General features: G+C 38.3%; 214 protein-coding genes, 7 tRNA genes, 6 rRNA genes and 1 pseudogene (2 of these 228 running past the window's edge). 121 read left to right on the top strand and 107 right to left on the bottom strand.

All coding sequences use genetic code 11. The annotated features are described in order from the left end of the window. Together dmeF and DJ533_RS18510 are read left to right on the top strand one after the other, a co-directional pair. On the top strand, positions 1-137 hold the 3' portion of the coding sequence (gene dmeF / locus DJ533_RS18515) for a CDF family Co(II)/Ni(II) efflux transporter DmeF (RefSeq protein ID WP_065995224.1). It extends 826 nt beyond the left edge of the window; only the last 137 of its 963 coding nucleotides appear in the window; its start codon lies off the left edge, out of view; the stop codon is at positions 135-137. A 79-nt stretch (positions 138-216) separates the two neighbouring features. Beyond that, entirely contained in the window at positions 217-918 is a 702-nt protein-coding gene (locus DJ533_RS18510; RefSeq protein WP_065995201.1) for a DsbC family protein, read from the top strand. 55 nt (positions 919-973) lie between these two features. Here the strand turns inward: DJ533_RS18510 and DJ533_RS18505 are convergent, their stop codons facing one another. From DJ533_RS18505 to guaD, 4 genes are all read right to left on the bottom strand, one after another. Next, positions 974-1225: a GlsB/YeaQ/YmgE family stress response membrane protein gene (locus tag DJ533_RS18505; RefSeq protein WP_065995200.1), complete on the bottom strand. Its 252-nt coding sequence runs from the start codon at positions 1223-1225 to the stop codon at positions 974-976. A gap of 195 nt (positions 1226-1420) precedes the next feature. After that, positions 1421-1948 carry a hypoxanthine phosphoribosyltransferase gene (gene hpt / locus DJ533_RS18500; RefSeq protein WP_065995199.1) on the bottom strand — a complete coding sequence of 176 codons (528 nt, stop codon included), beginning with the start codon at positions 1946-1948 and terminating at the stop codon, positions 1421-1423. A 138-nt stretch (positions 1949-2086) separates the two neighbouring features. Further along, complete coding sequence (locus DJ533_RS19080; protein ID WP_267285737.1) at positions 2087-2209, bottom strand: hypothetical protein; 123 nt, start codon at positions 2207-2209, stop codon at positions 2087-2089. Beyond that, positions 2193-3512, bottom strand: coding sequence for a guanine deaminase (guaD, locus tag DJ533_RS18495; RefSeq protein WP_065995198.1), 1320 nt, complete (start codon positions 3510-3512; stop codon positions 2193-2195). The genes DJ533_RS19080 and guaD overlap by 17 nt, the downstream gene beginning before the upstream one ends. Before the next feature lie 293 nt (positions 3513-3805). Between guaD and DJ533_RS18490 the strand changes: the two genes are divergently transcribed. Next, complete coding sequence (locus tag DJ533_RS18490; RefSeq protein WP_065995197.1) at positions 3806-4378, top strand: nucleotidyltransferase family protein; 573 nt, start codon at positions 3806-3808, stop codon at positions 4376-4378. Between the two features lie 101 nt (positions 4379-4479). On the opposite strand, the gene DJ533_RS18485 is transcribed toward DJ533_RS18490, so the two are convergent. Together DJ533_RS18485 and DJ533_RS18480 are read right to left on the bottom strand one after the other, a co-directional pair. Beyond that, positions 4480-5442, bottom strand: a complete 963-nt coding sequence (locus DJ533_RS18485) for a TerC family protein (RefSeq protein WP_065995196.1) — start codon at positions 5440-5442, stop codon at positions 4480-4482. 305 nt (positions 5443-5747) lie between these two features. After that, positions 5748-6956 carry a sugar transporter gene (locus tag DJ533_RS18480; protein WP_065995195.1) on the bottom strand — a complete coding sequence of 403 codons (1209 nt, stop codon included), beginning with the start codon at positions 6954-6956 and terminating at the stop codon, positions 5748-5750. A gap of 346 nt (positions 6957-7302) precedes the next feature. Between DJ533_RS18480 and DJ533_RS18475 the strand changes: the two genes are divergently transcribed. Next, a complete protein-coding gene (locus DJ533_RS18475) occupies positions 7303-7590 on the top strand; it encodes a GNAT family N-acetyltransferase (protein ID WP_065995194.1) in 288 nt (95 codons plus the stop codon). 82 nt (positions 7591-7672) lie between these two features. Next, positions 7673-7957 (top strand): GNAT family N-acetyltransferase, encoded by a 285-nt coding sequence (locus tag DJ533_RS18470; RefSeq protein WP_065995193.1) that lies wholly within the window; start codon positions 7673-7675, stop codon positions 7955-7957. A 30-nt stretch (positions 7958-7987) separates the two neighbouring features. Here the strand turns inward: DJ533_RS18470 and DJ533_RS18465 are convergent, their stop codons facing one another. Further along, a complete protein-coding gene (locus DJ533_RS18465) occupies positions 7988-8200 on the bottom strand; it encodes a hypothetical protein (protein WP_171488583.1) in 213 nt (70 codons plus the stop codon). Between the two features lie 315 nt (positions 8201-8515). Between DJ533_RS18465 and DJ533_RS18460 the strand changes: the two genes are divergently transcribed. Together DJ533_RS18460 and DJ533_RS18455 are read left to right on the top strand one after the other, a co-directional pair. Continuing rightward, positions 8516-8989, top strand: coding sequence for a BLUF domain-containing protein (locus DJ533_RS18460; protein ID WP_089024806.1), 474 nt, complete (start codon positions 8516-8518; stop codon positions 8987-8989). Between the two features lie 30 nt (positions 8990-9019). After that, positions 9020-9382 carry a hypothetical protein gene (locus DJ533_RS18455; RefSeq protein WP_065995190.1) on the top strand — a complete coding sequence of 121 codons (363 nt, stop codon included), beginning with the start codon at positions 9020-9022 and terminating at the stop codon, positions 9380-9382. Positions 9383-9427: 45 nt separating this feature from the next. On the opposite strand, the gene mpl is transcribed toward DJ533_RS18455, so the two are convergent. The 3 genes from mpl to DJ533_RS18760 all read right to left on the bottom strand — a co-directional run bounded on the left by mpl (position 9428) and on the right by DJ533_RS18760 (position 11265). After that, positions 9428-10795, bottom strand: a complete 1368-nt coding sequence (gene mpl, locus DJ533_RS18450; protein ID WP_065995189.1) for a UDP-N-acetylmuramate:L-alanyl-gamma-D-glutamyl-meso-diaminopimelate ligase — start codon at positions 10793-10795, stop codon at positions 9428-9430. A 136-nt stretch (positions 10796-10931) separates the two neighbouring features. Beyond that, entirely contained in the window at positions 10932-11135 is a 204-nt protein-coding gene (locus DJ533_RS18445) for a hypothetical protein (protein WP_065995188.1), read from the bottom strand. Continuing rightward, entirely contained in the window at positions 11113-11265 is a 153-nt protein-coding gene (locus DJ533_RS18760; RefSeq protein WP_171488582.1) for a hypothetical protein, read from the bottom strand. Before DJ533_RS18760 ends, DJ533_RS18445 begins: the two co-directional genes overlap by 23 nt. Positions 11266-11354: 89 nt before the next feature. Here DJ533_RS18760 and DJ533_RS18440 point away from each other — a divergent pair, with 89 nt between their 5' ends. From DJ533_RS18440 to DJ533_RS18425, 4 genes are all read left to right on the top strand, one after another. Continuing rightward, positions 11355-11696 (top strand): DMT family protein, encoded by a 342-nt coding sequence (locus DJ533_RS18440; RefSeq protein ID WP_065995187.1) that lies wholly within the window; start codon positions 11355-11357, stop codon positions 11694-11696. 175 nt (positions 11697-11871) lie between these two features. Beyond that, positions 11872-12387 carry a 5-(carboxyamino)imidazole ribonucleotide mutase gene (purE, locus tag DJ533_RS18435; RefSeq protein WP_065995186.1) on the top strand — a complete coding sequence of 172 codons (516 nt, stop codon included), beginning with the start codon at positions 11872-11874 and terminating at the stop codon, positions 12385-12387. A 27-nt stretch (positions 12388-12414) separates the two neighbouring features. Next, positions 12415-13536, top strand: a complete 1122-nt coding sequence (locus DJ533_RS18430; RefSeq protein WP_065995185.1) for a 5-(carboxyamino)imidazole ribonucleotide synthase — start codon at positions 12415-12417, stop codon at positions 13534-13536. Positions 13537-14110: 574 nt separating this feature from the next. Then, entirely contained in the window at positions 14111-15406 is a 1296-nt protein-coding gene (locus tag DJ533_RS18425) for a lytic murein transglycosylase (RefSeq protein ID WP_065995223.1), read from the top strand. Between the two features lie 74 nt (positions 15407-15480). Here the strand turns inward: DJ533_RS18425 and DJ533_RS18420 are convergent, their stop codons facing one another. The 5 genes from DJ533_RS18420 to grpE form a co-directional block, all read right to left on the bottom strand. Continuing rightward, positions 15481-15858 (bottom strand): hypothetical protein, encoded by a 378-nt coding sequence (locus DJ533_RS18420; RefSeq protein WP_065995184.1) that lies wholly within the window; start codon positions 15856-15858, stop codon positions 15481-15483. Between the two features lie 103 nt (positions 15859-15961). Further along, the gene (locus DJ533_RS18415) at positions 15962-16876 is read right to left on the bottom strand and encodes a matrixin family metalloprotease (protein ID WP_065995183.1); all 915 of its coding nucleotides are present in this window, start codon (positions 16874-16876) and stop codon (positions 15962-15964) included. Between the two features lie 96 nt (positions 16877-16972). Continuing rightward, the gene (locus DJ533_RS18410) at positions 16973-17392 is read right to left on the bottom strand and encodes a hypothetical protein (protein ID WP_065995182.1); all 420 of its coding nucleotides are present in this window, start codon (positions 17390-17392) and stop codon (positions 16973-16975) included. Between the two features lie 101 nt (positions 17393-17493). Beyond that, positions 17494-19437, bottom strand: coding sequence for a molecular chaperone DnaK (gene dnaK, locus DJ533_RS18405; protein WP_065995181.1), 1944 nt, complete (start codon positions 19435-19437; stop codon positions 17494-17496). A 123-nt stretch (positions 19438-19560) separates the two neighbouring features. Beyond that, positions 19561-20097: a nucleotide exchange factor GrpE gene (gene grpE / locus DJ533_RS18400; RefSeq protein ID WP_065995180.1), complete on the bottom strand. Its 537-nt coding sequence runs from the start codon at positions 20095-20097 to the stop codon at positions 19561-19563. A gap of 789 nt (positions 20098-20886) precedes the next feature. On the opposite strand from grpE, the gene DJ533_RS18395 reads away from it, so the two are divergent. Next, positions 20887-21150, top strand: a complete 264-nt coding sequence (locus DJ533_RS18395; RefSeq protein WP_065995179.1) for a hypothetical protein — start codon at positions 20887-20889, stop codon at positions 21148-21150. 114 nt (positions 21151-21264) lie between these two features. Here DJ533_RS18395 and DJ533_RS18390 read toward each other — a convergent pair whose 3' ends face one another. After that, a complete protein-coding gene (locus DJ533_RS18390; protein WP_065995178.1) occupies positions 21265-21762 on the bottom strand; it encodes a hypothetical protein in 498 nt (165 codons plus the stop codon). 204 nt (positions 21763-21966) lie between these two features. Between DJ533_RS18390 and DJ533_RS18385 the strand changes: the two genes are divergently transcribed. Continuing rightward, positions 21967-23037, top strand: coding sequence for an alpha/beta hydrolase (locus DJ533_RS18385; RefSeq protein WP_065995177.1), 1071 nt, complete (start codon positions 21967-21969; stop codon positions 23035-23037). 47 nt (positions 23038-23084) lie between these two features. On the opposite strand, the gene DJ533_RS18380 is transcribed toward DJ533_RS18385, so the two are convergent. Next, positions 23085-23744, bottom strand: a complete 660-nt coding sequence (locus tag DJ533_RS18380) for an acetoacetate decarboxylase family protein (RefSeq protein WP_065995176.1) — start codon at positions 23742-23744, stop codon at positions 23085-23087. Positions 23745-23857: 113 nt separating this feature from the next. Between DJ533_RS18380 and DJ533_RS18375 the strand changes: the two genes are divergently transcribed. The 7 genes from DJ533_RS18375 to DJ533_RS18345 all read left to right on the top strand — a co-directional run bounded on the left by DJ533_RS18375 (position 23858) and on the right by DJ533_RS18345 (position 32034). Continuing rightward, on the top strand, positions 23858-24421 hold the full coding sequence (locus tag DJ533_RS18375; RefSeq protein WP_065995175.1) for a peptidylprolyl isomerase: 564 nt from the start codon (positions 23858-23860) through the stop codon (positions 24419-24421). A 435-nt stretch (positions 24422-24856) separates the two neighbouring features. After that, positions 24857-26395, top strand: a 16S ribosomal RNA gene (locus DJ533_RS18370). 59 nt (positions 26396-26454) lie between these two features. Next, positions 26455-26531, top strand: a tRNA-Ile gene (locus DJ533_RS18365). 73 nt (positions 26532-26604) lie between these two features. Further along, a tRNA-Ala gene (locus DJ533_RS18360) sits at positions 26605-26680 on the top strand. 392 nt (positions 26681-27072) lie between these two features. Beyond that, a 23S ribosomal RNA gene (locus DJ533_RS18355) occupies positions 27073-29965 on the top strand. Positions 29966-30145: 180 nt separating this feature from the next. Continuing rightward, positions 30146-30260 (top strand): 5S ribosomal RNA (gene rrf, locus DJ533_RS18350). The 16S, 23S and 5S rRNA genes sit together here with 2 tRNA genes alongside, the layout of an rRNA operon. 424 nt (positions 30261-30684) lie before the next feature. Further along, positions 30685-32034: an MFS transporter gene (locus DJ533_RS18345; protein ID WP_065994566.1), complete on the top strand. Its 1350-nt coding sequence runs from the start codon at positions 30685-30687 to the stop codon at positions 32032-32034. A 51-nt stretch (positions 32035-32085) separates the two neighbouring features. On the opposite strand, the gene DJ533_RS18340 is transcribed toward DJ533_RS18345, so the two are convergent. The 6 genes from DJ533_RS18340 to ribF form a co-directional block, all read right to left on the bottom strand. Continuing rightward, positions 32086-32586, bottom strand: a complete 501-nt coding sequence (locus DJ533_RS18340) for a lytic transglycosylase domain-containing protein (RefSeq protein ID WP_065994570.1) — start codon at positions 32584-32586, stop codon at positions 32086-32088. A 389-nt stretch (positions 32587-32975) separates the two neighbouring features. Beyond that, complete coding sequence (locus DJ533_RS18335) at positions 32976-33518, bottom strand: NADPH-dependent FMN reductase (RefSeq protein ID WP_065994565.1); 543 nt, start codon at positions 33516-33518, stop codon at positions 32976-32978. A 163-nt stretch (positions 33519-33681) separates the two neighbouring features. Further along, the gene (locus tag DJ533_RS18330; protein ID WP_065994564.1) at positions 33682-34167 is read right to left on the bottom strand and encodes an FKBP-type peptidyl-prolyl cis-trans isomerase; all 486 of its coding nucleotides are present in this window, start codon (positions 34165-34167) and stop codon (positions 33682-33684) included. Beyond that, on the bottom strand, positions 34164-34700 hold the full coding sequence (gene lspA / locus DJ533_RS18325) for a signal peptidase II (RefSeq protein ID WP_065994563.1): 537 nt from the start codon (positions 34698-34700) through the stop codon (positions 34164-34166). The genes DJ533_RS18330 and lspA overlap by 4 nt, the downstream gene beginning before the upstream one ends. Then, positions 34693-37536, bottom strand: a complete 2844-nt coding sequence (ileS, locus tag DJ533_RS18320; RefSeq protein ID WP_065994562.1) for an isoleucine--tRNA ligase — start codon at positions 37534-37536, stop codon at positions 34693-34695. The genes lspA and ileS overlap by 8 nt, the downstream gene beginning before the upstream one ends. A 61-nt stretch (positions 37537-37597) precedes the next feature. After that, positions 37598-38599 carry a riboflavin biosynthesis protein RibF gene (gene ribF / locus DJ533_RS18315; RefSeq protein WP_065994561.1) on the bottom strand — a complete coding sequence of 334 codons (1002 nt, stop codon included), beginning with the start codon at positions 38597-38599 and terminating at the stop codon, positions 37598-37600. 207 nt (positions 38600-38806) lie between these two features. Here ribF and DJ533_RS18310 point away from each other — a divergent pair, with 207 nt between their 5' ends. The 3 genes from DJ533_RS18310 to DJ533_RS19120 all read left to right on the top strand — a co-directional run bounded on the left by DJ533_RS18310 (position 38807) and on the right by DJ533_RS19120 (position 40819). Further along, on the top strand, positions 38807-39943 hold the full coding sequence (locus DJ533_RS18310; protein WP_065994560.1) for a TDT family transporter: 1137 nt from the start codon (positions 38807-38809) through the stop codon (positions 39941-39943). Between the two features lie 262 nt (positions 39944-40205). Next, complete coding sequence (locus DJ533_RS19125; RefSeq protein ID WP_323809366.1) at positions 40206-40598, top strand: hypothetical protein; 393 nt, start codon at positions 40206-40208, stop codon at positions 40596-40598. A gap of 8 nt (positions 40599-40606) precedes the next feature. Next, complete coding sequence (locus DJ533_RS19120) at positions 40607-40819, top strand: hypothetical protein (RefSeq protein ID WP_323809365.1); 213 nt, start codon at positions 40607-40609, stop codon at positions 40817-40819. 40 nt (positions 40820-40859) lie between these two features. Here DJ533_RS19120 and DJ533_RS18300 read toward each other — a convergent pair whose 3' ends face one another. From DJ533_RS18300 to DJ533_RS18280, 5 genes are all read right to left on the bottom strand, one after another. Beyond that, positions 40860-42164 (bottom strand): solute carrier family 23 protein, encoded by a 1305-nt coding sequence (locus DJ533_RS18300; protein WP_065994559.1) that lies wholly within the window; start codon positions 42162-42164, stop codon positions 40860-40862. Between the two features lie 242 nt (positions 42165-42406). Then, a complete protein-coding gene (locus DJ533_RS18295; protein ID WP_065994558.1) occupies positions 42407-43246 on the bottom strand; it encodes a GGDEF domain-containing protein in 840 nt (279 codons plus the stop codon). Positions 43247-43266: 20 nt separating this feature from the next. Continuing rightward, positions 43267-43581: a hypothetical protein gene (locus DJ533_RS18290; RefSeq protein ID WP_065994557.1), complete on the bottom strand. Its 315-nt coding sequence runs from the start codon at positions 43579-43581 to the stop codon at positions 43267-43269. A gap of 165 nt (positions 43582-43746) precedes the next feature. Further along, complete coding sequence (gene ppc, locus DJ533_RS18285) at positions 43747-46437, bottom strand: phosphoenolpyruvate carboxylase (protein ID WP_065994556.1); 2691 nt, start codon at positions 46435-46437, stop codon at positions 43747-43749. A gap of 165 nt (positions 46438-46602) precedes the next feature. Further along, on the bottom strand, positions 46603-47223 hold the full coding sequence (locus DJ533_RS18280; RefSeq protein WP_065994555.1) for a TetR/AcrR family transcriptional regulator: 621 nt from the start codon (positions 47221-47223) through the stop codon (positions 46603-46605). A 209-nt stretch (positions 47224-47432) separates the two neighbouring features. On the opposite strand from DJ533_RS18280, the gene DJ533_RS18275 reads away from it, so the two are divergent. The 5 genes from DJ533_RS18275 to DJ533_RS18255 all read left to right on the top strand — a co-directional run bounded on the left by DJ533_RS18275 (position 47433) and on the right by DJ533_RS18255 (position 54063). Further along, on the top strand, positions 47433-48539 hold the full coding sequence (locus DJ533_RS18275) for an efflux RND transporter periplasmic adaptor subunit (protein ID WP_065994554.1): 1107 nt from the start codon (positions 47433-47435) through the stop codon (positions 48537-48539). Between the two features lie 8 nt (positions 48540-48547). Then, a complete protein-coding gene (locus tag DJ533_RS18270; protein WP_065994569.1) occupies positions 48548-51682 on the top strand; it encodes an efflux RND transporter permease subunit in 3135 nt (1044 codons plus the stop codon). A gap of 136 nt (positions 51683-51818) precedes the next feature. After that, positions 51819-52196 carry a hypothetical protein gene (locus tag DJ533_RS18265; protein ID WP_065994553.1) on the top strand — a complete coding sequence of 126 codons (378 nt, stop codon included), beginning with the start codon at positions 51819-51821 and terminating at the stop codon, positions 52194-52196. Positions 52197-52288: 92 nt separating this feature from the next. Beyond that, positions 52289-53401: a molecular chaperone DnaJ gene (gene dnaJ / locus DJ533_RS18260; protein WP_065994552.1), complete on the top strand. Its 1113-nt coding sequence runs from the start codon at positions 52289-52291 to the stop codon at positions 53399-53401. A gap of 98 nt (positions 53402-53499) precedes the next feature. Beyond that, the gene (locus DJ533_RS18255; protein ID WP_065994551.1) at positions 53500-54063 is read left to right on the top strand and encodes a 5'-methylthioadenosine/S-adenosylhomocysteine nucleosidase family protein; all 564 of its coding nucleotides are present in this window, start codon (positions 53500-53502) and stop codon (positions 54061-54063) included. Positions 54064-54135: 72 nt separating this feature from the next. On the opposite strand, the gene DJ533_RS18250 is transcribed toward DJ533_RS18255, so the two are convergent. The 13 genes from DJ533_RS18250 to ubiG all read right to left on the bottom strand — a co-directional run bounded on the left by DJ533_RS18250 (position 54136) and on the right by ubiG (position 65556). Then, positions 54136-54747 (bottom strand): TetR/AcrR family transcriptional regulator, encoded by a 612-nt coding sequence (locus DJ533_RS18250; protein ID WP_065994550.1) that lies wholly within the window; start codon positions 54745-54747, stop codon positions 54136-54138. A 320-nt stretch (positions 54748-55067) separates the two neighbouring features. Continuing rightward, entirely contained in the window at positions 55068-55862 is a 795-nt protein-coding gene (locus DJ533_RS18245) for an ABC transporter ATP-binding protein (protein ID WP_065994549.1), read from the bottom strand. A gap of 11 nt (positions 55863-55873) precedes the next feature. After that, complete coding sequence (ssuC, locus tag DJ533_RS18240; protein WP_065994548.1) at positions 55874-56683, bottom strand: aliphatic sulfonate ABC transporter permease SsuC; 810 nt, start codon at positions 56681-56683, stop codon at positions 55874-55876. Continuing rightward, a complete protein-coding gene (ssuD, locus tag DJ533_RS18235) occupies positions 56680-57855 on the bottom strand; it encodes an FMNH2-dependent alkanesulfonate monooxygenase (protein ID WP_065994547.1) in 1176 nt (391 codons plus the stop codon). Before ssuD ends, ssuC begins: the two co-directional genes overlap by 4 nt. An 18-nt stretch (positions 57856-57873) precedes the next feature. Continuing rightward, positions 57874-58806, bottom strand: a complete 933-nt coding sequence (locus DJ533_RS18230; RefSeq protein ID WP_089024796.1) for a sulfonate ABC transporter substrate-binding protein — start codon at positions 58804-58806, stop codon at positions 57874-57876. A gap of 95 nt (positions 58807-58901) precedes the next feature. Next, positions 58902-59861: a sulfonate ABC transporter substrate-binding protein gene (locus DJ533_RS18225; RefSeq protein ID WP_065994545.1), complete on the bottom strand. Its 960-nt coding sequence runs from the start codon at positions 59859-59861 to the stop codon at positions 58902-58904. 332 nt (positions 59862-60193) lie between these two features. Continuing rightward, positions 60194-61546, bottom strand: a complete 1353-nt coding sequence (gene argA, locus DJ533_RS18220) for an amino-acid N-acetyltransferase (protein ID WP_065994544.1) — start codon at positions 61544-61546, stop codon at positions 60194-60196. Positions 61547-61780: 234 nt separating this feature from the next. Then, positions 61781-62155, bottom strand: coding sequence for an RcnB family protein (locus DJ533_RS18215; protein WP_065994543.1), 375 nt, complete (start codon positions 62153-62155; stop codon positions 61781-61783). Between the two features lie 239 nt (positions 62156-62394). Further along, positions 62395-62781 carry an RcnB family protein gene (locus DJ533_RS18210; protein WP_065994542.1) on the bottom strand — a complete coding sequence of 129 codons (387 nt, stop codon included), beginning with the start codon at positions 62779-62781 and terminating at the stop codon, positions 62395-62397. Positions 62782-63052: 271 nt separating this feature from the next. Continuing rightward, a complete protein-coding gene (locus tag DJ533_RS18755) occupies positions 63053-63208 on the bottom strand; it encodes a hypothetical protein (RefSeq protein WP_171488581.1) in 156 nt (51 codons plus the stop codon). Positions 63209-63376: 168 nt separating this feature from the next. After that, on the bottom strand, positions 63377-64123 hold the full coding sequence (locus DJ533_RS18205) for a YciK family oxidoreductase (protein ID WP_065994541.1): 747 nt from the start codon (positions 64121-64123) through the stop codon (positions 63377-63379). A gap of 30 nt (positions 64124-64153) precedes the next feature. Then, entirely contained in the window at positions 64154-64843 is a 690-nt protein-coding gene (locus DJ533_RS18200) for an HAD family hydrolase (protein WP_065994540.1), read from the bottom strand. Next, positions 64840-65556 (bottom strand): bifunctional 2-polyprenyl-6-hydroxyphenol methylase/3-demethylubiquinol 3-O-methyltransferase UbiG, encoded by a 717-nt coding sequence (ubiG, locus tag DJ533_RS18195; protein ID WP_065994539.1) that lies wholly within the window; start codon positions 65554-65556, stop codon positions 64840-64842. Before ubiG ends, DJ533_RS18200 begins: the two co-directional genes overlap by 4 nt. Positions 65557-65740: 184 nt before the next feature. On the opposite strand from ubiG, the gene DJ533_RS18190 reads away from it, so the two are divergent. Further along, positions 65741-66349 (top strand): thiol:disulfide interchange protein DsbA/DsbL, encoded by a 609-nt coding sequence (locus DJ533_RS18190; protein WP_065994538.1) that lies wholly within the window; start codon positions 65741-65743, stop codon positions 66347-66349. Positions 66350-66405: 56 nt separating this feature from the next. On the opposite strand, the gene DJ533_RS18185 is transcribed toward DJ533_RS18190, so the two are convergent. Continuing rightward, entirely contained in the window at positions 66406-67080 is a 675-nt protein-coding gene (locus tag DJ533_RS18185) for a TetR family transcriptional regulator (protein WP_065994537.1), read from the bottom strand. A 173-nt stretch (positions 67081-67253) separates the two neighbouring features. Here DJ533_RS18185 and DJ533_RS18180 point away from each other — a divergent pair, with 173 nt between their 5' ends. The 6 genes from DJ533_RS18180 to DJ533_RS18160 all read left to right on the top strand — a co-directional run bounded on the left by DJ533_RS18180 (position 67254) and on the right by DJ533_RS18160 (position 73564). Next, on the top strand, positions 67254-68291 hold the full coding sequence (locus DJ533_RS18180) for a flavin reductase family protein (RefSeq protein WP_228716505.1): 1038 nt from the start codon (positions 67254-67256) through the stop codon (positions 68289-68291). Between the two features lie 40 nt (positions 68292-68331). Beyond that, positions 68332-69474, top strand: a complete 1143-nt coding sequence (locus tag DJ533_RS18175; RefSeq protein ID WP_065994536.1) for a fatty acid desaturase family protein — start codon at positions 68332-68334, stop codon at positions 69472-69474. Positions 69475-69671: 197 nt separating this feature from the next. Beyond that, complete coding sequence (locus DJ533_RS18170; protein WP_065994535.1) at positions 69672-70172, top strand: hypothetical protein; 501 nt, start codon at positions 69672-69674, stop codon at positions 70170-70172. A gap of 207 nt (positions 70173-70379) precedes the next feature. After that, positions 70380-71096, top strand: a complete 717-nt coding sequence (rph, locus tag DJ533_RS18165; RefSeq protein ID WP_065994534.1) for a ribonuclease PH — start codon at positions 70380-70382, stop codon at positions 71094-71096. Positions 71097-71242: 146 nt separating this feature from the next. Then, positions 71243-71377 (top strand): hypothetical protein, encoded by a 135-nt coding sequence (locus DJ533_RS19075; RefSeq protein WP_267285736.1) that lies wholly within the window; start codon positions 71243-71245, stop codon positions 71375-71377. A gap of 21 nt (positions 71378-71398) precedes the next feature. Then, the gene (locus DJ533_RS18160; protein WP_065994533.1) at positions 71399-73564 is read left to right on the top strand and encodes a phosphocholine-specific phospholipase C; all 2166 of its coding nucleotides are present in this window, start codon (positions 71399-71401) and stop codon (positions 73562-73564) included. Between the two features lie 358 nt (positions 73565-73922). On the opposite strand, the gene DJ533_RS18155 is transcribed toward DJ533_RS18160, so the two are convergent. Further along, positions 73923-75797, bottom strand: a complete 1875-nt coding sequence (locus DJ533_RS18155; RefSeq protein WP_065994532.1) for an LTA synthase family protein — start codon at positions 75795-75797, stop codon at positions 73923-73925. A gap of 157 nt (positions 75798-75954) precedes the next feature. Next, positions 75955-76800 (bottom strand): carboxylating nicotinate-nucleotide diphosphorylase, encoded by an 846-nt coding sequence (gene nadC / locus DJ533_RS18150; protein ID WP_065994531.1) that lies wholly within the window; start codon positions 76798-76800, stop codon positions 75955-75957. Positions 76801-76947: 147 nt separating this feature from the next. Here nadC and ampD point away from each other — a divergent pair, with 147 nt between their 5' ends. Together ampD and murJ are read left to right on the top strand one after the other, a co-directional pair. Continuing rightward, complete coding sequence (ampD, locus tag DJ533_RS18145; protein WP_065994530.1) at positions 76948-77517, top strand: 1,6-anhydro-N-acetylmuramyl-L-alanine amidase AmpD; 570 nt, start codon at positions 76948-76950, stop codon at positions 77515-77517. 67 nt (positions 77518-77584) lie between these two features. After that, a complete protein-coding gene (gene murJ / locus DJ533_RS18140; RefSeq protein WP_171488580.1) occupies positions 77585-79135 on the top strand; it encodes a murein biosynthesis integral membrane protein MurJ in 1551 nt (516 codons plus the stop codon). A gap of 63 nt (positions 79136-79198) precedes the next feature. On the opposite strand, the gene DJ533_RS18135 is transcribed toward murJ, so the two are convergent. The 6 genes from DJ533_RS18135 to DJ533_RS18110 all read right to left on the bottom strand — a co-directional run bounded on the left by DJ533_RS18135 (position 79199) and on the right by DJ533_RS18110 (position 85269). Further along, positions 79199-79849, bottom strand: a complete 651-nt coding sequence (locus DJ533_RS18135; RefSeq protein ID WP_065994528.1) for an FKBP-type peptidyl-prolyl cis-trans isomerase — start codon at positions 79847-79849, stop codon at positions 79199-79201. A gap of 53 nt (positions 79850-79902) precedes the next feature. After that, positions 79903-80592 carry an FKBP-type peptidyl-prolyl cis-trans isomerase gene (locus DJ533_RS18130; RefSeq protein WP_065994527.1) on the bottom strand — a complete coding sequence of 230 codons (690 nt, stop codon included), beginning with the start codon at positions 80590-80592 and terminating at the stop codon, positions 79903-79905. 42 nt (positions 80593-80634) lie between these two features. Then, positions 80635-81342, bottom strand: coding sequence for an FKBP-type peptidyl-prolyl cis-trans isomerase (locus tag DJ533_RS18125; protein WP_065994526.1), 708 nt, complete (start codon positions 81340-81342; stop codon positions 80635-80637). 181 nt (positions 81343-81523) lie between these two features. Next, positions 81524-83716: a polysaccharide biosynthesis tyrosine autokinase gene (locus tag DJ533_RS18120; protein WP_065994525.1), complete on the bottom strand. Its 2193-nt coding sequence runs from the start codon at positions 83714-83716 to the stop codon at positions 81524-81526. A gap of 21 nt (positions 83717-83737) precedes the next feature. Continuing rightward, positions 83738-84166: a low molecular weight protein-tyrosine-phosphatase gene (locus DJ533_RS18115; RefSeq protein ID WP_065994524.1), complete on the bottom strand. Its 429-nt coding sequence runs from the start codon at positions 84164-84166 to the stop codon at positions 83738-83740. Then, a complete protein-coding gene (locus tag DJ533_RS18110) occupies positions 84166-85269 on the bottom strand; it encodes a polysaccharide biosynthesis/export family protein (protein WP_065994523.1) in 1104 nt (367 codons plus the stop codon). Before DJ533_RS18110 ends, DJ533_RS18115 begins: the two co-directional genes overlap by 1 nt. Before the next feature lie 238 nt (positions 85270-85507). On the opposite strand from DJ533_RS18110, the gene tviB reads away from it, so the two are divergent. The 4 genes from tviB to pseF are packed head-to-tail and all read left to right on the top strand — an operon-like array spanning position 85508 to position 89684. Further along, the gene (gene tviB, locus DJ533_RS18105; protein ID WP_065994522.1) at positions 85508-86785 is read left to right on the top strand and encodes a Vi polysaccharide biosynthesis UDP-N-acetylglucosamine C-6 dehydrogenase TviB; all 1278 of its coding nucleotides are present in this window, start codon (positions 85508-85510) and stop codon (positions 86783-86785) included. A gap of 42 nt (positions 86786-86827) precedes the next feature. Then, complete coding sequence (gene pseB / locus DJ533_RS18100) at positions 86828-87826, top strand: UDP-N-acetylglucosamine 4,6-dehydratase (inverting) (protein ID WP_065994521.1); 999 nt, start codon at positions 86828-86830, stop codon at positions 87824-87826. Between the two features lie 2 nt (positions 87827-87828). Then, complete coding sequence (pseC, locus tag DJ533_RS18095) at positions 87829-88989, top strand: UDP-4-amino-4,6-dideoxy-N-acetyl-beta-L-altrosamine transaminase (protein ID WP_065994520.1); 1161 nt, start codon at positions 87829-87831, stop codon at positions 88987-88989. A gap of 2 nt (positions 88990-88991) precedes the next feature. Beyond that, positions 88992-89684 carry a pseudaminic acid cytidylyltransferase gene (gene pseF / locus DJ533_RS18090; RefSeq protein ID WP_065994519.1) on the top strand — a complete coding sequence of 231 codons (693 nt, stop codon included), beginning with the start codon at positions 88992-88994 and terminating at the stop codon, positions 89682-89684. Between the two features lie 2 nt (positions 89685-89686). On the opposite strand, the gene DJ533_RS18085 is transcribed toward pseF, so the two are convergent. Continuing rightward, complete coding sequence (locus DJ533_RS18085) at positions 89687-90103, bottom strand: MaoC family dehydratase (protein ID WP_065994518.1); 417 nt, start codon at positions 90101-90103, stop codon at positions 89687-89689. Next, entirely contained in the window at positions 90096-90638 is a 543-nt protein-coding gene (gene pseH, locus DJ533_RS18080) for a UDP-4-amino-4,6-dideoxy-N-acetyl-beta-L-altrosamine N-acetyltransferase (RefSeq protein ID WP_065994517.1), read from the bottom strand. Before pseH (DJ533_RS18080) ends, DJ533_RS18085 begins: the two co-directional genes overlap by 8 nt. Positions 90639-90707: 69 nt before the next feature. Here pseH (DJ533_RS18080) and pseG point away from each other — a divergent pair, with 69 nt between their 5' ends. The 13 genes from pseG to galE are packed head-to-tail and all read left to right on the top strand — an operon-like array spanning position 90708 to position 104161. After that, positions 90708-91793: a UDP-2,4-diacetamido-2,4,6-trideoxy-beta-L-altropyranose hydrolase gene (pseG, locus tag DJ533_RS18075; RefSeq protein ID WP_065994516.1), complete on the top strand. Its 1086-nt coding sequence runs from the start codon at positions 90708-90710 to the stop codon at positions 91791-91793. After that, complete coding sequence (gene pseH, locus DJ533_RS18070) at positions 91790-92284, top strand: UDP-4-amino-4,6-dideoxy-N-acetyl-beta-L-altrosamine N-acetyltransferase (RefSeq protein ID WP_065994515.1); 495 nt, start codon at positions 91790-91792, stop codon at positions 92282-92284. The genes pseG and pseH (DJ533_RS18070) overlap by 4 nt, the downstream gene beginning before the upstream one ends. A gap of 2 nt (positions 92285-92286) precedes the next feature. After that, on the top strand, positions 92287-93336 hold the full coding sequence (gene pseI, locus DJ533_RS18065) for a pseudaminic acid synthase (protein WP_065994514.1): 1050 nt from the start codon (positions 92287-92289) through the stop codon (positions 93334-93336). Between the two features lies 1 nt (position 93337). Then, complete coding sequence (locus DJ533_RS18060; protein ID WP_065994513.1) at positions 93338-94543, top strand: oligosaccharide flippase family protein; 1206 nt, start codon at positions 93338-93340, stop codon at positions 94541-94543. After that, positions 94527-95474: a glycosyltransferase family 52 gene (locus tag DJ533_RS18055; protein WP_065994512.1), complete on the top strand. Its 948-nt coding sequence runs from the start codon at positions 94527-94529 to the stop codon at positions 95472-95474. Before DJ533_RS18060 ends, DJ533_RS18055 begins: the two co-directional genes overlap by 17 nt. Next, on the top strand, positions 95475-96788 hold the full coding sequence (locus DJ533_RS18050; RefSeq protein ID WP_081406113.1) for a DUF6418 domain-containing protein: 1314 nt from the start codon (positions 95475-95477) through the stop codon (positions 96786-96788). Beyond that, complete coding sequence (locus tag DJ533_RS18820) at positions 96789-97829, top strand: glycosyltransferase family 4 protein (protein WP_065994511.1); 1041 nt, start codon at positions 96789-96791, stop codon at positions 97827-97829. It abuts the gene before it with no gap. Positions 97830-97832: 3 nt separating this feature from the next. Then, the gene (locus DJ533_RS18815) at positions 97833-98660 is read left to right on the top strand and encodes a glycosyltransferase (RefSeq protein ID WP_065994510.1); all 828 of its coding nucleotides are present in this window, start codon (positions 97833-97835) and stop codon (positions 98658-98660) included. 16 nt (positions 98661-98676) lie between these two features. Continuing rightward, on the top strand, positions 98677-99312 hold the full coding sequence (locus DJ533_RS18040) for a sugar transferase (RefSeq protein WP_065994509.1): 636 nt from the start codon (positions 98677-98679) through the stop codon (positions 99310-99312). A 23-nt stretch (positions 99313-99335) separates the two neighbouring features. After that, positions 99336-100211: a UTP--glucose-1-phosphate uridylyltransferase GalU gene (gene galU, locus DJ533_RS18035; RefSeq protein ID WP_065994508.1), complete on the top strand. Its 876-nt coding sequence runs from the start codon at positions 99336-99338 to the stop codon at positions 100209-100211. A gap of 23 nt (positions 100212-100234) precedes the next feature. Further along, a complete protein-coding gene (locus tag DJ533_RS18030) occupies positions 100235-101482 on the top strand; it encodes a nucleotide sugar dehydrogenase (RefSeq protein ID WP_065994507.1) in 1248 nt (415 codons plus the stop codon). Continuing rightward, on the top strand, positions 101479-103128 hold the full coding sequence (gene pgi / locus DJ533_RS18025) for a glucose-6-phosphate isomerase (RefSeq protein ID WP_065994506.1): 1650 nt from the start codon (positions 101479-101481) through the stop codon (positions 103126-103128). The genes DJ533_RS18030 and pgi overlap by 4 nt, the downstream gene beginning before the upstream one ends. A 13-nt stretch (positions 103129-103141) precedes the next feature. Next, the gene (galE, locus tag DJ533_RS18020; protein ID WP_065994505.1) at positions 103142-104161 is read left to right on the top strand and encodes a UDP-glucose 4-epimerase GalE; all 1020 of its coding nucleotides are present in this window, start codon (positions 103142-103144) and stop codon (positions 104159-104161) included. A 54-nt stretch (positions 104162-104215) separates the two neighbouring features. Here the strand turns inward: galE and DJ533_RS18015 are convergent, their stop codons facing one another. The 9 genes from DJ533_RS18015 to DJ533_RS17975 all read right to left on the bottom strand — a co-directional run bounded on the left by DJ533_RS18015 (position 104216) and on the right by DJ533_RS17975 (position 113980). Beyond that, positions 104216-105586 carry a phosphohexomutase domain-containing protein gene (locus tag DJ533_RS18015; protein ID WP_065994504.1) on the bottom strand — a complete coding sequence of 457 codons (1371 nt, stop codon included), beginning with the start codon at positions 105584-105586 and terminating at the stop codon, positions 104216-104218. A 75-nt stretch (positions 105587-105661) separates the two neighbouring features. Beyond that, positions 105662-107500, bottom strand: a complete 1839-nt coding sequence (glmS, locus tag DJ533_RS18010) for a glutamine--fructose-6-phosphate transaminase (isomerizing) (RefSeq protein WP_065994503.1) — start codon at positions 107498-107500, stop codon at positions 105662-105664. Between the two features lie 12 nt (positions 107501-107512). Next, positions 107513-108877, bottom strand: a complete 1365-nt coding sequence (glmU, locus tag DJ533_RS18005; protein ID WP_065994502.1) for a bifunctional UDP-N-acetylglucosamine diphosphorylase/glucosamine-1-phosphate N-acetyltransferase GlmU — start codon at positions 108875-108877, stop codon at positions 107513-107515. 24 nt (positions 108878-108901) lie between these two features. Continuing rightward, positions 108902-109417 (bottom strand): phosphatidylglycerophosphatase A family protein, encoded by a 516-nt coding sequence (locus DJ533_RS18000; protein WP_065994501.1) that lies wholly within the window; start codon positions 109415-109417, stop codon positions 108902-108904. Then, entirely contained in the window at positions 109395-110309 is a 915-nt protein-coding gene (thiL, locus tag DJ533_RS17995; RefSeq protein ID WP_065994500.1) for a thiamine-phosphate kinase, read from the bottom strand. The genes DJ533_RS18000 and thiL overlap by 23 nt, the downstream gene beginning before the upstream one ends. Positions 110310-110318: 9 nt before the next feature. Beyond that, positions 110319-110768 carry a transcription antitermination factor NusB gene (gene nusB / locus DJ533_RS17990; protein WP_065994499.1) on the bottom strand — a complete coding sequence of 150 codons (450 nt, stop codon included), beginning with the start codon at positions 110766-110768 and terminating at the stop codon, positions 110319-110321. A gap of 3 nt (positions 110769-110771) precedes the next feature. Continuing rightward, on the bottom strand, positions 110772-111242 hold the full coding sequence (gene ribH / locus DJ533_RS17985; RefSeq protein ID WP_004718750.1) for a 6,7-dimethyl-8-ribityllumazine synthase: 471 nt from the start codon (positions 111240-111242) through the stop codon (positions 110772-110774). A gap of 47 nt (positions 111243-111289) precedes the next feature. Beyond that, the gene (gene ribBA / locus DJ533_RS17980; protein ID WP_065994498.1) at positions 111290-112402 is read right to left on the bottom strand and encodes a bifunctional 3,4-dihydroxy-2-butanone-4-phosphate synthase/GTP cyclohydrolase II; all 1113 of its coding nucleotides are present in this window, start codon (positions 112400-112402) and stop codon (positions 111290-111292) included. A 288-nt stretch (positions 112403-112690) separates the two neighbouring features. Then, a complete protein-coding gene (locus DJ533_RS17975; RefSeq protein WP_065994497.1) occupies positions 112691-113980 on the bottom strand; it encodes a hypothetical protein in 1290 nt (429 codons plus the stop codon). A gap of 77 nt (positions 113981-114057) precedes the next feature. On the opposite strand from DJ533_RS17975, the gene serB reads away from it, so the two are divergent. The 3 genes from serB to DJ533_RS17960 all read left to right on the top strand — a co-directional run bounded on the left by serB (position 114058) and on the right by DJ533_RS17960 (position 116689). Next, positions 114058-115278 carry a phosphoserine phosphatase SerB gene (serB, locus tag DJ533_RS17970; RefSeq protein ID WP_065994496.1) on the top strand — a complete coding sequence of 407 codons (1221 nt, stop codon included), beginning with the start codon at positions 114058-114060 and terminating at the stop codon, positions 115276-115278. A 422-nt stretch (positions 115279-115700) separates the two neighbouring features. Continuing rightward, positions 115701-116015 (top strand): AciT family ciprofloxacin tolerance protein, encoded by a 315-nt coding sequence (gene aciT, locus DJ533_RS17965; RefSeq protein ID WP_065994495.1) that lies wholly within the window; start codon positions 115701-115703, stop codon positions 116013-116015. Between the two features lie 188 nt (positions 116016-116203). Next, on the top strand, positions 116204-116689 hold the full coding sequence (locus DJ533_RS17960) for an SCP-2 sterol transfer family protein (RefSeq protein ID WP_065994494.1): 486 nt from the start codon (positions 116204-116206) through the stop codon (positions 116687-116689). A 176-nt stretch (positions 116690-116865) separates the two neighbouring features. On the opposite strand, the gene dtd is transcribed toward DJ533_RS17960, so the two are convergent. Continuing rightward, the gene (gene dtd / locus DJ533_RS17955) at positions 116866-117306 is read right to left on the bottom strand and encodes a D-aminoacyl-tRNA deacylase (protein WP_065994493.1); all 441 of its coding nucleotides are present in this window, start codon (positions 117304-117306) and stop codon (positions 116866-116868) included. 482 nt (positions 117307-117788) lie between these two features. Between dtd and DJ533_RS17950 the strand changes: the two genes are divergently transcribed. Further along, a complete protein-coding gene (locus tag DJ533_RS17950; protein WP_065994492.1) occupies positions 117789-117974 on the top strand; it encodes a ribbon-helix-helix domain-containing protein in 186 nt (61 codons plus the stop codon). 83 nt (positions 117975-118057) lie between these two features. On the opposite strand, the gene DJ533_RS17945 is transcribed toward DJ533_RS17950, so the two are convergent. Beyond that, complete coding sequence (locus DJ533_RS17945; protein ID WP_065994491.1) at positions 118058-118414, bottom strand: roadblock/LC7 domain-containing protein; 357 nt, start codon at positions 118412-118414, stop codon at positions 118058-118060. 308 nt (positions 118415-118722) lie between these two features. Here DJ533_RS17945 and pncB point away from each other — a divergent pair, with 308 nt between their 5' ends. From pncB to asd, 3 genes are all read left to right on the top strand, one after another. Next, positions 118723-119934 carry a nicotinate phosphoribosyltransferase gene (gene pncB, locus DJ533_RS17940; RefSeq protein WP_065994490.1) on the top strand — a complete coding sequence of 404 codons (1212 nt, stop codon included), beginning with the start codon at positions 118723-118725 and terminating at the stop codon, positions 119932-119934. Positions 119935-120041: 107 nt separating this feature from the next. Further along, the gene (locus tag DJ533_RS17935; RefSeq protein ID WP_065994489.1) at positions 120042-120890 is read left to right on the top strand and encodes a sulfurtransferase; all 849 of its coding nucleotides are present in this window, start codon (positions 120042-120044) and stop codon (positions 120888-120890) included. Then, positions 120887-121738 (top strand): archaetidylserine decarboxylase, encoded by an 852-nt coding sequence (gene asd, locus DJ533_RS17930; protein ID WP_065994488.1) that lies wholly within the window; start codon positions 120887-120889, stop codon positions 121736-121738. Before DJ533_RS17935 ends, asd begins: the two co-directional genes overlap by 4 nt. 91 nt (positions 121739-121829) lie before the next feature. Here asd and phoR read toward each other — a convergent pair whose 3' ends face one another. From phoR to DJ533_RS17915, 3 genes are all read right to left on the bottom strand, one after another. After that, on the bottom strand, positions 121830-123188 hold the full coding sequence (gene phoR, locus DJ533_RS17925) for a phosphate regulon sensor histidine kinase PhoR (RefSeq protein WP_065994487.1): 1359 nt from the start codon (positions 123186-123188) through the stop codon (positions 121830-121832). A 20-nt stretch (positions 123189-123208) separates the two neighbouring features. Then, the gene (phoB, locus tag DJ533_RS17920; protein WP_065994486.1) at positions 123209-123919 is read right to left on the bottom strand and encodes a phosphate regulon transcriptional regulator PhoB; all 711 of its coding nucleotides are present in this window, start codon (positions 123917-123919) and stop codon (positions 123209-123211) included. Positions 123920-124142: 223 nt separating this feature from the next. Beyond that, positions 124143-124847: a TetR/AcrR family transcriptional regulator gene (locus DJ533_RS17915; RefSeq protein WP_065994485.1), complete on the bottom strand. Its 705-nt coding sequence runs from the start codon at positions 124845-124847 to the stop codon at positions 124143-124145. A 202-nt stretch (positions 124848-125049) separates the two neighbouring features. On the opposite strand from DJ533_RS17915, the gene DJ533_RS17910 reads away from it, so the two are divergent. Then, on the top strand, positions 125050-125895 hold the full coding sequence (locus tag DJ533_RS17910; RefSeq protein WP_065994484.1) for an SDR family NAD(P)-dependent oxidoreductase: 846 nt from the start codon (positions 125050-125052) through the stop codon (positions 125893-125895). Positions 125896-125963: 68 nt separating this feature from the next. Here the strand turns inward: DJ533_RS17910 and DJ533_RS17905 are convergent, their stop codons facing one another. The 4 genes from DJ533_RS17905 to DJ533_RS17890 form a co-directional block, all read right to left on the bottom strand. Next, the gene (locus DJ533_RS17905; protein WP_065994483.1) at positions 125964-127331 is read right to left on the bottom strand and encodes an MATE family efflux transporter; all 1368 of its coding nucleotides are present in this window, start codon (positions 127329-127331) and stop codon (positions 125964-125966) included. Positions 127332-127448: 117 nt separating this feature from the next. Further along, entirely contained in the window at positions 127449-128603 is a 1155-nt protein-coding gene (locus DJ533_RS17900) for a methionine aminotransferase (RefSeq protein ID WP_065994482.1), read from the bottom strand. A gap of 250 nt (positions 128604-128853) precedes the next feature. Beyond that, complete coding sequence (locus tag DJ533_RS17895) at positions 128854-129390, bottom strand: hypothetical protein (RefSeq protein WP_065994481.1); 537 nt, start codon at positions 129388-129390, stop codon at positions 128854-128856. Between the two features lie 222 nt (positions 129391-129612). Next, complete coding sequence (locus tag DJ533_RS17890) at positions 129613-130365, bottom strand: AraC family transcriptional regulator (protein ID WP_089024794.1); 753 nt, start codon at positions 130363-130365, stop codon at positions 129613-129615. A gap of 402 nt (positions 130366-130767) precedes the next feature. Here DJ533_RS17890 and DJ533_RS17885 point away from each other — a divergent pair, with 402 nt between their 5' ends. Then, a complete protein-coding gene (locus DJ533_RS17885) occupies positions 130768-131682 on the top strand; it encodes a DMT family transporter (RefSeq protein WP_065994479.1) in 915 nt (304 codons plus the stop codon). 774 nt (positions 131683-132456) lie between these two features. On the opposite strand, the gene DJ533_RS17875 is transcribed toward DJ533_RS17885, so the two are convergent. From DJ533_RS17875 to DJ533_RS17865, 3 genes are read right to left on the bottom strand one after another with little or no spacing between them, the layout of a single operon-like run. Beyond that, positions 132457-133026 (bottom strand): L-threonylcarbamoyladenylate synthase, encoded by a 570-nt coding sequence (locus tag DJ533_RS17875; RefSeq protein ID WP_065994478.1) that lies wholly within the window; start codon positions 133024-133026, stop codon positions 132457-132459. A 41-nt stretch (positions 133027-133067) separates the two neighbouring features. Further along, positions 133068-134201 (bottom strand): DNA-processing protein DprA, encoded by a 1134-nt coding sequence (gene dprA, locus DJ533_RS17870; protein WP_065994477.1) that lies wholly within the window; start codon positions 134199-134201, stop codon positions 133068-133070. 33 nt (positions 134202-134234) lie between these two features. Continuing rightward, a complete protein-coding gene (locus DJ533_RS17865) occupies positions 134235-135386 on the bottom strand; it encodes a LysM peptidoglycan-binding domain-containing protein (RefSeq protein ID WP_065994476.1) in 1152 nt (383 codons plus the stop codon). A gap of 122 nt (positions 135387-135508) precedes the next feature. Between DJ533_RS17865 and def the strand changes: the two genes are divergently transcribed. The 3 genes from def to DJ533_RS17850 all read left to right on the top strand — a co-directional run bounded on the left by def (position 135509) and on the right by DJ533_RS17850 (position 138742). Next, positions 135509-136039, top strand: a complete 531-nt coding sequence (gene def, locus DJ533_RS17860; protein WP_065994475.1) for a peptide deformylase — start codon at positions 135509-135511, stop codon at positions 136037-136039. 92 nt (positions 136040-136131) lie between these two features. Continuing rightward, positions 136132-136572 carry a DUF2946 family protein gene (locus tag DJ533_RS17855; RefSeq protein ID WP_065994474.1) on the top strand — a complete coding sequence of 147 codons (441 nt, stop codon included), beginning with the start codon at positions 136132-136134 and terminating at the stop codon, positions 136570-136572. A gap of 70 nt (positions 136573-136642) precedes the next feature. Beyond that, a complete protein-coding gene (locus tag DJ533_RS17850) occupies positions 136643-138742 on the top strand; it encodes a TonB-dependent copper receptor (RefSeq protein ID WP_065994473.1) in 2100 nt (699 codons plus the stop codon). 112 nt (positions 138743-138854) lie between these two features. Here the strand turns inward: DJ533_RS17850 and DJ533_RS17845 are convergent, their stop codons facing one another. Beyond that, positions 138855-140063 carry an oxygenase MpaB family protein gene (locus DJ533_RS17845; RefSeq protein ID WP_065994472.1) on the bottom strand — a complete coding sequence of 403 codons (1209 nt, stop codon included), beginning with the start codon at positions 140061-140063 and terminating at the stop codon, positions 138855-138857. Between the two features lie 107 nt (positions 140064-140170). Between DJ533_RS17845 and DJ533_RS17840 the strand changes: the two genes are divergently transcribed. The 9 genes and pseudogenes from DJ533_RS17840 to DJ533_RS17800 all read left to right on the top strand — a co-directional run bounded on the left by DJ533_RS17840 (position 140171) and on the right by DJ533_RS17800 (position 149455). Next, a complete protein-coding gene (locus DJ533_RS17840; RefSeq protein ID WP_065994471.1) occupies positions 140171-140785 on the top strand; it encodes a TetR/AcrR family transcriptional regulator in 615 nt (204 codons plus the stop codon). Positions 140786-141248: 463 nt separating this feature from the next. Next, positions 141249-142787 (top strand): 16S ribosomal RNA (locus DJ533_RS17835). Positions 142788-142846: 59 nt separating this feature from the next. Continuing rightward, positions 142847-142923 (top strand) — tRNA-Ile (locus DJ533_RS17830). A gap of 73 nt (positions 142924-142996) precedes the next feature. Continuing rightward, a tRNA-Ala gene (locus DJ533_RS17825) sits at positions 142997-143072 on the top strand. Positions 143073-143464: 392 nt separating this feature from the next. Continuing rightward, positions 143465-146357, top strand: a 23S ribosomal RNA gene (locus DJ533_RS17820). A gap of 180 nt (positions 146358-146537) precedes the next feature. Beyond that, positions 146538-146652: ribosomal RNA gene (rrf, locus tag DJ533_RS17815) — 5S ribosomal RNA — on the top strand. Between the two features lie 545 nt (positions 146653-147197). Next, a complete protein-coding gene (locus tag DJ533_RS17810) occupies positions 147198-147797 on the top strand; it encodes an OmpW/AlkL family protein (protein ID WP_065993860.1) in 600 nt (199 codons plus the stop codon). 127 nt (positions 147798-147924) lie between these two features. Beyond that, a pseudogene (locus tag DJ533_RS17805) lies at positions 147925-148665 on the top strand (hypothetical protein). 85 nt (positions 148666-148750) lie between these two features. Next, complete coding sequence (locus tag DJ533_RS17800; protein WP_065993859.1) at positions 148751-149455, top strand: phospholipase D family protein; 705 nt, start codon at positions 148751-148753, stop codon at positions 149453-149455. 28 nt (positions 149456-149483) lie between these two features. Here the strand turns inward: DJ533_RS17800 and parE are convergent, their stop codons facing one another. After that, positions 149484-151364: a DNA topoisomerase IV subunit B gene (gene parE, locus DJ533_RS17795; RefSeq protein ID WP_065993858.1), complete on the bottom strand. Its 1881-nt coding sequence runs from the start codon at positions 151362-151364 to the stop codon at positions 149484-149486. A gap of 153 nt (positions 151365-151517) precedes the next feature. Continuing rightward, a complete protein-coding gene (locus DJ533_RS17790; protein WP_065993857.1) occupies positions 151518-152096 on the bottom strand; it encodes a YqiA/YcfP family alpha/beta fold hydrolase in 579 nt (192 codons plus the stop codon). A gap of 233 nt (positions 152097-152329) precedes the next feature. On the opposite strand from DJ533_RS17790, the gene DJ533_RS17785 reads away from it, so the two are divergent. Further along, a complete protein-coding gene (locus tag DJ533_RS17785; protein WP_065993856.1) occupies positions 152330-153661 on the top strand; it encodes a PGAP1-like alpha/beta domain-containing protein in 1332 nt (443 codons plus the stop codon). Between the two features lie 63 nt (positions 153662-153724). Here the strand turns inward: DJ533_RS17785 and DJ533_RS17780 are convergent, their stop codons facing one another. Further along, positions 153725-154225, bottom strand: a complete 501-nt coding sequence (locus tag DJ533_RS17780; protein WP_065993855.1) for a disulfide bond formation protein B — start codon at positions 154223-154225, stop codon at positions 153725-153727. A gap of 33 nt (positions 154226-154258) precedes the next feature. Further along, a complete protein-coding gene (gene gshA / locus DJ533_RS17775) occupies positions 154259-155836 on the bottom strand; it encodes a glutamate--cysteine ligase (protein WP_065993854.1) in 1578 nt (525 codons plus the stop codon). A 208-nt stretch (positions 155837-156044) separates the two neighbouring features. Between gshA and DJ533_RS17770 the strand changes: the two genes are divergently transcribed. After that, positions 156045-156584, top strand: a complete 540-nt coding sequence (locus DJ533_RS17770) for a DUF924 family protein (protein WP_065993853.1) — start codon at positions 156045-156047, stop codon at positions 156582-156584. A 14-nt stretch (positions 156585-156598) separates the two neighbouring features. On the opposite strand, the gene DJ533_RS17765 is transcribed toward DJ533_RS17770, so the two are convergent. Then, on the bottom strand, positions 156599-157117 hold the full coding sequence (locus DJ533_RS17765) for a hypothetical protein (protein WP_065993852.1): 519 nt from the start codon (positions 157115-157117) through the stop codon (positions 156599-156601). Positions 157118-157262: 145 nt separating this feature from the next. Between DJ533_RS17765 and DJ533_RS17760 the strand changes: the two genes are divergently transcribed. Beyond that, complete coding sequence (locus DJ533_RS17760) at positions 157263-157820, top strand: CC0125/CC1285 family lipoprotein (protein ID WP_065993851.1); 558 nt, start codon at positions 157263-157265, stop codon at positions 157818-157820. Between the two features lie 15 nt (positions 157821-157835). Next, a complete protein-coding gene (locus tag DJ533_RS17755; RefSeq protein ID WP_065993850.1) occupies positions 157836-159143 on the top strand; it encodes a DUF445 domain-containing protein in 1308 nt (435 codons plus the stop codon). 105 nt (positions 159144-159248) lie between these two features. On the opposite strand, the gene DJ533_RS17750 is transcribed toward DJ533_RS17755, so the two are convergent. Then, on the bottom strand, positions 159249-161663 hold the full coding sequence (locus DJ533_RS17750) for a YgiQ family radical SAM protein (RefSeq protein ID WP_065993849.1): 2415 nt from the start codon (positions 161661-161663) through the stop codon (positions 159249-159251). A 336-nt stretch (positions 161664-161999) separates the two neighbouring features. Between DJ533_RS17750 and DJ533_RS17745 the strand changes: the two genes are divergently transcribed. Further along, complete coding sequence (locus DJ533_RS17745) at positions 162000-163019, top strand: alpha/beta hydrolase (RefSeq protein WP_081406097.1); 1020 nt, start codon at positions 162000-162002, stop codon at positions 163017-163019. Between the two features lie 130 nt (positions 163020-163149). On the opposite strand, the gene DJ533_RS17740 is transcribed toward DJ533_RS17745, so the two are convergent. Both DJ533_RS17740 and DJ533_RS17735 read right to left on the bottom strand, forming a co-directional pair. Further along, positions 163150-164397: an esterase-like activity of phytase family protein gene (locus tag DJ533_RS17740; protein WP_065993848.1), complete on the bottom strand. Its 1248-nt coding sequence runs from the start codon at positions 164395-164397 to the stop codon at positions 163150-163152. 467 nt (positions 164398-164864) lie between these two features. Continuing rightward, positions 164865-165599, bottom strand: coding sequence for an outer membrane protein OmpK (locus tag DJ533_RS17735; protein ID WP_065993847.1), 735 nt, complete (start codon positions 165597-165599; stop codon positions 164865-164867). A 535-nt stretch (positions 165600-166134) separates the two neighbouring features. Here DJ533_RS17735 and DJ533_RS17730 point away from each other — a divergent pair. The 3 genes from DJ533_RS17730 to DJ533_RS17720 all read left to right on the top strand — a co-directional run bounded on the left by DJ533_RS17730 (position 166135) and on the right by DJ533_RS17720 (position 167995). Further along, positions 166135-166500, top strand: coding sequence for an HPF/RaiA family ribosome-associated protein (locus DJ533_RS17730; RefSeq protein WP_065993846.1), 366 nt, complete (start codon positions 166135-166137; stop codon positions 166498-166500). A gap of 172 nt (positions 166501-166672) precedes the next feature. Next, positions 166673-167215, top strand: a complete 543-nt coding sequence (locus DJ533_RS17725) for an ankyrin repeat domain-containing protein (protein ID WP_065993845.1) — start codon at positions 166673-166675, stop codon at positions 167213-167215. Positions 167216-167227: 12 nt separating this feature from the next. Next, positions 167228-167995, top strand: coding sequence for a transporter (locus DJ533_RS17720; protein WP_065993844.1), 768 nt, complete (start codon positions 167228-167230; stop codon positions 167993-167995). A gap of 747 nt (positions 167996-168742) precedes the next feature. On the opposite strand, the gene DJ533_RS17715 is transcribed toward DJ533_RS17720, so the two are convergent. The 3 genes from DJ533_RS17715 to hisF form a co-directional block, all read right to left on the bottom strand. After that, complete coding sequence (locus tag DJ533_RS17715) at positions 168743-170710, bottom strand: BCCT family transporter (protein WP_065993843.1); 1968 nt, start codon at positions 170708-170710, stop codon at positions 168743-168745. Positions 170711-170873: 163 nt separating this feature from the next. Beyond that, positions 170874-171551, bottom strand: a complete 678-nt coding sequence (locus DJ533_RS17710; RefSeq protein ID WP_065993842.1) for an ion channel — start codon at positions 171549-171551, stop codon at positions 170874-170876. A gap of 216 nt (positions 171552-171767) precedes the next feature. Further along, positions 171768-172526, bottom strand: a complete 759-nt coding sequence (gene hisF, locus DJ533_RS17705; RefSeq protein WP_065993841.1) for an imidazole glycerol phosphate synthase subunit HisF — start codon at positions 172524-172526, stop codon at positions 171768-171770. A 113-nt stretch (positions 172527-172639) separates the two neighbouring features. Here hisF and DJ533_RS17700 point away from each other — a divergent pair, with 113 nt between their 5' ends. The 4 genes from DJ533_RS17700 to DJ533_RS17685 all read left to right on the top strand — a co-directional run bounded on the left by DJ533_RS17700 (position 172640) and on the right by DJ533_RS17685 (position 175322). Continuing rightward, on the top strand, positions 172640-173590 hold the full coding sequence (locus DJ533_RS17700) for a homoserine kinase (protein ID WP_065993840.1): 951 nt from the start codon (positions 172640-172642) through the stop codon (positions 173588-173590). Between the two features lie 42 nt (positions 173591-173632). Continuing rightward, entirely contained in the window at positions 173633-174259 is a 627-nt protein-coding gene (locus DJ533_RS17695; protein ID WP_065993839.1) for a DUF1294 domain-containing protein, read from the top strand. Between the two features lie 33 nt (positions 174260-174292). Beyond that, on the top strand, positions 174293-174685 hold the full coding sequence (locus DJ533_RS17690) for a DUF4870 family protein (protein WP_065993866.1): 393 nt from the start codon (positions 174293-174295) through the stop codon (positions 174683-174685). 319 nt (positions 174686-175004) lie between these two features. After that, positions 175005-175322 (top strand): antibiotic biosynthesis monooxygenase family protein, encoded by a 318-nt coding sequence (locus DJ533_RS17685; protein WP_065993838.1) that lies wholly within the window; start codon positions 175005-175007, stop codon positions 175320-175322. A gap of 1 nt (position 175323) precedes the next feature. Here the strand turns inward: DJ533_RS17685 and DJ533_RS17680 are convergent, their stop codons facing one another. After that, on the bottom strand, positions 175324-176229 hold the full coding sequence (locus DJ533_RS17680) for a DMT family transporter (RefSeq protein ID WP_065993837.1): 906 nt from the start codon (positions 176227-176229) through the stop codon (positions 175324-175326). Positions 176230-176495: 266 nt separating this feature from the next. Between DJ533_RS17680 and DJ533_RS17675 the strand changes: the two genes are divergently transcribed. Further along, the gene (locus DJ533_RS17675; RefSeq protein WP_228716504.1) at positions 176496-177173 is read left to right on the top strand and encodes a hypothetical protein; all 678 of its coding nucleotides are present in this window, start codon (positions 176496-176498) and stop codon (positions 177171-177173) included. Between the two features lie 47 nt (positions 177174-177220). Here the strand turns inward: DJ533_RS17675 and hisA are convergent, their stop codons facing one another. After that, on the bottom strand, positions 177221-177952 hold the full coding sequence (gene hisA / locus DJ533_RS17670; RefSeq protein WP_065993836.1) for a 1-(5-phosphoribosyl)-5-[(5-phosphoribosylamino)methylideneamino]imidazole-4-carboxamide isomerase: 732 nt from the start codon (positions 177950-177952) through the stop codon (positions 177221-177223). 426 nt (positions 177953-178378) lie between these two features. Between hisA and DJ533_RS17665 the strand changes: the two genes are divergently transcribed. Further along, positions 178379-178801, top strand: coding sequence for a transcriptional regulator (locus DJ533_RS17665; protein ID WP_065993835.1), 423 nt, complete (start codon positions 178379-178381; stop codon positions 178799-178801). 211 nt (positions 178802-179012) lie between these two features. Here the strand turns inward: DJ533_RS17665 and DJ533_RS17660 are convergent, their stop codons facing one another. The 3 genes from DJ533_RS17660 to hisB all read right to left on the bottom strand — a co-directional run bounded on the left by DJ533_RS17660 (position 179013) and on the right by hisB (position 180960). Then, positions 179013-179567, bottom strand: coding sequence for a DUF805 domain-containing protein (locus DJ533_RS17660; protein ID WP_065993834.1), 555 nt, complete (start codon positions 179565-179567; stop codon positions 179013-179015). A 182-nt stretch (positions 179568-179749) separates the two neighbouring features. Continuing rightward, the gene (hisH, locus tag DJ533_RS17655) at positions 179750-180367 is read right to left on the bottom strand and encodes an imidazole glycerol phosphate synthase subunit HisH (protein ID WP_065993833.1); all 618 of its coding nucleotides are present in this window, start codon (positions 180365-180367) and stop codon (positions 179750-179752) included. Further along, the gene (gene hisB, locus DJ533_RS17650) at positions 180367-180960 is read right to left on the bottom strand and encodes an imidazoleglycerol-phosphate dehydratase HisB (RefSeq protein ID WP_065993832.1); all 594 of its coding nucleotides are present in this window, start codon (positions 180958-180960) and stop codon (positions 180367-180369) included. Before hisB ends, hisH begins: the two co-directional genes overlap by 1 nt. Positions 180961-181063: 103 nt before the next feature. Here hisB and DJ533_RS17645 point away from each other — a divergent pair, with 103 nt between their 5' ends. The 4 genes from DJ533_RS17645 (at position 181064) to DJ533_RS17630 (ending at position 182866) form a co-directional block, all read left to right on the top strand. Then, positions 181064-181441, top strand: a complete 378-nt coding sequence (locus DJ533_RS17645; RefSeq protein WP_065993831.1) for a GNAT family N-acetyltransferase — start codon at positions 181064-181066, stop codon at positions 181439-181441. A gap of 153 nt (positions 181442-181594) precedes the next feature. Further along, positions 181595-181670: transfer RNA gene (locus DJ533_RS17640), tRNA-Phe, on the top strand. 140 nt (positions 181671-181810) lie between these two features. Next, a tRNA-Phe gene (locus tag DJ533_RS17635) sits at positions 181811-181886 on the top strand. A gap of 206 nt (positions 181887-182092) precedes the next feature. Then, positions 182093-182866, top strand: a complete 774-nt coding sequence (locus DJ533_RS17630; RefSeq protein ID WP_065993830.1) for a class I SAM-dependent methyltransferase — start codon at positions 182093-182095, stop codon at positions 182864-182866. A gap of 5 nt (positions 182867-182871) precedes the next feature. On the opposite strand, the gene DJ533_RS17625 is transcribed toward DJ533_RS17630, so the two are convergent. From DJ533_RS17625 to ompR, 4 genes are all read right to left on the bottom strand, one after another. Continuing rightward, the gene (locus tag DJ533_RS17625) at positions 182872-183291 is read right to left on the bottom strand and encodes a GNAT family acetyltransferase (RefSeq protein WP_065993829.1); all 420 of its coding nucleotides are present in this window, start codon (positions 183289-183291) and stop codon (positions 182872-182874) included. Positions 183292-183430: 139 nt separating this feature from the next. Beyond that, positions 183431-184951: an acetyl-CoA hydrolase/transferase family protein gene (locus tag DJ533_RS17620; RefSeq protein ID WP_065993828.1), complete on the bottom strand. Its 1521-nt coding sequence runs from the start codon at positions 184949-184951 to the stop codon at positions 183431-183433. A gap of 205 nt (positions 184952-185156) precedes the next feature. Continuing rightward, on the bottom strand, positions 185157-186617 hold the full coding sequence (locus DJ533_RS17615; RefSeq protein WP_065993827.1) for an ATP-binding protein: 1461 nt from the start codon (positions 186615-186617) through the stop codon (positions 185157-185159). Between the two features lie 289 nt (positions 186618-186906). Continuing rightward, a complete protein-coding gene (ompR, locus tag DJ533_RS17610) occupies positions 186907-187671 on the bottom strand; it encodes an osmolarity response regulator transcription factor OmpR (RefSeq protein ID WP_065993826.1) in 765 nt (254 codons plus the stop codon). Between the two features lie 549 nt (positions 187672-188220). Here ompR and DJ533_RS17605 point away from each other — a divergent pair. Continuing rightward, positions 188221-190599 (top strand): Tex family protein, encoded by a 2379-nt coding sequence (locus DJ533_RS17605; protein ID WP_065993825.1) that lies wholly within the window; start codon positions 188221-188223, stop codon positions 190597-190599. Between the two features lie 327 nt (positions 190600-190926). Then, positions 190927-191109 (top strand): hypothetical protein, encoded by a 183-nt coding sequence (locus tag DJ533_RS19035; protein WP_065993824.1) that lies wholly within the window; start codon positions 190927-190929, stop codon positions 191107-191109. 118 nt (positions 191110-191227) lie between these two features. Here DJ533_RS19035 and DJ533_RS17595 read toward each other — a convergent pair whose 3' ends face one another. Together DJ533_RS17595 and DJ533_RS17590 are read right to left on the bottom strand one after the other, a co-directional pair. Then, positions 191228-192115, bottom strand: coding sequence for an SDR family NAD(P)-dependent oxidoreductase (locus tag DJ533_RS17595; protein ID WP_065993823.1), 888 nt, complete (start codon positions 192113-192115; stop codon positions 191228-191230). Between the two features lie 247 nt (positions 192116-192362). Further along, on the bottom strand, positions 192363-193640 hold the full coding sequence (locus DJ533_RS17590; protein WP_065993822.1) for an O-acetylhomoserine aminocarboxypropyltransferase/cysteine synthase family protein: 1278 nt from the start codon (positions 193638-193640) through the stop codon (positions 192363-192365). A 342-nt stretch (positions 193641-193982) separates the two neighbouring features. On the opposite strand from DJ533_RS17590, the gene ettA reads away from it, so the two are divergent. After that, a complete protein-coding gene (gene ettA / locus DJ533_RS17585) occupies positions 193983-195644 on the top strand; it encodes an energy-dependent translational throttle protein EttA (protein ID WP_065993821.1) in 1662 nt (553 codons plus the stop codon). A 71-nt stretch (positions 195645-195715) separates the two neighbouring features. On the opposite strand, the gene DJ533_RS17580 is transcribed toward ettA, so the two are convergent. Both DJ533_RS17580 and DJ533_RS17575 read right to left on the bottom strand, forming a co-directional pair. Then, positions 195716-196114 carry a tetratricopeptide repeat protein gene (locus DJ533_RS17580; RefSeq protein WP_228716503.1) on the bottom strand — a complete coding sequence of 133 codons (399 nt, stop codon included), beginning with the start codon at positions 196112-196114 and terminating at the stop codon, positions 195716-195718. A 183-nt stretch (positions 196115-196297) separates the two neighbouring features. Further along, positions 196298-196636: an SEL1-like repeat protein gene (locus DJ533_RS17575; RefSeq protein WP_065993820.1), complete on the bottom strand. Its 339-nt coding sequence runs from the start codon at positions 196634-196636 to the stop codon at positions 196298-196300. A 492-nt stretch (positions 196637-197128) separates the two neighbouring features. On the opposite strand from DJ533_RS17575, the gene DJ533_RS17570 reads away from it, so the two are divergent. Beyond that, entirely contained in the window at positions 197129-198082 is a 954-nt protein-coding gene (locus tag DJ533_RS17570) for a cation diffusion facilitator family transporter (protein WP_065993819.1), read from the top strand. A gap of 42 nt (positions 198083-198124) precedes the next feature. Here DJ533_RS17570 and DJ533_RS17565 read toward each other — a convergent pair whose 3' ends face one another. The 4 genes from DJ533_RS17565 to DJ533_RS17550 form a co-directional block, all read right to left on the bottom strand. Continuing rightward, complete coding sequence (locus tag DJ533_RS17565) at positions 198125-198469, bottom strand: zinc-ribbon domain-containing protein (RefSeq protein ID WP_065993818.1); 345 nt, start codon at positions 198467-198469, stop codon at positions 198125-198127. A 108-nt stretch (positions 198470-198577) separates the two neighbouring features. Then, a tRNA-Glu gene (locus DJ533_RS17560) sits at positions 198578-198653 on the bottom strand. Positions 198654-198744: 91 nt separating this feature from the next. Then, positions 198745-200253 carry a glutamate--tRNA ligase gene (gltX, locus tag DJ533_RS17555; protein WP_065993817.1) on the bottom strand — a complete coding sequence of 503 codons (1509 nt, stop codon included), beginning with the start codon at positions 200251-200253 and terminating at the stop codon, positions 198745-198747. Positions 200254-200394: 141 nt separating this feature from the next. Next, complete coding sequence (locus tag DJ533_RS17550; RefSeq protein ID WP_065993816.1) at positions 200395-200706, bottom strand: hypothetical protein; 312 nt, start codon at positions 200704-200706, stop codon at positions 200395-200397. A 373-nt stretch (positions 200707-201079) separates the two neighbouring features. Between DJ533_RS17550 and DJ533_RS17545 the strand changes: the two genes are divergently transcribed. The 10 genes from DJ533_RS17545 (at position 201080) to DJ533_RS17500 (ending at position 212076) form a co-directional block, all read left to right on the top strand. Next, entirely contained in the window at positions 201080-202078 is a 999-nt protein-coding gene (locus DJ533_RS17545; RefSeq protein ID WP_065993815.1) for a sulfate ABC transporter substrate-binding protein, read from the top strand. 243 nt (positions 202079-202321) lie between these two features. Then, the gene (locus tag DJ533_RS17540; RefSeq protein WP_065993814.1) at positions 202322-203338 is read left to right on the top strand and encodes a sulfate ABC transporter substrate-binding protein; all 1017 of its coding nucleotides are present in this window, start codon (positions 202322-202324) and stop codon (positions 203336-203338) included. Positions 203339-203430: 92 nt separating this feature from the next. Further along, entirely contained in the window at positions 203431-203874 is a 444-nt protein-coding gene (locus tag DJ533_RS17535) for a GNAT family N-acetyltransferase (protein ID WP_065993813.1), read from the top strand. 173 nt (positions 203875-204047) lie between these two features. Next, positions 204048-204974, top strand: coding sequence for a 16S rRNA (cytosine(1402)-N(4))-methyltransferase RsmH (gene rsmH / locus DJ533_RS17530; RefSeq protein ID WP_065993812.1), 927 nt, complete (start codon positions 204048-204050; stop codon positions 204972-204974). Beyond that, positions 204971-205303: a cell division protein FtsL gene (ftsL, locus tag DJ533_RS17525; protein ID WP_065993811.1), complete on the top strand. Its 333-nt coding sequence runs from the start codon at positions 204971-204973 to the stop codon at positions 205301-205303. The genes rsmH and ftsL overlap by 4 nt, the downstream gene beginning before the upstream one ends. A 9-nt stretch (positions 205304-205312) precedes the next feature. Continuing rightward, on the top strand, positions 205313-207148 hold the full coding sequence (ftsI, locus tag DJ533_RS17520) for a penicillin-binding protein PBP3 (protein WP_065993810.1): 1836 nt from the start codon (positions 205313-205315) through the stop codon (positions 207146-207148). A gap of 7 nt (positions 207149-207155) precedes the next feature. After that, a complete protein-coding gene (locus DJ533_RS17515; protein WP_065993809.1) occupies positions 207156-208652 on the top strand; it encodes a UDP-N-acetylmuramoyl-L-alanyl-D-glutamate--2,6-diaminopimelate ligase in 1497 nt (498 codons plus the stop codon). A 9-nt stretch (positions 208653-208661) separates the two neighbouring features. After that, complete coding sequence (locus tag DJ533_RS17510) at positions 208662-210071, top strand: UDP-N-acetylmuramoyl-tripeptide--D-alanyl-D-alanine ligase (protein ID WP_065993808.1); 1410 nt, start codon at positions 208662-208664, stop codon at positions 210069-210071. Continuing rightward, on the top strand, positions 210071-211189 hold the full coding sequence (mraY, locus tag DJ533_RS17505) for a phospho-N-acetylmuramoyl-pentapeptide-transferase (RefSeq protein ID WP_065993807.1): 1119 nt from the start codon (positions 210071-210073) through the stop codon (positions 211187-211189). Before DJ533_RS17510 ends, mraY begins: the two co-directional genes overlap by 1 nt. 53 nt (positions 211190-211242) lie before the next feature. Further along, complete coding sequence (locus DJ533_RS17500) at positions 211243-212076, top strand: putative RNA methyltransferase (RefSeq protein WP_215900543.1); 834 nt, start codon at positions 211243-211245, stop codon at positions 212074-212076. A 223-nt stretch (positions 212077-212299) separates the two neighbouring features. Here the strand turns inward: DJ533_RS17500 and DJ533_RS17495 are convergent, their stop codons facing one another. Beyond that, a complete protein-coding gene (locus DJ533_RS17495; protein WP_228716502.1) occupies positions 212300-212815 on the bottom strand; it encodes a tetratricopeptide repeat protein in 516 nt (171 codons plus the stop codon). A 211-nt stretch (positions 212816-213026) separates the two neighbouring features. Between DJ533_RS17495 and DJ533_RS17490 the strand changes: the two genes are divergently transcribed. From DJ533_RS17490 to DJ533_RS17470, 5 genes are all read left to right on the top strand, one after another. Continuing rightward, entirely contained in the window at positions 213027-213506 is a 480-nt protein-coding gene (locus DJ533_RS17490; RefSeq protein ID WP_065993804.1) for a YchJ family protein, read from the top strand. A 60-nt stretch (positions 213507-213566) separates the two neighbouring features. Beyond that, entirely contained in the window at positions 213567-214211 is a 645-nt protein-coding gene (locus tag DJ533_RS17485; RefSeq protein ID WP_065993803.1) for a trimeric intracellular cation channel family protein, read from the top strand. Between the two features lie 156 nt (positions 214212-214367). Further along, positions 214368-215687 (top strand): niacin transporter NiaP, encoded by a 1320-nt coding sequence (gene niaP, locus DJ533_RS17480; protein WP_065993802.1) that lies wholly within the window; start codon positions 214368-214370, stop codon positions 215685-215687. A gap of 323 nt (positions 215688-216010) precedes the next feature. Further along, positions 216011-218230, top strand: a complete 2220-nt coding sequence (parC, locus tag DJ533_RS17475; RefSeq protein ID WP_065993801.1) for a DNA topoisomerase IV subunit A — start codon at positions 216011-216013, stop codon at positions 218228-218230. Positions 218231-218380: 150 nt separating this feature from the next. Next, entirely contained in the window at positions 218381-220054 is a 1674-nt protein-coding gene (locus tag DJ533_RS17470) for an AMP-binding protein (protein WP_065993800.1), read from the top strand. 52 nt (positions 220055-220106) lie between these two features. Here DJ533_RS17470 and DJ533_RS17465 read toward each other — a convergent pair whose 3' ends face one another. Next, the gene (locus DJ533_RS17465; protein WP_065993799.1) at positions 220107-220505 is read right to left on the bottom strand and encodes a hypothetical protein; all 399 of its coding nucleotides are present in this window, start codon (positions 220503-220505) and stop codon (positions 220107-220109) included. Positions 220506-220610: 105 nt separating this feature from the next. Between DJ533_RS17465 and DJ533_RS17460 the strand changes: the two genes are divergently transcribed. Beyond that, positions 220611-221009: an MAPEG family protein gene (locus tag DJ533_RS17460; protein ID WP_065993798.1), complete on the top strand. Its 399-nt coding sequence runs from the start codon at positions 220611-220613 to the stop codon at positions 221007-221009. Positions 221010-221136: 127 nt separating this feature from the next. Beyond that, positions 221137-221664: an inorganic diphosphatase gene (gene ppa, locus DJ533_RS17455; protein WP_065993797.1), complete on the top strand. Its 528-nt coding sequence runs from the start codon at positions 221137-221139 to the stop codon at positions 221662-221664. Between the two features lie 92 nt (positions 221665-221756). On the opposite strand, the gene ruvX is transcribed toward ppa, so the two are convergent. Continuing rightward, a complete protein-coding gene (ruvX, locus tag DJ533_RS17450) occupies positions 221757-222200 on the bottom strand; it encodes a Holliday junction resolvase RuvX (protein WP_065993796.1) in 444 nt (147 codons plus the stop codon). After that, positions 222193-222747, bottom strand: a complete 555-nt coding sequence (locus DJ533_RS17445; RefSeq protein ID WP_065993795.1) for a YqgE/AlgH family protein — start codon at positions 222745-222747, stop codon at positions 222193-222195. Before DJ533_RS17445 ends, ruvX begins: the two co-directional genes overlap by 8 nt. 391 nt (positions 222748-223138) lie before the next feature. On the opposite strand from DJ533_RS17445, the gene DJ533_RS17440 reads away from it, so the two are divergent. Genes DJ533_RS17440 through DJ533_RS17425 form a run of 4 tightly spaced genes read left to right on the top strand, consistent with a single transcriptional unit; the run spans position 223139 to position 226564 of the window. Next, positions 223139-224491 (top strand): COG3014 family protein, encoded by a 1353-nt coding sequence (locus tag DJ533_RS17440; protein WP_065993794.1) that lies wholly within the window; start codon positions 223139-223141, stop codon positions 224489-224491. Between the two features lie 19 nt (positions 224492-224510). Further along, a complete protein-coding gene (locus DJ533_RS17435; protein WP_065993793.1) occupies positions 224511-224915 on the top strand; it encodes a YcfL family protein in 405 nt (134 codons plus the stop codon). 14 nt (positions 224916-224929) lie between these two features. Beyond that, positions 224930-225526, top strand: a complete 597-nt coding sequence (lpoB, locus tag DJ533_RS17430; RefSeq protein WP_065993792.1) for a penicillin-binding protein activator LpoB — start codon at positions 224930-224932, stop codon at positions 225524-225526. Between the two features lie 51 nt (positions 225527-225577). After that, entirely contained in the window at positions 225578-226564 is a 987-nt protein-coding gene (locus DJ533_RS17425) for a CsgG/HfaB family protein (RefSeq protein ID WP_065993791.1), read from the top strand. A 70-nt stretch (positions 226565-226634) separates the two neighbouring features. On the opposite strand, the gene recN is transcribed toward DJ533_RS17425, so the two are convergent. Continuing rightward, on the bottom strand, positions 226635-228296 hold the full coding sequence (gene recN / locus DJ533_RS17420; RefSeq protein ID WP_065993790.1) for a DNA repair protein RecN: 1662 nt from the start codon (positions 228294-228296) through the stop codon (positions 226635-226637). A gap of 270 nt (positions 228297-228566) precedes the next feature. Between recN and ppnP the strand changes: the two genes are divergently transcribed. The 3 genes from ppnP to DJ533_RS17405 all read left to right on the top strand — a co-directional run. Beyond that, positions 228567-228890 (top strand): pyrimidine/purine nucleoside phosphorylase, encoded by a 324-nt coding sequence (ppnP, locus tag DJ533_RS17415; RefSeq protein ID WP_065993789.1) that lies wholly within the window; start codon positions 228567-228569, stop codon positions 228888-228890. A 139-nt stretch (positions 228891-229029) separates the two neighbouring features. Next, on the top strand, positions 229030-229782 hold the full coding sequence (rlmB, locus tag DJ533_RS17410) for a 23S rRNA (guanosine(2251)-2'-O)-methyltransferase RlmB (RefSeq protein ID WP_065993788.1): 753 nt from the start codon (positions 229030-229032) through the stop codon (positions 229780-229782). A 40-nt stretch (positions 229783-229822) separates the two neighbouring features. Next, positions 229823-230686, top strand: the 5' portion of a protein-coding gene (locus DJ533_RS17405) for a DMT family transporter (RefSeq protein ID WP_065993787.1). It continues 57 nt past the right edge of the window; 864 of the gene's 921 nt are visible here — the first part of the coding sequence; its start codon is at positions 229823-229825; its stop codon lies beyond the right edge, outside the window.

Here is a 230686-nt window from a genome sequence, read left to right as displayed (position 1 = left end):
GTCGTGATAGGGCTTTAACTGCGGATCAAGTTCGACACGCTTTATCTGTTCATGAGGAATTAGTACATATTACGGTTGAAATTAATCAGACTGCAAGTTTTAGTTTTGTTCCACGTGAAACCAGAAGGATGCTTTAATTTCAACTGAACCTCAACACAAATAAATGAGGGTTATGGTTAAATCTGTACTGTGAGTCTAGGATTTAATCAGGTATTTATGTTTAAAAAAAGTATGATGGTGGGGCTAAGTTTACTCATTAGCCCGTTTAGTTTTGCAGATGTTGATGCAGTCAAAGCTAAACTTGAAAAAAACTATCCCAATGTGAAAATTGAAAATATACAAGCCACTGAAATGCAGGGTTTGTATAGTGGTACGCTAGATCAGAAAATCATCTATATCAATGAAGATGCACAACATTTGTTTGTGGGCAGCATGATCCGCTTAAAGGATCAACATAATCTCACCAAAGATTTGGCTTTAAAAGATCAGCAGGTTGATTTTAAAAAATTACCTTTAAATGATGCCATTAAAACAGTAAGGGGGAATGGTAAGCGTCAGCTTGCGATCTTTTCTGACCCAAATTGCCCATATTGCAAAAGTCTTGAAAAGAATTTAACCCAGCTCAGTGATGTAACGATTTATACTTTTATATATCCCATTAAAAATCAGTCGATTATTCCATCTAAGCAAGTTTGGTGTTCTAGTAATCCCACCTATGCATGGAAAAACTTAATTCAAAATGCTATATCACCGAGCGCTGCTGCAAACTGTGAAACTCCTATTGAGCGTAACTTAGCTCTTGGGAAAAAATTAGGTCTACATGGTACACCTGCAATTATTTTTTCTAATGGAACAAAAGTCATGGGTGCTTATTCTGCCAAAGAAATTGAAAAAATCTGGTCAGAATTGGGTTTATAAGGTATAAAAAAGCATCTCAAATGAGATGCTTTAAATGAATTTGAGCTAATCATTACTAGACTTTTTTACTTACCATATTGTAGATAAACAATACGATAATTGCCCCAATGACGGAGGCAATAAAGCCTGCGGATGACCCCTCAGGATAAAGTCCCAGCATACGTCCGCCATAGGTTGCCACCAATGAGCCCACGATACCGAGTAATGTAGTAACAATAAAACCAGCTTTATCATTGCCAGGATGAATGGCACGTGCAATTAAGCCAGCTAAAAAACCAATAATGATTGCCCCGATCAGTGACATCATAATCTCTCTCCTTGTTTTTGGTTTTATCTAAAGTGAAGGAATCAACTGTATGTAATTTATAATTAAATATCCCCTCATATAATTAAAGTCAGACTTTGCTACAAGTTGTTGCATTTTTGTTCATTTTCCCTCAAATAATGTGCAATAAAAAAAAGCGACCGAAGTCGCTTAAATAGAAGATAATTTTAAGATGGCTTATAAACCGATTTCACCAATAAAGGGAATATGGCGATATTTTTGATCGTAGTCCAAGCCATAACCGACGATAAATTTATCTTCGACTTCAAAACCTAAAAATTTCACATCGAGTTCAATTTCACGGCGTGAAGGCTTGCTGACTAGAGTACAGAGTTCAATTGAGTTTGGTTGACGTGTTTGTAAAATTTCAAGTACTTTACTCAAGGTATTACCTGAGTCGATAATATCCTCAACCACAAGTACATCTTTATTTCGGATTTCACCATCTAAATCTTTTAAGATTTTCACATCCCGGCTCGAGGTTGTGCCGCCTGCATAGCTCGACACGGTCATAAAGTCGAGTTCATGTTCTTTGCTGATTGCACGGCATAAATCCGCCATGAAGATGACTGAACCACGTAATAAGCCGATCAAAACCAATTCTTTATCACTATTGGCATAATGTGCATCAATTTTTTTACCAAGTTCTTGAACTTTCGCTTGAATTTCTTCAGTCGAAATCATCACTTTCATTTCAATGGTCATGGGAAATACCTAAAGCATCAATATCGCAAAATAAAAAAGGCGTTGACGAGCAACACCTAAAAGACGCATTAATTTTAAAACATATCAGACCAAGATGCATCTTTTTTGATGGTTTGATATGTAAAACGGTAAATTTTGTTAGTGTGCATCACGTTTCAGGAGTAATGCACACGCCACAAAAACCACCCCAATCAATATGATTTTCTTTTTAGAACGAGGCACTTTTTGAGTTTGCTGTTGTGCATCAGTTGCTCTGTTCATAGGCTTTATTTCCATAAATATAAGTCGCTTGAATATTGCGGTCATCTCCCATAGTGAATAAGGCAAATAACGCATCTTCAATATTTTTAGCACGTTCTTGGCGAAGTTTTTGTAAAGCTGTAGCGTGTAAATTTAACACCACAAAGTCAGCTTCTTTACCCACATTAAAATTACCCAATTTATCCTCTAGATCAAGTGCCTTAGCACCTCCTAAGGTTGCATGGTAGAGTGACTCAAATGCAGACAATTTATCACCTTGTAGCTGTTGTACCTTGTAAGCCTCATTCAATGTTTGTAATTGGCAGAAAGATGTTCCCGCACCAATGTCCGTACCTAAACCAACTTTGACATTTTTTTCCCATGTTTTTTGCAATGGAAATAAACCACTGCCGAGGAACAGATTTGAGGTTGGGCAAAATGCGATTGCAGACTCAGTGGCGTGCATACAATCCCATTCATGTTCCTCTAAATGCACACAATGCGCAAAAACCGACTTCTGCCCTGTCAAACCATAGTGATGATACACATCCAAATAGCCCTTTTGCTCTGGAAATAAATCTTTGACCCATGCGATTTCATTCTTATTTTCACTTAAATGGGTATGCACATACACATCAGGATATTCAGTTTTGAGCTGCCCTGCACATGCTAACTGTTCAGGCGTTGAGGTTGGCGCAAAGCGTGGTGTGATCGCATATAGATTACGACCTTTGCCATGCCATTTTTCAATCAAAGCTTTTGAGTCATTATAAGCACTTTCTGCTGTATCCATCAGTGCCTCAGGTGCATGACGATCCATCATGACTTTACCTGCGATAAGGCGCATTTGATGACGTTCCGCTGCTTCAAATAATGCGTCAACGGACTGTGGATGAATTGTACAAAAAACCAGAGCAGTTGTTGTGCCATTTTTAAGTAATTCATTGACAAAAAAATGCGCAATCTGATCAGCGTATGATTTGTCTTTAAATTTAATTTCGGTTGGAAAGGTATAAGTATTGAGCCACTCTAATAATTGTTCACCATATGCGCCCACCATTTCTGTTTGCGGGAAATGAATATGTGTGTCAATAAATCCTGGAACAATCAATTGATTTGGATAATGTTCAACCGGTTGGTTTTTAGTCAATTGAGCCTGTCCTTCTACCCAAGAACCAAACCAACGAATTTTACCTTGTTGAATTAAAAGTAAACCATCTTCTACATATCGCACTTGGTCGTGAATGTCACGTGCTTGGGCAACTGTATTCTGAATATCAAGGAAGCGACCACGAATCGCTGTCGTTGTAACTACAGAAGACATTTTGAACCTGCATTTTGAATTTTTTCAATTGATTGTAGCTGATTTAGCTACATGCTTCAGTATTTTGTGTAAACGCTTAAGAAGCTATTTTTAAAAGTCTGATTTTTAGGGTTTTAGATTTTCGAAGAAAATATATAAAGCTATTTGAAGAAATGTTTTAAATCTAGGAAAATAAAGAGATAAAATTAAACCAAATGCAGTGCAATATACGATGTGCATATATTGAAAATTTACAGTGATTATTTTACTGAAACTTTTATCTAATCCTTATTAAAATTATGCAATTATTGGACATGTGCGAAACAAATTTTTATCAAGAGCTAAAGCAAATCGTTTTTGCTAAACAGGCTTTAATACAAAGATTGATCTATTTAAAGCAGATTTATGCTGAAGCATATTTAAGTGCAGGTGTGATTCGGAATTTGGTCTGGTCGAGTTTACATCAACAACAATATCAAATTGAAAATACTGAAATAGATGTAATTTTCTTCGATGAGAATGAACAGAATCAACATATCACACAAGAAATTTATGAAAAATTAACACAAAAATTTCCTGAAAATGATTGGGATGTGGTCAATCAAGCTTTGGTACATACATGGTATACAACTGAAAAAAATCAAGCGATTTCAGCTTATTTGTCCTTATATGAGGCTTTAAGTACTTGGCCAGAAACAGCAACTGCGATTGCAGTACGTTTAATCGAACATGATGAGATGGAGATCATTGCACCCTTTGGACTAAGTGATTTATTTGGGTTAAAACTACGTTGGAATGATCGTTTGGTAAGTCGTGATGTGTTTATACAAAGACTACATTCAAAACGATTTTTACAAAGATGGGAAAAACTCCAAATTGTAGATTAAAAATATAAAAAGGCGTTTTAGAATAATAATCACAATGAATATTTTTAGATCCTGCACAGCTCTCCTTTTTTAAAAAAGGAGAGCGTTTTTATTACAAAAAATCAAGGATTTAATTCTTGTTTCTTATTATGTCGAATCGACAACCATGCTGTGATCGCTAAGACAACCACAATAAATCCAAGTGAAATCCAAATTGGCATATGGAACACATCTAGCATTAACATTTTAAAGCCGATAAACACTAAAATAATGCCTAAACCATACGGGAGATAATGCATCTTAGACGCTGAACCTGCCAATAAGAAGAACATGGCACGTAAACCTAAAATCGCCATGAGGTTTGCTGTAAGTACAATAAAAGGATCATTGGTCACTGCAAAAATGGCAGGAATCGAATCTACAGCAAAGATGACATCTGAAGCTTCAACCAAGATCAAAACTAAAAATAGTGGTGTTGCCCATAACAAGCCATTTTGACGGACAAAGAATTTAGCGCCTTCTAGTTGCGGTGTGATACGCATGTGTTTACGTAACCACTTGAGCATCGCCATATCTTCGATATTACTATCCTCTTCATCTTGCCCTTTGAGAAATTTAAAGCCCGTATAAACAAGGAATGCACCGAAAATATATAAAATCCAAGAAAATTCTTGAACGAACCAAGCCCCAATAAAAATGAAAATAGTTCGTAAAATAATCGCACCGAGTACGCCATAGAGTAAAATTTTACGTTGTAACGCAGGGGGAATCGCAAATGCAGCAAAGATCATCAGCCACACAAAAACATTATCTATCGCCAGTGATTTTTCTAGTAAATAACCTGCAAAATATTCCATAGTTTTGGCATTGGCGATGCTTATACCTACAGTCTGTTGTAGATAAAGCCATAAACCCCCACCAAATAGGGTCGCTACACTGACCCAAGCAATACTCCAGTATGCCGCAGTTTTGAGTTGAACTTCTTGCCCTTCTTTTTGCCTGAAACCAAGAAAATCGATGAGAAGCATGACTGCAACAATCGCAAAAAATGCAAGATACAGCCAAGGATTGCCGATGGATTCCATAAAATTCTCCAAATCTGGCAATCAATCAGGCATAAAAAAAGACCATGACCAGTTGCCAGATGATTAAACATCTGAATCAACATGATCAAGGTCTTGCCTACATCACCGCATTTTATACTGCGCTGTGGTGATGCTCAGTTACCGGCTTTTTTATTTTTAACAATAAAAATGCGTAATGACGATAAACTGATGGGAGGCTACTCCCCTTGTTCAACGAATAGGTTTTAAGAAATAATTTTTTGATCAATTATTTCTTAATATTTGCAAAGAATCTCACATTTATTTTAATTTTGCAAATAATTTGGTTAAATTTTCTTCGCATTAAAATCGTGTCGTTGTACTAAAAATACTGCCAAAAGTGTACCTAATACCGCCAATACCCCCCCGACCATTCCAATTTGATTTAAGCCATAATGTGTTGTGACTAAGCCACCTAGCAACGCCCCACCCCCAATCCCGACATTGTACAGTCCAGAATAAATAGCCATGGCAACATCTGTTGCATCAGAGGCGAGATTTAAGGTTTTCGCTTGTTGCGCTAGACTAAAACAGATGATTGCCATTCCCCAAAATAAACTCAGAATACTAAAACTGATAAAATCTTTGGAAAATGCTATGAGCAATAACATAGACAGTGCTAATACTGCACTACTTAACGGAATCGGTAATTTGGGATAGCGTTGGGCAAATTTTCCAAATAAATAAGAGCCTAAAAAGCCCGCAGCCCCATAAATCAACAATAATGTCGTGGTTTGTGCTGAACTAAAGTGGGCAATATTGAGCGCAAAAGGTTCAATATAGCTATAAGCTGTGAACTGTGCAGTAATCACAATAATGGTTAATGCAAATACCATCATCAAAGCTGGGCGTTTGAGGAACACTTTTAAACTACTCAATGAACCCGAGTTGATACTGGGTAGTTTGGGCAAAGTCTTGGTTAAAATAAGGCAGACAATTGCAGCACCTAGTGCGATTAAGGCAAAGGTGTTGCGCCATCCGTAGGCTTCACCAATCATTCTGCCAAAAGGAATACCTAAAACCATCGCTAAGGCTGTACCTGTGGCAAGAAGCCCTAATGCTTGAAATTCTTTACCTTTAGGGGCAACACGCACCGCTAAAGATGCAGTGATTGACCAAAATAAAGCATGTGCAAAGGCGATTCCAATCCGACTGGCTAACAGAATTTCAAAACTCCAAGCACAATAAGACACAGCATGACTCAGAATAAACACCCAAAATAATGCGATTAATAAAAATCGCCGTTCAAAATTTTTGGTCAAGAGCATAATGGGCAAGGAAATTGGTGCAACTACCCACGCATATATGGTAATCATGATGCCTACATCGGTCGCAGGCATGGCAAAGCTTTTACCAATATCACTGAGCAAAGCCACGGGAATAAATTCTGTGGTATTAAAAATAAAAGCAGCAAAAGCGAGACTAATCACACTAATCCATTGCTGCGTTTCATTGGACGTAGAGGCTGGAACTGGGGTTTGGGGAGAGCTTGACATGGTCAATGAGTAAAAAGAAGCATGTTAAATTTTAGGCTGATTTAGCAAACTTGTTAAGTAAATAAAATGTATAGATTTCAGATCGAGCAAATTTACAATGTACTATTTACTTTAGTATCAATCATAATTTTTTATGAATTTTTACAATAGATTTTTTATAGGTCTAATAGAAAACGAAAAGATTGAGATAAAATATCATTTTATACCGTACCTTAGAATTAATAATTGTGTTGGTATTCACTTTGTATTTTTGACTGATGATTTAAAATTAATAAAAAAATAACAGAAATTGGGTAAAATCTGTGGCATGTTGCAAAATAATTATTTTTTATAAAGAGTAATAAAAATGTTAGAAATCAAACATAAAGATGATGGTAAAAAAGGCGAATTTTATATTGGCGAAGAAGGTCATCACTTGGCTGAAATGGCTTATACATGGGCGGGTGAAGATAAGTTGATTATTGATCATACCACTGTAGAAGATGAGCTACGTGGTGAAGGTGTCGGACGTAAATTATTAAATAATTTAGTTGAATTTGCACGTGAAAAAAAGATTGCTGTAATCCCGCTCTGCCCTTTTGCAAAATCTGTTTTTGATAAAGATGCCTCTATTCGTGATGTGTTATTCTCATAATTTAGCGTATTTTTAGTCGAATTTTATTTTATGTCGACTTTGCTAAATTAAACTTTAATTCAGATCTTGAGGAGGTAGGCACATGCAATTTCAACATATTGATAACTCGAATAAAGGTGAGTTCTTTTTAGACAATGAGCAAGGTCAACGCATTGCTGAAATCAGCTATGTGTGGCGTGATGAAGCTCAAATTATTGCTGATCATACTTGGGTAGATGATTCTTTACGTGGACAAGGGATGGCACGTCAATTATTAGATACTTTGGTTGATTTTGCACGTGAAAAACAGCTTAAAATTGTGCCTACGTGTTCTTATGTAGATGTGATGTTTAAACGTGAGCCAAGCTTTGCTGATGTAATAGCATAAGAGGTTGATGAATGTGAATAATGATGAGTTTCAATGTGGATGAAGCTCATATTGTTTTTTCGTACCATAACTTGATTTAAATTGCGCTAAAGTTAGCGCCAAGAAATAACAACTCAGCATCACCGCAAGCAGCAAATAACTATTTAAAAATATAAATAATGCACTGAGTCCGATTAAGCCCATTATTTTAAAAAGCCAAGCATCTAGAAAATAATGACTGCATATGCCTAATACAAAAGACATGCTTGCAATATTGATAAAATCATTTAGTCTGAGTTTGTTTAAAAAAAGTACTAGACCTAAATAAAAAATTTGTAAGATAAGGCTCAGAATTAAATTTTTAGTCATTATTATCTCTAAAAATTATTCAAATTAAAAAAAGCCCCTAACTATTGAGTTAATTAAGGGCAAAACCGAAGTATGAAGTATTGTGTTAATTATTGCTTATTTTATAAATTTTGTTGAGTTATCAAAATCTATAATTTATGTGAGAAAAGAATTACAAATGTTTAATTTTTAAGCGATAATCATGTTAAATTTATCACATTAAAACAACTTATGATGATTCGATTATGCTATGCCAGTGTACGTGTAGAAAATGAAAATGATTTATTACTCGATTTGAGTGACATCTTAGTGACTGCACGTGAGTTTAATGCGCAGCATGGTATTGTGGGAGTGTTGTATTATGCAGAAGGTTCATTTTTTCAATGTTTAGAAGGAGAAAATGATCAAGTTTTAGAGTTATTTGAAGCTATTCAACAAGATAATCGTCATACTCATGTGCATCAATTTAAAATCACCCCAATTGTTGAACTGAATTTTAAGCAATGGTCAATGAAATATGTAAATCCTAATACCCAAATTTCGGATTATTTTAAAAATATCGGCTTAAATAAGTTTGAGCCTAATTTATTAAATGCTGAACAAATTGGTAGATTTTTAGAAATTTTATTAAATACTGCGAATGTCGAAAAACCAACAAAAAATTATGTGGGTTATCAAAATCGTGGCTATCAAAATTATTTTTGATGCGATCTTCACAAGGTGAAATAGAAAAATATGCTTAAAAAATTTTATATGTTTGGAATGGGGATTTTATTTTCAAATCTGAGTTTTGCAGTAAATTGCGACAAAATTGAAAATTTAGCCTCCAGAACAGAAGCACATCTAATACCGCGTTGGGGCATGTCTGTCATCAGTCCACAGAGAGTATATTTTCATTCAGCACCGAATGACGCTTGCAAAATGAAGGATATGTTTATTATAAAAAATGACCACGTAACTGCCTATACGGTCTATAACGATGGTCAACAGGATTGGGTTTCTGTGATGTATTTTAGTCAACGTTTAGGCGATACAGTACAAGGTTGGGCAAAATTTAATGCTTTTAAGAAGACAGGTACAATGTCACCTGAACAATAAAAAATAAACCCACGTTATGTGGGTTTATTTTTTATGTTACATCGCTTATTTTGCTTTTAATGCTGCAAGCAATTTCTGATGCAATCCACCAAAACCACCATTGGACATGATGACCACGGCATCGCCCTCACCTGCTTCTGCGATTACCATCTGAATAATCTCATCCAAGCTACGTGCAATCACGGCTTTATTGGGTGCAGCCTCAATCACAGGCTGTAAATCCCAATCCAAACCTTCAGGTTGATACCAAATGACTTCATCTGCTAAACGTGCAGAATGTGCCAAACCATCTTTGTGTGAGCCCATACGCATGGTGTTTGAACGTGGTTCAATGATCGCCCATAGTTTACGTTCACCCAAACGCTTACGCGCGCCTTCAAGCGTAGTATCAATCGCTGTTGGGTGATGGGCAAAGTCATCATAGACTTCGATACCATTGACAGTATCCAAAAGCTCCATTCGGCGTTTTACACCACCAAAATTCGACAATGCTTCACATGATTGTTCAATTGAAACACCCACATGTTCAGCAGCAGCAATGGTTGCTAGCGCATTGGCAACACTGTGTTGTCCTGTCATCGTCCATTTCACCTCACCTTTCACAACGCCGTGTTGCAGTACTTTGAAATGTGAACCATCGCTCGATAGTTGTTCTGCGTAAACTTCTGCTGTGTCATTGGCATCTAAAGATGTACGAACTACAGGCGTCCAACAGCCTATTTCCAATACTTCATCAATATTGCTTTCTGTAATTGGCGCAATGATACGTCCTTCACTTGGAATGGTACGAACTAAATGATGGAATTGTTTTTGAATCGCTGCTAAGTCATCGAAAATATCAGCATGGTCAAATTCTAAGTTATTTAAAATCGCTGTTTTAGGATGGTAATGCACGAACTTAGAACGCTTGTCGAAGAATGCAGAATCATATTCGTCTGCTTCTACACAAAAGTATTTGCCACCGCCTAAACGTGCGCTTTCACTAAAGCCTAGAGGCACGCCACCGATCAAAAAGCCTGGATTTAAGCCTGCCTGATCAAGTACCCAAGCAAGCATGGTTGTGGTTGTGGTTTTACCATGTGTTCCAGCAACACCAAGGACATGTTTGCCTTGTAAGACATGATCTGCAAGGAACTGTGGTCCTGAAATATACGGTAAGCCTTCATTGAGCATATATTCCACTGCATCAATACCACGTTTCATGGCATTGCCCACGATCACAAGATCAGGATGCGGTTGTAAATGGCTACGGTCATAGCCTTGCATCAGAGTAATGCCTGCATTTTCCAATTGAGTGGACATGGGTGGATACACGTTTGCATCTGAACCTGTCACCTTATGCCCTAAATCACGCGCCAATAACGCCAAAGAACCCATAAAAGTGCCACAAATACCCAAGATATGCAGATGCATTCGTTCTAACTCCACTGCTTTTTGACACATCACGTTGTTGTTGTGCTGTTGTCGTGATTAATTCGATTTGAAAGCAACGATAGCAAGGGTTTAAGGGAAAAGATAGTTTTTCTTGTGTCAATAAAGTGAATTCGAGTTAAACCTCATTTTCAACTTTTGACTCGTCATAATTTAAGATGAAATAGGCAAAATGATATAAACTATCTTCCTCACCATTTTTTATAAATTTCATGACCTTATTAAGCGGAAATGACATTGAATTTCCATTTGTTAAAATTGCTGCATATTCAATAGAATGGTCAATACCATTCAAAAAATCAGGTTTTTGCTGTTTTTTCATGCGTAAGCATATTTGCCAAATCAGCAAATGCTAAGTTAATTTCGGGTAATTCTTCAGGAGGTACAGTAGGTTGGGATGAACCGAATAAGCGCTTAAAAAAATTAATGATAATTTGAAATATGTGATTCATTTAATTCTCGAGTTTTAATTTATAGTTTTGTCTGGCTAATTTTAGATAATTTATATAAAAATATCATCAAATTTTTAGGCTTTACTTTCATGTTTTTTCCCCTGTTACTCCTCATCCTTGCCAATTGTTTTATGACGCTTGCATGGTATGGACATTTAAAATTTTTACCGCATGATGCACCTCTTTGGCAGGCGATTTTATTGAGTTGGGTCATTGCGCTCTTTGAATACAGTTTGATGATTCCGGCGACTAAACTTTTAGCACAACAAGGTTGGGCGATTGGACAAATGAAAATTACCCAAGAAGTCGTAACGCTCTTGGTTTTTGTTCCTTTTATGATTTTCCTATTTAAACAACCGTTTAAGTTAGATTATTTATGGGCGGGGTTATGCTTATTAGGTTGTGTTTATTTTGTTTTTAGAAATCAATAAACATAGATAATTTGATAATGTTTATATTCTCCCAAAAAATAATGAAAATATCGCCCTACTACGTCCGTTAAATTTTATTGAGATGAAAAATCAGTCTATAATATGGGGCTCTTATTAAAGCTTGGCTCTCTCGTCGAGATTTATCTCTACTTTTTTAATCTCTGGAAAATTTGCAATGAATGCGGCCGCAGCACAAGACGCTCAACCTCTAGTTGGAATTATCATGGGTTCTCAGTCAGATTGGGCAACCTTAGAAAACACTGCCACTATGCTTAAACAGCTTGGTGTTCCTTTCGAAGCGGAAGTTGTTTCTGCACATCGTACCCCAGACCGTTTATTTGAATATGCCGAAACTGCACGTGAACGTGGTATTCAAGTGATTATCGCAGGTGCAGGTGGTGCAGCGCATTTACCAGGCATGTGTGCGGCTAAAACAGATCTTCCAGTGCTTGGTGTTCCTGTAAAATCATCTATTTTGAATGGTGTCGATTCATTGCTTTCGATCGTACAAATGCCTGCAGGTATTGCGGTGGGTACATTGGCAATTGGCCCTGCGGGTGCTACCAATGCAGCGATTATGGCAGCACAAATTTTAGGTTTGACACGTCCAGAAATTGCAAAAAATGTTGCAGATTTTCGTGCTGCACAAACTGAAAAAGTAGCAAGCAAAAATATTCCAGGTCAAATCTAAAGCCAAGCTGAAAACGGGACACAGATTATGAATAAAACCATCGGGATCTTTGGTGGTGGTCAATTGGGTCGTATGATGGCGCAAGCTGCTCTACCGCTTAACATTCAATGCACTTTCTTTGAAGCCAATACAGACTGTCCTTCTGCAGCATTAGGTCCAGTATTTTCAACCAAAGCGACAAATGGCTTGCAAGATTTTATTACCAGCGCAGATGTTTTTAGTCTTGAGTTTGAAAATACGCCATTGATCGATGTTGATGTTTTAACGAAGCAAAAAGATTTGCATCCGCCACGTCAAGCATTGGCGATTGCACAGCATCGGTTGTCAGAAAAAGCTTTATTTGATGAGCTTTCAATTCCTGTTGCGCCGTATAAAGCAGTGACTTCACTTGATGAATTAAAATTAGCAGTTGAACAACTCGGCTTACCGATTGTCCTGAAAACGTCACGTGGTGGTTATGATGGCAAAGGTCAATTTGTATTGCGTACAGTAGATCAAATCGAGCAAGCTTGGGCAGAACTCGGTCCTGCTGGTGAACTCATTGCGGAAAGTTTTGTAACATTCTCACGTGAAGTTTCAATTATTGCGGTACGTGGTATTGATGGTGATGTAAAAACTTGGCCTTTGGCGGAAAATCATCATCACAACGGTATTCTTTCCCATTCGATTGTTCCTGCGCCAAACAGTGCAGATTTACAACCTGTGGCACAAGATTACATTACTCGCCTGCTCAATCATTTAAATTATGTCGGCGTGTTGACGCTTGAACTATTTGTCACAGATCAAGGCTTATATGCCAATGAGATGGCACCACGTGTGCACAACTCTGGACATTGGTCGATTGAAGGTGCAATCTGTTCACAGTTTGAAAATCACATTCGTGCAGTCGCAGGTTTACCACTCGGTTCAACTGAAGTGGTTCGTCCAACCGTGATGATCAATATCATTGGACAATATCCAAAGTCTGAAGATGTTTTGGCATTAAATGGTGCACATTTACATCTTTATAATAAGACTGAGCGTGAAGGTCGTAAAATTGGTCACATCACTTTGATGCCAAATAACAGCGCTGAACTAACGACTTTATGCCGTCAATTGGCGAAAATCTTGCCGAATCCTTTGGCTTTAAGCGAAGATATGAGCATTTAAATCTAAATTTGCATGTAAAAAAAGCGATCAAACCTTTGGTCGCTTTTTTATTTTTTTAATTTCAGTATGATGCTCAGCTTTCATTTTCATCCTCATACAATAGTTTGGTTATAACCCTCTATTTTCAAAAATAAGCACATCAATAACTTTAAATTCAAATATATTTTTTAAATTTAAATCAAAAATTTTCATATTTGAATTTAAAACTGAAAGAATGAATTTAAAAGTGTTGTTTTAAATTCATAGCTTTTTCTCCTTTGGATTTATAGAGATAATTTTTTAAATTTAAAATAAATGTTATGTAAATAAATGACTTAAAAATTGTTTTTTAGCGTTTAAATTTAAAAAATTGTGGATAAGTTTTATTGTTATTTTTGAATTTAAAAGTTTTATTCTAACTTTGAATTTAAACTTTATGTGTTTTCTTTGTGGATAACTTGTTTAAATTTAAATGTGAAATATGAATTTAAAAAGTAGAAAATGAATTCAAAAATTACGTTTTGTTTCTGTCATTTTATCCATAGAATGATATGTTAATAACATAATTTTAATGAACAAAGATTTTGTGGGTCATATGCGTAGTTTATCTTTTTTATGTGGTACAGCTTTTTTAGCCATGACACAGGCAAATGCCGAACTGGTGATTAATGGTCAGCCAGCACCTGTTAATTCAACACCTGTCATTTCAAATACAACTTCAGATTATTCACCAGCGCGTGATTTTCAGGGCTGCCTAGCCAATTTGCGTTCAAGAGCTATTGCTTCTGGAGTCAGTGGCACGACTTATGATCGTTATACACAAAACCTAACACCTGATTATTCGGTGATTGCGAAGCTCAACTATCAACCTGAATTTTCGACTCCGATTTGGGATTATCTTTCAGGTTTGGTGGACGAAGAACGAGTACAAAAAGGGCGTGAGATGTTAGCCCAACATCGTGATACTTTAAACCGAGTTGCAGCAGCTTATGGTGTACCTGCTGAAACAGTAGTGGCGGTTTGGGGGGTAGAGAGTAATTTTGGTGATATTTCTGGTAAATATCCATTAATACAAGCTTTGGGTACATTGAGCTGTGAAGGGCGTCGCCAAGATTATTTCCGAGGTGAGTTTTTTGCCACCATGCGTATTTTACAACGGGGTGATTTACGTGAAGAGCAACTCAAAGGTTCATGGGCTGGGGCATTTGGTCATACGCAGTTTATGCCATCGACGTATGAAGAGTTAGCCGTGGATTTTGATGGCGATGGTCGCCGCGACTTGGTTTCAAGTACGGCTGATGCATTAGCCTCTACAGCAAACTTTCTGAAAAAACGTGGTTGGCAAACAGGTATGCCATGGGGTTTTGAAGTGCGAATTCCTGACAGTGCCTCAGTGGGTGGTGAAAGTCGTCGTAATAAAAAATCTTTAAGTTCTTGGGAAAGCCGTGGTTTTACTCGTGTAGATGGTTCGCCAATTATTCAAGGTAATTTATCAGGGGCATCACAGGCAGGTTTGATGATGCCAGCAGGTGCAAGTGGTCCAGCATTCTTGGTATTTAAAAACTTTGATGCGATTTATGGATATAACGCAGCAGAAAGTTATGCTTTGGCGATTGCACATTTGTCTGATCGTTTACAAGGCAAGGGGGCTTTCCAGACAGCTTGGCCAACAGATGATGCAGGAACTTCTCGTGCGGAACGCCGTGAAATCCAAAATTATTTGTTGAAAAAAGGTTATGACATTGGTGAAGCGGATGGTTTGATTGGAGATAAAACGCGTCAAGCGATTCGCCAAGAACAAGCACGCTTAGGCTTGAGTCAATCGGGTCGGGCAGGGCAACAGATTTTAAAAGCCTTTCGTAATGAAGCTGCAAAAAGTATGATGCAATAGACGCTATGTTATTTAAAGTCTAAAAACAAAGGTCTGCACATGCAGACCTTTGTATATTTGAGGATTTTAAAAAATTACTCAATATCAGTTTGATCAATCTTCACCGCTTCTAATAAATCTAAAATCACTGCTGTGACATCTTGTGTATGATCCCGATCATTGAAAATTTCATATGCAGTAATGGTCACATCTGTGTCGCTCGGCAATTGTTTTTGTTCTTCTTCAATTAAGTGCTGAATTGGCAATAACGTTTGTTTGATTTCAATATGTAAAATATCCTCAAACTCGATATTTTCATCCTCGAGTTCGATTTGTTGCTCATTGAAATAAGGCAATAAAATAGAATGGAGATAAGGTTGAAGTTCAGTAATATCAAAAATCTCAATATCACGGGTCTGTTCAATCGTGCTGATATGATCATTTACTTCAAGAATAATATGATAATAACTCACAGGAATCTCCTTTAAATATCTATGATCACAATAGCATGATTTGCATAAAATGGAATGAATACTTATTTACAATATGGATTTAAAATCAACATCAAGCGTTTTGTTAACGTGAGTTTAACATTGCTAAATCCGCAGCGGTTAATCTAAAGTTTTGCAAATCTTGTTCTTTCATCATTGGATACATGAGTGCTTTGGGATCAGTGTTATGTAACAGCCCAAGCGCATGACCGAGTTCATGTGCGATGGTTACTCTCAAGTCTGCATCAGATTGAAATTCATAAATATTAATACTTTTACCATTAAATACGCCTTTATCAAACTGGCGAGGTTGAAAGCGTGCATTAAACTGATCAACTGAATGATTAAATTGTTGATTATTTGAGTTTAAAATATCGACCTGTTGGTTAAGTCGCTCAACTTTTTGATTATGTGAAGCAAGCCTTTGACTTAAATTAATTTTTTCTGTTTCTAATTGAGCTTTTAATTGTTGCAATTGAGCTTGTACTGAAGGGTGTATGGCTTGATTAGATTGGTTAATACTTTCGACAAATTGATTGTATTGGCTGACTTTGGTTTCATAATTAACTTTATAGATGTCTATTTCACGATTGGACTGGTCTAATTCAGCACGTAATTTTTCAATATTGCTTCTTTCACTGTTTTGATATTCTTGTGTATTTTCTAAAATATTTAATTCCTGCTGACGGGCTGTAGACTCTGCTTGACGCTCATCATAAATTAAATTGATCGCTAATTTTGCATGAGGATCATAGACAAATAAGCTTTTCATCGTGCCTTGATGCCAAATGTCTGCGGCTTGTTGTGACAAAACTTCTAAATGTTGTCGGCTGATCTGAAAACGTGGATCAACATCACCAATGCGATAACGCAGACGCGTATCTAAAGGATGAGAAATGCGGTCAATCGTAGAATTATGATTCAGTTGCGGGTGTAAATAACGCTGTATAGAAAAATAAGCGGTAAATAAAATCACTGCAAAAATAAGCCAAAAACGCATTTTTATATTTAAAAGTTATAATAACATAAGTAATTTAGCTTAAATTTAAAAATGCGCAAGTGAACTTTGGAAGTTTTGCCATGAAGTAAGGGACAATTAAAACTTGTCTTCAAATAAAGGTTCATAGAGCGTAGGAATCGCTAAGATCGTTAATAAAATACCTGAGCAAACAAATGCGAGATCACTGAAAATGGCAGCAAAACTGCTCATATAAATCCAATGCATATACGGCAGAAAATAGAGTAAAAAAGCTGGAAAAAATGTATAAAGATAGGCTTTTCTTGCCCAATTTTTTCTAAAAAATAAACCAATGGTGATGACTAATACGATAATGAATGCACCACAAATAATGAATATTTCTAAAGCTTGTGGTTCGGTATATAAAGTTTTGTCTAGTAAAGCAAGTTCAGGTTGCGGACTGAATAGATCGACCAGCGCAGAAATCAGTGGCAAAATAAATTGAGCAATGATTAAACTATAAAATACAGGTAAAGAGATCGCAGGGGATTTGTGCATTCTTGTCATTCTCATTTTATGATTCTGATCAATATAAAATAAATTGCGGCATAAAAAAACCGCTCAATCTCTTGAGCGGTTTTTATTATTAAAGCGACAAATTATTTTTTGTCATCTTTTACTTCAGTGAACTCAGCATCTACAACGCCATCGTCCGCTTTCTGCTGTTGTTGACCAGCATCGCCACCGAATTGGTTCGGATCGAAACCTTGCGCTCCGCCTTGACCTTGTGTAGCTTCATAAGCACGTTGGGTGATTGGCATGATGATGTTTTGTAAAGCTTCAGTTTTCGCTTTGATTGCATCAACATCATTTTCTTTCGCAGTCGCTTCTAACTCAGAAACAGCAGCATCGATTGCAGATTTTTCATCAGCAGTTACTTGCTCACCCAAATCTTTTACTGCTTTTTGAGCAGAAGATACGAGTGCATCTGCTTCGTTACGTGCTTTTGCAAGTTCTTCAAACTTACGGTCTTCTTCTGCATTTGCTTCAGCATCTTTGATCATCGCTTCAATTTCAGCATCGCTCAAACCAGAGTTTGCTTTAATCTGGATCGATTGCTCTTTACCAGTGCTCTTATCTTTTGCAGATACTTTCAAGATACCATCAGCGTTAATGTCAAATGATACTTCAATTTGTGGCACACCACGTGGCGCAGGTGGAATGTCGCCTAATTGGAAGTTACCCAACAATTTGTTTTGTTGAGCCATTTTACGTTCACCTTGGTAAACTGAAATGTCTACAGCAGGTTGGTTGTCCGCAGCTGTTGAGAACACTTGAGATTTCTTCGCAGGAATCGTCGTATTTTTCTCAATGATCGGTGTTAATACGCCGCCCATAGTTTCAATACCAAGTGTCAACGGCGTTACATCAAGTAAGAGTACGTCAGTTTTGTCACCTGAAAGTACCGCACCTTGAATCGCTGCACCAATCGCTACTGCTTCGTCAGGGTTCACGTCTTTACGTGGCTCTTTACCGAAGAAATCTTGTACTTTTTGTTGTACAAGTGGCATACGTGACTGACCACCCACCAAGATTACATCAGAGATGTCGCTTGTTGAAAGACCAGCGTCTTTAAGTGCAACTTTACATGGCTCAATAGTACGCGCTACCAAGTCAGTAACTAAACCTTCTAGTTTCGCACGTGTTACATTGATCACTAAGTGTTTAGGACCCGTTGCATCAGCCGTGATGTATGGAAGGTTAATTTCAGTTGAGTTCGATGAAGAAAGCTCAATTTTTGCTTTTTCAGCAGCTTCTTTTAAACGTTGTAACGCTAAAGGATCTTGTTTTAAGTTGAAATTCTGTTCTTTTTTGAACTCTTCAACCAAGTAATCGATCAATGCATTATCAAAGTCTTCACCACCAAGGAATGTATCACCGTTGGTAGACAATACTTCGATTTGTTGGTCGCCATCTAAGTCAGCAATTTCAATGATAGATACGTCAAAAGTACCACCACCTAAGTCATATACTGCAACTTTACGGTCGCCTTCCTTCTTATCCATACCAAACGCAAGTGCCGCAGCAGTTGGTTCGTTGATAATACGTTTAACATCTAAACCAGCGATTTTACCCGCATCTTTGGTTGCTTGACGCTGCGCATCGTTAAAGTACGCAGGTACAGTAATAACCGCTTCTGTTACCGTTTCACCCAAATAATCTTCAGCAGTTTTTTTCATTTTTTTCAAAATTTCTGCTGAAACTTGTTGTGGTGCAAGTTTTTTGTCGTTGACTTCAACCCAAGCATCACCATTGTCAGCTTTTACAATTTTGAACGGTACAAGACCGATATCTTTTTGTACGGCTTGGTCTTCATATTTACGACCGATCAAACGTTTGATCGCATACAATGTATTTTTAGGGTTAGTTACTGCTTGACGTTTTGCAGATTGACCTACCAAAGTTTCGCCATCTTTATACGCAACGATAGATGGTGTTGTACGTGCGCCTTCAGCGTTTTCGATAACTTTAACTTTATCGCCTTCAAGTACAGCAACACATGAGTTTGTTGTACCTAAGTCAATACCGATAATTTTAGCCATTAATGTGTTCCTCTAAATTCTTTTTACAAATATGTTTATGCTTGTTATCCGATATGAGAGCCATTCAAAAATTTTCAAGTTATTTTTCAGAAAATATTTTAAAAAGCTCAAATATTGTCGACCTTATTGACCGACCATAACCATTGCAGGGCGGAGCAAACGACCATTTAGGGTGTAACCTTTTTGCAAGACATTACCAATTTCATTGGCTTTGGCATTTGGATCTATACCCACCGCTTGATGTAAATCTGCATTGAAACCTTGAGTGGTATCTGCTTCGACCACACCGAATTTTTCTAGTGTCGTTAGAAGGGACTTAAGGGTAAGTTTTACACCTTCAACCACAGCATTGTCTTCACCTGCCGCTTGAATAGCACGCTCAAGGTTATCCACCGACTCTAATAACTCTTTTGCAAACTTTTCAAGTACTGTGTCTTTATGCTTTTCAGACTCACGTTGAATGCGTTCTACGCTTTTTTGTGCTTCGTACACTGCATTGGCAGTACGGGCTTTTTCAAGCTTTAAGTTTTCTTCTAAATTGGTGATTTGCGCTTGTAAATCTTCAACTGAAACTTCAGCTTGCTCGTTTTCAGCTTGAGTTTGCTGTTCCGCTTGCTCTTGTTGAAGATCTTGAGCGTCTTGGTTTTGCTCAGTCGCCATTGATTTACTCCGTTTAAATGGGTTTTTAAACATGTACAGTCCTTTTCGGCATCAGTGTTCACTGTGTTCAGTTGAACTGCCATGAGTGTTTAATCTCTTAATACTCAAGAAATGTGGGCATCAGCAAAAAATTCAAGCGATGCGTGTGATTATTTGCTGTTATTTCGCATTTTTTTACAATTTCATAAAATATTTTAAGAAATTATGAGATGAAAGCACTTTTTTTGGGATTTAAATTGCATCTAAGCCTAGTTTCTAAATAGAAAATGAATGATAAAAATCAAACAGAATTATAGAAATATGAGTGAGGATGTAGTATTTGGCATTTATATATAAAAACAATCATTCCATTAAAATAAAATCTTTTTATTTTGGCTATCGAAGCAGTATGCTTTGTTGCGTAGTTAATCCTGTAATTGTTTAGAAAATACTTTTTCGATGCGTATCCAACCCTCTTGGATACGCTTTTTTTTGCCTAAATCATAAATTTTACAATGTAAGGTAAATCGTGTTTTGTATTGCGATATTTAACTGAAAATCTTCAAACCATCGCTAATTTCACATGAAAATCTCAAAAATATTGATTATAAAACAGCAAATTGTTTAGATTTTTTCTACTGTATTTGAACTAATTTAAAAATTAATAAAACATCTACAACCTGTTACTGGATCAGCTTAAAACTCTAACCAAGAACACACGCAAAGCAGGGAAATATCGGGAATCATAGGCAGCACAAAGAATCAGACTCTTTGTGACGTTTATAGTGTCTTAGAAAGGAAGTATTTTTAATGAAAAATTTAGGTTTAATTTCACTATTATTGGCAGGTGTATCTTTGGCTGCCGTTGGATGTACCTCAACAGAATCGACTAGCACGCCTGAAACGGCTGCAACCCAACAAGCACCACAAACAGATAGTTCTGCGCAAGCTGCTAGTGTAGATCATTCATCTCAAACAGGGGTAGCAGTACAAGCTGATCCGACATTACAACAATCCGCACCTGCGCAAGTCAATCCAGAAGCAGATGTTGTAGAACAACCTGCGGTACAATAATATCGCTAAACATCCTATAAACAACAGTTTGGATGCCGTTGTGGTTTATAGGATACAAATAAAAAACCTGAGTGCGCTCAGGTTTTTAGTTTTGAAAATAGCGGTGCATTTATTTTAATCTTTTTGGTTTTCATCACGACGACGATCACGTTTTTTGTCATTGTCTCTGCGTTGTTCATGACGCTCCCAATTACGACTTTTAGACTCCCAAGGTTTCATACGATTTTGAAAAATAGAGCCTTGTTGTTGACGCTGCTGCCAAGTATGTCTTTGGATTTGTTGTAAACGGCTTTGTTCACGTTCTCTACGTTGACGATCTAAATGCTCTTGTTTTGCACGATGTTGCCAATCACGTTGGCGACGATCACGATCAATTTGTTGTTGACGGCGTTGTTGCTCTAGTCGTGCTTGTTGTAAACGATATGCACGTTCTCTTTCCCAACGATTGCGCTCATTATTACGTTCGTAGCGGCGATCATAACCACTATTATAGCCACCATAACCACCACTATAATAACCGCCTTGACGATATACGCCATCTTCAGGAAAAGCGACACAACCGACAGTCAATATTGCAGTGGTTATAAATACAATCATCGTCTTTATGGTCATGACTGTCTCCTTCATTGAATAAATACAAATAGCATAAAAATTTAGATTTCAAGCGGAAAAGCGAATGACAAGCGCTATAAAGTCAGATTAGCGTATCTAAGTTTTATATTTGTATATACATTGCTAGACTTATATACGAATATAGTCAGCTGAAGTCTGATCGTGTAGAAAATATGAAGAATCAAGTAAACAGAAGGACGAACTATGGTCGCTTTTAACAACAACATCCAAGAATTAATAGAAAAGGCACAAGGTCCTGCAGCACGTTCTTTGGATCGTTTACCAAAATTTGCACAAGAATCATTGGTAAAGTTATTAGGTTATCCTTATCAATATCCACAATTAGATAGTTTTACCAAATGCATGATGGCTGCCCAAATCAAGCAAGGAAAAATTGGTTTTATTGGCGCAGATGTTGAATATTCACGTAAACAATTTGAAATGCAAATGCAATCTATCTTGAATAGACCGACTTCAGTTCAATTTGTAGAAGATATTCGTTTGCCTTTACAAAGCGGCAGCATTTATGCTCGCCATTATCATCCTGCACCAAGTAAAAAACTACCTCTGTTGGTTTTTTATCATGGAGGGGGCTTTGTGGTTGGTAGTGTAGATACCCATGACGAAGTGTGTCGACTCATTGCAACACACGCCAAAGTACAAGTACTGAGTATTGAATATCCGTTAGCACCTGAAGTTGGACCTTATGACCTCATCCAATCCTGTGAAGATGCATTGGCATGGGTGTATCAAAATCGACGTCAATTTAAAATTTTAAAAAATCGTATTGGCATTGCAGGGGATAGTGCTGGCGGGAATATTTGTGCCGTTCTAGCGCAACGCACGGTCAATAAACCTTATGCACCTGAAGTACAGTTTTTAATTTATCCAGTAGTCGATTTTAAAAGTCGTCATCCTTCATTCTTTGCATATAAAGATGGTCTAGTTTTAACAAATTCTGACATTGATCATGTCACTGAATTTTATGCCACAAAATTTAATGTACCTTTAGACGCTACAATTATTTCACCGACTTATGGGAACTTAAAGAAATTAGCACCTGCATATATTATTACCGCAGGGCATGACGTATTGCATGATGAAGGTAAGATTTATGCTTACAAACTACGTCAAAATAATGTGAAAGTTCATTATCATGATTATGAAGATCAAACCCATGGTTTTATTAATTTAACGCCGATTTCACGTAAGGCAAAAAGAAATGTGATTGATATGAGCAAGGATTTCAGAAAGTTTTGGGATAAATATAAATAATGATGTAAATATTACCAGTAAGCTTTGGTTTCACGTGAAACCAAAGCTTACTTTACTCGATATTTCTTGATCGCTTCTGGAAAAATAAGTTCAAAGTTTGGCATATATATGCCTTTTAAAAAGCATGCTTTTGAAAAGTCTGGGAAAATATCGTGGGTATTCTTCCAGTGTGCGTGAGAAATAAACCCTAAAGTTCCACAAAACTGGGGTTGAAAATCATATTGAACATGATCATGGTATTGTCGAATATTCAACAATGTATCAGGTATAAATTTTGAAGAAATTGCACGAGAGAAATTATTTTTAGAAAATTTAAGATGTAAGGAAAGCTCTTGGTCTTGATGAGAAATATAACAAAATAATTGATGATGATGACGCCGCCATTCAAATTGAGCCAGTTCTTTTGGAATTCCCCAGTGATGACGTCCTTCATCTATGGAGCGTTGGCTAGAAACATAAATCTTAGGAATAGTAGATAAGTGATTTATATTTTTAAGCGGGTGATCCAAAACCAATAATTCATCATAAGAGCCAACAGGGGAGTGATGATAACGAACCAATATCACTTGTACTAAACGTCCAATCGCTGTGGGTAGAATTCCCATTGTTGAATATTGGTGGGTAAATTGGGGGCTAATCCAATAATTGAGAATAAAGCCTTCGCCATTTAAATGCCAAGGTACTGCAGTGTGTTTTGCATTTTCCATGTTAATTATCCCTTACTATTCTATTAATAAATGTTAATTTTTTATTTATAAATACTACACTAATATAAGTTTCTATGAATGAAAAGCCTACGTCTAAATCAGGAATATATGTAATGAAAAAACTCTGTCTATCTGTTTTACTTCTAGCAGCATCTAGTCAGCTTTTTGCAAATACGCAAATGCAAATTAAAACGAATCAGGGCGATATTGAAATTGACCTATATGATCAACAAGCACCGATTTCAGTAAAAAATTTTAAAAACTATGTTAATAGTCAATTTTATAATGGAACAATTTTTCACCGTGTAATTCCGGGCTTTATGATTCAAGGCGGTGGCTTTAATAGCAATATGCAAGAAAAGCCAACACAAGCGGCTATTAAAAACGAAGCAAGCAATGGGTTAAAAAATACAAGAGGTACATTGGCGATGGCAAGAACCAATGATCCAAACTCAGCAACCAGTCAATTCTTTATCAATGTTGCTAATAATGACTTTCTAAATAAAGCTACAGGAAATCCGGGTTATGCGGTATTTGGGAAAGTTATACAAGGAATGAATATTGTAGATAAAATCGTGAATGTACCAACTCAAAATGTTGGTCCATACCAAAATGTACCTACACAAACGGTAAAAATTATTAGTATTCAAACCAAAGTAAATACTGCAAAAAAATAAATCTAAAAATAAAGCAGAAATATTTTATTCATATTTCTGCTTTATAATTAAAAGCTTATGTTTAAAATGGTGTAAAAATGCATCATATTGGTGCATAAAAAAAAGACACTCAATAAAACAATCAGTTAAAAGCACTTGCGTATGTAAGAAATTGCCCTATAATGAGCTCATCCCAACGCGATACAGCAAACGAACTTAGCTTAACGGGTTAAGTTGTTAAAAGTTTATTGCGTTTTATTTATCACTGACGAGGTGGTAAATAACTCATTAAGAGTATATGAAGAACAACTTGTGTGGATTTTTACTGGTTGATTGATCGAAATATTATCATTGATTGATTGGTTTAAATTACTCGAAGTTTATTTGAGAGAATTTGTCAGAAAATTGATGAGCCAGAATTGGTGTCTTATTCTATAATAAAGGCACAAATGATTTTAACTGAAGAGTTTGATCATGGCTCAGATTGAACGCTGGCGGCAGGCTTAACACATGCAAGTCGAGCGGGGTGAGTTACTTCGGTAACTGACCTAGCGGCGGACGGGTGAGTAATACTTAGGAATCTGCCTATTAGTGGGGGACAACGTTCCGAAAGGGACGCTAATACCGCATACGCCCTACGGGGGAAAGGAGGGGATCACTTGTGACCTTTCGCTAATAGATGAGCCTAAGTCGGATTAGCTAGTTGGTGGGGTAAAGGCCTACCAAGGCGACGATCTGTAGCGGGTCTGAGAGGATGATCCGCCACACTGGGACTGAGACACGGCCCAGACTCCTACGGGAGGCAGCAGTGGGGAATATTGGACAATGGGGGGAACCCTGATCCAGCCATGCCGCGTGTGTGAAGAAGGCCTTATGGTTGTAAAGCACTTTAAGCGAGGAGGAGGCTCCTATAGATAATACCTATAGAGAGTGGACGTTACTCGCAGAATAAGCACCGGCTAACTCTGTGCCAGCAGCCGCGGTAATACAGAGGGTGCGAGCGTTAATCGGATTTACTGGGCGTAAAGCGTACGTAGGCGGCTTTTTAAGTCGGATGTGAAATCCCCGAGCTTAACTTGGGAATTGCATTCGATACTGGGAAGCTAGAGTATGGGAGAGGATGGTAGAATTCCAGGTGTAGCGGTGAAATGCGTAGAGATCTGGAGGAATACCGATGGCGAAGGCAGCCATCTGGCCTAATACTGACGCTGAGGTACGAAAGCATGGGGAGCAAACAGGATTAGATACCCTGGTAGTCCATGCCGTAAACGATGTCTACTAGCCGTTGGGGCCTTTGAGGCTTTAGTGGCGCAGCTAACGCGATAAGTAGACCGCCTGGGGAGTACGGTCGCAAGACTAAAACTCAAATGAATTGACGGGGGCCCGCACAAGCGGTGGAGCATGTGGTTTAATTCGATGCAACGCGAAGAACCTTACCTGGTCTTGACATAGTAGAAACTTTCCAGAGATGGATTGGTGCCTTCGGGAATCTACATACAGGTGCTGCATGGCTGTCGTCAGCTCGTGTCGTGAGATGTTGGGTTAAGTCCCGCAACGAGCGCAACCCTTTTCCTTACTTGCCAGCATTTCGGATGGGAACTTTAAGGATACTGCCAGTGACAAACTGGAGGAAGGCGGGGACGACGTCAAGTCATCATGGCCCTTACGACCAGGGCTACACACGTGCTACAATGGTCGGTACAAAGGGTTGCTACCTAGCGATAGGATGCTAATCTCAAAAAGCCGATCGTAGTCCGGATTGGAGTCTGCAACTCGACTCCATGAAGTCGGAATCGCTAGTAATCGCGGATCAGAATGCCGCGGTGAATACGTTCCCGGGCCTTGTACACACCGCCCGTCACACCATGGGAGTTTATTGCACCAGAAGTAGGTAGTCTAACCGCAAGGAGGACGCTTACCACGGTGTGGTCGACGACTGGGGTGAAGTCGTAACAAGGTAGCCGTAGGGGAACCTGCGGCTGGATCACCTCCTTAACGAAAGATTGACGATTGGTAAGAATCCACAACAAGTTGTTCTTCATTGATGTATCTGAGGGTCTGTAGCTCAGTTGGTTAGAGCACACGCTTGATAAGCGTGGGGTCACAAGTTCAAGTCTTGTCAGACCCACCATTCTGACTAACAAAATATTTGAATGAGAGTTTAAGTATTGAATGCAGGAAATTAGATATATTGGTCTTAAGCTGGGGACTTAGCTTAGTTGGTAGAGCGCCTGCTTTGCACGCAGGAGGTCAGGAGTTCGACTCTCCTAGTCTCCACCAAGTACTTTCAAGAGTACGAGCTAAAATAGATTATAGAAATTAATGAATTTGATGAAAATTGAATTGATTAATTTCTGTGATTTATCACAGTTTACTACGTGCTGACGAGGCAGTAGTTAATCATTAACAGAATATATTTGAGTTGAAATAAATTGTTCATACTCGTTTCAATTAAACATAAGAATATGACACGCAAGTGACATGTTTGAATGTTTGAAAGAAATTGAGTTACTAGCGATAAAACTGAATCAAGCGTTTTGGTATATGAATTTAGATTGAAGCTGTACAGTGCTTAAGTGCACAGACAACAAACTGTAGGTTTGATAAATATGAATATTTATTAAATTGTCTTAATCCTACTTGTAGGGATTAACGACTGTTTGGGGTTGTATAGTCAAGTAATTAAGTGCATGTGGTGGATGCCTTGGCAGTCAGAGGCGATGAAAGACGTAATAGCCTGCGATAAGCTTCGGGGAGGCGGCAAATATCCTGTGATCCGGAGATTTCTGAATGGGGAAACCCACTTACCATAAGGTAGGTATCGCATGATGAATACATAGTCATGCGAGGCGAACGAGGGGAAGTGAAACATCTCAGTACCCTTAGGAAAAGAAATCAATTGAGATTCCCTCAGTAGCGGCGAGCGAACGGGGATCAGCCCATTAAGTTATATGTGTTTTAGCGGAATGCTCTGGGAAGTGCAACCGTAGAGGGTGATAGTCCCGTACACGAAAGGGCACATATAATGATGACGAGTAGGGCGAGGCACGTGAAACCTTGTCTGAATATGGGGGGACCATCCTCCAAGGCTAAATACTCCTGACTGACCGATAGTGAACCAGTACCGTGAGGGAAAGGCGAAAAGAACCCCTGTGAGGGGAGTGAAATAGATCCTGAAACCGCATGCATACAAGCAGTGGGAGCCGACTTGTTCGGTGACTGCGTACCTTTTGTATAATGGGTCAGCGACTTATATTCAGTAGCAAGGTTAACCGAATAGGGGAGCCGTAGAGAAATCGAGTCTTAATAGGGCGCATAGTTGCTGGGTATAGACCCGAAACCGGGTGATCTATCCATGAGCAGGTTGAAGGTTGGGTAACACTAACTGGAGGACCGAACCCACTGTCGTTGAAAAGCCAGGGGATGACTTGTGGATAGGGGTGAAAGGCTAATCAAACTCGGTGATAGCTGGTTCTCCCCGAAAGCTATTTAGGTAGCGCCTCGGACGAATACCATTGGGGGTAGAGCACTGTTTCGGCTAGGGGGTCATCCCGACTTACCAAACCGATGCAAACTCCGAATACCAATGAGTACTATCCGGGAGACAGACTGCGGGTGCTAACGTCCGTAGTCAAGAGGAAAACAATCCAGACCGCCAGCTAAGGTCCCAAAATCTATATTAAGTGGGAAACGATGTGGGAAGGCATAGACAGCTAGGAGGTTGGCTTAGAAGCAGCCACCCTTTAAAGAAAGCGTAATAGCTCACTAGTCGAGTCGGCCTGCGCGGAAGATGTAACGGGGCTAAAATATAGTACCGAAGCTGCGGATGTATACTATGTATACGTGGTAGGGGAGCGTTCTGTAAGCCGATGAAGGTGGATTGAGAAGTCTGCTGGAGGTATCAGAAGTGCGAATGCTGACGTGAGTAACGACAAAACGGGTGAAAAACCCGTTCGCTGAAAGACCAAGGGTTCCAGTCCAACGTTAATCGGGGCTGGGTGAGTCGACCCCTAAGGCGAGGCCGAGAGGCGTAGTCGATGGGAAATTGGTTAATATTCCAATACTTCTGTGTAATGCGATGAGAGGACGGAGAAGGTTAAGTCAGCCTGGCGTTGGTTGTCCAGGTGAAAGGTTGTAGGCATGTATCTTAGGCAAATCCGGGGTACTCTATGCTGAGAACTGATAGCAAGCTGTACTTGTACAGTAAAGTGGCTGATACCATACTTCCAAGAAAAGTCTCTAAGCTTCAGTTACACAGGAATCGTACCCGAAACCGACACAGGTGGTCAGGTCGAGTAGACCAAAGCGCTTGAGAGAACTCTGCTGAAGGAACTAGGCAAAATGGTACCGTAACTTCGGGAGAAGGTACGCTGCCGGTGGTGATAGAACTTGCTTCTTGAGCTGCTGGCAGCCACAGAAACTAGGCCCCTGCAACTGTTTATTAAAAACATAGCACTCTGCAAACACGAAAGTGGACGTATAGGGTGTGATGCCTGCCCGGTGCTGGAAGGTTAATTGATGGGGTTAGCGTAAGCGAAGCTCTTGATCGAAGCCCCAGTAAACGGCGGCCGTAACTATAACGGTCCTAAGGTAGCGAAATTCCTTGTCGGGTAAGTTCCGACCTGCACGAATGGCATAATGATGGGGGCGCTGTCTCCAGCAGAGACTCAGTGAAATCGAATTCGCCGTGAAGATGCGGTGTACCCGCGGCTAGACGGAAAGACCCCGTGAACCTTTACTGCAGCTTGACATTGAACTTTGATCTTACTTGTGTAGGATAGGTGGGAGGCTTTGAAACCGAGACGCTAGTTTCGGTGGAGCCAATCTTGAAATACCACCCTGGTAATATTGAGGTTCTAACTCTGTCCCGTTATCCGGGACGAGGACCATGTCTGGTGGGTAGTTTGACTGGGGCGGTCTCCTCCTAAAGAGTAACGGAGGAGTACGAAGGTGCGCTCAGCGTGGTCGGAAATCACGCGTAGAGTATAAAGGCAAAAGCGCGCTTAACTGCGAGACCCACAAGTCGAGCAGGTACGAAAGTAGGTCTTAGTGATCCGGTGGTTCTGTATGGAAGGGCCATCGCTCAACGGATAAAAGGTACTCTGGGGATAACAGGCTGATACCGCCCAAGAGTTCATATCGACGGCGGTGTTTGGCACCTCGATGTCGGCTCATCTCATCCTGGGGCTGAAGCAGGTCCCAAGGGTATGGCTGTTCGCCATTTAAAGAGGTACGCGAGCTGGGTTTAGAACGTCGTGAGACAGTTCGGTCCCTATCTACCGTGGGCGCTGGAAATTTGAGAGGATCTGCTCCTAGTACGAGAGGACCAGAGTGGACGAACCTCTGGTGTACCGGTTGTGACGCCAGTCGCATCGCCGGGTAGCTATGTTCGGAAGGGATAACCGCTGAAAGCATCTAAGCGGGAAGCCTACCTCAAGATAAGATTTCCCCGAGGCTTTATGCCTCCTAAAGAGCCGTTCAAGACTAGGACGTTGATAGGTTGGATGTGGAAGTACGGCGACGTATGAAGCTGACCAATACTAATTGCTCGTGAGGCTTGACTATACAACACCCAAACAGTTGTATGTTTCGATAAATTCAATGCAAAATACTTGATTTAGTGAAAAAGCTAGTTAAAATATCCAACTCAAATAAATTTCTGTTAATAACTCATTTGACCAAAGCTAGGCACATCGAAGCACAAAGCATCGTAATTAAGACCAAGTGATTAATCATAAGCAGTTTGCTGGCGACAATAGCAAGAGTGAACCACCTGATCCCTTCCCGAACTCAGAAGTGAAACCTCTTTGCGCTGATGGTAGTGTGGGGTTACCCATGTGAGAGTAAGTCATCGCCAGCTTTTAAATTCAAACACCCTCTGTCAGAAGACAGAGGGTGTTTTTTATGGGGATAAAAGAATAGGGCAAGGAAATAATAAAGCAAGTGCTAATTAAGTAGAAAAAATAGAAAATTGTTGAATATTAGACTAAAGATCTGTTAATTATTTCCGTATTTTTATTTTGCAAGCTAACTAAAGTCTAATAAAACACATTAAAATATTTAAGTTGTTGTTATTTATTGTTTTATATATTTATAAACTTACTCTTTTTTAACAAAATCTAGAGCTAGCTGATATTTTATATCAATAATAGGTGGCATTTTATACCAAAAATTAATTTCTATACTCTTAAGGTATATATTTATGCTGATAAGGTTTTAGACAAAAAATGAACAGCCATTCATTGTATGTTGAAATAGAAGTCTCACAATTGGAGGTGAGTAAAATGACAGCGCAAACAATGAATGTAAATGCTGTAGTGGATCATGCGAAGTTTAAATCATTCCATGTCAATATTATTCTTTGGTGTTTATTTATCGTCTTATTTGATGGCTATGATTTAGCAATTAATGGGGTGGTTTTACCCTTGCTGATGAAAGAGTGGGGCATGACTGCGGTGCAAGCAGGTATGCTGGCAAGCACAGCACTTGCAGGGATGATGTTTGGTGCAATGTCATTTGGAATGCTTGCAGATAAAATTGGACGTAAAAAAGTTATTTTAATCTGTGTTTCATTATTTAGTTTTTTTACTTTTATTGGAGGATTTGCCTCTAATCCCACTGAGTTTGGTATTTTACGTTTTATTGCGGGTTTAGGGATTGGTGGGGTATTACCTAATTTAGTGGCTTTAACGGCAGAATATGCACCGCAACGTTTAAAAAGTACCTTAGTGACCACGATGTTTAGTGGTTATGCCGTAGGTGGTATTATGGCAGCACTGTGTGGTTCATGGTTTGCAGCGGACTATGGTTGGCAAATTATGTTTTATATTGCTGGCATTCCACTACTTTTTGTGCCTTTATTTTGGAAGTTTTTACCCGAGTCTTTAACTTTCTTGGTGAAAGCTCAAAAAATGGATCAAGCCCGTCATTTCTTAAAGCAAGTGGAACCTACAGCACAAGTAACAGCCAATACGCAATTGGTTTTATCAAGTGATGATCAAACCCAAAACGCATCTGTTAAAGCTTTATTCACTGAAAATCGTGTTGTGGGTACCTTGTTATTCTGGGTCACTTTTTTTATGTGCTTACTCATGCTTTATGCATTAGGCAGTTGGTTGCCGAAACTGATGATGGCAGCAGGGTATTCATTGGGCAGTAGTTTAATGTTCTTAATGGCATTGAATATTGGTGCGGTTATTGGAACTGTGGGTGGTGGTGTTTTAGCAGATCGTTTTGATTTTAAACCTGTATTGATTGGTATGCTTATCGTGGGTGTTTTCTCGTTGGTTGGGCTTGGTTTTAACTCGCCACAACCTGTGATCTATCTATTGGTTAGCTTAGCTGGTGCATCATCTATTGGTAGCAGTATTTTGTTATATAGCTATGTTGCACAATATTACCCTGTTGCTGTGCGTTCTACTGGGATTGGTTGGGCATCAGCAATTGGACGTACTGGAGCGATTGTAGGACCAATTTTAATTGGCTATTTACTTGGTTTAGAATTACCTCATAAATGGAACTTTATTGCTGTTGCAGTTCCAGGTATTATTGCTGCGATTGCAATTTCATTTATTCGCATCAAAAAAGTTGAAAGTAAAATTGAAGTAAAAGCAGCAGCAATTTCCACGAATTAATTAAAATTGTCGCTAAAAGCCTTGGTTAAATGCCAAGGCTTTTTACCTAATTTATAATACGTCTTTTAGCTGACTACGATGCTTTTTTACTTCTCTTGCATATTTTTTTCCTTGACGTTTCATTTTCCAACTAGACTGATACCCTGTCGGTCCAACGTTATAATAAGCCAATGCTTTTTTCCAACTGCCTGCAGATTGATTATATTGGGCTAAAATATATGTACCACACTGAATATTAGTATTTTCATCAAATAAATCACCCTGACAGCTTTGTTGCCAATAGCGTGGAATGACTTGTGTCAGTCCAACTGCACCCGCAGGTGAAATAACATAACTACGATAACTCGACTCTTGGCGGATCATCGCAGCTAAAAGCAAAGGGTCTACATGATATTGTTCTGCATTTTGCACAATCATAGGGGCAATACGGGCTGCAGTATTACTTTCTACCGAATATGCTTTTTGAATACCTTGCGCTAGTTTGGCTGACCGTTTCTCAATAGAACCACCCCCAAGTGTGGAACAACCTGTTACCACGACAGTACTGACCATCAGCGCAACTTTTAATGTACTTAAATAAGAGCCTAATAAACTTTTAAACATGTTCGGAAAATAACGAGGAATCAACAAAATACGACCAATATGAAAATATTTATAAAATGATGTTAGGTAGCGTTGTGGTAGGAGTCAATGTTGAATACCTTAAGTTTTGCAAAAGAATGTAAGAGACAATAAAAAACAGCCCAATCATCCTGATTGAGCTGTTTTGTATCGGTTGTTTAGGTATAACTCCTGTCTTACCTCACGTCCTGATGCGAGAACTTGATTATTTTTGTTTTATGTTCTGGAAACTTCCTGTTCCCTATGTTTTTAGAATAGAATAATTCCCTTGACTTGAAAATGCGTCAATCACTGCATCTTTTGTACGTTTTTACGTACAATTAAACATTACTATATTGAATTAATTTATCAAAGCTAGCTTTTAATGCTTTTTCATCAAATTCATTGCTCTCAAACTCCTCTGCTTGACAACGTTTGGAAATATCGCGAATTTCGATGATCGCATTGCTATCGATCATTCCTAATTGTGTACATACTTGACGAATTTGGTCGATTGACCGAGAGCCATTGGTTGAACCATAACTGATATATGCTGCAGGTTTAGCGCGCCATTCTTTACCAATATAATCCAATGCATTTTTTAAGACTGGGCTATAGCCATGATTATATTCAGGACTAATAAAAATAAAGGCATTGGCTTGTGCGATTTTATCTGCCCATTGTTGTTGCTTGGGTTGGTCATAAATACCTGAAAGTGGCGGATGCGCACCTGCAAAAAATGGTAAATCCCATTCTTTTAAATCCACAATTTCAGTTTGAACCGTGCTGTAATCAAAGTTTTTAATAGTTTTTTCAGCCCAACGTGCAATTTTAATTGCTGTGCGTCCTTCACGTACACTGCCAACAACGATATAGATTTTCATAATTAAGCCTTTGTTTTTTATGTCCTATTAAATTAAAGTGATGTGAGCTTTTTGCATAGAGCGGTTTTGTATATTTTCCATTATTTTTATAGTTGTGTTTAGAAAAATAAAAAGCTCCATCAGGAGCTTTTCAATGTATTTGAGGAGCAGACTTGATGAAAAATTACATCAATTTTACGCCTTGCTGACCTGCAGGGGTAACTTTGAAAATTTCTACTTCAAAAGTAATATTTTTACCTGCCAATGGATGGTTAAAATCAACCTCAGTGATATCTTCACCTACAGTTTTCACTACACCAAATAAACTTTGTTTGGCTTTGTCTTCAAATTCGATCATATGCCCTTCAACAGGACGTTGTTCAAATTTCACCGTATCAAATTTTTGCACATTTTCAGGGTTCCACGGACCGAAAGCATCTTCTGGCGGAAGACTCACTGTACGACGGTCACCTGCACGCAATCCCAATAAAGCTTTTTCAAAACCAGGCAATAAACTGCCATCTCCGATGACTAAGCTCACAGGCTCTTCACGACTACGAGTATTGTCAATTTCCACACCATTTTCAATGGCAACGGAAAAATGCAGATCTACCTTTGAACCATCCGCAATACGGGTTTCTTCATTGGGATTAATTATTTCTTCAGTCATTTTGCATTTTCCACACGTTGAATACGCTGCTTTTCTAAAAAGAAGGTATCAATTAACAATAAAATAGTGCCTAGCGTAATCGCACTGTCTGCAATATTAAATGCAGGGAAGTGATGGTTTTGGTAAAACACATGAATAAAGTCAACTACATAACCTAGGCTGACGCGATCAATCAAATTACCAATCGCTCCACCTAAAATCAGTGCAATCGCCATCGGTAAAATTAGCACTGTTTTTGGCATGCGTAACAGCCAAAAAATAAAGATAATTGAAACGATGCCAGCAAGCCCTGTAAATAAATAGTGTTGCCATCCACCCGCATCAGATAAAAAGCTAAAGGCTGCACCATAGTTATGCAGCAATGTCCAATTTAAAAAGGGCAATACAGGGACAGGATCTGCATAAGTCAGATGTGTACTTGCAATATGCTTAGTCCACTGGTCAATGATGATGGCAAGCACAGAAAGTCCAAGCCACATCAAGTTATGTGTATAAAACTGGAATAAGCCCTTTTTATTGTGTGGATTAGGCATATTTTCTCTCTTCGCCTTGACCTGTAGGAAGGTTAATAATACAACGCGAACAAAGACCTGGATGTTCTGAATGTGTATTTACATCAGGAAGAACATGCCAACAACGTGCACATTTTTCACCTTCAGCAGCAGCGACTTGAACACGTAAACCTTCCAAATCAGTCACTTCGCCTTGTGCAGCATCGAAATCTTTCACAATCACAGTCGATGTGATCAAGACAAAACGTAATTCATCAGCGAATTGATCAAGTACTGCTTTGAGGTCAGGTGTAGCCCAAATTTCAACTTTTGCCGACAGGTTTGAACCGATTAATTTAGCATTACGTGCCGCTTCGATTTGTTTGTTCACTGCCGATTTTACTGCGATCAGAGTTTGCCAATCTGCTTCTGAAACTAAGTTCGCAGTTGCTGACACTGGAATATCGTACCATTCGGCTGTAAACACATATTTTTCAGATTGTTCTGGAATCAATGGCCACGCTTCTTGTGCAGTAAAGCTCAGGATTGGTGACATCCAACGCACAAAGGCTTGTACCAAATGATATAACGCAGTCTGTGCAGAACGGCGTGCTTGTGAATCTGCTTTGGTGGTGTACTGACGGTCTTTGATGATGTCTAAGTAGAAACCACCTAGGTCATTGATACAGAAACTGGTTAAAGCATTGCTCACAAGATGGAAGTTCATATCTTCATAGGCTTGTTGAATGGTTTTTTGTACCTCAGCTGCACGTTGTAAGATGTATTGATCAAGCGCGATCAATTGATCTACAGGAAGTGCATCTGTTGATGGTTTGAAACCATTTAGGTTCGCCAATAAGAAGCGTAAAGTATTACGGATACGGCGATAACTATCGCTGACACGGTTGAAGATTTCTTTACTTGCCGCAATTTCATAGCGATAGTCACTTGATGCTACGTATAAACGTAAACCATCCGCACCCAATTGCTTGACAATATCTTCAAGCGGGATGAAGTTTCCTAATGATTTAGATAACTTGCGACCTTTCTCATCGACAGTAAAACCATGAGTCAGTAAAGCTTTATATGGTGCACGCTTATTGATCGCAATTGAAGTCAACAATGAAGATTGGAACCAACCACGATGTTGATCTGAACCTTCAAGATATAAATCAGCTGGATCAGTGAGTTCTTCACGTTGACGTAACACTGCATAATGGGTTGTACCTGAGTCGAACCATACGTCTAAGGTATCTCGCACAGCATTATATTGCTCAGCATCATCACCGATAAATTCTTTTGCTTCACGGTTATACCAACCATCGATCCCTTCTTTTTCAATCAGTTTTGCAACTTCTTCGATCAGTTCAGGGGTACGTGGGTGAAGCTCATTGGTGTCTTTATGTACAAAGAATGGGATTGGTACACCCCAAGTACGTTGACGTGAAATACACCAGTCTGGACGACCTTCAATCATCGATTTGATACGGTTTTTACCCCAGTCAGGGACAAAGCCGATCTCATTTTCAATCGCATTTAACGCATCTTGGCGTAGACCATTGGCATCCATGCTGATGAACCATTGCGGTGTAGCACGGAAAATAATCGGTGTTTTATGACGCCAGCAGTGTGGATAGCTATGTGTAATCGCAACATGTGCCCATAATTTTCCAGCATTGTTTAATGCTTCAATAATTTGTGGGTTGGCTTTGTAGATGTGCTCACCCGCAAAAATCGGTGCAGTGGGTAGATATACACCATTTCCACCCACAGGGTTGTCTACAGTTAAGTTGTATTGTAAGCCAACTTTATAATCGTCCACACCATGACCTGGTGCTGTATGTACTGCACCTGTACCACTGGTCGCAATCACGTGCTCACCCAAAATCACAGGCACTTGGCGATCTGTAAGGAGGGGGTGTTGTAATTGTAGATTTTCTAGTTTTGCGCCAACGAAATCAGCTAAAACTTTTGGATTTTCAAGTTTATAACGTTCACAAGCAGATTCAACCAAATCTTTGGCCAAGATCAAGTTTTGTGTACCACGTTCAGACTGAACTTCAACCAATTGATATTCAATTTCAGCATGTAATGCGACCGCTTGGTTGGCAGGAAGCGTCCAAGGCGTGGTTGTCCAGATCACAATGTCAGTTGGATTGTTTACAGTCACACCTAACTTTTTAGATAAATCGGCGAGATTTACTACACCGAAACCGACATCAATCGCATCTGATTTTTTATCTTCGTATTCAACTTCAGCTTCAGCCAATGAAGAGCCACAATCCATACACCAGTTCACTGGTTTAAGACCCGGTTCGATATGACCAGCTTTAGCAATCTCACCCAAAGCACGAACAATATCTGCTTCTTGTTTGAAGTTCATGGTGAGGTATGGATTATCCCAATCCCCCAATACGCCCATACGAATGAAGTCTTTTTTCTGTAATTCGACTTGCGTGTAAGCATATTCACGGCATGCTTTACGGAAAGTAGACGCATCGACTTTTACACCCACTTTACCGACTTTTTCTTCGACTTTAAGTTCGATTGGCAGACCGTGGCAGTCCCAACCCGGTACATAAGGGGCATCTAAACCATCTAAAGTACGGCTTTTGACAATAATATCTTTCAGAACTTTATTGACCACATGACCTAAATGTAAAGAACCATTTGCATAGGGAGGACCATCATGGAGCACATATTTTTTCTTACCAATACGCGATGCACGAATCTGCTGATAAATGTTGTCGGCATACCACTCTTCTAACCATTTAGCTTCACGTACTGCAAGATTTGCTTTCATTGCAAATTCAGTACCTGGGAGGTTTAGTGTGGCTTTATAATCCACAGCATTTTCAGGAGTTTGCTTATCGCTCATGCAAGTTTTCATCCAATATTATCAGCACCATTACTGACGCGTTTTACAATAAAAATCTAGTTTAAAAAGGAAAATTGGGGGTGTTTTTGCGAAACTCAAGCAGTTTCACTACATCATCATCAATTCCTGCTTGAAGTGCTTCAAGCGAGGGGTAATTTAACTCACCATGTAAATAGTCAAGAAAAGTTACCCGCATCAACAGACCATACAGATTAGCAGAAACATCGGGGAAATGTACCTCTAATCGCCATTCAGGATGTTCTTGTTTAATTGCAGGACGTGTACCGACATGACCTGCACCAAATAAGGCTTGCTTTTGGTAACCCTGAACGCCCAATTTTTGCGGATGGTCTGTTTTGACCTTTTCTGTCAAGGGAATACTTTCACAGACCACATCAACTGCATAAATGCCATTCAGACATGGACGATGACGACCCATACGCACATTAATCGTTGGGAAATTTAACGTTCGTCCAATTTGGTCGCCATATTGTACACGACCAATCATGCTATAAGGACGTCCTAAAAGCTTGGCTGCAAGGCTTAAATTACCTGACTGCAACACTTGGCGGATACGGGTCGAACTGACTCGTTCACCTTCTAACTCAACAGTATGTAAATCGGTGACTTCAAAGCCATATTGTTTTAAAAATGCGCTATTGCCCTGACGATCTTTACCAAAATGAAAATCATCACCTAAAACAAGAGTGTGCGCATTCAGTTTATATTTGAGTAAGTCTGCAAAATGTTCGGCGCTTAAACTGCGGAACTGATTATCAAATTTGGCAATCGCAATATAGTCCACGCCCAGCTCAGTCAAATATTCTACTTTTTCTCTAAGTGACGTAATGCGAGGTGGAGCTTCATAACCTTTAAAGAATTCTAAAGGCTGTGGCTCAAAGATCATCACCAACGTTTTTAAGTTTTGTGTTTTGGCAACATCTTTTAGTTGAGAAACCATCGCTTGATGTCCCAAATGGACACCATCAAAATTGCCGATCGTCACTGAGGTCGGCGGCAATTGAAAATTCGGTGCTAAGGCATTTAGACGTAACAGCTGCATGATTTCAAGATAAGCTTAAAATTTGAAAGGATATATATTGCCATATTCTCACAGTTTCGTCTTTGTTGTTGTGTTTTTATCCAGAAAAATTATGGTCAAATATTATTTTATATCAATAAATCTGATGAATTTTATAAAAATAAATCAATTTTATTTATTAGTGGTTGCTCGTATCATCAATTTATCTGTTGAAATGAGAAAAAAGCCATGCAAAAGCCACTTTATCAACTAAAACAAAGTCGGGATGTGATTCGTCAGTTTACCCCGAATTGGTTCACTATGACTATGGGTACAGGTGTGGTTGCTTTGATCATATCTGAATTTCCTTTTGCGCATGCGTTGTTTTGGGCAGTGGGTACAGGTTTATGGCAATTCAATACGCTGTTATTTTGTGCATTTAGTGTGCTCTATCTTTTGCGTTGGTTGATTTATCCTCATGAAGCACGGCAGATTTTTTCTCATTCAAGTATGGCACTGTTTTTAGGTGCAATTCCGATGGGGCTTGCGACAGTCATCAATGGCTTTTTAAAATATGGCATTGCGCTTTATGGTGATGTTGCGGTGCAGATTTCACAAAACTTATGGTATCTCGATGCGATCTTGGCTGTATTGATTGGAATCATCGTGCCATTTTTCATGTTCAGTCAGCAAAAGCATGAATTACAGACCATGACTGCGATGTGGTTACTACCAATTGTGGCATGTGAGGTTGCAGCAACTTCAGGCGGTTTATTGTTGGCATATTTACCTGCGGGACAGGAAGCGGTTGGTATTTTATTTGTAAGCTATGTGTTGTGGGGCATGTCTGTTTTACCTGCTTTTGGAGTTTTGAGCATTTTGATGTTGCGTTTGGCTTTGCACCAATTGCCAAGTAAAGAATTGGCAATTACAGGTTGGTTGGCTTTAGGACCAATTGGTACAGGGGCTTTGGCATTGTTGGTTTTGGGTGCACAAGCGCCACAAGTTTTAGCCTTTATTCAGATGCAGCAACTGGGTGTGTTCTTCCAACATGTAGGCATCGTGGTAAGCTTTATCTTACTTGGTTTTGGGATATGGTGGTTTGCCATTGCGATTTTAACGACATTGAAACATGCTGCAACTGATTTACCATTTAACCTCGGTTGGTGGGGCTTAACATTCCCATTGGGTGTATTCACTTTAGCCGTGTTGAATTTAGGTCATCAAATCCATGTCAATTTTATTGTCGATGTAGGTTTGGCATTTGCAGCAATCTTGATGTTACTTTGGGTGATGGTGATGGCGAAAACCGTGAAAGGCATGTATCAAGGGAATTTATTCTTTTCTCCATGTTTAAAGGCTTTGTTGGAGAGAGAACAGGTTTAAATTACGTGAACAGTAAATATAAATCTAGTCATGCATGAGCTTATAGCTGTTGAACAAAGCCACACTGAATGAAGTCCTGTGGCTTTGCTTTAAGTGTACAGAATTTGCTATAAATCATATTCTGATAAATTTTCATTTCTAAGCCTATATGGCCAACTCGATAGTCATTAAATCTGCCTTTTCAACAATTTTAAATCAAGTCATCCACATTTTTCGGACTAAATTTCCGATAGAACTTCATAGCCTATATGTATACGGAAGTGTGGCTCAAGGTACAGCGGTTGTTGGAACATCTGATCTCAATTTATGTGTGGTCTTTCATTATCAAGCCGATGATTTAGAAATGAAAATATCAGATATTCAGTCATATATTATGAGTTTATCTCCAATGTTTTCTAAGATTGATGTAGACATTGGTTTTTTAGACGATGTTTTAGACCCAAAAAATCAGAAGCGTTGGGGAGCATGGATTAAATTCTTTTGTCATTTTATTGATGGCGAAGACTTATCAATACATCTTAAGGATATTCAAATTGATCGTAATGTGGTTCAGGCAATTAACCAAGGGTATGATCAGGATATACAAGGTGATTTCAATGCGCTTGAGATACATGATCAAACTTTACAAGAACGTATTAATTTAAAAAATCATTAATTAAGAGGATGATTCGCTTAGTTCCTTTGACGTGGAGTGAAATAGAAACTTGGCCACTAAATTTAAATGAGACATTGGCACAGGCGATGCAAAACTATCCTGAACACACGTTAATGTTTCAATATCTGCTTGAAGAATTAGAAAATCCAAACGATGTGAATACGATTTCGCTTGATCGATTGAGAGAGATTTATGCTTGGATTTATATTCATTTAAAATAAAAAAGCAGTCTTTCGACTGCTCAAAAATAGACTTAATTTATTATTCTGATTTATCTTTTAAACTAAAGAACCAGTTCAAGATCAATGCAGCAAAAGTAGCAGTACCAATCCCACCTAAATTAAAATCACCAAACTGAAGGGCAAAGTCACCAGTACCTAAAATGATCGTTACAGCAGCAACCATCAAGTTTTTATTTTTAGAAAAATCAACTTTGTTTTCGATCCAGATTTTCGCACCCGCAATGGTAATTAAACCAAAGACCACAATTGAAGCACCAGTCAAAATTGCCGTTGGAATGGTATGAATAATCGCTCCAAACTTCGGAGAAAAACCTAAGAAAATGGCAAAAATACCTGCGATCACGAAAACAATGGTTGAGTACACACGGGTGACTGCCATCACACCAATATTTTCACCATAGGTTGTCATCCCTGGTGCACCAACACCCCCAGAAAGCGTGGTTGCAATACCATCAGCAACGAAAGCTTTACCAATATGTGGATCAAGATTTTCACCTGTCATTGCGCTTACAGCTTTGATATGCCCTAAGTTTTCAGCAACGAGAATTAAAGCAATCGGTGCAATAATCAACATCGCATTGACATCAAAAACTGGCGAATGGAAGGTTGGCATACCAAACCAAGCCGCTTGTTGAATCGGTGTAAAGTTAATCGGCGTACCATTGCCCATGACATTGGCAACGATAAAATAGATCAAATATGCAGATAATAAACCCACCAAAAGCAATAGACGTTGTAATAAACCTTTGGTAAATACTGCGATTGAACCCATGCACAGCACAGTCACCAAAGCCATCCACATATTAAAGTTATTGCCTGCAACGCCTTTCACAGTGACGGGTGCCAGATTTAAACCGATAATCATGACCACTGCACCTGTGACTACTGGTGGCATGAGTTTTTCGATCCATTTGGTGCCTGTTGCCATGACAATAAAGCCGAAAATCGCATATAAAATACCACATGCCATGATTCCACCCGCAGCATGTGCAATATTTACATTGGGTGCACCAGTACCTGATGCTGCATAACCTGTTGCTGCGATGACAACACCGATAAAAGCAAAGCTAGAGCCTAAATAACTTGGAACTCGTCCACCCGTCATGATAAAGAACAAGATGGTACAAATCCCTGACATTAAAATCGCAAGATTCGGATCAAAGCCCATTAAAAAAGGTGCAAGTACGGTTGCACCAAACATGGCAAACGCATGTTGAATACCTAAGACAACACTTTGGGCAGGTGGCAAATATTCATTGGTGCCGACAGGACGAGCATCAATGCTGCCAGTATAAGGACGCCATTTGGGAAACCAATTGGACATAAAATGAGCGCTCAAAAATCAAATTGTGCACATCATACTCTTTCTGCTTCGGAGTTTTAATATTTTTAGTCAAACTAAAGATTTGGATTTGCTCATAAATATTTAAAAATATACCGTTTGGTAAAAAATAGAAACCATTAAGTAAAAAGAATTTAAAGTATAAATTTTAAAAGATTATTTTAAGATGATAAATTTCATTGGAAAAATCATCAGTATAAAAAGCATCCTTTAGAGAGGGCTGTTTAAGTTATTTCCTTCGCCATACGGATACAGTTTCGTCCGGATTTTTTTGCTTCATACAAGGCGAGGTCTGTTTTTTGTAATAAAGTTTGTTGATCATAACCATATAATTCAGAGCAACTTAAACCAAAACTTGCAGTAAAACGAATAATTTGCCCCTGATAAGCCAGTTCATGATGTTCAATAGACTTACGACAACGTTCTAAAATGGAAAATGCCATATTACTCGATGTATTGGTAAAAATAATCATAAACTCTTCACCGCCAAAGCGCCCAATATGATCATATTCTCTTAAATTTAACTTTAAAATCTGAGCAATTTTTTGCAGAACTTGATCACCTGCATCATGCCCATATTGATCATTCACTTTTTTAAAATAATCTATATCTAAAAGCGCAACACAAAGAGGATGATTCTGTATTTCGGCATGTTGTTGAAGACTTTCATAATGATCACTTAAACCACGGCGATTTAAAATTTGTGTGAGAGGGTCTAAAGACATTAATACACGTTGTTTTTGTTCACGTGCTTTCCAACGATTTAAAAAAGCATAAAAGACTCGAATAATAGTAACGCCAACAACTGTACTGATGATTAAATTTAATATAATCATAAAGTTCTGGGACTGTTCGGTAACCATCGTATAAGGATGAAAAATTAAGGCATAAGGTAAAATCTGAAAAATATTGAGTAGACTGATGGCATAAAAAACGATTAAACACGGGATAGATCCCAAGAAAATGGCATGTCGTTCAAAAATTAATAGTCCTGTTAAAATTGAACCGATGGTAAATACACCTGTAATACTGGTCATCATCCCTGTAAATGCACCGATACTCATCAATGAACTGCTATATAAAGCTAAGCATATAATGGGAAAATATCGGTTAGTTTTTTCTGTAGACGGAATAAAAAACTTATGAAATAGAGTAAGGCTGCACTTCCCATATAGACCAACAGCAAACCCACAGCCCAAGGAAGAGCAGCTGCATTTAAAAAAGGATGCTGTAAATTTGGAAGTAATGAAAGAAGGAAAAACAAATGGAAAAAAAACAGTAAACCCGTAACCACACGTGATTTTTCAATATTATTCAACTCTAGCAAATGAATATAATTCTGAAAGAGTTGTCCAGATTTTTTCTTACACCAAGTGTTGAATAAGTAAAACACAGACATGCAAGGCACATCCTTAAAAAATACGTGATTAATTTTTAGCTTAATCTAAAAATCTTATTTTTTATAGCAAAACTCTAAAAAATTATACTTTAAAAATTATATAAGATAATGAAAAATATAAAAAAGGAGATGTTGACATCTCCTTCAATAAACTACTTAAAGGACTCAACCAGTATTACGTAAGCCTGCGGCAATCCCTGCAATACTCACCATCAAAGCATGATCAACAGGGGTGTGTTCTGCTTGCTTTTCCACCAAATATGCACGGCGGCGTTTCATCAGTTCCGCTTGCAATAAATGTAGTGGCAATAAATATGGTTTACGTACTTTCATGGCTTGATCAAGTACATCATTGGAGCTTAACAGCTTCGATTCACCTTTCATTGCCAATAATGTTTGTACTGCATCATGTAAGCGTTGACGTAGTTCAGCCCCTAAAACTTTTAGGTCTTCGTCATCAGTCAGATGCGATTCATAGTACAACGCAATATTGGAATCGGCTTTTGACAGTACCATTTCCAACATGTCAATCAAGGTTTGGAAATAGGGCCATTCTGCCAACATTTCATCCAACAGATTTTTATGTCCTTGATCAATCACTTGGTTAATTGCAGCACCTGTACCGAGCCATGCAGGCAGCATTAAACGGATTTGTGTCCATGCAAAGACCCACGGAATTGCACGTAAAGATTCGATTCCACCACTGACTTTACGTTTCGCAGGACGTGAGCCAAGCGGTAACATTTGCAGTTCAAGTTCAGGTGTGACAGTACGGAGATATTTTACAAAATGTGGATTTTCACGCACGGTTTGACGATAAACTTGTACCGATAAATCGGTCATGGTATGCATCAAATCACGCCACGCTTGTTTGGGTACAGGCGGTGGGAGTAAGGTTGCCTCAAGGGTTGCAGCAGCGTAAATTTCCAAATTCTGTAAGGCAATTTCTTCCAAACCAAATTTAAAGCGAATCATTTCACCTTGTTCAGTGACACGAATCGCTCCTGAAATCGACCCTGGCGGTTGTGAGAATAATGCTTGCTGTGTTGGCGCACCACCACGACTGATTGAGCCACCACGACCATGGAACAAGGTCAATTGTACGCCGTGTTGTTGTGCCACTGCGGTAAGCTCTTCCTGTGCACGATACTGCGCCCAATTGGCTGACATAAAGCCTGCATCTTTGGCGGAGTCCGAATAACCGATCATGACTTCATGTTTACCTTGAATATGCTGTTTGTACCAATGCATATTGAACAAAGTACTCATGGTACTTGCTGCACTGTCCAAATCTTTCAAGGTTTCAAACAATGGCACGACACGTAATGGATGTTCGATGCCTGCTTCTTTTTGCAATAAAAGCACTGCCAACACATCACTTGGATATTCCGCCATTGAAATGATGTATGCACCTAAGCTTTCTTTGGGCTGTTCTGCCAAAGTACGCATGGTCGCAAACACTTCTTGCACATCAGGATGTTCGATCAAGCTATCCGCAGGTTCATTTAAATGTTTTGGCAATAGTGGACGCTTACTTTGTAACTCTTGTAATAAAAAATTTTGACGGGCTTGTTCTGTCCACGTTTCAAAATTACCCAATCCTAAATATTCAGTAATCGCTGAAATCGCTTGGCGATGACGACCTGATTCTTGACGAATATCCAGTTTGAGCAGTTCAATGCCGAAACAATTCACACGGTAGATAAAGTCGAGCAATTTACCATTGGCAATTTCAGGTAAATTACTGTCGATCAAGGAACGGTAGCAGAGCAGTAGCGGTTGTAATAATTCATCTTTATGGCGAATGATCAGACTGCGATCTACATCTGAATGTTGTCCTTGCAGTTTGCTTGCCAACCATTGACGCGTGGCTTTTAAGCGTGTGCGGGTGGCACGTAAATATTCACGATACGGCTCAGGATGTTCACCACCCAATGCTTGTTTCAGTTCATCTGAACAGGCTGCGATGGACAATTCCCAACGTAAATCTTCAATATCACGTACATATAAGTCGGTGGCTTTCCAACGAGAGAGCCACAACACTTCTTGGGTAATATTATGGGTGACGTTTGGATTACCATCACGGTCACCACCCATCCATGAAGCAAAGCGAATCGGGGAAATGTCCAAAGGCAAGGCTTTGTCACAATTTTCCTGTACCAAATCATCAAGTTCACGGATGAATTTGGGTACAGCATTCCACAAAGTTTGCTCAATGGTGGTGAAGCCCCATTTTGCTTCATCCACTGGGGTCGGACGATGTTGACGGATTTCATCGGTTTGCCATGCGGAACAGATTAATTGTTTTAAGTCTGCTAGCACTTCTGCACGTTGTTTCGGCGTGAGTTTTTGTTGGTCAAATTTAGACAGGCAGTCATTCATGCCATCATATTTTTGAATCAAGGTACGGCGACTGACTTCAGTTGGATGCGCCGTAAGTACTAATTCGATGCGTAGTTCACAAACTTGTTGATACAGTTGTGCAGCACTGATGTTTTTATTTTTAAATTGTTCAAACAGTGGTACAAGGACGTTTGGAGAGGGTTCATTTTCATCAAACTCGCTTTGGCGGCGGCTGCGTACCACATGGTATTGTTCAGCGATATTAGAAAAGTTTAAGAAATGTGAAAATGCACGGGTTAGTGGCAAAATTTCATCATCTTTGAGGTGAAGAAATAATTGTTCGAGTTGTTTTTCTGCTTCAATTTGACCATCACGTGCGCCTTTGGCTAAGGCACGAATTTGTTCAATTTGATTAAACAAATCTTGTCCCGCTTGCTCCTTTAAAGTTTCCCCTAAAAGATTGCCGAGTAAACGTACATCCTCACGCAGTGGAGCATTAATTTGTTGAATCATTGCTATTCTCCAGTTCTTATCCTTATGACTATAACGTGCTATGTTGACATTCCAAGTACACCCCTACAAAAGTAGAAAAGTAGTCGGCTATTTCCACAGCGATTTATATCGTTAACAACAGTATGCCGTAAAAAACCAGATGTATTATTTAGAAATACAATACCTTTACACTGGGCTATAGCGTAAAAGGAATAAATCTATACTGTCTTGAATGATCAGGTGTTTTTCTTGTTGATCAGGTGAGGGGCGAATACCGAGTAAAACTTCATGATGACGCACGCCCAATAACAAAGACAGAATGAGGTCAGTTTGTTTCTCAATAGCATCAGGGCGAAGAAATTTAAACCGTGTGGCTTGTTGAAAAAAGTCTTGCCAAACATTGCACATGCGCTGGTGCGAGACATTATAAAACTGTAGAGCAAGTGGATTTTTTTCAGCAGCAAGTTCTAACAATAAATGATCCAGTTTAATCGCTTCAGGTAAATAAATGATATTCATCGCCAATTCACAGGCTTGGTAAAAACAAGCATTGAAATCGCTATGTGCATTTAAACAAAGTGGTCGGGCATTGATAGATTCTTCACAGGTTTGCTCAATAGCACAGGTAAATAAATTTTCTTTGTCTTGAAAATGATTATAAACCGTCAGTTTGGTCACACCTGCAGCTTTGGCGATTTGGTTCATGCTTGAGCCATGATAGCCATGTAATAGAAACAAAGCTTTAGCTGCTTCTAAAATCAATTTTCGCTTTTCTAAGTCCTTGGGACGACCAACATGTGCTTGCACTAAATTTTCCAAAAAAAAGTCAAATAGGTCATTTACTTTTGTTGTTATTTTTAATTAGTGTACCTTGCGGTATATTAATTAAAAAGTGAACATTTTATGTGTGTAATTGAACGTTTATTCCTATGTGATCAATCACGAGATAGATCAAACATTCATTTGCCACATCTCTATTCTGCCCGAAAAAAAACGTTTCAATAAGAGCCTTGCGTATGAGTATTTTAAAATCAAACATTATCAGTATGATAGTGATCTGTAGTGTGGTTTTGCTAGGATGTCAAAAGTCCGAACCTGAAGCAGAACAAGTGCCTTTTGTTATGGTAACTCAACCAATCACCTCGCACGAAGAATTAAAAAGTTATGCAGGTGATGTGCAAGCACGCCAAAGTACCGCATTGGCGTTTCGAGTAGGTGGGCAAATTACAGAACGCTATGTTGATGTTGGAGATCGGGTGAAAGTCGGGCAGACTTTGGCTAGACTGGATGTGAAAGACGCACAATTACAGCTCAACTCAGCCAAAGCTCAACTAGAAAATGCACAATCTTCAGTCAAAATCGCAGGCGATGAATTTAAACGTTTTCAACAACTTCTGCCCAGCAATGCGGTCAGCCGTTCGCAATATGACGCAGTCAAAAATCAATATGACGCTGCTGCATCGACACTAAAACAAGCACAAGCCAACTATCAAGTGGCTGCTAATCAAACCCAATATAACCAATTACTTGCCAATAAAAATGGGGTGATTACCCAGCGTAATATTGAAGTGGGTCAAGTGGTTGCAGCAGGGCAAGCAGCTTATCAATTGGCAATTGATGGTGAGCGTGATGTGGTGATTGGTGTCCCTGAGCAAGCGATTGGGCAAATCAAAGTGGGACAAGATGCATGGGTGACCTTATGGTCAAAACCGCAAGATAAATTTGCAGCCTATGTCCGTGAAATATCACCTGCGGCAGATCAATCTCGTACTTTTAGTGTCAAAGTGGCACTCAAAGAAGGTCAATCGATGATTCAACTTGGGCAAAGTGCACGCGTATTTTTTAACCAAAATGTAGACAATGTCCTGAGCGTACCTTTATCCAGTGTTTCAGCAAATAATGATCAGCCTTATGTTTGGGTGGTAAATAACAATCAAACCATTCGTAAAGTACCTGTGCAACTCGGTGCATATGGACGGGACAGCGTACCGATTCTTAATGGTTTGAATGCAAATGATTGGGTGGTGATCGGTGGTGTGCATTTATTACGTGAAAAACAAAAGATCAAACCAGTCGATCGTGAAAATCGTGCAGTTCATCTTCAAGCAGGAGCGAAGTCATGACCCAAAGCATGAAGTTTAACCTGTCTGAATGGGCACTCAGAAATAAAGGCTTAGTCCTCTATTTTATGATTTTGCTCGGGATTGTCGGCATATTTTCTTATTCTAAACTTTCTCAAAGTGAAGACCCTCCATTTACCTTTAAGGTAATGGTGGTACAAACTTATTGGCCAGGAGCAACCGCAGAAGAAGTTTCGTTACAAGTGACGGATCGTATTGAAAAACAACTGATGAGTACGGGACTCTATGACAAGATCATGGCGTATTCACGTCCGGGTGAGTCGATGGTCATGTTTATGGCAAAGGACTCACTCAAATCGAGTCAAATCCCTGATGTGTGGTACCAAGTCCGAAAAAAAGTAGGTGATATCCAACATCAACTGCCAAATGGTGTACAAGGTCCATTTTTTAATGATGAGTTTGGTGACACCTTCGGTAATATTTACGTTTTAACGGGTCAAGATTTTGATTATGCCACTTTAAAAGAATATGCAGACCGTTTGCAGTTACAGCTACAACGGGTCAAAGATGTGGGTAAAGTTGAGCTTGTTGGCTTACAAGATCAAAAAATCTGGATTGAATTGTCTAATACCAAAGCAGCGCAACTGGGTATTCCTATTACTGCTATTCAAGATGCATTACAAAAGCAAAATAGCATGGCGAGTGCAGGCTTTTTTGAAACGGGTTCAGACCGTATTCAAGTGCGTGTTGGTGGTGCTTTAAAATCCGTTGATGATTTAAAACAGATGCCATTATTGGTGGGAAATAAAACCATTCAATTGGCAGATGTAGCGGAGGTTTATCGTGGCTTTAGTGAACCTGCCCAACCACGTATGCGTTTTAATGGCGAAAATGGTATTGGCATTTCCGTGTCGATGCGTAAAGGCGGTGACATTATTGCCTTAGGCAAGAATCTTGAAAATGAATTTACACATTTACAAAAAACACTGCCACTCGGTATGCAACTGCAAAAAGTATCGGATCAACCAGTTGCGGTACAGCGCAGCATTCAGGAATTTATCAAAGTCTTGGCTGAAGCGGTCATTATCGTATTATTGGTGAGTTTCTTCTCACTGGGTTTTCGTACGGGTTTGGTAGTAGCATTTTCCATTCCATTAGTTCTTGCGATGACTTTTGCAGGGATGAATCTGTTTGATGTTGGACTGCATAAAATTTCCTTAGGGGCACTGATTCTCGCCTTAGGTTTGTTGGTTGATGATGCCATTATTGCAGTTGAAATGATGGCGATCAAAATGGAACAAGGCTATAGCCGAATCAAAGCCGCAGGTTATGCTTGGACAAGTACCGCATTTCCAATGCTGACAGGTACCTTGATTACTGCGGCAGGCTTTTTACCGATTGCAACCGCAGCATCCAGTACAGGGGAATACACCCGTTCGATCTTCCAAGTCGTAACGATTGCTTTGATTGTATCTTGGGTCGCAGCAGTGGTATTTGTGCCTTATCTAGGCGATAAACTTTTACCTGATTTTACGAAGGAAGCACAAAAAGCACCGTGGTATCAACGCTTATGGGCACGTTGGCGCAAACAGCCTGAGCCACAAGCGATCGTGCATCATGTGGGTGAGCATTATGATCCTTACCAAACCAAGTTTTATCAAAGCTTTAGAAAGCTAGTGAATTGGTGTGTGACCTATCGTAAAACTGTCATTGCCGTTACAGCTGGCGTATTTGTTTTATCTGTGATGATGTTTAAGCTCGTGCCACAACAATTTTTTCCGCCATCCAATCGTGCTGAGATTTTGGTCGATTTAAAATTGGAAGAGGGTGCTTCTTTGCTTGCAACTGAACAAGCAGTAAAGAAAGTTGAAGCATTTTTAGCCAAACAAAAGGGTATTGATAATTACGTGGCATATGTAGGTACAGATTCACCACGCTTTTATTTACCTTTAGATCAACAATTACCACAAGCGAGTTTTGCGCAGTTTGTGGTTTTGGCATCTTCATTGGATGATCGAGATGAGATTCGTAAGTCTTTAGATACACAAATCCGTCAATTATTACCTCAAGTGCGTACCCGTGTTTCTTTATTGGAAAATGGTCCACCAGTCGGTTATCCGATCCAATATCGTGTGTCAGGTGAGGATTTAAATACGGTACGTCAGCTTGCACATCAAGTGTCAGCTATTGTTGGGCAAAATCCAAATACGACCAACGTGCATTTAGACTGGGGTGAACCGAGTAAAATTATTTCTTTACAGATCGACCAAGACCGTGCCCGTCAAATGGGTGTGAGCAGTGTTGATATTGCTAACTTCTTAAATAGCTCAATCAGTGGCGTAGCCATTCATCAATATCGTGAAAAACGAGAATTGATAGATATTCGCTTACGTGGAGATCAGACAGAACGTATCGAAGTCGGTGCATTGGCAAATTTAGCAGTACCTACGACGAATGGCGGTTCTGTACCGTTATCACAAATTGCCAATATTCAATATAAATTTGAAGATGGTCTGATTTGGCATCGCAATCGTTTACCGACCATTACTGTACGTGCTGATATTCGGACACATTTACAACCTGCCACTGTGGTTGGAGAATTGTCTGAAAAGATTAATCAACTGCGTACAGAATTGCCAAATGGTTATCTGGTGGAAGTTGGCGGAACAGTGGAAGAGTCTGCCAAAGGGCAAAACTCGGTGAATGCGGGGATGCCATTGTTTTTGGCAGTGGTATTTACTTTGCTGATGATTCAGCTTAAAAGTATGGCTCGTTCATTCATCGTATTTTTAACTGCGCCATTGGGTTTAATTGGGGTGGTGCTATTCTTACTATTATTAAATAAACCATTTGGTTTTGTGGCGATGCTCGGTACTATTGCATTATCAGGCATGATCATGCGTAATTCGCTGATTTTGATTGATCAGATCGAACAGGATATCCGTTCAGGACAAGATCAGTGGAATGCAATTTTGGATGCCACAGTACGTCGCTTTAGACCGATTATCCTCACTGCTCTGGCTGCGGTTTTGGCAATGATTCCATTGTCTCGAAGTATTTTCTTTGGGCCAATGGCGGTGGCAATTATGGGTGGTTTAATAATTGCGACACTTTTAACATTATTTTTTCTACCAGCGCTTTATGCTGCATGGTTTAAAGTCCAAAAACACACAAAATCTTCTTAGAAATGTGTGAATTTTAGGTGCGAAATTTTGAAAAATTCAATATAGTAGCACCTAATCTTTTACAGCAAGTCGCATTAGACGTTTCCACACTAGACATGTAAAAATAATGTGATGGATTGAGGTATAAAAATCACCTATGGGGCAAGACAATCTCAAACAACATCGTCGTTATATGACGACTTCTTACGTCTTTATGTTTCTCGCATTATTTACCATCATTGGCGCTATTTTCTCGTACTTTTTAGCCCGAAAAGTTGCTATGGCTGAACATGCCGAAGTATGGATTCATGCACAAGCCTTATGGATCATGCGTAGCGTGATTATTTTTTTGATCTTGGCAGCATTTGCCGCGTTGTGGTTTATTCCTTTGATTTTCTTTTATTGGGATTCTATGCTGTGGGTAAAAGCATGTACCGTCATTGGGATCATTTTTAGTTTTATTTCATGGTTATATCTACTCAATGCTTGGCTTAAAGGTTTTAGTAAATATTTAAAAAGTAAAGCAGCATTCTAATTTTTTCTTTCAGTACGCTTGTAAAAGTGGATGGTCGTCCCCATCCTACTTGGCAGTGAAGATTTATCAAATTTTGTGGAGCATCGCCAATCATGGCTAAACGTGATTATTATGAGGTTTTAGGCGTTTCTAAAACCGCTAGTGATGATGAAATTAAAAAAGCCTACCGTAAGTTGGCGATGAAATATCATCCAGACCGTAACCCAGACAACGCTGAAGCAGAAGAAAAATTTAAAGAAGCTGCTGAAGCATATGAAGTGTTATCTGACAATGAAAAACGCAGTATGTATGACCGCATGGGGCATCAAGCCTTTGAGGGCGGCATGGGTGGCGGTGGCTTCGGTGGCGGTTTTAGCGCCGAAGATATTTTTAGTCAGTTCGGTGATATTTTCGGTGGTGCTTTTGGTGGCGGTGGTCGTAGCCAACAACGTCAACGCCGAGGTTCAGACTTACGCTATGTGATGGAGTTGACCTTAGAGGAAGCTGTGAAAGGGGTGAAAAAAACCGTAACTTTTACAGCACCTGCACCATGTGACGTTTGTGATGGTAAAGGTTCTAAAAATCCAAATGATGTTGAAACTTGTAAAACTTGCCATGGTACTGGGCAAGTCCGTATGCAACAAGGTTTCTTCTCTGTTCAGCAAACCTGTAGCACGTGTCGTGGACAAGGCAAAATCATTAAAAATCCATGTAATTCATGTCATGGTTCAGGTGTCAAAGACCGTCAGCAAACCCTTGAAGTCACCATTCCTGCAGGCGTGGACAATGGTGACCGTGTACGGTTGACAGGTAAAGGTGAAGCGATTCGTGATGGTCAGGCAGGTGACTTATACGTTGAAGTTGTAGTGCGTGAGCATGAAATCTTCCAACGTGACGGTGCTGACTTGTATATGGATGTACCGGTAAGCATTGCGGATGCTGCTTTAGGTAAAGAAATTGAAATTCCGACTTTAGAAGGTCGTGTCAGTTTGAAAATTCCTGAAGGTACGCAAACGGGTAAAATGTTCCGCTTACGTGGCAAAGGGGTGAAGCCCGTTCGTCATAGTATGCAAGGTGATTTACTGTGTCGTATTGTGGTCGAAACACCTGTCAATTTAACAGCACGTCAACGTGAGTTATTGAAAGAGTTGCAAACCACGATGGATGGGGATGACAATAAATCTTCACCTAAGAAAAAATCGTTCTTTGATCGTTTATTTGACTAAAATAGCCCTCAAAGCAGAAAAAGCCAGCTTGATTTCAAGTTGGCTTTTTTGTGTGTAAATTTTTTATTCCACTGAATATGAAGTATTGACGTAAAAATATGAAACAAGATTTAGCCTTAGTTATGGCATTGGCGAGTGAGTCGAAAGGTTTATTTGAACAAGAAAATATTGCTGTGCACTATAGTGGTATTGGTAAAGTGAACGCAGCCTTTAAAGCATTTGAAATCATTCAAAAAACCCAGTGTAAAACCCTCCTTAACTTGGGCACAGCAGGCAGCTCAGTATTTAATGCGCATGAATTGGTAGAAGTCACCACCTTTGTGCAACGGGATATGGATGTTTCGCCTTTAGGCTTTGAAGTCGGGGTAACGCCAATGGATCCGCATTTTCCCAGTGCGATTCAGTTAGAGCCTTATTTTCAAGATTTACCTAAAGGTATTTGTGGGACAGGTGATAATTTTGAGGTTAATTTACCTAAAGTGCCGTGTAATTTAGTGGATATGGAAGGCTATGCTTTGGCAAAAGTCTGTAAAAAATTAGGCGTGCGTTTGATTTCTGTGAAATATATTACGGATGGCGCCAATGAAACTGCACATTTAGACTGGGAAGACAATCTATTGTTGGGGGCACAAAAACTATTAGGTTTATATCAAAGTATTTAAAATATAAAGATTCTGGCGACCATAGCAGTCTATGGTCGTATGCCAAAACAAAGTTTCGCTTACAGTCTAAAATTAGCGTGGAATAACACCATATAAAATCATATGAATCGTGTGTTCAATCGCTCGTTGACACATACTTTTATTTCTTAAAGTCTTGCCTGTCACCATCTCCATTTGCGTAGCGAAATCTGCATAATTTTGAGTTAAGCCCCAAATATTAATAATCAGCAGTTCTGGATCAATTTGATCGGAGATTTTACCTTGTTCTTGCCAAGTCGAAATTACTTTGGCTTTACGCTTAAATAATTTTTTCAGAGGACCTTTCAAAATCGGTAAAATATGAGGCGCACCTTGAATAATCTCTAAAGCGAAAAGTTTAGAGGCTTTCGGCTGTGTACGAGAAATTTCAATTTTCGTCATCAAGTAATGACTTAATGCTTCAACAGGCTCTAAATCTGCTTCGAGCATTTGTAAAGGTGCAAGCCACTTTTGCATGACAGTTGTCAAAACTTCAACATACAAGGCTTCTTTATTTTCATAATAATAGAAAATATTGGATTTGTGCATTTCGGCAAGCTGAGCAATTTCCTCAAGACTTGCACCATTAAATCCGTAGATTGAAAATACGTCTAATGCTGCATTGAGTAACTGCTGTCTTTTCTGCGCACTCTTTTTTTGTTCCATTGCATCACTGAGTCAAAAAAATAACGTCTAAATTGTACGGTAAAATGTCTGATTTGTGCACAGGTCTGGTCGACTATTTTTAAATATTCTTGGTTTTTATTATAAAGTTTTATTATGTAATGCTATAAGTGCATTTTTTAAATTTATATTACTTAAAGTAAAACCAAATTATTATACTATTCGGTCAAGCAATTGTATTTTTTTAAGATTATTTTAATTTTTAATTTTTTGAAGCATTGAATACTATTAAGAGAATTTAACAAATTTTAAGCATAGACAAGCAACAACTCCACCCTAAATTTAAGTTGTTGCTTTGTAAATTAAGTCGAGAGCACAGCTTGTAAAATTTGTTGCTCAAGTTCAGCAAATTGCGCACCTTTTTGACGAGGGCGTGCTAAATCTACTTTGAACTGTTGCGCAATATGTCCTTGGTCTAGCAAAATGATGCGATCAGCGAGTTGTACCGCTTCGCTGACATCATGGGTGACTAAGATCGTGGTAAAACCGTGTTCAAGCCATAACTTTTCAATGAGATTTTGCATGTCTAAGCGGGTGAGGGCATCCAGTGCACCCAATGGTTCATCGAGTAATAAAACACGAGGAGTATGGGACAAAGCACGTGCTAAGGCACTCCGTTGACGTTGTCCACCTGACAGTTGTGAAGGCCAAAGTTTAGCTTTTTCTTTTAAACCGACTTTTTCTAATAATTTTTCGGCTTTGTGATGCTGTGTTTTGGATAATCCCAGTTGTACATTATCTAAAATATTTTTCCACGGCAAAAGGCGAGGGTCTTGGAACATCACACGAAGATCATCAGAGGTAATGCCTTCACGAAAATTTTGCAAAGATTTAAATTTGATTTCACCATAACTTGGCTGTTCTAAATCTGCAATGAGTCGTAATAATGTACTTTTACCACAGCCACTACGTCCTACAATGGCTACAAACTCCCCAGCTTCAATACTAAGGTTAAGGTCTTGTAAAACTTTAACCTCACCATAAAATTTGTGCAGTTGTTCGATCTGAATTTCTGCACCTGTTTTCGCTGGACTTTGTGAGGTTTGTTCTGTGATATTTAAATCATTTACATATTGGCTGATACTTAAATCCGTCATGATCTTGTTCCTTATTTTTGATAACCTGAATGCCAACGTAATAAATAACGCTCTAATAATTGCGCCAATACATCGGCTAATTTTCCTAATAGCGCATAGAGTAGTATGCCGACCAAAACGATGTCTGTTTGTAAAAACTCTCGTGCATTCATGGTCATATAACCAATACCTGACTGTGCAGAAATGGTTTCAGCAACGATCAGAAGAACCCAGACTAAACCTAAGGCAAAGCGAAGTCCGACCAAAATAGAGGGCATAGCACCAGGTAAAATAATCTCTTTATACAGTTGCCAATGGGTTAGACCATAACTTTTACCCATTTCGATCAGTTGTGGATCAACGGAACGGATGCCATGATAGGTATTAATATAAATCGGGAAAAATACCCCTATAGCCACCAAAAATAATTTGGCTGACTCATCAATACCAAACCAAAGAATCACTAAAGGGATTAATGCTAGGGCAGGAATATTTCGGATCATCTGTAACGTGGTATCCAGTAGGTTTGAAGCGACTTTAGATGACCCATTGAGTAATCCAAGCAACAAACCTAAACCACCACCCACGAATAAGCCGAGCAGGGCACGACCCGCACTGACTTTGACATGTTGCCAAAGTTCACCACTGACCAGTAGTGCCCAAAATGCGCTTACTACTGCGCTAGGTGCAGGCAGTATACGGCTTTCAAGCAGTCCCGTTTTTGAAGCAACTTGCCAAACCATAATCAGGAGAATGGGTACAATCCAAGGAAGCACACGCTGCCCGAATTGTTGTGTTCCACGTGAAACTGCATTGTGCTTATTTTGAGTTAAGGCAGTCATGCAAGCTCCTTTTCAGGTTTTTTATATTTGGTTTCTTCGGGAACATAGTTATTTGCCACGATTTCACCAAAAGGACCTGTTAAATTCGGTTGCGCAAGTTTTTCACGTGTTTCTAATGGCAACAATGGGAAAACCAACTCAGCAAAACGAATGGATTCTTCTAAATGCGGATAGCCTGAGAAAATAAAAGTACTGATACCTAGATCAGCATATTCTTGGATACGCTCTGCAACAGTTTGTGGATCACCCACCAAAGCTGTTCCTGCACCGCCACGTACTAGTCCCACACCTGCCCATAAGTTAGGTGATACTTCAAGTTTTGTACGATCGCCATTATGCAACTCAGCCATACGACGCTGACCGACCGAATCCATGTGTTTAAATTTCTTCTGTGCAGCCGCAATGGTGGCATCATCGACATATTGAATCAGTTCTTCAGCAGCTTGCCATGCTTGTTCATTGGTTTCACGTACGATGACATGTAAACGAATACCGTAGTTGAGCGTGCGACCTTTAGCGTCTGCCTTAGCTTTAACAGCCGTAATTTTTTCTTTGACTGCAGCAGGTGGCTCACCCCAAGTGAGATAGGTGTCTACTTGTTCTGCTGCAAGTTCAAGGGCATCCTCAGAAGAACCACCAAACCATAAGGGCGGATACGGTTTTTGTATTGGCGGATAAAGCAATTTCGCATCATCCACACTTAACTGTTCGCCATGAAAGGTAAATGATTCAGCAGTATGTGAACGTGTTAAAATTTCACGCCAAATGGTGGTGTATTCGGCAGCAGTTTTATAGCGCGTGGCGTGGTCTTCATATAAGCCATCGCCTTTAAGTTCTTGCTCATCGCCACCTGTAACAAGGTTAAGTCTAATACGCCCATTCGATAAACGGTCAAAAGTTGCTGCCATGCGTGCTGCAAGGGCAGGCGTGGTCACACCTGGACGTAGTGCCACCAAGAATTTTAAATTTTTTGTCGCATCAATCAAACTTGCTGCTGTAATCCAAGGGTCTTCACAAGAACGCCCTGTCGGAATAAGAACACCTTCATAACCGAGATTATCGACTGCAACAGCGATTTGCTTCATATAAGCATGGTCAACTTGGCGCGCACCTTTACTTGTACCTAAATAACGACTATCACCGTGCGTTGGAATAAACCAAAAAATTTTCATGACTTGAATCCTTTTAAATTATTTGCCAGTCCAAACGGCTAGCTTAATGTTGATCGGTTTGGGAATAATCTTGAGTTCAGCAAAGCGGTTCGCTAACTGTTGCTGATCTGCAATGACTTTGGCTGTCAAAGGTGCAGCAGCAGAAGGTCGTGGACGGCGGTCAATAAAAACCTGGCTTACATTTGGTTTTAAACCTGTGCTTTGTCCGATCAATTGTGCTGTTGCACTTCGATTCGCTTGTACCCATTTATCTGCAGTATTGATTTGTTGAATAATGCCTTTTACTGCCTGAGGATGTTGTTTAACAAAAGAGGTGGAAGCCAAATAAAAGGTATAATTGGGACTTAAACCTTGACCTGAAACCAGAATTTTGGCTTGGTCTTCTAGTTGTGCGGAAGCAAAATAGGGATCCCAAATCGCCCAAGCATCAATTGCCCCTTTTTGGAATGCGGCACGTGCATCGGCTGGTGTCAGCCAGATCGGTTGAATATCTGTCCACTGCAAACCAGCTTTGCGAACGGCTTGTACCAGTAAATAATGCGCACTTGAGCCTTTTTGTAAGCCTATACGTTTGCCCTTTAAATCACTTAACTGGCTTAGTTTTGAATCCTTCGGTACTAAAATGGCTGAAGCCAAAGGCTTTGCTGCTTCATAAGCGATATAATACAAAGGCTTATTGGCAGCTTGTGCATAAACAGGTGGCGTGTCACCCGTCACACCCACATCGATTGAACCTACTGCCAACGCTTCTAAAATCTGTGGTCCTGCGGGAAATTCATTCCAAGAAATTTTGGCATTTGGAAATTCTTTTTCATATAGTTTTTGCTGTTTGGCTACGGCAAAGTTAATCGAGCTTTTTTGAAAGCCGATGCGTAATTGTTGTACGCTTGGATCAACTGCCCAAACTGCTGTTGAGCCCAACATCGCACAGGCAAGTAACATGGTGGTCATGCCATAACTTGAAGCGTTTAACCCTGATGTTGCATGTGTATTCTTGTGATGTTGGGTCATGGGTGTGTCCTCTATAAATGTTATTTCACATAGATTTAATTTGCCAAAATGGCTGCTTGGATATTGATTTTGTTTGGAATCAGTTTTTGTTGATAAAAAGCATCTGCGACAAACTGTTGTTCTTTGGCGACGTCATTGGAAATGGGTTTCACGCCAAAACCCATACGAGAAATCGAAGTATTCAACACATCCAATGCTAAACCTGTTGGTTTTTCTAAGAGCTTGGCTGCATCGACTTGATGCTGAGAAACCCATTGTGTGGTGGTATTTAATTCATTGACCACAATTTTTAAAATCTCAGGATGTTGCTCGGCAAACTTGCGGTCTGCAAGATAGAATTGATGGTTGCTGACAAGGTTTTCTCCTGTTGCTAAAACTTGTGCACCGAGTTGTTGTTCTGCTGCTGCAAAGAATGGATCCCAGATTACCCAAGCATCGACTGCACCTTTTTCAAAAGCAGCACGTGCATCGGCAGGAGGTAGATACACCACGTCAATGTCTTCAAGCTTTAAGTTATTGGCTTCTAAAACTTTTAACAGTAAGTAATGCACGTTAGAGCCTTTATTTAAAACAACTCTTTTGCCTTTTAAGTCTTGTACAGTTTTAATCGCTGAGTCTTGTGGAACGATTAATGCCTCTGCTTTGGGTGCGGCAGGTTGATTGGCGATATAAACTAAATTTGAGTTTGCCGCTTGTGCAAAGATTGGTGGTGCTTCTCCTGCTTCACCAAAAGACACACTACCGACATTTAAACCTTCTAGCAGCTGTGGACCTGCAGGGAATTCGACCCATTTCACAGTGACACCTTTTTCTTTCAAGGCTTTGTCTAAGTCACCACGTGCTTTGATGATGGGTAACAAACCATATTTTTGATAACCAATGTTTAAAGTCGTGGTGTCTGGTTGTTTTGAACACGCAGAGAGCATCATGATCGCAGCAAGACTGCTCCCGAGAACGGTGATTTTTTTCCAAGAAGGTTGAAAAATATGCCTCATGAACCAGATGCTCCTAAAACTTTAAATCTTAAAAAAGTGAATGAGCATCAGCTTAGACAAAATCGTATTTTCAAAAAAATAAGATTTCGATGATTAAATATGAAAAAAAAAGATAAAATGAGAAATGGAAAAGTTATCTAAAATTATGCAAATGAAAACTCGATTTAAAATTTAAATTATTTTTATAAAATATTGAAAATAATCATTTAAACTGATTTTTAAAATAAAAATATATAAACATTCTCATTTTTGCTAAGGACAAAATTAGAAATTTTATATTCTTAAATGAATATCCTTAGCAAAAATGAAGATAAAAAACCAATGTTTTAGACTTAAATCCGTTTATTAAACACCATTGAATTACGTTGATAATTATATAAAGCTTGGCGTGCTTCAGGTAATTCATCGACATTTGCCGCAGCAAAGCCATGCTCTAAAAACCAATGTGCTGTGCGTGTGGTCAACACAAATAGTTGCTGAATTTGCATTTGTTTGGCTTTTTCTTCTAAGAAATGCAGAATTTGACTCCCACGATTGGATTTGCGATAGCTTGGATGGACTGCAACACAAGCGATTTCAGCAGATTTTATTTCATTTGCTGAGGATGGAATGGGGTACAGCGCAGCACAAGCCAAAATTGTTCCATCTCGTTCAATCACAGCAAATTGTCCGATTTCATTTTCTAAACGTTCACGAGAACGATAGACCAAAATACCTTCTTCTTCGAGCGGACGTAATAAGTTGATCAAGCCACCTACATCGGCAATATTTGCCATACGTACTTCTTCATAATGCGCATCGGTGATCATGGTGCCATGCCCATCACGGGTAAACAGTTCTTCAATCAATGCGCCATCATAGGCATAAGACAGCAAATGCACACGATGCACTCCTTTAAGCGAAGCTTCTTTGGCATTCTGTAAATGCAAAGCAATTTCAGCATTTGAATCTTGGTATTTCAAAATATGTTGATCAAGCTGATGTGGCGTGATTTCACGCAATAAGTGCCCATGCTCATCCAATAAACCTTGTTGATTGCCCAAGAAAATCAGTTTATCTGCTTTTAAATGAATGGCTGTTTTGGTGGCAACTTCTTCTGCCAATAAATTAAAAACTTCCCCTGTAGTCGAATAACCCGTTGGACCGAGAACCACGATATTATGATTTTCTAAATGACGTTGAACTGCTTCCGTGTCGATGCTACGTACTTCGCCTGTCAGTTGAAAATCCACCCCATCACGAATACCATAAGGTTTTGCTGTGACAAAATTACCAGAAACAACATCAATGCGTGCACCAAACATCGGTGAGTTAGCCAGTCCCATCGACAGCAAAGCTTCGATTTGCAAGCGAATAGAGCCGACTGCATTCATCACAGAGGCTAAAGACTCGCGTGTGGTTACACGACGACTGAGGTGAATCGGGCTTTGAATGCCTTTTTCTTGTAAATTTTGTGTGATTTGTGGGCGTGCGCCATGCACTAAAATTAAATGAATTCCAAGAGAGTGCAGAAGGGCAATATCATGAATAATATGTTGGAAATTTTCATGTTGAACGGCTTCACCACCAAACATCAGCACAAAGGTTTTACCACGGTGGGCATTGATATAGGGCGCTGAATGGCGAAACCAATGCACATATTGTGGCGTTGTGCCGTGAGTGATTTCAGAATATTCAGGTTGCATATTGCCTATCTCAATGTGTGATGTTCAATCGACAATTCTAAACAAAAAATACAGGCTCAGCATAGCCTGAAAAAAAACACCTTATGCTCTTTAGGAAAAACATAAGGTGTTGGGAGAGTATTTTAAATTAACGGATAAGTTTGACAGTTTTGTGATCTGTGACTTTTAAGATTCCTACCTGCAACAAAGCCCAAATGCTTGGGCTTTACTCGGTGTAATTTTGGTATACGTAGATTAGCCAATAATACGAATAATACGGTTATTGCGCTCATTCACCAATACATAATCACCATTCACTTTGTACCACTGTTGATATTTGCCTGGTTTAGACAAATGGCGATAGTTTTTATAATTTACTTGATAACGTGATGAGCTGAATTGACTTGGTAAATACTGTCCTGAGCGCCACTCACGGCTTGGATTTACACGTTGATTACGCTCATAGCGATCATGGTGGTTGTTTTGATTCCAACGGTGATCATGTTTTTGATCCCATTTCGCTTGTTGAGCATAGCGGTAGTTATTTTGATGATCATAAGGTGCAGCAATCGCTGAGGTTGCAATGAATGCACTGATTGATAAAGCAATGCTCGTCAATACTTTGTTCATAAGATACTCCATTTCATTTAGATTTATTTCGATGAAATAAAAGTACGAAAAAATTGGAGATAAATGGTGAGGGAGATTTAGTTAAATTGTGAAATGTATGAAGATTTGATGAAGAATAGGATTGCACTTGAGGAGAGCCTAAGTTATTCCATTCAAAATAATTTTGGCTTTGTTATTTAAGCTTCTCAAAAACAAAAAAGCCCAAGCATTGGGCTTGAGCAAAAGATTAAAAATAACGATTACATTCCACGAATACCGACAATATTATTATTCTCAGAATCAACTAAAATATAATCATTATTAACCTTGTACCATTGTTGATTACGAGAAGGTTTTGGAAGATTGTTGTCTTTATAATCGACTTTATAACTATTACCACGGTAATGCTGCGGCATCACATAACCTGTTTGCCATTTATGCTGTTGTAAACGGCGAACACCTCGTTCTTCACGTTCACGACGTTGTTCTCTGATTTGGTCTTCATCCTGTTGAAAATCACGAAATCCTTTTTTATGACCTTGACCACGTTGTTCATAACCATCACGATGTGGACCTGCATGCGTCATTGTCGTTGTTGTAGCCAAAACACTGAAAGAAATTGCAAATGCAGTCAACATCTTTTTCATGATAAGCCCTCTTGAATATCGTTATTTTTACTCTGATTACTCTACAAGAAAATTGAAGAGAAACTGTGAAGAAAAATTGACTATTCCTTTAAAAATACAGAGATAATAAGAACAAATAAGATTATTTCCGAGCATCATATAATAAAAAGACGGCTTACGCCTATGTGCAATCCTGCTTTTAGTCGACAAGTTTTAAAAAAAATAGGTCAAGTTCATCTATAACAGATCAAGCAAAATGGGTTTCAAACCTCAAATGTTAGATAACCTATTTTTAGTACCATTGTGCTGACATATCCTCTAAATATTGTACTGCCTCAATCACCAGCGTGGCTTGCTCAGCGTCATCCAAAGCCAAAATGAGATGACAAGGAAGCTGAAATTGTTCGATACGTTGCATTAATTCTACTTTACGTTTTTGATCTGCCATAAGATGACCTCATCTCTAAAGATTTAAAAGATGATTGATGATAAGAATATTTTATTAATTTGAAAAACCGAATAATTTTATGGTTATGATTTGAAAAATAGATTGTAAATAAAAACACCCACTATTTTTTAAATAGCGAGTGTTCGGATGACTTAAAAAAGTTGGCTTTTAATCTTGTGCGTCAATACTTTGACCATTCATATGAATACTGTCTTCACCCATCAAATATAAATAAGCAGGCATGATGTTTTCAGGCGTTGGTAAAGTTTTTGGGTCTTCTGCTGGGTAGGCTTTGGCACGCATTGCTGTCCGTGTACCACCTGGATTAATACAATTAAAACGAATATTTGGATAAGTGCGTTCTTTTGCAAAAATTTGGCTGACAGCCTCAATGGCAATTTTTGAGACAGAATAAGCGCCCCATTCAGCACGTGCTTCACGTCCTACGCCAGAACTTGCAAAAACGACAGATGCATTTTCAGATTTTTCTAAAAGTGGCATTAACTCTTGGGTTAAAACGAAAGGCGCACGTAGATTTACAGCCATCACATCATCCCAAACTTCTTCTGGGTAATGCGCCAATTGCACACGTTCACCTAAAATACCAGCATTATGCAAAATACCATCTAAACGACCAAACTGTTGCTCTAAGGTCTGTACCAGCAGTTCATAATCTCGAGGTGATGCGGTCGAGAGCTGTAAAGGTAAAATTGCAGGTTGTGGTGCGCCTAAAGATTCGATTTCATCATAAATCACTTCGAGTTTGTTGAGCGTGCGACCATGTAAAACCACGGTTGCCCCATGTAGGGCATAACTCAACGCTGCGGCACGTCCAATACCGTCTCCCGCACCCGTAATCAGAATAATTTTATCCTTGAGTAAATCTGGGCGAGGTTGATATTCAGAATATTTCATGGGAGACCTCCTATAGTTGTTATGCTGTCATTATATTTTTGCATCCCGTTCAATCCCTACTAAGGTATTGATGGCATGATGTAGCTCAGTGACATTATGAACAATATCATCGGCGTGCCATGCATTTAAATCGTCTTTATGTTGCAAAGGTAAATACCCATAAGCCGCTAAAATGGTGTACATCTGGGCATTACGACCTGCATCAATATCTCGTGGATGATCACCTACATAAATAATCTGTTTCGCATCAATCTTCAAGTGCTTTGCAGCTAAATACATCGGCTCTGGGTCAGGTTTGGTATGTTTGACATCTTCAGGACAGACCAACACAGCACAACGTTCAGTTAAGTTTAAAGCTTTCAACAATGCTTCACTGAGCCAACGTGGTTTATTGGTGACAATGCCCCATGGGATTTGATGTTGCTCTAAATCTTCTAACAACGGATACATGCCTGCAAAAAGGTCAGTATCTACTGCAATATCTGCGCCATAAATATCTAAAAAACGTTGACGATGGGCTAAAAACACAGGGTCATCCACCTCTAGTTCAGGATAAACCAGTTTCACCATTGCTCGTGCGCCTTCAGACACTTGCGTGCGGATCAAGGCTGCATCGACAACTTCACAGCCTTTTTCACGGCACATATTTTGAAGAATACGAATAAAATCGGCTGCGGTATCAATCAAAGTTCCATCGAGATCAAACAGTACTGCTTTCATTGAGCAGACTCATTGGTGGTGTACACCATATAGTTGACATCTACATTTGGCGCTAACCAGTAATGTTTGGTCAATGGGTTGTAATGTAGCCCTGTCATGTCTTTGAGTTTTAAACCTGCACCACGAATGTCATGTGCAAGCTCAGATGGCTTAATAAATTTATGATAATCATGTGTACCACGTTTGAGTAAGCGCAAAACATACTCTGCACCCACAATGGCAAATAAATAAGATTTTGGATTACGATTAATGGTCGAGAAGAACACATGACCATTCGGTTTGACCAGTTTTTGGCAGGCTTGAATGATCGATGCTGGATCAGGTACATGCTCTAACATTTCCATACAAGTCACGATGTCATATTGACCTGCTTGTTCTTCAGCGAGTTGTTCTACAGGAATTTGGCGATATTCAATATTGTGTACATTTTCTTGTTCTGCATGTAAACGAGCGACATTGAGTGGAGCTGCACCCATATCGATGCCCAGTACATCTGCACCACGACGTGCCATGCTTTCTGCCAAAATACCACCACCACAGCCGACATCAAGGATTTTTTTACCTGTTAAACCGCCCGCATGTTCATCAATCCAGTTTAAACGCAGTGGATTAATTTGGTGTAATGGGCGGAACTCTGCGTGCTGATCCCACCATAAGGCTGCAAGTGCTTCGAATTTTGCAATTTCTTGTGGATCAACATTGAGTTGCGACATGGGAGCCACCTCTGGGTCATTTGTTTTAATAAAAAATTAAGTTTAACTATGCTAGTGTACCCATAATTCTGAAAAAAGCGATGAATCGTGTAAAAAAGTTCACAGAAGGAAAACGATTTTCCCATATTTGTTTTATAGTTACTGCATAAGCTAGACAAAATGATATTAGAGGACAAAAACTGAAATGAAAAAGTTAATTTTAAGTAGTATGACGACCATGCTAATGGCATTTTCTGTAAATGCAATGGCTGCTGATTTTGTTGCTGGAAAAGATTATACCGTGGTACAAAATCCTGGCAAAGTTGATGTGCCTGGCAAAATCGAAGTGCGTGAATTTTTTTGGTACGGTTGCCCACACTGTTTTAAATTAGAGCCACATATGCAAGCATGGCTGAAAAAGATTCCTAAAGATGTGAACTTTGTGCGTACCCCTGCTTCTATGAATCCACTTTGGGAACAAGGCGCTCGTGCGTATTTTGTTTCTGAAGCACTTGGTGTGCGTAAACGTACCCATTTACCATTATTCCATGCCAATGGTACGGGGCAGCAAATTCTACAAAAAGATCAATTTGCTAAATTCTTTACCAAATATGGTATTCCTGAGGCGAAATTTAACAGCACTTATAATTCATTTGCGATCACTGCCAAAGTATCACAAGCGAACAAACTGGCGCAGCAATATCAGTTGAGTGGTGTCCCAGCAGTTGTGGTAAATGGTAAATATGTGGTGCAAGGCGAAGACCAAAAAGTCGTGCAAGTGGTTGAATACTTAATCAATAAAGAACGTAAATAAGTATTTAAATACAATAAACCCGCAACAAGCGGGTTTATTTTGATCTTTACTTGTCGTTATTGTTGGAAACTTGAATCTTTGTATTCGCTACTTTTAGTACTTTCCCAATTTAAAATTCCTCTCAAAATAAAGCGAATTTGGGTCACAGACTGCTTTTTAAACACCATTTTTTGTAATTCCAACTCAATCCCAGCATATTGTCGGTTTAAGCTGAGCCATGACATTGCCCATGTAAAAGAAGAATTAATCAGTAAACTGGTGAAAACACGTAAGTCATTTTCATTTTGAAAATGTTCAAATAGTTCTAATTTTTTTAAATTGCTGCTGAGGTCATCATTGAGATAATGAATTTCTCGCTCAATCGCATGTCGTACTGCTTCTGAACCACCCCAACGTTCCGCAATCATAAAAATCCACTGTTGTGGATACTGTTCAACGGCTTCAAAAAACAAATCCATCGTGGTTTGTGTTTTAGCTTCAGGCAAAGCCAAACCTTGTGCGAGCTGATGCAAAACATTTTTTAAATACAATGCCACTTGGTCGACCAACTCTTTGCCTAATTCTTCCATGTCTTGGAAATGTCGATAAAACGCAGTAGGCACTAAACCCACTTCACGTGCCACTTCACGCAGGCTGATACTCGCAAATGAACGACCTGATGTGCTTAAGCTAAGCGCAGCATCTAGTAAAGCCTGACGACTTTGCTGTTTGCGTTCATCCCGAATTGACATTGTTTCACCTTCATTTTTGCGATGACAAGAGTTTATCAAATAAACCTACAAATTAAACGACGAATGTCAGTGAACAGATGTTGACTCAATTTAAAAATAAGTATAGTTTACGACTGTTCACTAAAAGAACGTATGTTCACTCAATAAATAGCCAGCATAAAGAGGAACGCAACATGAGTAAACTAATGGCAATGCAAACGCTGTCATATCAACCTGAATGGGTGCGTGAAGATTTCGTTGATTTTATCGCAGCAAAGATCAATCCGCTTTGGGCGTGGAAAAAGGTCAAAGCTTCCATCGTCAAAACTCGGGCACTTAGTCCTGACTTTTATCAAATTGAATTACGTCCCAACCGTAATTTTAAATACCAACAACTACAAGCAGGACAAAGTGTTTTAGTGACTGTGGTGATCGAAGGTGTACGTCAGCAACGCCATTATTCGATCGTCAAAGTTTTAGCCAATGGTGACATTATTTTAGCCGTGAAACGCCAAGGTAAAGTGTCTAAAGCACTTTCTGAACTTACATTTGGTAGCATTGTGGAAATTTCACAAGCACAAGGTGAATTCACACTAAATCAGGAGCATACAGCATTATTATTGATTGCTTCAGGCAGTGGAATCAGTGCCATTTATTCACTCTTACAGGCAGCTTTAAAGCAGTCAAAGCGTGAAATTTCTATGTTGTATTTTAGTCGGGATGAGGCATTTCATGCAGAATTACAACACTTGGCGACACACTATCCCCAGCTCAGCTATCAACATTTTAATACCTTAAAAACCAAACAACATTTAAATATTGAACTGCTTGAACAATATGTTGCCGATTTTAAACAACGTCAAACCTATGCTTGTGGTGCAAACGGTATGATGCAAAGTCTGCAACAGATTTATACCGATCTAAAAATACAAAACCAGCTTAAACAAGAATATTTTCAAGTGCTTGCAGATGAAAACCTAACTGAGCAATCCGTGACTTTTTTACGCGCACAACAACAGTTTTTAGCCAAAACCAATCTACTTGAAAGTGCTGAACAAGCAGGCTTAAAACCTACACATGGGTGTCGTATGGGGGTGTGCAATACCTGTACCTGTACCAAAGTCAGTGGTTCAACCAAAAATATGCTCACAGGTGAGATTGACCATGCTGCTAATACTCAAATTAAGTTATGTATCAGCCAAGCACTGAGTCCAGTGATCATTAACCTTTAATCAATCTATCGTAGTGTTTAAAAAAATCGGGAGAAAAACAATGAATATGTCCATAAATTTTGAAAATTCCTCTAAATCTAAGCATTTAAGCCCTGAACAAATCGTTGAGTTTGGTCAGCGTGTCGATGAAATCCGTCGCGAGGTGATGGACAGTTTAGGTGAACAAGATGCGCAGTATATTTATAAAATCCGTAATTTTGTCCGTTATAGCGAGATCGCTTCTCGTGGCATGTTGATGTTTGCAGGGTGGTTACCGCCTGTGTGGGTAATTGGCACAGGCTTATTGGGGCTTTCTAAAATTGTAGAAAATATGGAACTGGGTCATAACGTAATGCATGGTCAGTTTGATTGGCTCAATGATCCGAGTTTAAACGGTGCAAATTATGACTGGGACACCATGGCAACAGGGGATGATTGGAAATATACCCATAATTATGTGCATCATACCTATACCAATATTGTCGGCATGGATCATGATGTAGGTTATGGTTTGTTGCGTGTGAGTGAGTCGCAAAAATGGGAGCCTCGTTTCTTATTTAATATTCCTTTAGCGATTCAATTGATGGTGTTTTTTGAGTGGTATGTTGGTGTGCAAAATCTACACTTAGAAGATGTTTTGGTTTATAAGACCAAAACGTGGAAGCAAGTGTGGGCGGATGCAACAAAATTTCGTAAAAAAGCCCGCCGTCAGATTTTAAAAGATTATGTGTTTTTTCCTGTGATTGCCGGACCAAATGCGATTCCAGTTTTTGCAGGAAATGCGGTAGCGAATATCATTCGTAGCTTATGGGCATCAGCAGTGATTTTTAATGGTCACTTTACTGAGGACGCTGAAACATTTGAGCCTGATAATACTGAAAATGAAACACGTGCTGAGTGGTATTTACGGCAAATTCGTGGCTCGAGTAATTTTAGTGGGGCAGAGTGGTTACATATTTTAAGTGGAAATTTGAGTCATCAAATTGAGCATCATTTATTCCCAGATATGCCAGCCAACCGTTATGCGGAAGTTGCACCGAAGATCAAGGCTTTATGTGCTGAATATGGCATTCACTATAATGAAGCTAATTTCTTTCAGCAGTTTTGGAGTGTTTGGGTGCGTTTAGCCAAGTGTTCTTTACCAAATCATATCACGGCTAAAATTATGCAGTCAGTGCAAAAAGTGAAGGGCATTTTTGCTTAGTTTCGCTTAAGAATACTTTGAAAATTTAAGTTACAAATATGCGTGGAACATGAATAATCTATAAAAAAGTTCAGATCGATAGATCTGGACTTTTTAATATGTTCTAAGGTTATGATTTATGATATGAAATTGAAGCTATGTCGCATAAGTTGTATTATGCTGATTTTAGAAATTCTAATATGTAAGAGCATAATGCTATGCAAACTTTAAAGGTCTACGGATTAACATATAATTGGACTACTTATAAAACTTTAAATTTCAAAGAAATACATGGGTTAAATTTTGATAATGATGAAATTGAAGTTCTAGAAATTCAAAGTCCAGATTGTGATTTTCATATTGTTATTCGTATAGATACACATAAATATCTAAGATTATCAGAAAACTATAATTGGCTTAAAAAAATCCTAAGATGTCCTAAACATCACTCTATTTATATTCGTTATTTGATGAGCATGCTCATTCTCGGAACGTATTTTTCTAAAAAATATCATATCACTCAAACTGGAATACGACTGTATCTTGCTCGACATAGGGTTCGTCATATTGGTGAGGGAGAAATCGAAAATAAACATATTGAAAAGCTTATACAATTTATCAATAGTGACCGCTTTAAACCATACATCACAAATTCTAGTGGAACAGCTATTTTAAGAGAAGCATCTGAAAATGAAGTAATTCAAATAATCTCCATTTAATATAATTGCGCTTATGAGAAATTCAATTATTAATTTTTATCACATGTTACCTAAGGCATAAGTTTGGTACTGTATCTTTGTCTGAGAAATTTTAGACAAACTGTATTTTTATTTGCCAACGCCAAAAACACCATCTTGTAACAAAACCATCACCTTATCATCTGCTATACTATGTCGCATTATTTTTCAGTAAACGAAGGATTTACTATGCGTCTTGACCAACGTGCATTAGACCAATTACGTGATGTCAAAATCACCCGTAACTACACACGTTATGCAGAAGGTTCTGTATTGGTTGAATTTGGTCATACAAAAGTGCTGTGTACTGCGAGTATTGACAACTCAGTACCACGTTTTTTAAAAGGTCAAGGACAAGGTTGGGTCACTGCTGAATACGGCATGTTGCCACGTTCTACTCATACCCGTAGTGACCGTGAAGCTGCACGTGGTAAACAATCAGGACGTACCCAAGAAATCCAGCGTTTGATTGGTCGTAGCTTACGTGCCATGGTTGACCTTAAAAAACTTGGTGAAAATACGATTACCATCGACTGTGATGTGATCCAAGCTGATGGTGGGACACGTACAGCATCGATTACAGGCGCAGCAGTGGCTTTGATTGATGCCATGAACGTATTGCTTGAAAAGAAAAAAATTAAACAAGACCCTTTAAAAGGCTTGGTTGCTGCGATTTCAGTTGGCATTTATAAAGATGAAGTGTTGCTTGATCTTTGCTATGAAGAAGACTCAAACTGCCAAACAGACTTAAATGTGGTGATGACCCAAGCAGGCGAGTTTATTGAAATTCAGGGTACTGCGGAAGAAAAACCATTCACCCGTGCACAATCAAATGCCATGCTCGAAATGGCGGAAAAAGGCATTGCAGAACTCGTGAAAAAACAACAAGAAGCATTGGGTTGGTAAATTTTTGCTTGAAAATAAACGCATCTTCGGATGCGTTTTTTATTTTCTGAATCAAAAATCAACTTCATGAAATTGACATTAAAGTTTCACCCTATTGTCATTGCTGTCCTATTGACTATGCCTATCTTTAATTCATGGATAGACAAATGCGAAATATCTTTCTCGTATTCATTGCAAGTATCAGCATGTTACTCAGCGCATGTAATGATGATAATGACGATCATTCGACTACACCTGAGCCACCAAAACCATCCACCTGTAAAGCACACTGTGCACCATAATAATAAATGAAGGTAACTCAAATGAATCGTCGTGATTTTTTAATTAACTCTAGCAAAACCATGTTTGGTGCTGCTGCACTGGCAAGCTTTCCTGCTAGTATTCAAAAAGCTTTGGCGATTGATGCCAAAGTTGAAACAGGCACAATTCAAGATGTCAAACACGTGGTGATTTTGACCCAAGAAAATCGTTCTTTTGATAATTATTTTGGTACCTTAAAAGGCGTACGAGGTTTTGGTGATCGCTTTACCATTCCATTGTCAAATGGACGTAAAGTTTGGGAACAGTATGATAAAAATAAAAATAAAGTTCTGCCTTATCATTTAGACAGTAAATTAGGCAATGCACAGCGTGTCAGTGGTACACCACATTCTTGGAAAGATGGGCAAGATGCATGGGATGCTGGGCGGATGGGCAATTGGGTGGAACACAAACAACCGCAATCGATGGGATATTACAAACAAGTCGAATTAGAATACCAATTTGCACTCGCCAATGCATTTACCATTTGTGATGCTTATCACTGTGCAATGCATGCAGGTACCAACCCGAATCGAAAATTTATTTGGACAGGCACCAATGGTCCAACAGGTGCCAATGTTGCAAGTGTCGTAAATGAATTTGATGCGATGGGTGCATCTACAGTCGGCTATGATTGGATGACTTATCCTGAGCGTTTGCAACAAGCAGGGGTGACATGGAAGGTTTATCAAGCTATGCCTGATAACTTTACCGACAATCCATTGGCTGGTTTTAAACAATACCGTCGTGCGAATGAGCTATCAGGTCAACCTGTGAGCCATGATGATGTGAAAAGCCCAGCTTATGATGAAAGAATTGATGCGACTCAGCCATTATATAAAGGCATTGCTAATACCATGCCCGATGGGGGCTTTTTACAAGCCTTAAAAGACGATATTGCACAAAAGAAATTACCACAAGTGAGCTGGATTGTTGCACCTGCAACTTATAGTGAACATCCTGGACCATCAAGCCCAGTACAAGGGGCGTGGTATATTCAAGAATTATTAAATGCATTGACTGCCAACCCAGAAGTATGGAGCCAAACCGTACTTTTGGTGAATTTTGATGAAAATGATGGGTTCTTTGATCATATTCCATCGCCAAGTGCACCATCGCGTGATGAAAAAGGCAATCTTCAAGGTAAAACCACATTAAGCAATAACCAATTAGCATTTGAATATTTTGATCATGTCGCAGTGGCAGGGTCTAAATCTCAACCTCAACCCGATGGTCGTGTGTATGGACCTGGGGTTCGAGTACCTATGTATGTAATTTCACCTTGGAGCCGTGGTGGATGGGTCAATTCTCAAGTATTTGACCATACTTCTGTGATTCGTTTCTTAGAAGAGCGTTTTGCAGTAAAAGAACCCAATATCAGTCCTTATCGTCGTGCGGTTTGCGGTGATTTGACGACAGCATTTAATTTTAAAACCCCAAACACCTCTGCTTTACCGACCTTAGCAGGTCAAAAAACCAAAGATCAGGCAGATGCAATTCGTCAGGCGCAAGCAGCTTTACCACAGGTGGCTCGACCAAATTCGGAGATTTTTCCTGAACAAGAAATAGGTGTGCGTCCATCTAAAGCATTACCTTATATTCTACATACCAGTGCCAAAGTCGATGCAGCAACACAAAACGTTAAATTGATGTTTTCAAATACAGGGACTCAAGCTGCAGTATTTCATGTTTATGATCGTTTAAACCTAAATGCGATTCCAAAACGTTACATGGTGGAAGCAGGCAAGCAACTAGAGGATGTATGGACGAGATTGAATGACAAATATGACTTGTGGGTGTTGGGACCGAATGGTTTCCATCGTAGTTTTACGGGGGATTTAACTGAAAAAAATCAGCAAGAAAGTCTACCTGAAATTCGTATTTGTGTAGAAGAATGTAGTTATAAACTGACTCTAAAAGTACGTAATGATGCCAATAAAACTGCCAAACTTATCGTGAAAGCCAATGCCTATTTACCCAATAAAACGTGGGAAATTGAAACCCATACAACCGAGCAAGCCTTAGTTTTAGATATGACTGAGTTTGGGGGCTGGTATGATTTCACGGTGAGTATGCAGCATGATTCATCTTTTAGTCGTCGTTTTGCAGGTCGTATTGAAAATAATAAGGATTCGATTTCAGATCCATATATGGGTATTCAGGTTTAAAACCGATATGATTCAATAAGGTGCTATGGCACCTTATTGTTATTCAATGCGTTCAACATGTTTAAGATTTACATTTCCCCACATAAAAATATGGTTGATGTAACTTTTTCTCGAAAAAATCAGCATGCTTTATTTTTAGACTGGTTATCTTTAGAAATGACAAAGTGAGGAAATATGAATTTATTGATTATTGCCATGATGGTGGCAACATTTGTGTTAATGACTACAGCGCCCCGTTCAGTACAAGACCTTTAGCAAATATCTGAATAGCAGTATTCTTCTCAACAGGTTAAAGTACAACAGCAAAAAGCTTCTAAAAATTCAACTAAGAATTCTGAAGCTTAATCGCAAAATATTCTTATAATGCAGCCTGATTGGCTTCTAAACTCGGACGCATCACCTGATAACTAAAGTTTTTTCCATCTAAAATATCAAGATTTAGAGTTTTATACTCCTTTAATAACTGTGCTGCATTGCCTTCACAAGTTTTAGTCATGTGATTGCCAGTTTTATGAATTGCTGCATAACATGCATTCACTTTTTGAATAAATTGGTAGTACGGTGACAGTGGCACATGCGCTGCTTTTAATACCTGAGGCGCAAGAAAATGCGCTGAGATAAACGGTTCAGCCCATTGCTTTTTATTTAGTGGGAAATTACTCCAAATTGCCAAAGGTGTTTGGTAAAAACGGACATCGTTTTTTTCAGTTTTGGCTTGTTCAGTGCCCCAAAAACCATATTCATCGTAGACGTTTTGTAGGTTAGGCAAATGATCACCAAAGAAAATCACGATAGTTGGACGCTCTAACTGTTGGGCAGAATCAAGTAAGGCTTTTAAATGCTGATCAGCACGTTGCATACCTGATAAATAGGTATTTAAAGCGCGTTTCGATCGATCACTAATACCAGACTTGGTAATTTTAAAATTATTTGCACCAAAACGGTCATCATTATACATCGGATGATTTTCGACACTAATGGCATAAATAAATTGTGGTTGATCCTGCTGTTTGAGTTGTTGTTGAATACTGTTATAAATCAACTCATCATTCGCCCAACCTGCTTGGTTGATATATTTTGCACGCTGTGCGGCACTGACCATATTTTCAATCGAGGTAAATTGCTGAAAACCTAGGTTTTGATAAACGCTGCTGCGATTGTAAAAATATTTACCATTGTTATGCATAGCAGTGGTGTTATAACCCAAACTATTTAAATACATCGCCAATGAATAGGTTGGACGTTTTAATTTCGCCACGTATGCCAACTGATTTTGATTTAAATGGGTGTTTAAACTGGTCAATACCTCAAATTCGACATTGGCAGTGCCACCACCAAAACTTGGTGATAGCAATTGACTTACCTGATTTTTTGCAATGGTCGGGGTGATGTTTGTAGGAATTGATGGATCGAGTTTTGTCGCATCCCAATGTGATTCACTCATTACAAAAATAATATTGGGCAATACCTTGTCTGAATCTACATTATTTTGATTTTTAGTATTTGCTACAATCGGTGGTGTCAGTAAGCTTTGAATCTTTGCTTCAGGAATATGTGCTGTATTGGAAACTTTGGCTTTAATACCATCTACAGTTTTTGAAAAGAAAAATGCACTAAAGCCAAGTTGGCGAATATTCATATGATCGCCGACCCAATCGCTGTGTGTATTGGGTAAATAAATATTGTATTTACATAGACTTGGTTTATTTTCATCTGAGCAGATTTCACTAAAATTATTTTGAAAATTTGCAGTAACAAAGAAGCCTAAAATCGAAAAAGATAACATTGCATTGAGCCAAAGCAATGTATTGTTTTCTGCACGTTCTTTTTTATATAACCCCCACATGAGTGCGATACAGATGATCAGCCCTGCAAAAAAAGCTAATTTTAAGAGCATCGGTGCCGCAATTAAAGTTTCCTTTGCCAGTAAAAAATCACTAGGAATCAAACTTGCAGACAAGTATTGTTCTTTTTTGATATTGATCAAAGTTAAAATAAAGATCAATACTTGGCTGACTAAAATCGTGGCAAAAGTACGTCTTAAAACCACATAAATCAAACTAATCAAAGCATAATTTAAGAGTACTGAAAAACCATATTTAAATAGACGTAACTTTCGATAAGCCTCAGGCAAGTTCAAGAAATGTTGAATATTTTCTTGATATAGAAAAAAAGCCAAGATTGATACAAAAGCCACAAGTAAAAAAAGTACTTGTTGTCTTAAAGTCTTCATTTGCAGAAAGAAGTTTGAGTTAAGGAGGATCGCAATTATAAGCCGATGAGTTAGGCTTTCAAAGGATTAAACGGATTAAATTGTAATCAAAATGCAATGATGATTTCTCCTTGGTTACATTTGTTCCCAAAGAGAAATTAATCATACTTAAAATATTTTAAGCATTAAAACGCATTGATAAATCAACAGCTTTAACGTCTTTAGTTAACACACCCATCGAAATATAATCTACACCTGTGCTTGCCACTTCACGTAAATTTTCAATGGTAATATTGCCTGATGCTTCTAATTTACAACGTCCTGCAACATGCTTGACCGCATCAATCATTTGTTGTTGACTGAAATTATCCAACATCACAATATCTGCTTTGGCTTCGAGTGCTTGATTAAGCTCATCCCATGTTTCAACTTCAACTTCAACAGGTTTGCTTGGTGCGATCTGATGGGCTTTGGCAATGGCTTGTACGATTCCACCTGCTGCCATGATGTGATTTTCTTTAATTAAAAAGGCATCAAACAAACCCAAACGATGGTTTTGACCACCACCTATAGCCACCGCATATTTTTGTGCAATGCGTAAGCCCGGTAAGGTTTTACGGGTATCGAGCAGTTTGGTATTCAAACCTTCAAGCTGTTTGACATAGTTTGCTGTTTTGGTCGCCACAGCCGATAAGGTTTGTACAAAATTTAAAGCAGGGCGTTCCACCGTTAGTAAGCTACGTGCTGAACCTGCAAGTTTGTAAATAGTTTCATTGGCTTTGACCAAGTCACCATCATTTTTCAGCCATGTGATTTGTACTGTTGGATCATAAGCTTTTAATAAAGCATTCACCCACGGTTGACCTGCCAAAATCATGTCTTCGCGTGTGATGATGGTTGCAGTTGCTTGTTCATCTTCGGGCGTGAGTAGGGCAGTAAGATCACCTTCGCCAATATCTTCTTGTAGTGCTTGTTGTATATTGATAAGAATAGATTGTTCAAGCAAAGACTGAGGTATACTCATAAATTCCCTATATATTCGCTCTTAAAAATTGAGCGATATATTAACATTGTCCCTGAATGTTTGGAGAAGTTTTTATTTTAAGTTTGATCGGAGTAAACTATCTCCCACAATTCAAAGCCATACTTGAATGATGTTATAGGAAAAATTATGCAGACAGCACCACAGTTTCAAGTTGTAGATGGGCAGCTCTTGGGTGCTCGGCAAGTGGCTTCTCCAAATTTTAATCAACGTCCTGAAAATACAGAAATTCAACTGATCGTCATTCATAATATTAGTTTGCCGCCTTCACAGTTTGGTGGAGGATATATTGAACAATTTTTTCAAAATCAACTGGATTGGTCAGCACATCCTTACTTTAAAACCATAGAAGGCATGCAGGTTTCGACACATTTACTAATTTTAAGAACAGGTGAAGTACTGCAATTTGTCAATTTTAAAGATCGGGCTTGGCATGCAGGGCGTTCAAGTTATTTGGGTAAAATAGAATGTAATGATTATTCGATTGGAATTGAGTTAGAGGGCAGTGATGATCAAGAGTTTGAACACGTGCAATATAATGTGCTTGCTCAAGTGGTTGCCACCTTACAAAAAGCCTATCCCAAAACCAGCCAACATCTCGCTGGGCATTCAGATATTGCACCCAATCGAAAAACTGATCCAGGTCCCCATTTTCGATGGGACGATTTTAGAACACAACTTCATAAGCAAAAACAATAAGTCATTTATGATTTTACAACGATATTTGTTTTGAGTTTATTTACAATAGCGACTTTATTTTAACTGGGTGAATGCAATGGCGCTGTGGCGATCCACCTTTATTGTCAGTTCAATGACCATGTTGTCACGAGTCTTAGGACTGGTACGAGATATGGTGTTGTTAAATGTCTTTGGTGCAGGTAAAGACTTCGATACCTTTGTGGTTGCATTTCGTATTCCCAATTTCTTTCGGCGGTTGTTTGCTGAAGGCGCGTTTTCGCAAGCGTTTATTCCTGTTTTAACTGAATATAAAACTACAAAATTACATGCTGAAGTACAAATTTTAATTAGCCGAGTGTTTGGCTGTTTGTTGACAGTGATGTCATTGTTGACCTTATTTTGTATGATCGCAGCGCCTGTGATTTTGTATGTTTATGCACCTGGTTTCCATAATGATCCCGCTAAATTTGATTTAGCAGTGGATATGTTCCGCTTAACCATTCCTTATTTAATGTTTATGTCGTTGACGGCTTTTGCAAGCAGTATTTTAAATAGTTATGGTTCTTTTGCATCTCCTGCATTTTCACCTGTGCTTTTAAATGTGGCAATGATTGCAGGTGCATGGTGGCTTGCACCACATATGGCTGAGCCGATTATGGCATTGGGTTGGGCTGTGGTTGCAGCAGGTATTTTACAACTTGCCATTCAAATTCCTGAGTTATGGCGTAAAAAATTACTGATTCCACCTAAAGTTGATTTTAAACATGAAGGTGTGGAGCGTATTTTAAAATTGATGTTGCCTGCCTTATTTGGTGTATCGGTCACACAAATTAACTTATTGCTCAATACCATTTGGGCATCGTTCATGCAAGATGGTTCGGTGTCTTGGTTGTATAGTGCTGAGCGAATGACGGAATTGCCTCTGGGCTTAATTGGTGTTGCGATTGGTACCGTAATTTTACCATCTTTGTCTGCAAGTAAGGCAGAACAAGATCAAGAAAAATTCAAAAAAATGTTGGACTGGGCAGCACGTGTAATTGTACTGGTGGGGGTGCCTGCAAGTATTGCATTATTTATATTATCTACGCCTATTATTGAAGCACTTTTTCAACATGGTGCTTTTGATGTACGGGATACACAAATGACTGCGATGGCATTGCAATGTATGAGTGCTGGAGTATTGGCATTTATGTTAATTAAAGTTTTTGCACCTGGTTTTTATGCAATCCAAGATACCAAAACCCCTGTACGTGTCGGTTTAATGGCGGTGGCAGCCAATGCGATTTTGAACGTGATCTTTATCGGATTCTTTAAATTAATCGACTGGCACGCAGAACATATGGCACTCGCGATTGCATCATCTGGTTCTGCGTTGGTCAATGCGGGCATGCTGTATTTTTATTTACATAAGCGTAATATTTTTCGCTTTGGTGCACATTGGAAAAAGTTGTTTATACAGTTCCTGATTGCGAATATCAGCATGATTGCTGTGCTTTGGTATGCGTTGACTTGGTATGATGGCACAGTTTCTCAATGGATGCGTATTCTTGAAGTGGTTGGGCTATGTGTGGCAGGTGTATTGGCATATGCGATTGGTTTAGTTGCAAGTGGATTTAGACCACGTCATTTAAGACACTGATCCAATTAAATATTTCAAAAAACCTATAAGTCGGCCATGAGTTATAGGTTTTTATATAGGTGTTTATTTTACATTGATTAATTCAATGTCAAAAATCAATGTGCTGTTGGGTGGAATTGTTCCTTGTACACCGTCTTGCCCATACGCAAGTTTCGCAGGAATATATAAAGTTGCTTTACTACCTACTTTTAATAATTGCAGCCCTTCAGTCCATCCAGTAATCACTTGATTGAGTGGAAATTCAATTGCTTCACCACGCTCGTAGGAACTATCAAAAACTGTCCCATCCAAGAGTTGACCTTTATAATGGGTAGTTACGATTGATGCTGGATTGGGCTGTTTACCATTACCCATATGATGTATTTTATACTGTAGACCCGAAGCAGTAGTGATTACACCAGATTTTTTGGCATTATCCTTTAAAAATTTCACTTCTTGAGCAAAATTTTTTGCTGCTTCTTGCGTTTGTTTGACTGTTAATGTTTTTTGAAGTTCATGATAGGCAGCTTGTAATTCTTCTTCAGTATAGATATTGGCTTTATGTGCTTTTTGATCACGGATTCCCTGAATAAAAGGATCAATGATGACTTCATCAGGAGATTGAGAAGCAACTTCATAGCCGAGCGCATAGCTGATTTTATCAGCCGCTGATGCAGCAAAAATTGAAGAATGGCATAAAAGAAGAGTTGAAAAGAAAATTGTTTTTTTAAGCATGTGTGACCTTAAAATAAAAAGAGAGCTAAAAAGCTCTCAAATTATAAATAAAATTAAGGTAAAACTTTTAATAATTCGACATCAAAAATTAAGGTGCTATTTGGTCCAATCGCATCTCCTGCGCCAATTTCACCATAAGCGAGTTTTGCCGGAATGAAGAGGCGATATTTAGCACCTTCTTGCATAAGTTGTAAACCTTCAGTCCATCCTGCAATCACTTGGCTAACTTGAAAATCAACAGCTTGTCCACGGGCGATAGAACTATCAAACACGGTGCCATCCAGTAAACGACCTTCATAGTTTACTGAAACTTTTGATGTTGCACGTGGCTTATTGCCTTGACCCGCTTGTAAAACTTGATACTGTAAACCTGATTTGGTGGTGATAATGCCAGCTTTTTTTGCATTCTCAGCTAAAAAAATGTCACCTAGTTTGCCATTTTCTTGCGCAGTTTTTTGAAACTCTATCAGTTGTTTAGCTTCACTTTGCTGCTTGTATTGTGTTAATGCTTTTGCCATTTCTTCATCAGTTAAGCTGGCTTTTTGTCCTGCTGCACCTTGTTTTAAGCCTTGAATAAAGGCATCTAGGTCGATGTCTTTTAGAGTTTCGGCATTATTTTTACCCATGACATAGCCATAACTATAACCAAGTTGATCTTTTTGTGGGCTTTTATTGTGAATGGTTGCTGCCTGACTTGTTGCAACCGTCATTATTACACTCAGGCATAAAATCTTTTTTTTCATCGTCAAAATCCAAAAAGGAGAGCAGATGCTCTCCTTTATTCATTATTTTACTTTAATTAATTCAACATCAAAAATTAAGGTACTGTTAGGAGGAATGGTACCAGGCACGCCTTGTTCACCATACGCCAATTTAGATGGAATATATAAAGTTGCTTTTCCACCTTCTTTCATGAGTTGCAAACCTTCAGTCCATCCCGGAATCACTTGGTTGAGTGGGAACTCAATTGGTTCACCACGATCGTATGAACTGTCAAATACTTTACCATCTAGTAACTGACCTTTGTAATGTACAGTGACCACTGATGTTGCTGTAGGAGCTTTACCAGTGCCTTCTTTAATGATTTTATATTGAAGACCTGAAGCGGTGGCTTTAATATCTGCTTTTTTCGCATTTTCAGTTAAAAAACTATCATTTTTAGAGACAGCTGCTTGAGTATCAGCAAGTTGCTTTTTTTGCATTTCTTTTTGAAATTCCATATAAGCCGCTTGTAATTCTTCATCTGTAAATATGCGCTCTTTTTTGGCATGCGCATCACGAATCCCTGTAATAAATGTATCTACATCAACTTCAGGTGGGGTTTGGCTTGCGACTTCATAGCCTAAAGCATAGCTAATTTTTTCGACTGGTTTTGCTGTTTTTGAAATAGAACTTGAGTTTACGTCAGCAGGGTGTTGAGTTGCATAGTAAACAGGAACAAGTGCAGCACCGCCTAAAATTATAGCAACAGCGATGGGTAAGGCTTTACTCATGATATTTCCTAAAATTTTTATCTTGCAAAGAGCGAATGGCTAAATTATAGCTTGAATTGTGAAAGCATATAACTTCTTTGTTTGAAACGATATACATATTCAATGAAATCAACCAAAAATATACAGGGATTTAGAAAAAAAAATCCAGATCATTTGATCTGGATTTATATACTAAAAAAGCTTAGTCATCTTTATGGGCAGTGTAGTTATACGCATAATTATAGCCATAACTATAACCACCTGATGCACGGTTAATATCATTGAGGATAATACCGTTGACTTTAGCCCCTGCTTGTTCAAAACGATTGACCGTTAATTCAAGCTCTTTGATTTGTGTCTTGGCATAACGTGCAACGACGAGGTTTACACCCGCATATTGCGAAATAATAATCCCATCCGTCACAGCAAGTACAGGTGGTGTATCCAAAATAATATGATCGTATTGCGCAGAAAGTTGCTCTAACAATTGTTTAAATTGTGCTGAAGCCAACATCTCAGAAGGATTGCTTTGGTTTTTACCCCGTGCGATAAAGTCCAAATTCGCGACTTCAGTTTTAAAAACCGTTTGTTCAACCGAGCTTTGATTACTTAAAAGTTCAGTCAAGCCCGGTGTAGTTTCACGATTGAAATATTTATGTAAATAACCACGGCGAATATCGGCATCAATTAATAGTACACGCTTATTACTTTGTGCAAAAATTGTAGCAAGGTTGGCAGAGATAAACGACTTACCTACCTCAGGTGCAGGACCTGAGATTGCAATAATATTATTTTTTGCGTTTGCCAATGAAAAGTGAATGGTAGTACGAATACTACGTAAACTTTCAATCGCAATATCATCCGTATTTTTTACTGCAAGAATAGGAATAGATTTCTTTTTCTTAAGAATTTGAATCCGACTTTCTTGAATAGGTGAACGAGGTACTGTTGCATATACTGGAAGATCCAATTCATTTTCAATTTGAGTCGAGTCTTTAATGCCCGTATGCATCAAGTTACGTAATAATGCGATGAGTATACCAACAAAACCACCTACAAAAATTGAAAGAATCAAAATAATTAATTTGCGTGGTTTAATTGGTTCAATAGGCTCAGCTGCCGTATCAATAATACGGACATTACCAATTTCACCTGCTTCCGCAATTTTTAATTGTTGATAATTATTAAGCAGTGACGTGTAGAGTTCGCTATTTACTTTAACATCACGATAGAGTTGTAAATATAAACGTTGTGTTTCAGGCAAACGTTTTAAGGCTTGATTTAACTCATTGGCTTTTTTATCAATGGTTGCTAACTGTGCATTAATTTCAGCCATGAGTGGGTGGCTAGAGGTATATTTAGCAGAAAGTTCCGCTTGTTTTTGTTTGAGTTCAATACGAGTTTTTTCAAGCTCAACATTTTGTTTAAGCATGAGTTCTGACTCTTGCGTAACATCAATGGTATTGAACTGTTCACGGAACTTATTGAACTTAATTTCAGACTCTTCAAGCTGTTTTTTAAGTTCTGGCAGCTGCTTGTCTAAAAACTTTAAAGTCTGCTTAGATTCTAACGTCTTACGCTCAATATTTTGTGCATGATAAACCTGAAGAATACTGTTGAGGACTTCGGTAATGTGTTGTTTGTCTTGTCCTTGATAAGCGAGACCAATAACACCAGTAAGTTTACCCTTTTCAGCCACTGAATAATCTGTATTTAAAGAATCGACAGCAGCAGGTAAAGATTGTTTAACTAAAGTAAAGGTTTGTTTAAATGGTGCTTTACTCTCAATATAAACTGACCATGTTCCATAACGATCTATATTTTGATTGGCTTGGTTCAGTTTGCCTGTAAAAACAACTTGCTCGTTTTCTATATCAATAAGTTTAAATTGATTGGGTGTTGTTAAATCTAAGGTCAACTCTTTATTTTGATAGAATGCAGGAATATTGAACTGTTTAATTAAAAAATTAGACTGATTTTTTTGATAAAAAACACCATCTTTACGATAATCTAATAACATATCATCTTTGGTTAAAAGACGATGTAATTTACCATCCTCATCATCTTGTATTTTAAGATTCAGATTAAGATCTTGAATAACAGTCCCTAAGACCATGCGGGACTTTAAGATTTCAATCTCTGCTTGAGCTGGGGATTTTTGCTCAACCACAGAAGATAAATCACCTAGAAGTGCAGCAGCACCAGCACCTTTACTTTCTTCTACTTGAACCATAGCATCAGTAGAATAAGTATTTGGTGTGACTCGTAAATAGAGTAAAGCACAAATCAAGCTTAGAATGATGCAAAGGGCAATCACTTTCCATTGAGCAATTAAGGAAAAAAATAGCTCTTTTAAGTCGATCGTATCATCATTCGCTTTTGAATTTTGGTTCATATGACTACAACTAATTAAAATTTAAAGATGTGATTGCCAATCAATGACATAACGCTGAATATTATCGCATGTCTCAATGAAAAATGCTTGGTCATGCTTATAAGGATCAGGCACATTAATGTTCTGCCAATGTCCGAGCATAAAGACTTTACCTTTTGCAAATGGCCAAGTTTGTTCAATATGTTTTTGTTGATTATGACTCATAACTAAGATCAAATCAGACTTTTTAATTAATTCAGCGTTGATTTGTTTGGCGATATGTGCACGCATATCAATATTTTTATTGTCCATACAGGCAATAGCTTTATCATCAGCTTGGTGTCCTACCATTGCAGATAAACCTGCTGACTCAATATGTAAGTCAGGGCGAGTATTCTTCAAAAAATACTCAGCCATTGGACTTCTGCAAATATTACCGACACATACGACAAGGATATTTTGAATTTGCATTATTGCCCTAACCGATCAATATTATATAAAGCATTAGAGAATGGAATAATTTGATTGATGATACGTTGCCAACGAGTTAAACCTGTCGCATCGACATAAACGATATCATTTTTTTGCATCGCAAATTGATTGGCTAATGCAAAATTACCAAAGCTACTTAAGTCAAGTTGATAGACCGTTGAGCCTTTAGTATTAAGGTCTGTACGCATCACATAAATTCGCGCTGCACTGGCTGAGTTTGGATTAATGCCACCACTTTCACCCAATACATCACTTAAGGTCATACCCTGATCTCGTAAGTTAATGGCTTGGGTGCGGCTTGATTCACCAAGAACATAGAGTTTTTGATCTTGTTTGATATTTACAAATAAAGTGTCGTTCGGTTGAATGAGTAAGTTGTGTAGAGATAATCCTTGTTTTTCCAATACAATGGTATTGAGATTATAAGTTTGACCGTTTCGAATCAGTTGAATATTGGTATTGTCACCAGTTTGTGAATTAATACCGCCTGCTTGACCTAAAGCTGTATAAATACTGATGGGTTGATCATTTAAAGTATATTGTCCACTTTTCATGACTTGACCATTCACAAAATAACGCTTTCCTTCATAGGAGAGCACACGTACAACCACATCAGGCGTTTTTAAATATTTAGCAAATAATCCACGCATTTCTTTATTGATTTGCGATAATGTTTTACCTTCAGCACGGTATGTGCCAATCAGGGGCGCTTGAATATAGCCATTTTGATCAATACGATAACCATTGGCTAGTACAGAAGTATCATTGGTCATTTGTGTAACGGGTGGGGTGATTTCTGGGTAGGCCCAAAGCTGAATAGATAAAACATCCCCAGCACTTAAACGATAAACTTTATTTTGATTTTGAAATAAGGAATATAAATTTTGGGATTGAATATCGGTATTCGTTAAAATACTAGGCAAGGTTTGTTGCGTAAGTTGAACAACATTCAGTTCTGCACCTTGACCCGTTTGATATTGTCCTTGTTCTGGCACATCATAAGTCTGCAGACCAGAAGTCATTGCGCAACCAGTAAATAAAAACGAAACTGCTAAAAATAGTGAGGTGCGAGGATACTTCACATTCAAAACCCTTAATTGTATTAAATTGTAACTTAGAATTACCTTATGAATTGAATTGTATTCTATTACAGCTTAAATTCCTACTAGACTTAATTATGATAAATATAATTAATACATAAATCTGAAGGTTTTTAGTTAAAAATATGTAACTTGGGTTAAAGTTTATAAGGTTTTCATTTAGAATATAGTATTGTTTTTTATTATAAAGAACTGAATAATCAGTATTGGACTTTAAAGCATGATTCAACTTGAACAACTTCAAATAGCGATTATTGGATTAGGCTATGTAGGCTTACCTTTAGCTGTTGAATTTGGCAAAAAAGTATCTGTTGTTGGATTTGATATTTATCAGAAGCGAATTGACGAGTTGAAAAGTGGGCAAGACCATACTTTGGAAGTGAATCATGAAGAATTAAAAAAAGCAATTTTTTTAACCTATAGTTCTGATTTAAAAGATTTAAATAGTGCTAATTTTTATATTGTAACAGTTCCAACTCCAATTGATGATTTTAAACAACCAGATTTAACTCCTTTAATTAAAGCTTCAATGACTATCGGTAAAGTATTGAAGAAAGGTGATGTTGTTGTCTATGAATCTACAGTTTATCCTGGTGCTACAGAAGAGATTTGTATCCCTGTATTAGAAAAAGAATCGGGACTTAAATTTAATATAGACTTTTTTGTTGGTTATAGTCCAGAGCGCATTAATCCTGGTGATAAAAATCGTCACGTCACTAATATTTTAAAAATTACCTCAGGGTCTACGCCTGAAATTGCTGACTATATAGATCAGGTTTATAACCTGATTATTAAAGCAGGTACTTATCAAGCACCAAATATAAAAGTGGCAGAAGCTGCTAAAGTGATAGAGAATACACAGCGTGATGTAAATATTGCTTTAATTAATGAGTTGGCTCTTATTTTTAATAAAATGGGAATTGATACTGAAGATGTCTTAAAAGCTGCAGGTACAAAATGGAATTTTTTACCATTTCGACCAGGTTTAGTAGGGGGGCATTGTATTGGTGTCGATCCTTATTATTTAACGCATAAAGCACAATCTATAGGCTTACATCCAGAAATCATACTTGCTGCCCGACGTTTAAATGATCGGATGGGTGAATATGTTGCAACGCAGTTGATTAAAGAAATGGTAAAACAACGGATTCAAGTAGTTGACTCCAAAATTTTAGTCATGGGTTTGAGCTTTAAAGAAAATTGCCCAGATATTCGTAATACAAAAATTGTAGATATGGTTAAGGCATTAAAAGAATATGATTTAGATATTGATATTTATGATCCATGGGTGGATGTGGCGGAGGCTGAACATGAATATGGTCTTGCCCCAATTCAGGCTTTAGATGCTTCAAGTTATGATGCTATTGTGATCGCAGTTGCACATGAGCAATTTAAGGCAATGCCAATTCAAGAATTTCATGCTTTAGGAAAAGAAAAGTATGTATTGTATGATTTGAAATATATATTGCAGAAAGATGAGTCTAATATTAGGCTTTAATTTATATAACATTTTTAATTTGAAACAAAGCTAGAGGAAAAAATGCTAGAAGGCTCAACAATATTAGTAACAGGTGGTACCGGATCTTTTGGTAATACATTTGTACCTATGACATTGGAAAAATATAATCCTAAAAAAATTATAATTTTTTCTCGTGATGAGATGAAACAATGGGAAATGGCTAAAAAATTTAAAGATGATCCACGTGTTCGTTTTTTTATTGGCGATGTGCGCGATAAAGAGCGTTTATATCGCGCTTTAGATGGCGTGGATTATGTTGTACATGCTGCGGCAACAAAAATTGTACCAACTGCTGAATATAATCCTTTTGAATGTATCAAAACAAATATCAATGGTGCTATGAATTTGATTGATGCATGTATTGATAAAAAAGTAAAAGGTGTTGTTGCGCTTTCTACAGATAAAGCAAGTAGTCCAATTAACTTATATGGTGCAACTAAGTTGGCATCAGATAAGCTTTTTGTTGCAGGAAATGCTTATTCAGGCGAGCATGGTACAAAATTCTCAGTTGTTCGCTATGGTAATGTGATGGGGTCTCGTGGTTCGGTGATTCCTTTCTTTATGTCGATTAAAGACAAAGGGGTTTTACCAATTACCGACGATCGCATGACACGCTTTATGATTTCTTTAGAGCAAGGTGTTGAGTTGGTTTGGCATGCTTTTGATGACATGGTTGGCGGTGAGATTTATGTGAAAAAAATTCCATCTATGAAAGTTACAGATTTAGCTTCAACTGTTGCACCTGAGGCAAAACAAGAGGTAATAGGCATTCGTCCAGGTGAAAAACTACATGAACAGATGATTAGTGTAGAGGACTCATATTATACATTTGAGTATCCTGAGCACTATAAAATTTTACCAGTAATTAATGATTGGGCTGAGTCTCAAGAGCGTATTAAAGATGGTAAAAAAGTACCAGAAGGTTTCCATTATTCAAGTGATAACAATATAGATTGGATGAGTTCAGAAGATCTTCAAAATTGGTTAGTTGCAAATGCTGAAAAAATAGGAAATATCTAACAATGTTTATCCCATACGGCAAACAAAATATTAGTCAGGCAGATATAGATGCTGTGGTCAATGTCTTACAATCTGACTTTTTGACACAAGGTCCTCAAGTGCCTACATTTGAAAAGTCAGTGGCACAATTAGTTGGGGCAAAGCATGCTTTAGCGGTTAATAGTGCAACGTCTGCTTTACATATTGCTTGTTTGGCATTGGGATTGGGTAAGGGAGATATCTTGTGGACATCTCCTATTACTTTTGTGGCTTCATCAAACTGTGCATTATATTGTGATGCTGATGTTGATTTTGTGGATATTGATCCTCAAACATATAACATGTCTGTAACTGCTTTAAAGCTAAAGTTAGAACAAGCACAAAAAGACAATAAATTGCCTAAAATTGTTGTACCAGTGCACTTATGTGGCCAACCTTGTGATATGGTAGGAATTTATGCACTTTCACAAGAATATGGTTTTAAAATAATTGAAGATGCATCACATGCGATTGGTGGTAAATACCGAGAGGCTTATGTAGGTGCAGGACAATATTCTGATGTTACTATTTTTAGTTTTCACCCTGTAAAAATTATTACTACAGCAGAGGGTGGTATGGCATTAACAAATAATGCCGAACTTGCTCAAAAAATGGATTTATTTAGAAGTCATGGTGTAACACGTAATCAAGAACTAATGAGTAAAGCACCTGAAGGATCTTGGTATTATCAGCAAGTTGATCTTGGTTTTAACTACCGTATGACTGAATTACAGGCTGCATTAGGTGTTTCTCAGATGCATCGCTTAGAACAATTTGTTGCTAAGCGTCATGAGATAGCAAAAGTTTATAATGAAATTTTACAGGATTTACCCATAGTACTGCCTTATCAATTACCTGAAACATATTCAGGATTACATCTATATGTGATCCGCTTGAAACTTGATAAAATTCGCAAGAATCGTAAAGAGGTATTTGATTTATTGCGTGAGAAGGGTATTGGTGTAAATGTGCATTATATCCCTGTGCATACCCAACCTTATTATGAAAACCTAGGATTTAAGCAGGGTGATTTCCCTGAAGCAGAATCATATTATGCTTCAGCAATTAGTTTACCAATGTATCCAGATTTGACTCGAGAGCAAATTGACTATATTTACCAAACTTTAAAAGAGGTATTGGTATAAGTATGACACTTGCCGTTATTCCTGCGCGAGGTGGAAGTAAACGAATTCCTCGGAAAAATATTAAGCTATTTCATGGAAAACCAATGATTGCGTGGTCAATTCAGGCTGCGTTAGGAAGTGGGTGCTTTGATGAAGTTTGGGTGTCGACTGATGATGCTGAAATAGCAGCAGTGGCGCAGGAATACGGTGCGAAAGTCCCATTTTTAAGACCAGATGAGTTATCAGATGACTTTGCAACCACGGCAGATGTGATGCAGCATGCTGTAAAGTTTTTTGAGGATGAAAAGAAGACGCAACCTGATTATGTTTGTTGTTTATATGCAACAGCCCCTTTTGTTGAGCAGCAAGATTTATTGAATGGATTGAGTTTGATACAGGCTGAAAAATTGAATTATGTATTCAGTGCGACTACTTTCCCCTTTCCTATTCAACGAGCGATAAAATTGACTGAAAATGGTCATGTTGAAATGTTTTCACCTGAGCATTTTAATACACGTTCTCAGGATTTACAGGAAGCTTGGCATGATGCAGGGCAGTTTTATTGGGGAACAGCAGAGGCTTGGCTGAGTAAATCTACTGTATTCTCTAATAAATCAATGATCATTGAGCTTCCTAGATTTAGAGTACAAGATATTGATACTCTAGAAGACTGGAAAAGGGCAGAGTTAATTGGTCAGGCGTTGTTAAAAGAATAAGGTTATACCTTATTCTTTTTAAAAATAGTGTGTTGCACAAGAGCTTCGCCTGTAATGACTATATTTCCATTAGTGTCTAAAATATTGGTAGATATTTTTGCACGACTTTTATTTTCATCAATTTCAAGTACATCTACTATTGCTGTATAAGTTGTGTTGATATACATTGGTCTTTTAAATGAAAGAGTTTGTTTTAAATAAATAGTGCCTTCTCCTGGAAAGTTAGTTCCTAAAATTTTAGAAAAAATACTACCACCTAGAAAACCATGAATAATTTTTTGTTTAAAAATAGTATTAGATGCATATTTATCATCTAAATGAATAGGGTTTGTGTCTCCAGAAGCCTCGGAAAAAAGGATTACATGATCTTGAGTAAAATGGAAATCTTCACGGTATTGATAATTTAATAGGCTATCCATAAATTTTCTCTTTTAATTGCTGTTTACATTTTTTCCAATCACTTTTGATAAGTCCTAGCCCAACAACATCAATTTTTTCTCCATTTTTAATACAATGTTCTCTAAAAAAAGCCTCTTTAACAAAGCCAAACTTTTCATGCATTGCAATGACTTTTTCGTTAAAAGAGAAAACTTCACATCTTAATTTATTTAAATTAAGTTCATTAAATACATACTCAATAATATTAAACTCAACTTTTGAACCAATTCCAGCTCCGCGTACAGATGTATCTCCTAAGTAAAAAGCCCAAAAACAACTACTTAAGTTTCTATTGATTTCTGAAATACTTGCTAAACCTAAGGGCTTTTCTTGATACTCAATAATCCAGTATTTAGAAGTAGGATCATCTTTAGCTTTATTGAACCATTTTTTTTGGTTTTCTTCAGTAATATAAGTATCAGTATACATATATTTAGAAACATCTGATGAGTTTCGCCAATTTCTTACCAGTTCTAAATCTGAGGCAGATAAAGGTTTTAAAATAATGTCATTCATTTGTATTTGAAATCTTTAATTAAACTAGAAAATGTTAATATAGCTTAAAACTTAAGATTAGGGTTAAAAATGAATTTTTTTTTTAGATGTGATGCTTCGATCAGTATAGGAAGTGGGCATGTAATGAGATGTTTGACTCTTGCTAAACTATTGAAAAATAAAGGAGAATCATGTAGATTTCTCTGTAAAAATTTGGATGGAAATTTGATTCAATTTATAAAAAGAAGTGGTTATGATGTAGATGTAATTGAACCCGAAATAAATTTTCAAAATAATGAATTTTATCATTCAAGTTGGTTGCAAAGTACGCAAGAATATGATGCAAAACAATGTTTAAGATTTATTCAGGGAAGTGATAGAAATAATAATATTGTAATAGTGGATCATTATGCTTTATCCCAATCTTGGGAAAATATTATACGTTCTGTTTCGCATAAAATGATAGCAATTGATGATTTGGCAGATAGAAAACATCATGTTGAATTATTAATAGATAGTGGGCTATCTCGTAAAGATAAAGATTATGATGGCTTGGTTAATGAAACATGTCAGTTGTTAATAGGTGTAAAGTTTGTACCCTTACGTCCAGAATTTACATATTTCCATAAACTAGCAACTAAAATAAGAAATCCAAATGATATTAAAAAAATTTTAATTAATTTAGGTGGGGTGGATAAAGATAATTTGACTTCAAAAATACTTCAGATTTTGGAAAATGACTATAATAAAAAAGATGTGATTTTTGACGTAATTTTGGGTGCTACTTCCCCTTGGATTGAAAGCATACAAAAAATGACAAAAAATATGAAAAACAAAATAAATATTCATGTAGGAGTAAGTAATATTCATGAATTCATGCTAAATGCAGATATAGCAATTGGTGCTGCTGGAAGTACCTCATGGGAGCGATGTTGTTTAGGTTTACCTACGGTTTTAATATGTATTGCACAAAATCAAATTCAATTAGCAAATGACCTTGATCAATTGGGTGTTGCAAAAATGCTTAAAAGTGAAAATTTAGAAGAAGGATTGATTTTAAAGATACAGGAATTATCAAGTATGCGATTACGAGAAATGAGTCAGCGTTGTTTTCAGTTGATTGATGGTCAGGGTGCAAATAGAATTTTATCTGCTATAGAGTTGTTATATAGATGAAAGCTGAACTTAAAAAAATACAATTAAATGATTTAGAAATGCTATTGCGTTGGCGAAATGATGTAAGTGTTAGAAAATGGATGTATTCTTCACAAGAAATAAGTTTAGATCAGCATATAAAATGGTATAATGACTTGAGTATATCTCAACAGCAATTAGGTTTCATTTTTTATTATAATAATGAGCCAATGGGATTTGTTTCATTTCATCTTGATAAACACTTTTGCGAATGGGGGTTTTATATTAAACCTAATGCTAGGAAGGGTATGGGTATGATATTGGGACAAACAGCAATTCAATATGCATTTGATATTTTGGGTGTTCAGAAAATATTTGGGCAGGTTCTAGCTTTTAATGAAAGATCAGTTTCTTTTCATCAAAAGTTAGGATTTCAGCAAGAAGGTTTGCTTAGAAAACATTTTAAAGATAGTCGTGGAGAGTTTGATATTTTTCAATTCGGGCTATTGAAATCAGAGTGGTTAGAGAGATAAAGATGAATAAAAAAATTCAGATTAATGGAAGAGACATCGGAGTTGATTTTCCTCCATATATCATTGCTGAGTTATCTGCAAACCATAATGGTAGTTTAGAGACTGCTCTAAAAATTATTGAACAAGCCAAACTTTGTGGCGCAGATGCGATCAAACTACAAACATATAAAGCAGACACTATTACTTTAGACAGTCGTAATGAAGAGTTTATGATTCGAGGCGGTCTCTGGGATGGGCAATCATTATTTGAGCTTTATGAAAAAGCACATATGCCTTGGGAATGGCACAAACCTTTATTTGATTATGCACGTAAATTAGATATTACGATGTTTAGTTCACCTTTTGATCGTACAGCAGTGGACTTATTAGAAGATTTAAATGCGCCTGCTTATAAAATTGCATCGTTTGAAGCGATTGATTTACCTTTGATTAAATATGTTGCGTCGACAGGCAAACCTATGATTATTTCAACGGGTATGGCTGATGAGGCAGAAATTTCAGAAGCAATTCAAGCAGCTTATGATGGTGGTTGTAAAGAACTTGTCATTTTACATTGTGTGAGTGGTTATCCTGCTCCTGCAGAAGATTATAATTTGTTGACATTGCAAGATATGGCAAAGCGTTTTGATGTGCTAGTTGGCCTATCTGACCATACTTTAGATAATACAACTGCGATAGCTTCAGTCGTGTTGGGTGCTTGTGTAATTGAAAAACATTTTACTTTAGACCGTAATGGTGGTGGACCAGATGATAGTTTTTCACTAGAGCCTGCTGAGTTGAAACAACTATGTACAGGTTCAAAAACTGCGTGGCAGGCATTAGGTAAAGTGGATTATGGGCGTAAGTCTAGTGAACAAGGCAATGCTCAATTCAGACGTTCACTTTATTTCGTAAAAGACTTAAAAGCGGGTGATGTGATTGATGAATCATGTATTCGCAGTGTACGCCCAGGTTTTGGTTTAGCGCCGAAGTTTTATGATGAACTTTTGGGGAAAACTTTAGTACAGGATGTAGAAAGCAATACAGCCACACGGTTAGATTTGTTTAAATAAAATGCGTATTGTAAAAGATAGTGTTATTTATCTTGCAGGGGAGCTTTTTGCGAAAAGTCTCCCTTTTCTTATGTTGCCCTATTTGACACGAAAATTGGGACCAGAGGGGTTTGGTGAATTATCCTATTATCTTACATGGTTAGCCTTATTTGGTGTATTTATTGGATTGAGTCAAGAAGGTGCAGTGACACGCTATTTTTACTTTTATGGTAAGAAAGCATTAAATACAGTGGTGACAGCAGGTTATTTATACAATATCGTAATCTCTGCACTACTATTGATAGGTTGTTGGTTCTTTCAAGCTGAAATTATGGCTTACATTGTTTTGGCCACCATGTTCCAATCATTTGTGAATGTTCAGCTCGCTTTACGCCAATGCCAGAAGCAACCATTAAAATATATTACCATCCAAATTATTTTGTCTTTAACAAATGTTATTTTTACTGTTGCAGCATTGGAATGGTTCCAAAATGATTTGGTGGCATATCGTGTTCTTGCGATTGTTGTCGCCAATGCATTGACATTTTTTATTGCCAGTATGGTATTGGGCAATTTATTTTCAGGTGAGAATAGGATTACTACCCAGCGTCTCAAATTGAGTGCTTTGTATATTTTTTCTTTTGGTGTGCCTTTAATTTTGCATCAATCGAGTTTTTTCATCAAAGGCCAATTGGATCGTCTGTTTATTTATGAGCAATATTCCAAAGCAGAATTGGGAATTTACTCCGCAGGGGTGCAAGTTGCTGCTGTATTACCAATTATCTTAATGGCATTGAATAAAGCAATTGTGCCTTATTACTATCAGAATTTGAAAGATCAGAAGTTATCAATTCAGACTATCAAGAAATATACACTTCTTTGTATACCCTTGTGTATAATTCCTGCCGTGATAGGTTTTGTGTTACCTGAAAGTGTTTATACGTGGTTTTTGGGTGAAAAGTATGCAGAATCAAAATATTATGTGGTGATGTATTTGTTGGGCTATGGTGCAAATTTACCGTATTTAATCTTGGTGAATTATTTTTTCTTTTATGGAAAAAATATGCTGATTTCGAAAATTACGCTTATTTCATCTGTTGTTTATATTGTATTTTTATTTATGTTTTCAGTGCGTTCTATAGAACTGATACCATATGCATTGTTGGTCAGCAATTTGGTATTGTTGGTTGTGTTGTGGTGGGGGGTGAAATATGTCAATGAAAAATAAGAATCTCTTGATTTGCCTAACACCATTGCAAATGATGATTGCATCAAAAATTATAGATGATAATCCTGGGATCTATGATGTTTTATGTTTTTCATATAATGACAATGAAAAATATAATCACTATTTCACTAAGATTAGTGAAAAGTGTGATATTTCTTATCGTTATATCGTAGAGTCGCAAGGCAAAATTAGGCGAATTTTTGAATTTGCTAAATATCGTTTATTTATAAATAGAATTACAAAGATCAATTATGACACGGTGTTTTTAGCAAGTGTGGATAATCCTTTTTTTCACTTGTTATTGTCATTGCTGAAAAAAAATGAGATTCATACTTTTGATGACGGCACAGCCAATATTTATAAAAAAAGTACGTATTATGTGTTTCCGAAAAAAAGTGTTTTACAGTATGGCATTTTAAGATTCTTAGGAAATACTTACCATACTCAGAAAGTGATTGATGCAAGTGTATTGCATCATACGATTTATGAAGGTTTTGAAAATATTACTCAACCCCTTAAACCTGTGAAGTTGATGGATTTAAATATTGAAACTATCCCCAATAAGTCGATAAAAATTTATTTGGGACAACCGCTCGAAGATTTAAATTTTAAAAATGAAGATAAAATATTTAAATTTTTAAAAGAGCATGCTGTAGATCATTATCTCCCTCATCCAAGAGAGAAAAAACAGTATGATGGTTTTACTTATATTCATACACCACTTATATTTGAGGATTATGTAGTTGAATTATTAATAAGTGGATATAGTGTAGAGGTTTATACCTTGTTAAGTACAGCTGTTTTAAATGTTGAACATAAGAATTTAACTGTTTATATTACTATTTTTCCTGAAATTAAAGGAAAATATTTAGGAGTCTATAATCTTTTTAATGAAAAAGGTTTTGTTTTCTTAGAAAAAGGAGCTTTTTAGATGCAAAAAATGTTAATAGGCTCTATTTTTTCATTTTCATTATCTATTATTTTATTAATATTTTCACTAAATACTCCTTTAAATATTTTTACTTGCATATTTTCAATATTTATTTTTTTATCAACTCTTTTTTTTGTTTATAAGACTATACCTGAATTAGTTTATATTTCTGGTTATATGCTTATGGCTATAACAACAACTTTAATTATTAGTATTTTTTTAGAGTATGGCATTTTTTTGATTGAGATAGGACAACAGAGTTATGCTATCAACTTACCAAGTAAAGCATTGATTCAAGTTTTAATGTTTTTTTTAGGTATGACTTTTAGTTATATTTTTTTTAAAAAAAGTACATTAAGAGTATTGGATTTATCAAATATAAGTAATTATTTGATAAATAAAGCTTTGATTGCAATTATATTGATATTTATTTCAATTTTGTTATTAATAGCTGTAAGATATGGTGTTCCCTTTCAGTATGGGATTCATAGAAATGATTATTGGGCATTTTATGCACCATCATGGGGTGGAGTTCTAGTTTATTTATTAATCCAGTTAAATTTTGTTTTAGGGTTGCTATACTCTCAAGAAAAAAATAAAGTCTATATTTTTCTTTACTTAGCTGTTATCGCATGCATTATTTTAATGGGGGAAAGAATGACAGGTTTAGTTTATTCTGTTTTCTTTTTCTTTTTACCATTTTTAGTTAATAAGCTAAAATTTAAAGTGAAAATTAGTTTCCATAAAAAAATACTTATTTCATTTTTGGTAGTTTCATTATTAAGTTTTACACTATATAAGAATTTTTCTAATGTTGATGTAAACTCAGACCCAAAAGAAAGCATATTAATGAGAGCCTCTTTGCAACCTCAAATGTGGTGGGGATTAGATTTACTCTCTAATAATTCACCCAAAGATTTAGATTTAGTTGTTAAAAAATATTTGGGTATTGGGGAGTCAGATCGTGAATCTGGAACATATTATTTAATGGATCAGGTGTCTAGTAAGTCTTTAGTTGATGCTAGATTTGAGACGCAGAGTAAATTTACTATGTCTGGGTTTTTTAATCATGTTTATTATTTTGGTTATTGGCTTGGAGCTCTCCTAAATTTTCTTTGGGGGGCTTTTTTTGGATTTCTTTGCTATTTATTGTATTTAGGTATTAAATGTAAAAATATTATTTATTCATTTATATCTTTTAAGTTTTTATATAAGGTGCAGGCATTATTTTTAGTAGGGTCAATTACAGATTTTTTTACTATAGGCACTTTAGTTTTTAGTTTAATATGTATGTTTTTTTTGAGATTGAAATAGATGAAAATATTATTTTTAATAAATTCCTTAAAAAATAAATCAGGCTCAGAAAGAGTGGCTGTTGAGTTAGCCAATAAAATTGCAAAAAATAGTTCTTATCAAGTTGCTATTGTAAATAGGGAATCTACACACTCTACTTGTGCTTATAGTGTTTCTGAATATGTTAATGTAATAGCATTGGATGGCAATTTTTTTGAATTTTATAAAAAGTTAAAACAACATTTAAAGAATAATAATTATGATAAAATAATTATCCATAATATGGGGAAACTAACACTATTATGTTCTTTACTTCCACTAAATCAACGAAAAAAAATAGTTTCATTGGAACATGTTTCATTTGTCAGTCGTCCAAATACGGTACAGTTACTCAGTAAATTTTGCTATCCAAGAATTCATCAGGTTGTTGTTTTAACAGCTAATGATGGAAAGCAATTCAGAAAAATACATAATAATGTCGAAGTCATTCCTAATTTCTCACCATTTGAAATTTTTGCAGATAGTAAACCCCTGAAAAAAAATATCGTAACAGTAGGGCGTTTGACTGATCAAAAAAATTATATTCATCTTTTAAAAGCTTGGGAGTTGATTGCAACAAAGTTACCTGAGTGGACATTAAATATTTATGGAGAGGGAGAACAAAAAGAGTTGCTTAAAACATATATAGAAGAACACTCATTACTCAATGTTTATTTAAGAGGTGTAACATCAGATGTTAAAGAGGTTTATTTAAATTCTGATTTTTTTGTAATGTCTTCAAAATATGAAGGCCTGCCAATGGTTCTTATTGAAGCCCAAAGTTTTGGTTTGCCTATAGTTTCCTATGATTGCCCTTTTGGACCCTCTGATGTCATTGAAGATAGGTATAATGGAATTTTGGTAGAAGATCAGAATATTAATATGTTGGCTGGTAGTATATTAGAGTTGGCCCAATCAAGTGATTTATTAATAAAATACTCTGAAAATTCCAAAATAAATGCAGAAAAATACCAAGCTGATCAGATACTTCATTTGTGGCATGATAGAGTTTTAGAGGGGTAATATATGTTCTCAGTCCTGATTTCTATTTATCACAAAGAGCAACCTCAACACTTTAATACCTGTATGGAAAGTATATGGGATCATCAAACATTGAAACCATCTGAAATTATTATGGTTGAAGATGGTCCTTTAACAGCTGAATTAGACCGAGTTATTGCACAATGGCAAGCAAAGATTGGTGATATTTTAAAAATTACTCAACTTGCTCAAAATGTAGGTACAGGAAAAGCGAAAAATATTGGTCTGCAACAATGTAGTCATGAAATTGTGTGTATTGTGGATACAGATGATATATCAGTTCCAGATCGTTTTGAAAAACAAATTGCAGTATTTGAAGAAGATTCTGAATTGGTCATTCTTGGTGGGCAAATTACAGAATTTGTCGAAGATGTACACTCACCATCAGGTATGCGAAAAGTTCCATTAAGTCATGATGCTTTACGCAAATATGCGGAGCGACAAAGCCCATTCAACAATATGACAATCGCCTATAGAAAAACCAAGATATTGGAAGTTGGTGGTTACCAACACCACATGTGGATGGAAGACTACAATTTATTTTTACGTGTGATTGCCAAAGGTTATAAAATTCAAAATTTGGAAGATATTTTGGTTTATGCGCGTATAGACAATGGCATGCATGCTCGCCGAAAAGGGTTTGAATATATCAAGAGTGAAAAACAATTACTAAATTTAAAAAAAGAATTGAAGTTACAAAATCCAATTCATGCTAATATACTTTTTCTTATAAGATCAACCTTTAGGTTATTACCAAGTTCGATGCTTGGAAAAATTTATAATACTTTTCTTCGAAAAAAAGTTGAAAAATAGGGTGGTGTATTAACGAATGAAACGTTTAGTTGACATTGTTATATCCTTGACGGCATTAATTATTTTGTCGCCAATTTTTTTAATTGTTGCTTATAAAGTACGAAAAAACCTAGGTTCTCCAATCTTTTTTTACCAAGAACGCCCTGGTAAAGATGGTAAACTATTTAAGATGATGAAGTTTCGCTCTATGAAAGATGCGAATGATACTCAAGGTAATCCGTTGCCAGATGAACAACGTATTACACCATTTGGTCAAAAACTACGTTCTACCAGCCTAGATGAAATGCCGCAATTGATTAACGTCCTCAAAGGTGATATGAGTGTGGTTGGTCCACGGCCAATGTTAAAAGAATTTGTTGAATTATATTCACCTGAACAAGCGAGACGATTAGAAGTACGCCCTGGTATGACAGGTTTAGCACAAATTAGTGGTCGTAATGAACTTGACTATGAAGAGCGCTTTAAATGTGATGTGTGGTATGTGGATAATCAAAGTGTATTGGTTGACTTTAAAATCATGTTTAAAACGGTTGCAGTCATGGCAAATCGTGATGGTATCAATGCACCAGGTCATGTTGGTCCTTCATTGTTTAAAGGTAATAATCCTTCGCCAGAAGAAAAAACTAAAAATGACTTAAAGTCGAAAGTTTAATTTTGAAAAGTTGATATAAAGTGATGATCAAAAAAGCAATTCTTCCTGTAGCAGGTTTAGGCACGCGTTTTTTACCTGCAAGTAAATCTATTCCTAAAGAAATGGTGACAGTGGTTGATCGTCCAGCCATAGAATATGTGGTCAAAGAGGCAGTTGCCGCAGGTATCGAACAAATTATTTTAGTCACACATTCGTCAAAAGCGTCTATTGAAAACTATTTTGATCGTCATTTTGAGTTAGAAACGACCTTAGAAAACAAAAAAAAGTATGACTTACTCAAAGAAATTACAGAAATTTTGCCTAAAAATGTTAGTGTGGTGAGTGTACGACAACCGCAACCCTTGGGTTTAGGACATGCAGTACTGTGTGCTAAAGATATTGTTGGACATGAAGCCTTTGCGGTGTTGTTACCTGACGTACTGGTGAAAGATACAGATGAAAAAAATGATTTATCTTTAATGATTCAGCGTTTTGAAGTCTCTCATGCTGCACAAATTATGGTTGAAGCTGTACCCGAGCATTTGGTAGATCAATACGGCATTGTGGATGTGGCTCAATCCCCGAATGAAGGCGAAAGTATCGTGATGCAAGGGATTGTGGAAAAGCCTGCGGTGGGGACTGCACCATCCAATTTATCTGTGGTTGGACGTTATGTGCTACCAGCTGAGATTATGCAGCTTTTAGAAAATACGCCTAAAGGTGCGGGTAATGAAATTCAACTGACAGACGCAATTGCGACCTTACAAAATAGGGCTAAAGTTGAAGCCTATCGTATGAAAGGTCAAACTTTTGACTGTGGTAGTAAAATTGGTTACTTAAAAGCTGTTTTACATTATGGTATTGAGCATCCAAAATTAGGTGAAGAGTTTAAACAGCTGATTCAAGAATTAAAGCTATAAATATTTAAAAACTTAGGTGAACAATGAAAATTAGTGTTTTTGGTACGACTTTACAAGCAGGCGTACTGGCAGGTTTGATGGCAGAATTTGGACATCAAGTTTCGTGGTGCTTACACTCACAAAAAACACTGAATTATCAAGATGAACAAGTCAATCAATTGATCGAACGTCAAGTTAAACTTGGTTTTTTAAAAATACTTACATTTGATCAACTGAGCTTAGATCAAGATGTTTATTTATTTTCATTTACTCCTACAGAAGTAGATATTGCTTTAGAAGTTGCAAAAAAAATCCAACTTTCAGCATTGATTCATCCTAAGTTGATGATAAATGGTTCAACATTTGGCTTGCAGGGCACTCAACAATTAAAAAGCATCTTACCCAATGATTATTGGGCGTATTTACCTGATGTGATTCAAGAAGGAAATGCAGTCCAAAGCTTTACAGCACTTAAACAAGTCATCGTTGGTGTAGATCAAGTTGAAACACAACAATTGATGGGTGAACTACTGCGTCCTATTTTTCAAGCCAAACATCAATTCTTGTTTATGCCGATTTTAGATGCAGAATTTACCAAACTCAGCATCTCAGGGATGTTAGCCACCCGCATTAGTTTTATGAATGATTTGGCTGCTGTTTCAGAAAAATTAGGCATAGATATTAGTAATGTACGTCAGGGTTTAGCTGCTGACAGTCGGATTGGTGCAACCTATTTATCCCCAGGTACAGGCTTTGGGGGTGAAAACTTTTCACATGATATTTTGACTTTATCCAATACGGTGTCTGATACAGGTGTGCGTAGTCATTTGTTAGAGCAAGTGTGGAATATTAATGAGCAGCAAAAAGAAGTTTTATTTAGAAAGTTATGGAATTATTATCATAGTCATTTAAAGGGTAAAACTGTTGCGATTTGGGGGGCTTCTTTTAAAGAAAATACCTCAAGTATTCAAAATGCACCGATTCATGTGATGTTACAAGCGTTATGGGCGCAAGGTGTTAGAGTACAGTTACATGATCCTCAAGCCTTAAAAGAAATTGAAAATATGTATGGAACTCGTACTGATTTAATCTTGTGTAATGATCAATATCAAGCAGTTGATAACGCAGATGCGCTGTGCTTGATGACCGCATGGGCGCAATACTGGAGTCCAGACTATGTCCAACTTAAGCAGAAAATGCGGCATCCTTTAATTTTAGATGGTCGTAATATTTACGATCCCATATATGTCAAAGCACAAGGTTTTGCATATCAAGGAGTTGGTCGTTCATGAGTAATATTGAGCAATTTCCTTTGCAAGCAGATGTTGCACAGCAATTAAAACAATTAGCAGCTTTACAAAAAAATATTCATTTAAATCAATTATTTGAAAGCGAAAAGAATCGTTTTGAACAGTATTCTGTGCAATACCAAGATCTCACATTTGATTTTAGTAAACATCGTATTGATCAAGCCGTACTTCAAACGTTGATTCAATTTGCGAAGTCTAAAGATTTAGGTCAATGGATCAAATATTTATTTTCCGAAGAACAGATTAATTATACGGAACAACGTGCAGCAATGCATTGGGCTTTACGTCAGCCGATACAAAACCCTCATCATGTTGTGAAAGCTGTACATGAACAACTAGAACGAATGTATGCTTTAGTTGAAAAAATCCATGCAGGGCAATATCGTGGTGTGACAGGCGAGGTGATTCAAGATGTGGTCAATATTGGGGTGGGGGGGTCAGATTTAGGGCCTTTGATGGTCACCCATGCGCTTTCAGATTATAAAGTGCATACTGTGAAGCCCTTAAATGTACATTTTGTGTCTACGATGGATGGAAGCCAGCTTTCAGAACTATTACATCAATTACGTCCAGAAACCACGCTCTTTATTATTTCTTCAAAGTCTTTTGGTACGATTGATACATTATCGAATGCACAAACAGTGCGTCAATGGCTTGAAAAAGCCTTGGGACAATGCGAAGGGATTCTAAAAAATCATTTCATCGGGGTTTCGACCAAACCTGAGAAAATGTCCGCATGGGGGATTACACCTGATAATCAACTCTTACTTTGGGACTGGGTCGGTGGTCGCTATTCACTCTGGTCTTGTATTGGTTTACCAATTGCTTTGACCATTGGTGTAAATGGATTTAAGCAATTATTGGCAGGCGCTTATGCGATGGATGAGCACTTTCAGCAGGCTGATTTTTCAGAAAATTTACCTGTGCTTATGGCGATGCTCGGGGTTTGGAATAATAATTTTTTAAATATTCAAACGCATGCCGTACTTCCTTATGATGGACGCTTAAAATATTTTGCTGCTTATCTACAACAGTTAGAAATGGAATCGAATGGTAAATCCATTCAGCGCAATAATGAAAAAGTGGAATACGACACTTGTCCAATTCTGTGGGGAGAAGTCGGTCCAAATGCACAGCACGCCTTTTATCAATTATTGCATCAGGGAACACACGCAGTCAGCTGTGATTTTATTGCCCCTGTCCATCGTTACAATGCCAATCAATTTACTTATGCAGAAAATGCGGAAGCTTTGGTCGAGCAGCATCATTTAGCACTGTCTAATTGTTTAGCGCAATCGCGTTTATTGGCTTTTGGTAATCAGGCGCTTAAACAAGAAGAGCTGTCAGATTTACCAAAATACCAACAATATGAAGGCAATCAGCCGAGTACTACGCTACTCATGAAAGAGTTAAGTCCTTATAGTTTAGGGATGTTGATTGCTTTGTATGAACATAAAGTTTTTGTTCAGTCTGTGATGTGGAATATTAATCCATTTGATCAGTGGGGCGTGGAAAAGGGTAAGGAAATTGCTAATCAATTACTGCCAATTTTAAATCAGCAACAGCATGATTTATCTGCCTTAGATGCATCAACACAAGGCTTAATTAAAGTCCTTCTTCAAAAATAATAGAGTTTTCATTATGGCGAATATTTTAGTGACAGGCGGTGCAGGGTATATCGGTTCACATACTTGTGTGGAATTACTCAATGCAGGTCATTCCGTTGTTGTATTCGATAATTTATCCAATAGCTCAGAAGAAGCGTTGGTACGCGTTCAAGCGCTTACGGCAAAAAGTCTAATCTTTGTTGAGGGCGATATTCGTGATGCGAACGCCTTAGATCAAGTTTTTGCGGCACATCAGATTGATGCTGTGATCCATTTTGCGGGCTTAAAGGCAGTAGGTGAAAGCCAGCAAATTCCATTGGTTTATTTTGATAATAATATTGCAGGTTCAATTAGCTTGGTACAAGCGATGCAACGTGCCAACGTTTTTAATCTCGTATTTAGTTCATCTGCCACGGTTTACGATGAAGCCAATATTTCACCACTCAATGAAGACATGCCTACGGGTATGCCAAGCAATAATTATGGTTATACCAAGCTCATCGTTGAGCAAATGTTACAAAAATTAGCAATTGCAGATGCACGTTGGTCAATTGCTTTATTGCGATATTTTAATCCAGTGGGTGCACATAAGAGTGGTCGTATCGGTGAAGATCCACAAGGTATTCCAAATAATTTAATGCCTTATGTGACACAAGTGGCTGTAGGTCGTCGTGAAAAGCTGTCTATTTTCGGTCAAGACTACGATACAGTCGATGGTACAGGTGTGCGTGATTATATTCATGTGGTGGATTTGGCGAATGCACATTTGTGTGCTTTGAATAATCGTTTAGAGGCAGCAGGCTGTCGTGCATGGAATATTGGTACAGGAAATGGTTCTTCTGTACTAGAAGTGAAAAACACTTTTGAACAAGTAAATGGTGTGGCTGTTGCATTTGAATTTGCACCACGCCGTGAAGGGGATGTTGCAACTTCTTTTGCAGACAATGCACGTGCTATTGCTGAGTTAGGTTGGAAACCACAATACACGCTCGAAGATATGCTCGCAGACAGTTGGAATTGGCAAAAGCAAAATCCCGAAGGCTATAAAAAATAATATCTTGAAAATAAAAATGGGAGCCATTTGCTCCCATTTCTCTCTTAGGCAAAACTAACTTTGAATTAATTGTGTTAACTCATCTACATAATCTTGCATAGGTTTAGGATTTTGATCTTTACGACTCTCGATATTTAAACGCAATAACGGCTCAGTATTTGAAGCACGTACATTTAAACGCCATGCGCCAAAGTCCAAACTGACACCATCTGTTTGATCGATTTCAGGTTTTTGATCGGCAAAATGCTCAAAGATTTTTTGAATCGTTTGCTGTGTATCTGCAACTTTAAAGTTAATTTCACCACTGCATGGAAATTTTTCAATCATATCTTCAACAAGTGTAGATAAAGATTGTCCAGTTTCAGAAACGACTGAAATTGCCAATAACCAAGGAATCATACCACTATCACAATAGGCAAAATCACGGAAATAATGGTGGGCGCTCATTTCACCGCCATAAACCGCGTTATGTTCACGCATAACATCTTTAATAAAAGCATGTCCGGATTTAGATTGAATCGCTATACCTTGATATTTTTCAACAATATCAAAAGTATTCCACACTAAACGTGGATCATGCACAATTTTCTCACCAGACTGTTTCAGTAAAAATGCTTGCGCAAGTAGACCGACAATATAATAACCCTCGATAAATTGACCTTTTTCGTCAAATAAGAAGCAACGGTCAAAGTCACCATCCCATGCGATACCCATATCTGCTTGATGTTCAAGCACGGCATTACGGGTATTATCACGATTTTCGATCAAGATCGGGTTAGGAATTCCATTGGGGAAAGTACCATCTGGGTTGTTATGGATTTTGATGAATTCAACAGGAATATTAAGTTGTTTAAATTTATCTTCAATGGCATCAACGACGTGACCCGCAGCACCATTCCCAGCATTCATCACCAGTTTTAGTGGGCGAATTTTACTTGGATCAAGGTATGTCATTAAATGATCAATAAATTCAGGCAGAATATTGTATTTTTGCGTTGTACCTTTTGGGGTCACTTCTACAAATTGTTCTGTTTCAGCCAAGGCTTGAATGTCTTTTAAGCCTGTATCTGCACTGATTGGACGGGCATTTTCACGAACCAATTTCATGCCATTATAGTTCATTGGATTATGGCTTGCCGTGATTTCAATGCCACCTTGTACCTCTAAATGAAAAGCACCAAAGTAAACTTCTTCTGTACCCGTCATGCCCAAATCAAGTACATTCACACCAGCATCATTTAAACCACGGATCGTCGCTTGTTTAAGTGCTTCACTGGTTAATCGGACATCGCAACCCACCACTACCGTTTTAGGTTGATATATTTGCCCATAGGCACGACCAATTTTATAAGCAATATCATTATTGAGTTCTGTACCAAGTTTGCCACGAATATCATAGGCTTTGAAGCAAGTAAGTTGGCTCATATTTTCTCTCATTTGATAAAGAAAAGGCTGGTGTATGCCCAGCCTGTATCAGAGTAATTTTTCAGTATTTCCCAATTATTCCACAGTTACCGATTTTGCTAAATTACGTGGTTGGTCTACATCTGTACCACGTAATACCGCAACATGATATGAAAGTAATTGCACAGGAATACTATATACGATTGGGGCTAACCAATAGTTGGTCGTTGGAATATGTACCACATGTTGACGCTCTTTTTCTGAGATACCACTATTTTCATCAGCAAAAACGAAGAGTTCACCACCACGGGCTTGAACCTCTTCCATATTCGATTTTAACTTATCCAACATGTCATCATTCGGTGCAAGAATAACAACTGGCATATCATTATCAACCAGCGCTAATGGTCCATGCTTAAGCTCACCAGCAGCATAACCTTCTGCATGAATATATGAAATTTCTTTCAGTTTTAAAGCACCTTCAAGTGCGATTGGAAATTCTGTCCCACGACCTAAGAATAAACAATGCTGTTTTTCTTTGAATAGTTCTGACAATCGTAAAATGGCTTTATCGCCTTGTAAAGTATCTAGAATGACTTTTGGTGTATGCCATAACGCAGTTGTAATTTCTGTCATATGTTCAGCAGAAATTGAATTTTTCACCTGACCAATTTTCAAAATTAATAACATTAATGCAGCAAGTTGTGTAGTAAAAGCTTTGGTTGAAGCCACACCGATTTCAGGACCAGCAAGGGTCAAGAGATGATGATTCGTTTCACGTACCATAGACGATGTCGCAACGTTACAAATGGTCATGGTGCTGATGGTTAAGTTTTTAGCAGCCGCACGTTTTTGTGTATCCCGTAATGCTGCCAACGTATCCGCAGTTTCACCAGATTGTGAAATACAAACATAAAGTGTATTGCCTACAATTACAGGTGAACGATAACGGAACTCACTGGCAATTTCGACTTGGCAAGGTAAATCAATCAGTTGTTCAAACCAATATTTAGCAATCATCCCAGCATGGTAACTGGTTCCACATGCAATGATTTGGACATGTTGAATGGTATTAAAATCTGCTTCCGCACTTTTTAAGAAATCATCACGTAAAGCATTGCCATTCAGTGCTTGAGAAATGGTTTGCTGAATCGCTTCAGGTTGTTCATAAATTTCTTTGAGCATGTAGTGCTTGTATTCACCTTTAGATGCATTACTCACAGCTGCATCTAGCTCTTTGATAGGACGTTCAACCAATTGACCATTCACAAAAACTTCAATGCTGTCACGTGTTAAGCGTGCAATATCACCTTCTTCAAGGTACATAAAACGGTTGGTAATTGGAAGAAGAGCCAATTGATCAGAACTAATGAAATTTTCACCAATACCGACACCGATCACAAGAGGAGAGCCTTCACGGACTGTAATCAGCTCATCTGGATGTGCAGTATGTACAATGCCAAGCGCATAAGCACCTTTAAGCTGCGGCACAATACTTTCTACTGCTTTTAATAAATCTGGTGTAGTTTTTAAAGCTTCATGGACTAAATGAGCAACCACTTCAGTATCAGTTTGTGAAGTAAAGACATAACCTAAAGCTTGTAGTTGTTCTTTAAGTTCTTGATAATTTTCAATAATACCATTATGAACCACAGCAACATCACCTGAAATATGCGGATGTGCATTATTTTCAGTCGGTTTACCATGTGTTGCCCAACGTGTATGCGCAATGCCAAGTGAACCGATAATATCTGCTTCAGTCACGGCTTGCTCAAGGTTTGCCACTTTACCTACACGGCGTTCACGTAAAATCTGACCACGATCAACCAGTGCGACACCTGCTGAGTCATAACCACGATATTCTAGACGTTTTAAGCCTTCGATTAAAATATTTGTAATGCTACGTTCAGCAACGCCACCAACAATACCACACATAGTTATATCCTCTTATTTATTGACCTTTTGGGGACGTTGATAATTTTCTTTCGATACTTGTTTCGCACGTTCAAATGCAAGCGCATTATCTGCAACATCATGGGTAATGACTGAACCTGCGCCAGTGGTTGCACCATGACCAATTTTCACAGGAGCAACCAATGAGTTGTTGGTACCGACAAAGGCATTATTACCGATAATAGTTTTATGTTTGTTGACACCATCATAATTACAAGTAATGGTTCCTGCGCCAATATTTGATTCTGCACCAATTTCTGCATCACCTAAGTAAGCGAAATGATTGGCTTTCGATGCATGACCGATTGAGGTATTTTTAATTTCGACAAAGTTGCCAATATGGACGTCATTGCTTAGTTTTGCACCTGGGCGTAAGCGTGCGAATGGTCCAATTTGGACATTTTCACCAACAAGCGCATTGTCAAACACACTATACGGTTGAACTTTAGTACCTGCCGCAATGTTAGTATTTTTAATGATACAACCTGCACCAATTTCTACATTGTCACCAAACGCACAGTCACCTTCGATAATGACATTGATGTCAATACGAATATCATTACCTACTGTTAATTTGCCACGCAAATCAAAACGAGTAGGATCAATCAAATGCACGCCCTGATGCATCAATTGCTTAGCTTGATAGCTTTGAAACTCACGTTCTAAAGCAGCAAGTTGCACGCGGTCATTGACGCCTTCAACTTCAAAAGCCAATTCAGGTTGAATCGAAGCGATTTCCATCCCATCTGCCAAAGCCATAGCGACGATATCGGTCAGGTAATATTCACCTTGTGCATTGTCATTGCTGAGTTTTGGTAACCATTCGTGCAATTTGGCATTGCTGACACAGTAAATGCCTGTGTTGATTTCTTTAATTTGACGCTGTTCTTCAGAAGCATCTTTATGTTCAACAATGGCTTGGATTTTTCCATCTTTGCGCACGATACGACCATAACCTGTAGAGTCATCTAAGGTTAAAGTCACTAAACCAATACCTGTCGTATTTGAGGCATCAACTAGTTTTTGTAGAGTGCTTTGTTGAACGCAAGGTACATCCCCTGACAAAATTAAAGACATGCCTTGTTGTGGAAGGACGGGTAAAGTGACTTTGACTGCATGTCCTGTACCAAGTTGTTCCGTCTGTTCAACCCATTGGATATTTTCATTGACAAAGGCATTTTGAACAAGGTCACCACCATGTCCAAAAATTGTGATGATATTTTTTGCTTGTAATTGTTTTGCTGTTTCAATCACGTGACCGAGGAGTGGCCGTCCTGCTAAAGGTTGTAATACTTTGGGTAAGCGAGAACGCATTCGGGTTCCTTTACCTGCAGCAAGAATGATTACAGTCGTAGACATATAACACCTGATAATGAATTTAAATCATTTAAAATAAAAGTAAATCAGAATACACAACGCAGCCCAGAAGCCTGCAATGATATCATCGAACATGATGCCAAAGCCGCCATCTACACGTCGATCAATGACACGAATCGGCCAAGGTTTCCACACATCAAATAGACGGAATAATGCAAAACCAATCAATGCCCATAGCCAATTCATCTGTCCTAAATAAATCAGCGGCAGAAAGGTAATAGATTGCCCTGCAAATTCATCCCAAACAATACGGCCATCATCGTGCACATGAATAATTTCAGCAGTTTTTCCACAAATCCAGATCCCAACCAATGACATGATAAGGATTGCTACTACAGAAGCATAAAAGCCAAGGGTAAGCCAAAGTGGAATAAATAATAATGCAAATGCTGAGCCGAACGTTCCAGGGGCTTTAGGTGCTAAACCTGAGCCAAAACCAACACCACAGAACACAATCAAGCGTTCAGACCATGTCATCTGTTTAAAGACAATAGGAGGTTTATGCAAAGTGTTGATATCCATGAATGTGAAGAGGATGATCTAAGCCATCTTTTTCAAAAGTTAATCCGTGTTGTATGTTAATTTTCCCGATGATTGTAGTTTGAACATTGGGTTGTAATTGCAAAAGTTTTTGGTAGTTTTGCTGACTTATTGTAAAGCATAACTCGTAATCATCGCCACCCGAAAGTGCGTATTGCCATTGTTTTTCTAAAGTTAAATGCCGAAGTGGTTCGCTGACTGGCAGTTGATCAAGATAGATCACCGCACCGACAGCTGATGCTTTTAAAATATGTCCTAAGTCTTGGGCTAAACCGTCTGATACATCAATCATACTTGAGGCTAAGCCTTTCAAGATTTGTCCAAGCTCACAGCGTGGTGTTGGATAATCCAAACGTTGTTGTAGCGGATGACCTAAATGCGCTAAAGCAAATGCAGCATCACCCACAGTACCACTCACCACAATTAGGTCGTCAACTTGTGCACCTGAGCGAGGAATGGCTTGACCATTTTCAATCCAGCCGAGTGCAGTAACACTGATGGTTAAATGGGGGCTTTGTGTGGTATCGCCACCGATTAAAGCGACTCTAAATTGATCGCAACAAGCATATAGACCCTGACTAAAGCCTTTGAGCCATTCATGATCAATTTGGGGTAGACTCAATGCGAGGAGAATACTCTGTGGTTTAGCACCCATCGCTGCAATATCAGATAAATTAACAGCAACAGACTTCCAACCAATGGCGTGAGGAGAAGTATCTAAAGGAAAATGCCGACCTGCAACCAATGTATCTGTACAGATGACTAATTGTTGCTGTGGAGGGGGGGAGAGCAGCGCAGAATCATCACCGACACCTAAATCTACGTCAGTAGATGGACGTTTAAAATAGGTGTCGATAATTGAAAATTCAGCCATCGCAGCAAGTTATTTCGCTTGTTGCTTTTCTGCTTCACGCAGGCTATTTGCTAATCGGTCTAATACACCATTGATGTATTTATGACTGTCAGCACCGCCAAAGTGTTTTGCAAGTTCAATCGCTTCATCTAAAACAACACGATATGGCACTTCAAGATGATCTTTCAGTTCATATGCGCCTAAACGCAAAGTTGCAAGTTCAACCCCATCGAGTGCTTCGATCTCACGATCAAGAACAGGAATAAGTAAAGCATCCAATGCTTCATGGTTGGCAATCACTTGAGTTAGTAACTCATGATAATAGCCGAGATCCACTTTATGCATGGCATTATCGGCACGCGTACGTGCTTCAATTTCATGCACAGGGTTGTGGCTCATTTGCCATTCATAAATCCCTTGTACAGCAAAACGACGTGCTTTACGTTTTGCTGCATAAGTAGCTTGGAGTGTTTGCGACATGCTTTAAATTGCCTTTAACAGGTTAACCATTTCAATTGCAGTAAGGGCAGCTTCACCACCTTTATTCCCTGCTTTTGTACCAGAGCGTTCAATCGCCTGTTCAATACTGTCCGTAGTCAATACACCGTTGATCACAGGTAAGCCTGTATCTAAACCAACCACACCTAAACCTTTGGCACATTCACCTGCAACAAAGTCAAAGTGTGGCGTACTACCACGAATCACTGCGCCAAGTGCAATGACTGCATCGAATTTACCAGAAGCAGCGAGTTTTTTAGCAACCACTGGAAGCTCCCATGCGCCAGGTGCATGAACGACAGTGATATTATCGTCGCTAACACCATGACGATGCAATGTATCAATTGCACCTTCTAATAAATGTTCAACAACAAAGCTGTTAAAACGACCAACTAAAATCGCATAACGGTCTTCGCTTGCGAGATGTAATAAACCTTCAATTCGGCGAATCGCCATAGCAACCTCGATGATTTAACAGATAAATATTCTAAACAAGCAGGGTTTTAGGCTTGATCAGCGGTAACGTATTCTACCACTTCTAAGTTAAAACCTGATAATGCATTAAAACGTAATGGCGAGCTGAGGAGTTTCATTTTCTCAACACCGAGATCACGTAAAATTTGTGCCCCCACACCAATGGTTTGATATTGTTGTGAAAGAGCAGCATTGGATTTGGTTGGTTTGGGTTTGCTTAAGGCTTCTAAAGCAGGTCCCAAATCAGACAAATGACGCTGACCGATCCACACTAAAACGCCACGTTCACTTTTGGCAATGGTTTTCAGTGCTTTGTCTAAGTTCCACGCAGCTTCACCCTCTTTCTTATTGAGTTTTAATAAGTCACGTGCAGGATTGAAACCATGTACACGCACAGTAGTGATGCCATCTTTCGGTTCGCCTTTGACCAATGCTAGGTGAATATCTGGATTACCAATTTCACGATAACGATGCAAACTAAATGTACCGTATTCAGTTTCAATGTCTTGTTGGTCTAAACGCTCAACGGTCTGTTCGTTGGTCATACGATAATGAATCAGATCCGCAATGGTGCCCATTTTAATGCCATGTTTTTCGGCAAATACTTCAAGATCAGGACGACGAGCCATCGTGCCATCTTCATTAATAATTTCACAAATTACAGAGGCTGGTTCAAGTCCTGCTAAGCGTGCTAAATCACAACCTGCCTCAGTATGACCTGCTCGGTGTAGTACACCCCCTGGTTGCGCCATGAGTGGGAAAATATGCCCAGGTTGAACAATATCCGTTGGTTTAGCATGTGCTGCAACCGCAGTTTGAATGGTATGCGCACGTTCCGCAGCAGAAATTCCTGTGGTAATGCCATCAGCTGCTTCAATCGACAAGGTAAAGTTGGTACCGTGCTGTGCGCCATTGCTATCCACCATTAACGGTAGATCTAATTGTTTACAACGATCACGACTTAAAGTCAGACACACCAATCCACGTGCGTGGGTAATCATAAAGTTGATGTCTTCAGGGCGTACATGAGTTGCTGCAATAACCAGATCGCCCTCATTTTCACGATCCTCATCATCCATCAGGATAACCATTTTTCCTGCGCGGATATCTGCTACAAGCTCTTCAACAGTATTGAGCGGCATCAAGCTTCACCTTTTTGTTCTGTCTATGTGACATTTTCATTTAATTCATTGGGGCATAGTCTACCGTGTTTTATGGTGTTTTGCCTATGCTTATCATATTCCTTTGAGAAACATAGTTATACACAAGGCTATAGCTAAATGGAAAGTATGTGCTTGTATTTTTATGGCAATTTCGCTTAATTGTTCAGCAGATGTTTAGCAAAATTTTATTATCCAATATGATAAAAATAGATATCCATAAAAAAGCACTTTATTTTAAAAGTGCTTTTGAGCTGAGCTTATACAAATTTATGAAACTGAAACACGCGTATTATCATTAGAGGCGGTATTTTTCTTTTTACCTTTTAAAATTTCAGTACGCAGATTTTGTGCAAGTTCAGCAGATTCTGCATTCATGCCATTGATCATAAAGGCATGTCGAGTCAGAACATTGGTCGGGTTTGGCATTGACACCAACTGGTAATTTTCACCAATTTGTTTGAGTAAATCATTACTCAAATACAAAGCCATTTCTTTGGCAATCAGATGATGAGTTAGACGATCAGCCGCTTGCATGGCATCAAGTTGCATGGCTTCAACTTCAGTGGTCACGGCACAGCGAGTTTGTAGCACAAAACGTTTGTCTTCACGATAACGCTTATATAAAACATCTGATAACAGTTGGAAAACAGAGCCAATCATTAAAATACAATGTGCAGCATTCGGTTTGTCCGCAGCAATGGTCAGTAAAGCACCTTGTTGATTAAACTCTTGATGAACAATGAAATCTTTAGAATTAAGTTTGAAGTGTTGTGCTGAGAGTTCAATACTTTTATTTAAGAAAATTTGGCATAAATTAAAATATGGCACAGACACAGATTGGCTAACGGTATTCATCAATTGTTTTGGATCGTAATACTGAATATTGAGTGCAAGTGCGGCTTGTTCTTTATCAAATTCGACTGGTAACTCAACTTTTAATGGTTTGGGCTTATTGGCTTGTTGTTTGATTTGGGCAATTGCCAAAGTCTTATCGGCTTTTTCAGCTTCTAAAGCTTCCATGAGTTGTTGAATTTCATGTTTTAAGCGTGCTTCTTTGTTTAAACGTGTAAGTAATTCACTGCGTGTTGGACGTGCAATGGCACGATATGCTAGCCAAACTAGACCATGAATGATGAACGAAACTAAAATTGCCAACCATTGGGTTCTTAAAATTTCACCAATACTTGGCTTAATGAGGGTGATTTCGATACTACCGACTTTTTTCTCATTTTGCAGTGCATCACGAACAAAGACTTCACCTTGACGAGTTTTGGCTAAACCGCTGGTTGCAAGCACTTGTTTTTGAGCATCTAAAATCCGAATAGAGGCTACACTTGGATTGGTCGCATAGCGATTTGCCAGTAATGCCAGTGACACCGTATTGGCTGGTTCAAGTTCAGAAAGGCTGTCCGCAACCAATTGACTGGTCATGAGTTGACCTTGGCTTGCGCGGTTCTCATTAAGTTGATGAGTTGTTGCAATTACCAACAAAAAGGTATGTAAAGCAAAACTTATAATCAGTAGGCTAGCAAATAGCCCTTGTCTTGGCGCATTCAACGTAAACTTCCAAAGAAAAAATATTCGATTTCGATTATGATTCTAACAATAGTTGTAGCTCAGACCCGAGTCAATTCATGCGAGAAATCATTCTTATATCATTTTTAGGACCTGACCAACCCAATCAGTTTACTCGATTAATGCAAGTGTTGTCCGTACATTCTTTGCAAATATTAGATGTAGGGCAGGCAGTCATTCATAACCAATTGACTTTAGGGATTGTGGTTTCGTCAGATGACCAAACCGCCACGGCTTTAGCCATGAAAGATATCCTTATTTTAGCACACGATATCGGATTAACCGTTCGTTTTAAACCGATTGCGGGTGCGGAATATGATCAATGGGTGAGTGAAGGAGGCAGAACCCGTTATATTGTAACGGCTTTAGCACCTGAACTGACGGCTGCACATTTACAAGCAGTAACAAATATTGTGTCTAGTCAAGGTTTCAATATCGAAACAGTCACTCGACTTTCTGGTCGACCAGAGCGAAATGGGCAGGAAAATGAGCCTAAACGTTCGTGTGTTCAGTTTGGCCTAAGTGGTCAAATGCTCGATGCAGCAGCGATGCGTGCTGCATGTTTGCGTTTATCTGCGGAGTCGAGTATTGACGTTGCAGTACAAGAGGACAATGCTTACCGTCGTAATCGCCGTTTAGTCTGTTTTGATATGGACTCTACGTTGATCGAACAAGAAGTGATTGATGAGCTTGCCATTGAAGCAGGAGTAGGTGATCAAGTTGCCGAAATTACTGAACGTGCCATGCAAGGTGAGCTTGATTTTCAACAAAGTTTCCGTGCCCGTGTTGCTTTACTGAAAGGTTTAGATGCTTCTGTTCTCCCTAAAATTGCAGAACGCTTAACGGTGACAGAGGGTGCTGAGCGTTTGATCAGAACCTTAAAATCACTGGGTTATAAAACTGCGATTTTGTCAGGTGGCTTTCAATATTTTGCTGAATATTTACAAGCAAAACTCGGTATTGATGAAGTCCATGCCAATGTTTTAGATGTACAAAATGGTATGGTCACAGGCGAAGTCAAAGGGCATATTGTGGATGGTGCACGTAAGGCATTATTACTGACCGAATTGGCTGAAAAAATGGGCATTTCATTAGAACAAGCGATTGCAGTAGGTGATGGTGCAAATGATTTACCGATGCTTTCTATTGCTGGTCTAGGTGTAGCATTCCGTGCGAAACCCTTAGTGCGTCAAAACGCCAATCAGGCAATTTCTAGTGTGGGTTTAGATGGTGTTTTATATCTTTTAGGCGTGCATGACAAAGATTTAAACCGTGCCTAAGATGCAACCTTAAAAGATGTCAGTTAGATGAAAAAGAGTAGCTTTGTGTTGCTCTTTTTTGTTTGATAAATAATATTTTTTATCTTTTTGATGTGAAGGAAGTGGGTATTCACTTTATAGATGAAATAGATCGAAAAAAGTTGTTTTTAGACAAAATGACAGTGTATTTTTTTGTAATGACAAGCAAAGACTGATGCGGATTAGAAATTACTAAAATTTAAAAATAAAAAAATGTAATGACAAAAGAATATAACGACAAAGTGTGTCGTTTTACCTAAAAATAGGTATTTTTTTCCTAAAAAAAATCGCCATAATGCACAACATAAGCGTTAGTAAGATTGTAAAGAAAAATATTGGCTTGATGAAAATTGTGGTGTGCTCCCTTTTTCAACGGTGAGGGCTTCATTTTGACGGAGGTTTTTATGCTAACAGCGACATGGGCAACATGGATTGGATTTAGTCTGATTGCCGTAGCGTTGACTGCTGTGTTCTTCTCTCCTTATCGTCATTGGTTAGGATTTATGTTAGCTGGGATGGCTTTCTGGGGCATATTAGAGACGATACGGTTTAACGTACAGAATTTTTTTGATTTATCGATTCCTTATAGTTATTTAACGGCAATTATTGTGTCAATGAGTGGTTTGATTATTTTACTATTGCGTGCTGATAAAATGGCACAAAAAGCACTCCAAAATCGCCAATATATTGAGCATACGCCTGTTTATGAAGATGAATAAAAAACAATATTTCTTGCTAATAACTGACTTAAGCGTTCAATAAAATAACCAAAAAGACATTTTCAAGGTATATCGAATGATATACCTTTTTCTGCGTATCGTTTTGTTAGCAGCCTTGTATTGCAAATAGCAAGTTATGCTAGGATGATGAGTGAATTTTTTATATTAAAACAACAGGCTAAAATGTCATGAAACTTTCTTCAATACCCGTTGTAAAGTTACCTATTGTTGATGCAAGTACTGATCCTTTAGATCTATTGGTACTCGGCTTAGCATTGCGTATGAAACAACTGGCACGTACCAGTCCGAAATTTATTGAATTGACCCATGATCGTCAATTCCGTATCCAAATCGGTACTGATCTAGGCGTGGCTCGTCAAATTATGGTCAATAACGGTCAGATCGAATCAGTTTCAGGAGATGCAGAAAAAGCAGATTTTATCCTGCAATTTGCTGACAGCGAACAAGGTGTCAAAACTTTAGTCAAAGGTGATCCAAGTGCTTTTATGACAGGAATGCAAAACGGCAGTATCAAAATGGAAGGTGATTTCAGCTTATTGGTGTGGTTTAACCAAGTTGCGAAACTGATTCCACCAAAAGTACCAAAACCTGTAAAAGAAAAGATTGCTTCAGCACGTCAATTCTTAAAAGAAAAGACAGGTCGCTCATTCTAAAAAATTTAAAACTGATGTTGGATAGCAACATCAGTTTTTATACGCGAGCAAAGCATGTAATAATTTAAGTTTTGTAAGCGCAAAACTACTGGTTGAATTTATTTCACCTTGTACTAAGTAATGATTTTAAACTAGTAAAAAATTTTATAGTAAATAAGGTCGAACGAATAAAAATTTTATTCGACTTCTAAATTAAAGGTCACAGGACCATCATTGACCAAATGCACTTTCATATCTGCCGCAAAAATACCTGTCTGCACTTGATTAAACTGAGAGCGAGCATAGTCAACCAGTTGTTCATAGAGTGCTTGAGCTTCCGCAGGCGGCATGGCAGGACCAAAATCAGGACGTAAACCTTTTTGAGTCTGTGCCATTAATGTAAATTGAGACACCAATAAAACTCCGCCTCCTGCTTGACTGACATTCCAGCCCATTTTGCCTTGTTCATCATCAAAAAAACGATATTTTAAAATTTTATCAATCAGCTTTTTACCTTTTTCGAGGTTATCTTCTTTGCCCAGACCTAAAAAGACTAAAATTCCTTTTTCAATTTGACCTGTTATTTCACCATCAACAACAACTTTCGCCTCTAAAACCCGTTGTAACAACGCACGCATAGCCTTTTAACCACTTCATATTCTCTAAATTCCAATTCTAGCAAACTTATCTATGTCTACGCTGAGGATACAGTTTAGATGATCGTGTGATGCTGACCTAAACTCGATGTTTTGTTGGTAAGGACGCATATTTACAAACTGCTGATTGGGAAAGGTGAAAATTCATCCAATTAAAATATATAAATATTCACCTTAAAAAAAGGAGGGTACTCTACAGATAGAATGTAAAAATAAAAAATCAATGAAATACTTTTGATCAATACAAAATTTATTTCACTGGTGCTAAGTTTAAAAATAAAGCGTTATTAAATTTAATTAAAAAATATTTATAGGGTTTAGTTTGTTTAATATATTGTAATAATATTATAGAGTAACGTATATTATGTTTAGTATTTAGGCGAAACTAATAATTTTTGATGAATTTTTATAATATTTTAATTATAATTTCATGATAATAAACTCCAATAAGGTAAGGAACTGTTGTGGAAAATAAAACTGCACGATTAACGATTTTGATTGACCCAGTCAAGAAAAAAGCTTTTGAAGAATTATGTAATCAACAAGATATCACGCCATCACAAGTGGTGCGTCAATTGATTCGTGAATATTTACAAACGCATGGTGTGGAATATGCCACAAAATTGAAAAGTAATACTGTGAGCAAATGAATAATAAGGTGAAAAGTGTGTTGAATTAATAAAAGACATAAAAATACTGCCAGCATTTTGAAGTGCTGGCAGTATCAATAACATTATGAAAAATCAAGTTCTTTTTCAAATGCACGTAATTCATGGCGAGCCATTGCGAGGTTTGATTTTTGACGATCTAAAACCAAATATAAAAATAACTCATCATTACGATCTAATGGACGTAATAAATGATATTGCTTACCTAAAGTAATTAAAACATCTTCAATTTTATCATTCAGTTTTAATGCATTTGCAACTTTACGTTTTGCACGAATAACTTCTGTATTTCCTGCTGCTGCAAGTTCTAAATCCAAACCAGATCCTATCGCAGCAAGTGCTAAACCACTTGAACTATCAACTAAAGCTGCTGCAACTACACCATCAATTTCATTTAATGCATCTAAATTAAGTTTTGCCATAATAGCTTTCCTACATTTTCCCATTGTATTTTGAAATATAAAAAGTATTTTTTAGTATTTTTTAAAATACATTTATATCGCATTAAATGTTAATTTAAAAAATATTTTATTTCAATGAATATTAATTTTAATTTATTAAATAATATTTAATTATAATAATATGTTAATAATTTAAAAATAAACTAAGATGAAACTGTTCAGCAAAGTCGTCAGATTTTTGTAAAAGAAACAGTCAATAATCTATTTTTTGATTTGCAAGTTTGGATTTAGTTTTTATAGTGAGAGGATACAGATTAATTGGATCAAATATGCAACCCATCATTCAGTCATTGCTTGATACGGATTTGTACAAGTTTACAATGTTGCAAGTGGTGCTTCATAAATTCCCACAAACACACAGCGTATATCATTTCCGTTGCCGAAACTTGCAAGATACAGCGTATCCATTGACGGATATTTTAGATGATTTGAATGAACAGCTAGATTATCTTTGTCAACTGAACTTTAAAGAAGATGAATTACAATATTTACGTAGTTTGCGTTTTATCAAAAGTGATTTCGTTGATTATTTAGAATTATTTCAATTAAAACGTCGCTTTATTAAAGCTGGAATCGATGAACAAGGTCGTTTGGACATTTGGGTGGAAGGTCCAATGGTACAAGCGATGATGTTTGAAATTTTTGTATTGGCAATCGTCAATGAATTGTATTTCCACCGTATTCGTTCAGATGCAGTGTTAGCGGAAGGTGAACGTCGTTTACAAGCCAAAGTGGCGTTGATGAAGAAATATGAAGCAGAAATGCAACCGAATGATCCGCCATTTTTGGTGTCAGATTTTGGAACACGCCGCCGCTATAGTTTAGATTGGCAACGTCATGTGATTGAAACTTTCCATGATGCGGTACCAAATGTATTTCGTGGTACCAGTAATGTCTTGATCGCCAAAGAGTTAAAAATTTTTCCAATCGGTACAATGGCACATGAATTTTTACAAGCATTTCAAGCCTTAGATGTTCGGTTGCGTGATTTCCAAAAATCAGCGCTAGAAACATGGGTACAGGAGTATCGTGGTGATTTGGGTATTGCGTTGACCGATGTCGTGGGAATGGATGCCTTTTTGCGTGATTTTGACTTGTATTTTGCGAAGCTATTTGATGGCTTGCGCCATGATAGTGGTGATCCATTTGAGTGGGGGGATAAAGCCTATCAGCACTATCGTAAACTAAAAATTGATACCAAAACCAAGATGTTAACCTTTAGTGATGGTTTAGATTTAGAGCGTGCTTGGGCGTTGTATCAATATTTTAAAGATCGTTTTCAAGTCAGCTTCGGGATCGGGACCAACTTGACCAATGACATGGGGCAAACACCACTGAATATTGTTTTAAAATTAGTGGAGTGTAATGGTCAGTCGGTAGCAAAAATTTCAGATAGTCCAGGAAAAACCATGACAGACAATGACACATTCTTGGCTTATTTACGACAAGTTTTTGAAATACAAGAACCAAGTGTTGAGTAGAAAATCTATAGCTGATTTTTTGCTATAGAAAAGCATAAAATCAGCAAAATTGTAAAAAAGACTATGCTAAGATCATCAATATAAACTGTTAAAATTCAAAAAATCTTATGACTGCCTCACCTTTTAATTTTGATTTGTTGATTGATGCTGAACAGTTGGTGCCTTATTTGGGACATGAACAGTTACGCATTGTTGATCTGAGTCGGAGTTCGGTTTATGAACAGCTGCATATTCCGCATACCTTACATTTAAAGCCAAATCTTTTGGTGCGTCAGGAAGAACATGCTTCAGGTTTATTGCCAGATGAACATGGTTTGCGTGCCTTGATAGATTATTTGAATATTTCTCCTACACATCATGTGGTGGTTTATGATGATGAAGGTGGGGCATGGGCAGGACGCTTGATTTGGAATTTACATTGTTTAGGCTTTGAAAATGTCAGTTTGCTGAATGGCGGTATTCATGCGTGGTTGGGCGCAGGATTACCGACTTCCTCGGAAGTAGAAGAATTTAAAAAAGTGAATAATTTGGTCAAAATAGATTTTAAAAATATAGAAAAATATAGAATTAAATATGATCAATTATTAGACAAAGTACAACAAAGTGCAGTACAAGTGTGGGATTGTCGTACGACAGAAGAATATACAGGACAACGTTTAGCAGCCAGACGTGGTGGTCATATTCCCAATGCACGACATTTTGAATGGAGTACTGCAATTAATCGTCAAAATCATTTAAAATTACATCCTTTAGAACGCACGCAACAACGTTTAAAACAATTGGGCTTTCATTTGGATCAACCTGTGGTGGTGTATTGTCAATCACACCATCGTTCAGGATTGGCATATATCTTAGGTCGATTACTCGATTGGAACATTCAAGCTTATGATGGTGCGTGGAGCGAATGGGGCAATCGCCTCGACAGTCCTATTATTAGTGGAGAATCACCTTCGTGAGTCTGACCTCAAACTTAAAAAAACAACTCTTTATTCGTGCACAAAATTTAGTACCGCAGCAACAGCTCAGCCGTGTTGTGGGTAAGCTTGCTGCTAGTGAAAATCCGATTGTTAAAAATGTTGTGATTCAAGCTTTTAAAGCACAATATGGCATTGATATGTCGATTGCACAGCAAACCGATGCCTTAAAATATAAATCATTTAATGAGTTTTTTACCCGTGCTTTAAAAGATGGCGTGCGTGAAATTGATGCAGATGCAAGCAGCATCGTTTCACCTGCGGATGGTGCAATTTCACAATTGGGTAAAGTGAAAGAAGGCGATGTATTTCAAGCCAAAGGACAAAGTTTTTCTGTTGAAAAACTAATTGGTGATCCACAACTTGCTGCACCATTTAAAAATGGTGAATTTGCCACGGTTTATTTGTCACCGCGTGATTATCATCGTGTACACATGCCTTTTGCAGGGACATTAACTGAAACTTTATATATCCCAGGCGAATTATTTTCAGTGAATCAAACCACTGCGGAAAATGTACCAGGTTTATTTGCGCGTAATGAACGTATGGTCTGTTTGTTTGATACTGAACTAGGGCGTATGGCGGTGGTTTTAGTGGGTGCAATGATCGTGGCAGGAATTGAAACTGTCGCAACAGGCAAAGTCAAACCATCTGGTCGTTTAGAGTTAAATCACCATGACTTAAAACTTGAAAAAGGCGATGAATTAGGACGTTTTTATTTGGGTTCAACGGCGATCGTTTTATTTGAACACGATAAAATGAATTGGGATGCGCAATTTAAAGCCAACTCAGTGGTGGTTATGGGTGAAGCTTTGGGGCATACCTTATAAGCATTTAACAAACTGTAGCTTTTAGTAAAGGTGAAGAAAGCTATATTCTTCACCTTTCATTTATTCTAAGATTTAGCCATAAAAACAAAAATCATTCAGGTTTATATAAACGTTCTTTCGGAAATACGACTCTAAAGGTAGAGCCTTGGTTTTCAATAGAATCAATTTCTAAATAAGCATTATGTTGCATGAGTACATGCTTCACAATTGCTAAACCTAAACCTGTACCGCCCGTTTGGCGACTGCGTGCGCTGTCAACACGATAAAAACGCTCAGTCAAACGTGGTAAATGTTTTGGGTCAATGCCAATGCCTGTGTCTTGTACTGTAAAATAACCATGTTGACCATCATCATGCCAGCCCATAGTCACTGAACCACCTTTAGGCGTATATTTAATTGCATTGGTAATTAAGTTGCTGAAAGCGCTAGCAAGTTCAGTGTCTGAACCGATCAAATCACAATGACTGTCGATATCCAAATTTAAGGTATGCCCATAATCGACATTATAAGCTTGTGCATCATCAAATAATTGATTCATCAAACTTGGCATTTCAATAATTTGATTTTTGGCAATTTGTTTATTGCCCTCAAGACGAGATAACAACAATAAATCATTGACGAGTGCATTCATACGGCGTGTTTGCGAATGCATTTGATCGAAAGCACGTTTCCAACGAGGATTTAAGTCTTCTTGGTCGGTAAATGTTTCGATATAGCCACTCAACACAGTCAGTGGTGTACGTAATTCATGCGAAATATTATCGACAAAATCTTTACGCATTTGTTCTAAGTTATGCACACGTGTGACGTCATAGGCGACCAATAAACGGCTTTCACTACCAAAACGTGTGAGTTTAATTTGGACATAATGTTCATCATAAACCGTTGATTTTATTTTAATGCCATCAGGTGATTGGTCTATATTATTAAAATACTCAATAAAACTCGGTTGACGAATAATGGTCAAGATATTGCGACCCCGATCTGACATTTGAATGCCAAGTAATCTCTCAGCAGCAGGATTCCACCATTCGATTTGATGTAATTCATCGGTTAAAATCACGGCTTCTGCCAATGCAACCAAGGAAGATTGTGCTCGGTCAATTAGACCCACCATTTCTGCTTGTACGACACGTTCTTGGCGCTGTGCCCGATAGACATTGAACAGCAATGCACCCCATATCCCGCTTAAGTTTGGCGGGACATCATAGGGGCGATTGGAAATCCATTCATTGACCAAATACAAAGAACGCAGTTGAAATATAAAAAAGATCGCAAATGCCAGTGAAATACAGATCCAAAAATACCCTATCCCGACGCCTATGAAGCATCCGATGACTAAAAGAAATGCAAGTAGGCGTAAATCTTGTTTGGCAAATGTCCACAAACTGCTATAGCGAAACTTTTTATGGTCTCGTGCAAGATCGGGGACGGGGTAGGGTTCATACATAAAACAAAATTGACCTAAATTTAACCTAAAGCAACATCAGCACGTGTAGAAAAACGGTATCCTGTACCACGAACTGTTTGTACATAACGGTCAGCACCATAAGGTTCTAACACTTTACGCAAACGACGAATATGCACATCAATGGTACGGTCTTCAATATAGACATTTCCGCCCCAAACTTGGTCAAGCAGTTGTGCACGTGTATAAGCACGTTCTGGGTGGGTCATAAAGAATGCCAAAAGACGGTATTCAGTTGGTCCCATTTCTAAAATGCTATCGCCAAAGCTCACACGTTGGCTAACTGGATCTAGAATTAAACCATTTGCATCAATTGATTTTTCCCCACTCAGTGCATTGGCACGGCGTAAAACAGCTTTAATACGAGAAACCAATTCACGAGTTGAAAAGGGTTTGGTCATATAGTCATCAGCACCAGCATCTAAACCTTGTACTTTATGATCTTCTTCACCACGCGCAGTCAGCATAATCACGGGAATTTCAGCCAAATTTTCATCACGCTTTAAGCGGCGACATAAGTCTACGCCACTTACGCCACCAGGCATCATCCAATCCAATAGGATCAGTGCTGGTCGTTGGTCTACGATCATTTGATGCGCTTGTTTGGCATCTTCAGCTTGTAAGCATTGAAAGCCAGCCATATCTAATGATGTATGGATCATCTCTCGAATCGGAAGTTCGTCATCGACGATTAAAATATAGTCATCTTTCACAACGCAATATCCTATGTATGAACGGTGAACCGTTTTATTATTTATGACAGGCTTATTACAAAGATTAATTATGACAGTATCATTGCAAAAAAAAGATATCGGCTATTTTTTGCAAAATTTTGTGACAAAACCTGTGAAGTTATATGAATATTCCATGAAATAATCAGGATTGTTTAGTTTCATAGTTTGAATAAAAATAACCCGTCATACAAATTTGGTATATTTAAGCACTTTGTTTTTCAGAAAAAGAATCCAATAATGATAAAAAAACAGTTTCACAAGCAAACACCACTTGTTCTACGGAAAGTTTAAATCCACCCATCACCCAACGCACAGCAATCTGTGTCACATAACCATTCAGTCCTGTCGAAACCAAAGAAATTTCTTGCTCACTGTAGTTAATTCGCGGCATCATCAGCATGACAAAGGCATGAATCATACGATCAAAACGTCCCATGGTTTCATGAATGGTGGCTTGATTATGTAATTCTTGTACCAACATCGCATCCACATAAATAATGCGTGCCATACGTGGATCAGCCTTTAACATCGAAAACAATGCAAATAAGCCTGAGTGAATCATTTTTTTAGAATCAGGAGAGGCTTGCATCACTCCTTGCATTACAGTTTGTTGTAATTGATCAATTAACTGTAAAAAGATTGTTTGGAATAATTCTTCACTTTTCTTAAAAGATTCATAGAAATAGCGTTCTGTCAGTTTTGCCTCATTACAGACATCCTTCACAGTAACTGAGAAAAAGCCTTGCGTACCGTAGGTTTCAATTCCTGCCTCAATCAGTTTTGCACGGCGTGCTAACTTTCGTTCAGACAAAGACATGCCTTTAAATTGTCTTTCTTTTACCAATTTTTTAGATGTGCTTGCTTTTTGCAACTGTGAATTGGTGTCATTTAAAAAATCTGTAGTCATATGAATTTGTGCCAAATTAAGTGTGCAAATAGCAATATTTGATCAATAAAAATAGTTGAAATTTACGTCATACTTCTGAGCAACTCATCAACAAGCAAAAGCTTAACATATTATATTGACAATAGTCATTGTCAAAATTATAGTGTAGCACTGAGTGTATGTATATAAAATACGTACTAAAGAATTCAAACAAGGAAACTCAATGAAAAATTTTAAAAATAAAGTCGCTGCGATTACAGGTGCAGGTTCAGGTATGGGACAGCAATTGGCAGTTTTATTGGCAAAACAAGGCTGTCATTTATCAATCAGTGATGTCAATGAAAAGGGTTTGGCTGAAACTTTAGAATTAGTAAAGCCTTATAATGTGCGTGTCACATCTAAAAAAGTAAACGTTGCAAAACAACAAGAAGTAAAATCGTGGGCAGAAGAAACTGTTCAAAATCATGGCTCTGTAAATATGATTTTCAATAATGCTGGTGTCGCGCTTGGTGCAACGGTAGAAGGCGAAAGTTATGAAGAACTAGAATGGATTGTGGGTATTAACTTCTGGGGTGTGGTTTATGGTACCAAAGAATTTTTACCATACATCAAGAAAACAGGTGATGGTCACATCATTAATACCTCAAGTATCTTTGGTTTAACCGCACAACCGACCCAGTCTGGCTATAATGCAACCAAATTTGCGGTACGTGGTTTTACTGAGTCATTACGTCAAGAACTTGATATTGAGAAATGTGGTGTGTCTGCGCTTTGCGTGCATCCAGGTGGGATTCGTACCAATATTGCAAATGATGCGCGTTTGAGTGAGAGCGTGAAAAAATTAGGGATGCACCCTGAGAAATCAGCAAAAGCCTTCAATAAACTCCTGCGTAAACCTGCAGTAGAAGCAGCACAAGAAATTTTGGATGCAGTGCTTGCAGATAAACGCCGTTTATTGATTGGTGGGGATGCAGTGATTGTGGATTTGGCACAACGTTTACTACCAACTGGCTATCAAAGGTTAGCAACAGGTTTAACAAAGCTCACCAAGCGTTTTGAACCAAAATAATTGATTTGTATGCAATAAACCGTCACTTAGGACGGTTTTATTGCATTCTAAGAAACTTAATCATTAGATTAAATTAAAGCTCGAATGGCTTTTTTCTTCCAGACGAACTGATAATAAATGGCTTGCATTAAACACAAAGACACAAAAGCCAAGGCATAGGCATACCAAATACCTTTTAGACCCCACCACTCACTAAATAGATAAGCAGCCGGTACTTCGATCAGTAAAATAGCAGAAACATTTAAAATCATGGGTACAGTGACTGTCCCGCTGGCACGCATAATCGAGGCAAAAATTGAAGCAGCACCAAAGAAAATAATCGACCACAGTACGATGAATAATAAATTCTGCCCAAGTTCGATCACACTCGGATCTGTAATAAACAGCGCCATTAAATATTTGGAAAATAAATAAGCCAAAATTACCAAACTACCCGTGATCATCACATTCATAATTAATGAAGTACGTGTCACTTTACGCAGGAGTTCTGATTTTCCTGCTCCAATGGCTTGGGCAGCAAAGATCGAAGCTGCAATCGAAATGGACAAGGCTGGAAACTGAATATAATTCAGTACTTGATTCACTGCGCCATAGGCAGCTGTGGCGTGTGAACCATAATGATTCACCAAACCAATAATCACCAAGCCTGCAGCAGAGGTTGTGACCATTTGGATACCTGTCGGAATGCCTAACCGTAAAATAATTTTGGTAAGCTCAGGGTTATATCGAATATGACTGAGCAAGGCTTTATCAGGTTTTAAAGCATGATCACGGTAATTAAGATAAAAAGCCAAAAACCCTAGCACTGCCACATAACCAATACTGGTCGCAATCGCAGGAGCAATAATGCCAAGTTGGGGAAAACCAAAATAACCTGCGATCAAAATCGGTGTTACGATTACGCCGATAAAAATCGTCATGCTCGATGCAATCAACGGGGTGGTACTGTCGCCGACACCACGTAAAATCGAGGTATAAATAATATAAATAAATAGCAACGGACTGCCTGCAAGCATCCATTGTACATAAGGCAAAGACAAGTGCATCACATCAGGGTCGATGCCCAAAAGAAGTAGAATTTGTTTGGCAAATATTACGCCCAATATGGCAATGAAACACCCACCAATTAAGGTCATAAATAATGTTGAACCCACCACCATTTTGACTTTTTCAAGGTTTTTTGCTCCCCATGCTTGTCCCACTAAAACGGTTGCACCCGCAGAAAGTCCGATCACAAAAGCCAATAAGAAAAACAAAATTGGAAAAAATACTGAAATCGCAGCAATAGCATTCACCCCCATCATTTGTCCAACAAAGATGGTATTAATCGTGCCTGAAAGATTCTGTAAAATGTTGGTGGCAATCAAAGGCACTAAAAAAATTAAAAATCCTTTCCAAAATTTTTGATGATGCAATAAATTATCTTTTGCTGACATTTTTACTATTTTGTCCAATCCATTGAAATTGTTTTATTCTCCAAAATATCATAATTATAGAAAAAAGCCTTAGCTTTTAAGTAACTAAGGCTGCATATTTAAAATCCAAGCTGATTTTTAAACCTGACTCAAAATCTCACACGCATGGGTTAATGTTTCTTGTTTTTTGGCAAAACAAAAACGAATGAAGCGTAGATTTTTTGGTGCGTGTTGATAAAAAACCGACACAGGAATGGCGACAATTTTATGCTGTTCCGCTAAAAACTGACACATTTCAACATCATTTAAATCGGGACGAATGTCAGAATAATCGACATTTTGAAAATATGTACCTTGTGAGGGAGTAAATTTAAAACGAGATTGCGCTAAACCTAGCTGAAAGAAATCCCGTTTTTGCTGATAAAAGCTGGCTAAATTTTGAATATGTTCAGGATGTTGCTGCATAAAGTTGGCAAGCGCAATTTGTATCGGGGTGACACCACAGAAATTTGCAAATTGATAAACTTGGCGAAAGACTTTCATTAGCTGCGGTGTAGCCACACAATAACCGGTTTTCCAACCTGTAACATGAAAAGTTTTGCCAAAAGAACCAATCACAAAGCTGCGTTCTCTCAGCTCAGGAAAAGACAATGCAGAATAGTGGTGTTGTCCATCAAAGACTAAGTGTTCATAAACCTCATCGGACAGAACCACAATATTTTTATCTTGAATCAATGCAATTAAATTTAGCCAATCTTGTTTTGACCAAATCGTCCCTGTAGGGTTATGCGGTGTATTGACAATGATCATACGCGTTTTGTCTGTAATTGCCGCTTTGACTTGATTCCAATCCACTGAAAAATCAGGTGTTGTTAAAGGGATATGAATCACTGTAGCCTCCACAAGCTGAACACTGGGCGCATAGCTATCATAGCTTGGATCAAAAATAATCACTTCATCACCTGCATGGACGATGGCTTGGATCGCTGAAAATATACCAATAGTTGCGCCAGGTGTGATGGTGATTTCTGTGATTGGATCGAGATTCAGTTGGTCTCTTTTTTCAAACTGAGCTGCGACTTGTTCTCTTAAACTGAGTAAACCATCGCCTGCGGCATATTGGTTATTTCCCTCCAGTGTAGCTTGACTCAAAGCTTGTAAAAGTTCAGCAGGTGCAGGGAAGTCAGGAAAGCCTTGTGAGAGGTTGATTGCATTTAAGCGTTGTGCCATGGCGCTCATGGTGCTGAAAATGGTGACATCTTGAGCAGGGAGTTTGGAGTGGATTTCGATCATGACGATGTGAGTTTTTAATATATTTTAAGCAGTGTAGCAGGTCGTTTTTACGAGCTAAATAGTTATATTTTGAGAACACATGTGTAATGAGTTTATTCTAATTGATTTATGCACTCGATGAAGAGAGAAAATGAAAGAAAATACAGTACTAACATCTACTGTATTTTCAATATTGTATGTTTTTTAAATTATAAATGCACGACAACATACTTTTAAAATCATAGCAAACGAAGCTGATGCATTTAACTCCTTATTTAGCTGCGTTAGCTTTGGTTTGTAAGTTTTGCATCTCAGTCAGTAATGCTTGCTGCATCTCAGTTGCTTTTTTCTGTAATGTATTGATTTCGTTCATGTCAGGTGGGTTTTTTAAACCTGCTTCAGAAAGTTCTACGCCGAGATTATTGGCTTCTTTCATTTTGCTACGAACAGCGTCAACTTCAGAACTTTTTAAAGTAAGTGCATCTAATTCTTTGTTGAAGCCTGCAGTATAACTTTTCATTTTTTCAACAATACCTTGTAATGCTGCTTTATCATTTTTTTGAGCAGCTTGTGTGACTTCATTTTGAAATGCTAAGGCTTCTTTGGCTTTGTTGGTAGAAAGTGTTTGGATTTGAGTTAAATCACTTTTGATGTCAGCAGCGACATCTTTACTTAATGCCACAGCAGCTTGTGTTGCAACAGGTTGATTATCTGTGCCTGTAGTAGTAGCAGCTTCATTCGGTTTTTTATCACATGCAGTCAAAGCAACTGAAGCCATACATAAAGACGCTAATAATAGTTTTTTCATTTTTCATCCTTTCATTGAAATTTATAATGAATCTGATCTCATTTTTTCACAAATTCAAGAAATAAAGCACCAACCATGCATTGATTAGAAATACTTTTTAAATCTTGGGTGGGTTAAAATTTTATTTATATAGCGATTATGTAGATAAGTATATGAGTCCTGCAACCAAACATCAGAATTTGTGGCATTCTGCTTCTAATCTAACCATTATTGTAATTTTATTTATAATTCAAGTAATTGAGTCGGTGTTTGCCCTGTATAACGCTTAAAAAACTCAATAAAACTGGAACTCTGCTTATAACCTAACTCTAAACTAATTTTTTTAATCGAATTGCCACGATGCAATTGGGTAATAGCATAAATAATTTTACTGCGATTACGCCATTCAGAAATTGACATAGAAAGCTCACGTTGGCTCAACCTTAAAATATGTCGTTCACTGAGCGCAAACTCAGCCAAGATTTGTTGTAAGGTATCAGGAAAACGTAACGGATTTTCCAATTGTTTTAAGATCGGTTCTAAAACAGCATGATGGCTTTGTGGTAAATATTGATCATAGCAGGGCGCAAAAGTTAATTGATCCAATAACACTTGCAATAAATGCTGTTGATAATTTACTGAATAATTATTGCTTTTTTGATGCGTTAGAATCTCATGTACTGTTTGTCTGAGAAATGGTTGCACAGTTAAGGTTTGACAACGTGTTGAAAACTGTTGACATAAGGTAGGATGAAGCCGAATACAAATATAATGCGTAACTTTTTGATCCACGGCAATAGAACAATGCTCGGTCTGTGGGGGAATCCAAATGCCATAACTTGGCGGTGATAAGTAGCGTTGTTGATCGATAGAAAATTCGAGCAAGCCATTTAAACTAAAATTAAAATCTCCCCATAAACAACTATGTGGAGTCACGACATCATCTTTTTGATAATGAAATTCTTCAATTTCAATCCACTGGCTGAGTTGAAACATATTTTTAAGCAAATGCATATTTTCTAAAAATCATCACTTATGAGTTTTTACAACTGATTTTAGGATTATTTACTTCGGCTGACCATGTGAAAATTGAAAGCACAGTCAACACGATAAAGCTCAATATACTATACAGTAAAATATTGGCATTAAAATGATTCACAATATAACTATTCAATAGTGAGCCGAACGTGATCATGATCTAAAAGACATTAAAAGATAAAGAGATATATTTTCTATTTTGTTATAACTTTTTGAAAAATAAAAAATAAATTAAAATTCAGATTGTTTAAACTTACTATTGAGTGTCTAAACTGATGTATAAATGTCTGAAATACGATATTTAAAAGTTTTTAGACTTGCTTAAAATAAAACAGGTCTTCTCTGAATGTAATCTAAACCATGAATGCAAAAACGAGCACAGTCTGGTGGGCATTTTTATTGCCTATTCTGGCAGTATTAATCTGGTCAATGAATATCGCAGTAACGCGTTATGTTGCTGACTTTATTACCCCCGTGAGTATTAGTTTTTATCGTTGGCTGGTGGCATTTATCGTTCTAACGCCATTTATAGCCAAAAAAACATTGCAAAATCGACACTTGATCCGCCAACATTTTTGGCAATTTGCCATCTTGAGTGCTTTTGGCATGGTGTTATATCAAGGTTTAGCCTACTCCGCAGCGCATCACACCACTGCAACCAATATGGGAATTATTAATGCTTTTATTCCTGTATTTACCATTTTTGTGTCTATGCTGATTCTGCGTGAAATACCAAATCGTTTTGCGGTAATCGGCAGTATTTTGTCATTTATGGGGCTTGTCTATGTGATGGCACAAGGTGATTTTGCCAGTTTGCTGGGTTTAGGTGGGCATTCAGGCGATTTTGTGATGATTTTGGCGGTGTTTTTCTATGCTTTTTATGGCGTTTTTCTAAAAAAATGGCAACTTCAAGTGCCACTTTTGATGAGCTTATATATTCAAATCGGTTTTGCCTTGTTGTATCACCTTCCATTTATTTTATGGTATGGCTTGCAAGGTATTGATAGTCAGAATATCGCAAGTGTGTTGTATGCTGGACTTTTCCCATCGTTAATAGCGCCTTTTGTTTGGATGCTTGCTGTACAGTATTTAGGACCAAATCGTACCAGTATTTTTATGAACTTAATGCCTGTGTTTACCGCCATCATTGCATTTTTCTGGCTCAAAGAAGCATGGACGATTTATCATAGTATCGGCGGGGTCATTATTTTATTAGGCATTGTATTGGCACAGAAGAAAGTAAATAAAGTGCAAGCTGTAAAAGTCGTAAATTAAATATGGAAAAGTATAAAAATCACAAATATTTTTATACTTTTTTTATATGACATGATTGCTAATATATCTTAATATGAAATTAAGAAATAATGGATATTATATTTTTTTATAAAATTTGAAGTAAATAGAGTGAGTTATTTTTATTGAAACCCAAATTTTTTAGTCGGATTTAAAGATACTCTAAGTCGTCTAAAATAAACATGAAATTTGTATTCAACAGAGATTTATAGCATAATAAACGCATAGACAACATGGCACGAAAGTTCATTTATGTTGTTTAAGCAGATTTTAAATACCCTCTGGATGTGATATACATCCTTTTCATGCTCAGCCGACCCTATATGGCTGAGCTTTTTTTTGTCTAAATTTTGCTGGAATATGTTGGTTTATTTAAATGAAAAATAAATAAAAAGCTTTAGTCTAATAACAATCAATAAAAGTTTTATAATATGTTTTAGGAATGATTTTTTCTGTTTCTAATCATAAATTGAGACGCGGAAACGTCATCCGCAGTTGTCTGAGGCAGGACTACCAATGATTGATCATGTTTTTGCAATACCTCAATCAATTTGCGGTATTTGTCGAGTTCTGCGGATGACAATGGTTTTGCCTACTTTTGCCAAAACAAAAGTAGGTCGAGCCGAAGGCTAGTCTCTAAATACAAACTTTAGATGTAAGACTCCGTCAAAAACAAACCACTTATATTATGTTATTTTCCAAGAATGGTATAAGTTTGACCAAAGTATGTTCATTTTTAACAATTTTAATGTTCAACTAAGTGCGAATGACTTCGCCTGTCACAGCATCCAAAATTCGACTTGGTTGTTGGCTCAGCCCTAAATCACCATTTAAGTAATTGAGTTGTGAGGCAAAATAACGACTTACATCTTGTAAGGAGCGGGCAGGTTCTAAACCTGCAGGGTTGGCGCTGGTCGATACAATAAAACCATCAAAAGCATTGCATAAAGCAATACATAAAGGATGAGTGGTAACACGCACCGCAACTTTGGCATGATCACCTTTAATCCATTGTGGAATGCTTGCATCAGCAGGTAACAACCAAGTGGTGGCTCTTTCTGTTTGTGTGCGATGTGTCCAAGTATGAATCACTTGTTCGCGCATTTTTAAGTCTAAGTTTTCCAATAAATGTTCAACTTGGGAAATTTGCCCAGCAAGTAAGATGACACCTTTTTCGATAGGACGTTGTTTTAAACGTAAAATCTCTAAAAATGCCTGTTCATTCATTGGATCGCAACCTAAGCCCCATACTGCCTCTGTCGGATAGGCAAGTACTTTGCCTTGACGCAGAATTTGTGCAGCTTCAGCAACTGAGGTTGTAAGCATGGATATTTACCTTGTCAGTGATTAAAAGGTTATTGTGAACCTTAATGACTTGCTCGGCAACGTAAGTACAAACCAGATTGCTGAATACATAAGCCTAAAAGTTCTAATTCCATCAGATAACCTGTTAATGCCGCAATCTCTAAACCTGTTTTTTGATGAAGGATATCAATCTCTTGCCCAACCCAGTCGAGGTGTTGATAGAGCTGAAAAAGATGTTCAGGGAGTTCAGGTAATTTTTCTATTTGTTGTGTTTTCTCTGTATTTTTACATAGCCATTGGGTAGGTAAGGCTAAATCTTCGATGATTTGTTCAGGATGATCGACTAAAATAGCACCTTCACGGATCAGTTGATGACAACCTTGATGATATTCACTATAAATATGCCCTGGGATTGCAAAGATGATTTTACCTTGTTCAGCAGCCGCCTGCGCAGTGATTAAAGAACCACTTTCTAAAGCTGCTTCAGCCACCAAAACCCCCAAACTCAAGCCACTTACAATCCGATTGCGCCTTGGGAAATTAGACTTTAACGGGGGTGTATTGGGTAAATAGAGGGAAATAATTGTCCCTGCATTTTCTAAAATTTGCGCATGTAATTGACGATTTTGTGTAGGATAAATTTGGTCTAAGCCTGTACCGACCACAGCTATTGTACGTAAATTTTTGAGCGCACCCATATGTGCTGCGGCATCAATCCCTTCTGCCAAACCGCTGGTGATAAAAAAGCCTTTTTCACTCAAATAATAAGCAAAATCATAAGCGACTTGCTTGCCATGTGGACTGGGTTTACGGCTGCCAACAATAGCTACTTGTGGTTGGCTTAAATTTTGCCAAGCCCCTTGTCCAAATAAAATTGGGGGATGATCTGAGTAAGGAAGCAGTTGTTGAGGATAGTGATTGTCATTTTCTAAAAGAATAAAATCACTATGTTGTTTTAATTTTTCAAGACACTGTTGAAAGGCAACTTGTCCAACATCAGTTAGCAGATCCTGAGCACGTTGAACATGGTTTTTATGGATGGCGACCTCTGACCAACGTGCTAAATTTTCAGGTAAAACAGCTTTGGCAACTGAGCCAAAGTAGCCTTCTAAGCTTTTAAATGCGAGATTTGAATGTTGAACTAAATACCATAATTTGATGGTGTTTAATTGCACATCAGATATAAAGTTCAACATGCATGTATCACACTTTTAAGTTGTTTTGATAAATTATTCCGCAATCGCAGGTGTTTGAATTAAAGCACCGACTTTGATCGGTAATGCACTATCAAGAACGTAGGCATAACTAAAACGATCAAAGGTCTTGAAAATCATCAAGGTACCTACATTTTGGTTTGGTAATTTAACCAACTCTTTGGTTTTTGGATCACGTACAGTTTCACCTTGTTGGTAAATACTAAATACCTGACCTGCCTTTGTCCCATCAATATTTCCACGGTCCACTGTTACAACACCATGTACGGCTGCTGTACCAATCGAACCTTGGACACGGACAATTTTACCACCTGCAAGGACTTCATTCTGTGCAGTTGGATAGAAAATCAAAGGTAAACCAGCGTCATATACTGGCAGAACATAGTCCCCACTACGCACTTCAGCATTGTAACTGTCTGTGAGCTCTAAAGTGGTCACCTCGTTCTCACCAGCAACGGCAACTGCAGAAGCCACTTCACTAAGTTCTTGACCTGCGTTATATTTTTTGCCATTTGCATCGACAAAAATATAAGGTTCAGCTTGGCGATAGACACCGTAACGTTGACCGACCACTAGACCATTACCACGAGCATACACCGTCTGACCGGCGCCTGTAATCACACGATTATCTGCCGCACCGATAATATAAGGCACACCTGTTAATGATTCTGGTGACACAATAATGCTGTGTTCTAACCAAGGTTTAATGTCTGCACTTGAAATGATAGGAATGGTATTGCCAATCGCTTCAACACGCACTTGTGGGCGCAATGACGTACCACCTTGATGACGGCGAATAATCCCATCACAGCCATCACCTTCATCCACCCCAATTAAAGGTCGACCGTTTAAGCTACAAAGCAATAATTTATCACCTGGATAAATCCAATGCGGGTTTTTCACATGGCGGTTACTTGCCCAAATTTCTGGCCAACGCCATGGTTTACTCAGGAAACGTCCTGCGATATCCCACAAAGTATCACCACGTTTTACCACATAAACATGTGGTGCATTGGCTTTGAGTGAGGGTGGATTCTGATTTGGACTTGGTGCCGCATGTGCAACGTCCACTACAGCGATTCCTGCACTCAGGCAGAGTGCCATAGCCAGAACCTGCTTTTTAAACCCCGTGGCACTAATATTGATGCCATTGAAAAAATTTATCATTATCATAATTCCTGAAATTATGCGTATAAATACGTTATAATTGCATCTTACACACTTTTATTTAATGAAGCATATTCTTCATTTAGTTTTTTAGATCAATGGCATAGCAAGTGAGGATAAGTATGGCCTTATTACCTGTTTTAAGTTTTCCTGATCCCCGTTTGCGTACCATTGCAAAACCAGTCAATGAAGTAACGGATCAAATCCGTCAGCTTGCAGCAGATATGTTTGAAACCATGTATGCAGCGCCCGGCATTGGGTTGGCTGCAACACAAGTTGATCATCACATTCAGCTCATCGTCATGGATTTGTCTGAAGATCATGATCAACCAATGGTATTCATTAACCCCAAAGTTACTCCGCTAACAGAAGAAACCCTCCCTTATGAGGAAGGCTGCTTATCTGTGCCTCAAATATACGATAAAGTTGAACGCCCGTCACGTGTCAAAATCCAAGCGCTCAATTTAGAAGGTAAAACTTTTGAAATTGAAGCAGATGGTTTACTCGCAGTGTGTATCCAACATGAAATCGATCATTTAAATGGTAAATTATTTGTCGATTATTTGTCACCATTAAAACGTCAACGTGCACGTGAAAAAGTTGAAAAAATTGTGCGTCAGCGTGAAAAACAGAAAGTTCCTGCAAAACGTTAAGCTGTTGTGGGGCATTTTGTGGAATAAAAGCGCAATTTTGTTTGGGTTTTGTTATACTGTAACAATGAAAATGTTGGGATAAACATGTTGAAATGTTGTTAAGAAGTGGGTTACTGCTAAGTAGCTTAGCAGTGTTATTACAGATTGCTGTTTTTTTACAGCCTTTGTTACCGAAGCAATATCAAATTGCGCCGGTCTGTGAAACCATTTCTCAGGTTTTAATACAAACCGATTTTTATAAAAAACATCAACATTCAAGCCACCATCAACATCTTTCTCCTGAACATGCTTTGCATGAAATGAATGCTCAGCAAACCAGTCTTGGACATGATCATCATGATCCAAATCATCAATGTCAATATTGTACGGTGTATGGCAACTTAGTTTTACCTCCAGAACTTGAGGTGAAGCAGGTTTTGGATCGTATTCAAGTTCGCTTGATCGCCTTTCAACAGACATTTCATCATGTTTGGTTTGTTTTACAGCGTTTATTTCTGATTCCTCAAGGGCGAGCCCCGCCACTTCTTACTTAAATTCAGCATTTTTTTCTGGGTCTTGATGGACTCCAGTCTAGCTTTATTCAAAATTTAAGTGAGATAGAAAATGGCTCAGCCAAAGTTTTTTTTACAGCCATTGACGGCTGCGATTTGTATTGCGTGTTATTCAGGGAATGTACTGGCAGAGCAAGAAATACAACAGTTAGCCCCTGTGGTGATGACCGCACAAAAAGCCCATGATGCTAATGGTTTGATCGTTCGTGCAGACCCTAAACAACCGATTCAACCTGTCCCTGCAACCGATGGTGCAGACTATTTACAAAGTATTCCTGGCTTTAGTTCTATTAAAAATGGTGGAACCAATGGTGATGTTACGTTTAGAGGCATGTTTGGTTCACGTATCAAAGTATTGACCGATGGCACTGAAAATTTAGGAGCATGTCCATCACGTATGGATGCCCCCACTTCTTATATTCAACCAGAAAGTTTTGACCGAATTACGGTGACCAAAGGACCACAGACCGTTCAATATGCCAATACAGGCTCAGCAGCAACGGTGATTTTTGAGCGTCAAAAACCAAAGTTATCTGAAGATAAAAAATATACAGGTCAAGCCAGTGCATTGGTCGGCTCCTATGGACGCATTGATCAGAATATTGAAGCCATCGTTGGGGATGAGCAAAAATATATGCGTTTAAATGCAGGGCGTTCTGAGTCAAATAGTTATCAAGATGGCGATGATCAAACTGTGCCGTCAGCTTGGGAACGTTGGAATGCTGATTTGGCATTGGGTTGGACGCCTGACGCGGATACGTGGGTAGAGCTGACAGGCGGTAAATCTGATGGTGAAGCATTGTATGCAGGACGTGATATGGATGGTTCACAATTTGCCCGTGAAAGCTTAGGCTTAAGATTTGAAAAAAAGAATTTGACTGATGTGATTAAAAAAATTGAAGGACAGATCAACTATAGTTATAACGATCATGTAATGGATAATTTTAGATTGCGGACACCGACACCTAAAATGGTGATGAATAATACTACTCATAAAATGGTTCCAAATAACGCTGAAATGGAAGTAACACGACGTACACTAAATTCTCGTTTAGCCATGACAATGGATTTAAATGGTATTGAATTGTTAACAGGTATAGATTCACAACGTAATAAACATGGTGGAGATATGGCTTCTCCAAACATGAATATGCCATTTGCGCATGACAAACGTTTTCAATCTTATGGCGGTTTTGCTGAGTTAACTTATCCAATCAATCCACAAAATAAAATTGTGACTGGTGCAAGAGTGGACGCAGTTAAAATTGATGATTTAAAAACCCATCAAGATCGTAGTGAAACATTGCCAAGTGGCTTTATTCGCTTAGAAAATAAAAACCTTAATCATGATTTAAAAAGTTATATCGGCTTAGGTTATGTTGAAAGAGTACCAGATTACTGGGAGCTAAGAACAGACTATCAAGTTGAGAAAAACGCATCATTTAATCAATTAAAAAATGAAAAAACAGTCCAGTTAGATGTAGGTACTCAGTTTAAACATGAACAATGGAATGCTTGGACTTCTGCATATGTAGGCTTAATCCAAGATTATATCTTAATGAATTATGTTGAGAAAAAATCTGGCATGGGCGGTATGCATATGGGGCATAATATGGGAGGAATGGGACATTCCACTCATGGTGCCGATGATAAAAAGCAAATGACCACACTCTCAGCGAATGTCGATGCCATCATTGCAGGCGCGGAAGCAGGGATTGGCTATGATTTTACAGATACAATCCAGTCAGATGTGAGCCTTGCCTATGCATGGGGTGAAAATACCAGCGACAATACAGCTTTACCACAAATCGCCCCATTAGAAGGACGTTTTAATTTACGTTATGTTCAAGACAAATATACACTCGGACTACTTTGGCGTGTAGTGGCTAAGCAAGATCGTATCAGCCTTAATCAAGGTAATATCATAGGTTATGATATGCGTGAGAGTAAAAGCTTTAATACATTGGCTTTAAACGCATCTTATAACTTAGCTAAAGATATTAACCTTGCAGTCGGTGTGGATAATGTCTTAGACAAGACTTATACCGAACACTTAAATAAAGCAGGTAGTTCAGGTTTTGGCTTTGCCAGCAATGAGCAGTTTAATAATATTGGACGCAACTATTGGGCAAGAATGAGTATTAAATTTTAATGCTAACTGTCTAAGTTCATTCAATAGTAAGAAGTCATTGTATTCATACAGTGGCTTCTTTAATGAAATTAATAAATTAAACATATCAACGCTGAAATTTTCTTAAAGAATCTTATTGATGCATACTTGCTAATTGTTTGCCCCAGTTTTGATAAAGCGCAAGACTATACTCCTGCTCTGATCGTCCATGCTTTTGTAAATATTGGCTGAATTTATCACTATGTTTAGCGCTGTTATAAAGTAAAGTGTTTTTAGCCATTAAATAAAAGGGATACCATGCGATCGTGCGTGGTTTTAAACCTAAATTTTTCATTTTATTTTGTCCAATGAAAAATTGCGTAATCTCTAAATGGTTTTTATAAGCTTTCTTTTGCATAAAATTATTAAAATATTTGTAATGTCGTTCAAAAGGCTCTTTCGACAAACTTTTTGCCAAAGCCCTACTGCTTTCATCCGTTTTGGGGTGCGCATAATCCATCCATATTAACAGCTTCCATGCCTCTGATTCTTTTTCAACTAACCACTGCTCATCAATCCCCATCAGCCAGCCTGTGTATTTCCAAAAATGCATGATTGCTTCAGATTCAGCTTTGCTTGGAAAAATCCCAATAGCTCGCACACCTAACAAAAGTACTGCACTAAAGGCAATATTGGTCATTGCTTGGTCATATTGGTTAATCGGCACTCCCCAAAAAGATGTGTCCCAATCTTTCGATTTACTGAGTTGATAACGAACCAGAGCGTGAACAAAGCGAACGTAAACCGTTGAAGTAAAGCCAAGATTAAAGCGCTCAAAACTATTTGCTTGAGTAATGTCTAACCACCACTTATAGGTTTCAGCTAAGCGTTTTCCTGCGTATTGACTGAGCGCACCTGTCATAATCAAGGGCTGGTTAAAACCTGGATATTGATAGCCACTCATTAAAGCGACATCTCGCAAGATAAATGTTCCATTTGAACCTAAACGATGGGTAAATCGAATAGCAGTTTCGAGTTTACTTTTATCTAACCAAGAAGGAGTTTGTTCAATATGATGAAAAAATTGAGTAAGTACAGGAACTTCATACGGGAGTTGATCTAGACCCTGATACAACGCAGTCTCAAACAGTTTACGATTTTGTCTGGGATTGCTCATCACCCATTGCATGACCTCATCCATAGTTACATCACCAGTTTGCAAGGCGGTATTTAAACGCAAATACTCTGTATAAGTTGGTTGGAGTTTTTGGTTGGTTAAATAACTAAAAACTTTAGATTTCAAACTACTTTGAGTCATTTTCTCAAAGGATGCTAAACGTTTAGGGAGTGTTAAACTTTTCATTGTAAAGTTATTCCAGCTATTATTTAATCAAACTCTAATATGAATAATTATTCGCATTCAATTCGCATTTCATAGTGTTAAAAAATGCTTTAAAAATGAGTCAGAAAATGAGAAAAAAACCTCAACAACAAAGAGCAATTCAAATTGTGAGTGATATTTTGGAAGCAACGCAGCTTTGCATTGCTGAGCAGGGCATATTACAAGTGAGCACCCCGAAAATTTCAGAAAAATCAGGAGTAAGCGTTGGCTCTATATATCAATATTTTGAAAATAAAGAGCAAATTGTTGAGGAGTTATTGCGTAGAAAAAGTGAAAGTTTAGGTTTAGCTCTCAAACAACTTGCAACTGAAAAACAACAAATGTCATTAGAGGAGCTTATTCCGCTCAGTATCCAATTTGGTTTTGACATGATGAAAGCGGATGGCGGTTTTTTTATAGAAGTGTTAAAACACTGGCATGGTTATATCAATTCAGAAGCTGCACAGATTGTAGAGCAGCATTTTTTAGAAGTGGGGATTTACGTGTTTAATCAATTTTTTCAACATTGGAGCTTTGAAATGTTGAAAAATAAATCTTTTGTCATTATCAATAGTACGCTGTTTACCATGATGCGTTATGCCAGTAATAATGATTTTCTTATTTCAGAACAGCAACTTAAAAAAGAATTAACTTTAATGATTTTGGCTTATTTAGAGATTGAAAATATAAATAAAAATTCATAAAAAATAAATTTATTATTAAAAATAATAACTTAATATAATTTGGGTTTAAAATTTAGACATATGAATAATTAATTTTATAAAAAGTGTTGCAAGCTTAATTTTTTCCCCTATAATGCACATCCATCGGCGGTGATGAAGATTAAAACTTCTGATAAAACAGTGGCTTAGCATTAAATGGTTAGGTTGAGTTTTAGGAGGAAGGGTTAAAAATAATTTTCATTACATGTTGACTTTCTGGAGATAGAGAGTAATATAGCCGACCTAGCTTGATGCTGACGAAGCATTGAGAAGATCATTAAGAGTATATGAAGAACAACTTGTGTGGATTTTTACTGATTGATTGATCGAAATATTATCATTGATTGATTGGTTTAAATTACTCGAAGTTTATTTGAGAGAATTTGTCAGAAAATTGATGAGCCAGAATTGGTGTCTTATTCTATAATAAAGGCACAAATGATTTTAACTGAAGAGTTTGATCATGGCTCAGATTGAACGCTGGCGGCAGGCTTAACACATGCAAGTCGAGCGGGGTGAGTTACTTCGGTAACTGACCTAGCGGCGGACGGGTGAGTAATACTTAGGAATCTGCCTATTAGTGGGGGACAACGTTCCGAAAGGGACGCTAATACCGCATACGCCCTACGGGGGAAAGGAGGGGATCACTTGTGACCTTTCGCTAATAGATGAGCCTAAGTCGGATTAGCTAGTTGGTGGGGTAAAGGCCTACCAAGGCGACGATCTGTAGCGGGTCTGAGAGGATGATCCGCCACACTGGGACTGAGACACGGCCCAGACTCCTACGGGAGGCAGCAGTGGGGAATATTGGACAATGGGGGGAACCCTGATCCAGCCATGCCGCGTGTGTGAAGAAGGCCTTATGGTTGTAAAGCACTTTAAGCGAGGAGGAGGCTCCTATAGATAATACCTATAGAGAGTGGACGTTACTCGCAGAATAAGCACCGGCTAACTCTGTGCCAGCAGCCGCGGTAATACAGAGGGTGCGAGCGTTAATCGGATTTACTGGGCGTAAAGCGTACGTAGGCGGCTTTTTAAGTCGGATGTGAAATCCCCGAGCTTAACTTGGGAATTGCATTCGATACTGGGAAGCTAGAGTATGGGAGAGGATGGTAGAATTCCAGGTGTAGCGGTGAAATGCGTAGAGATCTGGAGGAATACCGATGGCGAAGGCAGCCATCTGGCCTAATACTGACGCTGAGGTACGAAAGCATGGGGAGCAAACAGGATTAGATACCCTGGTAGTCCATGCCGTAAACGATGTCTACTAGCCGTTGGGGCCTTTGAGGCTTTAGTGGCGCAGCTAACGCGATAAGTAGACCGCCTGGGGAGTACGGTCGCAAGACTAAAACTCAAATGAATTGACGGGGGCCCGCACAAGCGGTGGAGCATGTGGTTTAATTCGATGCAACGCGAAGAACCTTACCTGGTCTTGACATAGTAGAAACTTTCCAGAGATGGATTGGTGCCTTCGGGAATCTACATACAGGTGCTGCATGGCTGTCGTCAGCTCGTGTCGTGAGATGTTGGGTTAAGTCCCGCAACGAGCGCAACCCTTTTCCTTACTTGCCAGCATTTCGGATGGGAACTTTAAGGATACTGCCAGTGACAAACTGGAGGAAGGCGGGGACGACGTCAAGTCATCATGGCCCTTACGACCAGGGCTACACACGTGCTACAATGGTCGGTACAAAGGGTTGCTACCTAGCGATAGGATGCTAATCTCAAAAAGCCGATCGTAGTCCGGATTGGAGTCTGCAACTCGACTCCATGAAGTCGGAATCGCTAGTAATCGCGGATCAGAATGCCGCGGTGAATACGTTCCCGGGCCTTGTACACACCGCCCGTCACACCATGGGAGTTTATTGCACCAGAAGTAGGTAGTCTAACCGCAAGGAGGACGCTTACCACGGTGTGGTCGACGACTGGGGTGAAGTCGTAACAAGGTAGCCGTAGGGGAACCTGCGGCTGGATCACCTCCTTAACGAAAGATTGACGATTGGTAAGAATCCACAACAAGTTGTTCTTCATTGATGTATCTGAGGGTCTGTAGCTCAGTTGGTTAGAGCACACGCTTGATAAGCGTGGGGTCACAAGTTCAAGTCTTGTCAGACCCACCATTCTGACTAACAAAATATTTGAATGAGAGTTTAAGTATTGAATGCAGGAAATTAGATATATTGGTCTTAAGCTGGGGACTTAGCTTAGTTGGTAGAGCGCCTGCTTTGCACGCAGGAGGTCAGGAGTTCGACTCTCCTAGTCTCCACCAAGTACTTTCAAGAGTACGAGCTAAAATAGATTATAGAAATTAATGAATTTGATGAAAATTGAATTGATTAATTTCTGTGATTTATCACAGTTTACTACGTGCTGACGAGGCAGTAGTTAATCATTAACAGAATATATTTGAGTTGAAATAAATTGTTCATACTCGTTTCAATTAAACATAAGAATATGACACGCAAGTGACATGTTTGAATGTTTGAAAGAAATTGAGTTACTAGCGATAAAACTGAATCAAGCGTTTTGGTATATGAATTTAGATTGAAGCTGTACAGTGCTTAAGTGCACAGACAACAAACTGTAGGTTTGATAAATATGAATATTTATTAAATTGTCTTAATCCTACTTGTAGGGATTAACGACTGTTTGGGGTTGTATAGTCAAGTAATTAAGTGCATGTGGTGGATGCCTTGGCAGTCAGAGGCGATGAAAGACGTAATAGCCTGCGATAAGCTTCGGGGAGGCGGCAAATATCCTGTGATCCGGAGATTTCTGAATGGGGAAACCCACTTACCATAAGGTAGGTATCGCATGATGAATACATAGTCATGCGAGGCGAACGAGGGGAAGTGAAACATCTCAGTACCCTTAGGAAAAGAAATCAATTGAGATTCCCTCAGTAGCGGCGAGCGAACGGGGATCAGCCCATTAAGTTATATGTGTTTTAGCGGAATGCTCTGGGAAGTGCAACCGTAGAGGGTGATAGTCCCGTACACGAAAGGGCACATATAATGATGACGAGTAGGGCGAGGCACGTGAAACCTTGTCTGAATATGGGGGGACCATCCTCCAAGGCTAAATACTCCTGACTGACCGATAGTGAACCAGTACCGTGAGGGAAAGGCGAAAAGAACCCCTGTGAGGGGAGTGAAATAGATCCTGAAACCGCATGCATACAAGCAGTGGGAGCCGACTTGTTCGGTGACTGCGTACCTTTTGTATAATGGGTCAGCGACTTATATTCAGTAGCAAGGTTAACCGAATAGGGGAGCCGTAGAGAAATCGAGTCTTAATAGGGCGCATAGTTGCTGGGTATAGACCCGAAACCGGGTGATCTATCCATGAGCAGGTTGAAGGTTGGGTAACACTAACTGGAGGACCGAACCCACTGTCGTTGAAAAGCCAGGGGATGACTTGTGGATAGGGGTGAAAGGCTAATCAAACTCGGTGATAGCTGGTTCTCCCCGAAAGCTATTTAGGTAGCGCCTCGGACGAATACCATTGGGGGTAGAGCACTGTTTCGGCTAGGGGGTCATCCCGACTTACCAAACCGATGCAAACTCCGAATACCAATGAGTACTATCCGGGAGACAGACTGCGGGTGCTAACGTCCGTAGTCAAGAGGAAAACAATCCAGACCGCCAGCTAAGGTCCCAAAATCTATATTAAGTGGGAAACGATGTGGGAAGGCATAGACAGCTAGGAGGTTGGCTTAGAAGCAGCCACCCTTTAAAGAAAGCGTAATAGCTCACTAGTCGAGTCGGCCTGCGCGGAAGATGTAACGGGGCTAAAATATAGTACCGAAGCTGCGGATGTATACTATGTATACGTGGTAGGGGAGCGTTCTGTAAGCCGATGAAGGTGGATTGAGAAGTCTGCTGGAGGTATCAGAAGTGCGAATGCTGACGTGAGTAACGACAAAACGGGTGAAAAACCCGTTCGCTGAAAGACCAAGGGTTCCAGTCCAACGTTAATCGGGGCTGGGTGAGTCGACCCCTAAGGCGAGGCCGAGAGGCGTAGTCGATGGGAAATTGGTTAATATTCCAATACTTCTGTGTAATGCGATGAGAGGACGGAGAAGGTTAAGTCAGCCTGGCGTTGGTTGTCCAGGTGAAAGGTTGTAGGCATGTATCTTAGGCAAATCCGGGGTACTCTATGCTGAGAACTGATAGCAAGCTGTACTTGTACAGTAAAGTGGCTGATACCATACTTCCAAGAAAAGTCTCTAAGCTTCAGTTACACAGGAATCGTACCCGAAACCGACACAGGTGGTCAGGTCGAGTAGACCAAAGCGCTTGAGAGAACTCTGCTGAAGGAACTAGGCAAAATGGTACCGTAACTTCGGGAGAAGGTACGCTGCCGGTGGTGATAGAACTTGCTTCTTGAGCTGCTGGCAGCCACAGAAACTAGGCCCCTGCAACTGTTTATTAAAAACATAGCACTCTGCAAACACGAAAGTGGACGTATAGGGTGTGATGCCTGCCCGGTGCTGGAAGGTTAATTGATGGGGTTAGCGTAAGCGAAGCTCTTGATCGAAGCCCCAGTAAACGGCGGCCGTAACTATAACGGTCCTAAGGTAGCGAAATTCCTTGTCGGGTAAGTTCCGACCTGCACGAATGGCATAATGATGGGGGCGCTGTCTCCAGCAGAGACTCAGTGAAATCGAATTCGCCGTGAAGATGCGGTGTACCCGCGGCTAGACGGAAAGACCCCGTGAACCTTTACTGCAGCTTGACATTGAACTTTGATCTTACTTGTGTAGGATAGGTGGGAGGCTTTGAAACCGAGACGCTAGTTTCGGTGGAGCCAATCTTGAAATACCACCCTGGTAATATTGAGGTTCTAACTCTGTCCCGTTATCCGGGACGAGGACCATGTCTGGTGGGTAGTTTGACTGGGGCGGTCTCCTCCTAAAGAGTAACGGAGGAGTACGAAGGTGCGCTCAGCGTGGTCGGAAATCACGCGTAGAGTATAAAGGCAAAAGCGCGCTTAACTGCGAGACCCACAAGTCGAGCAGGTACGAAAGTAGGTCTTAGTGATCCGGTGGTTCTGTATGGAAGGGCCATCGCTCAACGGATAAAAGGTACTCTGGGGATAACAGGCTGATACCGCCCAAGAGTTCATATCGACGGCGGTGTTTGGCACCTCGATGTCGGCTCATCTCATCCTGGGGCTGAAGCAGGTCCCAAGGGTATGGCTGTTCGCCATTTAAAGAGGTACGCGAGCTGGGTTTAGAACGTCGTGAGACAGTTCGGTCCCTATCTACCGTGGGCGCTGGAAATTTGAGAGGATCTGCTCCTAGTACGAGAGGACCAGAGTGGACGAACCTCTGGTGTACCGGTTGTGACGCCAGTCGCATCGCCGGGTAGCTATGTTCGGAAGGGATAACCGCTGAAAGCATCTAAGCGGGAAGCCTACCTCAAGATAAGATTTCCCCGAGGCTTTATGCCTCCTAAAGAGCCGTTCAAGACTAGGACGTTGATAGGTTGGATGTGGAAGTACGGCGACGTATGAAGCTGACCAATACTAATTGCTCGTGAGGCTTGACTATACAACACCCAAACAGTTGTATGTTTCGATAAATTCAATGCAAAATACTTGATTTAGTGAAAAAGCTAGTTAAAATATCCAACTCAAATAAATTTCTGTTAATAACTCATTTGACCAAAGCTAGGCACATCGAAGCACAAAGCATCGTAATTAAGACCAAGTGATTAATCATAAACAGTTTGCTGGCGACAATAGCAAGAGTGAACCACCTGATCCCTTCCCGAACTCAGAAGTGAAACCTCTTTGCGCTGATGGTAGTGTGGGGTTACCCATGTGAGAGTAAGTCATCGCCAGCTTTTAAATCTAAAACACCCTCTGTCAGAAGACAGAGGGTGTTTTTTTATGGGGATAAAAGAATAAAGGAAATAATAAAATTTATACCTATTGCGGAACCAGTGAAAATAAATAAATTGAGATGGTATCACTTCTATTTCAGCAGGTTTGAGTTGTTTGTATTGAAAAATCAAGTTGTCTGGCACTTTATGAAAATTATTTTTATTTTTATTTTTATTTTTAATTGATTTGATTGTTCCGATTTTAAATTACGCTGCATTAAACTTTGGTTTATACTATTTTTTGTATAAAAAACGAACTATAGCGTGATTTAATTTTGATGCAGCTCGTATTAGATACTGATATGATTTGATTTTTTAAATTCAGCAAAGCATGAAAATAAAAATTTTACTTTCAGCAATTGCTGAATTATTTTTTAGAGAATTGTCTTATACAAAATATAAGCTACTGATTTTTATTAAATAAAATTTCTGGCATGTTTCTTGATTATCTAAACGCACAACGATAAGGAATCCATCGTTGTTTTTTGATATTCATGGAGATGACAATGAAAAAATGTATCGTACTCTGCCTAGGATTAACTGCATTTTCAAATACTTATGCTGAAATAGACCTGAGTAAATTTAAAGCACGTTTAGGGGTAACGCTGATTGAGCCAAAAGACCACCCAGGCAATTTATACGATGGTACAGCCACCAGTATTTCACGTAGTTATGCGTTAACTGCATCCAATTTGTACTTTGTCACACCGAATGTCGCTGTAGATCTCTTGGTTGGAACTGCACCAAAGCATCGTATCTATGGGAATGGTGAAAAAATTGGTTATACCCGTTATTTACCACCAACCTTGAGCGTGCAATATAACTTCAATCCAGATGGAAAATTCAATCCTTATGTCGGTGCTGGCGTCAATTATACCTACTATTTTAATGAAAAATTGATCAGCAATGACAAGCTCAATATTAGTAATTCTTTTGGCTATGCTGCAACACTTGGTATGGATTATAACATCAATAAAAATATAAGCTTAGGCACAGAAATTCGCTATATTGATGTTAATTCTGATATTGAAATTAATGGCACTAAAGTCGGTAGTGGTGATGTCAACCCAATGCTCTATACACTGACAATGGGTTATAAATTTTAAAATTTTTAGGCTGTAACTTTCCCAACAATGAAGCCTAAGGGCTTCATTGTCTTTTCAAATTTTGACAGTATAAACTCAGATATTTTGCTATAAATAATCAATTTAAAATTTTTAGTGTTGAATAAAAATGCAAAAAATCATTATTTTTTCGAGTGCTATATTTTCTTTTTCTGTCCTTCAAAATGCCCATGCTGAATCTTCCTCTTTTCAACAAGACTTACAGCAAGGATGCCAAGCAGTAAAAACTGAAGCAGCATTAGGCAAAAAATTATATGATCAAAAAAACTATAAAAAAGCCTTAGAGCATTTTTAAACCCAAGCAGCTTGGACATCTTTTTGTCTGAGTAATGCAGATGAAACCACTGTTAAATTTTCTGAAAACAATGTAATTACGGCACAAAACAATGTGGCACTGACGTATGCCAAATTAGGAAAGCCGATGTGGGCAAGAGCATGGCTTATGATCAACCAAAATGCAAAGTCCAATCAATTTAATTTAAAAAGTCTTGTGAAGCCAAAAATTTCAAATGATTTATCAGGTGAATATGTCAGTTATACAGGTTTTGGTGAATGGGATCATATTACAGTTGAACGTGGCAAAAAAGGCTATAGCGTAAGCTATTCGGGCGTATATATGGGGTTAAGAAGCCTTATTTATGGACCAAATATGGGGGAATTTGATACGACTTTTGCTTTAAATCAAAAACGTGCAATCTATAAATATGAAGATTGTACAATTCAGCTTGATTTTAAAGTAGATCAAAATTTAGGCAATTATATTGAAGTTAAACAGGATGATGGTGAATCAAGTTGTGGCTTTGGACATAATGTTTATGCAGGTGGTACATACTATAAAGTGGAGAAATGAATTTAAATCCATTTCTCTATAAGTGAATCCCCAGAAAATATGCTTTAATTGCGGCATAATAATTTAAAATTTCAGGGGGATACACATGGCAAAGTTTTTAAATACCAGTGCGACCAATTTCTTCTTAGAAGAATTGATTAAAAATGCAAAAGAACGCTTAATTTTAATCAGTCCATATTTACGTTTAAATGATCGGATTAAAGAACTTTTAGAAGATAAAAATCGTTTAAAAATTGATATTCGTATCGTTTATGGCAAAAGTGATTTACATCCTGATGAAATAAAGTGGATGCAACAACTTGATTATATTCGAGTTAGTTTTTGCAAAAATCTTCATGCGAAATGCTATTTAAATGAAGATAGTTGCATTATTTCTAGTCTAAACTTATATGAATTTAGCCAAGTAAATAACAATGAAATGGGTATTCTAATTAAAAAAGACGATGATATTGATGTATACAAAGATGCTTATGAAGAAGCACAGCGTATTATTCGAATCAGTGATGAAGTCCGCATTTCATTGGATGAAGTGAAAACAGAAAAAGTTGAAGAGTCGCCAAACTCAAATACTCCAAGTGAAAATATAGGTAAATTAACCTCTTCCAAACTTGCAGCAAAACATAAAATTAAAACCAATGAGCTTTTAGATAAATTTGTTGAACTTGGTTTCCTGACATTGAATGAAAATGGTAAACACTATTTAACAGATCAAGGTAAAAATATTGGTGGAGAATTTAGATCAAGCCAATATGGTGGCTATTTTTTATGGTCTGAAAACATGGATATTTAAAAAAAGCCCTTTCGGGCTTTTTCCAATTTTAAACGGCTAAATCCGCTAAATTACCTTTTTGTTCTAACCAATGCTTACGATCAGCAGAACGTTTTTTCGCAAGGAGTTTATCCAACAAGCCCGCAGTAAACTGACTATCATCTAAGTCTAACTGCACCAAACGGCGAGTGTTTGGATCCATCGTGGTTTCACGAAGCTGACTAGCATTCATCTCTCCCAAACCTTTAAATCGTGTGATTTGTGGATTCTTAGATTTTACTTTCTTTAAAATCGCTTCTAACTCATCTTCATCAAGGGCATAATGCACATCTTTGGCATCATCAATACGGAACAACGGTGGCATGGCGACAAATAAATGCCCTTCTTCCACCAAACTTGGAAAATGCTTAACAAATAAAGCACATAACAAAGTCGCAATATGTAAACCATCTGAGTCAGCATCGGCAAGAATACAAATCTTGCCATAACGCAGTTCTGACAAATCATCACTACCTGGATCTACCCCGATCGCAATCGCAATATCATGCACTTCCTGAGAAGCCAAAACTTCATCCGAAGATACTTCCCATGTATTTAAAATCTTACCGCGAATCGGCATGATTGCTTGGAAATTTTTATCACGTGCTTGTTTGGCTGAACCACCCGCTGAGTCACCTTCCACAATGAAAAGCTCAGATTCTTCTAAAGTATGCCCAACGCAATCCGCTAATTTCCCTGGTAAAGCAGGTCCCGAAACGATCTTTTTACGTTCCACTTTTTTCGCTGCTTTTAAACGGCGACCTGCTTTAGCAATCGCCATTTCGGCCAATTGTGTCGCTGTTTCAGCATTTTGGTTGAGCCATAAGGTAAAGGCATCTTTGGCAATATTTAGCACAATATTAGAGGCTTCACGACTTGAAAGGCGCTCTTTGGTTTGCCCTGAAAATTGTGGTTCTTGTAATTTCAACGATAAAATATAATTGACACCATCCCATACATCTTCGGCAGACAGCTTCATATTACGGGGTAATAAATTACGCAATTCACAAAACTCACGTAATGCTTCAGTGATACCTGAACGTAAGCCATTTACATGCGTACCACCTTGCGCAGTCGGAATCAAATTCACATAACTTTCTTGAATTTGTTCACCACCATCCATATTCCAACAAATTGCAAACTCAGCACTGGCACGTTCTGCTTCACCATTGGCGACAAAAGCAGGATTTGGCAAAATCTCACGGTCTTGGACTTCATCCATCAGATAGTCAACTAAACCATTCTCAAATTGCCACTGAATTTTTTCATCATTGATTTGGTCGACATAATTAATTTCTAAGCCTGCAGCTAATACCGCTTTGGCTTTTAAATTATGTTTTAAAGCTTTCAGTGCAAATTTTGGTGAATCAAAATATTTGGCTTCAGGCCAAAAACGAACGATTGTCCCTGATGCACGTTTAGGCGCTTTACCTTCTAAAACTTCAAGGGGTGCAACAGGCTCACCATGTTCAAACACCATTTTATAAAGATTGCCTTGGCGTTGAACTTCAACCTCTACACGATCAGACAAGGCATTTACAACTGAAATACCTACCCCATGCAAACCACCTGAAAATTGGTAATTATCGGTACTAAATTTACCGCCTGCGTGTAGTTTGGTGAGGATAATTTCAATCCCGCTTTGCCCATATTCTGGATGGATGTCGACTGGCATTCCACGTCCATTGTCTTCTACCGACAATGATCCATCTTTATAAACAGTAACCGTAATTTTATTGGCATGTCCTGCAAGAGCTTCGTCCACAGCATTATCAATAACTTCTTGTGCCAAATGGTTTGGACGTGTGGTATCGGTATACATTCCTGGACGACGGCGTACAGGATCTAAACCCGATAAAACTTCAAGAGATTGGGCTGTATATTGCGTCACGTTGCAAGTTTCCCTTTTTCAAATTTAATAAAATAGTATAGGGCGTACAGTATCGTATTTTTACTAAAAAAACAGCCTTGATTGTAATCTTCGTTGCTTAATACGACAGTCAGTGACGTAATAACAGTCCAACTAAGCCTATATTTTCTAGAATTAAGGTTGATAAAAACCAGACAAAAACTCAATCACCATCGGGATTTTTTCTGCAAAATTCTCCATGGCATGATTACCATTCATTTCAGTAATGATAAAAGAAGATGGCGCATAAAATTGTTCTGCCTCATGGTAATCAATCACCTCATCACCTTGTTGTAATAACACCAGAAAGTTTTCTGAATACTGAAGTTTTTGTATTGCCATTTGTTCTAATGTTATTAGCTGTGCATCATCTAAAGTCCAGCGTTCATTTACAAAATAAGGCAATTGTTCTACACCAAAAAGCGTTCTAAACAGTACCCAAGGCTGTACAGCAGGATTGATCAATACTGCAGGAATATTAAAATTTTCAGCAATTTGTGTGGCATAAAAACCACCTAGACTACTCCCGACCAAAGCAACATCATCTAGCTCCTCAATCATTTTAGAGACAAAATTTGTCACTTGATTAGGAGGACAATTTAAATCTGGCAAATGCACCTGACATTCACTAATGTATTGACTATATTGGTAAAGCTGTTGTCCTTTTAGAGAAAGTGGGCTACTTTGGAAGCCGTGTAAATAGATAATATTCATCTAAAACCATTTGCAAATCTAAAAAAGCTCATATAATTTCTAATGTGACATAAATCACAAATTGTTATAAATTATGTAACGCTGTTTTTATTGTCCGACAAAAAAACGTTGCGTTATCACTTGAAACAGTATCCTAGATAGGTTTCAAAATCATTAATAGAATGACATAAGGATATAAGCCTTGATCTCACGCATGTTTTTTATGGGTTTGATCGTATGGAGGATAACAAAATATGGCAAGTTTAACACCACTACACGAAACATATTGTAAATGGGATCGCTCTCCTCCGAGTCAGGCAGATGTACTAGAAGGCATCGCTCAATTGGTCAGTACACCACTGAATAGTGTTGTACAAGATCTGATTCAGTCTTTACAACGTGAAGTTTTACTCAGTGTTTTCGGTTTAAGCAAGCAAAAGGCAAAGCGTTTTCAAGCACGCCCTTATGTCGAGAAAATCTACCAATTTGGTTTTAATTCACTACAAAATTATGGACATTATTTTTTAGCACCGAGTTTGCGTAAAGTCATTGAACATTTTCCAAAATTACATAATAAGCCTTTAACACCAACGCTAACCTTTTTAGTCAGCGCCTTAAATGGTGTGTTAGGTGACTACTTACTTGCAACCCATAATCCTTTAGCTTTATCTACCGTGTTGTATGACCATTATGGTGCGGTACAACAAGGGGACTTAGCAGGACGTATGGTGATTTTTTCGCACGGGTTATGCATGAATCATTTGGATTGGAGTAATCGTGGTAATGGCGGAATTGGGGAAAAATTGCTTGCCCAGCGTGACAATAACACCATGCTGTATGTTCACTATAATACAGGTCGCCGTATTTCTGCCAATGGTCGCTCTTTAGCCACTATGCTTGAAGACTTGGTTAAAAATAATCCACGTATCACCAGTATTGATTTGATCGGGCATAGTATGGGGGGATTGGTTTCTCGTAGTGCATTATTTTATGGCAAACAAAATATGCATCAATGGATTCATATGGTTGAAAACTTGGTCTGTTTAGGTTCGCCACATCATGGTGCGGTCTTGGAACGTTTTGGTTTTGCACTACAAGATAAAATTGGACATTTCCCATTGGTCAAATTATTCAGTCATGTGGTAAATATTCGTAGTAATGGGATTTTAGATTTACGTTTTGGGAGTGTCCGTGATGATGACTGGGAGCATAATCATGCCCGAATCGGTTTGATGGATGACAACCGTAAGCCCGCACCTTTGCCATCTTATATCAATACCTTTTTAATCGCAGGTACGCTTGAGTTTGAAAATCGTAAGAATCGTACCTTAAAAGTCATTGGTGATTATTTAGTCAGTGTCAAAAGTGCACTAGGTGAACATCCAAACCCCAAATTCCAATTGAAATTGCCTGAATCACACAAAGCGGTTTTTTATGGTCTAAATCATTTTGAATTACAATATCATCCACATGTAGCCGAGCAAATTGCCAAATGGTTCTATCCACATCATGATGAGATTGCAGAAGAGCAGATTCGTAAATATTTAATTAAATTAGAAAGTTTACAAGGAATCGTGGAAACTTAAGCCAAATTCATAACAGCACAATATCAATAAAAAATGCCAACATTGAAGTTGGCATTTTTTATTTTAAACGGGATATTTTCTAAACAATTGCCACAAACTGATCAACGCTAATACACTAAAGAACATCAGCGACCATACAGGTAAAGACTGCCCTAAAAATGTCCAATCTATCAAAGCACATTCGCCAGAACCTTTTAGGACATTTTCAAACACGGCTTTAAGTGGGAGTGTTTCTACCCAATAATCTAAGCCAGGACCACAGCTAGGAACTTGGTCAGGTGGCAAATTTTGCAACCATACATGACGTCCTGCGATGGCAACTGACCAACCGATGGCAGCCAACCCTAAAAAAGCATAAATACGCTTGAGAACATTATTTTTTGGGTTATGTAAAAATGCGATCAGGGAAATCAAGCCCAAACCAATCAAACCAATCCGTTGGAATACACATAAAGGACAAGGCTCTAAACCTTGTACATGCTCTAAATACAAAGCAAATGCCATTCCAATCACACTTGCTAAAAATAAAAAACCACTAATGATGCGATAACTCTGCCATTGCATGGCTGTTCCTCTAATTTTTTGATTTCATTTACATCATCTAAACTTAGCTAGATAATCATCAAAACTCAAATCAGTTTCTTGCTCAAGTTGCTGTTGTTGTTGCAATGATGATGTTGCAAGCCCTTCAAAATACGCTAAAGTTTCAGGACTTAATACATGTTGTTGGTAATTTTCTACATGCTGATGCGCCATCGCACTACCAAAACTCCAGGTTCCCCCATGTTGTAAAGTATCCTCAATCACTTGTGCAGACAAGGTTATATCTACATTTTGCACACGTTCGTGCATAACTTTTAAAGCATCGGAATACAATGTGGTTACATAGCTTTGATTGAGCACATCCGCCAAAACCAACATTTCTTGAAGATGACGATCTGCCCATTGTGCGAGTGGATAGTGTTGTCCAGCCTCTTGAATGGTTGCATTTGGCGCACGTCCACGATTAACCACTTCATTTTGATTGTGTTCAATTAGGTCTTGTTCTTCTTCCCAAAGCTCAGGACTGTCTTTCAGAAGGCAATAAAGCGCCAGTACTTCCAAGAAACCTGCTGTGGTTTCATTGATGCCGATGGCTTCGTATGGATTGACATCGACTGCACGTAACTCAACATAGCCAATACCACGATTTGCCAACGCTTCTGAAGGTGTTTCGCCTGCTTGTGGTACTTGTTTTGGACGGACTAAGCTGTAGTATTCATTTTCAATTTGCAACACATGGTCATTGATCTGAATCGGCTCACCTTGTTCATTGTTTAAACCCAGATGGCTAAATTGAGCATACGGTGTATGTACTGCTTTTTGTAATTCAGCCACATAACACTCAAGATTGTTATAGTGGATACCCAATTGTTTTTGTGCAGAATTTTGATAACCAAAACGTCCCATACGCAAAGCTGTTGCATACGGTGTAAATAATGTCCCTTTGATCAATGGCAATAAATGATGCTCACGTCCAGTCATGAAGCATTTACAGACCGAAGGGCTTGCACCCACCAAGTACATCACCAATGGTGTTAAGCGAATAAAATTACGTACCAAGCCCAAATAACGGTGGCTGCGGTAGTCTTGTAAACTGAGATTTTTTAATGCTTCATTGGATTCATGTTGTTGTAATTGTTCAAATAAAGCATCAGGAAATGACACATTATAATGCACACCCGAAATGGTCTGCATACGGCGACCATAGCGAATGCCTAAACCATGCCGATACAAAGTTTTAAATTTGCCAATATTCGATGAACCATATTGTGCCAAACGAATATTTTTTTCTTGATCATCCAACATGCAAGGCATCGACAACGGCCACAATTTTTCGCCATTTTCTAAATGACGATGTACCACAGCATGAATATCTGCCAAATAATTTAATGCTTCAGGAATGCTCGCTTTTGGTGGCGTGATAAATTCCATCAACGCTTCTGAATAATCAGTCGTAATATACGGATGCGTCAACGCAGAACCCAAAGTTTTGGGATGATCTGCCTGAGATAAGAAGCCATTACTTTGCATACGCAAACTTTCACGCTCAATGCCACGTAACATGCCTTGAAATAATTCAGCATTTGCCCAAGTTGGCAGAATGGCTTGAGAATTGGCTTCGGATTGACTCATCATTTACTCGCTTATCTTAAAAACGTTTTTAAAATAAAATATTTTTGATGGTGGCAAGTATAACGTGAATTATCGATATACATGCATACTCAAAGTATTTTTAGAAGGAATATTCATTTTTCTGCAATTTTTTAGCACAAACTTAGACTTTTAGACATGTGAAATTTGTGATTTGATGAAAGAATTATTGTTAAGAATATGAATCTTTATGAAATATCAAGAAATACTCAATTTTTGGTTTAACTCAGAAACACAACCATTTTGGTTTGCAAAAAGTGATGCTTTTGATCAACAACTGCGAACACGTTTTACAGATATTTTACAGCAAGCCAAACAAGCTGAACTTTATACTTGGCGCGAAAACGCTGCAGGGCGTTTGGCTGAAATCATTGTTCTTGATCAGTTTTCACGCAATATTTACCGTGATCAAGCCACAGCTTTTGCTCAAGATGCACAAGCGCTAACCCTCGCACAAGAAGCGATCCGATTAGGTTTAGACCAAGATTTAACTGCTGAACAACGTTCATTTTTATATATGCCGTATATGCACAGTGAATCAAAACTGATTCATGAGGAAGCATTACAGTTATTTAAAGTTTTGGGTAATCCTGTCAATCTTGATTTTGAACAAAAGCATAAAGTCATTATTGACCGTTTTGGACGTTATCCACATCGCAATGCGATCTTAGGTCGTGAATCGACTGCGGAAGAAAACGAATTTTTAAAACAGCCGAATAGTGGTTTTTAAACTAGATCCATTGCTTAATCGGACACACCAAGATGGAGGAAAATACTTCCATCTTCTCCTTCAAAAATAAAATCATCCCAAGAGCACTCATACCATGAATTTGTATGTACATAGACTTGATAAATTTTTTGAACTTTAATTAAACGCTTTATCTTTTCAAATATCGTTTGTACGTAATCAGTTTGTACATCAATATCAGTAAGATAAAAATCCCGATATTTATCATATAAACAACATAAGCCTGAACCTGAACCAATAAATTTTTCATTCATATCATCAGATTTTTGATAACTAAATAGCCATTCTCTCAGTACATCACGCACTTTTAAATCAGCAATAGACAATTCCTCAAATGTAATTGAGGCTTCTGGGTAAATTTTTAAAAAATAGTTTTGAAATGCCATTTGACTTTGTTCACAAACCTGAAGGCTAACAATTTCAAAGCTATAATCATGATTCGTCTTGGTATTGAGCAATGCAAATGTATCTAAAATGCCAGCCAAACGTCCCAATTCAAAATCAATATTTTTCATTTTATTCTGTTCAGGTTCTCTGTTGTTTAAAATGATTATACCTCAAATGGATTTAACAAAAATCTGCTTGAAATACATCATTTATCCACCCATTTCAGGCAATATAGAAGACCAAGATTTATTGAGCCATACAAAGGAGCGAAACATGAAAAAGACGCTCATCGGTTTAACGATGGTGGCAATATTAACAATGACAGGTTGTGCCTCTACCCCATCAAAACCGCGTACATTTGATCAACTTGGACAATTTTCAACATTACCCCTGAATGCACATACATTTCGCATCGGCTTTGAAACACGTAATATGAGCTATGGGACTGCTGAAGAAATTACCTTACTTAAAGCAGCACAAACGACGGTACAAAATGGTTTTCAATTTTTTAAAGTAGTGGATGACCCAAGTAATCGAACACAGCAACCACCACGCAAAGCCGTAGTTTATCCGACACCGAACTATTATCCATATGGTTATCGACGTCATGGTGCTTTCTTTGACCCATTTTATGATATGCCACAAGTTGTCACGCTCGATCCAACCCAAGTTGCATATACCATTGAATGTTATACAGATAAAAAATCAGCACCAAATGATGCTTTTGATGCCCGCCTGATTTTACAATCTTTAGGACAAAAATATGGCGTGAGTCCGACGGGACAAGTATTACAACCACAAGCGACTGATGTATCATCAAACAAACAATAATTTTCAGGATGTTGCATGAACCAAGCCGAAGACGTGAATGTACCGAGTCTGAACCGCAGTAAACGCTTTGCCACGATTGCTTTGGTTGTGGCAGTAGTGATTTGGATAGCATTGATTATTGCAGCCAAACTTTTACCTGAATATGTTTGGTTGATTCACATCTTAATGCTCGGTGCAGAGGCAGGCGTGGTCGGTGGTTTGGCAGATTGGTATGCCATCACGGTACTGTTCCGTAACCCCTTTGGCAAAATTCCCATTCCAAAATTTTTACGTGATCACACTGAAATTATTCCTCGCAATAAAGCGCGTATTGCTGAGTCGATGGGTAAATTTGTACAGGAAAATTTTCTGTCCCCACACATTGTAGAAAAAAGTCTACAAAAAACCGATCTCACTTTAGCAGTTGGGCAATGGCTTGCTCATCCTAAAAACAACAGCCAAGTGACCGATGTCATTCAACAGACTGTACCGAAAATTTTTGATTTTGTGGGACAGCAGCAAATTGGCAAATTTATTCAAAATAACAGTGTGCAATGGGTAAAAAATACTGGTATCAATCACTTAGCCAGTGAAATGTTACGCGCTGTTTTAGAAAATGATTTCCATCAAGATGTGTTACAGCGTGGCTTAGACATGGCACATGAGTGGATGATCAATCATCCCGAACAAACGGAAGATTTAACTCGTCGTTTATTTAAGGAATTGGGTGTTTGGAAACTGGCTAAAGGTGCGAGTTGGATTGGCATTGATGTCCAACAAAGAACGATAGATTCATTACTAGAAAAAGTTGAAGCGATTTTGGCTGATCCTGAGCATCCATTTCGTAAAAAACTTGAAGAAGTAGCTCATGACTTGATGTTGCAATTGGCTGACAATCAAAGTGCGGTCAGTATTCGTTTGAATGACACTAAAAATGCGTTATTAGACAGTGAGTCGGTACTAAATTTCATCACAGGGGCTGTGGTGATTTTATGTGATGCGATCAAAGCTGACTTGATTAAAGAAAACTCAGGTATTGCGATGAATTTGCGTGTTGCCATTCAACAGGTCGGCGAAAATTTAATTGAAAATCAATCTGTACGGCAGTTATTAAATGAGCGTATCAGTGAAATGGTGATTAATTTAAGTGATCAATACAGTGAAAAAGTGATCAAATTTATCAGTGAGCGTATCCATGAATGGGACTCTCGAGAAATGATTGATAAGATCGAAAGTGAAGTCGGTGGTGACTTACACATGATTCGGGTCAATGGCGTGGTAGTAGGTGCTTTTATTGGTCTGACGTTGGGTGTGATTCGGGCAGTGATTGATTATTTGATTTAAGCTTTAACTTTGTAGAGCATGGCTTGTTTTCTAATATGGAAAGTAAATAACTATTTAGAAAAGGATGCTTTCGCATCCTTTCTTATTTCAAATCATTTTTAAAACCTAAGCTCTATTCTTCGGCTTGGGTTTTCCTTTGCCATTGCCACCAAACGGTTTTTTATCACCTGTTTCACGAGGTGGTAAACCTGTATGTTGCGTCAAAATCTGACCACGTTCAGGACGTTTTTTGGTATTCGATGGACGAGACTGACCTTGCGCAGCTTTAGTTCGATTCCCTTGTTCACCATTACGTTTTTGAGAATCTCCTGCCACAGTTGAATTTTTCTTACGAGCAGATTGATACTGACCATCCGCACTGCCAGCAGGCTGATAAGTCGGAATCAAATGCTGCTTTGAGTTACCAATCAAGTCCTGACGCCCCATTTCACGCAAAGCATCACGAAGTAATGGCCAGTTGTTTGGATCATGATAACGTAAGAATGCTTTGTGCAAACGACGACGTTTTTCACCTTTCACGATATCTACATCTTCGGTATAACGTGCCACTTTTGCCAGTGGGTTTTTACCGGTGTAATACATGGTCGTTGCGGTAGCCATTGGCGATGGATAGAAAGTTTGTACCTGATCAGCACGGAAACCATTTTTCTTTAACCAAATTGCCAGATTCATCATGTCATAATCCGTTGTTCCTGGATGTGCAGCGATGAAGTATGGAATTAAATATTGCTCTTTACCTGCTTCCTTACTGAAACGATCAAACATTTGTTTAAAGCGGTCATATGTTCCAATACCCGGCTTCATCATTTTATTGAGTGGACCTTTTTCGGTATGTTCAGGTGCAATTTTTAAATAACCGCCAACATGATGTTGAACCAATTCTTTGACATATTCAGGATTTAACACTGCCAAGTCATAACGTAACCCTGAACCAATCAGAATCTTTTTGATGCCTTTTAATGCACGTGCTTTACGATACAACTGAGTCAACGGTGCATGATCGGTATGTAGATTTTGGCACACACCTGGGAATACACACGATGGCTTACGACAGTTCTTTTCAATCTCAGGATCTTTACATGCCAAACGGTACATATTTGCCGTTGGACCACCCAAGTCTGAAATAATCCCTGTAAATCCTGGTGCAGTATCACGAATTTTTTCCACTTCACGTAAAATGGATTCTTCTGAACGGTTTTGAATAATACGACCTTCGTGCTCTGTAATCGAACAGAAAGTACAACCACCAAAACAACCACGCATGATATTGACAGAGAACTTGATCATATCAAATGCAGGGAAACGTGCTTCACCATAAGCAGGATGTGGCAAACGTGCATAAGGTAAGTCGAACACATAGTCCATTTCTTCGGTGGTCAAAGGAATCGGCGGTGCATTTAACCACACATCACGCTCACCATGCTTTTGTACCAAGGCACGTGCATTCCCCGGATTGGTTTCGAGGTGCAGAATACGATTGGCATGTGCATATAAAACAGGATCATTTGCCACATCTTCAAAAGCAGGCAAACGAATCACTGCCAATTCACGTGGTGGTAGCTTATGTTTAATCGCTTTCGATGCGGGTTGAAGTTGAACAATCTGGGTATTTTCGTCCAAATTGTCACCTTCACGAACAATTGGATTGGCAACCAATTCTTTTTGGAAGTTTTGATATTGAGTTAAAGAATTACCTTTGTCTTGTTCAATTTCACAACCATCCAAATCCTCAGTCATCACATAAGGATTAATGATTGGATCGACACGCCCAATCGTGTCTACATCATTGGATGCAATTTCAACAAACTGTGCTTTTGAAGCACGATTATTTTTATTAACAATAAATGCGGTACCACGAACATCAGTGATCTCATGGATTTTTTCGCCTTTTGCCAAACGGTGCATGACTTCAACAATTGAACGCTCGCCATTTCCGTACATCAACAGATCGGCTTTGGAGTCCATCAATACTGAACGACGAACTTTGTCTGACCAGTAATCATAATGTGCAATACGACGTAAAGAAGCTTCAATCCCGCCCAATAATACTGGCACATCTGGGAATGCTTCACGACAACGCTGGCAGTACACAGTCGCAGCGCGGTCTGGGCGTTTATTTGGTTGATTATCTGGAGAATAGGCATCATCCGAACGGATTTTACGGTCAGCCGTATAACGGTTGATCATCGAATCCATGTTGCCTGCGGTCACACCCCAAGCAATATTTGGCTTGCCCAACACTTTAAACGCGTCAGCAGATGTCCAATCAGGTTGGGCAATAATGCCGACACGGAAGCCTTGTGCTTCCAATGTACGCCCAATAATCCCTGAGCAGAATGAAGGATGATCGATATACGCATCGCCACACACTAAAATAAAGTCACAACTGTCCCAACCGAGCAAATCCATTTCTTCACGTGACATCGGCAAAAATGGTGCAGGATCAAAACATGATGCCCAATATTTGTCGTAATCAAACAACGCCTTAGGCGCAGTCTGCATGGTATAAGCAGTAGACATGGCTAGCAATTCTCGGCTGGCAGAAGGAAGATCTGATATCAGATAAAATCTGATCAAAGATGAAAGCCGATCATTTTACCATGAATTTGATTCAGGTTGTTTGATTATAATTTATACAACACAAGAAATTTACAAATTTAAGCTGTTTAAAGTATTTTACTTTTTATTCTTCATTTTTTCCGACAAAAGGTGGATTTTATAAATCATTAAAAATCAATAAATAATATATAAAACTTGCATAAATGATCATTTTAAAAAAATAAATCATGTTTTTTGCACATTTATTTTCAATACCATTCAGACTACTCTAACAAAAATAAAAATGAGAATTACGTCATGTTTTTAAAACGGATCTTGCTGTCCTTTTTAGTTTTTTTTCAAACATGGGTCAGTGCCACCCCACCCAAAGAAAAATTTTATAAAAATCAAGATGCATGGAAAAAACTACAACAACATTTGCCTCAGACTTATCAACTAAATGAAGCGAATCAGCCGCAAGAATATTTTTGGCAATGGCGTAAAAACAATATTCATGTTGATTATTATCCTCAACCAAATGCACCTGCAAAAGTCATTTTATTGCACGGTGTTGGAACCAATGGGCGTCAACTCAGTCTGATCTTAGGTCATCCTTTGGCACAAGCTGGCTACGAAACCATGGCGCTGGATTTACCTGGTTATGGACTGACACAATATCCTTCGAAAAGCGCTATTCGTTATGAAGATTGGATTCAATTAGTCAGCGATTTTGTGGATGCAGAATCACAAAAAGACCAACGTCCAATTTTTCTATATGGTTTATCTGCAGGTGGCATGCTTACCATGCATGTGGCAATGCAAAATAAAAATATCAAAGGTATTATTGGTATGACATTTTTAGACCAACAACGTTTGGCAGTAAAAAAAGGAACGATGCGTTTTAGTGCTTTGAGTCCTCTACTTTTGCTAGGTATGAAAATGGGTGCCATGACACCTGTGGTAAAAAGTATTCCACTGCCGATGTCATTGGTTTCAAAAATGTATGCTTTGACCAACGATCAACAAGCATTAAAAATTATGCTCAATGACACTACTTCTGCTGGCAATGCCATGTCGATCAAATTTTTAAACAGCTATATGAATTATCAACCCAAATATGACTTATCCAGTTTCACTCAATGTCCTGTCTTACTCACGCAACCTGCAGAAGATCATTGGACACCCTTGGCATTTAGCCAGCCTGTACTTGAGCGTTTGAATGTGCCATATCAAGTCGTCATGTTACCTAAAGGTGGACATTATCCTGTAGAAGCACAAGCCTTAGAACAGTTAAAAACGAGTAGTATTGCATTTATTCAGCAACGCCTTAAAAATTAAGGCTATTCAAAATCATGCTTATGAGTTTTATATTATCAATGCACTGCTTTTGTTTTTCAGTTCTAGTTATGCATTTTTTACTGTAGAAAATAAAGCGCCTATTGAGGCGCCCTATTTCAGTCCTAAAAATTTAATACAAATCTTTGGGCAGGCGAATCTGAATTATTTCGTTATTATCTGCTTTATTGGCATTACGCCCTGAAGAACTAGGGAAGTTGTTATCATTTAAGACAGTTAAAGTATTTTTATTCTCAATAATCACATCTTCAATGGTAAAGAAGGGAAATGCAAAGGTAGAACCTGTTCCAAGATCACCTTCACGTACCTGACCATAGAGTGCATTTGGATTATCAATTTTCATTAAATCTACCAATTCTTCACGCTGAATCGCTTTTCCAGACTCACCTAACTTCACATGAATCAGCTTCTTATAGCCCGATAATTTATTCTCAGAATCATCACGCTCAATGATAATACCAGACTGGTTATCAAACATTTGAAAATCACCAATCGCTGTGGCTTGGTCATTTAAATCAAATAAATAATATTGACCTGTATAGGCTTTTTTCTCTAAATCAAATTGGGAAATAATTAACTGTCGTTTTGTTGAATTTTTAAGTGGTTTTTCAAGTAAAGGGTACAAATATTTGCCATCTTTTGACAATGCCATTCCTTCAAAACCACCACTTTGTTGAACCAAGGGTTCAACATAATTAATATTGGCTTTATTTAACTGATTTTGTGGTGAACGTAATTCTTTACCTTTTTGTAGTGGATTTGGTAAAAAAATCGGCGCATCTAATAACACTCCATCTTTATCAAAATGCAGTAAGTATGGACCAAACTCTTCCCCAATCCAATAACTTCCATCCGCAGCACGTTGGATCGATTCTGGATCAAAATCTTGTCCTGTTAACAAACGTTCTGGCGTATTTTTATTCACAATATCAAATGTAATCAATTTATTCGGGTCACGTAATTGAACAAAACTCATAACCTGAACTTTGGCTGATCCCGTTGTTTTTGTTCTAAAATCAGGCTTAATTTGGTAAATACGCAACAAAAAATCTGCTGAGTTATCTTGTGACCCAAAACCATTGTCTGCCATAACCATATAGGTACCATCAGCATTTTTTAAAGCACCAGAAAAACCTTGTACAGGCTGCCCTCTAAACGGTGGAAAAATACCATTTGCTCCTTTTACAGCTGCACCCGAGTTTGGACCTGCTGCATAGGTTTCGACATCGAGTTGAGCAAAAGAAACTAAAGTCGGAACTTTTACATTGGATTCAAAAACAAAATCGTCATCATTATCATTGCAGGCAGTTAAAGTAAAAATACTGCTTATTAATAGTGTTAAACTTAATTTCTTCATCATGTGAATGGTCACTTATTCTTAGATCAATAAATGCAACCATTAAACTCTAGGAAAATGACAATTTCGGGTAATTTTAATGACAAGTTTGACTTAGTTTCTAGGGAGTATTGACATTTGTAGGTTAAAAAAATAGCGAGATCATAAAATCAAATCGCTAAACTCAACCTTATTCTCTTTATGTCTAGAACAATGCTGCAAGATCAGCACGGGGCTATAAATTACTTTGCTTACAGAGCAGTGATCTTCATCCGTAATTTTGACATCTATATTAAATCTCATTTATGAAATTTTGTTGAAGTCATTCTTTATCGCATGAGAATAGGGTGTCCGTGACGTGATTTTCTCAATAATTATAATTGATATAGACTGATCAATGTCTTACAAGTGTGTTGCACTTAACTTTTGAATCCACGAAATAAAAAGCAAGATCGAAATCTTGCTCTTAAATCGCAATCATATTGTGTGAATTAGAAATGATATTTCACTAAGGCACTCACATCATTTTGGTCAACGCCTTTGATGCCGTATTTGTTGTTCCAAACAGAATGTTCGATACCGACATAAAGCTTGGTTTTAGGTGAAATATGTTTACCCGCATTCCATTTCCACTGGGTTGTCCAGTTGAGTTCGCTGGCATGATCATCTTCAGCAGTTGACCAGTCAAGGAAGCCATCAACAAGGAAGTCTTCTGAACCTAACTTAAATGGTACGCCATAGGTGATGGTCATTTGATAATCATCATCTTGTTTGTCATTGTCAGCTTTATAGAAGTTAATGCTTGCAAATTGTGTATAAGGAATCGCAAGGTCAAAACCTACACCGTATAAGAAGTTGTTAAATTCTTGGTTGAGATCGTAGCCTGCATTATGTTCCCAAGTCGTTGCGATGAGTACATCCTTGACTGGACCAAAAGACATTTTTTGACCTGTTACTTCACCTAAGCTTAAACGAGGTGATAATTCAAAATACGTATTTTGTTCATCATTGCCATCGAGTTGATGATCTACAAAGAAAAATACATCAGCGTATTTCAATTTTGCTGCGTATTCAGCGGTGACTGTTGTGCGATCTTCAGTGCCTACTTCATAGTTTTCACCATAAAGACCAGTTAAGCTGAAATCTTGCCATACAATAGGATTAGCTTGAGCTAAAGTTGTAGTTGAAGCAAGTATGCATAGTGCAGCAAAGTGTGTGAATTTCATGAAAAATATCTTCCCCCCAAGAAAGCGTAACAAGGATACAGATTCTTAAGCAAAAATAAAGCCGAAATGCTCTAAAAAGTGAATTATTATGTAATTTTCGAGCTTTTAAAAAGCCCTAAAAAAGGAGAATATTCTCGGACTATTAATACGTATCAAACTGCGCAAGTATGTTTTTTAAACGATTTTTAAATGTGTGAAAAGGGTAAAACTATAAAGTAAAAAAGATAATTAAATCATTAAATTAGAAAATAAAGTAACAACTTGTCATTTTTCATATTGTTTTCATAAATATTTTCAAAATCCTCTTGCATATTTTTCAATATAGCCCGATATTGAAGATATAAGGACACGGAAATTTCTCCAAAGTGTTCATCATTCATGATGGAGGTTGCGACCAAAATTCAAATGAAGATGTACTCAAAGCTGAAACACCAGCAAGAACCCAACGTGCCAACATAAGAAAGTTTTGCACATACACATAAATGATTTTTTAAATTTATTGAAAATATAAAATTGTTAGAAGAGGTTGATATTTATGAACATTGAAATCCGTACAGATAAAAATATTCAAAATAGTGATCGTTTAATTACCTATGTGCGCGAAGAGTTAAATCAAGAATTTCAACGTCATAGTGAGCGTATTACACAATTTTCGGTTCATATTAGTGATGAAAATGGGGACAAAGGCGGTGATGACGATATTCGTTGTATGATCGAAGCAAAAGCTGCTGGTTTAAAACCTGTCGTTGTGACACATAAAGCTAAAAACATTGATCTTGCATTACATGGTGCGATTGATCGTATTAAACGTAGCATCGAGCATGTACTTGAGAAAAAAGAAAATCCTCGCGGTGGAAAACTGGAATTTAGTGATTCTGATTTAGAAGCAGGTGAAGCTTAGTGAAGAAGCCCCGAAAGGGGCTTTTTTTATGGTTGAATTAAAAGTTTTGGTCATAAAGCAACAAAAAACGGCATAAAATTTTACAAAATCAGTAGGCTAATAATTACTTGAACGATCTTTTTTATTTTTCGGCATAATAGTCATATATTGAAATCCAAAATGAGACAAGTATATGCTGACTGCGCCCCAACACGACTTTTTACAGGCTATAGAAGCATTAGACCTTGAACAAGTCACGCGACTCTTGGCAGAGGGTTTAGATCCTAATTTTATTGAACCTGAAAAAGGACCTGCAGTATCAGTTTGGTCAGATGGTTTATTTCAATGGTGGGAAGTTGTATGTGAGGCTTATGAGGCAGGTCAGCCCTTAAGCGCAGAACAAAAACAAGCACAGTTACAAGTTCATTTAGACATTTTAGAACAACTCATTCAAGCAAAAGCTAATTTTCATCTTTGGGATGCAGAAGAGTGTTATGGTCCACTTTGGGATGCCGCAAGTGCCGCATGTGTTCCTGCAGTGAAACGTTTGTTAGAACTGAAAGTTGATGTAAATAGCAAAGATGAAGAGGGAAAAACGATTCTTACTTCGATTTGTGATTTATTTTTTGATCAAGATTTTGATGAAATTGATTGGTCACAGGCTTTACCTGAAGAGAAAGAAACTTTAGAGTTATTGCGTAGCCACGGCGCCAAAATGTCTAAAGAATTAGCTTAACTGAGTAACAGTATGACAATACCGAATAAAATCATCATGATGCTTGCAGCAACTGTAAGTATGAGTAGCTTTGCTGCAGAATTTTCATTTGACCGTCCTGGTGCAGGATTTAGTACGGGGATCACACCAGTGGGTCAAGTGGCTTGGGAACAGGGTTTACCAAGTGCAAGCTATCGTGAAACTACAGTAGAGGGCGCAAAGGCAAAAACAGTAACCTTAAATGGTGATATGTTATTGCGTACAGGTTTAGCATCAGGCTTAGAGCTACAATTGGGTTGGGCAGGACCTACATGGACGCAAACCAAGTATAAAGGTGAAAAAGTTGATGATGATGGTTTGGGTGATGTCAGCATTGGTTTAAAGAAAGCCATTGATTTAGACGATGATAAATTGTCTATGGCTGTCTTAGCACAAGCGATTATTGCAACTGGGAATGAAGGCTTTAGCAACGAAGACGATATCTATAGTTTAGGGACTTCACTTGATTATCAGTATAATGACTTGGTGACTACAGGCATTACCATGAATTATGCTGTGCAAGATGGCGACTGGTCAGTGACTGCGATTCCAACAGTAGGTTATAAAATTGCAGGAAATTTATCCGGTTTTTCTGAGTTTATTTACCATAAAGCTGAAAGTGAAGATTATCAATATGGTTTGGCTTCAGGTCTGATCTACGCGTTAAATGATCGTACTCAACTTGATGGGAGCATCGGAGTTGATTTAGAGGGTCAAGATCGTAGCTATAATGCAGGATTTGGTATTTCATTCCTTTTCTAAATAAAGACTTTCGATACGAATTTGAGGAGAGCAGCATATGTTGCTCTTTTTATTTGTGTAAAAATATCAAAAATAAAATGCAGGAAAAATAAGATGGATTTATATATTGGGAATAAAAATTACTCCACTTAAAAAAGGCTTTAAAAGAAAGTTTTTAAAGATTTTATTATGGGATGTTATGTATTGGATCGTGGATTAAAAAACGATAACTCATGTGTAGAACGATTTTTTATATTTCTATATTGATTATTTGATTTGATCAACATAGAGTAAATCGTTGAGTTTTTCCTGTATTAAAAAATAACTCTCTACGATAATTTTTTTTAAAACTCTTTAATGGAATATTAAAATTTTTAAGTTTTAATGATTTATATTTTTTTATGACTAATGATCACCAAGCTAGTCTATTAAAATCTACACTTCTTTGGAGGAGCAGATTTAAATATCCTTAATCTACATTCATAATATCGATACAGCTTAAAATACTTACAGATACTCAGCTTAGAAGCATAAAACTATTTGATAAGTGAAACGTTAGTTAGGTGAAAAGGCACTCTATTTAGAAGTGACTCTATCTGTTACAAGTCGCTCTATCTCGTGGAAAATTCTAGTGTTTAAAATACTGATATCAAACGGATGTGAAAGCTTTAACTATGGGGTGATACAAAGAAAATACAGTGCATGTTAGGCACTGTATTTTCCATCATGTGATCTATTCACAGGTTTGGCCAATAAATTAGCGCATACTCAATTACGAATCACATTTAAAAAATGTAAATGGCGTTCATATTGGTCAATAATATCTTGTAATAGATCTTCTTGCGTCCAGTCCATCACATCATAACCCTGACCACCTTCACGTAAAAACACCTCTGCTTGATAAAACTCATCAATTTCATCATGTTGTTCGTCTAGCATAAAACTTGCAGCTTCAGTTTGATGAGTCAGTACTTTATAAATAAAATTCAACTCACTTTGGTGGTCGACACTGAGTGCTAAGCCATCCTCGACTTGATGAATATTTACCTGTAAATGTCGACGTTTAAATTCACGTTGGATGTTTTCAAAAGCTTGTCGTACCTGATGTTGAATATAGTCATTCACTTCATCACGCGTATGCGGATAATGCATAATCAAGCCTAAACGTTGTTGCCAACTCCGTGGATTTTGTACGGCTCTTGGAGTGATACGTGCCATTTGTAAGGCATTCATTTTGGTCACATCTAAACGCAAGGCTTTGAGCAAGCCCCAACACAACAACACCATAATTAAGGTGAATGGTAAGGCACTCATCATGGTGGCTGACTGCAATGCACCTAAACCGCCTACCACCAATAAGATAATCGACAATACCGCCATAAGCACTGTCCAGAATAAACGTTGCCACACTGGGGAATTATCTGATTTTGCAGTGAGATAATCCGTTACTAAAGCACCCGAATCCGCAGACGTCACAAAAAACAATACCACCAAAACTGTGGCAATAAAGCTTGAAATACTGGCAAAAGGCAAATGACTCAAGAACTCAAACAATGCTACAGACGAGTCTTTTTGTACTGCTGTAATTAGCGCGCCATGTCCTTGTTCTAAAATGCTAAATAAAGCTGCATTCCCCATGAACCCCATCCAGATCAAAGTAAAACCTGTAGGAATGAGTAATACACCTACAATAAACTCTCGGATGGTTCGTCCACGTGACACACGTGCAATAAACATCCCTACAAATGGTGACCATGAAATCCACCATGCCCAGTACATAATCGTCCAGCCACCAATCCAGCCACTGGGTTGATAGGCATACAGATTAAAAGTCATGGAAAATAAATTAGAGATGTATTGCCCAGCATTTTGAATGGTGGTTTGTAAAATATAAATACTAGAACTGGCTAAAAATACAAAGCCTAATAAAGTTAAAGCGAGAACTAAGTTTAATTCTGACAGGCGCTTAATCCCTTTATCTAAACCTAAGCCTACTGATAAGGACGCTAAGATACTGACAAAAATAATCAGCATAATTTGCGTACTGATCTGATTTTCCCAACCAAATAAATAACTCAAACCTGAGTTAATTTGTGTAACACCAAAGCCTAAAGTTGTTGCAACGCCAAATACTGTTCCAATGGTGGCAAAGGTATCTACCGCATCCCCCATCGGACCATAGATTTTTTTACCAATTAAGGGATATAAACCAGAACGAACTTTTAAAGGGAGATTATGACGAAATGCAAAATAAGCCAACGTTAAACCCACCAAAGCATAGATTGCCCAGGCATGTAATCCCCAATGGAAAAAGGTAATTCGCATCGCTTGTTGTGCAGCTTGAACTGTTTGTGGATCACCTGTTGGCGGATCCACATAATGCATAATGGGTTCAGCAACCCCGAAGAACATTAAACCGATGCCCATGCCTGCGGTAAATAACATGGCAAACCACGAACCATTGCTATAATCAGGCTGACTATGATCAGGACCGAGTTTGATTTTACCCATATCAGAAAAGGCAATGAACACTAAAACCATCAGGAAAATAGCGACTGCAAGCACATAAAACCAGCTAAATGAATCTGTAATCCACTGATTCATTTGCTTGGTCATTAGGTCAAACGCATTCGGTGTAAAAATCACAAATGCTAAAAATACAACTATAATCCCAACACTACTGAAAAATACATTTGGATTGACATTGTCAAACCAAGATGACTTTTTGGAAGGCATATCTTCCTCACATTTTTTTAATTAATAAATAGACCCTATGGATCAAGAAAGGCATTCACATGACGTGAAAAAAGGCGGACTCAGTTTAAGAAAAGTCCAAATAGATGGTAATTCAAACAAAGAAGTGATGCAGTTTAGTTACTGTAAAATTATTTAATTGAAATTATTCAGCTTTATGACCGACATAATGTAAAGCAATAAGTCGAGAAACGATCAATGCCAAGTACATCACACCACAAAACATTTGTAGCATTGCAATGACCCGCGCTGCAGGCGCAATGGGAATGACATCTGATAAACCGGTTGCCGACTGTAAGCTAAAACTTAGAAACAGTAAGTCGAGCCATGTCTGATATTCTCCGACATGATTTGGATTTTGAAAGCTATTGGGTACAGCTAGTTGACAAATACTATATAAAAAAGCAAATCCCCATGCAATTAAGGTAAATACTGCGCCTGCTGCAAACAGCTCATCTTTGGTTAAATAACGGTCTTCAAACATATAACGGACTAAGCCGTATGCCGCACAGAAATAAGCCAAAGCTTCAAAAATATGTGCGGTGATTTGCATCGGAACTGAACGTAATCCGACCAACATGAGTATAGAAAATATAAATGCCGCACCCACAAAAAATAGTCCAATAAAACTATAAACTGGGGTTTGTCGAATAACTTTGGCAATGATTAACAATGCCAATACACCAAGCGCCCACATAAAAATTTGATAGCTACGACTGCTACTGGTAAATAAATATAAAATCAGAATACTCAGCTGTACCAACAACAACCATGCAGAGGGTAAAAGTTTAAAGCCTTTCCAAAAATGAAATAAAGCTTGCATGTATATTCCTTATCTTTGATCTTTGTTGTTTTCAGATAGTGCTGTCTATCTTACAGAAATTTTATTGCATAGCGCATATTGAAAAGAAGAATAACTTTGGCTTTAATCCTTTTATTCTTTAAAACACAAAATGCCCGATGAGATTCATCGGGCATTTTGTTGAACATCGTGTCAAACTAATTTTTAGGAATAAACAAGGATTCTACTAACTACAGCTCAAAGACGCATCTCAATACCTTGTTCTGCAAGATATTTTTTCGCTTCAGGAATGGTGTATTGACCAAAGTGGAAAATAGAGGCTGCTAAAACTGCATCAGCACCGCCTTTTAATATTCCATCGGCTAAATGTTGTAAGTTACCCACGCCACCAGACGCAATGGTTGGAATGGTGACACGGTCATTAATATTACGCATCAATTCAAGGTCATAACCTGCTTTTGTACCATCAGCATCCATTGAGGTGACAAGTAATTCGCCAGCCCCAAAGTCTGCCATTTTCACTGCCCATTCGATTGCATCAATACCTGTGGGTTTACGACCACCATGCGTGAAAATTTCCCATTTATTCTCACCTGTTTTTTTCGCATCAATTGCAACGACGATACATTGTGCACCAAAGCGTTGCGATGCTTCTTGCACAAACTCAGGATTAAATACGGCTGCGGAATTGATACTGACTTTGTCTGCACCTGCATTGAGCAATAAGCGAATATCTTCAACCTTACGCACACCACCACCGACAGTCAGTGGTACGAACACAGTTTCAGCCATACGCTCAACGGTGCGATAAGTGGTATCACGACCATTAGAAGTCGCAGTAATATCTAAAAAGGTAATTTCGTCAGCACCTTGTTCATTATAACGGCGGGCTACTTCAACGGGATCACCTGCATCACGAATATCAAGGAATTGAACACCTTTAACCACACGCCCATTATCTACATCGAGGCAAGGAATAATACGTTTAGCAAGCATAATTTTTTCCAAAAATAACAGCCGATTATGAAACTGAAGGGTGTAGGTGCTACACCTAAAACCTGAGAGAGGGTATTCTATCAAACTTATGTAAGTTTTTTCGCAGGTTTTCTATGTCGGTTTATACCACTTTGAGTTTACAGGAAGTTCAAGCTTTCGCAGTACCTTATGGATTGGAGGTGGTTGAACTAAATCCGATTCAAGGTGGTATTCAAAACACCAACTATTTTCTGATTTGCCTAGATGGTTCACAGTTTGTTCTGACTTTATTTGAAAATATGGATGCTGAATCAGCAGGAGAAATAATTCCTATTCTGGAGTGTTTAGGTGAGCAAGGTTTGCCTGTTCCTGTGCCACTCATGTGTCATGGGCAATATATTCAAACTTTAAAAGATAAACCTGCTCAAATTGCACCACGTATGCTGGGCAAACATCCGATGCCTGCGAGTTTGGCACAAGCTGAAGCCATCGCAATTGCTCAAGCAAAAATGCATGTGGCTTTGCAAAACTTTCCTCTAGAACGAAGTAGTGTGCGTGATCATGAATATTGGTATCAGGTTGCGCGTCAGATGCGTCCAACGTTGGATATGGCAGATCAAATCTTGCTGAATAATTTGTTTGGTTTATATGAAGCCTTAACGGCAATGTATCCTGACCGTCCAAAAGGCTTTATTCATTCTGATTTATTTCGTGATAACACTTTATTTGAGGGTGATCAGTTAAATGGCATTTTGGATTTTTATGAATTGAACCATGATGAGTTTTTGTTTGATATTGCCATTACCTTAAATGATTTCTGTACCGAATATCCTGATGTGACGTTAAATGAAGACAAAGCGATTGCCTTTTTAAATGCTTATGAAACAGTACGCCCATTAACTCCAGATGAAAAAGCTTGCTTAGAACTTTACTTAGCAATGGCTGCAGGACGTTTTTGGTTGATGCGTTTACAGGTGGCACAGATGAATGCAGCAGAAGGGCGTACAGGCGACGATATTTTGCAGAAAAATCCTGCCGAGATGCGTAATATGTTGATTGAACGCTTAAAATTTGTGACTGCTTAATATTAGTTTACGTTGCAACAACCCAACATTAGGAAAGTCAAAATGCGTGATCAAGGACGTTTAGTCGAATGGTTTGATGACAAAGGCTATGGATTTATTCAACCCAATGACGAAAGCAAAGGTCGAGTATTTCTACACATCAAAGATTTTGCTCAAAAAGGTCCACGACCAATTTTAGGTTGTGCGTTAGAATACACTGTTCAAGTCGATGCAGATGGGCGTTATAAAGCGATACAGGTCAGTTACTTAAAAGCTTCACAAACCCAAAAAAACAGCAGACAGATACCACGGCCTCTATCCAAAGCAACGCAAAAAATACAGCCGATGCAGATAGTTTGTATCGCCTATATTTTGATACTCGCAGGGTTAAGTATATTTGGTCTTTTAAATGGAATGGTAATTTTATTCATTAGCATCATAAATGTGATGAGTTATTGGTTCTATGCACAAGACAAAGAGGCTGCACAACTTGGTAAAAGCCGAGTACCTGAAAATACGTTGCATATTCTCGCTTTCTTAGGTGGCTGGCCTGCGGCTTGGTTGGCACAGCAACGCTTACGACATAAAACACAAAAACAACCGTTTAGAAAGATTTATTTCTGTACGATATTCCTAAATATTTTATTGATTTTATGGCTTATTTCACCTTTAAATGTTTTTAAATTTTAAAGGTAAATGGTTGCTTTTTTTGAGGGTATCACAATGAATAATTATGTAGACACAAATAACAGCAAATCTCTGACTTTGATTTTATATATTCTGTATATTGTTGGGATTTTTTCAGCAGGTATTTTGGCACTGATTGCGTTGATTATTAACTATGTCAAATTGGATTCGGTGCGTGGCACGATTTATGAAAGTCATTTTAAATGGCAAATTTGTACTTTTTGGTGGTATTTGATTTGGACCATCTTGGCATTTGTACCATTTATTTTCTTATTTTTTACAGGGGATAATGTCAATGCCTTTGCAGGCGTTGCTTTAGGGGCAAGTATTTTCTGTGGTGCAGTGCTGTTTTTCTCTTGGATCTGGATCGTATATCGTGCGATTCGTGGCATTGTTGCTTTGAATGATGATCGTGCTTTACCGATTTAATGTATTGAAACCATAATATTATTTTGAATAAATAAGTTGTTTCTGCTCTTCGTTTAGCATAGCCGCACATTATATTGAAAAATTTAGATTAATTTGTACAGGAGATATGTCTCTTTCGACAGATGAGGAGTATATTCCGCAAGGTAGCAAAAATCTTTTGTTGGGTGAGAAGTTCATTCCTGAAGCCTCCACCCAACGGTGGCGACATTCATGTCGCCCCACGATATTAAATTCAGTGATGATTCTTTGTAAATGTAAAAAGATCTAATAATTTTATTCTTGTGGTGTGATCTGAGCCAATAATACAGAAGATAGAAGTATGATTATCGAACATGTCCATTTACAGATTAAGCCTGAGCAAAGTCAGGCATTTGAAGCTGCATTTAAACACGCTCAGGAATTTATTTATCCAATGTCTAGTTTAAATGCAGTGCAATTGATTAAAAATATTCAAGATGAGCATCGTTATATTTTACTGGTATTTTGGGACAAGCTTGAAGACCACACCGAGGGTTTTCGCAAGTCAGCGGAATATCAACAATGGAAAGCATTATTGCATCCATTTTATGATCCGATGCCAACGGTTGAATATTATCAGCCGTGTATGTTGTTAAAGAAGAAAGAACCACCTCAATGATTTATGGAGAGTGATTATTTTCAAGTTTAGATTTCTTGAAAAACTTGGGTCGCCACTCACTCACAATTACGCCAAAAACGACCAGCAACCCACCCAGTAAAGCCAACACTGGTAGTCGCTCACCTGCGATACGCCCAAACAATGCCGCCCACATAGGTTCACCTGCATAAATAATCGCAGCTTGCGATGGATTTACCATCCGTTGTGCCCAGTTCATCACCAATTGGATGCCTGCGCTGGCGCAGCCTAAAGCACATAACACTATCAATAATTGCCAATGAAATGCTGGAAGTTGTGTTTCACCAATAAATGGCGCAATATGAAAACATACGAGCGAAGCAAAAAATAGTTGTAGCACTGTCACACGATGTACATTGACTTGACCTGCAAAATAACCAATTAAAATGATTTCAAAAGCGATAGCAATTGAGCTAAGCAAGGTAATGATTTGTCCAAAATGCAGTTGAATGACACCAAAACCATTTCCTGTTAAAAACACTAAACCAAAAAATGCCAAGAGGACACCCAACCATGTCATGACATGAGGTGCTTTTTTGAAAATTAACCACATTAAAATAGGAACTAAGGGGACATAAAGCGCAGTTAAAAATGCCGACTCACTGCTACTGATGGTTTTTAAGCCGATGGTTTGCAAACCATAACCCAGGGCAACCACCATGCCAATGCAGAAGCCTGCAAAGACTTCCTTTTGCTTAAAATTATTTAAATATTTCCATGACAAGGCTGTTACTGCAAGAGCGGCAGCGGCAAAACGCAAAGCGACAAACAGAATTGGGCTACTGAAATTTAAGCCATATTGCACAGTAATAAAACTACCACCCCAAATAGCAGTGATTAAAATTAAAGCCAGTTGTGGAGTCTTGTTGGAAAGGAGAGAGCTAAACATAGTCAAGTAAAGAACTAAATAAGGTTGTAGTCTAACATGCTATTTTTCGTAATCAGATAAACTAGAGAGTAAAAAAGAATCATGAAAGTCTTAAAAAGTCAGTATAATCTCTGACTAATAATATGACGTATAAAAAATAAATTGAGGTATAAATAAATGGAAGCATTCGCTTGGTATTTTCAATATTTTTCTATTTTTGGGATCGGAATTCATGTTCTGATTGCAGTATTTTTGCGATTCATGCACTACGTAGTGGGCAACCTTTTTTGTGGTTATGGATTTTATTTATTTTTCCATTTTTAGGCAGTGTAGTATATTTCATTGCAGTTTATTTACCCCAATCACGTATGCCGTACCAAGCCAATGCAATGGGTAAAAAGGCGATCCATATTTTACAGCCGAATCGAGAACTAAATAAAGCAAAAGAGCGTTATGAAAATATTCCGAGTGTTGAAAATGCTGTACGTTATGCAGAATATTTGATTAGCCTAGATCAGGCGAATGAAGCAATTATAGTTTTGAAACAGAAATATAATGCATTGGTTGAGAATGATCCTGCATTTTTGCAGCAATTGGCTACAGCGTATTTACAAGATTTTCAAATAGAACAAGCCCTTGATGTTACAAGTAAAATTAAGAAAATTGATCCAAATTATAAAGTTGAACAAATTGCACTTATTCGTGCTTTGGGTTTCCATCAATTAAATCAAGAAGATGCAGCAAAACAGGAGTTTTTAGTTGCAACACGTTCACAAGATATTGAACATTTAGCTGAATATGCACTGTGGGCGATTCAGACCAATCAAGCAGATTTAGCACAACAAATTCGTGCAGACATGCAAAAAAAGTGGACGATAGGAACCAAATACTCCCGTCAATTGCACAAACCAATTTTTAAGCAAGTCGATAAAGCCTTGAAAGAAATGAGTAAAAAGGCAGCTTAATCGCCAATAAAAAAGAGGTCATCTAGACCTCTTTTCGTAATCAAAAGTTAAAAGGCTTGTTCATCCAATAACAACTGCGCTTCACGCAGATTTAAAGTGCCTTCATAAATGGCACGACCAGTAATCGCACCTAAAATCCCTGGTTGACCTTTAAGATTACGTACATCATCAAGATTGGTCACACCACCTGAAGCAATGACAGGTAAACCAGAATAAGTGGCAAGATTGACGGTTTGCTCAACGTTCACGCCTTGCATCATGCCATCACGAGCGATGTCAGTATATACAATGCTTGAAACACCTGCATCAGCAAAACGTTTCGCCAAATCAGTGGCTTTGACATCAGTCACATTTGCCCAACCATCCGTTGCCACCATGCCATTCATGGCATCTATCCCAACAATGATATGACCTGCGAATTTCTTACACGCTTCTTCAACAAATTCAGGCTCTTTTACTGCTTTTGTTCCAATGATGACAAAAGAGACACCCGCATCCAAATAATGCTCAATGGTTTCAAGAGAACGAATACCACCACCGATTTGAATGGGTAACTCTGGCTGTGCTTTAGCAATCGCTTCCACCACAGGTTTATGAATGGGTGTACCTGCGAAAGCACCATTTAAATCAACCAAATGCAAACGACGTGCGCCTTCATTTACCCAATGCTGTGCAGTCGCCACAGGATCGTCAGAAAATACGGTATCGTCTTCCATACGCCCTTGTTTTAAACGAACACATTTACCATCTTTCAGGTCAATTGCAGGGATGATCAGCATGCTTTCGCTCCTTGCCTAATCTCATCAAAATTTATTGTGGCTCATCTTAGCAAAGTCTTGATCATTTTCTAAGTAATAGTTTTAGCTTTTGTTTGGTTGATTTTCTAATTTTAATACCATACTTGCACTAGATTCGGGCAATATATCTAAATGATATAATTCATCAAAAATTAACATGGGCGCATACGCATCGGCGGCAGCATATTACATTTGTGCTTGGGTCAGTTTTATTAAAAGTTAATTTAGACTCGCTATCAAAACCGAAAATTTTGAAAATAAGGAAAATTATGAATTTGTTCCTTGGTCGGCATAGTTGGAATGAGCTGATCCACGAATTTCTTGCAGACTCAAAATTCATAGTATTGTGATAACAAACTTGGCTAAAAGGTGATAGTTTTGTGAGATGAAAATAAAGGAGCATATAATATGGTTGAAAAAGATGATGATCTTTTGATTGAAGGCGCAAAACGCTTAAAACAATTAATTCAAGATAAAAATATTAAAGCCAGCGATATTGTTAATGTTTTAGAAACCTCTAAAGGGACGATGAGTAAATGGCTGCAAAACTCAACTCCCTCAAGTGCACAAAGTTTGATTGAGCTTGCACGTTTAGTAGGAATGACTGAGCGTTGGAATGCTGAGTCGAAACAACAAAACCAACAAGACCAAACGGATATGGTGAATAAGGCTGATGTGGCATCTCAGGTAGACTTAAGTCAAGCAACGATGGAACAATTGATGACTGAGATCAAAGATCGTTATGCGGCTTTAAATCTAAAGGCTGAAATAAAAATCAGTGTAGAGCCAATAGATGGTGGATTTGTAACCCAAACTGAGCATTCTAAATAAGCCCTAAATAGGGCTTATAATTATCTTTTGAATACCTCATTTATAAAGGTATTAGGCTTAAAAATGCACCATTAAAGCCACATAATAATAAGTAATAGAGATATAAGACGATTAAAGTAAGAAACAGTTTTATGAATATATAAATAAAAAAATCAAGCCAAATGTATTGGCTTGATTTCGTATTACCTTAAAGAAAAAATACTTGCTTAAATTATTCTGAATATTCAGAAGATTGTTGCATTTGTTCCATCTGCATTTGCATCATTTGTGCATTTTTGACATAGCTTTGATAAGCAGGAATAGCAACCGCAACAGTTAAAACCAGACTAAGCGGGATCATAATCACATAAATCCAACCTAAAACTTTTTCCCAACCACGCGTTATACGAGGCGCACCATACGTATTCACGCCTTCATCACCTTTGGCACAGGAAATATAAATCCAAAAAAACAGCCCAACCAATGGAATTAAAAATACCAATGAAAGCCAACCTGTTTTATTCAAATCATGCAAACGGCGTATCGCAAAAATATAAGTAAAATAAATCAGAATGATATAAATGATAATGATTGGGATAAAAATGCCGAGAGATGGGCTTGCACCTGATGATAGGCTTGTCATCATATTCGGTACGATGAATGCAGCAAGCACACCACAAAACATCAAGAAGAATCCAAGTAGCATATTCCATGCAAGATAGGATAAACGCCCAAAGCGTCCGTTTGCACTCAGACCAGAGTCGCTAGATTGAATATTATTATTCATTTTATTTACTCAAAGAAATGGAAAGAACATCTATTTATTAAAATTTAAAATGCTGTTATGTTTTAAATTTGATTGAATAATAAACAAAAAAGATAGAAAATCAAATTAAGTTTTAATTTTTATTGCTGAATGATCGCAACTGAGCCGTATCAGATGGACTCAGTTGCACGCAGAAAAACAGTTTAAATGTCCCACTCCACAAAGTTTTTTAACAATTGTAGACCTGCGGTGTGGCTTTTTTCAGGATGGAATTGCGTTGCAAACAAATTTTCTTTATGAATTGCTGTACAAAATTGCAAACCATAATCACAAGTTGCCGCAACCAAACTTTGATCTTTGGGTTCAACATAATAACTATGCACAAAATAAAAACGTGCATCTTGTTCAATGTCTTTCCACATCGGATGGCTTGGATCGGCTTGATGTACTTGATTCCAACCCATATGTGGTACTTTTATACCGTCAATGTTGGGAAAGTGTTTCACTGTACCTTCAAAAATACCGAGTGCTTCAGTGCCACCATTTTCTTCAGAAGATTCAAGTAGAGCCTGCATCCCGACACAAATCGCTAAAACAGGCTTATTAAAAGCAGCATGACGCACAACCTCATCAATCCCTGCTTCACGCATCCCTTGCATGCAGTCACGCATTGCACCCACACCAGGGAATACGATTTTATCCGCTTGCGCAATCAGTTTAGGATCATTGGTCACATCAACTGTTGCACCGACATGTTCAAGTGCTTTGGCTGCTGAATGAAGATTTCCCATGCCATAGTCAAGAAGGGCAATACGGGTCATTACAATGTTCCTTTGGTAGACGCAACTTTATCTTCAGCACGTGGATCAACTTCACATGCCATACGCAATGCACGTGCAAATGCTTTAAACACACTTTCAATTTGGTGATGGCTATTCTTACCTTTTAAATTATCAATGTGTAGCGTCATCAGTGCATGATTCACAAAGCCTTGGAAAAATTCTGAGAATAAATCCACATCAAAGGTTCCGATGCGTGCACGTGTAAATGGAATATCCATCCACAATCCTGGACGACCAGACAAATCTACAACAACACGGCTTAAAGACTCATCAAGTGGTGCATAAAAATGACCATAGCGTTTTAAACCTTTCTTGTCGCCTAATGCTTGTGCAAAAGCTTGACCTAAAGTGATGCCACAGTCTTCTACTGTGTGGTGATCATCGATTTCTACATCACCATCACAGTGAATATCAATGTCAAATAGTCCATGACGCTTGATTTGATCAATCATATGGTCTAAAAATGGAACACCTGTATTGAGCGTGCCTTGACCTGTACCATCAAGATTCACTCGAACTCGAATTTTGGTTTCGTTGGTGTTTCTTACCACTTCACTGATACGTTGTGCCATAGACACGTTCCTCAAAAAACGTCAAAAATTAAAAGTTTGATGTAAAAGATGTTTCGCTGTGACGAAAGTGACAGCATATTAGATTGCTCAGGAGGGTTAATCAATGCCTATAAACGTACATCCTAAAACTTCGTTAGATTCTGAAGAAGTTCGTGATCAAATTGAGCGACTTTACGATACCAGTCCAGAATTTGCCGATGGTAAAGATGCGATAGAACAACTAGAGCAAAATCTAACTCAGTATACCCTACTTTACGTTGCAGAATTTAATACAAAAATTATTGGTGCAATTTGGGTAACAGGTCAAGGCGAAAGCAAGACTTTAGAGAATATCGTCGTCCATCCAGCAAACCGTGGGCGTGGTGTAGCAGAACGACTTGTTGCAGAAGTATGTCGTATGGAAGAAGAAAAAGGCGTGAAGAAATTTGAGCCAGGCTGTGGTGCAATTCATCGTTGTTTAGCGCATTTAGACAAGCTCTAAATTCTGCGCTCATTCTCGAAGCAGCCATATAGGCTGCTTTTTATTGTTTAAGTTCTAAAAAATAGTCACATTGCTGTAAAAATAGACTATTGAAATATTTTATGTATTCAATACTTGACGACCATTATTTTAAATTGTTTAATACGCCCCATTGGCGTGATAGCTCAGTCGGTAGAGCAACGGATTGAAAATCCGTGTGTCCCCAGTTCGATCCTGGGTCTCGCCACCATATTTTTAAAAAACCGTATTTTACGATTTCAATCTCTGATCCCATCAGAGATTTTTTTTGGGTAAAAAATGCCCGAATGAATAAAAAATTAATGATTTATATTGACTAATTTATTCAGATACGGCTTAATACACCCCATCGGCGTGATAGCTCAGTCGGTAGAGCAACGGATTGAAAATCCGTGTGTCCCCAGTTCGATCCTGGGTCTCGCCACCATATTTAAAAAGCCTCAAATATTAATTTGAGGCTTTTTTATTTTATCTTTAATTTTTAATTAGCTTTTTAGTATTCAAGTTTTTAATAGATGAGAAACGGAAGAGCTTATACAATCGAATTTATTGTCAGACAAAATAGTTTGTATCCAGTGTAATAATCGGTATATTAGTAAATATAAATGAGAACCGCATTACATAATTTAAAAAATGAAAGATTTATTTTCGACAGGGAGTCAGCTTTATCAACAGGCTAGACCGAGTTACCCACAAGAAGTATTTCAAGAAATACTTAAACATGTCGCTACTAAAAATTTCGCTTGGGATGTTGGGGCAGGGTCAGGGCAATTTACCCAATTGTTAGCTCCTTACTTTGATCATATCGTTGCAACAGATATAAGTGCTAATCAGTTGCAACTCGCTCCTTATTTTGAAAATGTCAGTTATCAAGTGCAGACGGCAGAAAAAACAGCATTTACAGAAAATAGCTTTGACTTGATTACAGTTGCTCAAGCGATTCATTGGTTTGATTTTGAAGCTTTTTATCAAGAAGTTTATCGAACATTAAAACCGAATGGTGTGTTTGCTGTGATCGGTTATGGCATGATTCACGTGGAACACGCCGCAATCAATTCGTTGATTCAAAGCTTATATTTTAAAACGCTTAAAACCTATTGGGATGTTGAACGTCATTATATTGATGAGAAATATACAACGATTCCTTTTCCTTTCGATGAGATCCCTGTAACGCCCTTAAAAATGCAGTATGAGTGGAATGCCGCACAGTTATTAAAATATTTATCAACGTGGTCAGCAGTAAAGCATTATCAAGATAAAAATCAAACCAGTCCTTTGGTTGAGTTAGCAGAAAGTTTGAGTCATCAACAGACCGAATTAAAGATCGAATTTCCAATTTTATTGCGTTTAGGTCATCTACAAACAAAGGCATCTAAAAAGAATAAGAAAATTTTAGGCATTCTCTAAAAACGCTAATCTTGAATCAGACGTTTCCCTAAACAAATCACTTCAAGCTCTTCATAACCGAGTTGTTCATAGAAACTTTGTACATCAATATTTTCTTTATGAATCAAAAGTTGTAATTTCGGGCAACCAATCGCAATCAAGCGTTTTTCCAGTTGTTGTAGCAGTGCTGTGGCAACGCCATTGCGTTGATAATGCGGATGTACTGCCAAATAGTTTACCCAGCCACAATGTCCATCATAGCCGCCCATAACCGTGGCAATGAGCTGTTCATCTTTTACAGCCAATAAAAACAAACCATCTTTTTGAGCAATCTTACGGAAAATATCAATTTCAGGATTATTCCATGGACGGGTTAAATCACACGCTTCCCAAAGCGTAATAATATCTTCTAAATCAGTGTCGATGTACTGTCGAATGATAAACATAATGCTGTTGTTTCTCTTATTTTCATTGTGTTTATCAAAGAGTAATATAATTTTTAAAGTTTGATAAGTTTATTTTAAAGTCATCAAAATAAAAAACGCCCTGATGGGCGTTTCTCATTTTTACTGTAAATTTAAAATCTTATGCAGATTTTTTAGCTGTATCTTGTGCAGCCAACATGTGACCATTTTCTTCAAAGTTAGAATGCCAAGAAAGCGCTTCACGAAGAATGTGTGGTGTATGACCGCCTTTGTCACATGCACGATCAAAGTAATCATTTAATGCATCACGGTACATTGGGTGCGCACAGTTGTCGATGATTGCTCGAGCACGCTCACGTGGTGCAAGACCACGTAAGTCCGCCAGACCTTGTTCAGTTACAAGGATATCAACGTCATGTTCAGCATGGTCAATGTGTGAAGCAAATGGAACAACAGAAGAAATGTCACCACCTTTTGCAATAGATTTTGTTACGAAGATTGCAAGGTGAGCATTACGTGCGAAGTCACCTGAACCACCGATACCGTTCATCATTTTGGTACCACATACATGTGTAGAGTTCACGTTACCGTAAATATCGAACTCTAATGCAGTGTTAATGCCGATAATCCCTAAACGACGAACCAGTTCAGGGTGGTTTGAAATTTCTTGTGGGCGTAAAACAAGTTTATCTTTGTATTGCTCAAGGTTATTAAATACTTTTTCGCCATATTTTGCAGAAAGGGTAATTGAAGAACCCGATGCAAATTTCATTTTACCTGCATCGATCAATTCAAAAGTACAGTCTTGTAGTACTTCAGAATACATCACTAAGTCTTCAAAATTAGATTCTTTTAGCCCTGTTAATACTGCGTTAGCAATAGAACCGATGCCTGCTTGTAAAGGCCCCAAATCTTTTGGTAAACGTCCCGCTTCAACTTCATTTTCAAAGAATGAGATTAAGTGATTTGCAATACCTTGAGTTTCATCATCAGGTTGCGTCACTGTAGACGGAGAGTCATGGAATTCACTGTTAATCACGATGCCCACAATTTTAGCTGGGTCGATGTTAATCGCAGGTGTACCGATACGTTGGTCAACGTGTGTCAATGGAATTGGTTGACGTGTTGGGCGGTAGCTTGGGATATAAATATCATGTAAGCCTTCAAACGCTGGGCTTAAGTTTGTATTGATTTCAACAATCACTTTTTCAGCGAAAATTGCAAAACTTGCAGAGTTACCTACAGATGTTGTTGGGATGATGCCACCATCTTCAGTGATTGCAACTGCTTCAATCACCGCAACATCAGGTTTGCTGAGTTGAAGATTACGCATTTGTTCAACTGTTTCAGACAAATGCTGGTCGATAAACATCACTTCGCCTTTGTTGATCGCTTTACGCAATGTGTTATCAACTTGGAACGGCAAACGACGTGCAAGTACGCCTGCTTCAGTCAACTGTTTGTCAAGATCATTACCCAGGCTTGCACCAGTAATCAAGGTGATTTTCAATGGATTAGCTTGTGCTTGTTTCACTAAAGCCAAAGGAACCGCTTTCGCCTCACCAGCACGAGTAAAACCACTCATGCCCACAGTCATGCCATCTTGGATAAAGGTAGCAGCTTGTTCTGCGCTCATCACTTTGTTGTGTAGTGATGCTAAACGAATACGATCTAAAGACATGGTTTACGCTCAATTCTTGTTCAAAACTAGACGGATTGTACCGCCCAAAAACTAAATTGTGCATGCCTCTAATGCTAAGGTCTAATTTTTTCACTAAATGCAGGTATAAAATTTGGTGATGATTTTTAAGTTATTATTTCATAAGGAAATAATAGCTGCTGTTTGTAAAGTAAACAAAGTTGAGTGTTGAATTATTGAGCAATAGTTAAAAACGATCACTCAAGCTTTGCTTAATTTTTTGAATTGGATTGGAATTTAGATTTTCTTCAGAATCAGGTGTTGCAAGGGGCAGGGAAATAATGGCTTGTAACCCGCCTTCAGAACGATTGTGAATCTGCAATTCACCTTGGTGAATATCGACAATTCGTTTCACAATGGCTAATCCCAAACCACTGCCTTGAACAGTTCGCGCTGCATTCCCCCGTACGAAAGGCTGCATCAAGTCTTGAATCTGATCTTCAGGAATGCCTTCACCATGATCTGAAACACTGATTTTAATATGTTCATCTTCAATATAGGCTGCCAGTTCGATCGGCTCTGCACCGTAACGTTTCGAGTTATTGATGAGGTTGCCAATCAGACGTTTTAACGATAATGATCGGGCAGAAATGATCGGGATTTCATGTGGAGTGAAGCGAATATCTAAGGGTTTAAACTGAATGACTAATTCTTGAAGCAAGCTGTTAATGTCAGTATCTTGCAATTCTTCATCTGAACCATCTCGCATATACGAAATAAATTGATTCAAAATGGCATCCATATCATCGACATCGTAAATCAAACCTTCTTTTAAGAAATCATCATCGGGCATCATTTCAGCACTTAAACGAATACGAGTGAGTGGCGTGCGTAAATCATGTGAGATACCCGCAAGCATAATTTGACGATCTCGTTCGGTTTGTTCAAGTGTATAAATCATATGATTAAATGCTTGGTTTACCTCGCGGATTTCCTGTGGTCCATGATTGGTTTCCAAATACGGTGCTTTACCCACTTTACTATAAGTGTTGGCAGCATTTTGCAGACGAAGCAGAGGACGATTTAACTGACGAACCAAAGTTAAAATAATCGCAGCAGCAATCAATGGAACGCCCAACAACCAACCTAAAATCAGCTCAGGACTATAATTGGCATAGGTTTTTAAAGGCTCTCGCACCCAGTTACCATTCATTTCAGGGGTTTGTACCCAAATACGCGGACTGGGTTTGAATTGGAAATAAACAGTTACATCTTTAATGTTCAGCTCTTGGGCAAGTTGATGCTCAATGCGATTGGTAAAGAAATCAGCAATAATTTTATCTTTAACATTGGGATATTCTTTGGGGTCTGTCACATACTCCACACCGACACGCTGTTGCAGCCATTCATCAATATCGAGTTGCACTTCATCATGGTAAATTTGCAAGCGAGGGTTATTGACCATTTCTAACTCAACCGCAAGAAAACGAGCATGTTGTTGAATTTCAGGTAAATACAAAGTTTTCCAAAAGAACCACAACGACATAAATAAACTGAACAACACCACAAAAACTACCAGCACCGTGGTACGCATTGCTGCTGAACGAGGTTTAATTTTGTCAAGAAAACGTTCCCAAGGCGTACGTTTCTTTTCTTGATAGGCAGAAAACTCAGAAAAGGTTTGTGGATCGATCGGGTCTAATTTCACAGTGGCGTTCCAATGCTGTGCAATATCTTGATTGATTTCAGTTTAATGCACAGCGTATTTATATCAATATTAAATATGTTGGTTTGGCTAATTCGGCTATGAATTGCATTGCTGTGCGTCGTAATTTGAATTGATTGAAAAATATTTAATGATATTAAGCATATTGATAAATATAAATGAGAGTAACTATTATTTTCAAAGCTAAAAACTATAAACAAAAAAATACTGGCATTCCTCAATAGCGAGAGGAGTGCCAGTATGTTGATTCAGGCAGAGAAATCAGCATGAATTATTCAGCACCATCTGGAACAAAAACATAACCGACACCCCAAACTGTTTGGATATAGCGTGCACGTGCAGGGTTTTCCTCAATCAAACGGCGTAAACGTGAAACTTGAACATCAATCGAACGTTCCATCGCACCCCATTCACGACCACGGGCAAGATTCATCAGTTTATCACGTGTAAGTGGCTCACGGGGATGCTGTACCAATGCTTTAAGTACGGCAAACTCACCTGTAGTTAATGTCACCACTTGACCTTCACGGGTCAAGGTGCGGGTCGAAAGATCGAGTGACCAAGGACCAAATGACACCACTTCTACGTTTTGACTTGGGGCACCAGGTACTTCACGGACTTGGCGACGCAGTACTGCACGAATACGTGCCAATAATTCATTTGGGTTAAATGGTTTTGGTAAATAATCATCCGCACCTGCTTCTAAGCCCGCAATACGATCAGAATCGCTACCACGTGCAGTCAGCATGATGATTGGTGTGTCAATGTTGGATTGGCGTAAACGACGACAGATACTTAAACCATCTTCTACAGGAAGCATAAAATCTAAAACGATCAGTGAAAATAACTCACGTTGTAATAGACGATCCATTTGAGTGGCATCGTGAGCAGTTTTCACCACAAAACCTTTGTCTTCCAAAAAGCGCTGTAAAAGGGTACGTAAACGCACATCATCATCGACAACTAAAATGCGTTCGACTCGATCAGTTTCGCCTTGTACGACATCTGTATTTTCAGCAGGTACTACCAAACTCATGATGCACTCCCTTAATCTTGTAAATTATAAATATTCGTATCTCAGTATAATGCCTAAGTTCTTGTTAAGACTATGTATCAATTTGCTCAAAATTACAATTTAAAGCCTGATTTGAAACCAAATAACAACATCTATTGTGTCATGATGTTTTATTTATTGATCAATGAAAAGTAACACCTAGACAAATCAAAATTTCAAAACTTTAAATAATTAGTTTCAACATGTTATACCTTAAAATAAAAGCATGGATTTAAAGATAGATATGTTACATGTGTATTGTTACAACGCATTTTAAAAGTAGTCAATATCCGCTAAAAGTCAGACATTTTTACCTTTATACAAGCGAAAAAGCTTACTGAGTTTTAGTTTAAATGGTGATGAAATGTTAGTTTTTCAAGGTTTAATAGTGTGAATAAGTTGGCTAAAAACAGCAAAAAATCAACTTTTATCATTTTTTTCATTAGAAATTTGCAAAACAATTGTGGATTTTATGGTCTTGGTCTTTATAATCACTAACTTTTAGTCCTTATCCTTGTGGAATTAAACACGATGACTGACGTAGTTCAGCAGTTGGCAAGCGAGCTTGCCGTACGTCCAAACCAAGTAGAAGCTGCCATTCAACTGATTGATGAAGGTGCCAGTGTTCCATTTATCGCACGTTACCGTAAAGAAGTGACGCAAGGCTTAGACGACACGCAGTTACGTCAGCTTGACACTCGCTTAACATATTTACGTGATTTGTATGAACGCCGTGACAAGGTGATCGAATCACTCAAAGAACAAAATAAACTTTCTGATGACTTACTTGCACGTGTGAACGCTGCAGAAACAAAAAATGCATTAGAAGAAATTTATGCACCGTACCGCCCAAAACGTACCAGCAAATCATTTAAAGCCAAAGAGGCGGGTTTAGGTCTAGTCGCTGAAAAAATTCTCAGTGAAAATGTTGATCCTACAGAAGCACTTGCAGGCTTTAGTCATGAAGACTATGTGGATGTGGAGAGCCAATTGGATGCGATTCAACACATTATCATTGATGAATGGGCGCAAAATATTCCACTTACTACTGAGCTCAAAGCAACATTTGCAAAAACTGCTGTGTTAAAAAGTTTGGTCGCAAGTGATGAGAAAAAAGAAGTGGGTAAAAAATTCCGTGATTACTTCGATTTCTCAGAAAATTTAAATAAAGTCCCATCTCATCGTTTATTGGCGATGTTACGTGGTCGTCAAGAAAACGTCCTTGGCTTAAAAGTCGATGGTCAAGATGATGCGCCAATGGCACGTATCGAAACTGAATACAATCTTGAAACTGTACAACCACAATCTCGCCAAGACTTCTTAAAACAAACTGCAAAATTATTCTGGCTGGGTAAAGTTCGTCCAACCATTGAACATTCATTGTTAACAGAAAAACGCCTTGCTGCCGAAGCGGAAGCAATGGATGTATTTGCAGAAAACTTACGTCATTTGTTACTTTCTGCGCCTGCAGGCTCTCGTACAACGCTTGGGGTCGATCCTGGTATTCGTACTGGGGTCAAACTGGCTGTGGTGAATGAATCAGGTGATGTTGTAGCGCATAGTGTCATCTATCCATTCGCACCGAAAGAAGACAAAGAAGGCTCTATCGCAGAACTTGCACGTCTTTGCCGTGAGTTTAATGTTGATTTGATCGCGATTGGTAATGGTACTGCAAGCCGTGAAACTGAAGCCGTGATTGCTGAAATGATGGCTGCAAATACAGACTTGAAATTAACTCGTGTGACTGTGTCAGAAGCAGGCGCATCGGTATATTCAGCTTCTGAATTGGCATCGAATGAATTACCTGAGCTAGATGTGTCGATTCGTGGTGCTGTGTCCATCGCACGTCGCTTACAAGACCCTTTAGCAGAACTCGTAAAAATTGACCCAAAATCTATTGGTGTCGGTCAGTATCAACACGATGTGAATCAAACTGGTTTAGCAAAAACCCTTGAAGCAGTGGTCGAAGACTGTGTGAACTCAGTGGGTGTTGATGTCAATACAGCATCTGCTGCAATCTTGGGTTATATCGCAGGTTTAAACAAAGCGATTGCACAGCAAATCGTAGAGTTTCGTAAGGAAAATGGACGTTTTGATAACCGTCAAGCCCTAAAAAATGTACCTCGTTTAGGCGAGCGTACCTTTGAGCAAGCGGCAGGTTTCTTGCGTATCCAAGATGGCTCTGAGCCACTTGATGCTTCAGCTGTGCATCCCGAGTCTTATGGTTTGGTGAATAAAATCGCTGAAGCAAAAGCAACAACAGTGAAAGATATTATTGGTAATACTGAAATTATTCGCCAAGTGAAAGCAGAAGACTTTGCTGATGATAAATTTGGTTTGCCGACCATCCAAGACGTCTTGAACGAGCTTGAAAAACCGGGTCGTGACCCTCGTCCAGAGTTCCGTACAGCAAAATTCCGTGAAGATATCACAGAGGTTGCACAACTTGCAGAAGGTATGCAACTTGAAGGTGTGATCACCAATGTCACCAACTTTGGTGCATTCGTAGATGTGGGTGTGCATCAGGACGGCTTAGTGCATATCTCTGAACTTGCCAATGAATTTGTTTCTGATCCGCATAAAGTGGTACGTCCGGGACAAATCGTACAAGTGCGTGTATTAACGGTAGATGCTGAGCGTAATCGTGTGAATTTATCAATGCGTCCTGAAGGTTCAGAAGCTCCTGCAAAAGCACCTCGTCAAAAGCGTGAGTTCAACAATGAACAACGTGGAGAGCGTAAACCGCAAGGCAAACGTCCTCAAGGTGATCGTCCACATCACAATCGCCATGACAATAAAGATAAAGCACCTCGTCATGACAAGAAGCCACAAGCTGCAAAACCACAAGAGAATAAAATCGGTGGTCTAGGCGCATTGTTATTACAAGCTGGGATTAAAGGTTCTAAATAATTTTTAATCTTGTGAATAAAAAAACCGCCGAAAGGCGGTTTTTTTATGATCGTTCATTGTTTAAGCTATAAAATTTCTTAGTATGAACCTTAACAATAAATTTTTTATATAAACACATTAAATAAATTAAAAAGTGGGGACATGATGAGAGTGAATTTACAATTTTCTGAGCATCCATTTTCATGGAAAGGTCGCTTTTCTAGACTGGTCTTATTTTGCTTGGATGGGAGTGTTTACATGACTTAAATCAGTCAGGATGGTGGTCAGTTTTAATCTTTGTGCCTGTATTACGCTTTATATTGTATTTGTATCTCATGTTCTTTAAAGGTGGCGAAAAAAGAAATAGCTATCTATGGTTTTCCTCGAGAAACCCGATTATGGGAAGGTATCTTTGGAGGAATTGTAGGGTTACTACTCATTATTTTAATGATACTTAGTGTTGTAGCGTTATTTTTTCCAGATGATCAGGCTAAGAATATTTATTTACTTAAACTTGTGCTTGGGTTTTAGTTTGATTTTGAATAGCTATTAAAAATCATATAATTGTTGTTCGTATAGTTGCAGTGATATAGAAAGCTTATTTTAGACATAAGCTTTCTATATTTATTCTAGTTTAGAGCCGTATGTCTTACCAATGCTCACCTGGGAACAAACGTGCATACGCTTTTTGCACCAAATTCAACTTTTCCTGCTTACCGACAGAGGCACTTGAACTTGGAAATAAATTAAAGCCAATCGACATCAGTTTATTATTAATTTCAGGAGCAATCGAATAGGTGATTGACGCTAAACGACCAAGATTGGTTGCCACTTTTTTCGGACGTTTCACAATTGCATAAGCAATCAGATCAGCAGCCTGTTCAGGTGACAACGTTGGTACATATTTATAAATCTTAGTCGGTGCGATCATCGGTGTACGCACAAGTGGCATATACACAGAGGTAATCGCAATCTTATGTGAATGTACCTCTGCAGATAGACAACGACTAAACGCATCCAATGCTGCTTTAGACGCGACATAAGCTGAAAAACGAGTCGCATTTGCCAACACACCAATCGAACTGATATTGATAATTTGACCATCTTTACGATGCATCATTTGTGGCAAAATGTTTAAAACTAAACGCACAGCACCAAAATAGTTGAGTTGCATGGTGCGCTCGAAATCATGAAAGCGATCTACAGACTCATGTACCGCACGACGAATAGAACGACCTGCGTTATTAATTAAAATATCAATGTGATCAACTGAGGCAATAATTTTTTTAGAAACAACATCAATCGCATCCATATCATTCAAGTCACATGGGAAAATGTCCGCTTTCCCACCTTTTGCCTGAATCTCTGCTTGCACTTCTTTTAAGGTTTCTTCGGTACGAGAAACCAATAAAACATGCGCACCTACATCTGCAAGTTTATGAGCAATGGTTAAGCCAATACCACTTGATGCACCTGTGATTAAAACCACTTTATCCTGTACTTTTTGTTGGAAAAGCTGTTCTAGTTTTTTGTTCATATTTATTTTCCCTGTAAATACAATATGCCATGAAACGGTGGGGGTGACTCATCATATAAATGAGAACCTATAAACGGCAATTTTAACGGAAAATAAAAGAAACGCTATAAATAAATATATGAATATAAAGTAATTTTTAGAGTAAAAGCTCTATTTTATAAATTTTATGAATAGAATGATCAACATACAGGGATTGCTGATAAAAAGCAAAAAAGACCTTCGAAAAGGTCTTTTATTCGTTTAAATATTAAACTTTTGCCAAGGCTTGTTCTAAATCTGCAATTAAGTCATCAATATGTTCGATCCCAATGGATAAGCGTACCATGTCGATGCTTACACCAGCAGCTTTTAACTCATCTTCATTGAGCTGACGATGAGTCGTTGTTGCTGGATGACATGCCAGACTTTTTGCATCCCCGATATTCACCAAGCGCGTGAAAAGTTGTAGTGCATCGATAAAGCGAGTTCCGCCTTCACGACCATCTTGCACACCAAACGATAAAATTGCCGATGGTTTACCTTTGACATATTTCTGTGCCAAAGCATGTTGAGGATGATCTTTTAAGCCAGCGTAATTCACCCATTTTACTTTTGGATGTGCTTGTAAGTATTCAGCGACTTTTTGGGCATTTTCAGTATGGCGTTCCATGCGCAGATTTAAGGTTTCTAAACCTTGCAGAATCAAGAAAACACTTAAAGGACTGATTGCAGCACCAGTATTACGCAAAGGGACTACCCGTGCACGCGCGATATAAGCAGCCTCACCCAAAGCTTCCACATAGTTGACCCCATGATAACTTGGGTCAGGTGTATTGAGTACTTTGAAACGCTCAGGATATTTGCCCCAAGGGAATTTACCACTGTCTACAATCGCACCGCCAATCGAGTTACCATGACCACCAATATATTTGGTCAAAGAATGCACTACGATATCGGCACCATATTCAAAAGGTTTGAGTAGGGCAGGTGTTGCAACGGTATTGTCCACGATAACAGGCACGCCATATTCATGTGCAATTTTAGAAATGGCTTCAAGATCAATAATATTACCCAATGGATTACCAATAGATTCTACAAAAACCAATTTGGTTTTATCATCAATTAAATCACGTAAAGCTTCAGGATTTTGATAATCAAAGAAGCGAACTTCGATGCCTTGTTTCGGTAACGTATGGGCAAATAAGTTATATGAACCCCCATAAAGTGTTGAAACAGAAGCGATATTGTCACCTGCTTCAGCAATGGTTTGTATGGCATAGGTAATCGCAGCCATACCTGAAGCCAAAGCCAAAGCACCGATTCCCCCTTCAAGTGCTGCAATGCGTTGCTCTAGTACAGCCGTGGTTGGGTTCATGATACGAGTATAAATATTACCCTGAACTTTTAAATCAAATAAATCAGCACCATGCTGAGTGTCATCAAAAGCATAAGAAGTAGTTTGGTAAATGGGTACTGCCACTGCTTTGGTGGTCGGTTCAGGGCTATAGCCTGCATGAATGGCGAGCGTTTCATCCTTATACGTCATAGTTACGTCATCTTCGTGAGTTAAATATGCTTCAGTTTAGCATTTATGAATATGAAATAAAGCGCAAAAATCATGAATATTTATCATAAAAAAGCATATAGATGACTGTTTCTCAATAAAAAGTGAATGATTTTCAGTGGCTACTGTGTTGTTTGAAATTTAGACAGAGTAATTGTTGTAACATTCTCTACAAGATGTGATACATCTTTATGTTTTCGGGACTTTCATCGTATAATGCAGGCGATTATTTTTTCGCTCATTGAGCAAGGAAATTATGCCTCAGTTTTAATTTGAAAATGAGGTTTTATTTCCACAATTTGATTTTCTATTGAGGAGTCCTACGTGGCCCAATATATTTACACGATGAACCGTGTGTCGAAGATGGTTCCGCCGAAGCGCGAAATCTTAAAAGACATCTCTTTATCATTCTTTCCAGGTGCAAAAATTGGTGTACTTGGTTTAAACGGTGCAGGTAAGTCTACCTTGCTTCGTATTATGGCGGGCGTAGACAAAGATTTCTCAGGTGAAGCGCGTGCGCAACCGGGCATCAAAATTGGCTACTTAGAGCAAGAGCCACCACTTGATCCAAATAAAGATGTTCGTGGAAACGTGGAAGATGGTTTACGTGAGCCATTGGATGCTTTAGCACGTTTAGACGAAGTATTTGCCGAATATGCAGCAGAAGATGCAGACTTTGATGCGCTTGCAAAAGAGCAAGAAAAGCTTGAAGCAATCATCCATTCATGGGATGCGCATAATATTGTCAACCAAATGGATCAAGCTGCTGCGGCGCTTAACCTTCCTGCATGGGATGCTGATGTATCTAAGTTGTCAGGAGGGGAACGCCGTCGTGTTGCACTTTGCCGTTTATTGCTTTCAAAACCAGACATGTTACTTCTTGATGAACCAACCAACCATTTGGATGCAGAGTCTGTATCTTGGTTAGAACGTTTCTTAAAAGATTTTTCTGGTACGATCGTGGCGATTACGCATGACCGTTATTTCTTGGATAACGTTGCAGAGTGGATTTTAGAGCTTGACCGTGGACATGGTATTCCTTACCAAGGCAACTATTCTTCTTGGTTGGAACAAAAAAATGCACGTTTAGAACAAGAGCAGAAACAAGAAGAATCTTTTGCTAAGGCATTGAAGAAAGAGCTTGAATGGGTTCGTTCAAATGCCAAAGGTCAGCAAAAGAAAAATAAAGCACGTATGGAGCGTTTTGAAGAGTTAAACTCTAAAGAATTCCAACAACGTAATGAAACTTCTGAAATCTATATTCCACCTGGTCCACGTCTTGGTAATAAGGTGGTGGAAGTTGAAGGTATTAGTAAGTCATTTGGTGACAAACTTCTGTATAAAGATTTGAGCTTCACTGTACCACCTGCTGCGATTGTGGGTATCGTAGGTCCTAACGGTGCGGGTAAAACCACATTATTCCGTATGATGACAGGTGAACAACAACCAGATACAGGTACAGTAACCCTTGGTGACTCTGTTAAAGTAGCGTATGTGGGTCAGATTCGTGACACATTAGACGACAACAAAACGGTTTGGGAAGAAGTGTCAGGTGGTTTAGATATCTTAAAAATTGGTGATTACGAAATTGCATCTCGTGCGTATATCGGTCGCTTTAACTTTAAAGGTCAAGATCAGCAAAAACGTGTAGGGGGTTTATCAGGTGGTGAGCGTAACCGTTTACAACTGGCGAAAATCCTACAAATGGGCGCAAACGTGATTTTACTGGATGAGCCATCAAACGACTTGGATATCGAAACTTTACGTGCGCTTGAGGATGCAATTCTTGTATTCCCGGGTACGGTAATGGTGGTATCCCATGACCGTTGGTTCTTAGACCGTATTGCAACACATATTTTGTCATTTGAAAACGAAACACCAGAATTCTTCACGGGTAACTATACTGAGTTTGAAGAATATCGTCGTAAACGTGATGGTGATGATTTGGCAACCAAACGCCAAAAATACCGTAAAATTGGTAGCTAATTTTTAAACTTCTAATTTAAATTTAAAAAATAAAACCAGCTTTCGAGCTGGTTTTTTTATTACTTAGTTTTTTATGAATAGTGTGATTGAAGCTGGTTGAGCACATCTAAAGCTTCGCTATGCCCTTGATTTGCTGCTAGGTTTAACCACATTTCTGCTTTTGTTTCATTGGGATCTAGCCCTAATTGTCCATTTAAGTACAACATACCGAGTTTAAATTGGGCTGTGCTGTATCCTTGTAAAGCTGCATTTAAAAAGTACCAGATCGCGTTGCGTTGGTTGGTTTCATCTGATTCAGTCAGGGCAGTTGGGTATTTTGAAAAGGTATTTAAAGCCAAATGTTCAAAATATTTTGCCCGTTGATAGCTCATCAATGCTTCTGAAATGCGAGAATGATGTAGCATAAAATGTGTTGCAAAATAAGAAATAATAGATTTTTTTATAGAATGACGCAGTTGTTTAAAATCCATTTTATTATGCCTGCAAGACAATAAAGTGATTGAGAAAGAAAAAGCAAAAAAACATCATTTCCACTTTTTCTGAGAATTTTAACAAGCTCAAAACTTCGCTTATTTGTCTGTGCATTTTATTGGCTTAGACTTCAACTTTTTCATACTGAGCAAAATATGAGGTTGAAGTCTAAAGCTGTTCTATTATGAAAATGCCAGTTGGTTATATGCTTTTTTCAACTCTTCTTTTGCAAAAGGATGACCTTGATGAGCAGCTTGTTCAAGCCATTTCTCAGCATGAATATAACTACGATCTAAACCTAATTGACCATTTAGATAGTTTAAGCCCATTTGATATTGAGCTTCTTGGTCGCCACGTAGTGCGGCACGTAAGGATGCCCACATTGCATTACGTATGTTTTGAGTATCTTCTGCTATATGCGTAGTCTCAACAGACGATAAGGCATTATTCGCCGTATTTGATTCGACTGTTGAACGCTGAGAAGAATTTCCTAAAAAGCGTTTAAAAATATGCACTAACATATAAACCTCCTTGCTAATCCATTAACAAAGTTGTGAAATTACCCACCTGAAAATGAGGCTGGGATATGATTAATGTAACGGTTTTTAAAAATTTTTCAAATAATAAATTGTAATTTGTCAATATTTAAATGTATGAGTTTTTATATAAAAGAACATTTACAGTGTAACATTGAAAAAATGCAATGAAATGATCCCTTAATATATTGAACGGTTAAAAAATTATTTGGAAAAAGTAAGTGAATTGACCAAAAAATAAAATAATTGTTCAGTTGAGCGCACTGAAGATCTTTATTTTTTAAAATGATTTAGTTCAAAAATCTATAGCATTTATAAAAGGAAAGTATGTTAAAAGTGCAATAAAGCAGAGTTAGTCACAGATGTATTCTCTAGCAAGCAAAAACGTATTTCACTTTATTTATATCATAGAGGCGTTACAATCTATTGGGCTAAAAGGCTTTTAACTTGTAATTCTAAGAAAATAAAGGAGTAGGAATGAGCGAACATCATGGGCATGATCATAGTCATGCAGTCGTGACAGAGGATAATGCCAAAAAACTTACCTTTGCACTGATTCTTACTACCACATTTCTAGTGATCGAAGTGATAGCGGGTTTTGTGACGCAGAGCTTGGCATTGCTTTCTGATGCAGCACATATGTTTACTGATGCGGCAGCTTTGGCAATTGCGTTGGTTGCGATCAAAATAGGTAAATTACCTGCGGATGATAAGCGTACTTTTGGTTATCAGCGTTTTGAGATTTTAGCTGCGCTTTTTAATGCTTCAATGTTGTTTATGGTGGCAATTTATATTCTTTATGAAGCATTTCAGCGTTTTAGCCAACCTCCAGAAATTCAAAGTTTGGGAATGTTGTTGGTTGCAGTGATTGGGTTGGTGATTAATCTCATTTCAATGAAAATTTTAATGTCGAGTGCTCAAGATAGCTTAAATGTCAAAGGTGCTTATCTAGAAGTATTGAGTGATGCACTTGGCTCGGTAGGTGTAATTATTGGTGCAGTGCTGATCTATTTTACAGGTTGGGTCTGGGTTGACACCGTCATTGCGGTATTGATTGGGTTTTGGGTATTGCCACGCGCTTGGACTTTGCTTAAACAGAGTATCAATATTTTATTGGAAGGTGTGCCTGAAGAAATCGATATTGAGAAGTTACGTCTAGATTTGTTGGCTTTAAAAGGGGTGGAGAGTATTCACCAACTAAAAGTGTGGGCAATCACTTCTAAGAATATACATTTAACAGTACATTTATTTGCACCAACAGCAGATCGAAATTTCCTTTACCAAGAAGCGTTAGAAATGCTGAGCCATACCCATGGCATTAAGGAAATGACTTTACAGATCGAAGATGATGTTTGTATGGCACAGTCTCATGAACATTCAACGATAGAACAACATTCACATGATGATGAATCACACTCGCACTCACATTAAGTGAGTATGAGTGTGGGCTAACTAAATCTTAAAAAATTAGAATTATTGAATATGCCACTCATGATTACACTCACGGCATTTCCAGTGTTTATTGGCATTCATAAAAGATTGCATCGAGATTTTAAAATCTGGAAGATCACGCCAAAACAGAATCCCAGCGACCACACAAATAAGGAAAGCGACGACGGTCGCAATTTGTAATGTTTGACCTGCACCATTGCTAAATAGCCACAACGCCACGCTAATGACCACCAAAAGTAATAAAATAAATAATGCAGGAATCAAAATGACTAAGCTTTTCGGGACAACTGGGCGTACAGCCGCAGTATCACCATTGGCAACAGGAAGAATTTTAGCACTTTGACATTTCGGGCAACGGTATTGCATCACAACTCCACAGATATTTTATAATGTTGATTTTAGCGGATAGATGAGAAAATAAGAAATTTTCAGCAATAAAAAAGCCACTGATTGAGTCAGTGGCTTTTTCGAATTTGGCGTTCCTACGGGGATTCGAACCCCGGTTACCGCCGTGAAAGGGCGATGTCCTAGGCCTCTAGACGATAGGAACTTATGAGGCAACAGGATTAAGTTTTTTAACCATCTCGCTGTATGGGCGCTATATTATGGATATAACGCCGCGTCGTCAACTAAAAAATTAATTAAGCTTGATCAACTGCATCATTTTTCGGCAATTTTAAGCTTTCATTGAGTTTTTCCCATACTTTTGCTTCTTTTTTACTCGGACCACCGACGATTTCAAGCGCATGACGTAAACGTGCAAAGGTTAAATCAGGTCCAATGGTAACCATAGATTGCATCACGGGGGTTGACGAAGTAGAGCCTGCAATTGCAATAAAGAAGGTTGGCATGAAGTCACGTAGTTTGATGCCCATTTGATTTGCCAAGTCCATTAAAGTCTGGCTGACAGTATCATTGTTCCAAGTAAACATACTTTCTAAGCGCCAAATTGCAAATTGTAAGCTTTGACGAACTTGTTCTTCAGTTAATTTTTTACTTTCAAACTGTTCTTTGCTGATCGTTGGGAATTGATTGAAATAAAAACCAGCCCAATTTACTGCTTCAGAGAGGAGATTGATACGCGGTTGAATCGCTGCTGCAATTTCTTCTAAGGTTTGACGATCAGATTTCCAAGTCAATAGGGTATTCAATAGTTCAGCAGGCGTTAAACCTTTGATCCATTGACCATTTAACCAATTCAGTTTTTCTACATCAAAGATCGGACCACCCAAAGATACCCGTTGAATATCAAAGTTCTCAATCATTTCAGCCAAAGTGAACTTTTCACGCTCATCAGGCATTGACCAACCCATACGACCTAAATAGTTTAACAATGCTTCAGGCAGTACGCCGATGTCTTTGTAATAGTTGATTGAAGTTGGGTTTTTACGTTTAGACAGTTTTGATTTATCTGGGTTGCGTAACAATGGCATATGGCAAAGTACAGGCATTTCCCAACCAAAGTATTGATATAAGAGTTGGTGTTTAGGTGCGGATGGAATCCATTCTTCACCACGAATCACATGGGTGATTTGCATTAGATGGTCATCAACCACATTGGCTAAGTGGTAAGTAGGTAAGCCATCAGTTTTTAGCAGAATCTGCATGTCGACTTGCGCCCATGGGATTTCGACTTCACCACGTAGCATGTCGTTAAATTTACAAATACCATCTTCAGGCACTTTCATGCGAATAACATGCGCCTCACCTGCAGCCAAACGACGTTGTACTTCTTCTTCTGAAAGCAATAAACCACGACCATCGTAACGTGGTGTTTCACCACGTGCTTGTTGTTCTGCACGCATTTGATCTAATTCTTCTGCTGTCGCAAAACAGTAAAAAGCATGACCTTTTTCAACCAAGTCCAACGCATATTTTTTATAAATATCCATGCGTTCAGACTGGCGATATGGAGCATGAGGGCCGCCTACATCAGGACCTTCAGACCAGTTTAAGCCTAACCAACGTAATGAATCTAAGATCATTTTTTCAGATTCAGGGGTTGAGCGTAATTGGTCTGTATCTTCGATACGCAGAATAAATTCACCACCATTTTGCTTGGCAAAACATAGGTTAAATAAAGCGATATACGCTGTTCCTACATGAGGGAAGCCTGTAGGAGAAGGTGCAATACGAGTACGAACGGTCATAGTCAACTATTATTCAGAATGTAAATTGGGAACTATTATAACGAAAAAGCCCAATCGCTTAAGGGTTAATTCACCAATAAACAATTGGGCAGGCTCATTCTCAGGGGGATAAGTATATTGAGCCGTTAAAAGTTTTAAAAATTAAGAGCTATGTGGTTGGAAAATAGCTTGTACCAAGCGAGAAAAGCGTTGATGTTGTTCTGCTAAGAAATTCTGTGAGGCAGTGCTTTTTAGTGAGGTAAAAACTTTAAGATCATCTGGGTTTGATAATATTTTATTGCCTTCACGTTTTTGTTGATTTAAAGCTTTTTCAATCGGAGAAAGTTTTTCAGTCATCACTTGTGATGGCGTAACTGTTGTTTGGCTTTTAGTAATCGCAGCAGCCTGCGTCACTTGCATGCCTAGACCTAAAGTTAAACTTAATGTAAATAATTTAATCATCTGTAAATTCATGGTATTCCCCCACAAGGACATTATTTTTAGTTTAAGAATTCCTCTTACTGGCATATTTTAACCATAAATAGTCACAATATGTACAATAGCGTCACATATTTTTACAAAAATGACATTTTTTGTCGCTTTTAATCAAAAATACGATGTATTTGTAAGAGCTGCGTATTAATAGCAAATAAATGTGTAGTTATTGTGAAGGAGTATACATTTTTCTCTAAATTTAAAATACTTTATTTTTGAATAACCTTATATGCAAAAAAGATATCTAAAATATAGCTATTGGTTTTATATATTGTTATAACTCTATGATTGTAAATTAAAAAAACAAAACATAAAGTAATCTTAATTTAGAAACTAAACCTGTGAAATTAAAATGAAAAAAATGATAGTGGCAACTGTAGTCAGCTTAATGGGGTTAAGTAGTTTAAGTGCTTATGCTGCAAAAGATTTTTTAAACGTATCTTACGACCCAACACGAGAGTTTTATCAAGAATATAATAAAAGTTTTGCTACTTTTTGGCAGCAGCGTACAGGACAAACAATTGAGTTTAAACAGTCACATGGTGGTTCTGGTAAGCAAGCACGTTCAGTGATTGATGGGTTGCAAGCGGATGTGGTGACTTTGGCATTGGCAAATGATATTGATGAAATTGTCAAAGCAGGCTTGATTGAAAAAGATTGGCAGAAAGAATTTCCAAATAACTCAGCACCATATACATCTACAGTGGTTTTCTTGGTGCGTAAAGGAAATCCTAAAAATATTAAAGATTGGAATGATTTAACGAAGCCAGGTGTTGAAATTGTGACACCAAATCCCAAAACAGGGGGCGCACCACGTTGGATTTATTTGTCTGCATGGGGCTATGCACTAAAACAACCGGGTGGAAATGATGTCAAAGCACGTGAATTGGTCAAAAAACTCTATAACAATGTCAAAGTTTTAGACTCAGGTGCACGCGGTTCGCTGACCACTTTTGCTGAGCGTGGCATTGGCGATGTATTGCTGTCTTGGGAAAATGAAGCAATTCTAGCCACGTCTGGACCTGATAAAGACAAGTATCAAATCGTTTATCCTTCTATTTCCATTTTGGCAGAGCCTTCAGTGGCGATCGTAGATAAAAATGTCGCTAAAGATGGTAATCGTAATTTAGCCAAAGGTTATTTAAATTATTTATATTCTCCACAAGGGCAGGAGTTGGCTGCAAAATATCATTTCCGTCCTCGCAATGCCCAAGTTGCAGCAAAATATGCGGCAAAGTTTCCAAAAATTAAACTATTTACCATCAATGACGTTTTTGGTGGTTGGGCAAAAGCACAGCAAACCCACTTTGTAAATGGTGCGATTTACGATCAAATTTCATCTGAAAAATAAGCTGGTTTGAATATCTCAAAAAGGAAAAAAGAGAATTTATTAATTCTCTTTTTTGTATAAGCAATGCTAAAAAATCTATAAAATATAAATAAGTAGATTGTTTTGAGATTTTTATAAATAGAAACAAATGATTATCATACGATTGATTGATAAAAATACAATTTGAGTAGAAATTATTAAATTGCGGTTTATCTGCTTATTTCATATATTTAGCACAATTCAAGATTTTAGTACTGAAACGTCATGAAAATTCAAGTGAGAACATGGCTGCACGTTGCATTGCTTGCAGCTGGTGTAGCGGTGACTTCAAATGTAGCGCAAGCCGCTGATCGTCAATTTTTAAATGTCTCTTATGATGCAACCCGTGAATTCTACGATGAATTCAATAAATCATTTGGCACCTATTGGAAAAACCGTACAGGTCATACGGTAAACTTCAAGCAATCACATGGGGGGTCGGGCAAACAAGCACGTTCAGTCGTAGATGGTTTAAAGGGCGATGTGGTGACACTTGCGTTGGCAAATGACATTGAAGAAATCGTAAAATCAGGTCAAATTGACAAAGGTTGGCAGAAAGAATTTCCACATAACTCAGCACCTTATACCTCAACGATTGTGTTTATGGTACGCAAAGGCAATCCAAAACACATTAAAGATTGGACTGATTTGACCAAGCCAGGGGTGCAAATCATTACACCTAATCCAAAAACAGGCGGATTGCCTCGTTGGATTTATTTGTCTGCGTGGGGCTATGCGCTGAAACAACCGGGTGGTAACGATGCCAAAGCACGTGAATTCGTGTCTAAAATGTACCATAACGTGAAAGTCATGGATCCTGCCGCACGTGCTTCGATGACAACGTTTGCTGAACGTGGTATCGGTGATGTATTACTGACGTGGGAAAATGAAGCCATGATCAGTAAAAAAACTTTAGGCAATAAATTCGATATCGTTTATCCATCTATGTCTATTTTGACTGAGCCTTCGGTTGCGATTGTGGACAAAACTGTGGCGAAAAATGGCAATAAATGGCTAGCAACAGGCTATATTAACTATTTATATTCACCAATTGGTCAGGAAATGGCTGCAAAACATTTCTACCGCCCACGTAATGAAAAAGTTTTAGCGAAATATGCAAAGCAATTCCCGAAACTAAAAACTTTTACCATTGATGAAGTATTTGGGGGTTGGGCTAAAGCGCAGCAAACCCACTTTGTAAATGGTGGTGTGTTTGATCAAATTTATAACGATAAACGTTAATATTTTGCTGATCTAAATGCAAAGCCTCCTATTTTTAGGAGGTTTTTTATGTACATTGGATTTATTTTAAAAACAGTATATTAGGAGAAGTAATGAGTGTAAAAATAAGAGCTGCAACAGTTGATGATATTGATCTGATCTTTGATATTCGTACAGCTGTAAAAGAAAATCATTTATCAAAACAAGAATTAACTGAATTGGGTATTACGCACGATGTTATTTCGGAATTGATTACAGATACAACATCGGTATGGGTTGCTGAATATGAGCAGCGTGGCTGTGGGTTTGCGATTGCGGATCAAGAAGAAGGGAGTGTTTTTGCAATGTTTGTTTATCCTGATGCTGAAAATAAAGGGATCGGAAAAGCATTGCTGCAGAAAATGGAACAGATTTTGTTTGAAAAATTTTCAGAGATTTGGCTTGAAACAGACCGTCATAGTCGAGCTTTCACGTTTTATTCGCATCAAGGTTGGCATGTTCAAGAAGAGTTGGCACAAGGTGATGTGAAAATGCTAAAAAGTAAATCAGTTGAATGATGTGTTTCACTGTATTGAAGGTACTTTCATTTTCAAAAATGAGCGATTTATTTTTAATTAAAACGGTTTTCCCTATAGAAAGTAATATTTTCCTACAAAAAGACGTTTGGAGCTTTGACAAAACAAGGTAATAATGTGCAGTTACATTTTCTGACTGAATTGAACCTGAACTTATGTCCCATATTTCTGTATTGCTACATGAAACTGTTGATGCGCTCCTTGCTGACCGAAATACAGGAATCTATATTGATGGGACTTTTGGACGTGGTGGTCATACCCGATTATTATTGTCTAAGTTAAATGAAAATTCACAAGTTTTTGCTTTTGATAAAGACCCACAAGCTTTGGCTGTGGGCGCTGAACTTGAACAACAAGATCCAAGATTTAAAATCATTCACGCAAGCTTTGCTGACTTACAACAAGAACTACAACAACGTGGCATTGATCAGGTCGATGGTGTTATGGCAGATTTGGGCGTGTCTTCACCGCAACTTGATCAGGCAGAACGTGGTTTTAGCTTTATGAAAGATGGACCTTTGGATATGCGGATGGATAACTCTCAAGGTCAAACTGCAGCTGAATGGTTAGTCGATGTAGATGAAGAACATTTAGCCAATGTCATTTTTCAATACGGAGAAGAGCGCTATAGTCGCCGTATTGCTAAAGCCATTAAACAAGCGGGATATATTGAAACCACTGCACAGTTGGCTGAAATCGTGAAAGTTGCACACCCAAAATGGGAGAAAAATAAACATGCTGCAACCCGTACTTTCCAAGCGATTCGTATTGAAATTAATAAAGAATTAGATGATGTGCATGCTTTCTTGCCACAAGCTGTAGATGTATTAAAAGCGCATGGACGTTTAGCAGTGATTAGTTTTCATTCTTTAGAAGATCGAATTATTAAACAATTTATACAAAAAGAATCAACTTTAGCAGAAGATAATGGTTGGGGTTTACCTCAAAAAGTGCAGGATACTCGTCGTTTGAAAAAAATTGATCGTGTGCGTGCAAGTGAAGCTGAAGTGAAGGAAAATCCACGTTCACGCAGTGCTTGGCTTCGTGTCGCAGAACGCTTAGAACAGAAAGGCGCAGAATGAAAGAAGAAATTGTAGAAGAGCGGAACAACCGACAGGCGATAAAAAAAGCAATATTTTATGCTTTTTTGTTGTTCTTGGTATTAGGTAGTGCATTTATGGTGGTGCTACAGGTTTTTGCTTATCGGCATGATTTCCGAGAGCTGAATGGTTATATGCGTGAAAGAGAAACCATTAATGCCGAATGGGGGCGTTTATTAATTGAGCAACAAACTTTTGGCGCAACTGCACAGATAGGTACACGTGCTGTAACGCAACTCCGTATGTATTCGCCACCCGCAGCGCAAACCGTTGTGATTTCATTACCGTCTGAACCTGAGCAAAAGAAATAGGCAAGTTGTATGGTAGATAAGCAAAACAAAGCCCCCCGTCAACCGCGAAAAAAACAGCAGCCTATTTCTGCTAAGTCTTCTGTCGCTGTAGATATGTGGCGTTATTATTTGATGTGGGGCGTGGTACTGCTGTGTTTTATCATGTTGGTTGGACGTGCTTTTTATGTGCAAGTCATCAATAAAGACTTTTTGCAAAATAAAGCCAATGCCAATATTCTACGAACTGAAAAACTTAAAGCCATGCGTGGCGTGATCAGTGATCGTCATGGTGTTCCTTTGGCGATCAGTACCCCGATTATGAAAGTGGTGATTGATCCACGTGAATATTTTGAAACCAAAGCCCAATTTGAAAAAATTACAGAAGAGCTCAAAAAAACACCTGAAAGCCGTAAGTTAAAACGTCAATTGCCAGATGAAAATCTAAATTTAGATGAATTGGCAGATGCGGTTGGCATTGACCGTGCTGATTTAAAGAAAAAATTAGCTGAACGCCCTCGTTCACGTTATTTGGTATTGAAAAAAGAAGTACCTCCACCGCAAGCAGATATTATTACCAAGCGTAAATTTGCAGGTGTATATTCTGAGAAAATGTATAAACGCTATTATCCACAGCCACAACCGAATGCGCAGATTATTGGTTTAACCAATAGTGAAGGTACAGGGATTGAAGGTTTGGAAATGCAGCTCAATACCCGTTTGGCTGGTGAAGATGGCGAGCAAAAAATTTCTCGTGATAAACACGGTAACCGTATTGCTACACCTGAAGTCATCAAAGAAGTAACACCAGGTGAAAATGTGACGCTGAGTATCGACTCACGTTTGCAATATATTATGTACCGTGAGTTAACTGCGGTCGGTGTTGCCAACAATGCACGTTCTGCCTCTGCAATCGCCGTGGATGTCAAAACAGGTGAAATTTTGGCGATGGGCAGTTGGCCTTCATACAATCCAAATGATAAAAATGGTTTGAAAAACAAAGATGCCATGCGTAACCGTGGTGCAATTGACATGTTTGAACCCGGTTCAACCATGAAGCCGTTTACAGTTGCCGCCGGTTTAGAAAGTGGTAAATACACACCAAATTCGATCATTAATACTAGCCCAGGAACAATGCGTTTAGGCTCACATACTATTCGTGATACGCATAACTATGGTTCATTGACCGTGACTGGTGTAATTATCAAATCTTCGAACGTCGGTTCTGCGAAGATTGCCCTTTCTTTACCCAAAGAAACACTACCAAGTTTCTTTAGAAAAGTCGGTTTTGGTCAACGTTCTGCAGTGAAATTCCCAGGTGAAAGTAGTGGTTTAGTATTACCGCCAAATAAACTGAACTCTTCGCAAATTGGGACTATGGCGTATGGTTATGGTCTAAATGCCACGATTTTACAGTTGGCACAAGGCTATGCGATGTTGGCAAATCATGGCGTAGAATATCCGCTTAGTTTATATAAACTTCAAGATCAGCCAAAAGGCAAACAAGTCTTAGAACCAAAAATCGCAGATGATGTATTGTTGATGCTTGAGCAAGTCACCATGCCAGGTGGTACTGCCAAGCAAGCCAATATTCCAGGCTACCGTGTTGGGGGGAAAACAGGGACAGCGCATAAGCTGCGTCCTGATCATAAAGGTTACTCAAATACCGAATATCGTGCGCTATTTGCAGGTGTTGCCCCGATCAGTGATCCACGCTTGGCGATTATTGTAGTGGTGGAAAATCCACGTGGACAATATTATGGGGGGTTGGTTGCAGCCCCAGTCTTTGCAAAAATTATGCAAGAATCTCTACGTTTAATGAACGTACCGCTTGATAAACCTCTCGACTCTATCAATCCATCCAAATAGGTGAATGATGACGATTCATTTTCAAGACATTTATCCCGTCGACAATCTCCAAACTTGGATGGCAGCGCCATTTCAAGGCTTTTGTTTAGATAGTCGAGCGGTGAGTACAGGGCAAATTTTTATTGCTCTAAATAGCTTTTCACAACCTGAAAAAACCTTACAGTTTGCTCGATCTGCGCTAGAAAAAGGGGCTTTGGCGGTGATCAGTGAGTCTGACTTAGCTTTGCAAAATAGTTGGACATGTCCTGATGTGCGTCATCTCATGGGACAATGGCAGAAACAATATTTACAAGCGACTGATCCAATCAACGCTACACGTGTATTGGCTGTGACAGGGACCAATGGTAAAACCACGATTTCCCGTTTGGTGGCAGAGTTGTTAATGCTCAAAGGTCGTAAATGTGCGGTGATGGGAACGACGGGCAACGGCATTTTACCGAATCTTGAAGCATCTTCACATACCACTTTGGATGCGTTGCATTTACAAAACCTGTTGCATGAATTTGCGCAAAATGGTGCTGAGTTCGCATCAATTGAAGCCAGTTCGCATGGTTTAGAACAAGGGCGTTTGAATGGTGCTGATATTGAAATAGCCGCATATAGTAATTTAAGTCGTGATCATTTGGACTATCATGGCACGCTTGAAGCGTATGCCGAAGCTAAATCTCAGCTATTTAAATTTCCAAGTTTAAAAGTGGCGATTATCAATGTAGATGATGCACATGCCGATATCATGCTCAATGCTGCAAGTAGCAATCAAGCGCATCCTAAAGTATTAACTTATTCCACTTCAAAAGCTGCGGATTATCAAGTTTTTGGTATTCAGTATAGTTTAGAAGGTGCAAGCTTTCATTTAAAAACTGAAAAAGGCGAATATACCGTTAATAGTCCTTTGCTTGGGCATTTTAATATTGAAAATCTGCTAGCGAGTTTGATCATGGTCGAACAGGCAGGTTATGACCTAGCAGAGTTGATCGCACTTGTACCGAAGTTAAAGGGTGCACCTGGACGTATGCAAGTCATCCGTGATGAAGATCGCTTATTTGTCGTCGATTACGCACATACACCAGATGCCTTAACCCAAGTGTTAAAAACTTTAAAACGCCATGTTGAAAATCAACTGTGGGCGGTGTTTGGCTGTGGCGGTGATCGGGATCGGGGTAAACGTCCACTGATGACCAAAGCTGCCTTAGAGCAAGCAGATCCAGTGTTGATGACTTCGGATAACCCACGCACTGAAGACCCTGAACAAATCTTCGCAGACATGAAACGTGATGTGAATTTTGAAGAACATCATGTCAAAGAAATTCATGATCGCCGAGAAGCGATTAAATATGCAGTCAAACATGCCCAATCAGGTGACATTGTGGTGATCGCAGGAAAAGGTCATGAAAACTATCAAGAAATTGATGGGGTGCGCCATTGGTTTGATGATGTCGTAGAAGTGCAATCAGCAATAGAGGCACAACATCATAAACCTCATTCAGCATACCCCGCGCAGTAGGAAGAACAGATGCATACCTCAACAACCAGTACTGTGCCATTGCAACCATGGTCAGCAGCACAACTCGCTGAAGCAACACAGGGCTATTGGTATTTAGATAAAGCACCGCAAAGTGACATTAAACGTATTTTGACAGATTCACGTCATGCTGAATTGGGGGATGCCTTTTTAGCACTGAAAGGTGAGCGTTTTGACGCACATGATTTTGTGGCACAGGTGGCTGAAAATGGTTGCCAAGTTGCTATCGTGAGTCATCCTATTGATGTAGATATTTGTCAGCTTGTGGTTGCAGATACGCGATTCGCTTTAGGGCGCTTAGGAGCTTATCGGCGTGCACAAAATTCACAGCTGAAAGTGATTGCACTGACAGGCAGTAGTGGTAAAACCACCACCAAAGAAATGTTGGGAAGTATTTTGTCGCGTTTAGCACCGACTTTGATTACTCGTGGTAATTTGAACAATGATCTCGGCGTGCCGATGATGTTGCTTGAACTTCGTGCTGAGCATCAATATGCAGTGATGGAGTTGGGTGCAAGTCATCAAGGTGAAATTGATTACACCTCCAATTTGGTTCAACCGCATGTGGCTGGGATTTTAAATATCGGTACAGCACATTTGGGTGAATTTGGTGGGCGTGATGGTATTTGTCGCGCCAAGTCTGAGATTTATGCACATATTGATCCAAGTGGCACTTCAATTGTGCCTGCCCAAGATGATTTTAGTGATAGTATTCGCCAAGCAGTACGAACTGAACATGTGCTCAGTTTTGGTCAAGGTGGCGATGTATTTGCAACAGACATTCAATTACATGCCCAATCTGCAATTTTTACGCTTAATACGCCCCAAGGCTCAAAAGCTGTAAATTTACCTTTTGCAGGTCAGCACAATGTGCATAATGCCGAGGCAGCAACCGCCTTTGCATTGGCAATCGGTGTGGCTTTAGATGATATTGTCATCGGGCTTGAACAAGCGCAAGGTGCAAAAGGTCGCTTGAATTTTATTCAAAAAGACAATTATTTGTTTATTGATGATACTTATAATGCCAACCCAACATCGATGCGCGCTGCTGCTGAGGTTTTAGCACAGCAACAAGGCATCAAAGTGATGGTGATGGGGGATATAGGTGAGTTAGGTCAAACAGCGGCACAACAACACTATATGCTCGGTCGTGATCTGGTTTCAGTTAAAGGAATTAACTTTGTGGTTGCTGTAGGGGAGTTTGCTCCCGCAGTACAAGAGGGGGCAAGAAGCACCCAATATGGTAAAAAAATGCAAGCCTTTCTTACACAAGCGCAAGCATTACCACTTTTAATGAGTTTAATTGAGACACATCAACCGCAGTCCATGAGTTTCCTATTTAAAGGTTCTCGTTATACCCATATGGAAACGTTGATGGCTGAATTGATGGAGAAAATTTAATGCTGTTTTGGTTGTTTCAACATTTGGCAGGCTATGAAAATGCCTTTCAAGTGGTTCGGTATTTGTCTTTACGTGCCTTGCTGAGTGTCTTAACGGCATTGGCAATTGGTTGGGCTTTAGGCCCTGTGATGATTCGTAAATTACAAGCCTTAAAATATGGTCAAGCAGTCAGTTCATTTGCACCAGAAAACCATGCCAAGAAAATGGGTACACCGACCATGGGTGGGATTTTAATCCTACTGTCGATTGGCATCAGTACCTTGCTTTGGGCAGATCTATCCAATCCTTATGTATGGATTGTACTGGGGGTGATGGTGATCTTTGGTGCAGTGGGTTGGGCGGATGATTGGATTAAAGTTCGCTATAAAGACAATGCAGGCTTACCAGCTAAGAAAAAATTCTTTTGGACATCTGTCGGCTCATTGGGTGCAGGGATTGCATTGTATGTGATTGCAACACAACAAGAAAATCCTATACATACTGCCAATATGTTGGATTTGTTAATTCCATTTTTCAAAAATCTCAGCATTCCATTGTCTGCAATTCCTTTGGGAATTGGCTTCATTGTTTTCACTTATTTGGTGATCAATGGGGGGTCAAATGCAGTGAATTTAACGGATGGTTTGGATGGTTTGGCAATCATGCCAATCGTACTGGTTGCAGCAGGATTAGGTGTATTTGCTTATTTGGCGGGTGATGTTCGTTTTGCCAATTATCTACATATTCCATATGTGAAATATACTTCGGAGCTTGTAATTATCTGTTCGGCAATGATCGGCGCGGGCTTGGCTTTCCTGTGGTATAATGCACATCCTGCACAAGTTTTTATGGGCGATGTTGGCGCATTATCACTCGGTGCGATGCTTGGTACAATTGCGGTCATGGTTCGCCAAGAAATCGTATTTGCCATCATGGGCGGTGTATTTGTCGTAGAAGCAATTTCGGTATTCCTACAAATCGGTTCATTGCGTATGCGTAATAAACGCGTATTCCTCATGGCACCATTGCATCATCACTATGAGAAAAAAGGTTGGCGTGAAACCCAAGTGGTAATTCGTTTCTGGATTATTACAATTATGCTGGTAGTTTTAGGTCTAATGACTTTAAAATTGCGTTAAGCACAAGTTGTTGAAGAGAGTCGGCATCTGCCGACTTTTTTTATGGCTTTAAAATGAGTTTGGAGAAGGTTTTGAAACAAATCAGGAATGTGTTGATGTGCCCTGTGTGTCGTGAAGCACTCAACTTAACTGAACGCACATGGCACTGTAACAATAATCATAGCTATGATGTGGCGAAGCAAGGTTATGTGAATTTGCATGTCGTTCAGCATAAACACAGTAAAAATCCAGGTGATACTCCTGAGTCTGTTCAAGCCCGTCGTGCCTTTCTCAGTGGTGGTTTTTATGCACCCTTACAGCAAGCAGTTGTAAACAAGATCCGTGATTTACGTATTGAAAACTTACTCGATATCGGTTGTGGTGAAGGTTATTACACCGATGCTATGCAGCAAGAAGTGATGCAATGTGTGGGTGTGGATATTGCCAAAAATGCAGTACAAGTTGCAGCAAAAATAAATAAAAATGTAACTTGGGTGGTTGGAACGGGTGCGACTTTGCCTGTGATGGATCAGTCGATTGACCTATGTACCAGTTTATTTAGTCCGATTCCACAAGAAGAAATTTTACGGGTACTCAAATCTGAGGGTTATTTGATGGTGGTGACACCTGCACCGAATCATCTCTATGCGATGCGTGAAGCTTTGTTTGATGAGGTCAATGCTCATGATCCGCATAAGTTTGTGGAACAATTACAAAAGTATTTTACTTTGCTCGAACAGCCAATTGTCGAATCTACTTTTGAGTTAGAACAGGCACAATTAAAAAACCTGATTGCCATGACACCTTATGCTTACAAAGCCAAAGCTGAAAAACGCCAAGCACTTGAACAGCTTGAAAAAATCAATTTAACAGCGAGTTTTCAGGTGTATTTGTTTCAAAAGAATTGATCTTATTTTTTAATCTTTTAAAAGCATTGGCTTTGAAATGGAAATAAGAAGGTGCTTAAGTCATCAATATTTATAAAATATCTAATCGATGCTTAAGTGCCTAAAAATAATAAAAAGAGATACCACGTAAATCGAGTTCTATGCAGTGCATAAGGTATACAGTGTCGATTAAATCACAAATCAATTTAAAAACCAAAGCAATACAATAAGTGATAGAAAAAATTTACTTTTGATCAATATTGGCAATCACCATCTGAGCAGAAATATTTCCATTTTTGGCAGCTTTCCTATACCAATAGATTGCTTTGTCTACATCACGAGGGACTCCGTTCCCATACGCGTATAGCATTCCGATATAAAGCTGCGCTTGAGCATAATTTTGTTCAGAAGCTTTTAAGTACCACTCCATTGCTTTTTGATAGTTACCCCTGACAGAATAAGATAGTCCTACATCATATTGGGCTTCAGGATCTCCTTGTAAAGCTGCCTTGGTTTCCCATTTTAATGCTTCATCTAAGTCTTGTGCGATTCTAAGTCGTCCTGATGCGTAAGCGATTGCTAAATCTTTTTGTGCACGAACATTTCCCTTTTCAGCACACTCTTTTGTTAGTTTTAAATCAAGCTTGATTAAGCCATCGATAATTGCTGCTGTTCTATTTTCATTGCTTTGTGGGCATTGTTCTGCAAATACATTTTGTGCATTTAGAGATAAGTACATTATTAGAATAGTTTGAATCATAAATTTCATTTATAAGATATTCTTTTGTGTGGAAATGGCTATATTATGATCGTCTAATATTATGGTATTTTGCACAATTATCTATGAGTTATTTGTTAGAGAGTATTAGATTCATTTTGATAAATGGTTATTAGTCCAAATATCTTTGTGAATTTTACTAAAAAACAGAAATTTTGCTAAAATTCTTTTATAAATATGCTTGAGCTTTTCTATGTCTAATCTCCCTTGTCCCTGTGGTTCATCTTTATACAGTGAATGCTGTCAGCCTCTACATCTAGGACAGAAAAAAGCCGAAAGTGCCGAACAACTCATGCGTTCACGTTATAGCGCATTTGCAAAACAAAAGATTGATTATATTGTCAAAACGACAGCGCTTGGACAACAACAAGCTTTGGATGTTAAAGCGATTGCAGATTGGAGCAAAGCCAACCAATGGTTAAAACTTGAAGTCGTAAAAGCACAAGAAAAAATTGATAAAAACCATGCCAAAGTTGAGTTTAAGGCACATTATTCAGCCTTGGATGGGACAGATCGATCTGTACAAATTCATCATGAAGTTTCACATTTTGTAAAACATGAAAATACGTGGTATTTCCTGGATCCGACCACAGATCAGCAGATCACCATGAAACAGCCCTGTATTTGTGGTTCAGGTAAAAAATTTAAGCAATGTTGCGCACAATATCTGTAACTTTTCAGGTGATTTGACTTAGAATAGCGCGCATCGATAACCCTCAGCGGAAGAAGGGCAATGTTGTTGTTAGTCATCTACATTATTGCAATTACGGCAGAAGCCATGACAGGCGCACTTTCGGCAGGAAGGCGGAGTATGGATTGGTTTGGTGTGGTGCTGATTGCTTGTGTAACTGCGCTCGGTGGTGGTTCGGTGCGAGATGTATTACTTGGACATTATCCGCTGACTTGGGTGAAACATCCTGAGTATTTAGTGCTCACTTGTTGCGCTGCATTTGTCACCATTTTAATTGCAAAATGGATGAAGCATTTACACTCCATCTTTCTTTTACTCGATGCTTTAGGTTTGATTGGTTTTACCATTATTGGTTGTCAGATTGCTTTGGACATGGGGCATGGCTTTGTTGTTTCTGCCGTTGCAGGTGTATTGACAGGAGTTTCAGGCGGTATTCTGCGTGATATTTTATGTAATGATGTGCCTTTAGTTTTCCGCCGTGAACTGTATGCCTCGATCTCATTTGTTGCGGTGATCTTCTATTGGTTCTGCATGGATGTTGGGTTGTCTTTAGAAGTAACAGTGATTTCGACTTTGGTTTTTGGTTTTTCTCTGCGTTGTATTGCGATTTATTTTGGTTTGGAAATGCCGAAATTTATCTATAAAGATGATGATGAACAATCAGCATCATCCAAAGATGAATCTTGATTTAGCCAAATAAAAAGCTTAGCTTTTAAATGATAGATGTCGGGTTCTGATTTAGATCAAAGTCAGAACCTTTATAATAATGAATACAATTATAAATCCTGTTGTGAAGGCAGCATCTCCCTTTCACCTGATACAGCATATTCATAGAGCACGATTATGGATTTAGTTTCACGCGTACAACGTCTACCCATCGGCAAGTTTCACTATACTTTGCTATGGGTCATCGGACTCGGTTGGATGTTCGATGCCATGGATACAGGTTTGATTTCCTTTATCCTGACCAAAATGGCTGAAGAATGGCAAATGACACCATCTGAAAAGGGCTGGGTGGTATCCATTGGTTTTGTTGGTATGGCAATCGGAGCAGTGTTTTCAGGTGGTCTAGCTGACAGAATTGGTCGTCGAACTGTATTTGCAATTACCTTAGTCACTTATAGCATCGCGACTGCTTTATGTGCCGTTGCGCCGAACTTAACATGGTTATTGGTTTTTCGCTTTGTGGTTGGTTTGGGACTTGGGGGGCAGCTTCCAGTTGCTGTGACTTTGGTCAGTGAATATATTCCTGCGCACGTTCGTGGGCGTTTTATTGTTTTACTGGAAAGTTTTTGGGGCTTAGGTTGGCTCGTTGCAGCGTTAATCTCTTACTTTGTGATTCCTGATTATGGTTGGCATATTGCCTTTTTGATCGGGGGGCTACCTGCAATTTATGTGTTTATGATTCTGAAAAAAGTCCCTGAATCGGTTCCATATTTAATCAATCGTGGACGAATCCAAGAAGCACATGCTTTAGTACAAAAACTTGAACGTCAATGTGGCGTGGAAGTAATCGAAACGATTGAAGTCAAACCTGTGGCGGAAAAGCAGAACATTTCATTTTTACAACTTTGGTCAAATCCTTTTGCTAAACGTACTTTGATGTTGTGGTTGATTTGGTTTGGAATCGTCTTTTCTTATTATGGTATTTTCACATGGCTACCAAGTCTATTGGTCAAACAAGGCTATAGCATCGTGCAGTCATTTGAATATGTACTTGGCATGATCTTGGCACAGCTCCCAGGTTATGTTGCTGCGGCATGGTTAGTGGAAAAGTTAGGACGTAAAGCGACTTTGGCAGGCTTTATCGGCATGTGCGCGGTGTCCGCTTATTTCTTTGGGCAAGCGACATCCGTCAGTATGATCATGTTGTGGGGTTGTTTGATGTCTTTCTTTAATTTGGGTGCTTGGGGTGTGCTTTATACATATACTCCTGAGCAATATCCAACCAATATCCGTGCCTTTGGTTCAGGTTGGGCATCTGCAATTGGGCGAATGGGCGGGATTGTTGCACCATTGGTGGTGACGCATATGATGGTTGCAAGTAATGGCTTTAGCGCAGTCTTTATGATGTTTACTGCTGTGCTTGTGGGTGTGGCTTTAGTGATCTTGATTTTGGGTGAAGAAACGAAAGGTAAGACTTTGGAAGAGATTGGTTTATAAGATGATTTAATACTTAATAATGTGGAGGGATCAAATAGGGAATGCTCCTTAATTTGGTCTTGCACAGTTAAAATAAAATCGTATGGCTTTATTTTTGTTTTTTGAAATTCAAAGAAAAGCGCTTTTATGACAGAGAAAGTCATGAACAAAATAAAATAACCAATTGCTCATTTTGCTAAAAATGGATAATTTTACAGCGCTAAATTTACCGAAAGACGTAAATTGTCGCAGAGTTACAAGACAGCCCCTTGTGTCATGCCAGCATGCGACTTAGCATAAGAACTTAGATACAAAAACGAATTAATTTAGGATTAAAGGTTGTTATGACAAGCCTTGCGCATCATGCGACAGAAAACCGTTCCGTAGCAGAATTTACCGAACAAGCTTACCTTAACTATGCCATGTACGTGATTATGGATCGGGCATTGCCACATATCAGTGATGGCTTAAAACCCGTACAGCGTCGTATTGTCTATGCGATGAGCGAGTTGGGTTTAAAAAATAGTGGTAAACCAAAAAAATCTGCCCGTACGGTCGGTGATGTACTGGGTAAATATCATCCACATGGTGACTTAGCCTGCTATGAAGCCATGGTGTTAATGGCACAGCCTTTTAGTTATCGCTATCCATTTATTGAAGGGCAAGGCAACTGGGGTTCACCTGATGATCCGAAGTCCTTTGCGGCAATGCGTTATACCGAAGCCAAATTATCCCAATACAGTGAAGGGCTGTTGTCTGAACTTGGGCAAGGGACTTGTGACTGGCAAGACAACTTTGATGGTTCAATGAAAGAACCTGTGCATTTGCCTGCACGCGTGCCAAATATTTTGCTCAATGGTACGACTGGGATTGCTGTTGGAATGGCAACGGATATTCCACCGCATAATTTACGTGAAGTGGTGAAAGGTACGATTGCACTGATTCGTAATCCAAATCTAAGTGATGAAAAAGTTGCGGAATATATTCCTGCGCCAGACTTACCGACCAAAGCGGAAATTATTACCCCGCCCGAAGAATTATTAAAACTACAAATCACAGGGCGTGGCAGTTACCGTACACGTGCGATTTATACCATTGAAAAAAATGAAATCGTGATTACTGAACTGCCTTATCAAGTTTCAGGCTCAAAAGTCATCACGCAAATTGCAGATCAAATGCAAGCCAAGAAGTTGCCGTTGGTCAGTGATTTACGTGATGAATCTGATCATCAAAATCCGACACGAATTGTAATTATTCTACGTTCAAATCGTATTGACGCTGAAGCAGTGATGAGTCATTTATTTGCAACGACTGACTTAGAGTCAAGTTATCGTGTCAATATGAACATGATCGGTGCAGATGGTCGTCCACAGGTCAAATCCATTCGTAAAATTTTATTAGAATGGATTGAGATTCGTAAACATACTGTCACACGCCGTCTGCAATATCATCTCAATAAAATTGAAAAACGTTTGCATATTTTGGCAGGTTTGATTATTGCTTATCTGAATATCGATGAAGTGATTCGTATTATTCGTGAGGAAGAGCAGCCGAAGCCTGTATTAATGCAGCATTTTCATATTGATGAAATACAAGCTGAAGCCATTTTAGAACTGAAGCTACGGCATTTAGCAAAACTTGAAGAAATGGAAATGCGTCGTGAGCAAGATGAACTTGAGGCACGTGCAGCCGTGATTCGTGAACAATTAGAAAATCCAGAATCATTGAAAAATTTGATCATTTCCGAGCTGAAAGAAGATGCGAAAAAGTTTGGTGATGATCGTCGTTCACCGATTGTACAACGTGCCGAAGCACATGCGATCAGAGAGCAAGACTTGATGCCTGCTGATCCTGTGACAGTGGTGTTGTCGGAAGCAGGTTGGATTCGTTCTGCTAAAGGACATGATATTGATGTAGAAAAATTGAATTTCCGTGCTGGTGATCAATATTTGAGTTCGGCACAAGGTAAGTCCAATCAGAAAGTCTATATTTTGGATGAAACGGGACGCAGTTATGCACTTGCGATTAATAGTCTGCCATCGGCACGAGGGTTGGGTGAGCCGCTCAGCTCAAAACTTTCGCCAGCCAATGGTGTAGGTTTTATTCAAGTTTTGGTTGAAGATGATGATAGTGAAATTATTGTAGCAAGTAGCGCAGGTTACGGTTTTAAATCACAAGCGAAGCAACTCGATACCAATGCCAAAGCAGGAAAAGCTTTCTTAACTGTTGCAGAGGGGGCGAAAGCTTTAACGGTTGAAGTCGTAGAGCAACATACACATTTAGCGGTGTTAAGTAGTGCAGGACGTTTGTTATTGCTCGATTTGTCAGAATTACCAACTTTAAATAAAGGTAAAGGTAATAAATTGATACAACTTGAAGCAAAAGAACAAATATTATCCATGACAACTTTTAGCTTAAATGAGACGATTCAACTGCTTGCAGGGCAGCAACAATTAAAGCTCAAGGGCGATGATTTACAAAAGTATATGGGTAAACGTGCGTCGAAGGGGCAACTCTTACCACGCGGATATCAAAAAGCAAATAGACTGTTGATTCATAGATAAAACTAGCATCGATTGTTAAAAATACGTTATATATATGCTGTGTATTCGTGAAAATGGATGCGATATTAAGCACAACAAGCCAAAAAACTATGCTTAATATAGAAAAAAACAGCTGAAAACTAAGGATTACTGATTGGAGAATATGGCATTATGGAAAAGATTTGGTACGCAGAATATCAAAAAACAGGCATTCCTGAGACTGTAGAATTGCCACAGGAAAATACATCGCTTATTGATATTTTTGAGCGTAATTTCCAAAAATTTGGTTCACGAGATGCTTTTATCTTTATGGATAAAACGTTATCTTTCAGTGAGCTAGACCTTGCTAGCCGTAAATTTGCCACATATCTTCAAAGTTTAGGCTTGGCAAAAGGCAGTCGTGTTGCAGTGATGATGCCGAACGTACTGCAATATCCTGTGGTTGCTTTAGGTGTGTTTAGAGCAGGTTTGGTTTTGGTAAATGTCAATCCTCTTTATACTGCACGTGAGCTTGAGCATCAGTTAAATGATTCAGGTACAGAAGCTTTAGTAATTATTGAAAACTTTGCTTCGGTTTATCAATCGATCATCGGTAAAACACCAGTCAAACACGTCATCGTTGCATCAGTAGGTGACATGCTCGGTACTTTAAAAGGCACATTAGTAAATTTTGTTTTACGTTCTGTACGTAAACAAATTCCTGCTTGGAATATTCCAGGGCATGTGAAGTTTAATGCTGCGATGTCAAAAGTCAGTGCAAATAACTATAAACGTCCAACCATGACCTTAAGCGATACGGCGGTATTACAATATACGGGTGGTACGACAGGTGTGTCGAAAGGTGCTGAGTTAACACATCGCAATCTTGTGGCAAACCTTATGCAATGTGATGGTATTTTCCAAAGTAAATTTGGTAAAGGTGATGGTGCGAAAGACGACCGTATTTTCTGTGCTTTACCGCTATACCACATTTTTGCATTTATGGTCTGTGCACTTTATGGCATGTACAAAGGTCAAGCCAATATTTTGATTCCAAATCCACGTGACCTTCCTGCAGTAATGAAGGAATTGCGGAAATATCAGCCTGGTTTCTTCCCTGCAGTGAATACATTATTCAATGCCTTAGTGCATAACGAAGAATTTCGTCAGTTGGACTTTAGCAAATTGAAAATGGCGATGGGTGGTGGTATGGCAGTTTTGCCATCAACTGCAGCGGAATGGAAAAAAGTGACAGGTACAGTCATCATCGAAGGATATGGTTTATCTGAAACCTCTCCAGTTGCTACAGCAAATCCGCCTGCATCGGATGAGTTCAGTGGCACGATTGGTATTCCATTACCATTGACTGATGTTGCAATTTTAGATGATGAGGGCAATCACTTGGCGCAAGGCGAGCAAGGTGAAATTTCGATTCGTGGTCCACAAGTCATGAAAGGCTATTGGAATCGCCCTGATGAAACTGCAAAAGTCATGACTGCGGATGGTTATTTCCGTACAGGTGATATCGGTATCATGAATGAACGCGGTTTCTTCAAAATTGTAGACCGTAAAAAAGACATGATTTTGGTGTCAGGTTTTAACGTTTATCCATCTGAAATCGAAGAAGTCATTGCGAAACATCCAAAAGTATTGGAAGTTGCTGCAATCGGTGTGGCAGATGAAAAGTCAGGTGAAGTACCGAAACTATTTGTTGTGAAAAAAGATCCATCTTTAACGACAGAAGAAGTTTTAGCATACGCAAAAGAAAACTTAACGGGTTACAAACGCCCACGTTATGTTGAATTTATGGATGAATTGCCAAAATCTAACGTTGGTAAGATTTTGCGTAAAGATCTACGTAAATAATTGATTTAATAAAAAGCGCCATAAAAATGGCGCTTTTTTATTTGTCTATTCGTTAAAGTTTATTTTGCCCCTGACTTTTTAAATACCATTGGTCAATATAAGGGCGACCATAACCTAAAATGGCAGTAAAAGTCAGCATTGTGCCGAGTTGGCGACCAATCGCAGAAGATGGAAAGCCTGAATAACTGAAATAAATATCCACTAGACAATATACAGTGATGATGGCAAACCAAAGATAAAGATTCATTTTCTTGATGCCCACAGCATAAAAAGCCACAAGCAGCATGATGAACGTGCCTAAAGTGGATTGCCAATTAAAATTGGCGCAAATTACACAGAGCAAAAATGCAGCAATCGGCAGCACAATTTTTAACGCACGATCGACTTGTTGCAGTTGTTGACGTTGCTGCTCTAATACTGTGAGCAGATTTTGCTGATCCGAAGGCTGCATGCTTTCTCCATTACACAAATTTTGCAAAATGCTATATTTATCGAAAATTATAACAACATTGGCGTGTTATGATATTTAACTTGCAAATTTCATGAGAATAAATTCATGTCTGGGATAAATGGCATCATATATTTAATTTTAATCGCCTGTTTATTGCCTTATGTATTTACCATTATTGCCAAAGCTGCAGGTGGTTTTAAAGGTAGAGATAATCAAAATCCACGTGAATTTTTAGCAAAAACAACAGGCTTGGCTGCACGTGCCAATGCAGTACAGCAAAATAGCTTTGAAAGCTTGCCTTTATTTATTGCAGCAATCTTAATGGCTGAATATATGGTGGTGCCGCAAGGTTTTACCATGATGATGGGTATAGCTTATCTCGTTTTACGTGTTATTTATGGTATTTGTTATTTATTAAATTTATCGACTTTACGCACAATTATTTGGTTTATGTCGATGGCATGCCCGATTTTTTTATTGATTACGATTATTCGAATGCTTTAAAACAAAATTTCCAATCTATAGCGTATTCAATTACATGATGCAAATTGTATAATCGTCTGCAGTTCGCTAAATAAAGCGTTATAATCGACCAGATTTTAAAATTGGTTTTCACTAAAAAGAGTATTCTATGAGCTATAGCAATATCCCTGCGGGTAAAGATGCACCAAATGACATCTATGTGATCATTGAAATTCCTGCAAATGCATCTCCAATCAAATATGAAGTAGATAAAGATTCTGATGCGTTATTTGTAGACCGTTTCATGGGTACTGCAATGTTCTATCCTGCAAACTACGGTTATGTACCCAACACATTGTCTGAAGATGGTGATCCATTAGATGTATTGGTCGTTACACCACACCCTTTGGTACATGGTTCAGTGATTCGTTGCCGCCCAGTGGGTAAATTGAACATGGAAGATGACGGTGGTATCGATGCGAAATTGGTTGCAGTACCGCACGAAAAATTAACACCACTTTATAAAGATGTTCAAGAATATACCGATCTTCCGCCATTATTGATCAACCAAATTGAACACTTCTTCCAACACTATAAAGATTTAGAGCCAGGTAAATGGGTTAAATTGACAGGTTGGGAAGGTTCTGAAGTGGCTAAAGCTGAAGTATTGAAATCAATCGAAGCGGCTAAAAAATAATTTGAATTGATTTAAAATTCAAATTCGATTGGGTGGTCAAATGATCACCCAATTTTTTATGGGAAATAAAAACTAAACGTATACTATAAAAATTAAGGATTGATCCCTTCGGGATTGCGATACCAACTTTCAATAAATAATGCTGCAGCAACGCTATCCGCAGCCAATTTTTTTGCTCGACCTTGGGCTTGATAATGCTCAAGTTCATCTCGCGCTTCACGTGTGGTTAAGCGCTCATCTACCATTAAGGTTTCAATATTAGTTTGATGACGCAAACGACGAGCAAATTTACGCGCACGAGTTGAAAGTTCAGACTCAGTATCATCCATATTTAAAGGTAAACCCACCAAAAATAGGTTGGGTTGATGCTGTTTCACGATTTTGAGCAACTCATCCCAATTTGGAATACCATCTTTCATCGGAAATAAACTGAGCGGTGTTGCACTTTCAATCAGTGATGAGCCAACCGCCATCCCCATTTTTTGTGTACCAAAATCAAAAGCTAAAATAAGTTGCGGTTGGGATAAATCAGGCATGTCCAATCTCAGAAGATAACCAAGTACGATCAATGCCTATTTTACGATAAGCCGCATCCCAGCGCTCACCATAAGGTAAATTAAAAATTAAATCCATGTCTGAGTCACAAATCAGCCAGTCGCCACGCGCAATCTCATTTTCTAATTGATTTTTTTCCCAACTGGCATAACCAAGCGCAATTTGATAACGTCCAACCCCTTCATTATGTGCAATCGCATCTAAAATATCTTTACTGGTGGTAATACAAATATTTTCACCAATGGCAATAGAAGAATGCCAAGTCGGTTGTCCAGTATGTAAGACAAAACCAGCTTCAGGACGTAAAGGTCCACCTTGTAATACTTCATGTGGATGAACATGGTCTGCTTCAATTTCTAAATCGGTGAGTAACTCTTTAATTTGTAAGCCTGTAGGTCGATTGACAATGATTCCTTGTGCGCCGTCATCATCATGTCGTGCAATATAAATGACCGTATGTGAAAAAAAATCATCCGTCATATCGGGTGGTGCAATTAGACAACGATGTTTTAAGTATTGTTTAGTCACCGAAAGGCTGCTCCTTGATCTTTAAAATATTAAAAACTCTGAAATCATTTTAAAATACCATAACTTATTTATGCTATATTGGGGTGGTTTTTCTAAAATAAATGAACAAATCATATAAAATTTTGAAATAACTTACATAAGATAAAATATATTTTTGCTGAATAATTAAGCAAACAAAAGTATTTGTCACGCTGTAATACTTCATCCTATTCTGTACTTTAGCTTAATAAAAAGCCAATAAATATCTTTACTTAGAATAAATACTCTATTTTTTATTTAACTTTTTTAAATGGATTAAAAGTGTATATATTGAGTATATAAAGTTTGTTTATTGAAACTAAATGTATAAATTTGTATTATTCAGGTACTACAATTCTAAAATCTAACTTTTATGAAACGTTTTAATAACAAATTACTATTCATTCTCTTGGTGACATCCGTAAATTCTCAAGCAGGGGTTTTTGGAAGTTATGATGATGAAGGTTCTGCATTTAGAAGTAGTTTAAATGCCACAATGCCAACCTCATTTGCTGCAACACTTGATAAAAAAATGGATTCTAAGGATGCGATTTTGTATCACTTAGAAAAAGCACGTGTTTTGCAGGTCAATCAACAATATGAAGAAAGCAGTCAACTGTATAAAAAAGCTTTTGAGTTACTCGATAAACAAAATAATCGTGCTACTGTCAGCGCTTCTCGCTTAGGTTTTAAAGCCTTGTCGATGCTGAGTAATGATTCGATAGTCCCTTATGACGTGCCTCCTTATGAACAAGTGTTGGCGCATATTTCTCAAGCAAAAAACTATATTTATTTAAAAGATGTGGAGGCGGCAGGCGTTGAAATGCGTATCGCACAGCGGATTCAACGTGAAATCGAAATTAATCACGAAAAAGAATTAGAAAAAAAATCTGAAAAAGAAAAAGCCAAACAAGAAAATGCACAAGCAGTGAATAATTTAGATGAGGCATTTTCTGGTTTAGATCCAATAGCAGGGCGTATTAAAAATACCTATCAAAATGCTTACGCTTTTTATATGGCAGCAAACTTGTGGGAAGCATTGGGTGAATATAACGATGCCTTGGTAGATTATAAAAAAGCTTATGAATTGCAAGCAGACAGCAACATTGCGAAAGATGTGCAGCGTTTAGATCGCATGGTCGCAAAGAATAAAGATACAGTCCCTGTTGTCGTTTTTATTGAGCAAGGCATTGTGCCAAAGAAAATTGAAAATAAATTAGCGATACCTGTACCAAATGGTATTGTTAATATCGCCTTTGCAACTTATGAGCCGCGTACCTATACCGTGCCGCAGAGTCTACGTGTTCGTTTAGGTGAGCGTGAAACACAGCAAAGCTTTGTGTTAAATGATATTGGTGCATTGGCGGTAAAAGAATTAAAAGAGCGCACCACTGGCACTGTATCAAGTCAGATTATTCGTGCGACTACGAAGTTTGTTGCACAGCAACAATTGGGACAGCATTTGGGCGCTTTGGGACAGCTTGCAGGCAACTTGATGAACGTTGCCACAGAACGTGCTGATTTAAGAGCATGGTCAACTTTGCCAAGTAATACACAAATTGCACGTTTTGAAGTCAAACCAGGCAGCCATAATTTACAAATTTCAGGCAATGGTGCTATGAGTGACACCATTAAAGTGGATGCGAGTCCAAACCAAACTGTTTTTGTGTATGTCAATGATGTCAATAATAAAATCTCAACCAGTGTCAGTGCGATTAATCATTAATTAAAAAACCGAGAAACCTATGAAAACAGCTTTAAAACTGATCTTTGCGGGTGTACTTGCTACAACTTTTGTGGGATGTACTGCACCAAATTCATTGTCTACCCAAACTGCGGCGGATGGGAGTTATAGCGTAAAAACGATTAGTAATAACCCCGTGCTAAGTACCAAAGTGGGTGTGGATCGTATCAATATGACGTATGTGGGTGACTTGAAAAAAGTATCACTTGCAATTAAAGACCGCTGGTTTGTCAGCCGCTCTTTTGAATACAAAATTGTGTGGGTAGATGCACAAGGCATGGAAATTAACCCAGAAGGTTCACGTTGGAAACCGATCCAATTAACAGGTCGTGAAGTTAAAACGGTGCAATCCGTTGCACCAAATCCATCGGCTGTCGATGTTGTTGTTTATTTGAAGAATGATTAATTAGGGTAAAATTCATGAAAATTAAATTTGTTGTTGCATCACTTTTTGCTGCGTCAGTGTTAACAGGTTGCGCAAGTACCAATGTCAGTTATGGCGATGCGCAAGCTGTTGAATCATTAACCAAAGATTTTGGTTCTACAGACCTACAAATGATCGCTGACAAAATGGTTGACGATATGTTGACTTTCCCTGTAGTCGTTCAGTTGACGCAAAACCGTCGTCCAGTGATGTTTGTGGATCGTATTCGCAACAAAACCCAAGAGCATATTGATACGGAATCGATCACTGATACCATTCAAAACAAACTGATCAACTCGGGAAAATTCCGTTTTGTTGATATGACTGCAGCCAATGCAATGGCTGAACAATTAAATTACCAAAAAAATAGTGGCTTGGTAAATCAATCGACTTCTGTGAAAGCAGGTGGTCATATTGGTGCTGAATATATGTTAAATGGTAACTTATCGAGCATTGTGAAAAATGCGGGTGGTAAGAGCGATGTATATTATAAATTCACTTTAAAACTTCAAAATATTCAAACAGGTATTGTTGAGTGGACCAGCGAAAAAGAAATTCGTAAGTCTGCTAAACGCTCTACTTTTGGTTTGTAATCGATAAAGTTGCAACTGCTTTTCAAGCAGTTGCACGAGATAATCATAATGATGAAAAAAATTGTATTTTCAGCGTTGCTGGCTGTAGGTGTATGCTCATCGGCATTTGCTGCATTAAAAGAAGTGGTAAAAGAAGCATCAGGGAGTGGTGCAACACAGCATCAAGCGATTTCTGAGGCACTTTTGGTGGCAGTGCAGTCGGTAAATGGTGCAACAGTTTCGCCACGTGCAGACCTTGAAGAAACTGTAAATATGTCTATGAATGGCAATAATTGGAGCTATTCAGGTAAGGTTTCGCCTGTGTTTAGTGTGGACAGTGTTGGCTCTGGCTCAGTGACGAAGTTCCAAGTACTAAGTGTCAGTGGTTCAAAAAATAACTATCGAGCACGTGTTCGTGCGCATGTGGTTCAATATCAATCGACTGTGCAAGATCAACATTTAAGACGTATTGCAGTATTACCATTTCAGTTTTATGAAAAAAATAATCGCTCAGTACAAGCGGATTCAGCAGGCGAGTTTAGCGAAGAATTGGCAGATGCTTTGGGCAATCATTTAGCGCAATCCGGTCAATTGAGCTTGTTGGATCGTCATTATATTGATGAAATGCAATATGAAAATGCATTTTTACAATGGGATGGCGCACCCCATGAGATGGCACGTATTGGGCAAAAAGTTGGTGCGGATTATTTACTGGTTGGGCGTATCAATGATCTGTCTGCGGCAAGTTCACAACACATGTATGGTTTAAATCAAGGTGCTGAACAAGTACGCTTAACGTGGCGTGTGATTGAAGCAAATACCAGCAAAGTAGTTGCATCAGGCACATTCAATCGTGCTTTACCGAAAAACTCTGTACAAAACCTGTTAAATAATACTTTAGATAACAGCAGTGCAGAAACTTTGGCACAAAATTTAAGTCAGGAAATTTTAGTCGGTTTAAAGCTACAACCAAATGCAAACTATGGTTCACAAGGTTCAAGCTTTACTCCAACCTATGACATGACACCAGGTTCAAGTGAAAAGCCTATTAAGTGGTAATTTTTGATAATTCATAATAAAAACCAGTGAGATGATTCACTGGTTTTTTATTTTTCAAAATGAATTTAAATTAAGCATGTTGGAATTTAAGTTGACGCAATTGTTTAGCATGTTGCAAAGTGGTTTCACTGATCTCTACACCGCCAGTCATACGTGCCAATTCTAAAATACGCTGTTGTTCTTCAAGTTCAATGATGGTACTACTTGCAGGGTCAGTTTGTAATTTTTTCACCAATAAATGTTGGTCTGATTGGGCTGCGACTTGGGCTTGATGGGTAATACACAAAATTTGTACATGCTGGCCTAGACTTGCCAATAAACGTCCCACAATCTCTGCTGTACCACCACTGATACCGACATCAATTTCATCAAAAACCAAAACTTCAGATTCGGTTTTTTCAGCATTCATTACTTGCATAATCAAAGCAATACGTGACAATTCACCCCCCGAAGCCACACGTGCTAGTGGCTGTGCAGGAATCCCTTTATTGGCAGTAAAGAGCAGTTGAATAAAGCTTAGTCCTTCGCCTGAAACTTGCTCTAATGGGTCAAAACGAAATTCAAAATGTGCTTCAGGTAGTGCTAGTTGTTTCACTTGTTCGGTGAGTTGTTTGGCAAGCGGAATCGCTGCTTCTCTACGAATCTGGTCTAAATGTTGGGCTTTATTTAAAAAGTCTTGATGAGAAAGCTCAACTTGTTCAGCCAAAGTTTCAGGATCTTCAAGCTGATGAAGCAGTTGTAGCTCTTGCTGCCAATCCTCATATTGTTTTTTTAATTCATCAGGTTGCGTGCGATATTTACGTGCTAAACGATGAAAGATTTCTAATTGTGAGTTGAGTTGTTCCATGCGTTCAGGATCAAAACTCTGTCGATCAATAAATTGGCGTAAGTTGGATGTTGCATCCTCTAATTCACTTTGCGCATTTAACATTGAATTATAAATTTCGGAAAGCTGCTCACTACGACCAGAATGAGATTCGATGCGACGTAAAATAGAAGACAATTCTTTGGTGATATTTTGTTCGGACTCGTCTAACACATTCAGGCTATAGCTACAGTCTTGCATGATGTGTTCATGGTGACTCAAGCGGTCAAATTCTTGTTCGATCTCTTTATAATCTATAGCAATCACATCTTCAAGTTCTTCAAGTTGCAACTCTAAAGTTTCAATACGTTGTAAACGAGTCGCTTGAGCATCTAAAGCTGCTTGATGATTTTTAATATTTTTTTGCCATGTACTATAAGCATCTCGTACCTCTTGGGCAGGGCGATGAAAATCACTATAACGGTCTAACCAATGTTTAGGATAAGGTGGTTCTAAAAGTTGTTGCTGACTGTGCTGACTATACAGCTGTACCAATAAACGCCCGATCTCTTTCAACTCAGACAAACTACTTGGACGACCGTTGATCCATGCTTTGCTGCGCCCTGTGGCAAAAATCACACGTCTTAAATGAATTTCACCTGATTCATCATCTAGCTCATGAGTTTTTAACCATAAATCTTCAGGACTATTTTCTTGATAGCTAAATACTGCGGTCACATCTGCTTTTTCAGCACCATAACGCACATAATTGGTATCAGTTCGTTCACCCAAACATGCTGATAATGCATCTAAAAGCAATGACTTTCCTGCGCCTGTTTCACCTGTTAAAACATTAAAACCTTGTTCAATATCAATTGCAAGGTTATCTGCCAAAGCAAAATTAAGTAGATTTAAATGTGTCAGCATACACGCATCCAAGCTGCGAAAAGTTCAGTTCTAAGATAGTCAAGTTTTGTTTTTGTCACAAGTCTGAATAGGTTTTAAATCATGACGAATTTTGAGTATTCTAGCGCAAATTTAGTGAAAAATAGAGATTTTCTGGATAATTTAACTTTTAAAGAAATGTCTATTTGAAGCGAAATTATTTTGCTGAAACAAGAGATTGATTAGTTCGAGCAGTACAATTAAACTAGGTCGAACATCATAATTTTAATGCGCATTATCTGGAGAATACGCATGCCTACTCAGTTTGATCATGTATCAGTGATAAAAAAATCAAACGTTTATTTTGGTGGTTTATGTATTAGCCACACAGTACAGTTTGAAGATGGAACGAAAAAAACACTAGGCGTAATTTTACCGACTGAAGAAGCACTGACTTTTGAAACGCATGTGCCTGAGCGTATGGAAATTATTTCTGGTGAATGTCGCGTAAAAATTGCCGACAATGCGGAAAGTGAATTATTCCGTGCAGGACAGTCTTTTTATGTGCCTGGTAATAGCCGTTTCAAAATTGAAACAGATGACGTCCTCGACTATGTCTGCCACTTAGAAGGCTAGGCAAAGTTGACTCAATCGAAGATAAGCAAGGCATTTAAAGCTTAAATCGGTTAAACTAAGCACATCATGAAATCCTGTAAAGTTGGCTTTGCAGGATTTTTCTTTTCTATTCTCGATTTTAATTATTTAGAGGTCGCTCATGGCGAAGCCCGAATATTATTATGGCGTGCATTCAGTTGAGTCATTATTGGAGTTGGAACCAGAACGTGTTTTAACCCTTTTTACCCTAAAAGGACGTGATGATCAGCGTTTGCAACATATTTTGCAAATGGCAGAGCCTTTTGGTATTAGCATTCAAAAAGCCAGTCGAGATACCTTGGAGAAATTAGCAGGATTGCCTTTTCATCAAGGTGTAGTGGCGGCAGTACGTCCACATCCAAGCTTAAATGAAAAAGATTTAGATCAGCTTTTACAGAGTAGTCAGCAACCTTTGTTATTGGCACTTGATCAAATCACTGATCCGCATAACCTAGGTGCATGTATCCGTACAGCAGCAGCAATGGGTGTGGCTGCAGTGATTGTGCCACGTGATCGTTCAGCAAGTTTGACTCCCACTGCACGTAAGGTTGCAGCAGGTGGTGCGGAAAAAGTGAAATTTATCCAAGTGACCAATTTGGCACGTACTTTGGGGCAAATCAAACAAGATTTTAATGTGCGTGTGGTGGGTACAATGCTAGATGAAAAGGCAATGCCAATTCAGCAGTTTGATTTTACTGGTACGCCTGTCTGTGTGGTGATGGGAGCAGAAGATACAGGTTTGCGCCCAATTACCCAATCACAATGTGATCAGACTGTATTTATTCCGATGTCGGGAAATTTACAAAGTTTGAATGTCAGTGTGGCTACGGGTATGGCACTCTACGAAGCATGTCGTCAACGTCAAGCTGATTAACCTATATATTCCCATTTATTGTTAAAATTCGAGAAAGATCATGATGACCTCACGTACGCAAGGCTATGTCTTTGTAGCAATTACCATGTGTATTTGGGGAGGTTTTACAATCACATCAAGGCTGAATGCGCTATGGCATATCAGTCCTTGGGATATTACTGCATTGCGTTTTAGTTTGGCATTTTGTATTTTGATGCCGATTCTGATTTATAAAAAAGATACGGCTTTTTTATGGAAAAAAGAGCCTTTTATTTTGGCCATGTTAGGTGGCGTGACTTATTGCTTAACATCTTATAGCGCTTTTCATTATGTACCTGCTGCACATGCAGCTATTTTTTTAAATGGCTGTTTGCCTTTGTGTACAGCGTTAGCTGCATATTTTTTATTTAAACAACCTTTTGATCGGCACACATGGCTTAGTCTCAGCATTATGCTCAGTGCAATTGCAGCTATGAGCTATTTAATGTATCAAGAAACAGGTGTTGCTTTTAGTTTTGGGGATGCTTTATTTTTCTTGAGTGCGGTGTGGTGGGGCATATTTACCGTTCTGTTAAAGCAATGGAAATTATCAGCGTGGCATAGTATGGCAGGTGTTGCGATTTGGTCAGCACTCGTATATGTGCCGATTTATTTGCTATTTTTGCCCAAACATTTAGATCAAGCAACATTGCCTCATTTAGTGATGCAAACCATTTTTCATGGTGTTTTTGTGGTGATTGTGGCGACATTGGCTTATGTGGAGGCAATTAAGCGGTTAGGTGCATTTCAGACAGGAAGTATTGTGACTTTAGCCCCTTTTATTGCCGCAATTATTGCGGTGCCGCTCTTGAATGAGCCTCTAAGTTTGGCAATAGTTTGTGGTTTGATTGGTATGGGAATAGGAGCATTACAACCTTGGCGTTGG

The sequence above is a fragment of the Acinetobacter defluvii genome (assembly GCF_001704615.3).
In the GTDB taxonomy this organism is placed as follows: domain Bacteria; phylum Pseudomonadota; class Gammaproteobacteria; order Pseudomonadales; family Moraxellaceae; genus Acinetobacter; species Acinetobacter defluvii.
Note: the sequence above shows the minus strand (reverse complement) of the source record. Positions and strands in the feature narration are given on the sequence as shown.

Bases quoted from the DNA above. Each gene is read 5' to 3' on its own strand.
- DJ533_RS18290 (WP_065994557.1), bottom strand. From the start codon at position 43,581: ATGTCTGTGTTTTACTTATTCAACACTTGGTGTAAGAAAAAATCTGGA.
- ssuC (WP_065994548.1), bottom strand. From the start codon at position 56,683: ATGACTGCCTTAACTCAAAATAAGCACAATGCAGTTTCACGTGGAACA.
- DJ533_RS18000 (WP_065994501.1), bottom strand. From the start codon at position 109,417: ATGGATATCAACACTTTGCATAAACCTCCTATTGTCTTTAAACAGATG.
- DJ533_RS18125 (WP_065994526.1), bottom strand. From the start codon at position 81,342: ATGAGTAAAGCCTTACCCATCGCTGTTGCTATAATTTTAGGCGGTGCT.
- hisB (WP_065993832.1), bottom strand. From the start codon at position 180,960: ATGGCACAACGTATCAGTGAAGTGGTAAGAAACACCAACGAAACCAAA.
- DJ533_RS17755 (WP_065993850.1), top strand. From the start codon at position 157,836: ATGAACCAAGCCGAAGACGTGAATGTACCGAGTCTGAACCGCAGTAAA.
- pseG (WP_065994516.1), top strand. From the start codon at position 90,708: ATGAATTTTTTTTTTAGATGTGATGCTTCGATCAGTATAGGAAGTGGG.
- pseF (WP_065994519.1), top strand. From the start codon at position 88,992: ATGACACTTGCCGTTATTCCTGCGCGAGGTGGAAGTAAACGAATTCCT.
- DJ533_RS18345 (WP_065994566.1), top strand. From the start codon at position 30,685: ATGACAGCGCAAACAATGAATGTAAATGCTGTAGTGGATCATGCGAAG.
- hisF (WP_065993841.1), bottom strand. From the start codon at position 172,526: ATGCTTGCTAAACGTATTATTCCTTGCCTCGATGTAGATAATGGGCGT.
- DJ533_RS17910 (WP_065994484.1), top strand. From the start codon at position 125,050: ATGAAAAATTTTAAAAATAAAGTCGCTGCGATTACAGGTGCAGGTTCA.
- DJ533_RS18430 (WP_065995185.1), top strand. From the start codon at position 12,415: ATGAATAAAACCATCGGGATCTTTGGTGGTGGTCAATTGGGTCGTATG.
- parC (WP_065993801.1), top strand. From the start codon at position 216,011: ATGACAAGCCTTGCGCATCATGCGACAGAAAACCGTTCCGTAGCAGAA.
- DJ533_RS17660 (WP_065993834.1), bottom strand. From the start codon at position 179,567: ATGAATAATAATATTCAATCTAGCGACTCTGGTCTGAGTGCAAACGGA.
- DJ533_RS17460 (WP_065993798.1), top strand. From the start codon at position 220,611: ATGTCTGGGATAAATGGCATCATATATTTAATTTTAATCGCCTGTTTA.
- DJ533_RS17545 (WP_065993815.1), top strand. From the start codon at position 201,080: ATGAAAAAAATGATAGTGGCAACTGTAGTCAGCTTAATGGGGTTAAGT.
- DJ533_RS18485 (WP_065995196.1), bottom strand. From the start codon at position 5,442: ATGGAATCCATCGGCAATCCTTGGCTGTATCTTGCATTTTTTGCGATT.
- galU (WP_065994508.1), top strand. From the start codon at position 99,336: ATGATCAAAAAAGCAATTCTTCCTGTAGCAGGTTTAGGCACGCGTTTT.
- DJ533_RS17575 (WP_065993820.1), bottom strand. From the start codon at position 196,636: ATGTTAGTGCATATTTTTAAACGCTTTTTAGGAAATTCTTCTCAGCGT.
- DJ533_RS18275 (WP_065994554.1), top strand. From the start codon at position 47,433: ATGAGTATTTTAAAATCAAACATTATCAGTATGATAGTGATCTGTAGT.
- DJ533_RS18120 (WP_065994525.1), bottom strand. From the start codon at position 83,716: ATGAACCAAAATTCAAAAGCGAATGATGATACGATCGACTTAAAAGAG.
- DJ533_RS17945 (WP_065994491.1), bottom strand. From the start codon at position 118,414: ATGGCAAAACTTAATTTAGATGCATTAAATGAAATTGATGGTGTAGTT.
- ribH (WP_004718750.1), bottom strand. From the start codon at position 111,242: ATGGCGATTCGCCGAATTGAAGGTTTATTACATCTCGCAAGCGAAGAC.
- DJ533_RS18115 (WP_065994524.1), bottom strand. From the start codon at position 84,166: ATGCAAATTCAAAATATCCTTGTCGTATGTGTCGGTAATATTTGCAGA.
- DJ533_RS17535 (WP_065993813.1), top strand. From the start codon at position 203,431: ATGAGTGTAAAAATAAGAGCTGCAACAGTTGATGATATTGATCTGATC.
- niaP (WP_065993802.1), top strand. From the start codon at position 214,368: ATGGATTTAGTTTCACGCGTACAACGTCTACCCATCGGCAAGTTTCAC.
- DJ533_RS18230 (WP_089024796.1), bottom strand. From the start codon at position 58,806: ATGACCACCATGTTACTTGCCTGTGCGATGTTGGGCTCAACAGCAGTT.
- DJ533_RS18170 (WP_065994535.1), top strand. From the start codon at position 69,672: ATGCAAACTTTAAAGGTCTACGGATTAACATATAATTGGACTACTTAT.
- recN (WP_065993790.1), bottom strand. From the start codon at position 228,296: ATGCTGACACATTTAAATCTACTTAATTTTGCTTTGGCAGATAACCTT.
- DJ533_RS17890 (WP_089024794.1), bottom strand. From the start codon at position 130,365: ATGTTTCAACTCAGCCAGTGGATTGAAATTGAAGAATTTCATTATCAA.
- DJ533_RS18180 (WP_228716505.1), top strand. From the start codon at position 67,254: ATGAGTAAACTAATGGCAATGCAAACGCTGTCATATCAACCTGAATGG.
- DJ533_RS17690 (WP_065993866.1), top strand. From the start codon at position 174,293: ATGAATAATTATGTAGACACAAATAACAGCAAATCTCTGACTTTGATT.
- rsmH (WP_065993812.1), top strand. From the start codon at position 204,048: ATGTCCCATATTTCTGTATTGCTACATGAAACTGTTGATGCGCTCCTT.
- DJ533_RS17855 (WP_065994474.1), top strand. From the start codon at position 136,132: ATGTTGTTAAGAAGTGGGTTACTGCTAAGTAGCTTAGCAGTGTTATTA.
- DJ533_RS19120 (WP_323809365.1), top strand. From the start codon at position 40,607: ATGATTCGCTTAGTTCCTTTGACGTGGAGTGAAATAGAAACTTGGCCA.
- ssuD (WP_065994547.1), bottom strand. From the start codon at position 57,855: ATGAAAATTTTTTGGTTTATTCCAACGCACGGTGATAGTCGTTATTTA.
- DJ533_RS18465 (WP_171488583.1), bottom strand. From the start codon at position 8,200: ATGTCTTTTGTATTAGGCATATGCAGTCATTATTTTCTAGATGCTTGG.
- ileS (WP_065994562.1), bottom strand. From the start codon at position 37,536: ATGAGCGATAAGCAAACTCCTGAAAATGCTGTGGATTATAAAGCCACA.
- ppa (WP_065993797.1), top strand. From the start codon at position 221,137: ATGAGCTATAGCAATATCCCTGCGGGTAAAGATGCACCAAATGACATC.
- guaD (WP_065995198.1), bottom strand. From the start codon at position 3,512: ATGTCTTCTGTAGTTACAACGACAGCGATTCGTGGTCGCTTCCTTGAT.
- DJ533_RS18185 (WP_065994537.1), bottom strand. From the start codon at position 67,080: ATGTCAATTCGGGATGAACGCAAACAGCAAAGTCGTCAGGCTTTACTA.
- DJ533_RS17485 (WP_065993803.1), top strand. From the start codon at position 213,567: ATGTTGTTGTTAGTCATCTACATTATTGCAATTACGGCAGAAGCCATG.
- DJ533_RS17800 (WP_065993859.1), top strand. From the start codon at position 148,751: ATGGCAAAGTTTTTAAATACCAGTGCGACCAATTTCTTCTTAGAAGAA.
- DJ533_RS17895 (WP_065994481.1), bottom strand. From the start codon at position 129,390: ATGAAAAAACTATTATTAGCGTCTTTATGTATGGCTTCAGTTGCTTTG.
- DJ533_RS18130 (WP_065994527.1), bottom strand. From the start codon at position 80,592: ATGAAAAAAAAGATTTTATGCCTGAGTGTAATAATGACGGTTGCAACA.
- aciT (WP_065994495.1), top strand. From the start codon at position 115,701: ATGCTAACAGCGACATGGGCAACATGGATTGGATTTAGTCTGATTGCC.
- DJ533_RS18155 (WP_065994532.1), bottom strand. From the start codon at position 75,797: ATGAAGACTTTAAGACAACAAGTACTTTTTTTACTTGTGGCTTTTGTA.
- ribF (WP_065994561.1), bottom strand. From the start codon at position 38,599: ATGCAGCTGTTACGTCTAAATGCCTTAGCACCGAATTTTCAATTGCCG.
- DJ533_RS17680 (WP_065993837.1), bottom strand. From the start codon at position 176,229: ATGTTTAGCTCTCTCCTTTCCAACAAGACTCCACAACTGGCTTTAATT.
- DJ533_RS18340 (WP_065994570.1), bottom strand. From the start codon at position 32,586: ATGGTCAGTACTGTCGTGGTAACAGGTTGTTCCACACTTGGGGGTGGT.
- DJ533_RS18245 (WP_065994549.1), bottom strand. From the start codon at position 55,862: ATGACGGATTTAAGTATCAGCCAATATGTAAATGATTTAAATATCACA.
- DJ533_RS17565 (WP_065993818.1), bottom strand. From the start codon at position 198,469: ATGCAATACCGTTGCCCGAAATGTCAAAGTGCTAAAATTCTTCCTGTT.
- rph (WP_065994534.1), top strand. From the start codon at position 70,380: ATGCGTCTTGACCAACGTGCATTAGACCAATTACGTGATGTCAAAATC.
- pseI (WP_065994514.1), top strand. From the start codon at position 92,287: ATGAATAAAAAAATTCAGATTAATGGAAGAGACATCGGAGTTGATTTT.
- DJ533_RS18205 (WP_065994541.1), bottom strand. From the start codon at position 64,123: ATGAAATATTCTGAATATCAACCTCGCCCAGATTTACTCAAGGATAAA.
- DJ533_RS17840 (WP_065994471.1), top strand. From the start codon at position 140,171: ATGAGAAAAAAACCTCAACAACAAAGAGCAATTCAAATTGTGAGTGAT.
- ftsI (WP_065993810.1), top strand. From the start codon at position 205,313: ATGGTAGATAAGCAAAACAAAGCCCCCCGTCAACCGCGAAAAAAACAG.
- DJ533_RS17470 (WP_065993800.1), top strand. From the start codon at position 218,381: ATGGAAAAGATTTGGTACGCAGAATATCAAAAAACAGGCATTCCTGAG.
- pseH (WP_065994515.1), top strand. From the start codon at position 91,790: ATGAAAGCTGAACTTAAAAAAATACAATTAAATGATTTAGAAATGCTA.
- DJ533_RS17745 (WP_081406097.1), top strand. From the start codon at position 162,000: ATGTTTTTAAAACGGATCTTGCTGTCCTTTTTAGTTTTTTTTCAAACA.
- rlmB (WP_065993788.1), top strand. From the start codon at position 229,030: ATGGCGAAGCCCGAATATTATTATGGCGTGCATTCAGTTGAGTCATTA.
- grpE (WP_065995180.1), bottom strand. From the start codon at position 20,097: ATGGCGACTGAGCAAAACCAAGACGCTCAAGATCTTCAACAAGAGCAA.
- nusB (WP_065994499.1), bottom strand. From the start codon at position 110,768: ATGTCGCAAACACTCCAAGCTACTTATGCAGCAAAACGTAAAGCACGT.
- DJ533_RS17750 (WP_065993849.1), bottom strand. From the start codon at position 161,663: ATGTCTACTGCTTATACCATGCAGACTGCGCCTAAGGCGTTGTTTGAT.
- DJ533_RS17725 (WP_065993845.1), top strand. From the start codon at position 166,673: ATGCTGACTGCGCCCCAACACGACTTTTTACAGGCTATAGAAGCATTA.
- DJ533_RS17735 (WP_065993847.1), bottom strand. From the start codon at position 165,599: ATGAAATTCACACACTTTGCTGCACTATGCATACTTGCTTCAACTACA.
- DJ533_RS17500 (WP_215900543.1), top strand. From the start codon at position 211,243: ATGAGTTTGGAGAAGGTTTTGAAACAAATCAGGAATGTGTTGATGTGC.
- DJ533_RS17695 (WP_065993839.1), top strand. From the start codon at position 173,633: ATGCGTGATCAAGGACGTTTAGTCGAATGGTTTGATGACAAAGGCTAT.
- DJ533_RS18455 (WP_065995190.1), top strand. From the start codon at position 9,020: ATGCTTAAAAAATTTTATATGTTTGGAATGGGGATTTTATTTTCAAAT.
- pseH (WP_065994517.1), bottom strand. From the start codon at position 90,638: ATGAATGACATTATTTTAAAACCTTTATCTGCCTCAGATTTAGAACTG.
- DJ533_RS17605 (WP_065993825.1), top strand. From the start codon at position 188,221: ATGACTGACGTAGTTCAGCAGTTGGCAAGCGAGCTTGCCGTACGTCCA.
- DJ533_RS17490 (WP_065993804.1), top strand. From the start codon at position 213,027: ATGTCTAATCTCCCTTGTCCCTGTGGTTCATCTTTATACAGTGAATGC.
- dprA (WP_065994477.1), bottom strand. From the start codon at position 134,201: ATGTTGAACTTTATATCTGATGTGCAATTAAACACCATCAAATTATGG.
- pseC (WP_065994520.1), top strand. From the start codon at position 87,829: ATGTTTATCCCATACGGCAAACAAAATATTAGTCAGGCAGATATAGAT.
- DJ533_RS17495 (WP_228716502.1), bottom strand. From the start codon at position 212,815: ATGATTCAAACTATTCTAATAATGTACTTATCTCTAAATGCACAAAAT.
- DJ533_RS18255 (WP_065994551.1), top strand. From the start codon at position 53,500: ATGAAACAAGATTTAGCCTTAGTTATGGCATTGGCGAGTGAGTCGAAA.
- DJ533_RS18265 (WP_065994553.1), top strand. From the start codon at position 51,819: ATGGGGCAAGACAATCTCAAACAACATCGTCGTTATATGACGACTTCT.
- DJ533_RS18395 (WP_065995179.1), top strand. From the start codon at position 20,887: ATGAAAAATTTAGGTTTAATTTCACTATTATTGGCAGGTGTATCTTTG.
- DJ533_RS18460 (WP_089024806.1), top strand. From the start codon at position 8,516: ATGATGATTCGATTATGCTATGCCAGTGTACGTGTAGAAAATGAAAAT.
- DJ533_RS18210 (WP_065994542.1), bottom strand. From the start codon at position 62,781: ATGAAAAAGATGTTGACTGCATTTGCAATTTCTTTCAGTGTTTTGGCT.
- DJ533_RS18135 (WP_065994528.1), bottom strand. From the start codon at position 79,849: ATGCTTAAAAAAACAATTTTCTTTTCAACTCTTCTTTTATGCCATTCT.
- DJ533_RS18375 (WP_065995175.1), top strand. From the start codon at position 23,858: ATGAAAAAACTCTGTCTATCTGTTTTACTTCTAGCAGCATCTAGTCAG.
- ompR (WP_065993826.1), bottom strand. From the start codon at position 187,671: ATGAGTTTGGTAGTACCTGCTGAAAATACAGATGTCGTACAAGGCGAA.
- DJ533_RS18215 (WP_065994543.1), bottom strand. From the start codon at position 62,155: ATGAACAAAGTATTGACGAGCATTGCTTTATCAATCAGTGCATTCATT.
- mpl (WP_065995189.1), bottom strand. From the start codon at position 10,795: ATGCATCTGCATATCTTGGGTATTTGTGGCACTTTTATGGGTTCTTTG.
- DJ533_RS17620 (WP_065993828.1), bottom strand. From the start codon at position 184,951: ATGTCTTTAGATCGTATTCGTTTAGCATCACTACACAACAAAGTGATG.
- serB (WP_065994496.1), top strand. From the start codon at position 114,058: ATGCGAGAAATCATTCTTATATCATTTTTAGGACCTGACCAACCCAAT.
- DJ533_RS19075 (WP_267285736.1), top strand. From the start codon at position 71,243: ATGCGAAATATCTTTCTCGTATTCATTGCAAGTATCAGCATGTTACTC.
- DJ533_RS18175 (WP_065994536.1), top strand. From the start codon at position 68,332: ATGAATATGTCCATAAATTTTGAAAATTCCTCTAAATCTAAGCATTTA.
- DJ533_RS18085 (WP_065994518.1), bottom strand. From the start codon at position 90,103: ATGGATAGCCTATTAAATTATCAATACCGTGAAGATTTCCATTTTACT.
- ppc (WP_065994556.1), bottom strand. From the start codon at position 46,437: ATGATTCAACAAATTAATGCTCCACTGCGTGAGGATGTACGTTTACTC.
- DJ533_RS18200 (WP_065994540.1), bottom strand. From the start codon at position 64,843: ATGAAAGCAGTACTGTTTGATCTCGATGGAACTTTGATTGATACCGCA.
- DJ533_RS18425 (WP_065995223.1), top strand. From the start codon at position 14,111: ATGCGTAGTTTATCTTTTTTATGTGGTACAGCTTTTTTAGCCATGACA.
- lspA (WP_065994563.1), bottom strand. From the start codon at position 34,700: ATGCCTAATCCACACAATAAAAAGGGCTTATTCCAGTTTTATACACAT.
- DJ533_RS17845 (WP_065994472.1), bottom strand. From the start codon at position 140,063: ATGAAAAGTTTAACACTCCCTAAACGTTTAGCATCCTTTGAGAAAATG.
- DJ533_RS18755 (WP_171488581.1), bottom strand. From the start codon at position 63,208: ATGGCAGATCAAAAACGTAAAGTAGAATTAATGCAACGTATCGAACAA.
- DJ533_RS17875 (WP_065994478.1), bottom strand. From the start codon at position 133,026: ATGCTTACAACCTCAGTTGCTGAAGCTGCACAAATTCTGCGTCAAGGC.
- DJ533_RS17550 (WP_065993816.1), bottom strand. From the start codon at position 200,706: ATGAATTTACAGATGATTAAATTATTTACATTAAGTTTAACTTTAGGT.
- DJ533_RS17710 (WP_065993842.1), bottom strand. From the start codon at position 171,551: ATGCAAGCTTTATTTCATTTTTGGAAAGGCTTTAAACTTTTACCCTCT.
- DJ533_RS18410 (WP_065995182.1), bottom strand. From the start codon at position 17,392: ATGCACAAATCCCCTGCGATCTCTTTACCTGTATTTTATAGTTTAATC.
- DJ533_RS18335 (WP_065994565.1), bottom strand. From the start codon at position 33,518: ATGAAAATCTATATCGTTGTTGGCAGTGTACGTGAAGGACGCACAGCA.
- hisH (WP_065993833.1), bottom strand. From the start codon at position 180,367: ATGACCCGTATTGCCCTTCTTGACTATGGCATGGGAAATCTTCATTCA.
- DJ533_RS18310 (WP_065994560.1), top strand. From the start codon at position 38,807: ATGCAAAAGCCACTTTATCAACTAAAACAAAGTCGGGATGTGATTCGT.
- DJ533_RS18815 (WP_065994510.1), top strand. From the start codon at position 97,833: ATGTTCTCAGTCCTGATTTCTATTTATCACAAAGAGCAACCTCAACAC.
- DJ533_RS17665 (WP_065993835.1), top strand. From the start codon at position 178,379: ATGGTTGAAAAAGATGATGATCTTTTGATTGAAGGCGCAAAACGCTTA.
- DJ533_RS17770 (WP_065993853.1), top strand. From the start codon at position 156,045: ATGAAATATCAAGAAATACTCAATTTTTGGTTTAACTCAGAAACACAA.
- thiL (WP_065994500.1), bottom strand. From the start codon at position 110,309: ATGGCTGAATTTTCAATTATCGACACCTATTTTAAACGTCCATCTACT.
- ampD (WP_065994530.1), top strand. From the start codon at position 76,948: ATGCAGACAGCACCACAGTTTCAAGTTGTAGATGGGCAGCTCTTGGGT.
- DJ533_RS18760 (WP_171488582.1), bottom strand. From the start codon at position 11,265: ATGAATCACATATTTCAAATTATCATTAATTTTTTTAAGCGCTTATTC.
- hisA (WP_065993836.1), bottom strand. From the start codon at position 177,952: ATGCTGATCATCCCTGCAATTGACCTGAAAGATGGTAAATGTGTTCGT.
- DJ533_RS17570 (WP_065993819.1), top strand. From the start codon at position 197,129: ATGAGCGAACATCATGGGCATGATCATAGTCATGCAGTCGTGACAGAG.
- DJ533_RS18470 (WP_065995193.1), top strand. From the start codon at position 7,673: ATGCAATTTCAACATATTGATAACTCGAATAAAGGTGAGTTCTTTTTA.
- DJ533_RS17515 (WP_065993809.1), top strand. From the start codon at position 207,156: ATGACGATTCATTTTCAAGACATTTATCCCGTCGACAATCTCCAAACT.
- DJ533_RS17510 (WP_065993808.1), top strand. From the start codon at position 208,662: ATGCATACCTCAACAACCAGTACTGTGCCATTGCAACCATGGTCAGCA.
- gltX (WP_065993817.1), bottom strand. From the start codon at position 200,253: ATGACCGTTCGTACTCGTATTGCACCTTCTCCTACAGGCTTCCCTCAT.
- DJ533_RS18490 (WP_065995197.1), top strand. From the start codon at position 3,806: ATGTGCGAAACAAATTTTTATCAAGAGCTAAAGCAAATCGTTTTTGCT.
- mraY (WP_065993807.1), top strand. From the start codon at position 210,071: ATGCTGTTTTGGTTGTTTCAACATTTGGCAGGCTATGAAAATGCCTTT.
- argA (WP_065994544.1), bottom strand. From the start codon at position 61,546: ATGCAACCTGAATATTCTGAAATCACTCACGGCACAACGCCACAATAT.
- DJ533_RS18295 (WP_065994558.1), bottom strand. From the start codon at position 43,246: ATGAGTATCGGTGCATTTACAGGGATGATGACCAGTATTACAGGTGTA.
- DJ533_RS18060 (WP_065994513.1), top strand. From the start codon at position 93,338: ATGCGTATTGTAAAAGATAGTGTTATTTATCTTGCAGGGGAGCTTTTT.
- DJ533_RS17720 (WP_065993844.1), top strand. From the start codon at position 167,228: ATGACAATACCGAATAAAATCATCATGATGCTTGCAGCAACTGTAAGT.
- DJ533_RS18820 (WP_065994511.1), top strand. From the start codon at position 96,789: ATGAAAATATTATTTTTAATAAATTCCTTAAAAAATAAATCAGGCTCA.
- DJ533_RS17865 (WP_065994476.1), bottom strand. From the start codon at position 135,386: ATGATAAATTTTTTCAATGGCATCAATATTAGTGCCACGGGGTTTAAA.
- pseB (WP_065994521.1), top strand. From the start codon at position 86,828: ATGCTAGAAGGCTCAACAATATTAGTAACAGGTGGTACCGGATCTTTT.
- DJ533_RS17625 (WP_065993829.1), bottom strand. From the start codon at position 183,291: ATGTTTATCATTCGACAGTACATCGACACTGATTTAGAAGATATTATT.
- purE (WP_065995186.1), top strand. From the start codon at position 11,872: ATGAATGCGGCCGCAGCACAAGACGCTCAACCTCTAGTTGGAATTATC.
- DJ533_RS18270 (WP_065994569.1), top strand. From the start codon at position 48,548: ATGAAGTTTAACCTGTCTGAATGGGCACTCAGAAATAAAGGCTTAGTC.
- DJ533_RS17580 (WP_228716503.1), bottom strand. From the start codon at position 196,114: ATGGATTTTAAACAACTGCGTCATTCTATAAAAAAATCTATTATTTCT.
- DJ533_RS17785 (WP_065993856.1), top strand. From the start codon at position 152,330: ATGGCAAGTTTAACACCACTACACGAAACATATTGTAAATGGGATCGC.
- DJ533_RS17905 (WP_065994483.1), bottom strand. From the start codon at position 127,331: ATGTCAGCAAAAGATAATTTATTGCATCATCAAAAATTTTGGAAAGGA.
- DJ533_RS17715 (WP_065993843.1), bottom strand. From the start codon at position 170,710: ATGCCTTCCAAAAAGTCATCTTGGTTTGACAATGTCAATCCAAATGTA.
- DJ533_RS17595 (WP_065993823.1), bottom strand. From the start codon at position 192,115: ATGAACAAAAAACTAGAACAGCTTTTCCAACAAAAAGTACAGGATAAA.
- DJ533_RS18030 (WP_065994507.1), top strand. From the start codon at position 100,235: ATGAAAATTAGTGTTTTTGGTACGACTTTACAAGCAGGCGTACTGGCA.
- DJ533_RS18505 (WP_065995200.1), bottom strand. From the start codon at position 1,225: ATGATGTCACTGATCGGGGCAATCATTATTGGTTTTTTAGCTGGCTTA.
- DJ533_RS18160 (WP_065994533.1), top strand. From the start codon at position 71,399: ATGAATCGTCGTGATTTTTTAATTAACTCTAGCAAAACCATGTTTGGT.
- DJ533_RS17885 (WP_065994479.1), top strand. From the start codon at position 130,768: ATGAATGCAAAAACGAGCACAGTCTGGTGGGCATTTTTATTGCCTATT.
- DJ533_RS18380 (WP_065995176.1), bottom strand. From the start codon at position 23,744: ATGGAAAATGCAAAACACACTGCAGTACCTTGGCATTTAAATGGCGAA.
- DJ533_RS17540 (WP_065993814.1), top strand. From the start codon at position 202,322: ATGAAAATTCAAGTGAGAACATGGCTGCACGTTGCATTGCTTGCAGCT.
- ftsL (WP_065993811.1), top strand. From the start codon at position 204,971: ATGAAAGAAGAAATTGTAGAAGAGCGGAACAACCGACAGGCGATAAAA.
- DJ533_RS17590 (WP_065993822.1), bottom strand. From the start codon at position 193,640: ATGACGTATAAGGATGAAACGCTCGCCATTCATGCAGGCTATAGCCCT.
- ribBA (WP_065994498.1), bottom strand. From the start codon at position 112,402: ATGCCGCTCAATACTGTTGAAGAGCTTGTAGCAGATATCCGCGCAGGA.
- dnaK (WP_065995181.1), bottom strand. From the start codon at position 19,437: ATGGCTAAAATTATCGGTATTGACTTAGGTACAACAAACTCATGTGTT.
- DJ533_RS17935 (WP_065994489.1), top strand. From the start codon at position 120,042: ATGACTGCCTCACCTTTTAATTTTGATTTGTTGATTGATGCTGAACAG.
- DJ533_RS17645 (WP_065993831.1), top strand. From the start codon at position 181,064: ATGCCTATAAACGTACATCCTAAAACTTCGTTAGATTCTGAAGAAGTT.
- DJ533_RS18480 (WP_065995195.1), bottom strand. From the start codon at position 6,956: ATGTCAAGCTCTCCCCAAACCCCAGTTCCAGCCTCTACGTCCAATGAA.
- DJ533_RS18390 (WP_065995178.1), bottom strand. From the start codon at position 21,762: ATGACCATAAAGACGATGATTGTATTTATAACCACTGCAATATTGACT.
- DJ533_RS18015 (WP_065994504.1), bottom strand. From the start codon at position 105,586: ATGAGCCAACTTACTTGCTTCAAAGCCTATGATATTCGTGGCAAACTT.
- DJ533_RS17960 (WP_065994494.1), top strand. From the start codon at position 116,204: ATGAAACTTTCTTCAATACCCGTTGTAAAGTTACCTATTGTTGATGCA.
- DJ533_RS17685 (WP_065993838.1), top strand. From the start codon at position 175,005: ATGATTATCGAACATGTCCATTTACAGATTAAGCCTGAGCAAAGTCAG.
- DJ533_RS18190 (WP_065994538.1), top strand. From the start codon at position 65,741: ATGAAAAAGTTAATTTTAAGTAGTATGACGACCATGCTAATGGCATTT.
- DJ533_RS18040 (WP_065994509.1), top strand. From the start codon at position 98,677: ATGAAACGTTTAGTTGACATTGTTATATCCTTGACGGCATTAATTATT.
- galE (WP_065994505.1), top strand. From the start codon at position 103,142: ATGGCGAATATTTTAGTGACAGGCGGTGCAGGGTATATCGGTTCACAT.
- DJ533_RS18385 (WP_065995177.1), top strand. From the start codon at position 21,967: ATGGTCGCTTTTAACAACAACATCCAAGAATTAATAGAAAAGGCACAA.
- pgi (WP_065994506.1), top strand. From the start codon at position 101,479: ATGAGTAATATTGAGCAATTTCCTTTGCAAGCAGATGTTGCACAGCAA.
- DJ533_RS18300 (WP_065994559.1), bottom strand. From the start codon at position 42,164: ATGTCCAATTGGTTTCCCAAATGGCGTCCTTATACTGGCAGCATTGAT.
- DJ533_RS18510 (WP_065995201.1), top strand. From the start codon at position 217: ATGTTTAAAAAAAGTATGATGGTGGGGCTAAGTTTACTCATTAGCCCG.
- gshA (WP_065993854.1), bottom strand. From the start codon at position 155,836: ATGAGTCAATCCGAAGCCAATTCTCAAGCCATTCTGCCAACTTGGGCA.
- DJ533_RS18445 (WP_065995188.1), bottom strand. From the start codon at position 11,135: ATGAAAAAACAGCAAAAACCTGATTTTTTGAATGGTATTGACCATTCT.
- nadC (WP_065994531.1), bottom strand. From the start codon at position 76,800: ATGAGTATACCTCAGTCTTTGCTTGAACAATCTATTCTTATCAATATA.
- DJ533_RS17765 (WP_065993852.1), bottom strand. From the start codon at position 157,117: ATGAAAAATATTGATTTTGAATTGGGACGTTTGGCTGGCATTTTAGAT.
- DJ533_RS17730 (WP_065993846.1), top strand. From the start codon at position 166,135: ATGAACATTGAAATCCGTACAGATAAAAATATTCAAAATAGTGATCGT.
- DJ533_RS18330 (WP_065994564.1), bottom strand. From the start codon at position 34,167: ATGACTGAAGAAATAATTAATCCCAATGAAGAAACCCGTATTGCGGAT.
- DJ533_RS17760 (WP_065993851.1), top strand. From the start codon at position 157,263: ATGAAAAAGACGCTCATCGGTTTAACGATGGTGGCAATATTAACAATG.
- lpoB (WP_065993792.1), top strand. From the start codon at position 224,930: ATGAAAATTAAATTTGTTGTTGCATCACTTTTTGCTGCGTCAGTGTTA.
- phoR (WP_065994487.1), bottom strand. From the start codon at position 123,188: ATGTATGAACCCTACCCCGTCCCCGATCTTGCACGAGACCATAAAAAG.
- hpt (WP_065995199.1), bottom strand. From the start codon at position 1,948: ATGACCATTGAAATGAAAGTGATGATTTCGACTGAAGAAATTCAAGCG.
- DJ533_RS17435 (WP_065993793.1), top strand. From the start codon at position 224,511: ATGAAAACAGCTTTAAAACTGATCTTTGCGGGTGTACTTGCTACAACT.
- DJ533_RS17810 (WP_065993860.1), top strand. From the start codon at position 147,198: ATGAAAAAATGTATCGTACTCTGCCTAGGATTAACTGCATTTTCAAAT.
- DJ533_RS17440 (WP_065993794.1), top strand. From the start codon at position 223,139: ATGAAACGTTTTAATAACAAATTACTATTCATTCTCTTGGTGACATCC.
- DJ533_RS18475 (WP_065995194.1), top strand. From the start codon at position 7,303: ATGTTAGAAATCAAACATAAAGATGATGGTAAAAAAGGCGAATTTTAT.
- dnaJ (WP_065994552.1), top strand. From the start codon at position 52,289: ATGGCTAAACGTGATTATTATGAGGTTTTAGGCGTTTCTAAAACCGCT.
- tviB (WP_065994522.1), top strand. From the start codon at position 85,508: ATGATTCAACTTGAACAACTTCAAATAGCGATTATTGGATTAGGCTAT.
- DJ533_RS17780 (WP_065993855.1), bottom strand. From the start codon at position 154,225: ATGCAATGGCAGAGTTATCGCATCATTAGTGGTTTTTTATTTTTAGCA.
- DJ533_RS18440 (WP_065995187.1), top strand. From the start codon at position 11,355: ATGTTTTTTCCCCTGTTACTCCTCATCCTTGCCAATTGTTTTATGACG.
- pncB (WP_065994490.1), top strand. From the start codon at position 118,723: ATGCAACCCATCATTCAGTCATTGCTTGATACGGATTTGTACAAGTTT.
- ppnP (WP_065993789.1), top strand. From the start codon at position 228,567: ATGCCTACTCAGTTTGATCATGTATCAGTGATAAAAAAATCAAACGTT.
- DJ533_RS17850 (WP_065994473.1), top strand. From the start codon at position 136,643: ATGGCTCAGCCAAAGTTTTTTTTACAGCCATTGACGGCTGCGATTTGT.
- DJ533_RS17465 (WP_065993799.1), bottom strand. From the start codon at position 220,505: ATGCAGCCTTCGGATCAGCAAAATCTGCTCACAGTATTAGAGCAGCAA.
- dtd (WP_065994493.1), bottom strand. From the start codon at position 117,306: ATGCGTGCGTTGTTACAACGGGTTTTAGAGGCGAAAGTTGTTGTTGAT.
- glmS (WP_065994503.1), bottom strand. From the start codon at position 107,500: ATGTGTGGTATTGTTGGTGGCGTTGCTGAACGTAGCATTACAAATATT.
- DJ533_RS17425 (WP_065993791.1), top strand. From the start codon at position 225,578: ATGAAAAAAATTGTATTTTCAGCGTTGCTGGCTGTAGGTGTATGCTCA.
- DJ533_RS17790 (WP_065993857.1), bottom strand. From the start codon at position 152,096: ATGAATATTATCTATTTACACGGCTTCCAAAGTAGCCCACTTTCTCTA.
- DJ533_RS18225 (WP_065994545.1), bottom strand. From the start codon at position 59,861: ATGAGGCATATTTTTCAACCTTCTTGGAAAAAAATCACCGTTCTCGGG.
- DJ533_RS19080 (WP_267285737.1), bottom strand. From the start codon at position 2,209: ATGAACAGAGCAACTGATGCACAACAGCAAACTCAAAAAGTGCCTCGT.
- DJ533_RS17900 (WP_065994482.1), bottom strand. From the start codon at position 128,603: ATGATCGAAATCCACTCCAAACTCCCTGCTCAAGATGTCACCATTTTC.
- ubiG (WP_065994539.1), bottom strand. From the start codon at position 65,556: ATGTCGCAACTCAATGTTGATCCACAAGAAATTGCAAAATTCGAAGCA.
- DJ533_RS17700 (WP_065993840.1), top strand. From the start codon at position 172,640: ATGTCGGTTTATACCACTTTGAGTTTACAGGAAGTTCAAGCTTTCGCA.
- DJ533_RS17915 (WP_065994485.1), bottom strand. From the start codon at position 124,847: ATGACTACAGATTTTTTAAATGACACCAATTCACAGTTGCAAAAAGCA.
- DJ533_RS17740 (WP_065993848.1), bottom strand. From the start codon at position 164,397: ATGATGAAGAAATTAAGTTTAACACTATTAATAAGCAGTATTTTTACT.
- DJ533_RS18055 (WP_065994512.1), top strand. From the start codon at position 94,527: ATGTCAATGAAAAATAAGAATCTCTTGATTTGCCTAACACCATTGCAA.
- DJ533_RS17630 (WP_065993830.1), top strand. From the start codon at position 182,093: ATGAAAGATTTATTTTCGACAGGGAGTCAGCTTTATCAACAGGCTAGA.
- ruvX (WP_065993796.1), bottom strand. From the start codon at position 222,200: ATGCCTGATTTATCCCAACCGCAACTTATTTTAGCTTTTGATTTTGGT.
- def (WP_065994475.1), top strand. From the start codon at position 135,509: ATGGCCTTATTACCTGTTTTAAGTTTTCCTGATCCCCGTTTGCGTACC.
- DJ533_RS18250 (WP_065994550.1), bottom strand. From the start codon at position 54,747: ATGGAACAAAAAAAGAGTGCGCAGAAAAGACAGCAGTTACTCAATGCA.
- DJ533_RS18415 (WP_065995183.1), bottom strand. From the start codon at position 16,876: ATGCGTTTTTGGCTTATTTTTGCAGTGATTTTATTTACCGCTTATTTT.
- glmU (WP_065994502.1), bottom strand. From the start codon at position 108,877: ATGTCTACGACTGTAATCATTCTTGCTGCAGGTAAAGGAACCCGAATG.
- DJ533_RS18050 (WP_081406113.1), top strand. From the start codon at position 95,475: ATGCAAAAAATGTTAATAGGCTCTATTTTTTCATTTTCATTATCTATT.